207 protein-coding genes and 1 tRNA gene (1 of these 208 only partly in view) are annotated in these 230,686 nt (G+C 47.2%); 82 read left to right on the top strand and 126 right to left on the bottom strand.

Going from position 1 to position 230,686, the window contains the following annotated elements; genetic code table 11:
• Positions 1-64 precede the first annotated feature (64 nt).
• Positions 65-307, bottom strand: coding sequence for a hypothetical protein (locus OZ401_RS20765; protein ID WP_341470439.1), 243 nt, complete (start codon positions 305-307; stop codon positions 65-67).
• A 158-nt stretch (positions 308-465) separates the two neighbouring features.
• Here OZ401_RS20765 and OZ401_RS20760 point away from each other — a divergent pair, with 158 nt between their 5' ends.
• Complete coding sequence (locus OZ401_RS20760; protein ID WP_341470438.1) at positions 466-1,686, top strand: MFS transporter; 1,221 nt, start codon at positions 466-468, stop codon at positions 1,684-1,686.
• A gap of 19 nt (positions 1,687-1,705) precedes the next feature.
• On the opposite strand, the gene OZ401_RS20755 is transcribed toward OZ401_RS20760, so the two are convergent.
• A complete protein-coding gene (locus tag OZ401_RS20755; protein ID WP_341470437.1) occupies positions 1,706-4,792 on the bottom strand; it encodes a PAS domain S-box protein in 3,087 nt (1,028 codons plus the stop codon).
• 902 nt (positions 4,793-5,694) lie between these two features.
• Here OZ401_RS20755 and OZ401_RS20750 point away from each other — a divergent pair.
• The 6 genes from OZ401_RS20750 to OZ401_RS20725 all read left to right on the top strand — a co-directional run bounded on the left by OZ401_RS20750 (position 5,695) and on the right by OZ401_RS20725 (position 14,876).
• Positions 5,695-10,476 carry a protein kinase domain-containing protein gene (locus tag OZ401_RS20750; protein ID WP_341470436.1) on the top strand — a complete coding sequence of 1,594 codons (4,782 nt, stop codon included), beginning with the start codon at positions 5,695-5,697 and terminating at the stop codon, positions 10,474-10,476.
• Positions 10,477-10,877: 401 nt separating this feature from the next.
• Positions 10,878-11,858, top strand: coding sequence for a hypothetical protein (locus tag OZ401_RS20745; protein WP_341470435.1), 981 nt, complete (start codon positions 10,878-10,880; stop codon positions 11,856-11,858).
• 763 nt (positions 11,859-12,621) lie between these two features.
• Complete coding sequence (locus OZ401_RS20740) at positions 12,622-12,996, top strand: response regulator transcription factor (protein ID WP_341470434.1); 375 nt, start codon at positions 12,622-12,624, stop codon at positions 12,994-12,996.
• A gap of 126 nt (positions 12,997-13,122) precedes the next feature.
• On the top strand, positions 13,123-13,548 hold the full coding sequence (locus OZ401_RS20735) for an FtsB family cell division protein (RefSeq protein ID WP_341470433.1): 426 nt from the start codon (positions 13,123-13,125) through the stop codon (positions 13,546-13,548).
• A 30-nt stretch (positions 13,549-13,578) separates the two neighbouring features.
• On the top strand, positions 13,579-14,184 hold the full coding sequence (locus OZ401_RS20730; protein ID WP_341470432.1) for a sulfite oxidase-like oxidoreductase: 606 nt from the start codon (positions 13,579-13,581) through the stop codon (positions 14,182-14,184).
• A gap of 2 nt (positions 14,185-14,186) precedes the next feature.
• Positions 14,187-14,876: a class I SAM-dependent methyltransferase gene (locus OZ401_RS20725; protein ID WP_341470431.1), complete on the top strand. Its 690-nt coding sequence runs from the start codon at positions 14,187-14,189 to the stop codon at positions 14,874-14,876.
• Positions 14,877-14,949: 73 nt separating this feature from the next.
• On the opposite strand, the gene OZ401_RS20720 is transcribed toward OZ401_RS20725, so the two are convergent.
• The 5 genes from OZ401_RS20720 to OZ401_RS20700 all read right to left on the bottom strand — a co-directional run bounded on the left by OZ401_RS20720 (position 14,950) and on the right by OZ401_RS20700 (position 19,533).
• Complete coding sequence (locus OZ401_RS20720; protein WP_341470430.1) at positions 14,950-15,498, bottom strand: GNAT family N-acetyltransferase; 549 nt, start codon at positions 15,496-15,498, stop codon at positions 14,950-14,952.
• A gap of 44 nt (positions 15,499-15,542) precedes the next feature.
• Positions 15,543-16,043, bottom strand: coding sequence for a GNAT family N-acetyltransferase (locus OZ401_RS20715; RefSeq protein WP_341470429.1), 501 nt, complete (start codon positions 16,041-16,043; stop codon positions 15,543-15,545).
• A 315-nt stretch (positions 16,044-16,358) separates the two neighbouring features.
• On the bottom strand, positions 16,359-17,516 hold the full coding sequence (locus tag OZ401_RS20710) for an acyl-CoA dehydrogenase family protein (protein ID WP_341470428.1): 1,158 nt from the start codon (positions 17,514-17,516) through the stop codon (positions 16,359-16,361).
• A 201-nt stretch (positions 17,517-17,717) separates the two neighbouring features.
• Positions 17,718-19,049: an IS4 family transposase gene (locus tag OZ401_RS20705; protein ID WP_341470427.1), complete on the bottom strand. Its 1,332-nt coding sequence runs from the start codon at positions 19,047-19,049 to the stop codon at positions 17,718-17,720.
• A gap of 145 nt (positions 19,050-19,194) precedes the next feature.
• The gene (locus OZ401_RS20700; RefSeq protein WP_341470426.1) at positions 19,195-19,533 is read right to left on the bottom strand and encodes a hypothetical protein; all 339 of its coding nucleotides are present in this window, start codon (positions 19,531-19,533) and stop codon (positions 19,195-19,197) included.
• A 187-nt stretch (positions 19,534-19,720) separates the two neighbouring features.
• Between OZ401_RS20700 and OZ401_RS20695 the strand changes: the two genes are divergently transcribed.
• Entirely contained in the window at positions 19,721-21,067 is a 1,347-nt protein-coding gene (locus OZ401_RS20695; protein WP_341470425.1) for a GH1 family beta-glucosidase, read from the top strand.
• Between the two features lie 38 nt (positions 21,068-21,105).
• Here the strand turns inward: OZ401_RS20695 and OZ401_RS20690 are convergent, their stop codons facing one another.
• Positions 21,106-21,309 carry a hypothetical protein gene (locus OZ401_RS20690; protein ID WP_341470424.1) on the bottom strand — a complete coding sequence of 68 codons (204 nt, stop codon included), beginning with the start codon at positions 21,307-21,309 and terminating at the stop codon, positions 21,106-21,108.
• Between the two features lie 112 nt (positions 21,310-21,421).
• A complete protein-coding gene (locus OZ401_RS20685) occupies positions 21,422-21,631 on the bottom strand; it encodes a hypothetical protein (protein WP_341470423.1) in 210 nt (69 codons plus the stop codon).
• A gap of 242 nt (positions 21,632-21,873) precedes the next feature.
• On the opposite strand from OZ401_RS20685, the gene OZ401_RS20680 reads away from it, so the two are divergent.
• Entirely contained in the window at positions 21,874-22,890 is a 1,017-nt protein-coding gene (locus OZ401_RS20680; RefSeq protein ID WP_341470422.1) for an SPFH domain-containing protein, read from the top strand.
• A gap of 71 nt (positions 22,891-22,961) precedes the next feature.
• Here the strand turns inward: OZ401_RS20680 and OZ401_RS20675 are convergent, their stop codons facing one another.
• From OZ401_RS20675 to rpmF, 13 genes are all read right to left on the bottom strand, one after another.
• Complete coding sequence (locus tag OZ401_RS20675) at positions 22,962-23,234, bottom strand: YggT family protein (protein ID WP_341470421.1); 273 nt, start codon at positions 23,232-23,234, stop codon at positions 22,962-22,964.
• A gap of 3 nt (positions 23,235-23,237) precedes the next feature.
• On the bottom strand, positions 23,238-23,822 hold the full coding sequence (locus OZ401_RS20670) for a DUF84 family protein (RefSeq protein WP_341470420.1): 585 nt from the start codon (positions 23,820-23,822) through the stop codon (positions 23,238-23,240).
• A gap of 14 nt (positions 23,823-23,836) precedes the next feature.
• Positions 23,837-24,226, bottom strand: coding sequence for a cytidine deaminase (gene cdd / locus OZ401_RS20665; protein ID WP_341470419.1), 390 nt, complete (start codon positions 24,224-24,226; stop codon positions 23,837-23,839).
• A 14-nt stretch (positions 24,227-24,240) separates the two neighbouring features.
• The gene (gene tatC, locus OZ401_RS20660; RefSeq protein WP_341470418.1) at positions 24,241-25,074 is read right to left on the bottom strand and encodes a twin-arginine translocase subunit TatC; all 834 of its coding nucleotides are present in this window, start codon (positions 25,072-25,074) and stop codon (positions 24,241-24,243) included.
• 5 nt (positions 25,075-25,079) lie between these two features.
• On the bottom strand, positions 25,080-25,802 hold the full coding sequence (gene tatB, locus OZ401_RS20655; protein WP_341470417.1) for a Sec-independent protein translocase protein TatB: 723 nt from the start codon (positions 25,800-25,802) through the stop codon (positions 25,080-25,082).
• A 198-nt stretch (positions 25,803-26,000) separates the two neighbouring features.
• Positions 26,001-26,246, bottom strand: a complete 246-nt coding sequence (gene acpP, locus OZ401_RS20650) for an acyl carrier protein (RefSeq protein WP_341470416.1) — start codon at positions 26,244-26,246, stop codon at positions 26,001-26,003.
• A 97-nt stretch (positions 26,247-26,343) separates the two neighbouring features.
• Positions 26,344-26,772: a transcription antitermination factor NusB gene (nusB, locus tag OZ401_RS20645; RefSeq protein WP_341470415.1), complete on the bottom strand. Its 429-nt coding sequence runs from the start codon at positions 26,770-26,772 to the stop codon at positions 26,344-26,346.
• 47 nt (positions 26,773-26,819) lie between these two features.
• Positions 26,820-27,158, bottom strand: coding sequence for an Asp23/Gls24 family envelope stress response protein (locus tag OZ401_RS20640; protein ID WP_341470414.1), 339 nt, complete (start codon positions 27,156-27,158; stop codon positions 26,820-26,822).
• 11 nt (positions 27,159-27,169) lie between these two features.
• Positions 27,170-28,519 carry an acetyl-CoA carboxylase biotin carboxylase subunit gene (gene accC / locus OZ401_RS20635; RefSeq protein ID WP_341470413.1) on the bottom strand — a complete coding sequence of 450 codons (1,350 nt, stop codon included), beginning with the start codon at positions 28,517-28,519 and terminating at the stop codon, positions 27,170-27,172.
• 230 nt (positions 28,520-28,749) lie between these two features.
• Positions 28,750-29,496, bottom strand: a complete 747-nt coding sequence (fabG, locus tag OZ401_RS20630) for a 3-oxoacyl-[acyl-carrier-protein] reductase (protein ID WP_341470412.1) — start codon at positions 29,494-29,496, stop codon at positions 28,750-28,752.
• Positions 29,497-29,505: 9 nt separating this feature from the next.
• On the bottom strand, positions 29,506-30,423 hold the full coding sequence (fabD, locus tag OZ401_RS20625; RefSeq protein WP_341470411.1) for an ACP S-malonyltransferase: 918 nt from the start codon (positions 30,421-30,423) through the stop codon (positions 29,506-29,508).
• A 44-nt stretch (positions 30,424-30,467) separates the two neighbouring features.
• Positions 30,468-31,460 carry a beta-ketoacyl-ACP synthase III gene (locus OZ401_RS20620; protein ID WP_341470410.1) on the bottom strand — a complete coding sequence of 331 codons (993 nt, stop codon included), beginning with the start codon at positions 31,458-31,460 and terminating at the stop codon, positions 30,468-30,470.
• 109 nt (positions 31,461-31,569) lie between these two features.
• On the bottom strand, positions 31,570-31,764 hold the full coding sequence (rpmF, locus tag OZ401_RS25840; protein ID WP_341470409.1) for a 50S ribosomal protein L32: 195 nt from the start codon (positions 31,762-31,764) through the stop codon (positions 31,570-31,572).
• A 230-nt stretch (positions 31,765-31,994) separates the two neighbouring features.
• Here rpmF and OZ401_RS20610 point away from each other — a divergent pair, with 230 nt between their 5' ends.
• The 5 genes from OZ401_RS20610 (at position 31,995) to lon (ending at position 38,827) form a co-directional block, all read left to right on the top strand.
• Complete coding sequence (locus OZ401_RS20610) at positions 31,995-32,987, top strand: ROK family protein (RefSeq protein ID WP_341470408.1); 993 nt, start codon at positions 31,995-31,997, stop codon at positions 32,985-32,987.
• Positions 32,988-33,052: 65 nt separating this feature from the next.
• Entirely contained in the window at positions 33,053-34,648 is a 1,596-nt protein-coding gene (gene ggt, locus OZ401_RS20605) for a gamma-glutamyltransferase (RefSeq protein WP_341470407.1), read from the top strand.
• Positions 34,605-35,621 (top strand): ketopantoate reductase family protein, encoded by a 1,017-nt coding sequence (locus OZ401_RS20600; RefSeq protein WP_341470406.1) that lies wholly within the window; start codon positions 34,605-34,607, stop codon positions 35,619-35,621. Before ggt ends, OZ401_RS20600 begins: the two co-directional genes overlap by 44 nt.
• A gap of 141 nt (positions 35,622-35,762) precedes the next feature.
• Positions 35,763-35,978 carry a hypothetical protein gene (locus tag OZ401_RS20595; RefSeq protein WP_341470405.1) on the top strand — a complete coding sequence of 72 codons (216 nt, stop codon included), beginning with the start codon at positions 35,763-35,765 and terminating at the stop codon, positions 35,976-35,978.
• Positions 35,979-36,220: 242 nt separating this feature from the next.
• Complete coding sequence (lon, locus tag OZ401_RS20590) at positions 36,221-38,827, top strand: endopeptidase La (protein ID WP_341470404.1); 2,607 nt, start codon at positions 36,221-36,223, stop codon at positions 38,825-38,827.
• Positions 38,828-38,953: 126 nt separating this feature from the next.
• Here lon and OZ401_RS20585 read toward each other — a convergent pair whose 3' ends face one another.
• From OZ401_RS20585 to OZ401_RS20540, 10 genes are all read right to left on the bottom strand, one after another.
• On the bottom strand, positions 38,954-40,402 hold the full coding sequence (locus OZ401_RS20585) for a B12-binding domain-containing radical SAM protein (RefSeq protein ID WP_341470403.1): 1,449 nt from the start codon (positions 40,400-40,402) through the stop codon (positions 38,954-38,956).
• 163 nt (positions 40,403-40,565) lie between these two features.
• Positions 40,566-45,329, bottom strand: coding sequence for a PAS domain S-box protein (locus tag OZ401_RS20580; RefSeq protein WP_341470402.1), 4,764 nt, complete (start codon positions 45,327-45,329; stop codon positions 40,566-40,568).
• Between the two features lie 569 nt (positions 45,330-45,898).
• The gene (locus OZ401_RS20575; protein WP_341470401.1) at positions 45,899-46,810 is read right to left on the bottom strand and encodes a dihydrodipicolinate synthase family protein; all 912 of its coding nucleotides are present in this window, start codon (positions 46,808-46,810) and stop codon (positions 45,899-45,901) included.
• A complete protein-coding gene (locus OZ401_RS20570) occupies positions 46,811-47,248 on the bottom strand; it encodes a cupin domain-containing protein (protein WP_341470400.1) in 438 nt (145 codons plus the stop codon).
• Between the two features lie 160 nt (positions 47,249-47,408).
• Complete coding sequence (locus OZ401_RS20565) at positions 47,409-48,362, bottom strand: hypothetical protein (RefSeq protein ID WP_341470399.1); 954 nt, start codon at positions 48,360-48,362, stop codon at positions 47,409-47,411.
• A gap of 257 nt (positions 48,363-48,619) precedes the next feature.
• Entirely contained in the window at positions 48,620-49,420 is an 801-nt protein-coding gene (tpiA, locus tag OZ401_RS20560) for a triose-phosphate isomerase (RefSeq protein WP_341470398.1), read from the bottom strand.
• Positions 49,421-49,506: 86 nt separating this feature from the next.
• Complete coding sequence (locus OZ401_RS20555) at positions 49,507-50,688, bottom strand: phosphoglycerate kinase (RefSeq protein ID WP_341470397.1); 1,182 nt, start codon at positions 50,686-50,688, stop codon at positions 49,507-49,509.
• A 221-nt stretch (positions 50,689-50,909) separates the two neighbouring features.
• Complete coding sequence (locus OZ401_RS20550; protein ID WP_341470396.1) at positions 50,910-51,584, bottom strand: hypothetical protein; 675 nt, start codon at positions 51,582-51,584, stop codon at positions 50,910-50,912.
• Between the two features lie 46 nt (positions 51,585-51,630).
• Positions 51,631-52,317 carry a hypothetical protein gene (locus tag OZ401_RS20545; RefSeq protein ID WP_341470395.1) on the bottom strand — a complete coding sequence of 229 codons (687 nt, stop codon included), beginning with the start codon at positions 52,315-52,317 and terminating at the stop codon, positions 51,631-51,633.
• Complete coding sequence (locus tag OZ401_RS20540; protein ID WP_341470394.1) at positions 52,314-52,595, bottom strand: hypothetical protein; 282 nt, start codon at positions 52,593-52,595, stop codon at positions 52,314-52,316. The genes OZ401_RS20545 and OZ401_RS20540 overlap by 4 nt, the downstream gene beginning before the upstream one ends.
• A 232-nt stretch (positions 52,596-52,827) precedes the next feature.
• Here OZ401_RS20540 and OZ401_RS20535 point away from each other — a divergent pair, with 232 nt between their 5' ends.
• The 3 genes from OZ401_RS20535 (at position 52,828) to OZ401_RS20525 (ending at position 57,053) form a co-directional block, all read left to right on the top strand.
• Positions 52,828-54,156 carry a glycosyltransferase family 4 protein gene (locus OZ401_RS20535; RefSeq protein ID WP_341470393.1) on the top strand — a complete coding sequence of 443 codons (1,329 nt, stop codon included), beginning with the start codon at positions 52,828-52,830 and terminating at the stop codon, positions 54,154-54,156.
• Between the two features lie 30 nt (positions 54,157-54,186).
• Positions 54,187-55,752 carry a response regulator gene (locus OZ401_RS20530; protein ID WP_341470392.1) on the top strand — a complete coding sequence of 522 codons (1,566 nt, stop codon included), beginning with the start codon at positions 54,187-54,189 and terminating at the stop codon, positions 55,750-55,752.
• Positions 55,753-56,051: 299 nt separating this feature from the next.
• On the top strand, positions 56,052-57,053 hold the full coding sequence (locus OZ401_RS20525) for an alpha/beta hydrolase (protein WP_341470391.1): 1,002 nt from the start codon (positions 56,052-56,054) through the stop codon (positions 57,051-57,053).
• A gap of 10 nt (positions 57,054-57,063) precedes the next feature.
• Here the strand turns inward: OZ401_RS20525 and OZ401_RS20520 are convergent, their stop codons facing one another.
• The 7 genes from OZ401_RS20520 to argS all read right to left on the bottom strand — a co-directional run bounded on the left by OZ401_RS20520 (position 57,064) and on the right by argS (position 63,748).
• A complete protein-coding gene (locus tag OZ401_RS20520) occupies positions 57,064-58,161 on the bottom strand; it encodes a hybrid sensor histidine kinase/response regulator (protein ID WP_341470390.1) in 1,098 nt (365 codons plus the stop codon).
• A 200-nt stretch (positions 58,162-58,361) separates the two neighbouring features.
• The gene (locus tag OZ401_RS20515; RefSeq protein WP_341470389.1) at positions 58,362-59,516 is read right to left on the bottom strand and encodes an esterase/lipase family protein; all 1,155 of its coding nucleotides are present in this window, start codon (positions 59,514-59,516) and stop codon (positions 58,362-58,364) included.
• Positions 59,517-59,536: 20 nt separating this feature from the next.
• Positions 59,537-59,944 (bottom strand): SCP2 sterol-binding domain-containing protein, encoded by a 408-nt coding sequence (locus OZ401_RS20510; protein WP_341470388.1) that lies wholly within the window; start codon positions 59,942-59,944, stop codon positions 59,537-59,539.
• 33 nt (positions 59,945-59,977) lie between these two features.
• Positions 59,978-60,577 carry a GNAT family N-acetyltransferase gene (locus tag OZ401_RS20505; protein WP_341470387.1) on the bottom strand — a complete coding sequence of 200 codons (600 nt, stop codon included), beginning with the start codon at positions 60,575-60,577 and terminating at the stop codon, positions 59,978-59,980.
• 62 nt (positions 60,578-60,639) lie between these two features.
• Positions 60,640-61,386, bottom strand: a complete 747-nt coding sequence (fabG, locus tag OZ401_RS20500) for a 3-oxoacyl-ACP reductase FabG (RefSeq protein WP_341470386.1) — start codon at positions 61,384-61,386, stop codon at positions 60,640-60,642.
• A 54-nt stretch (positions 61,387-61,440) separates the two neighbouring features.
• The gene (locus tag OZ401_RS20495; RefSeq protein ID WP_341470385.1) at positions 61,441-61,998 is read right to left on the bottom strand and encodes a hypothetical protein; all 558 of its coding nucleotides are present in this window, start codon (positions 61,996-61,998) and stop codon (positions 61,441-61,443) included.
• Between the two features lie 97 nt (positions 61,999-62,095).
• Positions 62,096-63,748 (bottom strand): arginine--tRNA ligase, encoded by a 1,653-nt coding sequence (gene argS, locus OZ401_RS20490; protein ID WP_341470384.1) that lies wholly within the window; start codon positions 63,746-63,748, stop codon positions 62,096-62,098.
• 469 nt (positions 63,749-64,217) lie between these two features.
• On the opposite strand from argS, the gene OZ401_RS20485 reads away from it, so the two are divergent.
• The 7 genes from OZ401_RS20485 to OZ401_RS20455 all read left to right on the top strand — a co-directional run bounded on the left by OZ401_RS20485 (position 64,218) and on the right by OZ401_RS20455 (position 70,188).
• Positions 64,218-64,700 carry a cytochrome c maturation protein CcmE gene (locus OZ401_RS20485; RefSeq protein ID WP_341470383.1) on the top strand — a complete coding sequence of 161 codons (483 nt, stop codon included), beginning with the start codon at positions 64,218-64,220 and terminating at the stop codon, positions 64,698-64,700.
• Between the two features lie 298 nt (positions 64,701-64,998).
• Positions 64,999-67,032 (top strand): heme lyase CcmF/NrfE family subunit, encoded by a 2,034-nt coding sequence (locus OZ401_RS20480; protein WP_341470382.1) that lies wholly within the window; start codon positions 64,999-65,001, stop codon positions 67,030-67,032.
• Between the two features lie 42 nt (positions 67,033-67,074).
• Positions 67,075-67,761: a zinc ribbon domain-containing protein gene (locus tag OZ401_RS20475; RefSeq protein WP_341470381.1), complete on the top strand. Its 687-nt coding sequence runs from the start codon at positions 67,075-67,077 to the stop codon at positions 67,759-67,761.
• A 3-nt stretch (positions 67,762-67,764) separates the two neighbouring features.
• Positions 67,765-68,499 (top strand): heme ABC exporter ATP-binding protein CcmA, encoded by a 735-nt coding sequence (gene ccmA / locus OZ401_RS20470; RefSeq protein WP_341470380.1) that lies wholly within the window; start codon positions 67,765-67,767, stop codon positions 68,497-68,499.
• Positions 68,500-69,183, top strand: coding sequence for a heme exporter protein CcmB (locus OZ401_RS20465; protein ID WP_341470379.1), 684 nt, complete (start codon positions 68,500-68,502; stop codon positions 69,181-69,183).
• A 19-nt stretch (positions 69,184-69,202) separates the two neighbouring features.
• Positions 69,203-69,931 carry a cytochrome c biogenesis protein gene (locus tag OZ401_RS20460; protein ID WP_341470378.1) on the top strand — a complete coding sequence of 243 codons (729 nt, stop codon included), beginning with the start codon at positions 69,203-69,205 and terminating at the stop codon, positions 69,929-69,931.
• Positions 69,931-70,188, top strand: a complete 258-nt coding sequence (locus OZ401_RS20455) for a CcmD family protein (protein ID WP_341470377.1) — start codon at positions 69,931-69,933, stop codon at positions 70,186-70,188. Before OZ401_RS20460 ends, OZ401_RS20455 begins: the two co-directional genes overlap by 1 nt.
• A 130-nt stretch (positions 70,189-70,318) precedes the next feature.
• Here OZ401_RS20455 and OZ401_RS20450 read toward each other — a convergent pair whose 3' ends face one another.
• Positions 70,319-70,903 carry an ANTAR domain-containing response regulator gene (locus OZ401_RS20450; protein ID WP_341470376.1) on the bottom strand — a complete coding sequence of 195 codons (585 nt, stop codon included), beginning with the start codon at positions 70,901-70,903 and terminating at the stop codon, positions 70,319-70,321.
• A gap of 221 nt (positions 70,904-71,124) precedes the next feature.
• Here OZ401_RS20450 and OZ401_RS20445 point away from each other — a divergent pair, with 221 nt between their 5' ends.
• The 5 genes from OZ401_RS20445 (at position 71,125) to OZ401_RS20425 (ending at position 76,809) form a co-directional block, all read left to right on the top strand.
• Complete coding sequence (locus tag OZ401_RS20445) at positions 71,125-72,525, top strand: glycosyltransferase family protein (RefSeq protein WP_341470375.1); 1,401 nt, start codon at positions 71,125-71,127, stop codon at positions 72,523-72,525.
• The gene (locus OZ401_RS20440) at positions 72,522-73,310 is read left to right on the top strand and encodes a hypothetical protein (RefSeq protein WP_341470374.1); all 789 of its coding nucleotides are present in this window, start codon (positions 72,522-72,524) and stop codon (positions 73,308-73,310) included. The genes OZ401_RS20445 and OZ401_RS20440 overlap by 4 nt, the downstream gene beginning before the upstream one ends.
• Positions 73,311-73,381: 71 nt before the next feature.
• Positions 73,382-74,563 (top strand): prolipoprotein diacylglyceryl transferase, encoded by a 1,182-nt coding sequence (gene lgt, locus OZ401_RS20435; protein WP_341470373.1) that lies wholly within the window; start codon positions 73,382-73,384, stop codon positions 74,561-74,563.
• Between the two features lie 80 nt (positions 74,564-74,643).
• Positions 74,644-75,585, top strand: a complete 942-nt coding sequence (locus OZ401_RS20430) for a branched-chain amino acid transaminase (RefSeq protein ID WP_341470372.1) — start codon at positions 74,644-74,646, stop codon at positions 75,583-75,585.
• A 27-nt stretch (positions 75,586-75,612) separates the two neighbouring features.
• Positions 75,613-76,809: a PH domain-containing protein gene (locus OZ401_RS20425; protein ID WP_341470371.1), complete on the top strand. Its 1,197-nt coding sequence runs from the start codon at positions 75,613-75,615 to the stop codon at positions 76,807-76,809.
• On the opposite strand, the gene OZ401_RS20420 is transcribed toward OZ401_RS20425, so the two are convergent.
• The 6 genes from OZ401_RS20420 to OZ401_RS20395 form a co-directional block, all read right to left on the bottom strand.
• The gene (locus tag OZ401_RS20420; RefSeq protein ID WP_341470370.1) at positions 76,810-77,175 is read right to left on the bottom strand and encodes a Rieske (2Fe-2S) protein; all 366 of its coding nucleotides are present in this window, start codon (positions 77,173-77,175) and stop codon (positions 76,810-76,812) included.
• Between the two features lie 106 nt (positions 77,176-77,281).
• Complete coding sequence (locus OZ401_RS20415; protein ID WP_341470369.1) at positions 77,282-78,478, bottom strand: glycosyltransferase family 4 protein; 1,197 nt, start codon at positions 78,476-78,478, stop codon at positions 77,282-77,284.
• A complete protein-coding gene (locus tag OZ401_RS20410) occupies positions 78,475-79,746 on the bottom strand; it encodes a glycosyltransferase family 4 protein (RefSeq protein WP_341470368.1) in 1,272 nt (423 codons plus the stop codon). The genes OZ401_RS20415 and OZ401_RS20410 overlap by 4 nt, the downstream gene beginning before the upstream one ends.
• A complete protein-coding gene (locus OZ401_RS20405) occupies positions 79,743-80,786 on the bottom strand; it encodes a UDP-glucose--hexose-1-phosphate uridylyltransferase (RefSeq protein ID WP_341470367.1) in 1,044 nt (347 codons plus the stop codon). The genes OZ401_RS20410 and OZ401_RS20405 overlap by 4 nt, the downstream gene beginning before the upstream one ends.
• 23 nt (positions 80,787-80,809) lie before the next feature.
• Complete coding sequence (locus OZ401_RS20400) at positions 80,810-83,005, bottom strand: glycosyltransferase family protein (RefSeq protein WP_341470366.1); 2,196 nt, start codon at positions 83,003-83,005, stop codon at positions 80,810-80,812.
• The gene (locus OZ401_RS20395; protein ID WP_341470365.1) at positions 83,005-83,823 is read right to left on the bottom strand and encodes an SDR family oxidoreductase; all 819 of its coding nucleotides are present in this window, start codon (positions 83,821-83,823) and stop codon (positions 83,005-83,007) included. The genes OZ401_RS20400 and OZ401_RS20395 overlap by 1 nt, the downstream gene beginning before the upstream one ends.
• Positions 83,824-83,963: 140 nt before the next feature.
• On the opposite strand from OZ401_RS20395, the gene OZ401_RS20390 reads away from it, so the two are divergent.
• Complete coding sequence (locus OZ401_RS20390) at positions 83,964-84,734, top strand: MerR family transcriptional regulator (protein WP_341470364.1); 771 nt, start codon at positions 83,964-83,966, stop codon at positions 84,732-84,734.
• A gap of 239 nt (positions 84,735-84,973) precedes the next feature.
• Here OZ401_RS20390 and OZ401_RS20385 read toward each other — a convergent pair whose 3' ends face one another.
• The 3 genes from OZ401_RS20385 to mtaB are packed head-to-tail and all read right to left on the bottom strand — an operon-like array spanning position 84,974 to position 87,282.
• Positions 84,974-85,372 carry a hypothetical protein gene (locus OZ401_RS20385; protein WP_341470363.1) on the bottom strand — a complete coding sequence of 133 codons (399 nt, stop codon included), beginning with the start codon at positions 85,370-85,372 and terminating at the stop codon, positions 84,974-84,976.
• Positions 85,362-85,820, bottom strand: coding sequence for a hypothetical protein (locus OZ401_RS20380; RefSeq protein ID WP_341470362.1), 459 nt, complete (start codon positions 85,818-85,820; stop codon positions 85,362-85,364). Before OZ401_RS20380 ends, OZ401_RS20385 begins: the two co-directional genes overlap by 11 nt.
• Positions 85,807-87,282 carry a tRNA (N(6)-L-threonylcarbamoyladenosine(37)-C(2))-methylthiotransferase MtaB gene (gene mtaB, locus OZ401_RS20375; RefSeq protein ID WP_341470361.1) on the bottom strand — a complete coding sequence of 492 codons (1,476 nt, stop codon included), beginning with the start codon at positions 87,280-87,282 and terminating at the stop codon, positions 85,807-85,809. The genes OZ401_RS20380 and mtaB overlap by 14 nt, the downstream gene beginning before the upstream one ends.
• A gap of 451 nt (positions 87,283-87,733) precedes the next feature.
• On the opposite strand from mtaB, the gene OZ401_RS20370 reads away from it, so the two are divergent.
• Positions 87,734-90,007 carry an MMPL family transporter gene (locus tag OZ401_RS20370; RefSeq protein WP_341470360.1) on the top strand — a complete coding sequence of 758 codons (2,274 nt, stop codon included), beginning with the start codon at positions 87,734-87,736 and terminating at the stop codon, positions 90,005-90,007.
• Positions 90,008-90,045: 38 nt separating this feature from the next.
• Here OZ401_RS20370 and OZ401_RS20365 read toward each other — a convergent pair whose 3' ends face one another.
• From OZ401_RS20365 to OZ401_RS20335, 7 genes are all read right to left on the bottom strand, one after another.
• Positions 90,046-91,020: an HD-GYP domain-containing protein gene (locus OZ401_RS20365; protein ID WP_341470359.1), complete on the bottom strand. Its 975-nt coding sequence runs from the start codon at positions 91,018-91,020 to the stop codon at positions 90,046-90,048.
• Between the two features lie 309 nt (positions 91,021-91,329).
• Positions 91,330-92,124, bottom strand: coding sequence for a nickel pincer cofactor biosynthesis protein LarB (gene larB / locus OZ401_RS20360; protein ID WP_341470358.1), 795 nt, complete (start codon positions 92,122-92,124; stop codon positions 91,330-91,332).
• Complete coding sequence (locus OZ401_RS20355; protein WP_341470357.1) at positions 92,121-93,368, bottom strand: SGNH/GDSL hydrolase family protein; 1,248 nt, start codon at positions 93,366-93,368, stop codon at positions 92,121-92,123. The genes larB and OZ401_RS20355 overlap by 4 nt, the downstream gene beginning before the upstream one ends.
• Before the next feature lie 3 nt (positions 93,369-93,371).
• Positions 93,372-94,175, bottom strand: coding sequence for a TrmB family transcriptional regulator (locus OZ401_RS20350; protein ID WP_341470356.1), 804 nt, complete (start codon positions 94,173-94,175; stop codon positions 93,372-93,374).
• Between the two features lie 283 nt (positions 94,176-94,458).
• Positions 94,459-95,718, bottom strand: coding sequence for a copper resistance CopC/CopD family protein (locus OZ401_RS20345; RefSeq protein ID WP_341470355.1), 1,260 nt, complete (start codon positions 95,716-95,718; stop codon positions 94,459-94,461).
• A 6-nt stretch (positions 95,719-95,724) separates the two neighbouring features.
• Positions 95,725-97,020 carry an MFS transporter gene (locus OZ401_RS20340; protein ID WP_341470354.1) on the bottom strand — a complete coding sequence of 432 codons (1,296 nt, stop codon included), beginning with the start codon at positions 97,018-97,020 and terminating at the stop codon, positions 95,725-95,727.
• 26 nt (positions 97,021-97,046) lie between these two features.
• Entirely contained in the window at positions 97,047-97,460 is a 414-nt protein-coding gene (locus tag OZ401_RS20335; RefSeq protein WP_341470353.1) for a MarR family winged helix-turn-helix transcriptional regulator, read from the bottom strand.
• A 494-nt stretch (positions 97,461-97,954) separates the two neighbouring features.
• Between OZ401_RS20335 and OZ401_RS20330 the strand changes: the two genes are divergently transcribed.
• On the top strand, positions 97,955-98,506 hold the full coding sequence (locus tag OZ401_RS20330) for a MarR family winged helix-turn-helix transcriptional regulator (protein ID WP_341470352.1): 552 nt from the start codon (positions 97,955-97,957) through the stop codon (positions 98,504-98,506).
• An 82-nt stretch (positions 98,507-98,588) separates the two neighbouring features.
• Here OZ401_RS20330 and OZ401_RS20325 read toward each other — a convergent pair whose 3' ends face one another.
• From OZ401_RS20325 to OZ401_RS20265, 13 genes are all read right to left on the bottom strand, one after another.
• Positions 98,589-100,133 (bottom strand): TadA family conjugal transfer-associated ATPase, encoded by a 1,545-nt coding sequence (locus OZ401_RS20325; protein ID WP_342399007.1) that lies wholly within the window; start codon positions 100,131-100,133, stop codon positions 98,589-98,591.
• 51 nt (positions 100,134-100,184) lie between these two features.
• Positions 100,185-101,516: an ATP-binding protein gene (locus OZ401_RS20320; protein ID WP_341470351.1), complete on the bottom strand. Its 1,332-nt coding sequence runs from the start codon at positions 101,514-101,516 to the stop codon at positions 100,185-100,187.
• A gap of 208 nt (positions 101,517-101,724) precedes the next feature.
• Positions 101,725-102,294, bottom strand: coding sequence for a DNA-3-methyladenine glycosylase I (locus OZ401_RS20315; RefSeq protein WP_341470350.1), 570 nt, complete (start codon positions 102,292-102,294; stop codon positions 101,725-101,727).
• Entirely contained in the window at positions 102,291-102,980 is a 690-nt protein-coding gene (locus OZ401_RS20310; protein ID WP_341470349.1) for a response regulator, read from the bottom strand. The genes OZ401_RS20315 and OZ401_RS20310 overlap by 4 nt, the downstream gene beginning before the upstream one ends.
• Complete coding sequence (locus OZ401_RS20305) at positions 102,973-103,968, bottom strand: sensor histidine kinase (RefSeq protein WP_341470348.1); 996 nt, start codon at positions 103,966-103,968, stop codon at positions 102,973-102,975. The genes OZ401_RS20310 and OZ401_RS20305 overlap by 8 nt, the downstream gene beginning before the upstream one ends.
• Positions 103,969-104,168: 200 nt before the next feature.
• Complete coding sequence (locus OZ401_RS20300; protein WP_341470347.1) at positions 104,169-105,101, bottom strand: L-lactate dehydrogenase; 933 nt, start codon at positions 105,099-105,101, stop codon at positions 104,169-104,171.
• Between the two features lie 121 nt (positions 105,102-105,222).
• Positions 105,223-106,353: a DUF362 domain-containing protein gene (locus OZ401_RS20295; protein WP_341470346.1), complete on the bottom strand. Its 1,131-nt coding sequence runs from the start codon at positions 106,351-106,353 to the stop codon at positions 105,223-105,225.
• A gap of 139 nt (positions 106,354-106,492) precedes the next feature.
• Positions 106,493-107,230: an SDR family oxidoreductase gene (locus OZ401_RS20290; RefSeq protein WP_341470345.1), complete on the bottom strand. Its 738-nt coding sequence runs from the start codon at positions 107,228-107,230 to the stop codon at positions 106,493-106,495.
• Positions 107,231-107,232: 2 nt separating this feature from the next.
• Positions 107,233-108,564, bottom strand: coding sequence for an FAD-binding oxidoreductase (locus OZ401_RS20285; RefSeq protein ID WP_341470344.1), 1,332 nt, complete (start codon positions 108,562-108,564; stop codon positions 107,233-107,235).
• A 57-nt stretch (positions 108,565-108,621) separates the two neighbouring features.
• A complete protein-coding gene (locus OZ401_RS20280; RefSeq protein ID WP_341470343.1) occupies positions 108,622-109,647 on the bottom strand; it encodes a lysylphosphatidylglycerol synthase transmembrane domain-containing protein in 1,026 nt (341 codons plus the stop codon).
• Positions 109,648-109,943: 296 nt separating this feature from the next.
• Positions 109,944-111,464 (bottom strand): IS4 family transposase, encoded by a 1,521-nt coding sequence (locus OZ401_RS20275; protein WP_341470342.1) that lies wholly within the window; start codon positions 111,462-111,464, stop codon positions 109,944-109,946.
• Between the two features lie 188 nt (positions 111,465-111,652).
• The gene (locus tag OZ401_RS20270) at positions 111,653-112,984 is read right to left on the bottom strand and encodes an IS4 family transposase (RefSeq protein WP_341470341.1); all 1,332 of its coding nucleotides are present in this window, start codon (positions 112,982-112,984) and stop codon (positions 111,653-111,655) included.
• A gap of 185 nt (positions 112,985-113,169) precedes the next feature.
• Positions 113,170-113,328, bottom strand: a complete 159-nt coding sequence (locus OZ401_RS20265) for a hypothetical protein (protein ID WP_341470340.1) — start codon at positions 113,326-113,328, stop codon at positions 113,170-113,172.
• Between the two features lie 301 nt (positions 113,329-113,629).
• On the opposite strand from OZ401_RS20265, the gene OZ401_RS20260 reads away from it, so the two are divergent.
• The 4 genes from OZ401_RS20260 to OZ401_RS20245 all read left to right on the top strand — a co-directional run bounded on the left by OZ401_RS20260 (position 113,630) and on the right by OZ401_RS20245 (position 117,764).
• Positions 113,630-114,403 carry a gamma-glutamyl-gamma-aminobutyrate hydrolase family protein gene (locus tag OZ401_RS20260; RefSeq protein WP_341470339.1) on the top strand — a complete coding sequence of 258 codons (774 nt, stop codon included), beginning with the start codon at positions 113,630-113,632 and terminating at the stop codon, positions 114,401-114,403.
• A gap of 2 nt (positions 114,404-114,405) precedes the next feature.
• Positions 114,406-115,215, top strand: coding sequence for a glutamate racemase (gene murI / locus OZ401_RS20255; RefSeq protein WP_341470338.1), 810 nt, complete (start codon positions 114,406-114,408; stop codon positions 115,213-115,215).
• Positions 115,216-115,330: 115 nt separating this feature from the next.
• On the top strand, positions 115,331-116,134 hold the full coding sequence (locus OZ401_RS20250) for a glycosyltransferase family 2 protein (RefSeq protein WP_341470337.1): 804 nt from the start codon (positions 115,331-115,333) through the stop codon (positions 116,132-116,134).
• Between the two features lie 163 nt (positions 116,135-116,297).
• Complete coding sequence (locus OZ401_RS20245) at positions 116,298-117,764, top strand: redoxin domain-containing protein (protein ID WP_341470336.1); 1,467 nt, start codon at positions 116,298-116,300, stop codon at positions 117,762-117,764.
• Positions 117,765-117,776: 12 nt separating this feature from the next.
• Here the strand turns inward: OZ401_RS20245 and OZ401_RS20240 are convergent, their stop codons facing one another.
• On the bottom strand, positions 117,777-118,544 hold the full coding sequence (locus OZ401_RS20240) for a MinD/ParA family ATP-binding protein (RefSeq protein WP_341470335.1): 768 nt from the start codon (positions 118,542-118,544) through the stop codon (positions 117,777-117,779).
• A gap of 2 nt (positions 118,545-118,546) precedes the next feature.
• Entirely contained in the window at positions 118,547-119,812 is a 1,266-nt protein-coding gene (locus tag OZ401_RS20235; RefSeq protein ID WP_341470334.1) for a response regulator, read from the bottom strand.
• Between the two features lie 428 nt (positions 119,813-120,240).
• Here OZ401_RS20235 and OZ401_RS20230 point away from each other — a divergent pair, with 428 nt between their 5' ends.
• Both OZ401_RS20230 and OZ401_RS20225 read left to right on the top strand, forming a co-directional pair.
• Positions 120,241-120,693, top strand: coding sequence for a Fur family transcriptional regulator (locus tag OZ401_RS20230; RefSeq protein ID WP_341470333.1), 453 nt, complete (start codon positions 120,241-120,243; stop codon positions 120,691-120,693).
• 240 nt (positions 120,694-120,933) lie between these two features.
• Positions 120,934-121,278: a GlsB/YeaQ/YmgE family stress response membrane protein gene (locus OZ401_RS20225; protein WP_341470332.1), complete on the top strand. Its 345-nt coding sequence runs from the start codon at positions 120,934-120,936 to the stop codon at positions 121,276-121,278.
• Between the two features lie 40 nt (positions 121,279-121,318).
• Here OZ401_RS20225 and OZ401_RS20220 read toward each other — a convergent pair whose 3' ends face one another.
• The 4 genes from OZ401_RS20220 to OZ401_RS20205 form a co-directional block, all read right to left on the bottom strand.
• The gene (locus OZ401_RS20220; RefSeq protein WP_341470331.1) at positions 121,319-121,756 is read right to left on the bottom strand and encodes a gamma-glutamylcyclotransferase family protein; all 438 of its coding nucleotides are present in this window, start codon (positions 121,754-121,756) and stop codon (positions 121,319-121,321) included.
• Positions 121,757-121,885: 129 nt separating this feature from the next.
• Positions 121,886-122,428: a phosphoglycerate mutase family protein gene (locus OZ401_RS20215; RefSeq protein ID WP_341470330.1), complete on the bottom strand. Its 543-nt coding sequence runs from the start codon at positions 122,426-122,428 to the stop codon at positions 121,886-121,888.
• Between the two features lie 15 nt (positions 122,429-122,443).
• Positions 122,444-123,622: a lipocalin-like domain-containing protein gene (locus OZ401_RS20210; protein WP_341470329.1), complete on the bottom strand. Its 1,179-nt coding sequence runs from the start codon at positions 123,620-123,622 to the stop codon at positions 122,444-122,446.
• Positions 123,623-123,959: 337 nt separating this feature from the next.
• Positions 123,960-126,281, bottom strand: coding sequence for an MMPL family transporter (locus OZ401_RS20205; protein ID WP_341470328.1), 2,322 nt, complete (start codon positions 126,279-126,281; stop codon positions 123,960-123,962).
• 266 nt (positions 126,282-126,547) lie between these two features.
• On the opposite strand from OZ401_RS20205, the gene OZ401_RS20200 reads away from it, so the two are divergent.
• Entirely contained in the window at positions 126,548-126,979 is a 432-nt protein-coding gene (locus tag OZ401_RS20200) for a hypothetical protein (RefSeq protein WP_341470327.1), read from the top strand.
• A gap of 214 nt (positions 126,980-127,193) precedes the next feature.
• Positions 127,194-128,624 carry an FHA domain-containing protein gene (locus OZ401_RS20195; RefSeq protein WP_341470326.1) on the top strand — a complete coding sequence of 477 codons (1,431 nt, stop codon included), beginning with the start codon at positions 127,194-127,196 and terminating at the stop codon, positions 128,622-128,624.
• Between the two features lie 247 nt (positions 128,625-128,871).
• On the opposite strand, the gene mnmA is transcribed toward OZ401_RS20195, so the two are convergent.
• Positions 128,872-129,963: a tRNA 2-thiouridine(34) synthase MnmA gene (mnmA, locus tag OZ401_RS20190; RefSeq protein WP_341470325.1), complete on the bottom strand. Its 1,092-nt coding sequence runs from the start codon at positions 129,961-129,963 to the stop codon at positions 128,872-128,874.
• A gap of 246 nt (positions 129,964-130,209) precedes the next feature.
• Entirely contained in the window at positions 130,210-130,827 is a 618-nt protein-coding gene (locus tag OZ401_RS20185; RefSeq protein ID WP_341470324.1) for an SRPBCC family protein, read from the bottom strand.
• Positions 130,828-131,255: 428 nt separating this feature from the next.
• Here OZ401_RS20185 and OZ401_RS20180 point away from each other — a divergent pair, with 428 nt between their 5' ends.
• The 5 genes from OZ401_RS20180 (at position 131,256) to OZ401_RS20160 (ending at position 136,349) form a co-directional block, all read left to right on the top strand.
• Positions 131,256-131,735 (top strand): CYTH domain-containing protein, encoded by a 480-nt coding sequence (locus OZ401_RS20180; protein WP_341470323.1) that lies wholly within the window; start codon positions 131,256-131,258, stop codon positions 131,733-131,735.
• 139 nt (positions 131,736-131,874) lie between these two features.
• Positions 131,875-133,575, top strand: a complete 1,701-nt coding sequence (locus OZ401_RS20175) for an ATP-binding protein (RefSeq protein ID WP_341470322.1) — start codon at positions 131,875-131,877, stop codon at positions 133,573-133,575.
• A 2-nt stretch (positions 133,576-133,577) separates the two neighbouring features.
• On the top strand, positions 133,578-134,366 hold the full coding sequence (locus OZ401_RS20170) for an ABC transporter permease subunit (protein ID WP_341470321.1): 789 nt from the start codon (positions 133,578-133,580) through the stop codon (positions 134,364-134,366).
• Positions 134,367-134,372: 6 nt separating this feature from the next.
• Positions 134,373-135,410, top strand: a complete 1,038-nt coding sequence (locus OZ401_RS20165; RefSeq protein WP_341470320.1) for an MqnA/MqnD/SBP family protein — start codon at positions 134,373-134,375, stop codon at positions 135,408-135,410.
• Positions 135,411-135,428: 18 nt separating this feature from the next.
• Positions 135,429-136,349 carry a carbohydrate kinase family protein gene (locus tag OZ401_RS20160; protein WP_341470319.1) on the top strand — a complete coding sequence of 307 codons (921 nt, stop codon included), beginning with the start codon at positions 135,429-135,431 and terminating at the stop codon, positions 136,347-136,349.
• Here the strand turns inward: OZ401_RS20160 and OZ401_RS20155 are convergent.
• Positions 136,339-138,627 carry a hypothetical protein gene (locus OZ401_RS20155; RefSeq protein ID WP_341470318.1) on the bottom strand — a complete coding sequence of 763 codons (2,289 nt, stop codon included), beginning with the start codon at positions 138,625-138,627 and terminating at the stop codon, positions 136,339-136,341. The genes OZ401_RS20160 and OZ401_RS20155 overlap by 11 nt on opposite strands.
• 481 nt (positions 138,628-139,108) lie before the next feature.
• Here OZ401_RS20155 and OZ401_RS20150 point away from each other — a divergent pair, with 481 nt between their 5' ends.
• The 8 genes from OZ401_RS20150 (at position 139,109) to OZ401_RS20115 (ending at position 149,050) form a co-directional block, all read left to right on the top strand.
• Positions 139,109-139,888, top strand: a complete 780-nt coding sequence (locus tag OZ401_RS20150; protein WP_341470317.1) for a class I SAM-dependent methyltransferase — start codon at positions 139,109-139,111, stop codon at positions 139,886-139,888.
• Between the two features lie 26 nt (positions 139,889-139,914).
• Positions 139,915-142,059, top strand: a complete 2,145-nt coding sequence (locus tag OZ401_RS20145) for a hypothetical protein (protein ID WP_341470316.1) — start codon at positions 139,915-139,917, stop codon at positions 142,057-142,059.
• Positions 142,060-142,361: 302 nt separating this feature from the next.
• Positions 142,362-143,012 (top strand): Hsp20/alpha crystallin family protein, encoded by a 651-nt coding sequence (locus OZ401_RS20140; protein ID WP_341470315.1) that lies wholly within the window; start codon positions 142,362-142,364, stop codon positions 143,010-143,012.
• Between the two features lie 10 nt (positions 143,013-143,022).
• Positions 143,023-144,375, top strand: coding sequence for an AAA family ATPase (locus OZ401_RS20135; protein WP_341470314.1), 1,353 nt, complete (start codon positions 143,023-143,025; stop codon positions 144,373-144,375).
• Positions 144,376-144,742: 367 nt separating this feature from the next.
• Positions 144,743-146,917: a CDC48 family AAA ATPase gene (locus OZ401_RS20130; protein ID WP_425607640.1), complete on the top strand. Its 2,175-nt coding sequence runs from the start codon at positions 144,743-144,745 to the stop codon at positions 146,915-146,917.
• Entirely contained in the window at positions 146,914-147,537 is a 624-nt protein-coding gene (locus OZ401_RS20125; protein WP_341470312.1) for a hypothetical protein, read from the top strand. Before OZ401_RS20130 ends, OZ401_RS20125 begins: the two co-directional genes overlap by 4 nt.
• 6 nt (positions 147,538-147,543) lie before the next feature.
• Complete coding sequence (locus OZ401_RS20120) at positions 147,544-148,059, top strand: hypothetical protein (protein ID WP_341470311.1); 516 nt, start codon at positions 147,544-147,546, stop codon at positions 148,057-148,059.
• Between the two features lie 52 nt (positions 148,060-148,111).
• The gene (locus OZ401_RS20115) at positions 148,112-149,050 is read left to right on the top strand and encodes an oxidoreductase (protein ID WP_341470310.1); all 939 of its coding nucleotides are present in this window, start codon (positions 148,112-148,114) and stop codon (positions 149,048-149,050) included.
• Between the two features lie 53 nt (positions 149,051-149,103).
• Here OZ401_RS20115 and OZ401_RS20110 read toward each other — a convergent pair whose 3' ends face one another.
• The 3 genes from OZ401_RS20110 to OZ401_RS20100 form a co-directional block, all read right to left on the bottom strand.
• Complete coding sequence (locus OZ401_RS20110) at positions 149,104-149,523, bottom strand: CoA-binding protein (protein ID WP_341470309.1); 420 nt, start codon at positions 149,521-149,523, stop codon at positions 149,104-149,106.
• Positions 149,524-149,611: 88 nt separating this feature from the next.
• Entirely contained in the window at positions 149,612-150,682 is a 1,071-nt protein-coding gene (locus tag OZ401_RS20105; protein WP_341470308.1) for a DMT family transporter, read from the bottom strand.
• 77 nt (positions 150,683-150,759) lie between these two features.
• The gene (locus OZ401_RS20100; protein ID WP_341470307.1) at positions 150,760-151,137 is read right to left on the bottom strand and encodes a response regulator transcription factor; all 378 of its coding nucleotides are present in this window, start codon (positions 151,135-151,137) and stop codon (positions 150,760-150,762) included.
• Between the two features lie 108 nt (positions 151,138-151,245).
• On the opposite strand from OZ401_RS20100, the gene OZ401_RS20095 reads away from it, so the two are divergent.
• Positions 151,246-151,644: an FmdB family zinc ribbon protein gene (locus OZ401_RS20095; protein WP_341470306.1), complete on the top strand. Its 399-nt coding sequence runs from the start codon at positions 151,246-151,248 to the stop codon at positions 151,642-151,644.
• Here the strand turns inward: OZ401_RS20095 and OZ401_RS20090 are convergent.
• The 3 genes from OZ401_RS20090 to OZ401_RS20080 form a co-directional block, all read right to left on the bottom strand.
• The gene (locus tag OZ401_RS20090) at positions 151,634-152,665 is read right to left on the bottom strand and encodes an ABC transporter permease (protein ID WP_341470305.1); all 1,032 of its coding nucleotides are present in this window, start codon (positions 152,663-152,665) and stop codon (positions 151,634-151,636) included. The two genes, OZ401_RS20095 and OZ401_RS20090, sit on opposite strands and share 11 nt — an antisense overlap.
• A gap of 3 nt (positions 152,666-152,668) precedes the next feature.
• Positions 152,669-153,817, bottom strand: a complete 1,149-nt coding sequence (locus tag OZ401_RS20085) for an ABC transporter permease (protein ID WP_341470304.1) — start codon at positions 153,815-153,817, stop codon at positions 152,669-152,671.
• An 87-nt stretch (positions 153,818-153,904) separates the two neighbouring features.
• Positions 153,905-155,143 (bottom strand): BMP family ABC transporter substrate-binding protein, encoded by a 1,239-nt coding sequence (locus tag OZ401_RS20080; RefSeq protein ID WP_341470303.1) that lies wholly within the window; start codon positions 155,141-155,143, stop codon positions 153,905-153,907.
• Positions 155,144-155,513: 370 nt separating this feature from the next.
• Between OZ401_RS20080 and OZ401_RS20075 the strand changes: the two genes are divergently transcribed.
• A complete protein-coding gene (locus OZ401_RS20075; RefSeq protein WP_341470302.1) occupies positions 155,514-155,816 on the top strand; it encodes a hypothetical protein in 303 nt (100 codons plus the stop codon).
• A gap of 86 nt (positions 155,817-155,902) precedes the next feature.
• Here OZ401_RS20075 and OZ401_RS20070 read toward each other — a convergent pair whose 3' ends face one another.
• Positions 155,903-157,423: an IS4 family transposase gene (locus OZ401_RS20070; protein ID WP_341467914.1), complete on the bottom strand. Its 1,521-nt coding sequence runs from the start codon at positions 157,421-157,423 to the stop codon at positions 155,903-155,905.
• Between the two features lie 244 nt (positions 157,424-157,667).
• Between OZ401_RS20070 and OZ401_RS20065 the strand changes: the two genes are divergently transcribed.
• Positions 157,668-158,189: a hypothetical protein gene (locus OZ401_RS20065; protein WP_341470301.1), complete on the top strand. Its 522-nt coding sequence runs from the start codon at positions 157,668-157,670 to the stop codon at positions 158,187-158,189.
• 61 nt (positions 158,190-158,250) lie between these two features.
• Here the strand turns inward: OZ401_RS20065 and rplL are convergent, their stop codons facing one another.
• From rplL to rpmG, 7 genes are all read right to left on the bottom strand, one after another.
• Positions 158,251-158,643 carry a 50S ribosomal protein L7/L12 gene (gene rplL, locus OZ401_RS20060; RefSeq protein WP_341470300.1) on the bottom strand — a complete coding sequence of 131 codons (393 nt, stop codon included), beginning with the start codon at positions 158,641-158,643 and terminating at the stop codon, positions 158,251-158,253.
• Positions 158,644-158,703: 60 nt separating this feature from the next.
• Positions 158,704-159,261, bottom strand: a complete 558-nt coding sequence (gene rplJ, locus OZ401_RS20055) for a 50S ribosomal protein L10 (protein WP_341470299.1) — start codon at positions 159,259-159,261, stop codon at positions 158,704-158,706.
• A 345-nt stretch (positions 159,262-159,606) separates the two neighbouring features.
• On the bottom strand, positions 159,607-160,326 hold the full coding sequence (rplA, locus tag OZ401_RS20050; protein WP_341470298.1) for a 50S ribosomal protein L1: 720 nt from the start codon (positions 160,324-160,326) through the stop codon (positions 159,607-159,609).
• 55 nt (positions 160,327-160,381) lie between these two features.
• A complete protein-coding gene (gene rplK, locus OZ401_RS20045; protein ID WP_341470297.1) occupies positions 160,382-160,807 on the bottom strand; it encodes a 50S ribosomal protein L11 in 426 nt (141 codons plus the stop codon).
• A gap of 19 nt (positions 160,808-160,826) precedes the next feature.
• Positions 160,827-161,354 (bottom strand): transcription termination/antitermination protein NusG, encoded by a 528-nt coding sequence (gene nusG / locus OZ401_RS20040; RefSeq protein ID WP_341471843.1) that lies wholly within the window; start codon positions 161,352-161,354, stop codon positions 160,827-160,829.
• 180 nt (positions 161,355-161,534) lie between these two features.
• Positions 161,535-161,765, bottom strand: coding sequence for a preprotein translocase subunit SecE (secE, locus tag OZ401_RS20035; protein WP_341470296.1), 231 nt, complete (start codon positions 161,763-161,765; stop codon positions 161,535-161,537).
• Between the two features lie 21 nt (positions 161,766-161,786).
• A complete protein-coding gene (rpmG, locus tag OZ401_RS20030) occupies positions 161,787-161,951 on the bottom strand; it encodes a 50S ribosomal protein L33 (RefSeq protein ID WP_341470295.1) in 165 nt (54 codons plus the stop codon).
• A 260-nt stretch (positions 161,952-162,211) separates the two neighbouring features.
• Between rpmG and OZ401_RS20025 the strand changes: the two genes are divergently transcribed.
• From OZ401_RS20025 to OZ401_RS20015, 3 genes are read left to right on the top strand one after another with little or no spacing between them, the layout of a single operon-like run.
• Positions 162,212-163,156, top strand: coding sequence for a LysR family transcriptional regulator (locus OZ401_RS20025; RefSeq protein WP_341470294.1), 945 nt, complete (start codon positions 162,212-162,214; stop codon positions 163,154-163,156).
• Positions 163,153-163,800 (top strand): dephospho-CoA kinase, encoded by a 648-nt coding sequence (gene coaE / locus OZ401_RS20020; RefSeq protein WP_341470293.1) that lies wholly within the window; start codon positions 163,153-163,155, stop codon positions 163,798-163,800. Before OZ401_RS20025 ends, coaE begins: the two co-directional genes overlap by 4 nt.
• 2 nt (positions 163,801-163,802) lie before the next feature.
• Positions 163,803-164,660, top strand: coding sequence for a transaldolase family protein (locus OZ401_RS20015; RefSeq protein ID WP_341470292.1), 858 nt, complete (start codon positions 163,803-163,805; stop codon positions 164,658-164,660).
• Positions 164,661-164,665: 5 nt separating this feature from the next.
• Here OZ401_RS20015 and OZ401_RS20010 read toward each other — a convergent pair whose 3' ends face one another.
• Genes OZ401_RS20010 through OZ401_RS20000 form a run of 3 tightly spaced genes read right to left on the bottom strand, consistent with a single transcriptional unit; the run spans position 164,666 to position 168,698 of the window.
• Positions 164,666-165,169, bottom strand: a complete 504-nt coding sequence (locus OZ401_RS20010) for a GNAT family N-acetyltransferase (RefSeq protein ID WP_341470291.1) — start codon at positions 165,167-165,169, stop codon at positions 164,666-164,668.
• Positions 165,159-168,092: a phosphoribosylformylglycinamidine synthase subunit PurL gene (gene purL, locus OZ401_RS20005; RefSeq protein ID WP_341470290.1), complete on the bottom strand. Its 2,934-nt coding sequence runs from the start codon at positions 168,090-168,092 to the stop codon at positions 165,159-165,161. Before purL ends, OZ401_RS20010 begins: the two co-directional genes overlap by 11 nt.
• 33 nt (positions 168,093-168,125) lie before the next feature.
• Positions 168,126-168,698, bottom strand: a complete 573-nt coding sequence (locus OZ401_RS20000; protein WP_341470289.1) for a DUF2085 domain-containing protein — start codon at positions 168,696-168,698, stop codon at positions 168,126-168,128.
• A 197-nt stretch (positions 168,699-168,895) separates the two neighbouring features.
• Between OZ401_RS20000 and mobA the strand changes: the two genes are divergently transcribed.
• The 4 genes from mobA (at position 168,896) to OZ401_RS19980 (ending at position 172,338) form a co-directional block, all read left to right on the top strand.
• A complete protein-coding gene (gene mobA / locus OZ401_RS19995; protein WP_341470288.1) occupies positions 168,896-169,516 on the top strand; it encodes a molybdenum cofactor guanylyltransferase in 621 nt (206 codons plus the stop codon).
• Between the two features lie 52 nt (positions 169,517-169,568).
• The gene (locus OZ401_RS19990; protein WP_341470287.1) at positions 169,569-170,054 is read left to right on the top strand and encodes a DinB family protein; all 486 of its coding nucleotides are present in this window, start codon (positions 169,569-169,571) and stop codon (positions 170,052-170,054) included.
• Positions 170,055-170,121: 67 nt separating this feature from the next.
• Complete coding sequence (gene guaB / locus OZ401_RS19985; protein ID WP_341470286.1) at positions 170,122-171,609, top strand: IMP dehydrogenase; 1,488 nt, start codon at positions 170,122-170,124, stop codon at positions 171,607-171,609.
• A 267-nt stretch (positions 171,610-171,876) separates the two neighbouring features.
• Positions 171,877-172,338 carry a hypothetical protein gene (locus tag OZ401_RS19980; protein ID WP_341470285.1) on the top strand — a complete coding sequence of 154 codons (462 nt, stop codon included), beginning with the start codon at positions 171,877-171,879 and terminating at the stop codon, positions 172,336-172,338.
• A gap of 22 nt (positions 172,339-172,360) precedes the next feature.
• Here the strand turns inward: OZ401_RS19980 and OZ401_RS19975 are convergent, their stop codons facing one another.
• Positions 172,361-172,885, bottom strand: a complete 525-nt coding sequence (locus OZ401_RS19975) for a tetratricopeptide repeat protein (protein WP_341470284.1) — start codon at positions 172,883-172,885, stop codon at positions 172,361-172,363.
• Between the two features lie 444 nt (positions 172,886-173,329).
• Between OZ401_RS19975 and OZ401_RS19970 the strand changes: the two genes are divergently transcribed.
• Positions 173,330-173,929, top strand: a complete 600-nt coding sequence (locus tag OZ401_RS19970) for a methyltransferase domain-containing protein (protein ID WP_341470283.1) — start codon at positions 173,330-173,332, stop codon at positions 173,927-173,929.
• Here the strand turns inward: OZ401_RS19970 and OZ401_RS19965 are convergent, their stop codons facing one another.
• The 6 genes from OZ401_RS19965 to OZ401_RS19940 form a co-directional block, all read right to left on the bottom strand.
• A complete protein-coding gene (locus tag OZ401_RS19965) occupies positions 173,930-176,206 on the bottom strand; it encodes a VWA domain-containing protein (protein ID WP_341470282.1) in 2,277 nt (758 codons plus the stop codon).
• Between the two features lie 182 nt (positions 176,207-176,388).
• A complete protein-coding gene (locus OZ401_RS19960; protein ID WP_341470281.1) occupies positions 176,389-177,096 on the bottom strand; it encodes an ABC transporter ATP-binding protein in 708 nt (235 codons plus the stop codon).
• 25 nt (positions 177,097-177,121) lie between these two features.
• The gene (locus OZ401_RS19955) at positions 177,122-177,901 is read right to left on the bottom strand and encodes an ABC transporter ATP-binding protein (protein WP_341470280.1); all 780 of its coding nucleotides are present in this window, start codon (positions 177,899-177,901) and stop codon (positions 177,122-177,124) included.
• Entirely contained in the window at positions 177,898-178,863 is a 966-nt protein-coding gene (locus OZ401_RS19950; protein WP_341470279.1) for a branched-chain amino acid ABC transporter permease, read from the bottom strand. The genes OZ401_RS19955 and OZ401_RS19950 overlap by 4 nt, the downstream gene beginning before the upstream one ends.
• Before the next feature lie 18 nt (positions 178,864-178,881).
• Positions 178,882-179,937 (bottom strand): branched-chain amino acid ABC transporter permease, encoded by a 1,056-nt coding sequence (locus tag OZ401_RS19945; RefSeq protein ID WP_341470278.1) that lies wholly within the window; start codon positions 179,935-179,937, stop codon positions 178,882-178,884.
• A 69-nt stretch (positions 179,938-180,006) separates the two neighbouring features.
• A complete protein-coding gene (locus OZ401_RS19940) occupies positions 180,007-181,326 on the bottom strand; it encodes an ABC transporter substrate-binding protein (RefSeq protein WP_341470277.1) in 1,320 nt (439 codons plus the stop codon).
• A gap of 379 nt (positions 181,327-181,705) precedes the next feature.
• Here OZ401_RS19940 and OZ401_RS19935 point away from each other — a divergent pair, with 379 nt between their 5' ends.
• Positions 181,706-183,211: an aldehyde dehydrogenase family protein gene (locus OZ401_RS19935; protein WP_341470276.1), complete on the top strand. Its 1,506-nt coding sequence runs from the start codon at positions 181,706-181,708 to the stop codon at positions 183,209-183,211.
• A gap of 45 nt (positions 183,212-183,256) precedes the next feature.
• On the opposite strand, the gene OZ401_RS19930 is transcribed toward OZ401_RS19935, so the two are convergent.
• Positions 183,257-183,886, bottom strand: coding sequence for a LysE family translocator (locus OZ401_RS19930; protein WP_341470275.1), 630 nt, complete (start codon positions 183,884-183,886; stop codon positions 183,257-183,259).
• Between the two features lie 505 nt (positions 183,887-184,391).
• On the opposite strand from OZ401_RS19930, the gene OZ401_RS19925 reads away from it, so the two are divergent.
• Complete coding sequence (locus OZ401_RS19925; protein ID WP_341470274.1) at positions 184,392-185,375, top strand: Gfo/Idh/MocA family protein; 984 nt, start codon at positions 184,392-184,394, stop codon at positions 185,373-185,375.
• 71 nt (positions 185,376-185,446) lie between these two features.
• Here the strand turns inward: OZ401_RS19925 and OZ401_RS19920 are convergent, their stop codons facing one another.
• Both OZ401_RS19920 and OZ401_RS19915 read right to left on the bottom strand, forming a co-directional pair.
• Entirely contained in the window at positions 185,447-186,940 is a 1,494-nt protein-coding gene (locus tag OZ401_RS19920; RefSeq protein ID WP_341470273.1) for a tetratricopeptide repeat protein, read from the bottom strand.
• A 288-nt stretch (positions 186,941-187,228) separates the two neighbouring features.
• Entirely contained in the window at positions 187,229-188,629 is a 1,401-nt protein-coding gene (locus OZ401_RS19915) for an RtcB family protein (RefSeq protein WP_341470272.1), read from the bottom strand.
• A gap of 329 nt (positions 188,630-188,958) precedes the next feature.
• Here OZ401_RS19915 and OZ401_RS19910 point away from each other — a divergent pair, with 329 nt between their 5' ends.
• Positions 188,959-189,411 carry a hypothetical protein gene (locus tag OZ401_RS19910; protein ID WP_341470271.1) on the top strand — a complete coding sequence of 151 codons (453 nt, stop codon included), beginning with the start codon at positions 188,959-188,961 and terminating at the stop codon, positions 189,409-189,411.
• Positions 189,412-189,589: 178 nt separating this feature from the next.
• On the top strand, positions 189,590-191,479 hold the full coding sequence (htpG, locus tag OZ401_RS19905; RefSeq protein ID WP_341470270.1) for a molecular chaperone HtpG: 1,890 nt from the start codon (positions 189,590-189,592) through the stop codon (positions 191,477-191,479).
• A gap of 323 nt (positions 191,480-191,802) precedes the next feature.
• Here the strand turns inward: htpG and OZ401_RS19900 are convergent, their stop codons facing one another.
• Genes OZ401_RS19900 through OZ401_RS19890 form a run of 3 tightly spaced genes read right to left on the bottom strand, consistent with a single transcriptional unit; the run spans position 191,803 to position 195,600 of the window.
• Positions 191,803-193,980 (bottom strand): helicase-associated domain-containing protein, encoded by a 2,178-nt coding sequence (locus tag OZ401_RS19900; RefSeq protein WP_341470269.1) that lies wholly within the window; start codon positions 193,978-193,980, stop codon positions 191,803-191,805.
• A gap of 17 nt (positions 193,981-193,997) precedes the next feature.
• Complete coding sequence (locus tag OZ401_RS19895; RefSeq protein WP_341470268.1) at positions 193,998-195,089, bottom strand: mandelate racemase/muconate lactonizing enzyme family protein; 1,092 nt, start codon at positions 195,087-195,089, stop codon at positions 193,998-194,000.
• Between the two features lie 4 nt (positions 195,090-195,093).
• Positions 195,094-195,600, bottom strand: coding sequence for a GNAT family N-acetyltransferase (locus OZ401_RS19890; RefSeq protein WP_341470267.1), 507 nt, complete (start codon positions 195,598-195,600; stop codon positions 195,094-195,096).
• 124 nt (positions 195,601-195,724) lie between these two features.
• Between OZ401_RS19890 and OZ401_RS19885 the strand changes: the two genes are divergently transcribed.
• Positions 195,725-196,039 (top strand): cupin domain-containing protein, encoded by a 315-nt coding sequence (locus tag OZ401_RS19885; protein ID WP_341470266.1) that lies wholly within the window; start codon positions 195,725-195,727, stop codon positions 196,037-196,039.
• Positions 196,040-196,103: 64 nt separating this feature from the next.
• Here OZ401_RS19885 and OZ401_RS19880 read toward each other — a convergent pair whose 3' ends face one another.
• Positions 196,104-196,502: an SPW repeat domain-containing protein gene (locus tag OZ401_RS19880; protein WP_341470265.1), complete on the bottom strand. Its 399-nt coding sequence runs from the start codon at positions 196,500-196,502 to the stop codon at positions 196,104-196,106.
• Positions 196,503-196,522: 20 nt separating this feature from the next.
• Positions 196,523-197,167 carry a DoxX family protein gene (locus tag OZ401_RS19875; RefSeq protein ID WP_341470264.1) on the bottom strand — a complete coding sequence of 215 codons (645 nt, stop codon included), beginning with the start codon at positions 197,165-197,167 and terminating at the stop codon, positions 196,523-196,525.
• A 724-nt stretch (positions 197,168-197,891) separates the two neighbouring features.
• On the opposite strand from OZ401_RS19875, the gene OZ401_RS19870 reads away from it, so the two are divergent.
• Positions 197,892-199,649, top strand: a complete 1,758-nt coding sequence (locus OZ401_RS19870) for a GAF domain-containing sensor histidine kinase (protein WP_341470263.1) — start codon at positions 197,892-197,894, stop codon at positions 199,647-199,649.
• A 9-nt stretch (positions 199,650-199,658) separates the two neighbouring features.
• Here the strand turns inward: OZ401_RS19870 and OZ401_RS19865 are convergent, their stop codons facing one another.
• Both OZ401_RS19865 and OZ401_RS19860 read right to left on the bottom strand, forming a co-directional pair.
• Complete coding sequence (locus OZ401_RS19865; protein ID WP_341470262.1) at positions 199,659-203,084, bottom strand: cyclic nucleotide-binding domain-containing protein; 3,426 nt, start codon at positions 203,082-203,084, stop codon at positions 199,659-199,661.
• An 82-nt stretch (positions 203,085-203,166) separates the two neighbouring features.
• Positions 203,167-204,063 carry a metallophosphoesterase gene (locus OZ401_RS19860; protein WP_341470261.1) on the bottom strand — a complete coding sequence of 299 codons (897 nt, stop codon included), beginning with the start codon at positions 204,061-204,063 and terminating at the stop codon, positions 203,167-203,169.
• Between the two features lie 332 nt (positions 204,064-204,395).
• Here OZ401_RS19860 and OZ401_RS19855 point away from each other — a divergent pair, with 332 nt between their 5' ends.
• Entirely contained in the window at positions 204,396-205,646 is a 1,251-nt protein-coding gene (locus tag OZ401_RS19855) for an MFS transporter (RefSeq protein ID WP_341470260.1), read from the top strand.
• Positions 205,647-205,762: 116 nt separating this feature from the next.
• Here OZ401_RS19855 and OZ401_RS19850 read toward each other — a convergent pair.
• Positions 205,763-205,833 (bottom strand) — tRNA-Gln (locus OZ401_RS19850).
• 652 nt (positions 205,834-206,485) lie between these two features.
• Between OZ401_RS19850 and OZ401_RS19845 the strand changes: the two genes are divergently transcribed.
• Positions 206,486-206,836: a response regulator gene (locus OZ401_RS19845; RefSeq protein WP_341470259.1), complete on the top strand. Its 351-nt coding sequence runs from the start codon at positions 206,486-206,488 to the stop codon at positions 206,834-206,836.
• Between the two features lie 109 nt (positions 206,837-206,945).
• On the opposite strand, the gene OZ401_RS19840 is transcribed toward OZ401_RS19845, so the two are convergent.
• Positions 206,946-208,598: a hybrid sensor histidine kinase/response regulator gene (locus OZ401_RS19840; RefSeq protein ID WP_341470258.1), complete on the bottom strand. Its 1,653-nt coding sequence runs from the start codon at positions 208,596-208,598 to the stop codon at positions 206,946-206,948.
• A 628-nt stretch (positions 208,599-209,226) separates the two neighbouring features.
• On the opposite strand from OZ401_RS19840, the gene OZ401_RS19835 reads away from it, so the two are divergent.
• Positions 209,227-209,613: a response regulator gene (locus OZ401_RS19835; protein ID WP_341470257.1), complete on the top strand. Its 387-nt coding sequence runs from the start codon at positions 209,227-209,229 to the stop codon at positions 209,611-209,613.
• A gap of 161 nt (positions 209,614-209,774) precedes the next feature.
• Here OZ401_RS19835 and OZ401_RS19830 read toward each other — a convergent pair whose 3' ends face one another.
• From OZ401_RS19830 to OZ401_RS19810, 5 genes are all read right to left on the bottom strand, one after another.
• Complete coding sequence (locus OZ401_RS19830) at positions 209,775-210,002, bottom strand: hypothetical protein (protein ID WP_341470256.1); 228 nt, start codon at positions 210,000-210,002, stop codon at positions 209,775-209,777.
• A 467-nt stretch (positions 210,003-210,469) separates the two neighbouring features.
• A complete protein-coding gene (locus tag OZ401_RS19825; protein ID WP_341470255.1) occupies positions 210,470-210,691 on the bottom strand; it encodes a CsbD family protein in 222 nt (73 codons plus the stop codon).
• A 96-nt stretch (positions 210,692-210,787) separates the two neighbouring features.
• Positions 210,788-211,096, bottom strand: a complete 309-nt coding sequence (locus tag OZ401_RS19820) for a hypothetical protein (protein WP_341470254.1) — start codon at positions 211,094-211,096, stop codon at positions 210,788-210,790.
• A 69-nt stretch (positions 211,097-211,165) separates the two neighbouring features.
• Positions 211,166-211,441, bottom strand: coding sequence for a GlsB/YeaQ/YmgE family stress response membrane protein (locus OZ401_RS19815; RefSeq protein WP_341470253.1), 276 nt, complete (start codon positions 211,439-211,441; stop codon positions 211,166-211,168).
• 395 nt (positions 211,442-211,836) lie between these two features.
• Complete coding sequence (locus OZ401_RS19810) at positions 211,837-212,259, bottom strand: nuclear transport factor 2 family protein (RefSeq protein ID WP_341470252.1); 423 nt, start codon at positions 212,257-212,259, stop codon at positions 211,837-211,839.
• Positions 212,260-212,828: 569 nt separating this feature from the next.
• Here OZ401_RS19810 and OZ401_RS19805 point away from each other — a divergent pair.
• From OZ401_RS19805 to obgE, 8 genes are all read left to right on the top strand, one after another.
• A complete protein-coding gene (locus tag OZ401_RS19805; RefSeq protein ID WP_341470251.1) occupies positions 212,829-213,353 on the top strand; it encodes a GbsR/MarR family transcriptional regulator in 525 nt (174 codons plus the stop codon).
• 18 nt (positions 213,354-213,371) lie between these two features.
• Positions 213,372-214,337 carry an ABC transporter ATP-binding protein gene (locus tag OZ401_RS19800; protein ID WP_341470250.1) on the top strand — a complete coding sequence of 322 codons (966 nt, stop codon included), beginning with the start codon at positions 213,372-213,374 and terminating at the stop codon, positions 214,335-214,337.
• 12 nt (positions 214,338-214,349) lie between these two features.
• The gene (locus OZ401_RS19795; RefSeq protein WP_341470249.1) at positions 214,350-215,999 is read left to right on the top strand and encodes an ABC transporter permease subunit; all 1,650 of its coding nucleotides are present in this window, start codon (positions 214,350-214,352) and stop codon (positions 215,997-215,999) included.
• A 394-nt stretch (positions 216,000-216,393) separates the two neighbouring features.
• The gene (locus tag OZ401_RS19790) at positions 216,394-217,605 is read left to right on the top strand and encodes a LeuA family protein (protein ID WP_341470248.1); all 1,212 of its coding nucleotides are present in this window, start codon (positions 216,394-216,396) and stop codon (positions 217,603-217,605) included.
• A gap of 1 nt (position 217,606) precedes the next feature.
• The gene (locus tag OZ401_RS19785; RefSeq protein ID WP_341470247.1) at positions 217,607-218,455 is read left to right on the top strand and encodes a RimK family alpha-L-glutamate ligase; all 849 of its coding nucleotides are present in this window, start codon (positions 217,607-217,609) and stop codon (positions 218,453-218,455) included.
• Between the two features lie 127 nt (positions 218,456-218,582).
• The gene (locus OZ401_RS19780) at positions 218,583-219,377 is read left to right on the top strand and encodes a choice-of-anchor Y domain-containing protein (RefSeq protein ID WP_341470246.1); all 795 of its coding nucleotides are present in this window, start codon (positions 218,583-218,585) and stop codon (positions 219,375-219,377) included.
• A gap of 164 nt (positions 219,378-219,541) precedes the next feature.
• On the top strand, positions 219,542-220,678 hold the full coding sequence (locus OZ401_RS19775) for a sigma-70 family RNA polymerase sigma factor (protein ID WP_341470245.1): 1,137 nt from the start codon (positions 219,542-219,544) through the stop codon (positions 220,676-220,678).
• A gap of 48 nt (positions 220,679-220,726) precedes the next feature.
• Positions 220,727-222,040 (top strand): GTPase ObgE, encoded by a 1,314-nt coding sequence (obgE, locus tag OZ401_RS19770; protein WP_341470244.1) that lies wholly within the window; start codon positions 220,727-220,729, stop codon positions 222,038-222,040.
• Here the strand turns inward: obgE and OZ401_RS19765 are convergent.
• The 4 genes from OZ401_RS19765 to OZ401_RS19750 form a co-directional block, all read right to left on the bottom strand.
• Positions 222,037-222,522, bottom strand: a complete 486-nt coding sequence (locus OZ401_RS19765) for a hypothetical protein (protein ID WP_341470243.1) — start codon at positions 222,520-222,522, stop codon at positions 222,037-222,039. The two genes, obgE and OZ401_RS19765, sit on opposite strands and share 4 nt — an antisense overlap.
• A gap of 46 nt (positions 222,523-222,568) precedes the next feature.
• Complete coding sequence (locus tag OZ401_RS19760) at positions 222,569-223,267, bottom strand: response regulator transcription factor (protein ID WP_341470242.1); 699 nt, start codon at positions 223,265-223,267, stop codon at positions 222,569-222,571.
• 29 nt (positions 223,268-223,296) lie between these two features.
• On the bottom strand, positions 223,297-224,559 hold the full coding sequence (locus OZ401_RS19755; protein WP_341470241.1) for a PAS domain-containing sensor histidine kinase: 1,263 nt from the start codon (positions 224,557-224,559) through the stop codon (positions 223,297-223,299).
• A gap of 112 nt (positions 224,560-224,671) precedes the next feature.
• Positions 224,672-225,091, bottom strand: a complete 420-nt coding sequence (locus tag OZ401_RS19750; protein WP_341470240.1) for a universal stress protein — start codon at positions 225,089-225,091, stop codon at positions 224,672-224,674.
• A 573-nt stretch (positions 225,092-225,664) separates the two neighbouring features.
• Here OZ401_RS19750 and OZ401_RS19745 point away from each other — a divergent pair.
• On the top strand, positions 225,665-227,884 hold the full coding sequence (locus OZ401_RS19745) for a glycosyltransferase family protein (RefSeq protein WP_341470239.1): 2,220 nt from the start codon (positions 225,665-225,667) through the stop codon (positions 227,882-227,884).
• A 6-nt stretch (positions 227,885-227,890) separates the two neighbouring features.
• Here OZ401_RS19745 and OZ401_RS19740 read toward each other — a convergent pair whose 3' ends face one another.
• The 3 genes from OZ401_RS19740 to OZ401_RS19730 all read right to left on the bottom strand — a co-directional run.
• Positions 227,891-228,892, bottom strand: coding sequence for an NAD-dependent epimerase/dehydratase family protein (locus OZ401_RS19740; protein WP_341470238.1), 1,002 nt, complete (start codon positions 228,890-228,892; stop codon positions 227,891-227,893).
• Between the two features lie 10 nt (positions 228,893-228,902).
• Entirely contained in the window at positions 228,903-229,907 is a 1,005-nt protein-coding gene (locus tag OZ401_RS19735; RefSeq protein ID WP_341470237.1) for a 3-oxoacyl-ACP synthase III family protein, read from the bottom strand.
• A gap of 377 nt (positions 229,908-230,284) precedes the next feature.
• On the bottom strand, positions 230,285-230,686 hold the end of the coding sequence (locus OZ401_RS19730) for an MFS transporter (protein ID WP_341470236.1). The gene runs 864 nt beyond the window's last position; the window shows 402 of its 1,266 coding nt (coding positions 865-1,266); the start codon falls outside the window, past its right edge — the gene reads right to left on this strand; the stop codon is at positions 230,285-230,287.

Below are 230,686 nucleotides of genomic sequence, written 5' to 3'. Positions count from 1 at the left end.
GACAGCCCGAAAATTGGGGTGAGGACGCGACACGCCCGCGAGGGGTGGGCAATATCTTTAGGGATCAGGCAAATAAAGAAGGGCGATTCGCCTGCGCCCCGTAGAGGGTGCGAATCGCCCCTACGAATCCGAACCGGGTAGGGGCGTGGCTGGACACGCCCGGCGTTGGGTGGCGTAAATGCGGGGGTGGTGGAGCGAGGTTCGGGTAGGGGCGCATTCCGATGCGCCCGGTTTTAGCCTCGATGGTTTGGCACGTATCCCATAGGGTTGGGCGCAACGGCACGCAATCAATACCGGGCGTATTCAAATACGCCCCTACGAATCCCGAACCTTGTGGGGGCGCATTCCGATGCGCCCTTTTTCACGCCTACCCGAACAAATTAAACTGTTGTAGTTTAAACCCTATACTTTTGCGTTTCTCCGTTATATCTTGAAACGGATAAATTATAAGGAGAGCGCTAGAAGATGAAAAAATCGCCGTTGATGATTGTTTTTATGACCGTGCTGCTGAACTTGATCGGTTTTGGCATGGTCATCCCGTTGCTACCGTTCTATGCCATGCACTTTGGCGCAGATGCGTTTACTGTCGGTTCGCTCACTGCCACCTTCTCTCTGAGCCAGCTAATTTTTACCCCGGTGATGGGGACGTGGTCGGATCGCATCGGGCGAAGACCTATTATTCTGCTTGGCTTGTTGGTAAATGCCTTCGCCTTTGCGGTAACGGGCGTAGCTGGGGCGTTGTGGGTGCTGTTTGTTGGACGCGCCATCAACGGCTTCGGCTCATCCTCGATGGGGGCAGCCAGCGCGTATATCGCCGATGTCACCACCCCGGAGAACCGCTCGAAGGGCATGGGCATGCTCGGTGCGGCATACGGGCTTGGCTTTGTCATCGGGCCCGCGATTGGCGGTACGCTCGGCAGCATCAACCAATCTCTACCCTTCTATGTGGCGGCGGTTCTAACTATTATTAACTTTGGGTTGGGCTGGTTCATGCTGCCCGAATCGCTTTCGCCAGAACTGCGCAAGGTTGCCAGCCTCAGCAAGCGCGACAGCAACCCCTTAAGCGTGTTGCAGAACATCTATCGCGCTTTGCAACGAGCGGAATTGCGCCTTCCCATCTTGATGTTTTTCTTCTTCAACGTAGCCTTTACCGGTTTCGAAGTCTTGATGCCGCTATTCGCGCAACGCCGCTACAATTTTACCAGCCAAGATTACGGCTACCTTTTCGCCTATATGGGCGTGTTGGTGATAATCATGCAAGGCGGTTTTGTGGGCGTGGTGGTCAAACGCTTAGGCGATTACAAAACGCTGCGGTTGGGCTTGCTGATTCTGGCAATTTCGATGGTCTTTATCCCGCTCGGCAACATCTTGCCGCTGGTCTTTTTCGTGCTATTCTTTCTGGCAATCGGGCAGGGCATTGCCACTCCCACCAGCACCGCCGTCATCTCCATTACCAGCGGCGCACAGGAACAGGGCGAAATTCTGGGCATCTCGCAGGGGGTGGGCAGTCTCGCGCGTATGCTCGGCCCGTTAGCAGTCGGCTTCATCTTCAACACCTTTGGCGAGGTCGTGCCGTTTATGTGCTGTAGCGTGGTAATGCTGCTGGCGTTAGGGTTGGCGATGTCGTTGCGGACAGCCGCAAAACCCGCCGATGTGCCGGAGAAAGCGGGCGCGCTGGAGTATTAAAAGTTGTTAGACTTGCGCCTTACCCCAACGGTATCCACACGCGGTAGAGCGTGCCTTTGTTCAGTTCGCTTTCTACTTCTATTCTGCCTTTGTGTGTGTCCAAACATTTCTTTACAATCGGCATACCCAACCCGGTTCCCTCGATGCTGGAAACATTTTTCGCACGATAGAATACATCAAAAAGATGTTTCAAACCTTCCGGGGGTATCCCGATGCCTTCATCCTCGATTTCTACACTAACCTGATTTGTTTCGTAACCTAACCTGAAATGAACCGTGCTTCCTTCCGCCGAATACTTGATGGCGTTGGTCAACAGGTTCGAGATAATTTGCCGGAGTAGTTTGGAATCGCCTTGTAGCAATACCGGAGCAGGTTCAATTTGCAGGTCAAATTGATGTTTTGTGCCAATTCCAAGCTGAATCTCCTCCAACATCGTGGCGCAAAACTGGCTGAAATCCATCTCAACCGGATTGAATTCTAGCTTCCCGGCATCGGCTTTATTTAACAGCAGCACATCATCCAAAAGCTCGGTCATATTTACCACTGAAAGATAAATGCGCTGGTATAATTCCTGCTTGCGTTCATCTGTCCACTTATGCCCGTAATATTCCAGCAATTGCGCTGATGAGTTGATAATGGTAAGCGGGGTGCGGAACTCGTGCGAAGCGGTGGTGATAAAGAGCGATTTTTGTTGGCTCAGTTCCCGTTCGGTTTTGAGATTCTTTGTTAGTTCTTCCTCGGCTATCACCCGTTGGGTAACATCGAAACTTACGCAGATTACGCCGGTTATCCGCCCCTCTGTATCCCTAACGGGCGTATATACTCCCTCAAAGTAGCGTTCTCCTATTTTTGTGACGCTCTGAACAATTTCCCCGTGCAGGGCGCGTGTTACAAGCCCGGTGAATTTATCCAATAGATATTTGCTAATGTCTGTTCGCACGCTCGGCGCATGTTGCCCAACAAGCATTTTGGGATCAATATTGAAGTAGGAAAGCCCCTTGCCATCCACAAAAGTGAGCTTACCGTTGGTATCAAAGGCGAACAGAATCAGTGGCGCGTTTGAAACCACCGTTCTCAAAAGCTGCTCGCTATTTCGCAAGGCTTCTTCGGCTTTGCGGCGTTCGGTTAGGTCGGTGATAACAGCGATTACCCCTTCCAGTTTGTCATTATTAAAGAAGGGCGTTCCGGTGATGGAAACAAATTTCTCCGACCCGTCTTTGGTTATCATACGAACTTCATTTGTGGTGGTTTTGCCATTGAGCCATTGCCAACGTGCCTCCAACAGCACCTTATGGTCGTCTGGGTGGGTATAATCGAGCGGGGTTTTACCCCTCATTTCTTCAACAGAGAAACCGGTCATTTGGGCTAAAGCCGGATTAATATATTCAAGATTTTCCACCTTCCAAGAAACAGCGAGTCCATGCCCCATATTGTCCATCACCAACCGCGCGAAGTCACGTTGTTCTATCAGGGCGTGCTCAGTTTCACGGCGTTTAAATGCGCTGGCAAAAACCTCGGCTATTACTCTGAGCAACACAATATCGTCATCACTCCAAACCTTTTGCCGGGTTATGGTTTCAAAGTTGATAAAGCCGATAACCCCATGATCCACCCGCATAGGAAGTTGCACCATAGATTGGATAACCGCTTTTTCAAGTAAGGCACGGAACGAGCTTGCTTCTTCGGGCAGATCTGCCAGAGAGTCCAATCGTATAACTTCCCCATTTTTGATGCGCTCTATTGCCCACAAATCCGCGGAATGTTTACTACCTACACCGAGCGCGGTTATACCTTCCTCGCACCATTCGTAGTTTCTGAAGATTTCATTCTCAACATTGGAGTAATAATAAATTTGGCAGCGATCTACACCGAGAAACTGACCGATAGTGGCAAGCGCAAAGTTTATCTCAGTGTCGATGTTTTCGAAACTGGCGCGCATTAGATTAGACGAGATATTGGCAACCAGCTTTTCATAATCATGCCGGAATTGCAAGGCTGCTTCTGCACTCTTACGCGCAGTTACATCGCGCAAGGTAACAATTATGTTCTCTGCTTCTCCGGTTTTTTCCGAAAAGCCCATTTGCCCCCCAATTTCAAACCAGAGATAATGCCCCTGCTTATGGCGAAGTCGGATTACTACCGTTTCGTAGTTAGCGCGTGTTAGTCGGTTATATTTTATTGCGGCAGCCATAAGAGGTAGTTCATCGGGATGCACCAATTCCTGCTCCCAATGTTGTTTTAACTCTTCCGAAGTGTAGCCCAAGACCTTTTCACATGAGGGGGAGGCATAGAGGTATTCCCCATCTTTTGATAACGCTACGACTATATCAATGGTGTTTTCCGCCAACAAGCGATAGCGCTGTTCGCTTTCGAGCAAAGTTCTTTCTACCGTTTTGCGCTCGGTAACATCCCGCACAATTGCCAGCACTTCATTTTCGGTGTTCATCAGCAGTCGGGTTTCAAAAAATCTGTGGTTACCTTCAACCTCTAGTTCGCTATCAAACACTTGGGTTTTGCCGCTATTCAGGGTTAGCTCTATATATGCCAGTGCATTCTCAACCAATTTCGCTTGTAAGGTTGCATCCACGCTGCTATTACTAGTGGTCTCAGCCTGATAATTTACAAAGTTTCCATTTCGGTCTATGCGTAAAAGTATATCCGGGATTGCCTTAATTAAAGCGAGGTTGATGGAAACACTCTTAGCCAATGCCTCTTCTGCATATTTACGTCGCGAAATATCCAGCACAGAAAAGCAGACTGTAAAAATTAATCCTTCTGGATTTTTTACCGGGATATAGTTGATTTCTAGCCATTTCCAGCTAACTTCTGGGTTATTGTAAGGCTGTTCCAAGGTAATGAGCTTCCCGGCGTAGGCTTCTAGCAAATGTTTTTCAAAATTCGTGATTCCTATCTTTGCTAAGATAGGTCGGACATCTATGCCGAGCGTCGGAACGTAGCCCAATGCCAACTTGGTACGTTCAGTTGCGCGGTTGTTAAGCGCGGCGAGCGTGAAATCCCGGTTAATAATAAACATAGAAGTAGGGGCGCTATTGAAAATATCGCTGTAGGTAGCATCCGGGTTTGTGGCAACTGGAAGATGTGGCATCAAAAACGTCCTGTGTTTATATAGTGATGTAAGGGACTCTAAAGATTTTTGGTAAAAAGCTTACATTGAAAATAGCTGTGCCGTTTGTACTTTTACGGTTTGAGACTACTTAATTATAATATGAAAAAGAACCCATAAAATCTAGGTATTTTACTTCCATTCCGTAATATTTAGCTACCTCAAGGTTGTGAAATTTATAGCTTGCCGCAATCATTAGCTTTTGGTACAATATCTCTATTGAAAATAGCTGGTATTGGGCATCTGGCTTCGTGAAATCAAACTATTTTATTTGTTGATGTATCTCCAAGCAAACCATCTTCATGTTCCTATTGATTTTTAGGTAAACCACCAATAATTTTATAGACTTTATATCAAGTATAATATACATTAAAATTTAATAATATAAACACATGTTGAGAGTAGCTTAAGGTCGTTTATTGCTCCTTATCTAGTGCTTAAAAGTCGCATCAGGATGGGCTTATTTCAGATAGTGGTGGGTTCAGAGAAAAGGTGTAATAACATAAATAATTGATTTAATTTGCAATAGTAGTTTTAAAAAAGCTTTGACATCAATTATGTATTATGCTCTTTTCAAAGGTAAAATATTTACAATGCCAATTCTTTTTAAGAAACTTATATCCAAATTTAAGCAATCTTTTAGGAAGAATTTAGGTTCAAGTAGTAGTATAATTAATATACGCTCTTGTAAAATGCCGTGTAATTCATTATTATGCTAGATATATTGTCGCGCTCATGTGCAGAATGGGTTGTAAAGCTAAGAGGAAAGTGATTACAATTGATGCAAGTCGTTTTGTAATAAACAAAACTGATTTTGTGCCTTAAACCTACCCGTTTCTTTTCTCTTCGCGATTTTTAGGGACCTTTTGGGGAGTTACCAAGCTATGTTTGTGGATGAATTAGAGCGACCAATATTAGGAAAATACAGAGTAATCAGCACTATTACCTCTGAATCTTTCGTTTTTACTTATATTGCTAACTCCACCACTCAAACAGTATTTATAAGAGCTATTTCCGCTACCCACCCGAATTTCAACCCCGATTATCTGGTTGCCTGCCTCCGTGAGTATGAAATCAGTAAACAACTTGTCGGTAACACCGTGCTTATTCCGGTGTTGGAATACGGCTCTACCGATGATACTCATTATTTTGTTTACGAATTTATTGAGGGCGATAGCCTTTACGAACAAATAGCTATCTCTCGCAATAGACCTCTCAATAATCAAACGATTACTGCGGTTGCTAAGGATATATGCACCGCTCTGCAAGTTTTGCATTCAAACGGGCTGTTTCATGGGGATTTGAATGCCAAAAATGTTTTACTTACCAAATCAAAAAAAGCTTTTCTTAAAAGCTATGGCACCAGCACAACCGCCTCAGAAGATGAGAATAAACTTGATGCCGATATTTATGCGTTGGGTTTAATCCTTTATAGGATGGCGACTTGCCAGCAATATCGTCCCGGAAAGTCCCAATCGGCGCTCTCCCTCAATCGTAACCTAACCCCGGCGTTGAGTACCATAATCTCGGCTACGCTCAACGAGTTCGGAGAGCAGCGTTATTATAATCTTGCCACCTTGCAAGAGCAGCTTGAGTTGGGGTTAGATTTCGATGTTAGCCCTGAACAACTTCTTGAGCAGTTGGTTAGACCTGCCACCCCACCTGAGATTGTTGAAGAACCCATCGAGCCTGAGCTTGAAGAAGTGGTTTTAGCTGTGGCTGAAGCTGCACCGGAGGTCGCTGCAGTAGAAGAAGCCGAGCTTGCGCCTGAAGTAGTGGCAGAAGAGCCTGAACCTCTTGAGACCGAAGCGATAGAACTAGAACCGCAAGAAGAAGCGGCAGAACTGGCAGAGCCTGAGCTTGAATCGGAAGTAGCGCCGGAAGCATTAGAAGCTGAACCGACAGAAGAAGAAGCTGCACCTGAACTCGAAGTCGTAGAGTTGGTAGAAGAGGCTGAGCTTGAATCGGAAATAGCGGCGGAAGCATTAGAAGCTGAACCGACAGAAGAAGAAGCTGCACCAGAAGCCGAAGTCGCTGAGTTGGCAGAAGAGGCTGAGCTTGCGCCTGAGCCTGAATCGGAAATAGCGGCGGAAGAGGCTGTAACACCTGAACTCGAAGTCGTAGAGTTGGTAGAAGAGGCTGAGCTTGAATCGGAAATAGCAGCGGAAGAAGCTGAACCTCTTGAAGCAGAACCGACAGAACTAGAAGAGGCTGAGCTTGAATCGGAAGTAGCGGCGGAAGAGGCTGTAACACCTGAACTCGAAGTCGCTGAATTGGTAGAAGAGGCTGAGCTTGCGCCAGAAATAGCAGCGGAAGAGGCGGAAGCTTTTGAGACCGAAGCTGAAGAGGCGATAGAATCCGAAGTCGCAGAGTTGGTAGAAGAAGCTGAAGCTCTTGAGATCGAAGCGGTAGAACTAGAACCGCAAGAAGAAGCGGTAGAAGAGCCTGAGCTTGCGCCTGAGCTTGAATCGGAAGTAGCGGCGGAAGAGCCTGAACCTCTTGAGACCGAAGCCGAAGAGACGATAGAAGCCGAAGTCGCTGAATTGGTAGAAGAGCCTGAGCTTGCGCCTGAGCTTGAATCGGAAGTAACAGCAGAAGAACCGGAAGCTCTTGAAGCTGAAACCGTAGAACTAGAAGAGCCTGAGCTTGAATCGGAAATAGCGGCAGAAGAGGCTGTAACACCTGAACTCGAAGTCGTGGAGTTGGTAGAAGAGGCTGAGCTTGAATCGGAAGTAGTGGCGGAAGAGCCTGAAGCTCTTGAAGCAGAACCGACAGAACTAGAAGAGGCTGAGCTTGAATCGGAAGTAGTGGCGGAAGAGGCTGAACCTCTTGAGATCGCAGCCGAAATGTTAGAACTGGAAGAGGCTGAGCTTGAATCGGAAGTAGCAGCGGAAGAGGCGGAAGCTTTTGAGACCGAAGCTGAAGAGGCGATAGAATCCGAAGTCGCTGAATTGGTAGAAGAAGCTGAACCTCTTGAGATCGAAGCGGTAGAAGCAGAACCGCAAGAAGAAGCGGCAGAAGAATCTGAACTTGAGCCAGAAATAGCAGCGGAAGCATTAGAAGCTGAACCAGAAGCCGAAGTCGCTGAGTTGGTGGAAGAGGCTGAGCTTGCGCCTGAGCTTGAATCGGAAGTAGTGGCTGAACCTGAAGCTCTTGAAGCTGAAGAGCCTGAGCTTGCGCCAGAAATAGCAGCGGAAGAGGCGGAAGCTTTTGAGACCGAAGCTGAAGAGACGATAGAAGCCGAAGTCGCTGAGTTGGTAGAAGAGGGTGAGCTTGCGCCTGAGCTTGAATCGGAAGTAGTGGCTGAACCTGAAGCTCTTGAAGCTGAAACTGTAGAACTAGAAGAATCTGAACTTGAGCCAGAAATAGCAGCGGAAGAATTAGAAGCAGAACCGACAGAACTAGAAGAGGCTGAGCTTGCACCAGTAGAAGCGGCAGAAGAGCCTGAACTTGAAGCTGAAGCTCTTGAGACCGAAGCGATAGAACTAGAACCGCAAGAAGAAGCGGCAGAAGAATCTGAACTTGAGCCAGAAATAGCAGCGGAAGAATTAGAAGCAGAACCGACAGAACTAGAAGAGGCTGAGCTTGCGCCTGAGCCTGAATCGGAAATAGCGGCGGAAGAACCTGAGTTTGAGCCGGAAGTAGCGGCGGAAGAATTAGAAGCTGAATCAGAAGCCGAAGTCGTTGAGTTGGTAGAAGAGGCTGAGCTTGCGCCAGAAATAGCGGCGGAAGAATTAGAAGCTGAATCAGAAGCCGAAGTCGCTGAATTGGTAGAAGAGGCTGTAACACCTGAACTCGAAGTCGTTGAGTTGGTAGAAGAGGCTGAGCTTGCGCCGGAAGTAGTGGCTGAACCGGAAGCTCTTGAAGCTGAAACTGTAGAACTAGAAGAATCTGAATTTGAATCGGAAGTAGCAACGGAAGAGCCTGAAGCTCTTGAAGCAGAACCGACAGAACTAGAAGAGGCTGAGCTTGCGCCTGAGCCTGAATCGGAAATAGCGGCAGAAGAGGCTGAACCTCTTGAGACCGAAGCTGAAGAGACGATAGAAGCCGAAGTCGCTGAGTTGGTAGAAGAGGCTGAGCTTGAATCGGAAGTAGTGGCGGAAGAGCTTGAAACTCTTGAGATCGAAGCGGTAGAAGCAGAACCGCAAGAAGAAGCGGCGACAGAGCTATCAGAGGAAGAAGCGTTTTTTGCAGAGCTTGAGCTGGAAATAGCAGCAGAAAAGGCTGAAGCCGCAAGGTTGGCGGCAGAGTTAGAAGAGTTAGAGCGGGCGTTAGCAGCGGAAGAGGCTGTAGCCCCTGAAACCATCGCTGAGGAAGAAGCCGAAGCTCTTGAAACCGAAACCGAAGAGGCAGAGTCAGCATTGGAAGAGGCTGAGCTTGCGCCGGAAGAGGCGGAGGGAGCTACCGAAGCGCTAGAGGTCGAAGCGCAAGCAGAAACGCCAGAGGAAGCCTATCCGATTGAGGAAGCGGCAGAAGAGGCTGTAGCGCCGGAAATCGAACCTACACAGGATGCGCCTACAAAAGTGAAAATCTATGAACCGCTTATAGAAATGGATGAAGCTGATCTGTATGAAGCACTGGCGAAAAACACTTCGGGAATTGCGGCAACGCTAGTTACAGAACCAGATGCGCCCACTTTTGAGCCTCCGCTTGAAACTGAGCCGCTTATGAGCGCAAAAATTGCGCCTGAAACGAAACCGTTGGAGCTTAAGACTTCTACAATGGCAATAAACGGTTGGTCTTCGGCATACAAGAGCAACGTTGGAGGGATACAAGCTTCTCAGCTAGAAGATAAAACCAATCAGGTTGCCCAACTTGATGTTCCGCTCATTCTGCAACATCCGGGTGCGCCTGAAGCTGAAAAAACCGTACAACAACCCACATTCAGTTTACACTCCTTACCGCTGGTTGTTAAAATCTTCATCCTGTTATTTGCGGGTATATTGCTGATATTGCTGGTTACTCTAGCAAAAGCGCCGGTTAATACGGTTAAGCTCGTTCCCAATACCACCTCGACTGTCAATTCATCTCTTACCTCGTTGGTGAGCAGTTTGAATATTCAAGGGGCTACTTTTGATACCTCGCAACCCCGACTTGAGCGAGAGCTTAGAACCAATCTGCCGGTCTTATTCGCTGATAACTTCATGCCTAGCTATAGCCCCAAGTGGAAACTGATCGATAACAAATGGAACGTGGTAGACAGCGTATTCAAGACGGTAGATAATCGCCCCGGCACGTTGCTGCTCGATATAGGGGCGGCTCCGAATTTTGAAGTATCGCTGGTGTCGGAATCATTCGTATATACCAAATCGCTTGGCTTGTACTTCTATGTTAATGGCGAACCCGCTAACGGAACACTCGACACTTCCAAAAGCTACATCAGCGTTTCTTTCTTTAACTGTTTGTTATACGATATAAATACAAAAACCGATGGCAAACAGATATTGAATACCAGCGTTACAACAAGCTATACCTATTGTAACGAGGAAACCCGTTACGCCAAACCTATCATAATTCAGCTTAGGGATAATGCCCTTTATATCTATACAGGCAGTCGTGAATACAAATTGTTCAAAACCGATTTACCGCCGGGAATTACTGTGGGTAAAATTGGAATCGTAACAGGTGGCGTTGGCATCTCCGATATTCGAATTATCGGACTCTAGGTGGCAAAATTCCTTATATCGCGCTAAAGAATAAAAAGCGTGAAAATTTTTGAGAAGGCTGCCGAGAATAAAGTTGCAGCCTGTTTGCTTGCTCAGGTTAAAGATGATATTGATAGGTAAAATCCATTCTGGCAATATCTGAAGGATTCAGTTATTTTGCCTCACATTATGATAAAATAAATTGCATTTCTAGCTCCAAATACCAAAATATACTGTGCAATGGTTTGAGCCGAATGGTTTGGACAAATATTAGGAAGATTAATCCTTAGCTCGATTTAATTTTTTAGCGCCTGAGTTGATTGTTAATATATCAGGTTCTTTTTTAATTATTAGAGAAACTCTAGTATAGTTGTCTCGATTCTTGCGACAAAATGAAACACTCCTTTTTAGTTGGAGGAACTATGAGTTCGAAAGAAAAAGCGGAAGTGGCTAAGTCAGAAAAGAAATCAGGCACTACTGAATCTGAAAAAATAGAGGCAGTAGCTGAGGTTCTTGAAGATGCAAGTCTCGATCAGTTAAATTCACTTGATTTGGATGGTGCGGTGGAAGCTGATGACGCAGTAGCAGTACCTGAAAATTCGGCGGTAGAAACGGAACAGCCCTCAGCCGTACCTGATGCCGAGATAACCGCCTCCAAAGCAGATTTACTTAAGGCAGATTCGGATGAAGATTCGAAGAACCAAGTCGCATTGGAATCCACCCATTCTGAGGAAGAAGCAGTAGTAAAAGCGCAGTCCGTTACCGAACCTGAACAAAAATTAGAAGTTGCACAAGCCAACTCACCTAAACAGCTAGAGGCTGTTAGCACTGATGAGCAAGGCAAAAATGTTAGTACCAGTGAAAAGATAAGCGGAAACAAGAACAATAATATTGTAGCGGAGGTAAAACCTAAGATGCTTGATTCCAGTTTCAACCCAAACCTGAACGGAAACGATGATCTCGAACAGGATTCACAAGCTAGCCGTGATAAGGAGATAGAAACCTTACGTGGTATTATTTACGGTTCACAGCAACGTGAAGCCGAACGACGTTTCAAGACGTTTGATGCACGCCTCGAAGCTATTTACGAAGAGTTTCGAACCTCTGCCTCCCGCCAGCAAGATTCACATGCAACGTTAGAAAACAATTATAATTCGCTGGAAGAACGCACCAAGCAGGATTTTGAAGCTCTTGAAGCTCGCTTGCAGAGCTACCGCCGTGAGATGCTGGAGAAAGTCAGCATTATTGAGCGGCACTTGCAGGAAGGTATTAACAACCTACGGCGTGACCTTAGCGCACAGGTTGAAACACTCTTTTTCGAAAAGCTCAACACCAAGGATATCGGCAACCTGTTGATTGAAATGGGCGTGCGGCTTCGCAAAGAGCAAAACGGGGATAGCTAGACCGTTCCATTGAATTAATCTCCAGTTTCCGGGGCTGGCAACCACAGCGTTAGCCGCTACTATGCCAGCCCTGCTATTGTTGCTTTACATAATACACCACGCTTTTGCTGTTCCTCTAAACGAAACTCTGCTATCGGTAATTTTATCTGTAGTTGCCTTGAAGTTTTGCTTATCATTTCACGAACTCAGTATTGTGATGAATTTAACTATAACTTTCTCAAGAGACTTATATCTTAAGAATCGAATTAAAATCGTGAAACAAAAGGCTATCCGGGGAGTCTGGAATTAAAATATAGCCTGCTATCAAGAATAATATATTTTGGTTAACACAAATCCAATAAAAATATTAATTAATAAATAAACAAAATTATCCCACACCACGCTAATAAATACTATAAAATGTATATAAAATGATCGTTATGTACCTAAGCATTACACAGGGCAATATTGAATGCCGATAAAGTTAGACAACTTTCACCTATTTTTTAGACAACTTTTACCATATATAAATAGCTGTAGTGTATTATTAGTATAGTGTGAAGTTGTATTGTATAATCTACCAAGCTACTTTATGAGTATGCCTTACTTAATTATATTCGAATTGTAAATCCCGTAAATAAAATTTAATAAATTGACATAAAGTAGTGCGCTTACTTGCTAACCACAATCTTAATAGTGATCACCTTAACCCTTGCTGTAACCGCAAAACCACATACTCGGTGGTTTGGCTTTTATCTGCTAAAAGAAATCGTCAGGATTATTAATGGCAAAACGAATTTTGCTAATTGAAGATGAAAAACTACTGGTGGAAAATATAGTTTTATTTCTCCAGTCCGAAGGGTATGATGTTCTTACCGCCACAAATGGCGCTGATGGGCTTAAAATGGCGCAGGAATTACAACCAGACGCAATCATATGTGACATCCTTTTGCCAAAAATGGATGGATTCGCAATTTTAGAAACGCTGCGTCAGGATAAACGCTTTGAAACCACCCCTTTTATAATACTCTCCGCCAAAGCTGAAAAATCCAGTATCAAAGCCGGTCTAGAACTCGGCGCAGATGAATACATTATTAAGCCCTTTTCTCTGGATGACCTCCTAAAGGTACTAGCCACTCATTTGGAAAATTCTAACTGAAGAAGTTGCCGAAGTGGGCTAATTTGTTTCTTTTTATATATCTTTCCCGTTGACATAATCACCCCGTAACCCTAAAATGGGCATTACTGGCAAACTCATCATTAACGTAGGTAAAAGGCGAACGAAATGACCCGACTAAGTGCCCTCGTAGCCAAGCTGAGTTCGCGGTTAATTATTATCGTGCTGGTCGTAGCGGCTGTCGCTTTCGTGGCAATTTATATCGGTCAATCCTTCCGTATTCGTGAGATGCGCGAGCAGAGTGACCAAAAGAAAGCGGAACTGGCTTTATACGAAGATCGTAATACCCAACTCAAGCAGCAACTTGAATTTTTACAGGGACCGGGGTACATGCTTTACGTAGAATTGGTAGCGCGGCAAGCTTTGGGTCTGGCTAGACCCGATGAGACCGTGATATTGCCTGTGCAGCAAGGTGTCAACGGGGTAGCAATTCGTCCGGGGCAGGCTCCTGCCGGGCAAAAAGCGCCTACTACGACGCTGGAACAGAAAAGCAAAACTGGCTGGGATAGTTGGTGGAGCTTTTTCTTTGGGTAAAGATTTAAATCGGAGGTTTTAAAAATATAAATGGCTTTTCAATTCTTTAAGAAACCTGACCCGGATATGTCAAAGCGCGTACCTCCGGGTCAGTCTCTTACCGACCGCTTTCCTGTTTTGCACTATGGGCCGGTGCCCTTTACCGATCTGGCAAAATGGGATTTTAAAATATTCGGCACTGTTGAAGAACCGGTGCGCTTTAATTGGGATGAACTTATGGCGTTGCCGCAAAGTGAAATCACCACCGATATTCACTGCGTAACGCGCTGGAGCAAATTGGATACGGTCTGGACGGGCGTGCTGGTCAAAGATTTGATGAAAAACGTCAAGCTAAAGCCAGAATCCCACTTTGTGCTGGCGCATGCTGAACACGGCTTTACCGCCAATATACCGCTCGAAGTCTTTCTGGATGATGATGTGATGCTGGCGCATAGCTTCGACCGAAAGCCGCTCGCCCGCGATCATGGCTATCCCTTGCGCCTGCTCGTTCCTAAGAAATACTTCTGGAAAAGCGCGAAGTGGTTGCGCGGTCTGGAGTTTATGAGCGAGGATAAGCCCGGTTTCTGGGAGCGCAACGGTTACAGCAATAGCGCCGACCCGTGGAAAGAAGAACGTTACAACGATGATAACTGGTAGGAATGGCTAAACCGCTATTGCTCCCGTTGCGATTACTGCGCCTGTTGGTCACTAGCTTGCTTAGGTTGGCGTTTCAGGCGCTTTATTATCCCCTCGCTCCCTTGTACGATAAAATCGCCGAAATCGCTTTTCTCGGTCAGTGGGCTAAATGGCAACGGGCGGTATTGCCGCGTCTGGTCGGTAAGCAAGTGCTTGATCTTGGTTGCGGAACCGGCACGTTGTACCTCGAACTGCTAAGATGGGGCTGTGTTACCACCGGAGTAGATGCCAGCGCGCCCATGCTAAAACAGGCGCAGCGCAAGATACGCGCGGCTGGCAAAACCCCGGCGTTGGCGCTTGCCAAAGCTTATAAACTGCCCTTTCCCGATGAAACCTTTACTTCGGTGGTATGCACCTTCCCTGCCTCTTATATAATGGAACCTGAGACTCTATTAGAGGTGGTACGGGTACTGTATCCGGGCGGCAAGCTGATTATTGTGGATACTGCCCAACTACACCCTTTTAATCGGCGTGCGCGCTTCCTGTTGTGGCTCTATACGCAAGTGCTAGGCTATGGCGGCAGACCTTCCGATAATACTGGTTACGGTCGCTTTGATTTGCTATTACGCGAAGTGGGGCTGTTGCGGCGGGATGAAATGTTCGAGGATGAGCAAGGCGAGGCGCATATAATTGTTGCCATCAAAGTCTGGTAGCGAAAAAAGCGGATTATAAGCATGAAACAAGGGATGTAATTCCCCTTGTCTAAAATCTTTCTTACTACGCGCGTTATTGTTGGGGTGCGTGCCACGGGATAGAACGGTATAACAATAGGTCATATTGTTTATCGTCACCAGAGCTTTGAATCTGAGTTCCCGCTTCCACAAAACCAAACTGCCGATAAAAAGCGCGCGCACCGTAATTATTTTCCCACACCGTCAGCCAGATTGTATCGAAACCCCTGTTTTCGGCTTCTTTAAGCAGCGATTGCAATAGGGCGGCTCCCACCCCCATGCCGTTTAGTTCTCGCCGCACATACAGCCGCACTAATTCAATGGGGCGTTGGCAATTGATTTTGACGGTTGGGTGGTTAGCCCGCAATTTGGCATATCCCACCGGCCCTTGCTTGACTTCTGCCAATATAAAGAACTGGCGAGGGTTGGCAAGTTCATTGCGGTGCTTGTCGCTGTCTAAGCAAGCCTCATAGTAGGCTTCCTTATCTGCTGAGCTACCGCCTACAGCCGCGATTTCAGCAAGGCTGCGGTTGCTCAGTTCTCCAACCAAACTGGCATCGGCAGGTGAAGCCAAACGAATATTCAACTTTTTGTTTTGTACCATTGGTCTGGATTTTCTGCATAATATTATTCTTTATTAGCGCAAGACTATGCGTTATACTCCTGTCGCAATATCGACATGATTACCAATGATTCAAAACGATCACCGAATTTTAGGCACTCGCGAAGGATGCCTTCCTCCACAAAGCCCTGTGCCTGATAAACCCGGCGCGCTCTTGTATTATTGCTCATCACATCCAGCCAAAGCCGATGCACACTCAGTTGCTTAAACGCTAGTCTCTTAACCTGCCTTAATACTTCTGTACCGTAGCCCTTACTTTTTTCTGTGATGACGATTCGGCGTAGTTGAAGGCTCAAGTCTGGACTATTTATATCTTGTAAAATAACGTACCCTATTTGTCGATTTTCTGCTGTATTCTCTGCTACTAGATGAAAAAATGCGGGATTTGAAAATGTATCCAGATGCTGTTGCCTACTCCACTGACCGACATAAGGGCTGTTATTTTCGTCCTGCTCGGCAGCCAAAACGAACTCAAGGTCGCTTTCCTGCGTAGGGCGCAGCCTCAGATTACTAACCTTATCTATCATCTCTTGCTCCTTTTACTTTCAAATACACAACGCAAGACCACTATAACTTTGCCATTTAGCAAATGTGCCGTAAACCCCCTAGCTTTAGGTTACTGTCGGCAAACCCTTTTGAATGGAGAAGAAGGCTCACGTATTAGTTAGTTTCGTTGTTAAAATGGGGAAACAGCATGCGAGAATACGCGCCACGCTATAATGGCAGCGTATCCAAAATGATTCGCGGGAGATACAGCCGGAGAAGGGCGAAAAGTTGGAAGTATGGTTTTATCCCCCTCCTCAAGCCAGCAAGCCCCAAACCTCTGCTGTTATTAATTTGTCTTACAGCTTGGGGAAGCCCAATTCTTTGGCGATAACTTCTTTCATGATTTCGTCTGTGCCAGCCCCGATGCGGTTCAAGCGCAGGTCGCGCCAGATGCGCCCGATTTCGTATTCGTTCATGTAGCCTGCGCCCCCGTGTATTTGCAAGGCTTCATCCACCACCCGGTTCGACATTTGCGCGGTAAAGAGCTTCGCCATCGTTATTTCCTTGACCGGATAGCCACCCTCTAGATATTTGCGAACTGCCGAATACGCCAATTGTCGCCCCGCTTCGATTTGGGTCGCCATATCCACGAACTTATGCTGGATTACCTGAAATTGGTTTACCTGTCGCCCGAAAGCGATGCGCTCTTTGGCATAGTCGAAGGCGATTTCGTAGGCGCGTTGTGCGGTGGCAACGGCGGCAACGGCGGCGTAGAGTCGCTCTACCTGCAATTCCCACATTATATGGTAGAAGCCTTTGCCCTCCTCGCCCAGAATTGCCGAGTTTGGCACGCGCACATCCTGAAAGGCAAGTTCGGCGGTATCGCTGGCGTGCATCCCCACCTTTTTGAGCTTGCGGCTCACACTGAAGCCGGGCAAGGTTTTATCCACCAGAAAGAGGGTTACGCCTTTAGAACTGCGCTGACTGGTTTCGGTTTTGGCGACAAGTAGGATAAAATCGGCGCGTAGCCCGTTGGTAATATAAATCTTCGAGCCGTTAATAACCCAATCGTCCCCATCGCGCCGCGCTACGGTGCGAATCGCTTGCACATCGCTGCCGCTGTTGGGTTCGGTGATACCGAGGCAACCGATTTTCTCGCCCTTAAGACCGGGCACGATATAATTCTGCTTTTGTTCTTCCGTACCGAATTTTAGGACGGTGGGTAATACCATATCGGTATGTACTGCCAAGCCCATGCCCAATCCACCGCTGCGACAACGGCTCATTTCCTCCGCCAGCACTACGCTGTAAAGGTAATCGCCGCCGCTTCCGCCGTATTCTTCGGGATACCACAGTCCTAGAAAGCCAAGTTGACCCATGCGTCGGAAAATTTCGCTAGGGAAGGATTCGGCTGCTTCCCACTCATCGGCGTATGGTGCCAGTTCTTTTTCAACAAAGCGCCGGATTACTGCACGCATTTCTTGATGTTCTGCATTGAACATACTGTCTGCCATCTTTGGTCTCTCCCGGTTATAGGCTTTTGATTCGCGTAGCTATTCACCCCCTGCCACCTCAAGGGGGAAAGGGGGGAAAGTATAAAGGGGACACCCCTTACCACCCCGCACAGGGGTTGCACCCCTGAGAACCCCGCTCAAAAACCCCCTCAAGGGGGAAAGAGAGGGAGGAGTTCAAGGGGACACCCCATCAGTTACAAGTTAAGAAATTAAAGGGAAAGTCAAATCAGGTTTAGGTCTGGGTCTTGGACGTTTGACAATCCCTAAAAGTTTGGCATTAGTGGCCAAATACTGAACCACACTAACTTCTAGCCCTCTAGCCCTCACACGGCTTATATGACCCAGCCCCAGATATACCATTTCTACCGAAATTCGGCTCAAAGGCAGTTCCAATTCCTCCGCCACCCCATCACTCAAATCAATCAAGACACTGTACATTAACCAGGTTGTCCATAACTGTAATAATATGGCGTTTTGGCTACTGCCATAAAAATAAGCTAAGCCCAGCAACCGTTTTACCGTTTTGAAGGCATCCTCTATCCGCCAGCGTTGCCGATATAGTTCGGCGATTTGAGTGCCACTTAACCGCTCTAGCTCCAGCACATTGGTGACATAACTGTACCATTTACCCGCATATTCTATTTCCACTTGCCTTAATATTAACGGTTGCCTAGCCGCATCTTTCACTTGTATTAGCCATTCACGCTGCCCCTCTCTCCAGCTTAACTTCTGGAGAACTTGATGCACCATTCTGCTCTTGACCCGACTGATAAAGTATTTGCCTTCTGAGCTTAACTGAGCGTATCGCCCATAATTCACGAAGCCTAAATCGAACAGCAGTAAAGCTCCACTGGGCAGGCTTTCACAAATTTGTTCCCACCAGTTCTGTTCGTGGCAGTAACTATCCTCCTCATACCATACTTGGGTAGGTAATTGACTACGCAAGTCTAACATTGCTAACATTCGCCCACCTAATACCGTCTGCTCAGTTTCCCGTAACAAACCCACTTTCTTTATCAAGGCATCCAAACTGGAAGCGTCCACTGCCACTATCTGTTTGAACTCAGCCAGTCCCTTTTGCAACTCTTTCGGGAGGGGACGTTGGCGAGCTTGGCTACGTTTTTGTACTTCTGGCAAGACCTCCCTTAAAATACTTTCAAATAGACTAGCGGGCAACTCTCGCAAACGTTCACTCACGGCTTGCTGGCTTACTTTAAGGGCTGGTTGCCACAGTTGTCCGTACTGATTAAGTTCTCTAACCGCGGCACTGACCGAACCCAATTGTCGCCAGATTAGACTAATCAGGAAACAAACCATTACTGGTAGGGTGAGGGTACGGCAACGTAAACCTAAGCTTTGATAATGCTGCGTCAGATTTAGAATTGCTGGTTCGATCAACTGATTGAGCAGTTGCTCTATTTCCTGCTCGGTTGGGGCGGGGACGGGTCGTTTTGAGCGCTCCAACATTATTGCTCTGGTCTGACGTGAATGGCTCGTTTTGGTATTCTTTTTATTATTATTTTGGGTACTCATACCTCAAATTATAAGCTATTTTGCTTCTTTTTTGCTTGACAATCCTTTAGAACCCTTAACTTGTAACCTATGGGGACACCCCTTGCCACCCTGCTCAAAAATCCCATCAGCTACACAGGGTTACTTTTCCCCTGCTGCGTGGTTACTAATTCGCGTATCCATACACATTCATGCGGAAATCGTGTGCCAGCGCACCCAATCCCCCCACCATAGTTAACAATTTGACGATAGTGGGTTGGTCGCGATGGTGTTCTTCCAGCTTTATTGTAAGGTCAATTGTTTCTTGGCTCAAGCCAAGCAACCGTTCTTCCAAACACTCAAAATCTTCGTTATAGTCTGAAAGGGTGGTAAGCAAGGGGAAATAATCATCGTCTGAACCGATTGCAAGACGTATAGCCTCACACTCAACTTCGTCCAACGCCCACATGAGATATTTGGGGCTTTTAGGATCACTGTTGACTGATAGAATAATTTCTTTCGCCATAAGCTGCTAATCCTCGACTTTGCAACGACAGGGTTTACCTGTAATTAAACATCTTCCGCAAGTGCAAAGTTAGTATAGCTATTACCTTTCAGCATGGCAAATAATTTCTATTCTGGTTGCTACTATCGTTTTTAAAGTGATATACTTAAATTCACCTAGCTGTTAACTTTGAGGAAGGATGTCATTTATGGCTACAAAACAGGTTAAATTTCCTACTGGCTTCGTGTGGGGCGCTGCCACTGCCAGTTATCAGATTGAGGGTGCTTGGGATGAGGATGGCAAGGGGTTGAGCATTTGGGATACCTTCGCGCATACTCCCGGCAAGATTAAAGATGGCTCAACCGGAGATGTTGCCTGCGACCACTACAACAAGTGGCGTGAGGATATAAGCCTCATGAAGAACTTAGGTTTGCACGCCTACCGTTTTTCGGTATCCTGGCCCCGCATTTTGCCGGATGGAAGCGGCAAAGTTAATCAGGACGGGCTAGATTTCTACGATAGACTGGTGGACTGGTTGCTAGACCATGCTATTGACCCCTATGTTACTCTCTATCACTGGGATTTGCCACAGGCTTTGCAGGATAAGGGCGGTTGGGTGAACCGCGATACGGTGCAGGCTTATGTGGAGTATGCCGGAATTGTAGCCGACCGTTTGGGTGACAGGGTTAAGCACTGGATTACTTTCAACGAACCGTGGGTTTCGGCGGTGCTAGGTTATGGCGTAGGCGAGCATGCGCCCGGTCATAAGAATTTGGGAGAGGCGATTCAAGTTGGACACCATTTGTTGCTGGCGCATGGTTTAACGGTTCCGGTTTTGCGGGAGAGAATCGAACCGGAGGCAGAAGTGGGCATCACTCTGAGCCTCTCGCTGGGAACGCCCGCCGATGATAGCAACGAATCGCGTGAGGCTACCAAACGCCATGCTCTATTTATGAATCGTTGGTTCTTGCATCCGCTTTTCAAGGGTTCGTACCCGGAAGAAATGGAGCCAATTCTAGACATGATGCAGCTCAAACGCGAGCCGGAGGATGCCGCTGCTATTGCTGCCCCGTTGGATTTTCTGGGCGTAAATTATTATATCCGGAATCTGGTGAAAGATGGGACTGATTTCCCGCCCGTGAATCTGCAATTCGTCAAGAATCCTAACGCTAAATATACCGAAATGGATTGGGAGGTGTATCCGCAGGGTATCCGCGAATTATTGCTCGAAGTTAACAATGAGTATAGTCCTCCAAAAATCTATATTACCGAGAACGGCGCTGCTCTACCGGACAAACTTGAAGATGGTCAGGTGCATGATGTCGATCGGGTGGAATACTTGCGCGGTTATTTGTCGGAAGTGGGCAAAGCGATTGAGCAGGGCGTTCCGGTTAACGGTTATTTTTACTGGAGCTTGATGGATAACTTTGAATGGGCTTGGGGTTATACCAAGCGGTTCGGGCTGGTTTACGTGGATTTTGACACTCAACACCGCATTATCAAGGATAGCGGGCTGCTTTACAAAGAGATTATTGCTTTGAACAGCGTTGAGTAATTTTCAAAAAGGGGGGCGCATTGGTCGCCCCTTAAAGCCTATTGTTTTGGCGAATACCCGTTCACATCTGGAATCGCCCCTTGCACTGGGTTATTCTGAGCGCCGGAAAATTTCTTGAAGATGCCGGGCTGTAACAAACCGATATAAACCCCACCCGTCACTTTTTCCAAATCTTCCTCGCTCAACTCATGCTCAATGTCCGGCTTCCGATTCAGGTTATTACGCACGTTGTTTTCGCTCATTCGAATATACTCCTTCAACTAGCGGGATTGCTCTCTCCTTCTATTATACCTGATTCGGGTAGGGGCGTTTAAAAATAAAAAAGGACGCTACCAATGCGCCCTTCAAGGTTTATTATAGCTTGACGTTTCTCTGATCGGTGGGAAATACCGAACCGTCACCCATAGCGGGTTTACCTATTGCTATGTGTTTTGGGAATTGCTGGAGACCGGGCTGGTTCAAACCGATTAAAACGCCACCGGAGGTGCTTTCCAAATCTTGCTCAGTGAGTTCCTGCTCTGATTTGGTTTCTTCGGGTTTCTTATTTTTCTTATCTTTGCTCATTTTCTAGCTTCTCCTGCTAAATATTTATTGTCCGGTGTATAAAGCATAACATGGGCTATCCCCGCGATATATGCGATACCTCACATTTCTGCATGGTGAGAGAATTAGTTTAAAAGGATAGGGCAGTTGCAAAATACTTTTGCGCTATTGCATTGATTTGTTATAATGAATTATCTAACTTTACGTAACTAATAATTATGCCAACCCGACTCGATGTTTTAGCTTGAAGGAAGTCCCTATTTATGGATGCAGTTTTACCGGTTCTATTTTTTATTTTGTTTATTGCGCTAATTGTCGGCATAGCCTACACTATTTTTTCTCGCGGTATAAGAATTGTACCGGATGGCAGCGTGGCGATTGTGGAACGCAATGGCGAGTTTAATCGAGTGCTTGCGCCGGGTCGCCATTTTCTCTTTCCTTTGCTCGATCGCATCAGCAAAATGGTAGAGCTTAAAGAGTTTGAAGAGACTATCCAGATTGATAATGTGCTTACCGGGGATATGACCCTGATTGATCTTGATATTAGTATCACCTTTAGGTTGGCGCACTACCGCCCCCGTATGATTAAGCGCGATGAAGCCGAGATTCGCCGTCCTCGCCGTGTTATTCTGTGGAACAAGATTCTGATTGCAGAGGAAGACGTTTACAAAGCGGCAGTTTCGGTGGATAACTGGAAAGAGCGTTCCAAACGCGATGCGGTGACGACTCTACAGGACTATTTTAACACTATTAATTATCGCGAAGAGATTTATCGTTCTGAGCAAGAGCGCGCCCGCGACCCTTCCGTACCTGCCCCGCTGCCCCGCATTTCACAGGCGCTTACCTCTTTGGTCAATGAAAAGACTCGCGGTTTGAGCGAAGAAGAGCGGAAAAAGCGTGGTATTCGCCCGGATGATCCGCGTTACAGGGGCTATGGCGTGGAACTTACCAGCCTAACAATTTCAAATGTGCGCCCGGACGAAAAAGCCCTGCAATTGTGGGATGCAGAACGGCAAGCCCGCGCCGAAGCTCAGATTCGCTTAATCAAGGCTGCCAGCGATAGCCGTATTCGCGAGATTGAAGCGCAAAACGAGCGGCTTATCCGCGAAACGCTCGGTCTAGTCAATGTTAGCGATTATCTGACATGGCGTTATATCGAGGCTATTCGGCAATCCGGCAGAGTTGCGCCACCACCGCCCGGTGTAAATGTGGGCGAAATGGAAGGCTATAATTCAGGGGGTTACGCGGTTTCTCGTTCCCAGAACACCCCACCCGGTTAAAATCATTGAAGGAAAGTTCAGGCTTTGGTAGGATTTGGTAAGGGCGCATCGGAATGCGCCCTTTAGTTTTTTTAGAAGGGCAAATTGCCGATGCTTCCGGCAGAAGCCACAAAGTTGATGACGATGCGTAGCAGGATAAAGGCGACTATAAAAGAAATATCCAGCATTCCGATAGGCGGTATTATTCTGCGAATGGGCGCTACCAGTGGGTCAACCACATCGTAGGCTAAGCGAGTAATAGTAAAACGCCGGCTTGGGTCAATCCAAGACATTATCATTGCCACGAACATCATAACCCAAATAAAATATAGGAACACCAGCGCAATTCCAAAAACGACAGACATAATTCACCCCTGTAATTCGTATAGTTCTGGATTTAAAAACTTGACCAGCGCATATGTAAAGATACTTTCATAAGCCTGCTGGCGTGTTTCCAGTCCTTTGCTGAGGTAGCCCACCACTCCCCCGGCGCGTTTGCTATCTTTGACGCTAAAAAGGCGATCGGTGGCATCGCCCAATTCCAAGCCTGTTTCGAGGTCTTTTACAATCGCGGGCGGTAGCGGCAACAATAGCCCACCCCCGTAGGATAAGCCCCCTTCGCGGGTACGTATCGCGCACCATGCGTTGGTTAGCACATTATCGAGTCCGGCAACCTTGTGATGGACTATGCCACCCTCAAGCCCGATACCCCAATGCGCCTCTTGCCACGACTCTAGGGCTGAGGCAGCGCGAGTCATTGCGCCTTGCATCGTTTCTTCATCGCCGACAGGTTGCGCGGATACGCCGCTTTCGACTACTACGCTCCGCACCATATAATTATCAATTCCCGGCAAGAGCTTGCCCTCGACAGCGCGTTCTAGCACTTCTTCTACCGCTCGTATTTTGATAGGGTTGCTTGAGCCTACTGCAACCAGTAATACATTATTATTCAAGAATTTATACGCTTTTAACTGTCAATTGTTTCAGTATTGAAGGCATGCGGGAGTAATTCCGCCAAGCTGATAGTGTAATGGACTTTATCCAGATTGGCAATTGTTACGCTTAACTTGGGGTTAAATTCTGCCAGAAATTGGCGGCATGCGCCACAGGGGGTAGTAGGTAATTTGGTATCGGCAACCACCGCGATGCTATCCCATTCTAGTTCATCGGCTAGAACGGCAGCTACCGCCGCGCTGCGTTCGGCGCAAATGGACAGCCCATATGAGACATTTTCCACATTAACCCCGTAAAAGACTTTGCCGCTACGAGTACGTAGGGCGGCTCCCACTTTGAAGCCAGAATAAGGAGCGTAGGCATGCTCTCGCGCTGCCCGCGCCCCCTCTATCAGCTCATCCACTATCTATTTCTCCTTTAGGCGAAGCGGGCGAATAGAATTCCCAGCAAGTATAGACCCATGATGGGGCCTGCTATCATTAGTTGCATAACCGGGTCGGGGCTAGGGTTAATGAAGGCTGAGATAACCAGCGAAAAGACGATGGCAAATTTCCACCATTTCACGAACGTTTTCCACTTTACGATCTGAGCTTTTGCCAGCGCGTACATCACAATCGGGATTTCAAAGACCACGCCCGTCCAGAACATCACCTTAGTTACGGTGGTGATGTAGCTCATAGCGGTTAGGGTGGGGGTGAATTGATCGGCTCCGAAGGTGGTCAGAAACTTGATGGCAGGTGGCAGCACAAAGTAATAGCAGAAAACTACACCGGATACGAAAAAAACTGCTACCATTGGGATGGCAACAATCAAGGCTCTTTTGATGCTTTTCAGCATCTTTACTTCGTTTTCGTATCCTATTTGACCGGGTTCAGATTCGGGTTCAAGGGCAGGGGCAAGGAAGGCTATCAGGTGATAGACAATTACCGGGCTGGAAAGCAAAATTCCGGCGTAGATTGAAACATAGAAATAGACGCTGAAGCCGTGTACCAGTTCGGTATTGATAAAATTGATTTTCGGGTTGGCTTCTTTGCCAAGGTCAATGAACAGCCCCACCATGTCGTGCGAGAAGGCGAGGGTTGCGCTGGTTCCGAGCAATACCGAAAGCGTGACCCAAATCAGGCGCGTCCGCAATTCGGCGAGATGCTCCAGAAAGGTCATTTGTCCGGCTTGGACTTTGGGCTTTTTCGATTTGTCTTTTCGACCCGGTAAACGCAATTTGCGAACGGTCTGTACAATGTTCATCAGCATATATTTCAGACTTCCTGATGGCTTGCGGAACGGGCAGTAGCGGCGATTTCAGCCTGATTATTTTCCGGGTTTAGCTCTTTAGGACCACGCCATAGCGGTTTGGCTGGCGCATTACTCATAAGCGCATCTTGCCAGCTAAAAGTAGCTTCGTCAAACTCGTAAACCCCCATAGGCGCACTACTGGCTACAGGCTCAGGGCTTACAGGTTCAAGGTAATTTTGCTTTTCCTCAATTACAGGCTCGGAGTAGGCGTAATTATTCTCGCTTACAGGTTCAGGCTGGCTATGGCTTTCTTCCACCACTTGTTTGATTAGCTCGGAATTATCCGGTTCGGCGGCTACCTGATTTTGCGCCGGTTCAACGGCGGGCGCTTCGATCAGGGGGGTGTTAGAAGTGGCAGATTTAGCGGCGGTGGCGATAGTTTCTACCGAGTAGGTATATTGCTCACGAGCTTCTTTAACGGTTTCCCGAAAAGTGGTGCTAGCCGAGGTTAATTCCTTGGTGGTGTTATCCATCGCCTCTTTAAGGTCTTTTTTAATGTCCTTGAAATCGGAAATATCCAACTCGCGTGAAACTTCGGTGCGCACATCTTCAGATAATTTCCGCAATTGGGCAACCCACTGACCAATAGTACGCAGAATTACGGGCAGTTTGTCGGGTCCGAAAATGATAGTGGCGACTATCAATATTACAAAAAGTTCTGGAAAATTGATACCAAAAATATCCATAAGCCTTAAGAATTACACTAAACTTCCAGTTACGCAAAAACTAGCATAACCTTTTTAGAGCATTAGTGCAAGTGAATAAATTATAATCTTGTATAAAAAAACAGGGGCAATACCGGTTCGGATTATGCCAAAGCTAACCGGTACGCCCACATCCTGCACTACTACTGAATCGAAGTATAACTTCGCGGTTGGAGGTAATTATTCCTGATGTTCCTGGATATAATCTACGGCATCTCCTACTGTAGCGATTTTTTCGGCTACTTCATCAGGAACTTGGATACCAAACTTTTCCTCAATTTCCATAATCAATTCAACCAAATCGAGGGAGTCAGCATTCAAATCCTCAATAAAAGAGGCTTCAATTGTTACATCTTCTGCATCTACCGCAAGTTGCTCAACAATGATGTCTTTGAGCTTATCGAATATTGCACCAGTTGCTGCCATCCTTACTCACCTCCCTCTGCTGTTGACGCGAGTCACTTTAATTATTATCCTCCTGACAAAAATCACGCTTGTAACTTTTAGTGGCGTATGGCTGCGCTCACACAGGATTCATGGTATTACGAATGTCCTTTGAAACAATAGTTCCTAGGACGCCATTTACAAAACGACTGCTGCTATCACTTCCAAAGCTTTTGGCAAGCTCAATTGCTTCGTTGATTGCAGCCTTTACCGGAACTTCATTATTAAATAGAATTTCAAAAATTGCAAGACGTAGAATATTCTTGTCAATTTTAGCCATCTGATCCATCGGCCAGTTTGGCGCATTTGAGGATATGATTTTATCCAATTTATCTAAATTGCCGATAACCCCTTTTACCAATTGCTTGGCAAACTTAACGGCTCCTTCTTCTAATGTACCATCTTCTACATGACGCGCTAATACCTCATCCGCATCATGTTGGGTTGCATCCACCTCGAACAGGGTTTGCAAAGCCACGGTACGCGCTAACCTTCTCAAGCTTGGCATTTTTTCATTGAGATTGTGCAGTTGTGCCCAGTGTCCCTTTACTGCCGTTATTCCACGTTTTGAATGTACACATTGATCTGTTCAACCGGCATGCCTACCATGTAGCGCACTGCTTTTGAAACATCAGTTTGTACTAATTTTCCAACCTGTAACATATTCGCTTCACGGCTTACCACGATATACAGGTCTGCGCTAACTGCGCCTTCTTTTATTTCTATCTTAACTCCATCATTGCCTTCTCGATTGAAAATACGTTTTTGCGGCGCATTTCCCAACCGAAGTACCCCTGCTACCCCTGCGGCAGCGGCATGCACAATGGTTTCAAGTACGTTTGGGGCAACCTTGACGGTGCCGAGTTTTTTTTCAGGATTTCCGTTTGTACTCATAGGCTCTGGTTTTACCAGCCCCCACTCATCTTCTTGTCCACAAAATCCAGATACGCCCGCCCGGCGCGATATTCTTCATCGCCCAGTATTTTTAGTTGGAACGGAATGGTGGTTTTTACGCCATTTATAACCGTATCATGCAAGGCACGTTCCAACCTCGTGAGCGCTTCCTCACGGGTGCTTCCTTTGGCGATTATTTTCCCCAGTAAGCTGTCATAGTAAGCAGGAGCAGTGTACCCGCTGTATAGATGAGAGTCTACTCGTATGCCGGGACCGCCCGGCGGTACAAATAGACTAATTGTACCTGCATCGGGGCGGAAATTATTTGCCGGGTCTTCCGCGTTAACTCTGCATTCTATCGCATATCCTTGTATTTTAATGTCTTTTTGGGAGAGCGTCAAGCGTTCACCAGCAGCGATACGAATTTGCCATTTTACAAGGTCAATGCCGGTGACTTCTTCGGTTACGCCATGTTCTACCTGAATACGGGTGTTCATTTCCATAAAGTAGAACTCACCTGTATTGGCGAGCAGGAACTCGATTGTACCAGCGTTGGTATAGCCGATTGCTTTCGCTCCTATCACTGCCGCCGCGCCGATTTTAGCGCGTAACGCTTCGGTAAGGTTAGGCGCGGGCGCTTCTTCCATAATTTTCTGGTATCGGCGCTGGATTGAGCAATCACGTTCGCCTAGATGTATTACATTACCGTAATTGTCCGCCAGAATTTGAATTTCGATGTGGCGCGGATTGGGTATATATTTCTCTAGGTACAATTCGCCACTAGAGAAAGCTTTGTCGGCTTCGGCGCGTGCCAGTGGGAAAACTCGCTCCAAATCGGATTCGCTTTCGATGATGCGGATACCACGTCCACCACCACCTGCCAAGGCTTTGAGCATCACCGGGTAACCGATTTGGGAGGCTACCCGCTTCGCTACGTCTAGGTTTGGCAACGCCCCTTCCGAGCCGGGGGTAATCGGCAATCCGGCATCTTGCATCATCTTGCGAGCTACCGTTTTCTCGCTCATTTTCTCCATTACCGTTGGGCTAGGACCGATGAAGGTAATGCCTACCCGCTCGCAGATTTCCGCGACATAGGGGTTTTCACTCAGGAAGCCGTAGCCGGGATGAAGTGCATCTGCTCCGGTAATCAACGCCGCGCTGATGATAGAGGGGGTATGCAAATAGCTTTTCGCGCTCTGTGCCGGTCCTACGCAAATTGCTTCATCTGCTAGACGCACCGCCAGCGAATCGCGATCTGCCTCACTATACGCTACTACACTTGGGATGCCTAGATCGCGGCACGCTCGCACCACTCTCAAAGCAATTTCGCCTCTATTAGCAATTAAGATTTTTTTGAACATTTTTACCGTTTTACTGGAGGTATTATATTGTTTGGTTTTCTCTAACTACCCTAACTGATGATGAGCTATGCTAATAAAACTCAAGGTTTGCCCAACAAGAGGCTTAAGCCTTTGTCTTTTTAAAATCTGTGAACAATATCACGTAATATTATACATTATTTTTTCCCCGTGCGAGGGAGACTGTGGGCGCATAGACACAACGGGCTTAACCCCTTGCCTAATTTTCCGCGTTACATCATCACCATGCCGCCATCTACCGCCAATACTTGCCCGGTAATGTAGGCGGCGGCATCGCCGGCAAGGAAGGCGACCGCTTCGGCTACATCTTCGGGTTTGCCGAAACGCTCTAGCGGTATCTGCTCTAATGCCTTTTTCTTGATTTCTTCGGATAAGCCCCCGGTCATATCGGTATCAATGAAACCGGGTGCAACGGCGTTTACGGTAATGCTGCGACTACCCAATTCGCGTGCTGCCGATTTGGTCAAACCGATTAATCCGGCTTTAGCGGCGCTATAGTTAGACTGCCCTGCCCCGCCCATTTGCCCTATCACCGAGGTTATGTTAATGATACGTCCGTAACGCTGTTTTAGCATAGTGCGTTGCGCGGCTTTGGTCAGCAAGAATGAGCCTTTTAGGTTGGTATCCAGCACCGCATCCCAATCGGCTTCGCTCATACGCATCATAAGTTGGTCGCGGGTGATTCCGGCATTATTCACCAGAATATCGAGTCGCCCGAAGGCTTTGACGGTTTCTTCTACCAGCTTTTGCGCTTCGGCAGCTACCGAAACATCGCCTTGCAGTGCAACTGCATCGCTACCCGCCGCTTTGATAGCAGCTACTACCTCATCCGCTTCTTGCTGCTTGCCCCGATAGTTTACCGCTACTTTTGCGCCCAGTGCGCCCAATTTCAACGCTACCGCTCGCCCAATACCCCTACTCCCGCCTGTTACCAGCGCTACCTTACCTTCGAGATTCATCCCCCGCTCCTATTTGAGAATATCATCCGAGTTAACCAGTTCCACTTCTTTTTCGATGCGCTTAATCAACCCGCTCAGTACCTTGCCGGGTCCGATTTCCACGAAACGGGTTGCGCCGCCTGCCGCCATCGTGCGCACCGATTCGACCCAGCGCACCGGGCTGTAAGTTTGCAGCGTCAAATCTGCGCGGATGGCTTGCGCCTCGGTTATGGCTTTGCCGGTGACGTTGCTGATTACCGGAATTTGCGCCGTTGTCCACTCCACCTGCGCGATTGCTTTGCTCAATTCTTCTGCCATTGGGCGCATCAGGCTGCTGTGGAAGGCTGCGCTAACCGGCAAGGGTATCACCTTTTTAATGCCGTTGCTTTTTGCCAGTTCGGTGAAACTTGCCAACGCGGCTTTTGTGCCGCTAATGGCGGTTTGACCGGGCGAGTTATAGTTCGCCATCTCTGCCCCACTCTCGGCGCAAAGCCGTTCCAGCAAAGCGTCATCGCCGCCGATGACTGCCACCATCCCGCTATTGCCCTTCCCGGCTTCGTTCATCAGTTGCCCGCGCCGATATACCAGCTTTACTGCGTCTGCGAATGCCAATGCTCCCGCTGCCACCAGCGCGGTATATTCTCCCAGACTATGCCCTGCCACAAAAAGCGGTTGGTTGCCTGTAACTTCGGGATAATTCTGGCGTAACATTGCCAAATGCGCCAAACTTGTCACCAGAATAGCCGGTTGCGCGTGGTCGGTGCGAGTCAAAAGCTCGTCTGGACCTTCCCAGCATAAGCGGGACAAAGAAAAGCCGAGCGCAGTATCCGCCTCGGCATACAAGTGCGCCACTTCCGGGTAGCGCGCCGCAAGTTCTTTCCCCATGCCGACCGCCTGCGACCCCTGACCGGGGAATACCCACGCGACCGCTTCTGTTCCGATTGCCAAGTTGTAGCCGCCCTCCTAAAAATTATGCAAGGGGTTTAACCCCATTACCAATATATAAGACCGCTCGCCCAAGTCATACCGCCGCCAAACGCTGTTACCAACAATTTCATACCGCGTTGCAATCTACCGCTTTCTATGGCTTCGTTGATAGATATAGGGATAGAGGCAGAACTGGTATTGCCGTAATTATGGATATTTATCCAAACTTTGGAGGGGTCAATTTCTAGGCGTTTGCCCACCGCTTCGATGATGCGAATATTAGCTTGATGCGGGATGAGCAAATCTACATCGGCAATGGTCAAGCCCTCGCGCTCTAGCACCTCGACACAAGAATCCACCATTGCTCGTACTGCCAGCCTGAAAACTTCACTGCCCTGCATTTTTACAAAGTGCTGACGCTCTTGCACAGTTTTAGCGGTGGGCGGCGTGCGGCTACCCCCTGCTGGAATGTTCAGCAATTTCCCGCCTGCGCCATATGCGCCCAACTTGAACGCGCCTAGTCCACTTTTTTCGATAGTGCTCTGCAATACCACTGCCCCCGCGCCATCGCCAAACAGTACGCAGGTATTGCGATCGGTAAAATCTATGAAGCGGGTGACAGTTTCAGAGCCAAGCACCAATATGCGCTGGTATGCGCCTGTTTTAATAAATTGCGTGCCTACGCTAAGGGCATAGATGAAGCCGCTACAAGCTGCTTCAAGGTCAAACGCTCCGGCGTTCTCTGCCCCTAACGCTTCTTGCAACAGACAGGCGGTGGAGGGAAAAAGAAAATCGGGGGTACAAGTACCCACGATAATCAAATCAAGGTCTTTACCTTCTAACCCGGCTTGTGCCAACGCTTTTTTTGAAGCGGCGAGCGCAATATCAAAGTTCGATTCGTCTTCGCTCAGGATATGCCTTTGGCGAATTCCTGTGCGGGAAGTGATCCACTCATCGCTGGTATCAACCATTTGCTCTAGGTCATGGTTGGTGAGAATACGCGCAGGAACGCCCTGCCCCCAACCTGTAATTGCCCCATAGTAGGCGCTCTGGGTCATTTAACTTCCTCATAAATATAAAAAAGTGGCTCGAGCAATATTAGGATAGTTGAGCAGTTAGAAAGGATAGCGCGACCTTATTAGCCGCGCCGGAATCGTTCAAAAAAAACTAAACCTTAGTTTTTTGCCGTGTCTGAATAACCTGTTCGCCCTTATAAAATCCGCAAGCCTTGCAGACGGTATGGGGCAGGCGTTGTTCACCGCAATTATCGCAAGTTACAAGCTGCAATTCATCTAGGTGGTGGTGTGCTCTTTTGCGACCTTGCTTACTATGTGAACGTTTGTATTTGGGTAGTGCGCCCATTTTAGATCATCTACTCCCTTCAAAAAAAAAGTTAATATAAGCTATTTCCGGCGTCTGTTTTGGAATAGGCAAGCATCAAAAACAAGCCGCGCCCGGATTGTTAAACCAATGGGACATTATAGTCCTTTTGCACCTCAAAATCAACTTGCCGGGAACTGAACGTTAGGGTATTATTTATATAACTTAAAACTGACAAGGGTTAGGATTATACATCGAGAAGGGGAGCATAAATGTCAGAACGCTATGGGATAGGCGTTGATGTAGGCGGCACTAAAATTTTGGCAGCGGTAGTTGACCTTGAGAGCGGGGAGGTCATTGCCAACACTAAGAAAAGAACGGTTGGTAACAAGGAAAAAGATTTAGGAAACCGGATTATCAGCGCGATTGAGGATTGCCTGAGTTCGGCGAAATTGCCTCAAGGAATTCGCCCGGAAACGATAGGAATCGGGGCGGCGGGGCAGGTAAACCGTGAAAAGGGCATTTTGGTGGCGGCTCCTAATTTGGGTGTGCCGCCCAATTACCCGATAGCCAAAATTATCGCCGACCGCTTTAAGAGTTCGGTGCGCTTGGGCAATGATGTGGAAGTAGCCACATTGGGCGAATTACATTATGGGGCAGGGCGCGATTTTGATAATTTCGTATGCGTTTTTGTTGGTACGGGTATCGGCGGCGGTATCGTACAGAATGGCAAGCCTTACCGAGGTTCGAGCGGTACTGCCGGAGAAATCGGGCATATCGTGGTGAGCGCGGAAGGGCGTTTGTGCGGGTGCGGTGGGCGCGGTCATTTGGAAGCGTATAGCAGCCGTACCGCTATTACCCGCACTCTGTTGGGCGAATTGAAGCGCGGCAAAATCAGTATCTTGACCGAATTGCTGGCGGCAGAAGGCATTGCAGACCCTACTACTGCTACCAGCGTAGCGATTCGCAGCAAAGTTATTGCGCAAGCGGTACAGGCGGGGGACGCGCTGGTGATAAATACCCTGACCGAAGCGGCGGAGTTTCTCGGTTTGGGTCTTTCCTCGATTATCAATTTCTACAATCCTCATCGTATCATTCTGGGCGGCGGCTTAATTGAAGCAGTCGAGATGTTTTACCAATATACCCTAGACGAAGCCAAACACGAATCTCTAGCCGGCGCTGCCTCTGTCGTTGATATTGTTCGCGCCAAACTTGGAGACTTTTCTGGGGTGGTAGGCGCGGCTCTGTTGGGGCATCAAGCGTAGTTCGACCGTTCGGTGGTAGGGGCGCGGCTCAACGCGCCTTTTTCAAAAAAGGGAGCATCTCAGATATGTCACAGGGAAGGTCTGTAACGTTGGCGCGCAGCGGGCTGGTCAGTTCGCCACACTATCTTTCGGCGATGGCGGGCGTGCGTATCATGGATGCGGGCGGAAATGCGATTGATGCCGCAATTGCTGCCAATGCCGTTTTGAACGTGGTGCAACCGCATGGTTGTGGTACGGGCGGTGATCTGTTTATGCTCATCTATGACGCAAAGAGCGATGGGCTTTACGGCTTGAACGCCAGCGGGCGCTCCCCTGCGGCAGCCACGCTGGATTGGTTCAAGGCAAACGGGCATACGACTATGCCACAACGCGGCATCCTGCCCGTGACAGTGCCGGGCGTGGTGGATGGCTGGCAAATGGCTATTGACCGCTTCGGCAAGTTGAGTATGGATAAGGTGCTGAAACCGGCGATTCGTTACGCTGAAAAGGGCTTCGGGGTAGGTCCGAATTTGCATGCCGCGATTGAAAACATCTTGCAACAGTCGTGGTGTCACGACTCTTGGCGTGAGGTGTACGCGCCCAATGGCGAAGCCCCCGCCGAAGGCAGCATCTTAAAATTGCCTGAGCTTGCCCGTAGCCTGATTCAAATCGGGGATAAGGGGCGTGACGCTTTTTACAGAGGCAAAATCGCCCGCGCTTTGGTGGAGTTTTCCGAGAAAGAGGGCGGGTTGTTTACGCTGGAAGATTTGGCGGCGCATCAGGGCGAGTGGGTTGACCCCTTGAGTATCACCTATCACGGTTACACTATTTACGAAATGCCGCCCAATACGCATGGTTTGAGCGCGTTACAGATGCTCAAATTGGTGGAAGGGCTAAACCTTGGTGAGAAATTCCCCACCTCCGAAGCGATTCACCTTATGGTGGAAGCTAAGAAGCTGGCGTTTGCGGATCGCGCCGCTTACATCACCGACCCCGCTTTTATGAAGGTTGCGCCTGAGCGTTTGCTGGATGAAGATTATATTGCCACCCGCCGCGCTTTGATTGATCCGCGAAAGCCGATGTTGAGCATTGCGCCCGGTTCGCTAGAGGGCGATACCATTTACCTGTGTGCGGCAGACGGCAAGGGCAACGCCGTTTCGCTGATTCAGAGCAATTATATGGGCGTGGGTTCGGGGCTGGTTGTGCCGGGATGGGGCATCGAATTGCAGAATCGCGGCGCGTACTTCTCGCTCGACCCTGAACATGCCAATTGTATCGCGCCTTGCAAGCGCACTATGCACACCCTCATCCCCTCGATGGCTTTCCGCAACTCGAAGCCCGAAATCATTTTTGGGACGATGGGTGGCGATGGTCAGCCTCAGATTCACTTGCAGGCTTATACCGACCTGATAAATTTCGGGATGAACATTCAGGAAGCGATTGAAGCCCCGCGCTGGATTCACGGCAGGGGCATGCCCGACCAACCGGAAGGCTTGCAGGTGGAGACTCGTTTTCCCCCGCGTCTGTTAGGGGCGTTGTCGCGTATGGGTCATCCCATTCAACGAGTGGGCGCGTGGAATTCTGCGATGGGTTACGCGCAGGGCATCGTGATTAATCAGGAGAACGGGCTATTGATGGGTGGGGCAGACCCTCGCGCCGATAGCGCCGCCGCCGGGTTTTAAGATGAAGGTCGCAGTAATTGGGGCAGGTTCGCTCGGTAGTCTTGTAGCGGGCTTGCTAGGGCTGGTAGCAGGGCGAGAGGATGAAATTTTTCTTGTCACCAACCGCCCCATGCCGGATACCGCTCTTACGCTTGAACCGGCAGAACTGGTACGGCAGCAATTGCCCGTTTTCAGTGAGGGCGCAGTGACGGTTAGGAATGTGCGGGTGGTCGAGAATCCGGCAGAGGCGGCGGGCTGTCAGCTTGCCATCGTGCTGGTCAAGAGCTACCGCACCCGCGAGGCAGGCGAGCAAGCCGCCGCTTTGCTGGCTGAGGACGGCGTAGTTTTGAGCTTACAGAACGGGCTTGGCAATCTCACCGCGCTGGCAAGCGTGCCGAAATTGGCAGGACAAGGGCTGGCGCAGGGCGTAACCACTATCGGGGCGCTACAGGTTGCGGCGGGGCATATCCGCTTCAACGGGGCAGGGCATACCTCCTTACCCATATTGGATAGTCCGGCAGGCAACCGAACGCTGGCATGGTTTGGCGAAAAGCTCGAACAAGTGGGCTTGTCGGTCAGCTTTAGCGGCGAGGTAGAGAGCCTTGTGTGGGGAAAGTTGGCGATAAATTGCGCTGTCAATGCCCTTTCGGCGCTACTCGATTTCACCTATGAAGCCTTTCTGGCTAATTCTCCCGCTTTGCAAGTTGCCTCCCAAGCCGGGCAAGAGGTAGCAGAATTGGCGCAACTCAAGGGGATTGCGCTGCCCTACCCCGATGTTGAGAGCGAGTTTCGGCGTGTGGTTTCGCTCAACCGCGCCACTATTTCCTCGATGTGCCAGAGTATTCGCAAAGGGCGACCCACCGAAATAGAGGCTCTCAATGGGGCTGTCGTAGCGGAAGCCGAGCGTTTGGGCTACCCTGTGCCGGTCAATCGGCTTCTAACCCAATTGATACGCGCTTTGGAAGCGAAGCAGCAATTCGGCGGCTCTAATTAATTCGCCAAGGGTATCAGAATTGCTATCGGGTAGCGCCTTTTGACAAAAGCATAGTCTGCTGCTAATGTTGCACTAATTATGGAGTTGAGCACTTGGATTTGATCTGGTTAGACAAACTCTGATCAGAAACTGGAGTAGATAATGATTCGATCGAGAAACTATTGGTCATACAGCGCCGGACTCGCCATCGCTTGGGCGTTTGCACTCATCCTAGCGGTGCTGATTCGGGGTACCGAGAAAGCGCAGAGTTATGTCTATGTTTTTTTCGGCTTTTGGATTGGTTGGTTATCAACGACGATTGCTCGATACATCTATCCCCCGCCAAAGATTTGGGAGGCAAAACGCCGCCAGCAGTAACTGAACTGCACCCATTGCTTGAGCCTAGTCTTGTATGCTTATTACCCTTCCTTAACCCGATAACTAGCTTTATACCAGTTAGCATATGGGCATAATTATGATAAATAAGTTTCTTTTATTATTCATCTCCTATATAATATTGTGAGGATGAAATGATAAGTTGTAAGAAACGTTAGAACACCCTTACGTAATTACATATGCGTTTGCAATCGGTGAGGATTCGCGGCGCTAGAGGTAAAAAAATGAGTGACATCGAACAAGGGGAGCCGCCTCTTACTGAGGAAGAGCCGCAGAAAGAACCTAAAAAAGAAAATGAATTCCCCTTTATTCCCCTGAAAAATGTGGTAGTTTTCCCCGGTGTACCGGTAAAACTAGTTATAGGTTCGCGCAGTATGGTGGCGCTGGAAGAAGCGCAACAACATTATGGCGGGAGAATTGTGGTGGCGGCACAGCGCGAAAAGCCGCCTACCAATGACCTTGAGCCTCCTACTCCGGCTGATTACCGCAACGAACTGTATCGTGTCGGGACGTTGGTGACTATAACCAGCGTGCAGCGTCCCACCGAACCGAGCGGTACTACTGAAATCGGTGTAGAAGGGATAAACCGGGTAAAGATCACCCGCTTCCTGCCCCTAAGTGCGCATCCAAACCGGGTGCAATTGGTAGAATCGGTAAATCTGCCAGAGATAAATGTACCCTACTCGCCCCAAATTGAAGGCATGATGCGTCATGCCAAAGAATTATTCAACCAGCTAGCCGGGTTGAACAGCCGTATTAGTCCCGAATCGCTCGAATACGCTTCTGGTATTCGCTCTTCCGGCTACCTAGCGGATTACATCGCGGCTCATTTACCTAAAGCCTCTAGCGAACGTATTGTGCCGGAAAAGCAGCCTATTCTGGAAGAAGTGAATGTAGAAGAACGGCTCAACCAGATTTGCGTGATACTCGCTACAGAAATTGAATTGTTGGAACTGGATGGGCGTATTCGCAACAAAGTACGCCAGCAGATTGACAAGAACCAGCGCGAGTTTTACCTGCGCGAACAGCTAAAAGCCATCCACGATGAACTATCGGGCGAGTCCGGTAACGAGATTCTGGAAATTCGCAAGAAGATTGAAGAAAAGAATCTTCCCTTCGATATTACCGACAAGATGTTAAAAGAACTAAATCGGCTTGAACGCATGAGCAGTGTTTCGCCGGAAAGCAACGTGGTACGCACCTACTTGGATTGGGTGTTGGCGCTGCCTTGGAACGAGTCTACCGATGACAATCTTGATGTAGTGCATGCTGCGTCTGTGTTGGATGCCGACCACTACGGGCTGGAAAAAGTTAAAGATCGTATTCTCGAATTTTTGGCAGTCCGTCAATTGACTTCCAAGGCGGAAAAACGGATGAAAGGCCCGATTTTGTGCCTCGCGGGTCCTCCGGGCGTGGGCAAAACCAGCCTCGGACAGAGCATTGCTCGTGCCATGGGACGCAAGTTTGTACGTATCAGTTTGGGGGGGGTGCGTGACGAAGCAGAGGTTAGAGGGCATCGCCGCACTTACGTGGGCGCACTGCCCGGTCGTCTGATTGCTGCCCTCAAGCAAGCGGGAACGCGCAACCCGGTAATGCTGTTGGATGAAGTGGACAAGATGAGCAGCGATTTCAGGGGCGACCCTACCGCTGCCCTCTTGGAAGTGCTTGACCCTGAGCAGAACGGTACTTTTGTCGATCACTATATCGACTTGCCTTTCGATCTCTCTGAGGTGTTGTTCATTACCACTGCCAACTACGTGCCGAATATTCCGCGCCCGCTGTTGGATCGCATGGAATTGATTGAAATCGGTGGTTATACCGAAGAAGAGAAGTTGCAAATCGGGCGGCGTTTCTTGCTTACCAAGCAATTGGAAGCGCACGCGCTTGAATCCAGTGCGCTGCAAATTTCTGAGAAAATGATGCGCACTATCATTCGCAACTACACGCGGGAGGCAGGCGTGCGCAACCTAGAACGCCGCCTCGCTACGGTGTGCCGCAAAACCGCCCGTTTGATGGTGGAAGGCAAAGTTAAGCGGTTGGCGTTAAGCCAGCACTATCTTGAGCAATTTTTGGGTATCCCATATTTCGCTATGACTCCCGAAGTAGGGCATAACCAAATCGGTATCGCCTTGGGCTTAGGCGTAACCGGACACGGTGGGGAAATTCTTCCGGTGGAAGTTGTCACTATGCCGGGACGGGGCAATCTGATTGTCACCGGGCGATTGGGCGAAGTGATGCAAGAATCGGCGAAAGCAGCGTTGAGCTATGCAAAGAGTCGCAGCAAGGAACTAGGCATTGATGTAGCGGCGTTGGAAAAGCTCGATTTGCACATCCATCTGCCCGAAGGCGCAACCCCTAAAGATGGCCCAAGCGCGGGTATTACCATTGCTGTGGCGCTTATTTCCGCGCTCAGCCATCGCCGGGTGCGCACCGACACCGCAATGACCGGGGAAATTACTCTGCGCGGGCGTGTATTGCCCATCGGCGGTTTGAAAGATAAATCGCTGGCGGCGCATCGTGCCGGAATAAAGCGCATCATCACTTCTGCTGATAACAGGCGCGATGTGCCGGAACTACCCAAAATCGTGCTTAAAGACTTGGAATGGATCTGGGTTGATAGCATGGATGAGGTAATGCGCGAGGTGTTTGTAGTAGAGGATATACCACCTGCTCTTATCGAAAAGGTGGAAGAGAGCTTGCCGATGGCAGCGGCTGAACCCACTGCAATTCATCAAAATTCGAAGGATTCAAAAGTTCCGATTAATTCTGAGTTGTCGGAGCAGATTTTACCGACACAAGAACCGCCTATCGCCAATAGCGAAGGGAATTAACCAAATTAAAACGCCCCTAAAAGCAGGGGCGTTTTTTTATTACAAAGATTCAGTTTCAAAGGGATTCAGGAAGGGCGCATCGTAATGCGCCCGATTTTAGCTGGAGTGAATGAATACCCTTGAAAATTAGTTACTAGAAATGAATCTTGACCAAGGTTTTTTGTCAAAAAGATTAGGCAGCGTGCCGAAAACGTACTTTGGTCGCGTGTAGTACATTGCCATCATCCGGCGGTGCGCAAATTCCAATTCATCTTTGGTCAGGTTATCCAGTTTCATAACGCTGTGATACACATCGTAATGATGCCAATCGCGGTCAAAAATCCTATCCTGATATTTGTCCCAATCCACTGTACCTACGTAAGGGGTTAGGATATTCATCCACATCATTTCCGGATTTAATTCCAGCAGATAGGCAAAGTTTTCGTTGATAGTCTCATGGGTTTCAAAAGTATGCCCCACAATGGTAGAAGCCAGTGATATGATTCCGGCTTTCTTGAGAACTTTGACCGCCTCGAAGTTATTATCTACGGTGGCTTTTTTACCCATTGATTTCAAGGCTACGCTACTCATGCTTTCAACCCCTAGCAGAATTGCTTCACAGCCCGCCTTCTGCATCATTTCTGCCATATCGGGGTTCTTGGCAATTGAGTCGCATGAACATTGGCAAGTCCAAGTAAACTTGAGATTTCTTCGCAGCACTTCTTCGCAGAAAGCCATTGTACGTTTGTAATTGATACTGAAATTATCGTCCACGAAGAACATATTGCTAAAACCGAGCTTCAGGGCGATTTCCACTTCCTTGAGCAGGCTCTCAGGGCTACGGGCGCGATATTTAGCCCCGTTAACCGCGCTGACGATACAGAATGAGCAGGCATAAGGGCAACCCCGGCTTCCCATTATCTGGAATTGCGGCTTACCAAGCTTGCCTGCCTGATTGAAGGAAGTTTTCTGGTACAGGTTGAGATTCTTGAGGATACTGTGGTCGGGGAAAGGCAGCGAGTCAAGGTCATTAATCCACGGTCGCGCCGGATTATTCACCACTACCTTTTCTTTTTTGTTATACCAGCTAATCCCTTTGATGTCGGTTGGGTTGCAACCCTCTTTTTGGGATAAAGCGTTAACCAAATCCACGATGGTTACTTCGCCTTCTCCACGAACGATAAAATCCACTACACCACTCTTGAGGGTATTTTCAACATCAAAAGTGACATGGTTACCGCCCATTATCACCACTTTCCCCAGTTTCTTAGCCGTCCTAGCAATTTCCATTGCTTCTGGATAGCGCACTGTATCGGTTGTGATACCGACAATATGGGCAGACGAAGGGATTGTAAGCGGATCACCTGATTTCACATCACAAATGGTCACTATATGCCCGGCTTCTTTCAGCATAGTAGCCGGATAAAGTAAACCCAAAGGAATGGTGTTGAAGGTTATTAGCTTAGCAAAGCTCTTTGTTATGGGCGGCGCGGGGGGATTAATAAAGTGTACATGCAACTTGCGGGCAGGTTTTGACACTTCGCTCAGTTGTTCAGCCAGTGTAGCACTGACATAATGAGTATGCACGGTATTCACTCCAGGTTCGGATTTTCCTACCTAAATGTAATTGTCGTTTAAATAACAAATGTTTCCGTAGATAAGCACATTGTTATTATAGCAAGATTGATTAAGTATGGTTGTAGTAGCCAATACAGATTTGGAAAATGTTCTGATATTCCCCTAGTTTGAAGCGTAAGTTTTATAGGTGCTTGTTGAGCACTTCCCGCACTCTATTTAATAAAATTGTTGGGGTGAAGGGTTTCTGAATAAATTCGGCTTTGCCCTTGATAACCACCTGTTCGACCATCTCGTTACTGTAGCCGGACATCAACATTAACTTTATTTTCGGGAAATGTTTCCGCACATAGTCAATCAGTTCTAGCCCGCCCATTTCGGGCATCACCACATCGCTGATCAGTAAATGGATTTCTCCGACGTATTGGCGGCAAATATCCAATGCTTCTTTGCCATTAGCTGCTTCCAGTACTTTAAATCCCTTTTTAACCAGCACCGTATATGACAAGCGCCGCACCAAATCTTCATCTTCAACTAATAAGATGGTTTCTGAGCCTACTTTTGTTGAGTCAACCTCTGGGTGTGTCGGTTCATAGTTTCCACTGCTCTCGAAACGTGGCAGATAAATCTGAAAAGTAGTGCCTGCCCCACGCTGGCTATCGACTAGAATCATTCCCTCACTCTGTCGGATAATGCCGTACACGGTTGCCAGCCCAAGCCCTGTCCCTTTTCCAAGCTCTTTGGTGGTAAAGAAAGGCTCGAAAATATGATCGAGAACCTCCTTATCCATGCCAATTCCGTTATCAGTTACGGTAATCAGCACATAAGGTCCTTGCTTTAATTCGCTATGAAGCTCTGTCAGCGTTGCGTCAACTTCGATATTGCTGGTTTCTAACACTAGTTTTCCGCCATTTAACATTGCATCTCTGGCATTGACCACCAAATTCAGGATGACCTGTTCTATTTGAACCGGGTCGGCTTTTATTCTGCCCAAATCTGGGTCAAGATTCTCAATCAAAATAATATCTTCGCCAATCAGGCGCCGCAACATCCGATCCAGTTCTTGGATTATAGCGTTCAAATCCATTAATTTAGGCTGAAGCATTTGGCGACGACTGAAAGCCAGCAATTGGCGTGTCAGAGAAGCCGCTCTATTTGCGGCATTTTCGATTTCAAGCAAATTGCTACGGTTTGAATTGTTTTCTGGTAAGGTAATGCTCAACAGATTTGCGTAGCCGATGATCGCTGTCAGGATGTTGTTAAAGTCATGCGCTATTCCTCCCGCCAACCGTCCCACCGACTCCAGTTTTTGCGCCTGAAAGAGCGCTTCTTGGCTTTTCACAAGCGCAATTTGGGCTTCTTTTAGGCTGGTTATATCGCGAGCGATAGTAAGTACCGAAACAATCTCTCCTGCTTCGTTATATTCTGGCACTATTCGCGCTTGGTAATATACTTCGCCTTTGGTGGGAGAAGGATAGGAAAACTCTACTACCGCTTCTTTGCCGGTTTCGAGGGTAGAATTAATGGCATTGTAAATTATTTCTTTATCGTTCGGACTAAAAGCCTGTTCTGCAACGCCAGTACCTAATAGCGTTTCGGCGGGACGATTTATAATCGGTTCACTAGCCGGGTTTACATAAAGATATAAACCCTGTGTATCCAGACGTGCGATAATATCGGGCGAATTTTCGACCAGCGCTTTATACTCTTGCTCTCGTTGACGTAGCGCAAGCTCGGCTTTCTTTCGCTCGGTAATGTCACGGGCAGAACGCAACACATAGCGGCAATTACCGCTCTCATCCAGCACTGGTACGATGGTGGCTTCCCCGTATAAAGTTTGCCCTAACGGTTTCAATGAATATTCGTATTGGTGGGGTTTGCGCGACTCAATTGCTTGGCGGAAATGCCCCAACTCATTTTCAATATAGTCAACCCCTACACCCGAAGCATAGTGTAGAACTTTCCAATCCTTGCCGATAATATCCTCTATGGTAACTTGAGGTTCGACACTGTGAATTACCTTTAAAATGCTCTGATTAACAAAAACAATAGCGTCTGGAATGCCATCCTTAACTTCATACAGTTCAATCATATCCGAGGTGTTACTTAAAATCAGCGATAAGCGTACTTCACTTTCGCGCCGGGCTTGTTCCGCCAACCGCTTTTCGGTAATATCATGGGAAGACCATAGTAAGAAGCGACATTCCCCCATTTCGTCTAGAACAGGCACTAACTGCGCTTCGCCGTAGTATTGGCTATTACCTAGCTGATTATAATGTTCGTATAATAGCGGCTTTTTAGCGCGTATAACCTGACGATACTGTTGGATTTCGCTTTCATTTTCTTCCTCGTTTATACTAAGCACTTGGGAGAAAAATGATGCTAGGTTTTGCCCGACAATATCTGCTTCAGTTACATCAAGGTTAAGACTCCTAAGCGCCTTGATATAACTTTTGTTTACACTGAGTATGCGTCCGGGTTGATCGCCGTTAACCTCAATTAAAGCCATTGCATCGGAAGTATTATCATAGATTAATGCTAAGCGTGCTTCACTAAGGTGTAAGGCTTCTGTGGCTTTCTTACGTGCATCTATATCATCAATTATCGCTATGTTGTAGTCGGGTGAACCGTTAAAGCCGGCTATTAATGTTACACTGACAAAAACCCAAACGGGCGAGCCATCCTTGCGAATATAGCGCTTTTCAAGGCTGTAGTTGAAGCTTTCACCGTTTTGCACTTGTTCGATATATTTTTTTTCTACTTCATAATCTTCCGCAACGGTTAGTTCCTCGGTACTCATATTGAGTATTTCTTGTGCGCTGTAGCCGGTTATATCGCAGAAACGCTGGTTAGTATCTAAAAATTTGCGATTCAAATCTGAAATTGTGATACCTACCGACGCATTTTCAAAAACAACTCTGAAACGCTCATCGCTTTTTTGGCGCTCTTCTTGCGCCGTTTTTATTTCGGTTATATCGTTAATGAGGGACAAAACCCGCCTAACACCCCCTAGCTCTATCAGTTCATAATAAGCCAGTACATGGCGGATTTCACCGCTTTTAATTCGGTAGGTATTTTCAAATTGGCGGAGATAGCCCCGATTAACCAAAATATTACCAACCTGCACTCTTAGCTCAGGTTGCGCCCAAACTGCAAGCTCTTCTGAAGTTCGCCCGATACATTCTTCGCGGGTGAAGCCGAAAAGTTGGAGTGCGCTAGGGTTAATATCTAGTATTTCTCCATCTTCAGGATTGGTGATTATTGTTGCAACCGGGCTGCAATCGAAGATTTTGGAAAATTTCTCTTCCGATTTACGCAACGCCTTTTCTACTTGTTTGCGTTCGGTGATGTCATTCAGAATCGACAGCACTCTTATTTTGCCATCTAGTTCAATTAGATCGAAAAAAGCAATAGTATTGCGAATTTCGCCGCTTTTAGTGCGGTAATCATTGTCAAGATGATAAAAATAACCTTGTTTTTCTACTAGTTGTACTACCTTGCTTCGGAGTTCAGGATTAACCCAAATACCTAGTTCACTGACGGTATGTTCGACAAATTCCTCTTTGGCGTATCCGAAAAACTCAAGGGATTTTTGATTAGCGTCTAGGAGAAGCCCATCTTCTAGCGTTGAGATAGTTATCGGCATAGGGCTGGCATTAAAGATTTTGGAGAATTTTTCTTCCGATTTACGCAATGCCTCTTCGGCTTTTAAGCGTTCGGTAATATCACGGGTGATACCTAGAATCCCCTTAAAATTACCTTCTGTGTCATACATTATGCTGGTTGAAGCCTCTGTCCAAACGGTGCTGCCATCTTTGCAAGGTTGCTCTAATTTATTTAATCCTTTCTTAATTTTGCCTTCTTGCGCCAACTTGATAGATTCTATTACACCTTGCTGAGCAATTTTGGCAGATTCTGGGGTTAGGGCTTCATCTATGGTTTGTCGCAAAACCTCTTCTGGGGTATAGCCTCTGAGTTGTAGCACGGAAGGGCTTACATAAGTAAACTGTCCTTTACTATTCATCGTCCAGATAACATCGTTGGAATTATCCGCGACAAGCCGGAAACGTTCCTCGCTCTCTTGCAAGGCAATTTCTGATTGTTTGCGTTTGGTTATATCGTAGGTGATACCTACTACCTTGGTGGGTATTCCATTTTTATCGTAAAAGCAGCACCCGCTCGATTCAAGCCAGTGGATTGAGCCGTCTTTCCACCTGATCTGATAATCTGCCTGAAAATCCTCGTGATTTGCAACCGACTTTTCATAGATTAGCTTTGTTCGCTGGTAGTCTTCCGGCGGGGTGAAGTCACTAGGACTACTCCCGCTTGCTTCAAATTCTTCGCGAGTAGTGCCGTAGAGTTCATACAAATAATCTGACCAGCTTATTTCAAGCGAAGGGAGTTGAAATTCCCAAACCCCTGCCTTTGCCGCTTTGAGGGCGAGGTCAAACTGCTCGTTTTTGTGCTTTAAGGCTTCTTCCAGTTGTTTGCGTTCGGTGATGTCAATTGCCGCACCCACCCCGCCGATGACATTTCCCTGCTCATCCTTCAGGGCATTCCCATGAAATTCGTACCAGCCATTGCGCATCCTTATGATTTCTTTATCGTTACCCAGCATGAAGCGTTGTAAAATATCCCTTACCAACTCTGTTTCTGTAGCGCCGTGCATCTCATAGATGGCTTTGCCTTTTAAGTCTTCTGTCTTCAGGTTTAACTGTTCTAACCCTTTGCCTTTTGCTATTGAGATATTCCCATTTTGGTCATGTGCATAGACAAATATAGGTAAATTATTGATGATGGTATTCAAAAACTGGTTGGTTTGCCGGAGTTCAGCTTCGCGTTCAAGCAACGCACGTTCGGTTTGTTCCAGTTCGGCTACTTTGGCACGTAGGCGTTCTAATTCTTCTTCGTGCTGGCTCAGCTTATGTTCTGTGACGCTATCTTTCATGGGTACTGTCGCTTTCGACTGTCTTAATTTATACCACTGTGTTTGTACTACGGGAGAGAGATTCTTTAGTAACAAAAATAAACGCTATCCAAACGGTTGAGCTACTGCAGGTCGCTTGTTCCAACATTTAGATAGCGGTTAGATTTTTGCATATATAATCCCTAGTTAGCTATGTATTGCTATATATAAATGTAATTATAGCAAATTAAAGCTGCTAAAAAAAAGACATTAGCTAAATTTAATGGGAAAGAAATCGTCCCCTATAAAACGGTTCTCAAAGGGGTTTAGGTAAGGGCGTATCGGGATGCGCTCACCTTGGGTGGCGCAAATCTTGTGGATTGGGCAATCGTGGGAAGGGCGGTTCACACCCTCTACGGGTTAATTTTCTTGGAAGAGGTCAGGTTGAAAATGGAAAAACCGCCCTTGCACTTGCCCTGATATTACGCGACACTTTATTGAAGATTATCTATAAAAATGATTGCCCAGAGAGCGGCTGTGCATCCCGCCGCAACGAAAATGCCCAGCACTATCCCCCACGCAACCACGTTAACTAAATCGCTCATTGCAAACTACTTCATTGATTCAATAGTTCCATCAATTTCACTTGCGGCGGCGGCGTTTAGCGGTAATAGTGGAGGACGTACTGCGCCACCATACATGCCGAGCTTATCCATCGCGTATTTCAAGCCCGCGACCCCGAAACGGGTTGTGACTGCGGCGTTGGCAGCGAGTACCTGCAATTGCACTTGCTGCGCTTCTTCCAAATGCCCACTCCGAAAGTAATTATAAATATCGAGGCATTGTTGGGGCGCAATATTTGCCAGCGCCGCTACACCTCCCATTCCGCCTACCGCCAGCGTGGGCAACAGGAACGAAGCAGAGCCTGCCAATATCGCAAAATCTAGCTTGCGCACCGCTACGCCTTGCACCAACTCGCCGATTTTAACCAGATTCCCTGAGCTTTCCTTCAACCCGATAATATTGGGATGCGCCGCAAGCTTGAGTATGGTATCTACGCTCATGTCGATTCCGGCGTAAGCGGGCATATTATAAAGCACTATCGGGATGGTTGAAGCTTCGGCGAGGGCAGTAAAATGCGCCACCATCGCCTCTCCGGTCATAGCATTTTTATAGTAACCGGGCGTAATTACTATTGCTACATCAGCCCCGTTTTCCGCCGCCGCGCGGGTTAGGCGAATAGTAGCGCGGGTGGATTCCGTGCCTGTTCCGGCTACCAACAGCTTATCCGAGGGTATAGATTCACGCGCGGCGGCAATTGCTGCCAGCTTTTCAGATTCTTCTAAATATACATATTCGCCGTTGCTGCCCAGAATCACAAATCCGGTCAGCCCAAAGCGGTTCAGGCTATCGAGATTTTCACGCAGCTTTCCTAATGCCACTTCACCCTGTGCATCGAAAGGGGTAGGTAAGGGCGGCATTACCCCTGCTAGACTCGCCGGAGTGATATTCTTTACGGTCATTTACTTTTGCTCCTGCTCACTAACTTGTAAGCCGCTTACCTCATGTCCATGTGTAGTCTTGAACATGGCAATGTAATCTTCTCTAATCGGACCGAAAATATCGAGGGTAAGACAAGGTTTATCGCCGATACTCCGGGCGGCATGTAAAACTCCGCCGGGCGCAAGGTATATATCACCTTTGGTTACGCGCTTACCATTTTCCTCAGCCAGTCCACCGATATAGAAAATAAACTCGCCTTCCAGCACCGTACCCATCTGCTCGTGAGGATGGCTGTGGAGTGGCACCAACGCACCGGGTTCGAGGGTGACAAAGCTCATCATCACGTTTTCACCGGAGAAAAGCTGCATTTTAATGCCTTGTGCCAGTTCGACAGATTTTATATCTTCAAGGCAATAAAACCCTGCGGCGGCTTTTAGACTTTCCTGCTTTTCGCTCATATATTTATCCTCATTAATAAACTAGGGTTTTTTAGTAACTATTCACCTCCTACCCCCTCAAGGGGGAAAGAGAGGAGGAAGTAAAGGGGACACCCCTGAGAACCCCGCTCGGAGTTTCTAGGTCTATTTTTCCTAGCTGAATAGGTACGATTTTTAGTAACTATTCTATATCGCGAATGCCGGGTTTGAGTGGTATTAGAAAAGCAATTACCAGCGCTACTCCAAGACTAATCCAGTCCCAGTAATGTAGAATCTGCTGCTTTGCCAGCATATCCTGAAATTCTACCCAACTTACGAATTTTAGGTTGTTGATACCGATAATAGAGGTGTAAAGGCAAAAACCAAAAGTTACCAATGTAGCCAGCATTGCTGCCAACATCACCAAAATACCTTCACGATTCTCACTGCCGGAACGGGCGCTAACGCCCACTAAAAAGCCCACCATTGCAAAGCTTACCATTAGAACTTGCCGTGTAATTAGGGAGGCTATTCCAAAAAGCACCGCGCATAAAGCGCCGAAAATTACTCCTACCAGAAAGCCCATTGCCGCATGGGAGAGAGTACCGGGGGCAGAGTAAATTTGTTGTAGCGAAATGGTGCTGGCACACTCGTAGCAAATTTTTTTGCTTGAACCCAAGAATCCTTTAATGGTTACCGAGGTTGCCAGCGGCTTGATTTGGCGACAATTTGGGCAGGTAAAATTGCCCTCATAGTGGACGTTGCTGGGGCGCGGTTCGGTGATGCCATAACTACTGGTAACCGTAGAACTGGCAAGCGAATCCATATTTACAGGCTGGCGGGGCAATCTTAAAGACTGGAAAGACGGTGGAACATCTATCTGTTGTGGATTACTTGCTTCAGGGATTGAAGCCATTTCAGGAAAGGGCGGTCTGGGTATTGTCCACAAATCATCAGGGTTATTGGGCGAGGGTTTGTAATTCTCGTCAAAAATACTTGGCGGTAGGCTAACTTGAAGCTCATCTTGCTCTTCTAGCAGACGCGCTAAACTCTGGAGTGTTCCAGAAGTTGCGTTATGAGTCAGGAGTGGCTTTCCGCAATTGGCACAATCTGTTGCTTCGGCTTTATTTTTAAATCCGCAATAAATGCAAAACATCTTGTTGCTTCGCTGTAATAAAATACAACGGGCGCAGGGTGGAAACCCCTGCCCCGTCAAAAGCTGCACAATCGCAACTACTCAGCCCTTGAGACGAATTAATGAAAAGGGGTGTAACCCTACGGGTTCATACCCTTTCAGGGCACAGGCAGGCACGGGAAATTCCCCGCCGGGGTCATAGGGGTGTCCCCTATAACTCCTCCTTCTCTCCCTTCCCCCTTGAGGGGGTTAGGGGGTGAATAGTTACGCACAATCCCTTATTTGCGGGCAGTCACCTCAAGGGTAGTTGCCACAATCTGTACGAAATCGTTAGCCTTCAGGCTTGCGCCACCCACCAACGCCCCATCAACTTCAGGCTGGCTTAAATACTCGGCGATATTCTTCGCGTTTACGCTACCGCCATACTGGATACGTACCACATTTGCCAATTCTGCATCGTAAAGCTCGGTTAGTATCTTGCGGATATGCGCGGATATGGTATTGGCGTATTCGCCGTTAGCCGCTTTACCTGTTCCGATTGCCCAAATAGGTTCATAGGCAATAACTGCGGTGCTTGCGTCTTGGCGACTAATGCCCTCAAACGCGCCGCGCACTTGCCGCTCTACCACTTCTTGAGCTTGCCCGGCTTCATTTTGCGCCAGATTTTCGCCTACCGCAATAATCGGGGTGATGTCATGCTTAAAGGCGGCTTTGACCTTACGATTTACATCGGCATCGGTTTCCCCAAATAGGGTACGCCTTTCGCTATGCCCGATTATAACGTAATCGCAAAACTCGCGGAGCATGAGCGGAGAAACCTCGCCGGTAAATGCGCCTTCCTCTTCCCAGTACATATTCTGCGCGCCCAATTTTATTTCTGTATCTTCCAGCAACTCTGTCTGAACGGCAAAGAGCGCCAGAAAAGGCGGGCAAAGTACCACCTCAACTCCTTCAAACGAGTCGAGGTCATCCATCATATCTTCTACTAAATCAAGTGCTTCGTCAACAGTTTTATTCATTTTCCAGTTACCGGCGATTATAGGAGTGCGTTTGCTGGTACTGGACCTGTTAATCTGCAAAATATTTCCTCCATAGGCAGGGTATAAACCCTATGCTTTATGCTAGAATAACCCCTTTCCCCCAAAAGGAAAAGGGGCAAGACGTACTATTTATCGTTGAGAGCCTCTACACCGGGTAAAATTCGCCCCTCAAGAAATTCAAGGCTTGCGCCGCCGCCGGTGCTGATATGAGTCATTTTGTCTGCCAAACCGCTTTGCTCAACTGCTGCCACGCTCTCACCGCCACCGATGATGGTCGTGCCATCCACTTCTGCCAAGGCTTGCGCTACTGCGGTCGTGCCTTTGGCAAAAGCTTCAAACTCGAATACGCCCATAGGCCCGTTCCAGATTATTGTTTTGGCATCTTTCAGACGCGCTTTGTAATCTGCTACGGCGGCGGGCCCAATATCGAGAATACGGGTGCCTGCTGCTACTTTGTCGGGGGTAGTAATGCTGTAATTTGCATCCGGTGCGAAGCGATCTGCTGCCACCACATCTGTCGGAAGCACGATTCGCGCACCTTCTGGGCTATTCAGCAATTCCTTAGCCAGTTCTACTTTGTCATTTTCCACCAGCGAATCGGCTACATCGTAGCCCTTCGCTTTAAAGAAGGTGTTAGCCATACCGCCACCGATGAGCAGGGTATCAACCTTAACGCGGGTGAGCAGGTTCTGAATTACGCCGATTTTGTCCGAAACTTTCGCGCCGCCCAGAATCGCGATCAACGGGCGCGTGGGGTTGGAAAGCGCGCCGCCCATGATTTCGAGTTCTTTTTGCATCAGATAGCCCGCTACACTCTCGCTGATGTAGTGGGTTACGCCTTCGGTGCTGGCGTGGGCGCGATGGGCAGTGCCGAAAGCATCGTTCACATACACATCCCCTAGCGCGGCGAGTTGCTTGGCAAAGTCAGGGTTGTTCTTTTCTTCTTCTGGATGAAAGCGCAAGTTCTCCAGCAACGCTACATCCCCATCCTTGAGGGCATTTACCGCTGCTTCTACTTCCGCGCCCACACAATCATCAAGTTTGGTCACGGGCTTACCGAGCAGTTCGGCAAGGTGGGTGGCAATTGGGGTCAGGCGCAATTTTTCATCCACCCCTTTTGGTCTGCCAAGGTGCGACATCAAAATCACTTTCGCCCCTTTTCCCGCCAAATAATTAATTGTGGGTATGGCAGAGCGAATGCGAGTGTCGTCGGTAATCTGTCCATTTTCCAACGGCACGTTGAAATCCACGCGCACCAGTACACGTTTCCCGCTGACAACTACATCTTCGATAGTTTTTTTGTTCATAATAACTGACCCATCCTTGTTTACATAATTACTTTAAGCTACTAATTTACTGCGGGTGACAACCTGAGTATTCACGTTACTCAGTATTTATTACTACAAGCTTTGTCAAACTTCATTTATAGGGTGGCGCTGAGAATAAGTTCCTATAAGCTGAAAACTTTTGAAACTTTGAGATAATCGACTTTCATTGTACTTTAAAATTGATTTGTGACAATATTGCCTCAATTATCGTTTGATTTGGCATTTTTCAACACTTCCACAATTTTCTCAAACCCACCGGGACAATTTCTGGGGCTGATTATGACATTCCTAGTGTTTTTAAGCTTGTAGAAATTGCTCAACTTGGGAAATGTTCCAAGCCAAGGTTTTTCCCAGCGCATAAGGATTATAAGTGCGTTTCGGTTTATAGCTTTTTCGACTAAGTGAAAGCTATATTCTTGTGATGGAATACGTTTATATTTTTGAAAATTTGCAGCTCTTATTGAGTGATAGGGAAAATATTCAACACAGAATATATTATTAGCCACAGTTTTTTGATCAGAGCAAGAAATGACAGGTCTTAACTTTTTTGTCCACCAACTATAACCACCTGAACCCGCTGCCTTTGGATTTAATAGGTAAAAGCTGTGGTCAGAAGGGGCGTGAACTAAATTTCCTTTGGTTAGCTGGGCAAATTCTGGTTTTTGATACCAAAATAAATCAATATCGCTATAACCGGGATTGCCATTAAGTAAGACTATCGGTGCATCAGGATTTCCCATAAATGGTTCGGGAAATAACTCATCGTGAATAAAATGATCGGTGCGAGCAATTTTATTGAATTGTTCAATCCTCTCCCGGTCACCGGATAGTATGTAAGGCTTATCATTAGGTAATTCAGTCCAAGGATTATTCATAGTAGAGTACATTTATCCTTTGCCCTTAGCCGGGAACAAGCATAAGTCAATTATCGTTTGCTTTGGCATTTTTCAACACATCCACAATCTTCTCAAACCCACCGGGACAATTTCCGGGGCTGATTATGACATTCCTACTGGTATTAAGCCTGTAGATATTGTCATAAGTATTCAACTGGGGAAATGTACCAAGCCAAGAATTTTTCCAGCGCATGAGGATTATATGTGCGTTTCGGTTTATGGCTTTTTCGACAAGGTGAAAGCTATATTCTTGTGAAGGAATACGTTTATATTTTTGAAAATTCGCAGCTCTTATTGAGTGATATGGAAAATATTCAACGCAGAATATATTATTAGCCACAGTTTTTTGATCAGAGCAAGAAATTACTGGTTTTAACTTTTTCATCCACCAACTATAACCGCCTGAACCCTCTGCCTTTGGATTTAATAGGTAAAAGCTGTGGTCAGAAGGGGCGTGAACTAAATTTCCTTTTGTTAGCCGAGCAAATTCTGGTTTTTGATACCAAAATAAATCATTATCGCTATGACCACTGGGATTACCATTAAGCAGGACTATCGGCGCATCCGGATTTCCCATAAATGGTTCGGGTAGCATTTCATGATGAATAAAATGATCGGTGCGAGCAATTTTATTGAATTGTTCAATCATCTCCCGGTCACTGGCTAGTATGTAGGGCTTATCATTAGGTAATTCAGTCCAAGGATTATTCATAGCAGGGTACATTTATCCTTTGTCTTTAGCCGAGAATTAGCACAACTCAAAGCCTGATCGGTATCGTGGGAAACAGGTATAGCAACCGGGTTGGCAAATCGGAAATTAAATTTATAATGCTGGTAAATATCAAAAAGTTGGAAATAGGCGGCTTTTAAAGGGTCGATCAGACCAAACGCAGCCAATGTTAAAACTGCATCCGGGGGAGTTACTACTCGAAATTTCAAGGTTTGGCGACCGTTTCGCCCCAATCCGATAATACCCATGCCGCTGGGCATTGAGGGGATCTCCTTTCCACGGTTTCCGGGTAGAGGAGTAGCTATTAATAGGTAGCGAAAGCTAAGTTAGTGTTCTTATTTCAATTATTATAGCATGTGCTTAAGCTCTTAGCCAAATGCTGGTTTGCGCCTGACTTTACCATAGTGTAATATAGCGATGATTGCTTTAAAGCTCACAGGTTATTGTTTACGGTTGATAGCCGAAGAGCCAGAAAAGGGGAATAGGAAACTCTTGCCTTATAAAGTATTGATGGTTGCGCCCACATCGTTTTTTTACGATAACGGCTGCCACGTACGCATCCTTGAAGAAATACGCGCTTTGCAAGAGGGTGGTCACCAGATTACTGTGTGTACCTACCATATGGGAAACAATATAGATGGTGTCGATGTTCAACGTAGTCTCGATGTACCGTGGAAGCGGGGCGCACAGGTAGGCAGCAGCCGCCACAAAATTTACTTCGATGCTGTTCTCGCCTTGAAGAGCTTTCAGGTTGCTCTTCGCCAGAAGCCCGATATAATCCACGCCCATCTGCATGAAGGGGCGCTAATCGGTGGCATGCTCAAGCTTTTGAAATTCGGGCGCATGCCGTTGGTTTTCGATTTTCAGGGCAGTATGACCAGCGAAATGGTAGATCATCATTTCCTCAATCCGGAAGGCTTTTTCTACAAACCGGCGGTTAAGCTGGAAAACTTTATCAACCATCTCCCCGATTTGATTATTACCAGCACTTATAATTCGGCAAACATCTTAAAAAATAAGTTCGGGATAAACCCAGAACAGGTTATTACGCTGACCGACCGGGTAAATAGCAATATCTTCAAGCCTTATACCTCGCCGGAAGAGCGGGAAATCGCGGAACACACTCGCCGCGAACTAAATATACCACCGGGCAAGAAAGTGGTAATTTATTTGGGAGTGCTTGCGCCCTATCAGGGTACGGATCATTTGCTTGAAGCTGCCGCCATGCTTAAGCATGAAGCGCCCGACTTGCATTTCGTAATCATGGGCTATCCCGGTGTTGATAGTTATCGCGAATTGGCAAATTATTTGGGCTTGGGCGACAGAGTAATTTTTCCGGGTAGGATTCCCTATCAAGAAGCGGCGCGAATGCTTTCAATCGGCGATATAGCGGTCGCGCCCAAGATGTCGGCGACTGAGGGCGCGGGCAAGATTACTAATTATATGGCGATGGGCATTCCCACAGTAGCCTTTGATACCCCGGTTAGCCGCGAGTTGATGGGTGAAGATGGTATCTACGCCAAATATGGGGATGCACGTTCACTGGCAGATAATATTAAAATGCTGGCACAGAACGAGAGCTTGCGGCAGGTTCTAGCGCAAAAGCTTCGCGCCCGCGCACTTACTGAAATGAGTTGGAAGCAAGGGCGTGAACAGCTTGAAGGGATTTACGATAGGGCAATAAGCCGCTACCGGAAAAACGAACAGCAAACGGCAAGCAGTAGCGCAAATGGTTCTAAACTAAACTTCTCAGCAGATAGCAGTAGTGAGACAATTAGTGGTAAAATGTTAGAAAGAGGCGAAGCTTCAACTTCACTATGAGTTTAAAGTGGGGAAGTGTTAGGTTAAACAATGGCAGATGAGCTTATTCTAGTCGTTGATGATGAGGAAATAATCAGGAAACAAGCTGAGGCGGTCTTACGCAAAGCCGGTTTCCGCGTTTTAACTGCCCCTGATGGAAAATCTGCACTGGAATTGATAAAGCAGCAGCCTTTCGCTTTGATGCTTTCCGATATTCGCATGCCCGATATGGATGGTCTCCAGCTTTTTACCAGCGCTCGTAAGCTTGTGCCTGATTTGATAGCGGTGTTGATGACTGCACACGGTACGATTGATGTTGTAATCAAAGCGATGCAACTAGGTGTTCAGGGCTTTTTGCAAAAACCGTTTGCCTCCTCCGAATTAGAGCGCGTAATTAACGATGCGCTAGACAAAAGCCATATAGCGCAAGAAGCAATGCGTTTGCGGGTGCTTTCCCCACTGCTAGAAGCCCGCAAAATGCTGATGAGCGATTTTGATCTTACTGCTTTCTTTAGCTCGGTAGTGGAAGTTACTGCCCGCGAGTCTACCACCGATTATTGCGCGATATACCTTGCCGATTCAGCCGAAAGCGCTTTGCAAGCCGTCGCGGTTCATACTAATCTTGAAGCTACCCGCTATTTTTCAGGGCGTAGTTTTCCTGCCGATAAACTTGCGGCACGTTGTGTAGAGTTAAAACGCACGGTGGTGTTACGGCGTAGCAATACTACAGAAGCCAGCGCAGATGACACAGTACCCGGCGTGGTTATGGCTGTGCCATTGCTACTAGGAGGCAAAGTGGAAGGCGCTTTGTTGTTAGGGCGCGCCTCTCTAGAAAAAACTTTTGCGCAGGGTGAACGCGAATTATTCGAGATATTCGCCGGACAATTGGCAACGTTGGTGGATAACCGCCGTCTCTTTGAGACACTGAGCAAGCGGGAAGAACGTTTGCGTGGTTTTCTTGGGAAATTTGTTTCCATTCAGGAAGAAGAGCGCAAAAACATTTCAAATCATATTCAAGAGGGGATAATTCCGGCGCTGATTAGCAGCAGACAAGCTTTGCAGAATTATCTGGGAAAAGTACATTCGCCCTCGAATCAGGAATTACTTCATGCCGAGCAACGCCTGAAAGAAATATTGGGTGAAGCTAAAAATCTTGTGCAAACCCTGCGACCCACCGAGTTGGACGAGTATGGTTTGAGCGCGGCTGTTCGCCGTTATGTCCGTGAAATCTCAGCCGATCCCGGCATCGAACCAAAGCCAACCTTTCACCTTGAAGGTTCAGAAGCGCCTCGTATGGGTAGTGCGGTCGAAACCGCCTTATACCGCACCTTTCAAGAAGCCCTTAATAATGCTTGCAAACATGCTAAAGGTTACCCGATTAGCGTCCTGTTTAGGGTTGAAAAAAGCCGTAATAATAGCCATAAAATCACCATTGAAATCAGTGATCAGGGTAAAGGCTTTAATACCGGGGCGCTGGTCAGCGGTGAAATGGGCAGGCAAACCGGAATGGTTTTGATGCAGGAACGCATGGCGGTTATCGGCGGCACTTGTGAAATACGCTCTACTCCCGGTAGAGGCACGGTCGTTGTTCTTACCTACGATACCGATATCCTTTAAATTATTTGTTTTCCTATCATTTAACTCAACATTGCCTGTAGTAGCGCTATTTTAGATTTGCAAATTTCAATATAGAAACCTCGAAAATTTACCCTCTGGAAAGATTCCCTCAATTGAGGCTAATCCCCCTCACGACTCACTTTATTGATTACGCTTATGTAATATATTAGTAAAATTGATTGCATCAACCTCATTTGCCCTGTAAAATTATGCAAAAGGGTTAAGTTAATTAGAAGTAAAAACCAACCATATTTTATTTACCAAATTTTAACATTTGCAGTGAGAGCGACGGTGCGAGTTTGAGATTTTTTGCAGTAAGTTTCCGAACGAAGCGTTTTTTAAGTCTATTCCTGATTTTTACACTTTTTGCCAGTTTGCTAAGCGCATGTAGCGCAGAACCTACAGTTTTTACCACTTCACCAACCTATAGCGCACCTATAAGCACTGCTACCGCTACTTCATTTGCTACTGCCACTCCCCTCCCGACTCAAGCGGCGAGTGAGGCTATCACCCTTGAAATAGGGGATTTCTCAGCTTTTGTATATCTCCCGGTTGGGCTGGATAAAACAGCACCCGCTCAAATATTGTTGGCATTGCATGGGATGGGCGGTAACGGGCAAGCGATGGGGCGAATATTAACTGAGTACGCCGATCGCTATCATATGGTGGTGGTTGCGCCTAGCCTTACATATAACCAGAATTGGAAAGATATTTCGGTTATTGCGCAAGAAGAGCCAACGCTTTCTGCTCGGCTTCAAAATATGATCGACCAGATTCCCGTAACCCTTGGTTTGCAGATTAACCCCAAAGTTATACTCTTTGGTTTTTCCAGAGGGGCGCAACTGGCACATCGCTTTGCTATGTTCAATCCTGAAAGGGTTTTGGCAGCCGCTATAATTTCAGCCGGTGGCTACTCACTACCGATTATCAACGAACCTAGTTCCGAGCAGACCGCACAGGCAGCTTCTAAAATTATGCCGTTTCCGTTTGGTGTAGGGGATATTTCACATTATACCGGGCATGCTTTTAACCGCGAAGCTTTTTTAAAAGTACAATTTGTGATTGAAGTAGGGGAAATGGATACTAAATCCGCCGATGTGCCACGCGATTATGACCCCTATCTTGGTAATAATCGCCTTGAGCGCGCCCGAACTTTCTACAAATGGTTACAAAAGGTTGGAGTACATGCTACCTTCAATACTTTTCCACAAGTGGGTCACGAGATTACCCCTGACATGGATTTGATGGCTTTCCAGTTCTTTAGGAACGCCCAACAGAATGACAATCGGAATGCGGCTTAACCAATTCCGTTTATTGGGCGAGTGGTAGCGAAACATTGGCTATAGTACCCATTTCTGGAATGCTTATCAGGTTCAATTCACCGTTATAAATTTGGCATAGTCGCTTTACTAGGGTTAACCCAAGCCCGCCACCCTGTTGCTCGTGTAATTCCCGATTGAATTGAACAAACCCCGCGATAGAGCGGATTTGTTCCGCTTTCATTCCGTGCCCTTTATCCTGCACTTCCAGCACAAACTCGCCCTTTTCCAGCCGCATAGTTACTAGTATGGGTGAGCCGGGCGTGGAATAGCGAAAAGCATTATTGACCAATTCTTCGGCGATTTTAGCTATACGCGCTTCGTTGATGGCAACGTTATATTTTTGACTGCTTACTTGTAGAGTTAAATCTCCTATCCGTTCGAAACCTGCTGCCGCTTTGGTAATTACTTCGGCTAAGAGCGGCTCGGGCGAAACGCAAAGTTCATGCCGGAGCAATTGAATTTTTTGCTGATCTTCTTTGACAATTTCGAGTTCTGCGACCAGTAAAAAGTTCTGGATAAGCCGATTCAAGCGCTGTGAATTCTGGTAAATGCCATTTGCCATCAAGCCTATTTCATCTTTTTCAAGCGAATCCCGGTAATCTCTCAGTAAAAGTGAATAGCCAAGGATTACACTCAAGGGAGTGAGGAATTCGTGCGGTAGAATAGTTGTAATATTCTGGCGCAATTCATTTAGTTTAGATTCGATTTGGCGTTTATTATTGCGATGCTTTTCTATTCGGGTATTAACCGAATTAATTAGCTCTTCGACTGTGCAAGGCTTTACCAGATAATCATCGGCTCCAAGCTCCATGCCGATTCTCATGCGGCTACGTTCATTAAATCCGGTGAGGAAGATAAATGGAATGGAGGAAAATTGCGGATTGGATCGGACGGTTTTTAGTACAGTGTAACCATCCATTTGGGGCATATTTATATCACATAAAATCAAATCGGGATGGTATTGTTCGAGAATAGCTAGACCTGTTTTACCATCGGCAGCCTTGATAACATCATACTTTGCGTTGGTTAGCACCACTGCCATGGTGCTGCGGATCATTTCTTCATCATCAATTATTAGTATTTTCATTGGCAACCCAGCTTAGACAAATTAAAACAACTTTAAAGGTTTACCACTTTCATTCTAGCATAATTCCATTACCAAATTTAGATATTCAAGAATAAAATCATTTCAATAACATAACATATTTAGCTACTCTTTCGAAATACGAGCTTCCTTGAGAGCTTTATATTCGTCAGGTGGGTACAAAGTTAAATTTGGAAAGGCGGTTAGTTGCTCTTTAATATTCCAAGCACTGTATTTTGCAAACCGGAGTCGATGAGCGCTTGCATATGATTAATATGAAAATTTTGTTGCGGAGCGTTGAACTGGGGTGGCCAGTTTGCGCTGTTGATAGCTACCGCCGAGTCTCCCTCGCTCATCTCTTTAAAGTTACCGTAATTTTGGTGGGAGTCTGCTACCTTGCCGATAAACTCTAGCAAGTGGGGGCTGGAAACCTCCAGAATATTGATCACTTTACCGAGTTCGCACAGAAATAAATTAACAAAAGTAGGGTTAGTTCCGGTAAATCCAAAATATTGTACACCGGGTAAGGGTTGCTCATCTTGAACTAGGTTGTTCAGCATATCGCTACCGGGTACAAGTTCATCAAAGCCCGCGCTCATAGCGGGTGCGCCGAAGGAATGTGAGATAGCTTCACGCACTTTGTTTGCCACATCGTTCAGGTTTTTCTCCAGCACATTGTCCAGAAAGCCCTGTATTGGTGGCGGAAATTTGATGTTGCCCAGTATGTCGAAATTTATATTTTGGTGCAAGGTATCATTGTAATCTTTTGACAGCTTGGGCATATAGCTGCCTTGATGAGGCGTACAAAGGCTGATAACCTTGCGCAAATGCGGCACTCCGCTATTGCCGAGTTGTTTTAGGGTGGCTCTGGTAACCAGCCCACCCCGACTGTGGCACAAAATTATCATAGGCGGTATGCTACCGCCGTTTGTAGCTACCTCTTGTTCTATCGCCTGAAAAACCAGTTTTTCAAGGTAGCTTAAGATGGCGCTTAATTCGGTAACAGCATATTGTAGGAGGTCGCTCGGATGGCACTGACTAAAGTTTACATAACTAAAACCATTTTCGCTCAAGCACTGAGTCCAGCTTTTTGCCGCGCCGGGTTGATAAGGCAACGAGGTGGCTATTCCCTTTGTATTCTTGGGGGGCTTGCTATTTAGATCAAATAGCCAAGTGTCGTTGACGTTAAGGCTGAGGGGGTCTGACCAATGCTTAGCATTGCCCCCTATCCCATGAACTAGCACTACGATGGGCATATCAGGTTGACCGGCGGCTACGCTCAGTTCACACAGATTGTTTTCAGCCGCACACTGGCTCTGGAAGTTTTGTAACAGTTCCGCTAATCTGGCTTGTTCCATACAACCTCTAACAGTGTTTATTATCCCGGCAATTCGGTAGGCACCAGCTTGAGGCTATTGACCAGTTCATTGGCGGCTTTTAGGTTTTTCATAACCTTTTGCATATTGCCTTTGAGGCTCAACTTGCCGGTCATAATCGCTTGCATAGGATCAAGTTCGTTGGTAGCCACTTTAAACCAAGAATCAGCCGGACCTTTGACAGTAAACTCAGGGGTGCGCAGGGAAGCATCTTCTACTTTAATTGCTTCAAGGCATTTACCATATTGTAAATTCAAATACATGGTAATTTCATCAGTGGATGTTTCGTCCGGCGAAGCGATAAAATAAAAATCACCTTCCCATTCTTTTGCGGCATCTTCATAACTCGCGCTTGTATTGAGCGCCTCTCTGAATTCATCAAGCCATTCCTGTGTACCGAACAACGCCATCTAATTACTGCCTCCTTGTGTAGTAGAATGTTTTTAGGGATTAATAATAGTATTACCGGGATAAATCTGGCTATCGGTAAGTTTCTGCCAGTAATCCTTTATTTTGCAACCCATGATCAGTAGGTCATGGGTTACGCCTTGTGCATCTTTTATGTAATCGGTGAGGATGCCCTCATGGACATAGCCTAGTTGCTTATAAATTTTGATAGCAACAAGTTGATCGGCACGTAATTCGGCTGATAATTTTTCCATACCTAGATCACGCGCAAGGTTGAATAGTTCGCTGGCAAGTATGCGTCCAAGCCCCAAGCCGCGACTGTTTTCGCCCACCAGCATCCAGAACTCACCAATGTGCGCAAACCACTGGGTGCGGTAGCCTCTTAGAACTGCAACGCCTACAATGCGTTCATTAATTTCCGCAACAATGGGGAATACCTCATTCCAACGAGGACCACCGAACCAAGATTCTAGGCTTTCGCGCTCGGTTACATCATAGCGCAGAAAGTTACGCTCATCTTCGGGTATGGTTAGAAAAAACATGATGAGGCGGTCTTCATCTTCCTGATGTAATACCCGCAGGGTAGCAATCTGACCGTCACGTAAGTCTATTTCTTTTGGATAATCATCCAACATTTTCGGGTGTTTTAACCTGTTTCAAAATTGATTCAACGAAAGCTCACCGCTTTTGGGTTATGCTACCCCATGTGTATCCCGCCGTTGATGTTGATTTCCTGTCCGGTAATATAATCGGCATCAGCGCATAGGAATACAACTGCTCGGGCAACTTCTTCAGATTTTCCCAGTCTTCCCATTGGAATTCTGGCTTTAATGAGATCAAGGCGGTCTTCTGGAACTGCTGCCACCATTTCGGTTGCGATGAAGCCCGGACAAATGGCATTTACAGTAATCCCAGACTTGGCGGTTTCTAATGCCAGCGATCTGGTAAAGCCCAGAATAGCGGCTTTAGTAGCGCTGTAGTTTACCTGACCGAAGCCACCTGCTTGCCCAATAACAGACGAAATGCTGACTATATGCCCGTGTTTCTGGTTCAGCATATACTGTAGCGCACTATGAGTACAATAGTATAAGCTGTTGAGATTGGCATTAATAACTTCGAGCCACATTTGCTCATTCATATTCTTGAAAGACTTATCGCGAGTAATGCCCGCATTGTTGATTAGTATATCAAGTTTTCCGAACTCTGCTATTGTCTTTTCAACCAGCGTTTTGGCTTCTTCATTACTCCCAACGTCGGCGGCAATAGCTATTGCTTTACCGCCCGTTGCTCTAATTTGCGCTAAGGTTTCTTCTGCCCCTGCCGTATCACTCTTATAATTTATGGTCACACTGGCTCCCTCTAATGCCAGTTCGATAGCAATTGCCTTACCAATGCCCTTTGAGCTACCGGTAACTATGGCTACCTGACCATCCAGTCTGCCCATTCTTGTTACCTCCATTCTTTCTTCAACTCTCTCTATTCTTTTATACTGCGAGGCTTATTCTGCGGTTTCTGCGGTTGCTTTACGCTTTGCCGACTTTTTTGAAACCGGGCTTGCTTCACCCAACGGGTAATAACCTGCATCACCTTCGGCGGCTGATTGAGTCTCAGCTACAGCTTTATCGTCAGTGGCGGCGGCTTGTAGGTTCAGCGCTTTCATGATCTGTTCCAGCGTATTCTCTATTTTGGAGAGCCTGACTTCGAGATTACCCACATGTCCGCTGATTTTTCTGATTTCAGCAGAAGTAGAGTTAGACTCGATTTTTTCCTGAAGGTCATCAAGCCGCGCATCTATATCAACGATTTGGGAAGAGAGCCGCGTGAAATCGTGGAGGGTTGGCAAGCCCTGAAGATGCAGATACTTCTCCATGTTATCCTGTAGAACTTTCTGCATTGTCATCGCGGATTCCATGTTCTTACCCATGCTTGCTGCGAACTTTTCAGTGTTAACAAACTGGTTCATAGCATTGGATGACATTTCCTCGCTGGCATCCATCATTTTTTTCCAAAAATTAAATGGATCCATAGGCGAGCCACTTTTAGTTTCATCGCTCATAGTTTAGATTAGTCTCCTTAATCTTTAATCTTGGCTTTTGATTGTTTTACGGAGCGTATATAAAGGATACAATATTTCTGGAAGAGCCGCAATAGAACTATAGCTCTTCCGGAGCGCTCATACCCATTAAACTTAATACACGTGCCAGCGTAACTTTAACTGCTTTAACCAAGAGCAGCCTTGCTTTGCTTAAAGGCACATTATCAGGGTCAATTACTCGATTATCGTGATAATAGGTGTGGAATGCACTAGCAAGTTCTTGCGAGTAGAACGCCAATCGGTGCGGTTCAAGATTACGTGCCGCGCCTGCTACAATTTCTGGCAGCAAAGTTAATTGCCTCACCAAATTCAAATCTCCCTCATTAGTCAGAAGATACACATCACCGTCATCCCAAGTATTAATGCCCTTTTCGGGAGCTTGCTTGAAAATGCTGGCACAACGGGCATGGGCATACTGGACGTAATAGACCGGATTCTCATTGGATTGGGCGAGCGCGAGGTCAAGGTCAAAGTCAATTTTGGTATCCTGACTTCGACTTATCAGGTTATACCGTATTGCATCGGCACTTACTTCGCTCATAACTCTATCAAGGGTTACGATATTGCCGGTGGTTTTTTTCATTCGCGCGCCATTGACCATGACCATTTGCATAACGATAATGGTTAAGTCATCGGGATTCAAGCCGAGTGCGTTAAGGCTGGCTTTCAGGCGTGGAATGTGCCCCTGATGATCCGCTCCCCAGATATTGATAACTTTCTGAAAACCGCGGGTTATAAACTTATTATAGTGGTAGGCAATATCTGACACAAAATAGGTGGGCAAGCCGTTTGAGCGAATCAGCACATTGTCCTTTTCCTGCCCTAGTGCGCTGGAAACAAACCAAACTGCCCCTTCACGCTCTGCTACATGCCCCTTCTTGCGCAATTGCTCAAGGGTGATTTGTACCTCGCCACTCTCAAATAGGCTTTGTTCCCGGAACCACCGATTAAATTTTACCCCCATGCGCTCAAGGGTAGCTTTAATGTCGGCTAATTGCACTTCAATTCCAAGTGTGCCTACTTTTAAGCGACCTTCAGAATCGGGCAAGGCTAGGAAGCGATTACCATATTCCTCGATAAGTAAGCGCGCTGCAAATTCAGCGGCAGGGTAATTTTCCAAGGGGGGCGTGGCATCTTCGCCTTGAAGCTTTCGATAATAATACCAGCAATTGCTGTAAAACACTTCCATGCGACTACCGGCATCATTTACATAAAACTCGCGTTCTACTTCATAGCCTGCCGCTTCCAGCACGTTGGCTAAGGCATCACCTAGGGCAGCGCCTCGCGCCGAAGCGATGGTAATCGGTCCGGTAGGATTTGCGCTTACAAACTCTACTTGGACTTTGGTTTGATTACCTAGCTCAACATTCCCATAGCTCTGCCCGGCTTTGATAATCTCCAAAACCTGACCCGCTAACCAGCCTTGTTTCATTCGGAAGTTGATAAAGCCCGGTTGGGCAATTTCTACTTCCGCTATTGAATCATTTGGTTTAAGGTATTGCCGGATAATTTCGGCAATGCGCATCGAGTTTGAGTTCGGGATGGCGCGCTTCAATTTGAGAGCTACGTTGCAGGCGTAATCTCCATGATCATATCGGGGGGTGCGTTCTACAAAAACTTCCGGTAACGCTAGTTCCGGCAACGCCCCTTTTTGTACTGCGTAATGGATTGCCTCTTTAACAAGAAGGGCTATTTCTTCGTTTACAGTCATAAATTTAATATAGTAAAAGTATCTTGAAAACACTAAAGGTCAGTAGAGGAAAATTATACCAGATTTTTGCTAAGTTATCTGTACAAACCCCAATATTTAATTTTTCCATAGTTGACAGGGCTAAAAAAAGGTTTATAATTAACCTATACAAAAGATGAACAACACATAAAATAAAGTACTACAAAAAATTTTTAATGTATTAATATTTTCCTTTCTTATAGATCATATCTGCCTAGCTCAACAAGTCTACATCCACACTCATAGCACAGAGACCAACCTAAGTCCAGGTTGGTCTCTATATTTTATAAGAAAAAATTAGGGTTCGATTAAGATAGGCTGACAGGCTCACTTACTATTACTTACTATTATTGACTTTTGTTTCTGCCTATGATACTTTTACATTTACAATCAGGTAAAATTTCAATCAATTTTTATATACCCAATATCTCGTATTTGAAGGGAGATTAGAATGGCTCGCGCTACCTTATCAACTGCCTCTGTGAAATCTATATCCACCGGCTTTGAACAGCATCGCAAATCTCCTTTAAAATCCAAGCTCAAATTTTACCTGGTAGGTATAGTTATTCTTGGCGCAGCTGCTTTTGTGGCTTTTAGCGCGATGCAAGGCGCAACCGTTTATTACTATGATGTCCATGAAGTAAAGGCGAAACTGGTAAGCGGCGCTCTTGCTAATGAGCCATTCCGTATGGCAGGGCAGGTTGTACCCGGCACTATTCGCAAGGGCGCTACTGCTGACACCTATATTTTTACTGTCTCCGACATGAAACAAAAAGACCTAACCATAACCGCAACTTATAAAGGGGTTATACCGGATACTTTCAAGGATGAAGCGCAGGTCACCCTAACCGGGAATTTTAATTCTTCGCAGTCAATGTTTGTGGCTAACGAATTACTGGCTAAATGTCCATCCAAATATTCGACAACCGCTTAGTAGTGTAGCAATTAAGCATAGAAATGAAGTAAGAGATTTCTGGTAGTACAACGTTGCATAAGGGCATAGCTATACACCTTGAGTTACGGTTGTCAGAATAATAAAAATGAACCTGTTAAGAGAGACAAGTGGCTTAAACCACTTGTCTGCAAGCTCTCCTGAAGCGAAAATCCTGAATATATTTATTTGATGAAGCTCCCCGTAACCATTATTGGCATTTATTCGGAATGGCAAAATCAAACGGCGAGAGTCATAAACGAGCATATAGTAGCTTTAATAAGGTAACGAAAGTTTCCCCATGAATCAAATTGGTTATGTTTCTATGTTGGTGGCCTTTGCCGTTTCCCTTTACGGCGCAGTAGCGCTCGCAATCGGATCGTTCCGGGGCTATCCTGAAATGATAAAGAGCGGTCGTAGGGCTGCTTGGGTATCCTCAGGTCTGATAACTCTTGCCTCTCTCAGTCTCATTTGGGCGTTACTGAATGACGATTTCAGCCTTAAATATGTAGTTACCAATAGCGCGCGGGCGATGGAGTGGTTCTACAAACTCTCGGCGATGTGGGGCGGTCAAGAAGGCTCACTTCTGTTGTGGGCGTGGATGCTGGCTGGTTTTATGGTAGTTGTCTTGCTCCAGACCCGCCATGCTGCTTACCGTCAGATAGGACCTTGGGTTTTGGTAACTATGTTGACAGGCGCTGCCTTTTTTGCGGCGATGTCTAGTATCGTTACCAACGTGTTTGAGCAGAGCGTGACAATTCCACAGGATGGGCGCGGCTTAAACCCACTGTTGCAAAACCTCGGTATGGTAATACATCCCCCCATGCTCTATGCCGGATATGTCAGTACAATAGTAGCGGCGGGTTACGCTTTCGGTGCGCTGGTTGTTAACCGTCTGGATAATACTTGGATTCGCTTTTCGCGGCGCTGGATTCTGTCAAGCTGGATTTTTCTCACCGTAGGAAACTTTCTGGGTGGGCAATGGGCTTATGTGGTACTGAGCTTTGGCGGTTTCTGGTCTTGGGACCCAGTTGAAAACGCCGCTATTATGCCTTGGTTTATCAATACTGCCCTGATGCACAGCATCATGATCCAACAACGGCGCGGTATGTTTAAAGTCTGGAATATTTCGCTGGCGTTTTTGGCTTACGGACTTTCGCTATTTGGCACTTTCCTAACCCGCAGCGGTATTCTCAGTTCCGTGCATGCCTTTGGTGAAAGCACGCTTGGGCTTTACTTTATGGCGTGGATTGGTATCCTGCTGATAATCGGCTTCGGCTACGTATTTCTGCGCTTACCGCAATTACGCAGCGAAAACAAGTTGGATGGGCTTATCTCCCGCGAAACCAGCTTCCTTTTAAATAACATTCTGTTCTTCCTGTGTGTAGCCTTTATTCTCTGGGGAACGCTTAGCCCGCTGGTTACCCAAATATTCACCGGAAACAAGGCGGAAACCACTGCTGATTATTACCCGAAAACCATGTACCCGGTGTTATTAGGCACGTTGTTCCTGATGGGTATAGGCCCTCTCATCGCGTGGCGACGTGCTTCTCTGGAAAGCATCTCGCGCAGTTTCTGGATTCCAGCGTTGGCGGGTCTTGGCTTTGCCTTGATTGCTTACGGGTTGGGAATGCATGAATTTCTGGCATATGTGGGTTTGAGCATCTGTGTCTTTACCGCCACCACAATATTTTTGGATTACTACCGGGGCATCCGTACCCGCCGCAATCATGGCGATACTAATGTGCTGGTTGCTGCCACAAATATGGCGCGTCGCAATGGGCCCCGCTATGGCGGTTTGCTGGTGCACCTCGGCATTCTGATAATCTCGGCGGTAATTATCGTCAGTAGTGTATATGAAGCTAAGATTGAGTTCGTCCAGCTTAAAGTAGGTGATAGTGTTTTCATCAATGGGATACACAGCTACAAGCTAACGCTGGTAAGTGCGGCTCGGATAAAGGGCGATCTTAAAACCACTTACCCGGTAAACCTCGCGCTTACGGTTGATGGTAAAGCACAAGACCCCATTACTCCGGCAGTGGAATATTATCCTAGCATTGACCAGTTTGTAACGACAGTATCAATACGCCCTGACTTGCTGGAAGACCTCTGGATTACCACCGGTCAGCAGGAAGTCGATGCGAATAATAAAATTGTAAGCGCACCCTTCCAGATTTTGGTACGTCCGATGATGTTATGGGCGTGGGTGGGGCTTGCCGTGACGATTGCCGGATTGCTGGTGGCTATCTGGCCCAATCCTAACGAGCAGGTAGTGCAGATTCCAACTAAAAGCAAATCTGGCGAACCTAAGAAATCCGAAACGGTGCAAGTCTAAAATAGTGGCGAGGTATAAACCTCTAAGGTTTGAAATTAAAAATTGACTCTATATACTTTACATAACATAATACTGCAAACGAGTCTGACCTCCAACTCAGACAAAGATTTGTCGTTTCTCGGTTGGTTGATCGCCTTTATGGTGGCGGTGGCGGTGGTTTTTGTAGTCGGGCAACCGTTGCTTCAGCTTGAAACCGGGAAAAAGCGAGCCAGTGTACGGCAGTTGAGCGATGCTCAAATTGAACTCGAAACCTTGCGCGAGCGGGCAGGCGCGGAAAGGCTTTCGCTGGAAGAGCTAGAATTCGACCGCGAACTGGGCATAATCGAGACGCAAGACTACGAAATGCTTAAGGAACGCAGCCGCAGCCGTTTAAAGACGCTCGAAGGGGCGGTTTCGGAGCGCACCGAAGAATTGGTTGAAGGTGAGCGCGAGTTGAAGCGCAAGGCGCGTCCTACTCAACCCCTCAATGCCCCTGCCAAAAAACAAATTGCCGAGAAAACTGCCGGAGATACACGCTCGAAAGCTTCGGTAAAAGAGAGTTTGAAATGCAGCGAGTGCAACACACCCTTCAAACCCGGTGATAAATTTTGCACCAAGTGTAAAGCCCCTTTGCCGATAATTTGCTTGAATTGTGGTACTGAAATCAAGGACGAGGAAGCTAAATTTTGCTCTCGTTGCGGTGCCACTTTTGAGAAGCGCACCAAAAATGCGGAGGAAGCTAATTCCTAAGCGATGACCAAAGCGGCGCATTCCGTCATGATACGGGCAAAAGGGTTGCAGAAAAACTTCGGGAATCGTGCCGTTCTGCGCGGGGTTGATTTAGATTTAAGGCAGGGCGAGTTTGTAACCCTATTAGGACCAAATGGCGCGGGTAAAACCACCCTACTGCGTATTCTCGCTACGCTGGCGCGTCCTACCAGCGGTACAATTGAAATCGCGGGTATTGCACTCAAGGATGCACGCCCAACCATAAGAGGTCTGCTTGGCGTTATCAGCCACCAGACCTTTTTGTATGAAGATTTGAATGCCTTTGAAAATCTGCGCTTTTACGGTAGGCTATACGATGTGCCTGAACTCGAAAAGCGTATTCGGGAAGTTCTAGAAAAAGTAGGCTTAGAGCGACGTGCTATTGATCGGGTACGTACTTACTCGCGCGGTATGCAGCAACGCTTGAGCATCGCCCGTGCGATTTTACACAACCCCCCTATTCTGCTGCTGGATGAGCCTGACACCGGGCTTGACCGACAAGCCTCCAACATGTTGAGCGGGCTTATCCACGAACTGGCGATTGATGGGCAAGAGCGCAGCGTTTTGATGACCACCCACAACCTTGAGCGCGGTTTGGCGATGTGTGACCGGGTGGTGGTTTTGGCAGGCGGCAAACTGGTAGCGGATCGCCCCGCCACTGGGTTATCGGCGGATGAATTGCAGCAGTTCTATTTCGACTCGGTTAGCAGGGGGCGTTGATTGGGTAACTACCTGCGAAAAGTTTGGGCGGTATTTTCCAAAGATGTACGCGCCGAACTCCGCACCAAAGATATATTCAGCGCAATGTTTGTATTCAGTTTGCTGGCGACGCTGGTTTTCGCTTTTGCGCTGCCCGGCAAATTGATGGAGCCGAAAGAGGTGGCGGGAGTTGCGCCCGGTTTGTTGTGGGTGGCATACACCTTTAGCGGGGTGTTGGGTTTGAACCGCTCTTTTATCGTGGAGAAAGATCGCGGTTCGTTGGAGGGGTTGCTGCTTGCGCCCGCCGACCGCAGCGCAATTTATCTGGGCAAAATGCTGAGTAACCTCACCTTTATGGTGCTGGTGGAAATGTTGATTACCCCAATTTTTGGGGTGGTTTTTAATTATTCAATGTGGAACCCATTGTTAATTCCGGTGGTGTTGCTTGGTACGCTAGGCTTTGCTGAAATCGGGACGCTTTTTGCAGCGATGGCAGTCAACACTAGGGCGCGTGAGGTGCTGTTGCCGGTGCTGTTTTTCTCGATAATGCTGCCGGTAATTATCGCGGCTGCCAACGCCACCACCGCTTTGCTGTCGAATCGCCCTATAGAGGACATCGCCGGACAGTTACAATTTATCACGATTTTCGATATTATATTCCTAGCATTGCCTGTTCTTTTGTTTGAATTAGTAGTTGAGGAGTAACCTCTGGAAAGTATTAGATATGGCAACCGCAATAAAATATACAAAACCAACTAAAGGTTTAGGTTTGTCCAATGTGCTGTTTTGGGCAACGGTTTTTAGCTGGCCCATTTCGCTAATCTTCGTGCTTATGGCAGGCGATGATGTAAACCTTAAATACTCACAGCGCATCTTTTATTACCACCTTCCCGCCAATATCATGTGCTTTCTATCGTTCATGGTTTATTTCATCGGTGGTATTGCTTACTGGCGAACTAGAAACCGCAAATGGGATATTGTGATGGTAGCCGGGCTGGAATTAGGTATCTTCTGGGCAGTCATTGGGATAATTACCGGAGCAATTTGGGCGCGTTATGCTTGGGGTACTTTCTGGACGTGGGATCCGCGCCTTACCACCGTCAGTATCATGATGGTAGTTTACATCTCTGGGGTAATGTTGCGGTCGGCGGTAGAAGACCCAACGCGCAAGGCAGCCTTAACTGCCGCGTTTGGAATCATCGGTTTTGTAAATGTGCCGTTGGTATATTTCTCTACACGCTGGTTTCCGAAAGGGGAACATCCGGTTATCTTTGGCGGCGATAGCGGAACTCCGGTTGGTCTCGAAGGCTTTATGTTCATTACATTGGGCGTATGCTTTGTGGCAGTTGGGTTGCTATTTGCCTGGATGCTGCAAGCGCGCATTCGCTTAGGGCATATGCATGAAGAGTTGCAGGCGCGCCGCATGACGCTTGAAGGAATGGAAAACGAATAATGGCAAATTTAGCGTCAATTCTGACACAGGCTGTCACACCGCCCCCTTCTCAAGAACAGGTCAGTAGTGGGCTGGTTTACGTGGTAGCGGCTTATGCGGTTATCTGGCTGTTTATTGCCGGATACCTCTACACTATCCAGCGTCGCCAAGCTCAATTAAAGCGAGAAATTGACCTTTTGCGAGAAGAGGAAGAAGAACAAAAACACGCAGCAAAAGCGAAAGATCAAGCGGTTAAATCCGGTCAAGATTTAGGCTAGGCATATTCCGACCGCTTCCGTCTAATCTAATGGCGGCACGAAACTTCGTCTAGCTGGTTTTTACATAACGGCAAAAAGAAAAAGGGAGTTAATTAACTCCCCTTTCGATTGCTAATATTTTATTGATTCACTAGTTTTTGTCTAGTTCTCGTGCCAGCAATATAGCTTCTGCAATTTCCTTCATTGATTTGCGCGTGTCCATACTTAATTTCTGGATGCGCCGGAATGCGTCTGCCTCTTTAAGTCCATATTGATCCATCAGAACGCCTTTAGCACGCTCTATGACCTTGCGAGCTTCGAGAGTCTCGCGCAGGTCGCCTATTTCCTTTTCCAAGTCGCAGAACTCGCGGAAACGGCTGAGTGCAACTTCAATAGCAGGTTGAAGTTCATCCTGTCGGAAGGGCTTTACAATATATCCAATAACTCCAGCTTCCCGCGCCCCTGCTACCAGTTCTTGTTGGCTGTAGGCGGTAAGCAATAGCACCGGAGCAATTCGTTCTTCGGTCAATATTTTAGCGGCGGTTATACCGTCCATTTCTGGCATTTTAATATCCATTATTACCAGGTCTGGTTTAAATTCTCGCGCAAGGCTGACTGCTTGCTTGCCGTCACCTGCTTCCCCAACCACCTGATAACCTAAAACACTGAGCATTTCTTTCAGATCCATACGGATGATCGATTCATCATCGGCGATCACCACCCTTGTCTGATTCAATTTACGCACCTCTTTCTGCAGCATTGCATTTTGGGGTATCACAGGCATATTTATTTCTCCAATTATTGCTTTTATATATTACAACAAAATCAAACATACGCAAATAAAATCGATGGAATTATAGTAAGAAATGGGAGTTTTTGCAAATCGCCCAAACTAAAAAAGCCTTTGTGCATTTGCACAAATTGACCATCCGGTGAGGTTGAAACTATAATGCCCTTATGGAAATACTTCTAATAGGGCAAGGGCCGTTGCCTGTCGAACTATCCGAAAAGCATAGCGCGCCCGGTTTCAGGGCATGGTATTTTGGACGGGCATTGGCTGAAGCGGGACATAAGGTTAGGTTGGTGTCGCTTGGCTCTAACTCTATTCAAGCACCTCGCCTTATAGCCGATAATCTCACGCTTCACGCTCTACCGGAAGCTATGATAACCACCGAAAATTATTTGGAGAAAATGCTTGCCGATAGCATGCCGCAAGCGGTAGTCGGTTCGGGTGTTCGGGCATCGTATCTTGCCTCCTTATACTTGCCGTCCTCATTACCGCTCTGGGCTGACCTTTTCGGTAGCCCGATGGCGGAGGCGCAGGCAAAAGCCGCGGTGTATTGCGATGATAGCGTAATCGAGCCTTTCCTGCGTTTTGAGCGGGCGGTACTCGAACGCGCCGATGCTTTCAGCGCAGTTTCTGTTGCGCAACAGCACGCTATTGAGGGCGAGTTAGGACATTGCGGCAGGCTTACTGCGGCAACCTACGGATATCGCTTCGTATGGTCGCTACCAGCCAGCACCGATTTCACCGTTTTACCCCATGACCGGAATATGCTACGCGGGAAAATTGTGCCTGAAAATGCTTTTGTGGCGCTGTGGAGCGGTGGTTACAATACGTGGACGGATATTGATACGCTTTTTGCCGGGCTTGACCACGCCATGTCACAATATCCAGATTTGCATTTTGTTTCAACCGGAGGAACGCTACCGCCGCACGATGTAGCTACCTATCCCCGTTTTTGCCAACTGGTTGAAACTTCCGCATATTGCCAGCGTTATCACTTGCTAGGGTGGCAGCCGTTTGAAACGCTGCACAATTTTTACCTTGAGGCAAATCTAGGTATAATACTGGATAAGTGGAGCTATGAAGCGGTGCTAGGCAGTCGCACCCGTCTGGTTGATTGGCTAAAATATGGTCTGCCAGCAATAGCCACACGGGGCGCGGAACTTGTAACCGAATTAGAAAACGCCGGGGCAGTTTTCACCTTTCCGCATGGCGCTAGTGAGCGGTTGGGAGATTTGCTAGGTGAACTGGCAAAAACCCCCCTTGCGCTTAAAGTGGCAGGCGAACAGGGGCAACACTTTGTGTATGAGCATTACCATTACCAAGTCACTACTGCGCCGTTGCTGGAATGGGCGGCAAACCCCCGTAAAGCGCCCGACTCTGGAAATAGCGCGGACAGTAGGCTGGATTTGGAGAAAAAGTTGGCAGAATTGGAAAGTCAACTGGAGGCTAAAAACGCCCATATTAGTACAATTGAGCAGTGGGCGCACGAGATGGAAACACGTCTTAAAGGGCTAGAAGCCTCACCCCTGCGCCGTTGGTGGAGTAAGGTCAGGTCTAAATTTTCATGAGTTGGGAAATCTGGGTTAACGCCCTTTGCTGGCTATATTTGATGTTTGCCGCTTACTGGTTACTTCAGTCGTGGCTCTCTCGTCACATACAGGGGCTAGGGCTACTGATATTCGGCAAGCCCGGACCCGCCTCAAGTTTCTATTTCTGGTTGCTCGCTCCCGGCGTGATTCTGCACGAGCTAAGCCATTGGCTAGTGGCGAAAGTGCTGTTTGTACCCACCGGAGATATGGCTTTGTTCAGCCCATCCAAAAATCGAGCGCAAAACAACAAAGTAATTCTAGGCTACGTTGAAATATATAAGACCGACCCCCTGCGCCAAAGCTTGATCGGTATTGCGCCGTTGCTAACCGGAATAGTGGCGTTAGCTTTTATCGCGAATTTGCTACAGTTTCGCTACGGGTTCTCGGATGGGACGCAAATACTGCATATCTTTCAAAATCTCCCTGCCGACTTGCTGAAAACAGTTTCGCAGCCGATAAACCTACTCTGGTTGTATCTTGTCTTCACCATTAGCAACGGTATGTTGCCAAGCTCGGCTGACCGTCGTCCTTGGTTGCTGGGATTTGTGCTACCTGCCGCTATATTGGCGACACTGGGCTTTCTGGGCTTTCTGCCGCCTATTTCATTAGAATATCAACAAAAGGTAATAAGTTTCCTTGGCAATTTGACATGGGTTTTTGCCTTTGCCGCTGTTATCAACCTATTGTTGGCGCTGGTGGTGCTTTTGCTGGAATATTTGTTAAGCCGCCTACGCCGCCGCAAGGTTGTTTACGGAAGAAAATAAAAATCGGTTTCGGTCGCTGATGGTATAATGCCTCAGTGAAAATTTACCCACAATAAATGGAGAACCCAAAAATGGCGTTGAACCGAACCAAAAAAGAATTTGACATATTTAAATTTCTATTGACTTTACCGGGTATCCTGCTGGTTTATTCGGCAGTATTCACTATCTTCTTTCTGTTGCGGTTGGAAGGCGGAAATAACCCGATTGCGCTCCAGTTAGGTAGCCTAACCTTTCGCTGGTACGGTATTGTAATTACAGTAGGGGTAGTTTTCGCACTCTTTATTGCGCAATATCTGGCGGAACGGCGCGGTGAAGACCCGAATCATGCTTGGGGAATGTTGCCGTTTTTACTGGTATTCGGCATCCTGTTCGCTCGGTTATGGTATGTAATCAACACTTGGGAAAAATACAAAGATTACCTTTATTCCTTTGGTGACCCACAGCATCCCGGTTTCTTCGAGGTGTGGCGTGGCGGTATTGCGATACAGGGCGCAGTAATCGGCGGTATCATTGCCGCGTTGATTTATCGGCAATTTACAGGCATTAAATTCATGCGCTGGGCTGATTTTATCGTACCCGGATTGATTGTGGCACAGGCAATGGGTCGTTGGGGCAACTTTTTCAATAATGAAGCTTACGGTAGCCAAACGGATTTACCATGGGGCTTAAAAATCCCCTGCGAATACCGCACTTCCGGCGTTACTCCCGGCACAGTCAATACCACATGTCAGGCGATTCCTGCCGATTCACTGTTTCACCCCACTTTTTTCTACGAATCCATCTGGGATTACGCGGTGTTTATCACCTTGCTGTTTATGGTTATGTATCCGAAGCGGGTACAACGCGCTCTGAAAATTCGCTTGCGTGATGGCGATATTTTCCTAGCTTATCTGGTGTTTTATAGCATCGGGCGGTTTATAGTGGAAGCGATGCGCACCGATTCGCTTTATATCATCGGCGACCCGGTGAGTGGCGGTATCCGTAGCGCGCAAATGTTGTCAATTGTCTCTATCTTTATCGGTTCGGTTTGGTTTATCTGGAGACATCGCGCCCACCCAACTCGCGATGATGAAGCCCTTTCGGTGCGAGTTGCGCCACGCCAATTGGTAACAGATACCGTAGATGATGAAGCGCCACAGGCTGAAGATTCCTTTGAAGAAGACGCTGACGGCAATAATTCAGAAGCGGAATCAGCCGAAGCTTCTCAAGCTACGAGCCAGACAAGCGTTAGCGAGGAGGAAGACTCGAAGTAAGGGCAAATGCTCGATACATTTGTGATATAATGCCCTTTAGTGTTCTATCAGCCTAGATTTTGAGGAGATGGATTTTCAAGATGTCAAACGTAATGTGCTATTTTGAGGGCAAATACGTTCCCCTTGCCGAAGCAAAAATCAGCATAATGACCCATGCCTTCAACTATGGAACGGCTTGTTTCGAGGGTATTCGAGGCTACTGGAATGAAGAAAAGCAAGAGCTATATCTCTTCCGGCTGCGTGAACACTACGAACGCCTCGCAAATAGTGTGCGCATCCTTGGGTTTAAGTTACCCGGTACGGTAGATGAACTGTGCGAAATTACTACCGAACTGGTGCGACGCGCCGGGTTCAAGGAAAATATTTATATCCGCCCAACCGCTTATATCGCATCCGAAGTAATCGGGGTAAGGCTGCACGACCTAAAGTATGAATTTTGCATTACCTGCCAGCCTTTCGGCGCATATGTCAGCACTGATGGTTTGAAGGTAGGGGTTAGTAGCTGGAAGCGCATTGATGATAATATGATTCCGGCGCGTAGCAAAATCGCGGGAGCATATGTCAATAGCGCCTTTGCCAAAACTGAAGCCCTGCTTAACGGCTTTGATGAGGCAATTATGCTTACCTCCGATGGGCATGTATCGGAAGGTAGCGCCGAAAACTTTTTCATGTACGTAGGCGGCAAGCTGGTAACTCCGCCCGTGAGCGAGAACATTCTGGTGGGTATTACCCGCAACACCATTATTACGTTAGCCCGCGAAGGGTTGGGTATTGAAACCGTAGACCGGGTGATTGACCGCACCGAGTTGTACATTGCCGATGAGATTTTACTGTGTGGCACGGGGGCGCAGGTTGCCCCGGTGATTTCGGTTGATCGCCGCCCTGTAGGTGACGGTGCTATTGGCCCGTTCGCACAAAGGCTGCAAAAGCTTTATGACGATGTAGTACGCGGCAAAAATCCTGTATATCTATCTTGGTGTACTCCGGTTTACCAGACTTCCGATGCGATAGCTCAGGTCTAGGACCGAATTTGCACCGACTATTCTAAAATGAAAAACTGGAAACCTGTTTCTTCGTGGGGTGGTGTCATTGGAATTATCCTGACACTCCTCACGGTGGGGTTGCTCGGTGGAATGCTCTGGCAAACTATCGTAGCAACTCAAGCTCCTGACAGTGCAGGAGCAAATTTCGGCACGTTCGGCATGGGTTTGCTATGCTTCCTTTTGCTGGCGGTTTTAGTCGGGCTTGCCTTTCGTACCTTCAACTTCTACCGCCTTCGTTATAGCCTCGACCGTAATGCAATCGTCATTGCCTTGGGCGATCGCAGGCAGGTTATCCCTCTTGCCAATATCCAACATTTGCTTCCCGCCAATATAGTTTTAAGCGAAATCGCGCGTCAGAAAGTAACTCCCTCACAGGTTATACCTAACCCCGAAGAGGTGGAGAGCGTTTTTGCTTCGGCTGAACCTGTTGCTGAGGTTGTCGCGGAGGCGAAAACAACGCCAGAAGACGAGATAGCCGAAGCCGTGGTGGTGCATGTGGCGGATGAGAAATCAACCGAAGCACAAACGGCGCAAAAAGTTGAAACGCCCTCGCCTAGAAAGACGCCACCGTTTACCGTTAAGGGTTTGCTCTTGCCCCGTCTCAAGCCCCGAATGAGGCTATTTTCTTATTGGAAGGGCTATTACGTAAATCGAGGTTTGCTTGAGCCGTTGGGTGAAATCCAGTTTTATTCTACCGTAACGCTTGAGAATACCTTGATAATACGTACCGCTTCTTCGGTTTACGCGCTCAGTCCGCAAGACCCGCAACAATTTCTAATTGAGTACAAGCTACGCAAGAATCTAGGGGCTACCGAAAACGTCAAGGAGGAAATACAGGGCGGGCTGACTTTGAATCACCCGCTCTGGCATGATTGGCTTGGGCGTAGTTTGATTGCGGTAGGGGTTGCCCTGAATTTGCTAATGTTTGTTTATCTGCTTTGGCGATTGCCGAACTTGCCCGATTTAGTGCGCTTGCACTTCAATAAGCTAGGCGAAGTTGACCGCATTTCTTCAAAAGGTGACGTAATGTGGCTTCCCTTTGTCGGTCTCAGCGCAGTATTGCTCAATTCTATTTTCGGTGCAGTGATACACAAACGCGAACGAATCCTTGGCTTGATTTTCTTTGGCGCAACCTTGATTGTTCAATTTCTACTGTGGATTGCGCTTTTCACCGTAATCGCCGAGCGCGGGCTTGGCACTTAATTACCAAATTCGCACCTTGACCCAAATGTTGCCTTGCTCTACCCGCACCGGATAGGTTTCAAGCGACTTGCGGATAGGCGGGCAGGCTGCTTTACCGCCATCTTCAAGGTCAAATTTCCATGTATGTGCAATGCAAACGACTCTACAGCCTTCTACTCTGCCGACACTAAGGGGGAGCGCGCGGTGTGGGCAAACATCACGAAAAGCGTAAATCTTGCCGTTGGTGTTGACAATCGCTACCTCCCAATCCTTTTCTTCTAGTATTACTCTTTTGATAGAGCCGGGCGCAATTTCTGAAACATGCGCCAGCAAAAGATAGCCATCATTATCTATGTTATAACTGCTGATATTATTTTGTTCAAGCATGTTTAACCAACTTTTTGTTAAAATAGTATATTGTATGTATATGGTAAAAGGATTTTAACCTTATCCACAAATTATATACAAAGCTTGGACAAATCACAAACAATTATCATTTAATTAGGAAAAATTCTTTGTAGAGATTTACTGTAGCTTTGCCGGCTGCTTCCCAGCTAAAACGCTGTTGTACCAGCCTGCGCCCGTTTTGTCCAAGCTCATGCCTTTTTCCGGTTTCCATTTCGAGGAGTGTTGCAAGGTGGGTAGCCAACGCTGTTGCATCGCCCGGTGACGCTAATCTGCCGTTTTCAAATTCGCCTGTTTCAAAAACTTTGTCGGGGATACCGCCCGTTGCGCTTGCTACTACCGGGATGCCACATGCCAACGCCTCTAATGTGACTAGTGAGCTACCTTCGTACAAGGTAGGGTGTAAGAAAATATCGGCGCGGCGGTAGTAGCCGTACAATTCTTCGTCCGTAATCTTTCCCGCAAAATAAACCCGCTCTTTCAAGCCGAGTCGAGCAGCTTGCGACTCTAACGCCTCACGTTGGCTGCCCTCTCCAACCAGCACCCAGCGCCATGCTTGCGCTGTGCTAATTTGGCTCAAAGCCTGTAACCCTATGTCGAAGCCCTTGTTTTGTTCGAGCCTACCCACGCTGAGGATAAGCCTTGTATCGGCGGGTTGGGTGACTGGCTTTGCGCTGGCTAGTTTTGCGTCAATTTCTTCAAGGTCAACCGCGTTTGGGATGAGGCGCGTTTTGCTGTCCGGGGCCTTTAGATAGCGCGAAACTTCGGGTATTAACGCCCTATCGGTGGCGATGATGGCGGCGCTGCGCTGTGCGGCAGTCCGCAACATGGCGCGAAAAGGGGCATACGCGCCTTGCTTGAGCCGCGAAACGTTTTTAAATTCTTCCATGCCATGTGGGTTTAGCACCAACGGCACGCCCGGTAAAGGTTGCATTGCCACACCGAAAGCTGCCAATCCATGCGCGTGGATTACGTCAGGGGCGGGCGTAAAATGGCGCACCTCACGGGCAAGGCGCAGGCTGAAAAGCGGGTAGTTAACCAGCCTGTCGGGAATAGAGTTACGGCGCAAAAGTTTTATGGTTTGGTAAGGCAAATAGTGGTGTATTACTTCGCCTCGCCAGCGCACCGCTTCTTGCTGAAAATAAAAAGGGTCGGGCGGTTGGGTAAAAAGATGCACCGTATGACCGAGCCGCGCCAGTTCTTGGGTCAGTCTGTAAACGTGTTGTTCAAGCCCACCAAAGGGGTGAAAGGGGTAGCACACCCGCGCCAGATGCGCAATAATCAACGTTCTGTCCTTTTCTGCGCCAGTAAATCGTAATAAAGCTGCTCAGTACGGGCAATTACTACAGGCTGGCTGAATCTTTCACGGGCGACTTGTAGAGCGGCGGCACGCATCTGTGTGCGCTTTTCGGCGTTCTCCGGCTTGAGCAATTCCTTAAGCTTTTCGCCCATTTCGGCAGGTGTGGTAGCCAACGCACCGCTTACCCCATCTTCGATTGCGTCGGGCGTACCGCCGGTATTGATGCCAACTACCAATGCGCCTAGCCCGATGGCTTCCAGCAGCACCCGACTAAGCGGTTCGTGCCACAGCGAGGTAAAGAGCAACGCTTCGGCTTTTGCCAGTAGCTTTAATGCTTCATCGTGTTCCACCCAACCCAAAAACTTTATATTCAAGCCTTCGCGCGTGGCGGTTTCCTCAAGGCTGGATCGCATACTGCCCTCGCCTGCTACCAGCGTGGGAATAGCAGGACGGGCGATACGCAATACGTCCAGCAGCATCCCCGCACCCTTGTTTTCCTCCAGCTTGCCCATATACAGCAAATAAGGTTCGCTAACTTTCAGGCTAGATTTCTGCCCGGCAATTTCCTGCAATTGATCGAGGTCAACGAAGGTTGGTAACACGCGCAAGCGTTCGGGCGGTACAAAGGGCGCGAGCTTACTAGCGACATAATGGCTAACTCCTAGCACCGCATCTGCCTGTGCCAGCCATTTTTGCTTGAGGCGCAAATTGGCAGCCATATAGAGCGAAACAGGCGCGGCAGCTATTCCAAACGCGCCCTGATTTCGGTAGAGGCACTTCAAGCGGTTGACCGGGCTGCATCCAGGGCAAACCTTATTTCCGCTCAGGTGAGTCGTCCAGTAGCATACCGCCCAGTAATCGCGGATGGTGGCGAGACTGACCGCGCCGCTCTTTTGGGCGGCAATAATCGCGGGAGGGATGGTTAGGTAATGCTGCCCATGCGCCACCTGAATTTTATACTGCTTGAAAAAACCTTCCAGCCAATCCGCGAAACGGGGATAGAGCCGTTCGTTGCGGGTGTAGTTGCGAGCGAATGGGATTTTAACGGTTGGATAGATAAACTCGGTGACGGGCAAGCCCTCATATTCGCGAGTGGTAGTGGTGAAGGCTTTGCCCTCTTTCGGCACAACCACCTGCACATTGTGACCGCGTTGTTGCAAGGCACGCGCCAGATAAAAGCTGCTCCAACCGCTTCCGCCGCACTTGGGCGGGAATACGTCACTCAGTATGGCAATGTTCAGGGCGTTGTTCATTTCAGGCTGTAATGTTCCTCAGATAGATTACGCAACTGCTCGGCGGCAAGTTCGGCTGTGATGTCGCGCTGCGGGCCTCCCAACATTTCGTAGCCTACCATGAATTTGCGGACGGTGGCAGAGCGCAACAAGGGCGGGTAAAAATGGGCGTGTAGGTGCTGATGCGGGTAATTTTCGCCATCGGTTGGCGCTTGGTGGAAACCCATCGAATAGGGGAAGGATGTCTCAAACAGGTTGTCATAGCGGGTTAGGAAGCGTTTCAGCACCTCAGCAAGCCCGGCGCGTTCTTCCGTATGCAAATCGGTCAATGAGGCATTGTGGCGCTTGCTCAGTAGCATAATTTCATAGGGCCAGGTTGCCCAGAAAGGCACTACCGCCATCCAAGTGTCATTTTCGCACACAATCCGCTCTTGTTCGCGCAACTCAATCGCTACATAATCGCACAGCATACAATTGCCCTGCCGTTTGAAATAATCAAGTTGGTTAGCAAATTCCCGGCGCGGTTCGTTGGGTAAACTTTCCTGCGCCCAAATTTGCCCATGCGGGTGCGGATTGCTTGCGCCCATCATTGCGCCCCGATTCTCAAAGATGCTAACGTACTTTACATAATCAATAGAGCCGAGTTCTTGATATTGCTGTGCCCATGCCTCTACTACTATTTCAATTTGAGCTTGTTCCATCAGGGGAAGCGTGAGGTCGTGACGGGGGGTGAAGCACAGTACGCGGGCAATACCGCGTTCGGTTGCAGCTACAATAATGCCTTTCTCATCAAGTTTAGACTCGATGGTATCGGGCAATAAGCCGGGAAAATCGTTATCGAAAACATAAACCGAGTCATAAGCAGGCGTATGATTGCCTCCGGCGCGTTCGTTACCGGGGCATAAGTAACAAGCCGGGTCGAAGGTTGGCTTCTGCTCAATCGCAGTTTTCTCCACTTGCCCTTGCCAAGGGCGTTGCAAACGGTGGGGCGACACAATAACCCATTCTCCGGTCAGTGGGTTAAGGCGGCGATGCGGCTTGGTAAATAGCTCTTTATTCATCCTAATTGCCCTCACTTATTAGGCTAATCAAGTTGTACATTTTTAACCAGATAAAGTAGGCGGCGGGTATCGTTACCCATGCCCAGTTCGCTAGGTTTGGCAGCTTCCCCCTCCACTTTGAAGTCGAGGCGATGTTTGCCCGGTGACAATGCCAGCGGGATTTTCAAAGCTTGTAACCCGCCTTTAAGCGTATCACTCCAGATGATTTTATCATCCAGCGTTATTTTAGCCGATTTCTCGCCTTGTAGTAGCCCGATTGATAGGGATAAAGTGACATTTTTTGTGGCTACCCCCTCCCAGCAAAGGAACAGATTTGCTGTGTCAGTTGCCCAACGGTGGTAGGTAGTTGTTCCGGCGGTTTGCTCAGGCTCGTACCAGCCGTTACCGATTTCGACAAAGGGGCGCGTTTCGCTTAATTGGGGTAGCGCGTAAGCCTCGATTTGGTCATCCCGATATACTGCCGCGCCGGGCGCAATACGCGCAATTGCCGTGCGATATTTGGCAATATCGGTGGCATTTTGCTTATCGTTCTGGGGTAAACGCAGGATGATGTAGCGCACCTTGTAGAAGTGGAAAGCATCATACCAAGCGTGGCGTGTGCCATCACTCGAATCGTCTGCGGCGGGTAGCATAATATCCTGATTGAATTTCAAGGTGGTCAGTTCGCGGAAACCGGGAGCGCGTTGCTGGAAGGGGTGGTCATATTCGCGCGAGATATAGCCGTCAAAAATGCGCTTGCCGTGTATCGCCTGTTCCGCCATGCGTTCCGCTCCGGTGAAAAAGCCGCCTTGCGCCGGGACTTCCACCAGCGAATAGTCCTCTTTATCTTTGGCGAGTTGATCAAAGAAAGGCGAGTATTTAAAACCTTCGAGCGGGTAGGGGATTTGTAAAAATTCGACTACTATCAGCGCACCTGCCAGCCCTGCCAACGCCCATTCTTTTTTCTTACCTACGGCAAAGCGCAAATTCAAACTTGCCAGCCCGTAAGCGGCGCAAACCGCCAAACACAGCATGGTAATGACCATAAAACGATCGGGGCTACGCATAATTTTTACCACCGGCAAGTTTTCAATCAGGGCATAGGGCATCCACCAACCCGGTTGTGCCCCGTTAACTCGCAAGGCAGGCCCAAACGCTAGAATCCAAAAGATTAATGCGGTAAAACCCCAAAACCGAGCGCGCCCTTGCCTATACAGCCCTACTATTGCCAAAATCACCGCTACATATCCCGGATAAACCTGTGCTGCCAACCAGCCTGTTACATATTGCGCCGAGAAGTTTTGGGAAAGCCAGCCGAAAAAGCTAGAAGTAGTGGAGGGTAGGAAAAACTGGGTCAAATCTGCCGAGAACTTGCGGGTGTCGTTCGGGTCGGGCAAATAGTAACTGCTTCCGCTCAATTCGCGCAACATCGGAATGAGAATCGGCGAAACCAGCGCGGCAAAGATGCCAAGCGATAGCCCGATATTGAGTATCGGCAAAAACGCTTTTCGCCCCTGCTTGTTCAGTAGCCCCGCTATCACCAGCCAACAGCCATACAATGCCGTAAAACCGAGCAAAAAGAGGGTGTAATACCAATCGGTTAGAGCGGTTAGCAGCAGAAATATTGCAGCCAACAAGCCGTTGCGCAAACGATTTTCGCGCTCACGGGCGGTTAGAAGCAAGAATAGCACGTAGAAGGGCAGCCATTGCAGCGAAATCAGTTGCATAACCCCCTTGAGCGTGCCGAGATGATAGGGCGAGTAGGCAAATATGAGGCTGGCAGCAAAGGCGGCTGGCTTATTTCGGCACAGATAATTTAGCAGCAAATATGCGCCTAGCCCTGCCAAGATAAAGGAATAGAACACCACGAAATTGTAAGCGGCGGTCATCCCGAAAATTAGCTGCACAGGCAGGCTTAGAACCCCGTTTATGGGGTGAAGGGTGTGGAAGTAAAGGCTGGTATCTTCCGGGAAATATATAAAATCGGTATGAAAGGGATTGCGAAAGTGCAACAGCGAGTCGCGCACCCACCACAGATTCCAAAGATTCTGGTCGCGGTCTTCGATGAGCTTGCCGGGTAATTGGCTGCCAAAGTTCAGGATTAGGGGGAAGGTGAAAAGACAGGTCAGCAGGAAATGCCCCGCTATAACTGCTGCTATTTCTTGCAAACGGCGAGACCACAGGCGCGGTGCGAGGGTCGACTCAACCCCACTCGTAGTCTCTTGATTGGTTATCTTCATTATGGTTTAGGCGGAAGGTCGTTGAAATATTGCAAGTAACCTTTGTTAAGCCATTGCCCTCCATCAATAGTTAGGCACGCCCCATTGATATAAGCGGCATAATCCGAAACCAGATAGGCGGTGGCATTGGAAATCTCATCCACCTCTCCGAAACGCCCTACCGGATTTTCTGAAGCGATACGCTCGAACAGATTCCCACCCCCGAACAGTTGGCGGGTGGTATTTTCGGTAGCGACAGGCCCGGGCGCAATCGCGTTTACCCGGATTTTATATTTAGACCATTCTACCGCCAGCGATTGGGTCATGCTCAGTACGCCCGCTTTGGCGGCGGCACTTGGCACGGTGCCGGGTGCGCCCGTCCATACATAGGTTGCAATGACGTTCACAATTTTACCGCCGCTACCCTGTGCAATCATCTCTTTCGCTACCGTTTGGGTGCAAAACCATGTGCCGTTCAGCACTATGCCCACTACCGCATTCCAAGCGTTTACCGATAATTCCTCGGAACGCGCCACAAAATTGCCTGCCGCATTATTTATGAGTATATCTATCTTGCCGAAGCGTTCTTTGGTTCTCTCCACCATGTTTTGAACCTGTGCCATATCGCGCACATCGGTTGCCAATGCCAACGCTTCGCCCCCTTGCGCTTCGATTGCGGCTACGGTTGCTTCAAGGTTTTCCAGTTTCCGGCTTGCCACCACAATTTTCGCGCCGAGTTTAGCGAAATTAAGCGCGATGGCTTTACCGATACCTGTGCCGCCTCCGGTTATTATCGCCACCTGATTCTGCAACGCGCCCTCTGGCAACATGCTACTCATTTATTTCCCTCCTACTTGGAAAGTCTCTGGGTTGTAATGTATGCCTAGTTTATTCCAGAATGAGGGGGATTGGCAAATCGTTTGATTATGGCGAAATGGTGAAAATCCCTATTGCATCTAACGTTACGTGAGGTTATATAATGCTCGCGTGGGTTGCAACACACATGAAAGGTAGCGCTTGTATGCAAACGCTGGCGATAAAAGTTGGCGAAATTGCCAAAAGAACCGGACTAACCGTTAGAACGCTTCATTTCTACGAAGAATTAGGCTTGCTTATACCATCCGAACGCACCGAAGCAGGACACCGCTTATACAGCGCGGAAGATGTGATGCGCTTGCAGCAAATAAAATCTATGCGTCAAATGGGCTTTTCGTTGGATGACATCAAGAATTGCCTTAGCTCGAAGGAGTTTTCGCCCCGCCGAGTGGTGCAATTGCATTTGAAGCGCGTGGATGAGCAACTTGAGATGTTGCAAACGCTGAAAAGAAGGTTGGCAGCGTTGGATAGCCGTTTGGATAGTATCAGGGAAGTTTCGATTGACGAATTTTTACAAACGATTGAGGTGATGAGTATGATGGAACATAATTTTTCTACCGAAGAGATGGAAGAAATCAAGGCACGGGGGCAACAATTAGGCGATGAAAAAATCCGTGAGGTTGAAACGGAATGGCCCACGCTTATTGCAGCGGTGAAAGCCGCGATGGATAACGGCACTGCTCCAGACAGCGCAGAAGTTCAGGGCTATATGAAACGCTGGAAGGAATTGGTAATGATGTTCAGCGGCGGCAACCCTGCGATTGAGCAAAAGCTGAAGCAGCGCTATGAGTCGGATAGCGAACTGCAAAACTTCACCGGGATTGACCCGAAACTGATGGATTATGTAGGTAAGGCGATGTCCGCCGGGAAGTAGGTTTTTAAGATATTTGTGGCAGGCAAGGGGCTTAAACCCCTTGTCTAAAGCGAAAGCCCTAAAAGCAATGTAACTATTCAGGCAGATAGAAAATAGACCTAGGTAACTAACGGAATCCGAGCGGGGTTCTCAGGGGTGCAACCCCTGTGCGGGGTCGCAAGGGGTGTCCCCTTGAACTCACCCTCTCTCTTTTCCCCCTTGAGGGGGTTAGGGGGTGAATAGTTACAAAGCAATTATCGTTACTTGTTATCGGTATTATTATTTTCACGCTGACTCTGTTCGATCACCATGCGCATAACATCGGCGCGTAACTTTTGTTGTTCAAGGCGATGCTGTTGAAGGCGAGCGATTTCTGCTTTCTGGTTACGGCGAATTAGATAGGGGATGAAAATTAATAGTAACGTGATTGGGATTAGGTTTAGCAGACCTACCCAGCCATAATCCTCACTGACAATCAAACCAAGCGACCATACTATCGTCGCGCTCAAAGCCGCACCCCAAGGCGCGAATGCGCCAATCTTTTCGATTGTGCGCCAGAAAAAATTATCATTCAACTTGGGTAAAGGCTCTACGGTAGGTGGGATACCGATTGCTGGATCCAAAAGCTTGTTCTCTTGTGGCGTGAGCTTATCTGCCACTTTTCCCGCCTTCTTTGGGAGTATTGCGTTTGGCTTTGCGGAGGCGTTCGGCTTCGGCAAGCTCAGTGATTTCTCGCAGCGAGTTATCAAAACCGTCTTTTGATTCACGGTCGTTAGGTAGGCGTTTTTCGCGCCGGGCTTCATCGAACACTTCTCGAAGGCGCGTGTTTCGTTCTGCATCAAGTTTATCTAGGATAATTTGCCGTCGCTCACTGTTGCGGCGATAGCGATAAACCGTCAAGATAACCGAACCGATGAAAATAAGCACTATAAAAAGGAAAATTATCTGTGCTACGGTGCGCTGTTCCGCGTAAGCCAACCCGATGGCAATAGCCGATAAAACTGCTACTACTATGTTTAGAAGCCATTGCAAACGGAACAACAAAAAAGTTCTGGCGCGTTCTTTGCTAGTTTCCTCATCTAATTCTTCAACATCATTCGTACTCATTACATTCCCTCACAATTTCGCCGAACATTCCGTCAGCGTCTCCATTTCCGGCGAGTTTAAGCAGCCTTACCGAGGTTAAATGATTGCGCAAATTTTCTTCCGATTGAATGAATACTCGCAGGTAATTTCCGGTCAAACCGCTCCGCATCGAGCTATTTGGGTCTTTTGCTTCCCAAAGCACTTCTCGAATTTCACCTAGAAAACGGCTGCGCCATTTTTGACTCAGTTCGTCAGAAAGAAGTCTAAGGCGTTCACCTCTTTGCTTTTTATCCGCATCAGCTACCTGATCGGGCATACTGGCGGCAAGCGTACCACTTCGCGGCGAATAGGGAAATACGTGGATTTTAGCAAACCCCATTTCTGCCGCAAATGCCAATGTCTCGGAAAATTCCTGCTCAGTTTCACCCGGAAAACCCACGATAATATCTGTAGTTATAGAAGCATCCGGCAATTCTCGGTGAATTTGCTCAACAATTTGGCGGTATTTTTCCAAAGTATAGCCCCGCCGCATTCTGGCAAGTGTCGCAGCGCTACCCGATTGCAAGGCAAGATGAAAGTGGCGTGCCAGTCGAGTATCGCGTTGCCACAACTCAAGCAAAGTTGGGTCGTAGTCCTGTGGTTCGAGCGAAGTAATTCGTAAGCGTGGGATATCCAGCTTTTCGAGGATAGTCTCAAGCAACGCTTTAAGGCGTAGCGGGCGTTCTTCATTTTCCATATTAAAGGCTCGGTATTTGCCAAGATGCACGCCCGTAAGCACAACTTCTCGGTATCCGGCTTCCAGTTTGCGGCGCACACTTTCGATGACCTCTGGAATAGCGATGCTTCTCGGTACACCTCTGGCAGTTGGCACGATACAAAAGGCGCAACCAGCGTTGCAGCCATCCTGTATTTTTACCATCGCGCGGGTGTGGTATTTTTTTTCGACCTTTACCTTATCGGTGGTGTTGCCAATCTCATCTTCCTCAAAAAGCGGGTGAGAGGGTTCTGGTCGAAACTCCAGTTCGTAGTTTAGACGCTCTGCTACCAGTTCAACCATACGCTCCTGCTCAACCTTATCTAAAACTAGGTCTACTTCTGCTAAGGCTTTTACTTGTTCCGGGTTGGTATAAACATAGCAACCGGTGGCGATAACCAACGCTTGGGGGTTCTCACGTTTGGTGCGCCGTAGAATCTGGCGCGACTTGCGATCTGCTATATGCGTTACGGTGCAGGTGTTTATCACTACTACATCGGGTGTATATACGCCATCAGGTTCAACCAGCGCAAATCCGGCTCTTTGAAAGTTCTCGGCTAGCCCTTCAGTCTCGCTGGAATTAACTTTGCAACCAAGCGTCAGAAAGGCGATGCGCGGTCTAAAATCATCCGGGTTGAGGTTGTTCTCGATTCGCGCCTTAACCCCCGCTGGGGTTACGGGTTGAGGGTTAGTGCTTACACTTAAATTAATCAGTTCAATAGTACGCATATTATTTAAAAATAAGACTTGTAAAAGTTTTAATACCAAAACATATAGAGAAAAAGTATATTACGCTACAATACAAATAGCAACTACTTTAAAAAGTAGGGCTGTTGCAAGAAAGAAATTGTGCCTAGTTATTAATTCTCTTGGAAGGGGTGAGATAGTTTTAATTCGTAAGGGTGCATCGGGATGCGTGAGCTATCCGAGCTTGCCACTAAAAAGGACATGCTAATTGTTGTTTTCACCTTAAAAACAACATAAAATGCGACTGAACTTGATAATTTATAAAAATACTCTTGACAAACATTGTGAAATTTGTTACAAAATATCGCAAGTTGGTTAACTAATTTTAACCTTTTTCCTATGAGGCTATTGTTGTAACAAGATAGGCACATTACCCGGATTAGTTGTTACTATGCTAAGCCTTGTGCGTGTTGCCAAAATTATGGAGGGTTTAATGTTTTATAAGCTTGGTGTATTTTCTTACCGAGCAAGGTGGTGGATAGTAGCTGCCTGGCTGTGTATCATCGTAATGGCGGGCGTTTTTGCGCCACAGGCTAATGGTGTGCTTAAGAGCGGCGGTTTTAACTTGCCGGAAGCCGAAAGTATTAAAGCCATCAATGATATAACCGAACGGTTCGGGGGTTACAGAGCTACGATTATGGCGCTCTTTACGCCTCCTTCTGGCACTCGTGCCGATGACCCTACCTACATGGCGCAGGTTGACGCAGCGGTAGCAGGCGCGAAAGAATTTAAGGATATAAAAGCGGTTTTAACCTACGGCTCAACCGGAGATAAAAGCTTTATTTCGGGGGACGGAAAATACACCTATGCGCTGTTTGGTTTTGTCACCGATGTGGATGCGACCGAGCAAAACTTGGCAAGCTTTGAGAAAACGCTTAAACCGGGTAACCTCGATATGCGCTTAACCGGGTTGCCGGTTATTTATAAGCAGGTGAACGAAGTAAGCCAAACCGACCTTGAACAAGCCGAAAAAATAACCTTGCCCTTGGCTTTAATAATTCTGGTAATAGTGTTTCGGACATTGGTGGCAGCAGCAATGCCTATAATCGTAGCAATGTGTAGCGTGGCAACCACCCTTGCAATGATTTATTTTCTTGGTCAGACAGTCGATCTTTCCATATTTGTACTGAATATTGCAACTGTGCTAGGTCTCGGTATAGGGATAGACTATTCACTATTTATTGTAAATCGTTTTCGAGAGGAATTGCACAAGCGGGATGGCGATGTAGAATCTGCCATTGCTGCTACAGTGGGTTCAGCCGGACGTGCCACTTTCTTTAGCGGGTTGACCGTTCTGATAGGTATGTCCTCGCTACTTTTGTTCCAGTTTATGGCTTTGCGTTCGATGGGCATTGGCGGGGTGTTGGTGGTGCTTATGAGCGTGCTGGCAAGCCTCTCAATGCTTCCGGCTATTCTTTCAATATTAGGACACCGTATTGATAGCTTGAAAGTCCCGTTTCTGAAAAGAACAAAAGATAAGCTACAGGAAATGGGAACAGGTAATAGCTTCTGGCACAAACTGGCGGAATTTGTAATGCGCCACCCTATAAAGATTATTGTGGTGGTGCTGGCGATTTTGGTATTAGTAGGTTCGCCCTTCTGGAGAGTGCGTTTTGGTGAACCACAGGCAGATATATTGCCAAAAGATAACCCTGCTAGGGTTGCTTTTGAAATTATCGGTCAGAATTTCCCCGGTTCAGCTAAAAGCAGTGATGTTTATTTGCTGGTTGAAGCCAAGAATGGCAAAATGACCGACCCTGAGAATGTCACTGCCTTGGTAAATTATACAAATCAATTGATTAAGGATAAGCAAGTTAAAGGTATCCGCAGCGCGGTTAACCTGCCGCTCCCGACACCCTTGACTCAGGAACAGTATGTAACACTGCTTGGCATATACGGTAATGACCCTTCTAAATTACCGGCGCAGGTAGCTCAATTAACCCCAGTATTAAAGAGCTTAATTGATAATCAAAAGGCGGTTATCAAGCTCGATACCGGGATTGAATATGCCAGCGCAGATGCCCGCCAATATATTAATAGCTTGCGAGGTAATAAACCCGCTAACTTTAATGTGCTGATTTCAGGTGAGCAACCGGCATTAATGGATTTCGTGGATAAAATGTACAGCGATTTCCCGATTGCCATATTGCTGGTAGTGATTATCACTTACATAACCTTGCTGATAATGTTTAAGTCTGTGTTATTACCGTTAAAAGCAGTAGTAATGACCGCGCTTAGCTTGTCCGCCAGTTATGGGGCGTTGGTTTGGTTGTTACAGGATGGAAACCTCTCTACCTTATTGGATTTCAAGCCAACGGGCTATGTAGAATCTATGTTACCGATTATGATGTTCGGTATTCTTTCGGGTCTTTCGATGGATTACGAGGTTTTCTTGCTTACTCGTATCAAAGAGGTTTACGATGAGACCAAGAATAATACCAAAAGCGTGGCTTTGGGGCTTGAGCGTACCGGCGGTATCATAACCAGCGCGGCTTTAATTATGATTGTTGTATCCGCCGCCTTTGCCACTGCCGATATTATTATCATTAAAGCTATCGGGATAGGAATGGCGCTGGCGGTATTTATTGATGCCACTATCATACGCGCGTTACTTGTGCCTGCCACAATGAAATTGATTGGCGACTGGAACTGGTGGATTCCGAAAGCGTTGAAGCGACTTTTGCCGGATGTAAATATCAAGCATTAAAGTGAGGAGGAGCGGCATAAAACCCGCTCCTTTTTGAATCAAATAAGGGCGAGGAAAATATCTACTAAAACGGGGTCAAAAAGCCGTCCTTTACCGCTAATTAGAATTTCAATAGCGTCTTCTTTGGGCAAACCATCGGCATAAACTCTTTTTGAGGTCATATCGTCAAAGGCATCCGCAATACCGACGATTCGCGCTCCCAGAGTAATTTGGTCACCCTTCAAGCCGTAAGGGTAACCGCTGCCATCTAATCTTTCATGGTGTTGCAAAATAATTAGCGATGAATCCTCTAGCCCTTCCACCCGCCCTAAAATTCTTGCCCCGATTTCGGGATGATGGCTCATCTCGGTATATTCTTCGGAAGTTAAATTACCAGCTTTTTTGAGGATTTTATCCGGCACTCCTATTTTTCCAATATCGTGGAAAAGACCTCCCAGATAAATATTTCGTATCTGTTCTTTAGTAAGTTCTAATGAGGGAGTTTCAGCCACAATTCGGGAATAATTAGCTACTCTTTGGCTATGCCCCTGACTATCGTGGTCTTTTGCTTCTAGGGCGTTTAATAGCGCAATACTGGCGTTTTCTAACAGCGGGAAAAATACTTTCAGGCTCATGGTTTCACGCATAAGCTGTGCGCTTGAAAGGGCGGATTTAATTGTTTCAATCAATTCGGGACCAGAAAAGGGCTTGGGTATAAAACCTAACGCGCCCGCTTTCAATGCTTTTACCGCAACGTCTACATTGTCATTGCTGGTTATAATTATGCTGGCAATTCCGGGGTCTATTTTTTTAAGTTCTTCCAGAAATTCAAGCCCACTCATACCCGGCATATGGATATCACAAATTATAAGGTCAAAAGGATTACTTTTTACAAGTTCAAGCGCCTTTTCAGCATTATCCGCATCTGTGATTCGAAAATGATTAATAGTGAGCATCCGCGCGATAACATTGCGAACACCCAAATCATCATCTACAATTAAGACAGAAGGTTCAGGATTAGGGGCTTCAGCCATATCAATCGACCTATATAGTTAAACATATAAATTATTAAGGTCAAATAAACTATTTCGCGTATATTTAGTATCTAAGATGATTATAATTCCTTTTACAGCAAAGAACCATAAGCATTTTGTACAATAATCTCCTATTGATTTTTATTTGTAACAATTCACCCCCTACCCTCTCAAGGGGGAAATAGGAGAGAGGAGTTCAAGGGGACACCCCTTGCGACCCCGCACAGGGGTTGCACCCCTGAGAACCCCGCTCGGTTTCCTTTAGTTACATAGGTCTATTTTCTATCTGCCTGAATTGTTACTTTTAATTTATGAGTTTTGCTTGCGTATAGCCGCCATTCTGTTGGCGATTAGCGCGGCGGTAGCGCCTGCTCCCACTCCGTTATCAATATTCACTACCGTCAATCCCGGTGCGCAGGTTTGCAGCATGGTTAATAGCGCTGCGACCCCTTTTCCACCTAAACCATAACCGACCGATACCGGAAGTCCGATAACCGGAACATTTACCAGACCGGCAATTACTGAGGGTAATGCCCCATCCATTCCGGCTGCTACGATAATTACATCCACATCAATCTGCAACATTGATTGGAGCGGTCTGAAAAGACGATGCAAGCCTGCTACCCCAACATCATAGATTGAGGTAACATTGCAGCCCATTTCACGCGCTACTACCCCGGCTTCTTCTGCCACCGGGATGTCGCTATTTCCGGCAGTTATAATTCCTACTTGCCCTCCGGTGACAGGTTGGCTAAAATCAGCACGTTTCAACACCAACATGTTACTAGCGTCAAATTCTTCCACGCCTACAGCTATAGTTTGACCCTCAAATTCTATTGTTGCCAGTTCTTGTACTAGCCTTGCCCGCAATTCCGGCTTTGCCCGACTTATAATTGCTCGCCCTTTTCCTTTTACCAGAAAATTCCGGGCAATTGCAATAGTATCATTATCCCGTTTGCGTTCGGCATATATTATTTCGGGTACGCCCTTACGGTCTTCCCTGTTGTAATCAAGACTGGATTGTTTTTCGAAAATCGGTTCTTGATTCATCTCAGGGTCAACACCCATGAGCGAATTAGCCAATTCTTCAAAAATATTACTCAACCTGACACCTCAAAATCTATCTCTAACTTGCTGGTATTCCCCGCCATATCCTGCGCGACAAAGTTTAGAATATGCTTACCAGCTACCAGACCTGTAGTATCAACAATGCAGGTAAATTCAGCTTCGGCTTTTTTTGCCAGATATAAAGCCGGGACTGCGGCAAGAGGGGTTTGATTTAACCCATCCATAGTATAGAACACTCCTGCAATACTACCCGCGCCGGGCGTTTCTGCTTGCTTGCTGCTGACAATATTATCGGCGGCGACCAACTTGAAGGTAATACGCTCACCGCTTTGAAGCTTCCTGTTATCTGGTATGCCCTGATAACTCAAGCTAAGTGACGACCCTTCCCGGTCATAGCCGCTTGCTTGCCATAAAGCGCGTGCCAACACATTGTAGCCGCTTGCGTTTGGATGCACGTCACCGAATTTTATCCATGTATAATCACCCTCATGCTGAAAAAAGGGGGCAAAAAAATCGGCAACGCGCACCCCTTTATCTAAGGCAATCCGTTTTATGCTCTCATCAAACCGTTTAACCCAGTTGTTCTGCTCATCCTCGCTACCTCCACCGGTTTGATAGATATAGGGGTTATAGTAGGTAGTTACAATTATATCGGAACGGTTTCCGGTATGGGCTTTAAGCTCGTCCAACGCTCGGCTGAAATTTGTTTCAAATTGCTGCAAGGCGCTATTGCGTAGCTGCTCGCTCTTATTGCGATTGTCCAGCATATCGTTTCCGCCAAGCGTGAGGGTAATCGGGCTAACCGTTTTGCCTGCTATTTTGGCTTTATCAATCTCATCGAGGGCAAGTTGCAACTGGCTTTTGTTGCCGGGTTTAGCTTCAAAAAAGCTGCTGCTACTTTCGCCCGGTATGGCTAGGTTTTTGTATGGAGTCATTGCGGGACGAACCCGCTTCAGGTAATTATTATAAAACAGCCCTGCAAAACCCATATCGTATGGAGTAGGTGCGCCCAACCCATACCCAACAGAGTCACCTAACGCCAGATATAAATCACCTATCCCGATGGGTGCAGCCGAATCATTGTGTCCAATTGTTACGCGAGGCGTTGGGGAAAGCGTGGGAGTGGGCGCGGGTATTGTGGCAACAGGCTGTACGAACTCGGTATTACTTTGGACTTCATCAACAAAATTCTTTAGCGTAAAGAATAGCGCCAGCGTTACAATAAGCAAAGCCAGCGCAATTAACGTTACAATGATGGAGTGTGCCGAAAGCTTTTTCATACTTTAAAGTGACAGAGCTTTACTCTGAGGGCTTAGCCAGAAGGATTCGAATAATAGCCGCATCGCCCTCGCGAAATCAGGATGTTCTATCCGCAAACTGGTAAGGCTCTGCTGCCCGGTTATGGGGTCACGGAGGGCGCAAATTGCCGCCCGATCATCCACTACAATTAATTTCATGGGCAATTCTTGGCTGATACGCAATTCTGCGCCGCTTTTGTACAAGGATTCGATACGTTCTTCAATTCCAACCGTGCCTTCTTGGAAAAGGCAGCGCAATTGCACTTTGCGTTTTAGAGCCGCCAACTCATAAGTATTCAACAATCTAGGATCCTGCGCGTAGGGTTCTTTCTCAAGGATATAGATAAAATCCTTTGCGGTTGCTAGTAGGTCGTTGGCTACCTGCGTAATACGGCTTCGTTCGTAGAGTACATCTATATAACGTAATGAGCCTGTTTCAGTCTGACCCGCGCTGTATAGCGGTAATATCTGTTCCACCAAATCTTCCATTAATTGGCGGCGATGCGTTATTACCGCATTCATTTCCTGCTCATGCCTTCGTTGTAAATCCAAAAGAGCTTGTTTTGGATCTACCGCACTGAACTGAGCAACATTTCCCGGTACAGCATAGCATAAGCCTTTATTCAACAGGTTATTCAGGGCTTCATACACTTTTGGGCGAGGTACTCCGGCGGCGTTTGCCAGTTCTGCTGCCTTAAAGTTCGGTCTGCCTAGCATAGCCAGATATATTTTAGCTTCATTTCGGGTTAAATCCAGTTCTTCAAGCTGGCTAATCTGTTCTTCATCCAAGGTGCATCTTACTCCTCTTATTTTGTAACCCTAACCCCCTCAAGGGGGAATAAAGAGGGAAAAAGTATAGGGTACACCCCTATGCCCCCGGCGGGGAGTTTCCCGTGCCTGTGACCCGTAGGGTTACACCCCTTTTCGTTGGTTTTATACCTAGGCTGAGTTGTTACCTTATTTTTGGTTTATTGTAGCATAAACCCGGAAAGCATTCAGGTATTGTGCATAATTGCTCTGCCCCTTATCGCCCCGCCTGAGTAATTACTTTTCCTAGCTAAAGTCCTGTTGATTAACCGACCGGAAGCGATACCAGCAAGCCCACTATAAACAAAATAGAAGCGAGGGTTAGCCCTTCCACCAACCACCAACGCCAGCGCAATGACAGGTTGGCGCGTATTCCTGCAAAGGCGATGAGAACCGCCACAACAAAAACAAGCAGCTTTAAAATCAAGGTCTTGCCGTAGTTTGTCTCAAGCAGATTTTCAAGCCGATATGTTTGGAGAATACTGCTGGCAATTCCGGTTGTCACCAAAACCAGCAAAGCAAGGGCGGCTAACCTTCCAAAACGCTTGATTATATACTGGCGTTGCGAGGCTATCTCCGGCAATCGCCAAAGAGCAATCAGCGTAAAAAGTCCGCCTACCCATACGCCCATCGCTAAAAGATGGAATGTATTGATAGCCAGTCCGGCTACCCCGAAATTAATTGCATGGCTGGCTTGTCCATTTGCCACCGCTAATACAATTCCGGTTAGGATAATCGCGCTGCTCGCTGCCCTATTTCCTTGTCTCGCCACGCTAACCAGTACCCATAGCAGTAGGGCAGCCCCCAATCTTTGCCCCAAGACACGCCCAAAATTTGAGGCTAAGATATCGCCAATGGTTGTACTGTCGAAAAGCTGAGATTCATCGAGGCTGGCGCTCTGACCTAATAACGCCAGCGGTTCTGCCACTATCAGCAATAATATTCCTGAATTTACAAGTCGCCATATTATCTTTTCTGCTTGTTCTGTTCGGTTTTTAAGCGCGAAAAGTCCGAAAACTACCGGGAAAAAGCCGAGGGCATAGCCGAGAAAGTGCAACCAGCGTGAAAAGGTTTGCAAGCCTAAGCCTAGCAATGACACCGCGCCAAATTCCGCCGAACTTCCCGCTAGCCTTGAGCTTTGATTACCCACGCTAAAGCTGAAACTGCCCCGCACCGGATGCGTATCTTCGGATATAACTTGCCAAACCACCCGGTAGGTGCCATTTTGATCGAGCTTTACAGGAATCGTAACTTTTTGCCCCTCGATTACAGGCGCAGCTATTTCAATTTTAGTACCGGAGGGGGAGAAAACGGTCACACCGGGGCGAATCAGCCGAATCGGTTCGCTGAACCAGATGTTAATCGTAGCAGGGGCAGTGGCGAGAATTGAACCATCGGCAGGGTCAGAGCGAAGAAAGCCGGAATGTGCGTTTGCCACATTTACCCGGCAAATGCCAAATAGCAATACTAGCCCGATAAAAGTGGCAATACTGAATTTTAAGCGTACATTTCCGGCTTTAAGCAATTTAAATCAAGCCGCCTGATTCGATGCTTCTGAAAGGGTTGTCGGGGTTTTTCCTGACTTGTGCCCAATCCGGATTACTAGACCAGAGGCAACCAGCGATAAAAGACCTGCCAGCAAAAAACTAACCTGATAATCGCCCAAAATTGTGTAAAGCGCACCTGCCCCAAAAGAAGCAAAAGCCGCGCCGAGTTGATGAGCGGCGAAAATCCAGCCAAAAATCACCGGGGCGCTGGCTTTGCCAAAAATATCGGCGGTTAAGCGAACGGTGGGTGGTACAGTAGCGACCCAATCCAGCCCATAAAATACGATAAATACTGCCAGTGAAAGAAAGCCTGTGCCTAACGCATAGGGCAAGAACAGTAACGAGAGACCTCGCAAGCCGTAGTACCACGCCAACAATACGCGATTATCAACCCGGTCTGAGAGCCAGCCTGAGGCGGTGGTTCCGATAATATCAAAGACCCCGATAAGGGCAAGCAAACTGGCAGCAGTTACTTCCGGGATGCCGTGATCCATCGAGGCGGGAATCAGATGTGTGCCGATAAGCCCATTGGTGGTAGCGCCACAGATAAAGAAACTGCCGGAAAGAAGCCAGAAATCGCGCGAACGCAAGCCCCGCAACAAGCCGTTTATAGCGTTTGCAAAAGGGTTTCCGGTGCTTCTTTCTGGTTCTACTGCATCCGGTTCAGCCCCGTAAGCTTTTAAGCCTTTGTCGGAAGGGCGATTGCGCATGAATATGGCGACTATCGGAAATAAGATAATTATTGCGGTTAGGGTAGTCCAAGATGCTGCCCTCCAGCCAAACGTGGTAATCAGGGTTGCCAGCAGCGGTAGAAATACCAGTTGCCCGGTAGCATTGCTGGCAGTCATAATGCCTAGCACCAACCCGCGCTGTTTCACAAACCAACGGTTAGTTACAAAGGCTGCCAACACTGTAGCAGTTGCTCCGGTGGATATACCGACCATTATACCCCATAAAATATACAGTTGCCACGGTTCGGTCATAACGGTAGTCAATAATAAAGCGCAGGCAATTGTGCCAAAGGCAATCAACATCACCCGTCTTACGCCAAATCTATCCATCAAAGCGGCAGCGAAAGGCCCAAACAAACCAAAAAGAACTAGGTTAATGGCGATTGCCAGCGAAACTGTTGCCCTATCCCAATGAAAATCCTCGCCCAATGGAACGAGCAGCACCCCCGGAGTTGAGCGAATACCGGCAGTTGTGAGCAGTGTCAGGAAGGTAATAATTGCTATGACCCAAGCATAGTGAAATCGGGGCGATGCCGCTCTATCTTTCATTAAAATTATCCTTATTAATAACGAGTTTAAATATCAAATTGCTGCAAGCTATCCAGTAAAAGTAGCAGTTCGGTGTTACCTTTGTCCCCTAGCGTTTCTCGAACTTTTTGCTGTGCCTTTTCCCAATAAGGGCGCGCTTCTTCAATTTTCAAACGACCTTGCTCAGTCAAAGAGACCTTGTTTCCGGCTTCACCTTTTATATGGCTGATGCTAATATACCCGGCTGCTTGTAATATTTTCAGATTTCGCAAAAGGGTGGTGCGCTCTAGATATAGCTCATCGGCTAATTCGGTTAGATTTGAATTCGGCGCTCGTAAAATATTAGCGAGCAGCGAGTATTGGGTAACGGGTATCCCTATCGGTGCTAGTTCATCATCATAAAGACGGGTAAGAATTCGGGATGCCCTACGCAAGTTTATACAAAAGCAAGTTGATTTCATAACTACTACCTATACATAAAGTGTATCTACACATTTATTGCAAAGATACCATAAGAATTATGTTCCTGTCAAACTCAAAAAGGGCTGTAACTATTCACCTGCCTACCCCCTCAAGGGGGAAAGGAGAGAGGAGTTCAAGGGGACACCCCTTGCGACCCCGCACAGGGATTGCACCCCTGAGAACCCCGCTCGGATTCGTTAGTTCGCTCAAGGAGGGAAGAGGAGAGAGGAGGTCAAGGGGACACCCCTTGCCACCCCCGCTCGGATTCGTTCTAAAATTCAGGGGGAGATTCGAAGTGGTTCAGCATCCAAATCGCAGCAATGGCTTTTTTGACCCTGCCTGAGTTGCTGCTCTTAATTTTTAATTTGCGATGTGTAATTGACAAGACAAATGGCTCTAGCCTATAGTTGTCATTACATCGCTTGTTTCCACTCTTTTCGAGAGTTAGTAAAATTGCTCCTAATGTTTGAGAGTAAGGCTAGAGTAGGTGAAGATGCCAGCAGCAAACCCGCAAACACAGGAACCTGATACGCCAAAACCAGAACAATTGCTTGCTAATGAGGATAGGCAACGTCGTTGCGCTCAGGAAGTTTTGACCATCATTCCACTACTTCGCCGTATAATCCAACGCGAACGAGATGGTTCAGAATTGCCGATAACTTTGCAGCAATATTCTGTTTTGAAAGTGTTGCATCAGCAACAATACTTGATCAGTGAACTGGCAGATATTTTTAAGGTTAGTCGCCCTACCATGACTCGTATAATCGACGGTCTAGAGGGGAGACATCGTAATAATGATCAGTCTGCAAAAAGTAAAGCTCCCCGCCGCTTGAAATTGGTAGAACGGGTGGATAGCCCTGATGACCGCCGTCTGGTTTATGCCCGAATTACGAGTGAAGGTGAAGCGGTAGTACGTCGCTATCACTCTAAGGCTGAGGAAAGCGTTACTTCGATTCTGAATCAGATAACCGGTGATGAATTTGAGGCAATTGAGAAAGCAATGAATACGCTTCGCCGTTCGCTTGAGCAGAGTGGCGATTTATAGATGCTTTAAAGTTGATTCTATGAGCCAAAAAAAATGCCCCTGTCCAGTGGTGGATAGGGGCAATACAATTTCTGAAAAGCAGTTATTTTTTCTGGTTTCTTTCGCTTCCCGGAAGCTTCCCACCGAACATAGAGGGTGGCAACTTGTACCCAATCAGGCTTAGCTTTGGTTCGAACTTTGGTCGTAAGCCTGTTGGCTTCAAAGCTCCTGCTACTTTGCCGTTGTCATCGCCTTCTTCGTCCCACATAAAGATATCTTGCAAAACTATATTTTCGCCTTCCATACCTTGGATTTCGGTAACAGCGGTGACCTTACGAGTTCCATCACGCAAACGAGATTGTTGGATAATCAAGTTTATTGCGCTTGCCATTTGCTCACGAATAACCTTAAGCGGCAAATCCATGCCAGCCATCAAGCACATAGTCTCAACGCGCCGGGTAGCATCGCGAGGGGTATTGGCATGGAGGGTGGTTAGCGAACCATCGTGTCCGGTATTCATTGCTTGGAGCATGTCGAGCGCTTCACCACCACGGCACTCTCCTACTACAATACGGTCGGGGCGCATACGCAAAGAGTTACGCACTAGGTCACGAATGGTAACTTCAGAAGTTCCATCCACATCCGGTTTCTTGGTTTCAAGCCGCACCACGTGACGTTGCATTAATTGCAATTCGGCGGCATCCTCAATCGTTACAATGCGTTCTGTTTCAGGAATAAAGCTACTAAGTACGTTCAATAAGGTGGTTTTACCAGAACCAGTACCACCGGATACCACAATGTTCAAACGCGCTTTAACGCAGGCTTCAAAAAACTTTGCCATATCTGCTGTAACAGAGCCAAAGTTGATCAGGTTTTCAATGGTCAAAGGCTTTTTGTTGAACTTGCGGATAGTGATACTTGGTCCGTCAATAGAGCAGGGCGGGATTACTGCATTGACGCGGCTACCATCGGGCAAGCGGGCATCTACCATCGGAGATTTGCGGTCAATACGCCGTCCTAGAGGAGCGATAATGCGATTGATAATACGCATCACATGCTCATCGTTCTCGAAAGTGATATTGCTTTCCAATAAGCGTCCGCGCTGTTCGATGTAAATCAGCTTTGGTCCGTTCACCATAATTTCTGTGACTGATTCGTCTCCTAGCAATTGCTCAAGCGGACCGAAACCGACCATTTCTGCCAGCACTTCGTCAAATAGTATTTTTTGCTGTTCTTGTGGCAGGTTAAGTTGAAGCTGATCGTAAACCAGCTTGAATTTTGTAGCCAACTCGCGGGTGGTTTTTTCATCGCGGTTCAGCACCGTGTTTGTGCCGATGCTTGATTGAATCCGAGTTACAATCTGATTTCGGAACTCGCGTAATTTCTCACGGTCAACCACAATTCCAGCCATACCCATTCCCGGTATCATACTACCGGAAGTCGGTGGCGGCGCTACGGAAGTCGCACCTGGTATTGTTGAATTGGTCACTATATTGCCGGGAATAGAAGCGAAAGGCGGCGGTGGCGGCGGGTTTCCTTGCGCCGGAGCGCTAGGAGGAGGCACAGCCTGTGCGGGAGGAGGTGGTAATGGACCTGATTCTCCGGGACGACCTTCCGGGGTAGGACCCCCAACTCTTTTCAAAAGCATAAATTAAAACTCCCTTACGATTATATCTTCTAATACCAGCAGCAATATGACTTATAGCTCAACAAAATAACTCGCAACTGCCTGGTCAATTAAATCTTTCGTTAGTGTAGCGGGTGCACCCAGATAAGAAGAAATACCCAAAATTTGCTTTAACAGATCGCGTGGGTGACAGTTTCTCAACTCACGCCGGGCTTTTACGTAGTGTTCTTTCAGCAGATACACTGCCCCTTCATCCGTGAAACTAACCTTTAGTTCCTCGCATTGGCGACGCAAGATTTCGCGATATTCTTCATAGGTGGGATTGCGCACTTCAATTTTATTTTGGATACGGCGCAAGAAAGCTTCATCAACCAAATCTCGCGGTGCAAGGTTGGTTGAGAATACGATTAGTTCATCAAAAGGCACTTCGATTTTCTTGCCGGTACGTAGGGTTAAAAAGTCCATACGCTTTTCCAACGGTACAATCCAGCGGTTTAAGAGGTCGCGAGGGCGCATTTGCTGGCGACCAAAGTCATCAATCAGGAACATCCCGTTATTGGATTTTAACTGGAAGGGCGCTTCATAGTATTTGGAAGTATCGTCCCAAATCAAGTCGAGGCTACCTAGCGACAACTCACCACCGACTACGATAACAGGTCTTTTACATAAGACCCAACGGGAATCAAGTTTTCTATCTAGGCTTGAGTTATCGTAGTTATTCCGTTGATCTCCAGAAACTACATGCAAGTTCTGGTCAAACACCTTGATAACAAATCCATCAGCCTCCATAGCGTATGGAATATAGACATCGCCGCCTAGCAAACGTGCCACATGCTCACTGAGGAGCGTTTTGCCGTTTCCTGCCGGTCCGTATAAGAACATGCTACGCCCGGTGTTGATGGCGGGTCCGATAGAATCTACAATATCGTTACCTACCACCATATCCAAAAGCGCTTCACGCACTTGTTGTGGTCCTACATGAATATCACCAAAGGTTTGCGCCTTGATTATCTTGCGATATTGGTCTAGCGAGACGGGGGCAGGTCCTACATAGGACGAGTGGTTTATGACTTCGAGGGCACGCTGTACCCCCTTTGGGGTTAGCACATATTGGTAAGCTGACTCTCCTAGCCCTTCGCTACCACCGATGTCAATAATCTCCGCTTTTCGCAACTGGTTTATAACAGGTTCAACTACACCAAAGTAGGGCAACTTAATTGTTTCTGCCATTTTCTGAGCAGAAATAATAGTAATTTGGTAGATTAATTTAATAACTAAATCGCCGATTATTCGCTGTGAAATCTCAGTTTCCTGAATATTAGTGGGTTCAGAAATTAATCTTTCAACATTTCTAAGGCGAGAATCAAAATTTCTGGCGTTAGGGTAGTTGTTAAGCATAGACATTAAGTATGCTAACCTCCAGTTACTTCTTCAGGTTGTTTGTACATGTTGGCAACATGTTTCCAGAGTAGTAGCCTTTGACAGGCTATATTCCCAATTGTTTATTATAAAGATATGTTAACTCAGACCCATAGATTTGTAAATAACCATTTTGTCCGGTAAAAGTTATAACAAATAGTAACTCTTTTATTTGGCGCTTGGAAATATTGAGTTAGACCTGTTCATGACGAAAGCAATCGGTTAAGTGGTCGTTTACCATGCCTATTGCTTGCATATAAGCGTAACAAATGGTGCTGCCCACAAACTTAAATCCGCGTTTTTGCAAATCTTTGCTGAGTATATCGGATTGTGGGGTATAGGGTGGTATCTCGGAGAGGCTTTTAAAGTTGTTCTTGCGCGGTGTTGAGTTTACAAGTCCCCAAATATATTTGTCAAAAGAGCCAAACTCTCGTTGTACTTCAATGAATTTTTTTGCATTAATTATAGTTGCTTCTATTTTCAGGCGGTTACGGATTATGCCCGGATTCAGCAGCAGCCTCTCCACATCTGAAGCTGAAAAGTTAATCAGCTTTTCTGCTTCGAAGTTTGAGAAAACTTCTCGGTAATTTGCACGTTTTTGCAACACCGTGTTCCAACTCAACCCCGCTTGTACCCCTTCCAGTATCAGAAACTCGAAAAGCTTCTGATCATCATGAAGCGGTACGCCCCACTCGGTATCGTGATATTCCACCATCAGAGGGTTGGTGTTTGCCCAACTACAACGCACTAACAGTTCACTCATCGCTGTTTAGACTCGGCTTTCAAGATAATCTGCGCGGCTTGCGCTCGGTTGTGTAGGTGTAATTTTGCCAGAATATTGCGCAGATGATTCTTTACAGTATATTCGCTGATGTTAAGTATCACTGCGATTTCTTTATTGGTGGCTCGTTCGGCAACGAGTTTTAATACTTCCTTTTCGCGTAGGGTAAGTTGTTCAATTGCATCTGTAGCGCTGGTCTGTTCCGGCTGAGTTTGCGGCGTTGCAGCGTTGTTCTGATTTTGACGCGAAAATTCGCGCAACAGACGGGCTGCCATCAGGCGCGAGATTGGGGCTTCTCCGCTACCAATGCCCCGCAACATTTCCACTATTTCAGCCGCTCTAATATTTTTCAGCAAATAACCCTGTGCGCCATTTTTAATTGCCTGAAATAGTATTTCTTCTTCTTCGCTAACTGTTAGCATGATTATCTTGATATAGGGCATTTCGTTTGAGATGGCGCGGGTAGCATCCAACCCATTCATAATGGGCATGTCAACGTCCATAAACACCACATCCGGCATCAACTCACGGGCTTTAATTAATGCTTCCTGCCCATTTGAGGCTTGCCCAAGCACTTGCAAATCATTTTGCGAACTTAACAGGCTGGCGAGTCCCTCTCTAAAGAGTACGTGATCATCTACCAACAAAATCCGTAGTGTTTCAGCCATTTAGCCCATACCCTACTTTCCGTCGATTTGCTTCTAAACATGTAAAAGGTAGTGGCAAGCTAATTTTGACAACAGTTCCGTTATCCGGTTCACTTAAAACTTCGAGTGTGCCACCTAGGCTTTCAACTCTCTCTCTCATAATTATCTGTCCGAAATGTTGTCCCTCGGAGTGGAAACTACGGGTATCAAAGCCGCAACCGTTATCGTTGATTGTAACAGTTATCGGGCGGAGAGGGTCGCTAGCGCCACCGCTATCTGCCGCACCGTCCTTGAAATTGGTGAGTCGCAAGCGCAAGACCGCGCTGGTAGCTTTTGAATGTTTGCGTATATTGCTTAAAGATTCCTGAATAACCCGTGCCAGTTGGAGTCTGGTGCTAGAGGGGAAGAGCTTTTCAATATTGTTATCATCAAATCCTTCCAAATCCAACCGCGTTTTTATATCGGTGTTATCGGTGAATTTTTCCAGCATTTCGCTCAAAACAGTGATAAAATCGCGCTGTTCCAATACCTCCGGGCGTAATCCGCTGATAACCTCACGCACATCACCATAAGCCTCATTGCAGGCATTGCGCAATTGTTCCAATTCTTTTTCCGCGCCCGGTATATTTCCTGCTTGCAAATGCGCTTCTGCTACATCAGCTTTAAGCAAGGCACATGCCAGCAATTGCGCCACCCCATCGTGAATTTCGCGGGATAAGCGCCCGCGTTCTTCCAAAACGGCTAATTCCTTAACACGTTTATTGAGAGCTTCGAGTTTCTGGTTTTGCCGTTCCAACCGCGTTTGAAAATTACTAATCCAGCCGAATACTAATTGAGAGAAGACAAAGGAGATGAATAGCACTAAAAGCGCGGCAACTACGTTGCCCGTATCCATATCCATATAATCATGGATTACAGAGTGGCGCACAAATTCGTAAACCAGCACCAGTAATGGAGGGATTAATACACTGCTCCATTTGGCAACAGCCAGCTTTTTTTTGTTGTTCATCAACTCTTCACCGCACGCAAAATCTACTACAAAAACGTTCTATTACGGAAATTGAATGTTATTTATTATTTCCAATAATAGCAAATAATTTCTTTAATGGAATAACCTAGCAAGCAACAGTTTTGTAATGTTCTTGAAAGGTGGCAGGTTTTCACAATGGGGTGAAAACCTGAACGCTCGCATTGCGTTATTTTCGAGGATTACAAGGTTTTAGCGGCAAGCTCACCTAGCACTTGTGCGCTATGCCTGAAACCCTCTAATTCTTTCTCATTCAAAGGTAAGGTAAGGGTGGCGGTTATACCTTTGCGACTGACCACCATTGGCAAACTCAGGCAGACATCTTTTATTCCATATTGTCCGGTCATTACATTAGAAACCGAAAAAGCGGTACTTTGGTCACGTAGAATCGCTTCGGTTACTCGTAAAAGACCGGAAGCGATCGCGTAATAGGTTGAGCCTTTGCGGTTGATAATTTCGTAGGCGGCAGTACGCACCTGCTGGAAAATATCCTCCATATCGTTCAGGTCATATTCCTTGCCGAGTTGTTTTGCCACATCTGCCAGTGGCACTCCCGCAATTGAGGCGCAACTAAAGGCAGGTACTTCGCTATCGCCATGTTCGCCGATAATGTAGGCATGCACACTGCGAGGGTCAACCCCGTAATATTCACCTAGCAGATAGCGAAATCGGGCTGTATCGAGGATAGTACCGCTGCCCACTACTCGTTCGGGCGCAAATTCCGAATATTTGATAGCGGCTTGGGTCATTATATCCACCGGGTTGGTGGCAATTACCATAATTGCCTCTGGTGCAGCTTTCGCCACTTGCGGTATCATGTCGCGGAAAATTGCAGCGTTGCGTTGCACCAAATCGAGGCGGGTTTCGCCCGGTCTTTGCGCTGCGCCCGCGCTGATTACCACCACTTCACTGCCCTTGATGTCGGCATAATCGCCCACCTCAACTTGGCAAGGATGCTCAAAAGGCATGGCATGGTTTAGATCCATCATTTCGCCTTCGGCACGCATGTGGTTGGCATCTACCAATAGCATTTCAGACGCTAGTCCCGAATTTAGCAAACGGTAGGCAAAGCTTGCGCCTACCATGCCTGTGCCTAGCACAGTTACTTTCGCCATTATTTTCTCCTATCCAATAGCCGGAATACCGACTTTAACCCTACTTATATATCGCTTACTGCACAAACTTTAACATCAACCCACCTACTTTTCAAGGCAATTTCTCGAACCCGCTTCTCGTTTATACCCCTGCGCCTGCCAACGGTTCGGCTAGACTCCCTTTTTGGAGATAGTCATTGAACAGATTGCCCCAAGTGGTTTCTTCTTTCCACTTTTCAAATGTCAGGCGATCTTTGCGGGGCCAGCGATAGTAATCATGGTACATCTCACTCCCCAGAATAAATACATTTACCAACGGGGTGTGGAAAAAGAGCTTTTGAAAACGCTTCATCGGACCAAACCACATTAGGTCGCCCACCCGACTCGCGCCGTTATCCCCTACCGTGAAGCCCCAATTTTCACGCGAAATGTCCGCGCCTACTATCTCGATTTCGCTCATCTCGCCCACGCCCAACCCACTTTCATGCGCCAAGCGAATGTATTTAAGGCTCATAGGGTCGAAGCCCATCATTTTGGCAGCAACCGCATCTATCGCCACCTGATCGTCTGAGGCAAGAATGTAATCCTTGATAACCGGATACATCGTGCGCGGTCCCGGTCCGTTTCCGGCGGTAGTGCCATCCATTACGGCGAAGATGCCGGGATGAATCTCTTTTTGGATTGCCAGCAAATCCACCAGCGTTTCATGAATCCATGTATGAGTATAGTGGCGATGCGTACTCAGCAAGCCCCCGAAAGCGTTTTTCATTGCTCCGGTGGTGGTGGTATAGATGTGGCATTTCACCGTTGGCAAGTGGATGATGTTCTTGCCGAAGAAGTAATCGGGGATGTGGATTCCTTCCGGGAAGATTTTATCCAGCACCAACATTTTTGCTTTGGGCTGGTAGCGCACCCAGTTTATATCCTCCGGCTTGAAATTGTACAGCACCGGGATATTGTATTTTCTGAAAAGCGGCACATAGTTATTGAGGTCTTCACCTTTGAAGGCGTTGGTCACTACCGTTTTGTTCTGCACGCAGGAAATATCTTTAAAACCTGCTTTGCGCAAAGCTACAGTAACCCCTTCCATTTGCCACGGCGTGGTGTTTGCGCCGGGGAAGGGGAAGTGCCAACTAATATTATCCTTCAAGATGGTGGTATTCTCGCGAGGTAAATGCTGCTCGAAATCAGCCAGCTTCATTAACTGCTCGTAATCTTCGAGAACGGTTTCAGGTCGTGATTTGAGTACAGCCACTTTAGCGCGTTTAGCCATTAAATGCTCCTTTCATTGCGGGAAAGTTACCCTAAATTCGGCAAATCCGGCAAACGCTAAAACTTTCATACTAAATAAGGAGAAGATTTGAATCTTCTCCTTGCATTTTACTCCATATTTTGTAACAGTAAAAATCGGATTAAAGCTTGAGGCGTTTGAAGACAGGTTCAGGCACATGCTTGATAATCAGCATAATCAGTTGCCAGAAGCGCGGGGTGTATAGCACATCCTTGCCCTTTTGCATCGCGCTGAAAATATCGCCGCCTACTTTTCCCGCGTTGGCAAAGAGCAAGCCCTTTTTCAGGTGTGCGGTCATCGGCGTATCCACGAAACCGGGCTTGATGGTCAGCACCGCTACACCGGATTTGGCAAGGCGATTGCGTAGCCCTTGCAGGAAGGTATTCACGCCGCCTTTAGCCGCACCATATACATAATTGCTCTGCCGCCCTCGGTCGCCAGCCACCGAGGAGATTACAGCAATGCAACCTCGTTTTTGCTTCTCAAAATGGTTGGCAAGGATAGTAAGTAGCGAGATAACGCTTACACAGTTATTGTTAAATTCGCGGAGGGCTACTTCAACACTTGCTTCGCCAGCTTTTTGGTCGCTAAGTGTGCCATGCGCGATAAGTACCGCGTCCAAACCATCGAGAGCGGAAATGGCTTTGCTCACCAATTCAGCGTGGCGTGAATTGTCGGAGAGGTCAAGCACAAGGCTTTCTACCTGTTTTGCGCCTCTAACCTTTAAATCTTGGCAAACTGTTTCCAGCTTTTCAGGGTTGCGCCCCACCAGAAATAACTGCGCCCCCTCGCGTGCGAAAAGCTTGGCGGTTTCGTGAGCTATTGCCGAAGTTGCGCCTAATATCAGAACTTTGTTCATCTTTATCCTTTGATATGTCCGGGGGAGGTTACTCTCCGCCAGAAACTGGATGAGAATTTAGGGTCGATGTACTGCTCAAACTCTCGCCAATTCGGGTAATATTGCTGGAAGCTTTCCGCGCTCATCCGGGCATCTTTGGCAGGATACACCACGCCAGCGTTGCGCCTTACTGTGCCATCCAAATCTTCCAGAAGTCGCAAAGTTTTATCTCCGTGAAAGGCGAAATCCAGCGCGAGGGTAACGCCCGGACGTGGGAAAGAAAGCATTCCCGGTGATTTTATATGCCCAAACTCTTTCAGAACTGCCAAAAATGAGCCTTCGCCCGAATCGCTGATACGTCCTAGAATCTCACGGATAGCGCGGTGATTGTCGCTGCTCGGAATTACAAATTGGTATTGCAGGAAACCGCGTTTGCCGTAGAGCTTGTTCCAGCGGTCAACTTTATCGAGCGGGTAAAAGAAAGGGTCATAGGGTACGGTTTTAATGCGCCGCTTTTGCAGATGGATATGGTAGAAGGTGGTGTTAAAAGCCTTCATTGTTAGCCCGTTTAACAGAAACTCAGGGGCATCTAGCGGCACTGTACCGGGCAGTTTCTTGTTTACCGCCTCTTTGGATTGATATTTCGATTGGTTGTGGTTGCCGCGCATGAATACGCCACGCCCAAGATTCTTTCCGGTGGCAATGCAATCTACCCACGATACGGTATATTCAAAATCGCGGTCGGATTGCGCCGAAATCTCGAAAAACTCCTCGATATTTTCAAAGCGGATTTCTTCCACATCAATCATGGCGTTCTGGATGGGTTTGAGCTTAAATTCAGCCCACAAGATTACACCTGTTAATCCCAACCCGCCGATGGTAGCTTGGAAATATTCTAGGTTAGAAGTGGGCGAGCAGATGAAACGCTCCCCGTTAGAGCGCAAAAGCTCGAACTGCGTGACGTTGCACCCGAAAGTGCCCCCCCGATGGTGGTTTTTGCCATGTATATCGTTAGCGATTGCGCCGCCCACCGATACGAATTTAGTACCGGGAGTGACGGGTAAAAACCAGCCTCTTGGTACAATTACTTCGAGGATTTCTGCCAGCGAAACGCCTGCCTCACAGCGCAAAAGTCCGTTTATTTCATCAAAGCAGAGGAAGCGGTTTAGCCCGGAGGTATCCAGCAAAACCCCTCCTTCATTCAAGCAGCTATCGCCATAGCTACGCCCAAAACCGTAAGGCAAGAGCGATTTGGAAGAAAAATTCAGGTCGGCTATTTCATCCTGCCAGAAAACAGGCTTTACTGTCTCCGGCTTTGCTGAAGGGTAGCGACCCCATGATTCATATTTTTGCATTATTAAGACTTAAGACCTCAACTTTATATTACACAGGCGCGAACAATCCTGCCCGTTTTATAACGCTTCTAACGCGCTCGGCGTTTCGGGCGACTCATTTTGTTTATTCTGAGGCTTCTGGAAACGCTCTCTAAAAATAAAGAGAATGGCAATTCCCAGCAATACCCCAAACCAGAGCGTGCAAAGACGTATCAGGAAGGTTGCGGCGGCAGCTACCCCACCTGTCACACCTTTCACCAGCAACGCTAGCAACCCACCGATTGAGCCATCCGCCACGCCCAAACCGCCCGGCAAAAATGAAAGCGTTCCTGCCAAACTTGCCGCTGCCATGATGAAAACGCAAGCCAGCAAAAGGTCGAAATCCGCCTTTTGCCCCAACCCCAACATTACCAGATAGAAGGCAAAACACTCCCCAAGCCAGCCCACAATTGACATCAGCAATGCTATTACCAGCACTTGCGGCTTGAACAGCCTGTAACTGCTATCATAGAAGGTTTGAAGGTGATGGATACGTTTGCTCAAAAAACCTATACGCCCTAGCGCCATCAGAAGCTTGTTTGCCAGCCAACGCCATTGCACTAGAAGAAATAACGCCAGCGAACCAAGAAAGACCAGCAACATTGCCAGCCTGAAAATGTCATTATCGAACACAAAAAAGCCGGTACAGGAGAGTACCAGCATAGCCAGTCCATCGTTAAACCGTTCGGCTACTACAATGGGAGCGGTAACCATTATCGGCGTGCCGTTTAGCCTTTGAATCAGAAAGCTCTTAAGCACTTCGCCCAACTTGCCGGGGGTGACTGCCATTGACATGCTGCCAAAACTGACAATTGCGCTTTCGAGGGGCGTTATTTTTTCTGCACCGCCGCCCACTACTTTAAGATAATAGTGTTGCCGCAGAAAGCGAATCACATAATTGGTAAAGGTGCATAAGAGGATTGGAATCAGTACCCACCACTGGAATTGCTTCAGTGCATCCAGCGTTTTGTTTAAATCTCCGATGATGGCAATGAGAACCCAAACTAGGATTCCCAATAGCATAGAGATAAAAAGTTTGCCACGAACCTTCGAAAGTTGTTCCAAGAGCTAACCTCTAAAAATGTAGAGCAGTGCCACGCAAGAGCAAACTCACAGAAATATGCTCATCAATTCTTCAGTTATATTTTACGGTGCGTATTATAGCATTTTTAGCGCGTTATTTCGGACGCATGCTCTTAAATAATCTTTAATGGTTTTTAATGAAAAAAATATTGTAACTATTCACCCCCTACCCCCCTCAAGGGGGAAAAGAGAGAGGGTGAGTTCAAGGGGACACCCCTTGCGACCCCGCACAGGGGTTGCACCCATAGGCGTATAGTTAAGCCTTTCACAAGTTAAAATCAGGCAACTTTGCATATTAGTGTAAGGTCGGGAGCATGTAGCTCGCGGGTGCTTAACTGAATTTGGCTAATCTGTTGGTAACTAGTGAGGCGATCTGCTCTTTTCTCTTTCAAACTATAGCGGCCCCATCTTTTCCTGAGCTTTTTAATCAATTTCTTTACTTTCTTGTCTTTACCTCTCAGCAAGGCTTTGCCCAGCCTTACGATTTCTGTACCTAAGGTCTGAAGCGCTTTCGTTAGGCTCAACTCCCGCGTTGTCTTTATGAGCGCCTGCAATATAAGGGGCTTCGCCCTGCCTAACTTCGCTTTGTCCGTTTCTTGCCATTGACGGTTGCTTTCTCCTCCTGATGATCCCACCAGTGCTTCCACCAAGTTGGTTTCTTCCGCTTCCCCCATTTCTTCACTCCCTGCTACTCCCCAACTCAAATAGATCAGCAGGGTGTAGCCAATTAACCGGGCATAGATTTCGCACCATACCCGGCTCAATTTCTTGTTGCCGCTCTGTGCTAGTCCCAAACCACTTTTCCAGAGCTTAAAAAGTAACTCGATTTGCCAGCGCAAGTGATAGACTATACCCACCTGATAACCACTTAACAGGCTCTCGTGCACATTCGTTAGATACAAGTTCCAGCGTAACCGCTTAGCTGTCGCGGCACTCAACTCCCGCCCTTTGAGTTGGCTAACCTTTTTCGCTTGCGCCAACCGCTGGAGATAAGCTTCTTGCGGTAGCACTTGTGCCACTACCCGTAACTTCAACCGTTCTTTTTGCCCTACTTCCACTCTTAACTCTATTACTGTTCCTGCGCAGGTACCTCCTCTGCGCCTTAATTCCGACCCTAAAGCCAGGGGCTGGTTACTCCCCTGCTCATACAAATGCACCTTGGGGGGCAAGCGGCTCACAAAATAATGAGCTGCCATCAGCCGTTTTAGCCGTTCCAGGGTGCAATAACCCAAATCAAACAGTACCAAACTGCCTTCCGGTAATTTTTCCAACTTATCTTCAAAGCTCTGATCTGGTTCCAGCGCCGCTTGTGCCGTCACAACCTCCACTTGCTGCTGCAAATAATCATAGGTTATTTGTAACTTCATACCGGCTTTGCCAGCCTGTCCACCACTGGCAGGCTGACTATCCGCCAGTTTGTTAGCTAGCCCTATATGAGTGCTATCTATCAGGTACACTCCTCTAAAAGGTTCAAACAGTTCCAACCACAAACCTTCTCGCTGCTGCCACACTTGTAGCGCTTCTTCGAATAGCAAGCGTAAAAACTCCACTGTCACTGAGGTTAAGCGTTGGCTCAACCCCGAGCGGGTGACATTTACACCGAATTGTTGGGCTATTTGGCTCAATTGGTTAAGGCTGGCGCCGGGCTGGCTCATAAAGCCTGTTACCAACACCAGTGCCAAAATTGTCCCTGTGATTTTCGAGCTGCGTTTGTTCACTCCTTGCTCGTTCGCTAGTGCTTTGGCTCGTTCCCCAAATATTTTTTGCAAAGCTCCAACTATTTCGTCTATACTAGGCATGTGAGTTTCCTTTGGTTTTGTAGTAAGAGTTGAAGAGTCTTACATCTTACCAGAGGAACTCACCTCTTTCTATTTGTGATTCTCTTAACTATACGCTTATGGGTTGCACCCCTGAGCACCCCGCTTGGATTCCCTCAAGGGGGAAAAGAGAGAGGGTGAGTTTAAGGGGACACCCCATCAGTTACAAGTTAAGAAATTAAAGGGAAAGTCAAATCAGGTTTAGGTCTGGGTCTTGGACGTTTGACAATCCCTAAAAGTTTGGCATTAGTGGCCAAATACTGAACCACACTAACTTCTAGCCCTCTAGCCCTCACACGGCTTATATGACCCAGCCCCAGATATACCATTTCTACCGAAATTCGGCTCAAAGGCAGTTCCAATTCCTCCGCCACCTCATCACTCAAATCAATCAAGACACTGTACATTAACCAGGTTGTCCATAACTGTAATAATATGGCGTTTTGGCTACTGCCATAAAAATAAGCTAAGCCCAGCAACCGTTTTACCGTTTTGAAGGCATCCTCTATCCGCCAGCGTTGCCGATATAGTTCGGCGATTTGAGTGCCACTTAACCGCTCTAGCTCCAGCACATTGGTGACATAACTGTACCATTTACCCGCATATTCTATTTCCACTTGCCTTAATATTAACGGTTGCCTAGCCGCATCTTTCACTTGTATTAGCCATTCACGCTGCCCCTCTCTCCAGCTTAACTTCTGGAGAACTTGATGCACCATTCTGCTCTTGACCCGACTGATAAAGTATTTGCCTTCTGAGCTTAACTGAGCGTATCGCCCATAATTCATGAAGCCTAAATCGAACAGCAGTAAAGCTCCACTGGGCAGGCTTTCACAAATTTGTTCCCACCAGTTCTGTTCGTGGCAGTAACTATCCTCCTCATACCATACTTGGGTAGGTAATTGACTACGCAAGTCTAACATTGCTAACATTCGCCCACCTAATACCGTCTGCTCAGTTTCCCGTAACAAACCCACTTTCTTTATCAAGGCATCCAAACTGGAAGCGTCCACTGCCACTATCTGTTTGAACTCAGCCAGTCCCTTTTGCAACTCTTTCGGGAGGGGACGTTGGCGAGCTTGGCTACGTTTTTGTACTTCTGGCAAGACCTCCCTTAAAATACTTTCAAATAGACTAGCGGGCAACTCTCGCAAACGTTCACTCACGGCTTGCTGGCTTACTTTAAGGGCTGGTTGCCACAGTTGTCCGTACTGATTAAGTTCTCTAACCGCGGCACTGACCGAACCCAATTGTCGCCAGATTAGACTAATCAGGAAACAAACCATTACTGGTAGGGTGAGGGTACGGCAACGTAAGCCTAAGCTTTGATAATGCTGCGTCAGATTTAGAATTGCTGGTTCGATCAACTGATTGAGCAGTTGCTCTATTTCCTGCTCGGTTGGGGCGGGGACGGGTCGTTTTGAGCGCTCCAACATTATTGCTCTGGTCTGACGTGAATGGCTCGTTTTGGTATTCTTTTTATTATTATTTTGGGTACTCATACCTCAAATTATAAGCTATTTTGCTTCTTTTTTGCTTGACAATCCTTTAGAACCCTTAACTTGTAACCTATGGGGACACCCCTTGCGACCCCGCACAGGGGTTGCACCCCTGAGAACCCCGCTCGGATTCCGTTAGTTACATAAGTCTATTTTCTATCTGGCTGAATTGTTACAAAACACTAAAGCTAATGTAGATTAACAATTAAATCCGTAAAACGAGGGTTGGGGTACTTCCACCAGATTTCACCATCAAACGCGGGCGCATCGGAATCATCTGTTCCAAGTAATTCAGAAGAGGAGAAAAAGGTAAGGAAAAAGCCACAGGTCTGTTTAGAGATACACATTTTAAGCCCCTTGTTTTAATTCAGGTTCAGTAACGATTTTCTTAAGGTTTGGGGCGGACGTTGAAAATGGAAATACCGAACTTGTAGCCGCTCTTGACCTTTTGAATTGGTTGCAGGTGTATTAGGCTCAAGGTAAAGGGTTGTGAAACATGTTAAAATTAATGCTAGAGGTAATTGTATTTATAGGCTGAGTTAATAACTAACTTAACATAATATTAAATCAGGGCAATCTATATCCCTTAATCAAATGCCCAATTATTCAAAAACAGACTCTATTTTGAAAAGAGAGGTATGAAATTTAATGACGCTCAACTATTATGCCGAAATTTCACCGCTAATCGGTATTCCCTGCGGTCGTATGTTGCAACCGAATGGCACATATCGGCATGCTATCAGCAACACCTATATTGAGGCAGTGATCGCCGCCGGGGGTGCGCCTGTTCTAATCCCTGCTAGCTCTAATACCACTGCACTCTATGCGATTTATCGCAGACTAGATGGTTTGCTACTTTCAGGAGGCGATGATATAAATCCGGTTCGTTATGGCGAAGAACTGAATGGCTCGGAAGCAATGGACGATTTGCGTGACGAGACGGAACTCTGGCTTACCCAACAGGCAGTTGAGGATGGCTTGCCGATACTCGGTATTTGCCGGGGGCAGCAGGTTTTGAATGTTGCTTTAGGTGGCACGCTTTATCAGGATATATCCTCTCAAATTCCGGGTGAACCGCTTGACCATCGCCTGAGCTTTCATAAACAACAGCGCGATTATATTGCCCATCCGGTTACATTAGAACAGGATTGCCGCCTCGCCCAAATGTTGGGTACTACCCATTTGGAAGTAAATACTCTCCACCACCAAGCGGTTAAAACGCCCGGTAAAGGACTGCGCGTGGTCGGTATTGCGCCGGATGGGGTGGCGGAAGCGTTGGAAACCGAAGATGCCTCGCGCTGGATATTTTCAGTTCAATCCCACCCGGAAGAACTCTGGCGCAAACACTCGTGGGCTTCGGTACTGCTAAGTGAATTTGTAGTGGTCGCAAGGCAACGTGCAGGGAGTTTAGCAGGCTTCTAACTATGGCGAATGCTGGCGACCCAATAGGAATAATGGATTCGGGGGTAGGCGGTCTTTCCGTATTACGAGAAATCCGAAAGCTTTTACCTTATGAGGATTTGCTCTATTATGCCGATAGCGCCAATTGCCCCTATGGAATCCGCTCTCCAGAAGAGATTCGCGACCTTACACAAAGGGTAGCAACTATTCTGCTACAAAGGGGCGCAAAGGCGCTGGTAATAGCTTGTAACACTGCCAGCACCCATTCTGTAGCGTTCTTGCGGCAGCTTTTGCCCCACATACCGATTGTGGGGATGGTTCCGGCGGTGAAACCTGCCGCCAATTCCACCCGTAGTGGTGTTGTCGGGGTGCTTGCCACCGATGCTACCAGTCGTGCTCCGGCTTTACAAGATGTAATTGAACGCTTTGCAAGTGATATACAGGTCTTGATAAGCGCGCCCCCCGGTTTGGTTGAGCTAGTAGAGTCTGGTAAAACCGAGTCAACCGAGACAAGCACCCTTCTAAAAAACCATCTTGATCCGCTTGTAGCACAAGGCGCGGATGCTGTGGTACTGGGCTGTACCCATTTTCCATTTTTGCGCCCGCTGATTGAGTCTCTCTATGGCGATAAACTTCTGATTATTGACAGTGGAGAAGCAGTCGCCAATCAAACTTATCGGGTATTGGATGCCAATCATTTGCTCAATTTGAAATCTACGCCCGGTAGTCTTTCTATTTTTACCAGTGGAGATACCCAACAGGTAGGTTTAATCACCCAAAAGTTATTGAAAATGGATTCTGTACCGACTGTCAAATTTGCTATCAAAATTTAAGCTGTAAAACTTGACCATTTGCCACTAAAATTTTTATAATAAAAAGACTAGGATTTGTGCAACAGTTAGAAACTGTATTTGGATTATTGACCAGTAACAAAACTTTGGAGCAACTGTGACAGCAACAATAGAAAAGATTAAGCCAACCGATTCTTCGGCTGAACGCCCCAGTATATCGGTGTTTTTCCCTGCATATAATGACGGTGGCACTATTGCCAGCATGGCTATATCCGCAATGCTTACCTGCCGCAAACTGACCGATGATTATGAAGTCATTGTGATTAATGACGGTAGTAAGGATTATACCCCTGAGATTCTCGATGAATTGAGTAGAACCTATCCCGAACATGTGCGTATCATTCATCATAAAAAGAACCGAGGTTATGGTGGCGCGCTAAAGAGCGGTTTCGCTTCTGCCACCAAAGACCTTGTTTTTTATACCGATGGCGACGCTCAATACGACCCTCACGAACTGGAACTGTTGCTCGAAAAGATGACTCCAGAAGTTGATGTTGTCAACGGCTTCAAGATTTCTCGCAGTGACCCCTTGCATCGGGTTATCATTGGACGGGTTTATCACTTGACGGTTAAGTTTCTTTTCGGACTGAAGATTAGCGATACCGATTGTGATTTCCGCCTGATACGGCGCAGTTGTTTTGAAGATATTGAACTGACCAGTAATAGCGGTACAATTGCGCTCGAATTGGTTAAAAAGCTACAAGATGCGGGTTTTACCTTTGTCGAAGTGCCGGTTCACCATTTCCACCGCGCCTACGGTAAAAGCCAATTTTTTAATTTCCCTCGACTGTGGCGAACCGCCGTTAATCTTATAACGCTGTGGTGGCATCTGGAAATTAAGCGTGAGCATAAAAAATATCAACAACAGCGTATAAAAGAGCGTGCATTATCCGGGAAATAAAATGACACTAATAATTACAGCCGGTGTTACCAAACCGGCTTTTTTAATCTCACACTAATATTATAACGTTGGCGTTGCCTATTATTGGACATATTGCCGTATAATGATTTAGGGCAATCAATTAATTACATTTTTATTTGTACGTGTAGTAGAAAACCTAATTATGGAATCACAAAATATAAATAAAACCCAAATAAAGGCAGGTGAAAAATCACCCATCTGGATAGCGCAGAGTACGTCCGGTGAAATCAATCTAGGTGATTATCTAAGCAATACCGCAATTTTGCTCATTTTCTATCGGGCAGATTGGAGTGACGTTTGCAGCGATGAGTTGCCCTTATTGGAAGAAATGATTAAGCTCAGCGGGAATATAAAACTTAAAACTTTTGGTATAAGTAAAGATAGCGTAGCCTCGCATAATGCTTTTGCCCATCAGGTTGGGTTGGAACAAATCGTTTTAATCAGTGACCCTGACAATAGCTTAGCAGCATCCTACGGTTTGTTAAATGCCGATAACCAATGCAAAAGGGCAACAGTATTAATTGATGTGGAAGGTTATGTGCAATGGGTCGGCATTGAGGCAGAGATTAACAAACCCCGTTCTATGACTGAATTCGAATACGCTTTAAATTTGGTAAGAGGCTGGAGTGGTTATACCGATGGTATTGAGAAATGGCGCAGCGAACGGCGTAAAGCTATGCAAATTGAGCGGGATACGCCCCTTGCTAGCCCTACCAAATTGCAGGTGCGGTTCTGGGGTACGCGCGGTTCTATTCCCGTTTCAGGAATAGATTACCAACGTTATGGCGGTAATACCAGTTGTGTCAGCTTAACCAGCGATACCGGGCATTTATTTATTTTTGATTGCGGTTCTGGCGCGAGAGAACTCGGTAATTATTTAATTTCGGATGCGTGGCTGGAAGTTTCGGGGAAAGAGCAGGTTGATGGCTATATTTTTCTTAGCCATACTCATTGGGATCACATTCAAGGCTTTCCTTTTTTTAGTCCGGTCTTTAAACCGGGAAATCGCTTCAATACGCTTGGCTGGAGCAGTTGTTCGCAAACGCTAATGAGCATAATGGCACGTCAGATGGAGCAAATCTATTTTCCGGTCAGCCTGCACTCTCTACCCTCCGAGCTTAACTTCTTTTCCATGAAAAATGGGACTTATTTTCTGGATGGCGCGCAAATTACCGGAAAGTTGCTCAAACATCCTATACCTAGCGCTGCTTATCGAGTTGAACTTAATAACCGAAGTATTGTTTTCGCCACTGACCATGAGCCGCTAAGTTTGCCTCAACCGAAGCCAAACGAACTAATGGGGGACGATATTATTGACGTTAATTTGTTAGAACTCGCCCACAACGCCGATATATTAATCCATGATGCCCAATTCACCTCTGCCCAGTTAGCCAATAAAATTGGGTGGGGTCATAGCTCGCCCGAAGTAGCAGTCGATACCGCAGCCAGAGCGGGGGTCAAAAAACTGGTTTTGTACCACCATGACCCCTCTAATGATGATGACACTATTGACTTGTTACTAGAGTTGGCTAATCAGCGCAGACAAGCGATAGGCTTTAATGACCTTAAGATTGTGGCTGCCAGAGATGGCATGACGCTGGAGTTATAGGGGCAAGCTTATTTAGACCAGTAGTTCGGCAATATCCTTGAGCTTGTGGCTAAAAGGGTGATCGGGAAAGCGCAGGCTGAACACCGCGCTGCTGCCTAATTGAACCATATCCTCGCATAAAGGCAATACCGCTGCTACCGGAACCTGAAAAGTATCACTGACAAGTTGTGAAAGGCTATTAAAATCAAGGGCTGGTAGCGCTTTGTTCACAACTAAAATCATATTGGGTACGCTCAGTTTTCGCGCTACTTCTACGGTTACCGCTGTTCCCTGATAATCTTGCTTGTCGGGACGAAGGACAATAACCAGCAAATCTGAGATTGCAATCGACAGCAATGTTTCTTCATTCAAGCCGGGGTGGGTATCTATGAATAAATAATCAAGCTTAAAGCGGTGTTTGATGTCCTGAAGCCCATTATTCAACAAACCAATCTCATATCCTTCGCTAAGAATACGGGTTATTTGTCCGGTTTTAATGCTGGATGGCACAAGGTAAATTGCCCCTTGCTGTGAAATGGGACAAGCGGTATCTTGAAGGATCGCGCTCACATCGTAAACACATTCATCTATCCTGCAACGACCCCACAGGTAATCATTTAAAGTAAGGTTAGTAGAATTTTTATCCAAGTCGAAAATGACATGAACTCCGGGCGATTGAATATCGGTATCAACTATTGCAACCCGCTTTCCAGATGCTGCAAGAATCGCCGCCAAATTAGCCGTCAGATTAGATTTTCCCGTACCGCCTCGAAATGAATGAACGGACACCGTTCTTGGCATTACTAGTTTTCCTCGATTGCCCTACTGTTTCTTTCCCTTAATTCTTGCGCCCGCTCTTTCAATTTTTGAAAGTAATCATTTTCTGTAATTGCTGCCACTTGTCGCGCTTTTTTTGCCTCATCCACTTCGATTTTTAGTTCTTCCACCAATTGGCGTAGCCGTTCTTCACGCGCATAAATTTCATGCGCCATTTTCTGGAAAACTCTGGCAAGTTGCCCTAGTTCATCTTCTCGGCTGGCTATTTCGTTCAGATACTCGTGCCTGTAATTGTTATTTTCAACGGCAGCCGCAGCCGTAGTGATTTTTGCTACTTGTCTCAAGTATTCCACTTCCTGATCTCGCAAGCGTTTCTTTTCGAGACTAGAGCCAATGCGCGCTTTTAAAATCACCGGGTCAAAAGGCTTTGGAAGATAATCAACTGCGCCCATTTCAATGCATTTTACAATGCTTTCAGTGTCATCAAGGGCGGAAATCATTAGCACCGGAATATCGCTAAGGGCAGGATTAGACTTTAGTTTTTCGAGTGTTTGATAACCATCCATTTCCGGCATTACAATATCGAGCAATATAAGGTCAAAGATACCTTTCTTAGCTTTTTCAAGGGCTTCCAAGCCATCAGAAGCCAGTTGCACGTTATAACCTTGCCGCCTTAGCCTTCTGGATAGCATATCACGGTTCATTGCGCTGTCGTCCACCAACAGTATATTACCGGGTTGCTTAATTTCTAGCTTTCCGGTGGTTCTATCTAACCTGTTTGTACCGAAAGCGCGTAAGTCAGTGTCAGGATCAACACAATCGAAACGAGCTTGGGTAAGATTGTCATTTATCAGCAAAAGCGTTTGATTAGCGGCTATCTGTAACCGCTGGAACTCCTCAATCCACTGCAAAGCACCCCGGTCTTCGGCTTCTTCTTCCAGCATTTCACTGTAGCCGATTATCTGATTGAGGGGATTTCGTAGTTCGTGCCTTAATAACCCTAAATCGGGAGGATTAGTCATCATTGTTTGTGGATTTAGCCCACTTCTGATTTGTTGCTGCAAATGTTTACTGGCATCGCGAATATTATGCAAATCTGAAATTGCAAATAGCAGGCTAGGGTCATCCTCGAAAGTAAGTAATGTCTCACACAAATGTGCAATCCGAGCAGCCGATATGCGGAGTTCGTTTGAAATTGCAATCCGAAAGCGCAATCTGCTCTTTTCGAGTTCTGCTTGCTTGTGCCTTGTTAAATTGTCAGGGCTATTGCTGATATCTTGTGATTCATTCATTAGGAGTAAATAGTTCCAAGTGTTCAAGTATTTCATTAGAAGTTAAATCAATTGATTGATCTAATTCTACTAAAAATGCAACAAAATAAAAATAGTTCTTTTCAAATTCATTTCTCTTTTAATTATATAACTGCGAAATAATATTGTTCAGGGTTGTTGCAAGAACCCATTTTAAGGCAAGAACCGGAGGTGGAGGAGAGAGTGAGTTCAAGGGGACATCCCTTGCGACCCCGGCAGGCGTTCCCGCTGCACTCCCTTTCCGCTCTTGCAACTGCCTTGTAATATTGTTTTGGTCACTATTGACTTAGAAACAGTCAGGGGATATAATTCCCCAATACTAAGAATGATTCTTAATTAGTAACGATAGGTAAATGTATAATCTAGCCTGTTTAAATGTTTGTATATTTGATTCGAGGGGAAGTAGTTAGATGTTCATTGCTGAAGATATCTGTCAAAAATTACGCGAAAATGGAAAGAAAGTTACCCCACAACGCCGCCTGATTTATAAAGCGTTGGAGGGTAAGACTACTCACCCTACTGCTGAGGATATCTATAATGATGTGAGAGCAGTTATTCCAGATATTTCCCTAGCAACTGTCTATAAAACCCTTCGAGAATTGGTCGAGTCTCGTTTCTTGCTTGAGATACAGGTAGATGGGGATAGTAGCCGTTTTGACCCGCGCACCGATCCTCACAGCCATCTTAAATGCATCGGCTTTAAAGTTGGCACAAATGGTGAATATCTGCCTTGTGGTCGGCTCGAAGATATCTCTACCACATATCCCACTCTGCATGTTTCACCCGAAGAATTGCACGGGTATAAGTTAATCGGCAATGAAGTCATGTTTCTAGGATATTGCCCTGCTTGTCAGAACAGCTAAGATTCCCACTCGCTTAATTGCTCTGAGCTTTCCGGGTTATTAAGTTTAATCGACCTGTAGCAGGGTCGATTTTTATTTTTCATACAAACTTTTAAATCGAGCTATGAAACATATAAATCAATTGCTGTGTCTGAAAACTTGAAGGCAGTACGCAACAAAATAAAAAAAAGTGCGTATGTATATAAGAGTTATTTGATTATTTAAGACGACAGCCTAGGGGTTGTCGGGGAGGTTATGAAAATGGGCGGTTTAATCCTAGCGGTTATCCTTATTATAATCGGTTTTGCGGTATTATCCGTGGTGATGTCACTGGCATTTTCGCTGGCTGGCTGGCTGCTTATCGGTTTGATCGCCGGATTCTTGGCTAACTACCTGATGAAAGGTAGAACCGGAGATTTAATTGCGAATCTGGTTTATGGTTTACTCGGTTCGGTACTCAGCGGCTTTGCACTTTCGGTGTTCAGGTTGGGTGGACTGGATAATAATCTGATTGGTAGTATAGTTTTCTCAACTATCGGGGCGATGGCGGTAATTGGGCTTTCTCGGCTTCTCAGTTCAAATAGACCGACTTACCCTCGCTATTAAAAAAGACGGGCGGGTTAGCTACCCGCCTTTTTTTATTTCTTTACTTGCTCTGCTTCCAAAGCAGCCAATCACCATGCTCTATCAGAACAGGGCTTGGTGTAAGGTTTTTGAAATATACCTCATCCCCCATGTAAATCCAAGCTCTCCGGCTTGAGCCATCCGCTCCTTTTACTTCTCTAATTTCACGACAATAATGATTATCTTCACGACCGGGCATGTAATCTTCTAACATATCTATATTTGCCAATACATCCGGGTAAATGTCTACCGGAACAGTTATTAGATCGCCTGTAACAACTTTGTTTTTGTCTTGGACTTCTCGTACCATTGGGTATGCGCCGAGGTCGTATAATTCAATGCCTTCAAGCGTAAATCCGGTTTCTTCTTTTTCCGTGCGCTTTTGCAAAAAAATCATGTAGTTGTAGTCGCGCGGTCTTAATGTACCATATACAAAAAACGGCAGGTATTCTTCTACCATAGAGTCTCCATCTAAGTGTAAAATGTATTTATCGAATGGTTATTATAGCAGGGAATTGCTATTTTATATCGGCTGCCTGAATTTAACCTGTGAAAGATTTAACTATAAGCCTATGCTGAGAATCCCGTATTAAAGCACCGGTAAATGTTCGCGCGTTTCCAGATGATCTTTGCACTCCCAGTTAGCCTCTACCACTTTGCCCTTTTCCAACGCAACCCATGCAAAAGCTCCTGTAGGAGGATTGACGAAGTGTTTCAGGTCGCCCAACTCCATGCCCTTGAAGTAGGTGGTAAGGCAATAGAAGATATAGCCATGAGTGGAAAGCAGCACTTTTTGGTGAGGGCTTTTTAACAACTCTTCTGCCAGATTGGTTACGCGCTTCCAAACTTCACGCGGTTGCTCATTGATTGGTTCGCTCAGCGCGGGTTCGCCTTTCATTTCGACTTGCCCGATCTGGCGACTTACCAACGTGGCAGTTTGCACCGCCCGCGGCAGAGGGGAAGTAAGGTAAAGCCCGAACGGGGCATGTTGCGCCAACCCATGCCCCAACATCACCGACTCTTGTATTCCGCGTTCGGTCAGCATAACCCGATATTGATTATTGCCGTATGAGCCGTTTACTGCTGAAATGCTGGTTTGTCCGTGTCTGTGGTAATAAATATACTTCAACAAAATATTTCCTCGTTATTACTTATTTGTAGTGCCTATATCATAGCCGGTAAGTTCAACATAGCCAGAACCGGCAATGGGCTTACCGTCCTTCGTACCGCTTATATCAGTGTCGCCTTCCCAATAGACTACCGCAGTAGTTTTACGGGTGTCAAGTTCCTGATTCTGGATTACCGGCTTGTAATTAAGGGTCATAGCGGGGATACCGGGCTTCTCTTTCACGCTGATTGTCCAACCGCTGGGCCATTTTACTCCGGTCACGCTGCTTACCCATTCGCCGTTAGCTTTAATGGTCAGGTCGCTGGTTTCAAGGTCGTAGATTTTGCGCGGCTGGTTGGGAGTGCATGCGCCGTTGCAGGGCGGGACATAGGTTCCAAATACTTGAATCAGACTATTGTTTTTGTCGCGGAGGTTATAGAACATCATCTCGCTGCCATCGTTAAGCTGAGTGCTAAACCAATCCCAGCCCCCTGCCAGCGGTAGGAAGTTACCCCACTGCTTATCGAACCAGATTTGCCCGCTTGCAATTTGCTTGGCTGTGCCGCCCACGCTGATTGTGCCGCTCACCGACATGCGAGGGCGTGAGTAGTAATAGGATGCGCCTGCCGGTCCGTAGGAAAATTGCCCCCCACCGTGTAACGCTATTCCGGTCGTATCATTTACGGTTAGGTCTATGGCGTAGCTGCCATCATCCATCGCGGCTTTCAGGTTGTCTTTTCCGCTCACTCCTTGCATCGTCCAATCCGCTTTTTGTGGGGCAGTAACTTTAAGGTTGAAGCCTTCGGTGCCACCCGCTTTAAAGGAGTCTGAAATGCTGATGCGCTGATCATATTTGAATGCGCCGGATTGCACATCGGTTATGGAGAAGTGAGAAGCGTAAGCCGCCGGGAAATTGGCGCGCAACCCCTGAAAGATTACGAACTCCACCCCGTATTGCTGCCCATCGGCGGTTTTGAGCCGCCCGGTGTAGTACCACCATTCGGTCATCACATTGTGCGGCGCTTCATCTTCGGGAAACTTTACCACCGTACCGGGAACGGGTCCGGGCGTGCCGACCGGAATCTCGGAGGCTTTGGCATTGGTGGAAGGGCTTGGGAAGGCTTCTTTAGTAGGGGCGCTATCGCCACACGCTGCCAGCAATAAGCTTGACATAACTAAAACTAAGAGCAAGGTTATTTTATATTTTAGGGTTTTCATTTCTATAATTCCGTTTATATATCGGGGATAGATAAAATCCCCGGTTATTATGATTTTAACGCTTTGGATTCAGGTACGGGCTTATTAAAGATTAACAATTTAGTAACTATTCACCCCCTACCCCCCTCAAGGGGGAAATAGGAGAGAGGAGTTCAAGGGGACACCCCTTGCGACCCCGCACAGGGGTTGCACCCCTGAGAACCCCGCTCGGATTCCTTGAAGGGCGTATTCAAATACGCCCCTACGAATTAAAACCGCCTCGTTCGGATGTAGTGCGGGTATCCCCCCGTTCGGGGTAGGGGCGCATTCCGATGCGCCCGGTTTTAGCTTCGTTTTATTACTTAACCAGCGGCAATTTATCTTGATTGCCAAGAATAGGCTCGAAATCTCCTGCTTCGAGTTTGGTATGGGGCAGGATTTTTAGCAGCCTTTTAGGGGCGTACCAATTCCATTTTCCTAGCAATTGCATGGTAGCCGGAACAAGTAACGCTCTTACTATTGTAGCATCTACGCCAACCGCTATTGCAACGCCCAACCCTAGCATTTTCACCAAAACCATGTCGGCGGTAACGAAAGAGAGCGATACCAGCACCACAATCAACGCTGCGCTGGTTATAATCCGTCCGCTGCGTTGCATACCAAGCGCAACACTGGCGGCATTATCTCCGGTGTTTTCCCAACTTTCCTTGATACGACTCAGCAAGAATACTTCGTAATCCATCGAAAGCCCGAACAGAACGCAGAACATGATGATGGGAATAGTCGGTTCGATAAAGTTGAGGGGCTTGAAGTTCAGGATATTGCTAAAGTTACCCTCTTGAAAGACAAACACCAGCATCCCGTAGCTGGCGACAATGCTCAGCGCATTCATCACAATCGCTTTGAGCGGCAGCACCACCGAGCGGAAAAGCAGCACCAGCACCGTATAGGTGGCAATGACGATGAATAGGGCGGCAAAGGGGAAAGCCCCGTACAAGCTGTTTACTACGTCAATTACGCCTGCGGTAGAGCCTGACACCATTATGCTCATCCCGTTGCCGATTTGGCTATTGCGGATTTTTTCTACCAAGGCGCGGCTTTCCGGCGAATTAGAAGGGAACTTGCTATAAACCGAAATCAGCGTGGTATCGCCCTTTGCAAATTGGGCGGCGTAATCTCGCAAGAAAGTGTCGCGGATTGCGTCCACATTGGCGTAGATAATCTGGTATTGCTCACGATTTAGGCGCGGCTCAACTGTAACAATGCTATCTACTCGGTCAACGCGCGGGTCTTGCTTTATCAGGTTGGCAAACTCATATAGGTAGTAAATATTACCCGGTTCAAGGATATTGCCCTTCGGAGTTTGTACCGTAATCAGGATTGGGTTTGCCTCGTTCTCGTTGAAATCTTTTCGCAGCGTATCAAAAACTTGGCGGCTTTGTACGCTATCGGGCAAGATAGAAGGGTCAGGGCTGTTAAAAATTACGCTCAGGAAGGGTATGCCCAGTATCAGCAAACCGCTAAGGGTTGCAACAAAAATCAGGATAGGGCGGCGCATTACCAGACGCGATAACTTAGCCCAAAAACCCGATTGCTCAGCAAGCTGTTCAGTAAGCTGTTCAGCGGGCTGTTGCGCAAGCTTTCGCCGCCGTTTCGCCAGCCCTGATACCGGAAGGGCATTTATGCGCGTGCCGATGATGGCGAGAATTGCGGGGAGCAGCGTGATTGCCGCCATAACCGAGACGAATACCACCACTATCCCGCCGATAGCCACCGAAACCAGCAGATTGATGCGAAACACGAACAAAGCGCACAAGCCGATTAGAACCGTTAAACCGCTATAGGTAACCGCTTGCCCGGCGGTAGCAAGGGTAATAGCAACCGCTTCTTCGGCGCTTCTGCCCCGAAAAATTTCTTCTCGGAAACGGCTGGTTAGGAATAGCGCATAATCCAACCCTAACCCCAATCCTAAGAGAGTTGCTAGATTCAGGGTAAAGATTGATAGTTCGGTCAGGTGTGCTATTCCGAAAAGCGATGCCAGAATCACCACTACGCCCATACCACCCACCAGCACCGGAAGCGCGGCAGCTATTACCGACCCGAAAACGAACAGCAACGCTACTATTGCTATGGGGATAGCCACGACTTCCGCGCGGTAGAGGTCGCTCTGGCTCACTTTTTCAACATCGGCGTAATAGGCAGGTCCGCCTCCCACTTGCATTTTCAGAGTTGGGGGTTGCTTGAGCGCGTTTTTGAATTCGGGTAGAGCTTTGGCGGCGGCTTCTCCATCCGAACTTACCCGCACCAGAATATAAGCGGTTTTGCCATCATTAGAAACTTGGCGCGGATTGGATACGAAATCTATTAGGTCAATCGGCAGGCTAAATTTCTGTTTTAACTCAGAAACGGCGTATTGCGCTTCTTGGATAAAGCGCGGGTCTCTGGCGTTGAGTGTGTCACTTTCAAACATCAGGATGATACTACTGGCGCTGTAGTTTAATTTGTCAGCCAGCAATTGTGCGCTGCGGGCACTTTCAGTGGTAGGGTCTGAAAACCCGCCAATCTTGAGTGGTTCGATAACTCTGGCGGTAAAAGGCAATGAGGTGGCAACCACCACCAGCCAGAACCCCACAAACCACCAGCGTTTCCTGTAAATAAATTTACCAAATCTATAATACATTGAATTTCATTCCATAAATTGTGCAATATTTCACTAAAATACTTAGACAAATATTATACCACTCTGCAAGATTGAGTCTCGTGAATATTTAGAGAATGTATGATATTTTCTATCCTACAAAACTGTAATAAACAATCAATTACATTCTGGCTATAATAATGGCAAGACAATTTCTTAAAACCTAAATAAATATTTCCGGCAGCGACCCTATAAATGGTCGATAAATTTTGTTGCCGCAATTAAGTTGGGAAAACTGGGGTAAGATTATGATTGGGTATATTGATAGCAATAATTCGTTTAATGACTATAATCGCTATAGAAATGCATCCGAAGATTTTAGGGATGATGAGCAGCTTATTTTTTTTGAGAGAACTTCACTGCTGAATGGCGGACATAAAATAATCAAGCTTGAAGTCGGTCAAAAAGCGGTAAATTTTGAAATAGAACCGCGTGATTGTCCAGACTATTTGTTAAAGGTGCTATGCACTTCCGACTATCCGAAAACCGCGCCGCAATTACTGGTTATAGAAAAAGCCAGCGGTAAGCCTATCGAAGATTACCTATCGAACGTGTTACAAGAATGGGCAAGCGATTGCACCATTGCCACTCTAGTAGAAGAATTTCACTTCCAGAAATATGCGAATAGTAAGCGCAAAACCACTCGTGCTAAGCGTTCGCGCTTATTGTTCTTTCTATAGCGTTGAAAGGCTCGGCTTGCGGGCTTGTGTGGCGCAACTTTTGTAGGTTGCGCTTTTTATATTTAGCCGAATGTATTTATCCCTTTCTTGCTAATCATCTTATAATTTGCCTTGAGCTTCCAGCTATTTTAAAATAACAGCGCAAAAGGGTTTGTACTTGTAGATCACTAAGATTATAATCTTAGTGTATAGTAGACTTGAAAGAAATGTAGAAATGGCTATATCCAGAGACCAGAAAATATATAATTATTCCCGCGCAGAGTGTTTTAACACCCTGCTAGGTCTCTTACCCATTTTACATGTGCGGGTTGAGCCTTTGCTTTCGGTTGGTTTGGCATTGGAAGAACATAGCGCCGATAAGGGCGAAATTAGGGTCAAAACCATGCCCACCACTGCTACTCAAACCACTACTGTTCCGGTTAGTACCCCAAGCCAGTTTCGCTTCAAGTTCAACCTTGAGCCATCCGGTGAAAACAAGTGCGTGGTAAAGGCGGAAGCCTCTACCGCAGGTGTAACCGATGTCGGTTTGGGGCAGTTGACGCTAAGGCAGCTTTTGATAACCCTGAGCCTAGCGCAAGGTGGGAAATTGCCCGTTGGTTCTATCCCGGTTTTTTTCCTCGATTTGCCCGTCCCGCCTTTTGGTAGTCCACATGCCAAGCTTTATGATTTCGTAAATCGGGGGTATCACTTAGCGCGGCGTGGTCAGGCGGATGATGCGATACAAGAATGGGAAGCGGCTTTGCGGATAAACCCTCAATGTGTGGAAGTATATTTTCACAAGGGGGTTTTGCACATGCTGTTGGATGAGCTAGAACAAGCGCGCAAGGATTTCGGAGAGGTGACGCGGCTTGACCCGCAACATTTGCTGGCTAAGTTGTACTATGATGATATCACCGACCGCCTCAAGAAACGTCCGCTTGATCCCAAACCTCAGGTTAATATGCTTGAAGAAGCGCCCACCAAACGCGGCAACCTTGCCGGAGCAATTCCTACTTTGGGGTCTGCGCCCGGAGGGGGTCACAACCCGGTCAATGAAGAAGATTTGCCTACACAGGTGTTGAAAAGAATCTTCAACTCGCGCCTACTTTTGAAAGGCGAGGGTGTGCCGATAGCCGATTATGAAATCAAAGAGCAGATAATTTCCATCGGCAGGCAAGAAGATAACACTATTATCATTTTGAATGGGAAAGTGTCGCGCCACCATGCCCGCATCATAACCCAAAGCGGTCTTAGTAAGTTGGTGGATATGGGTAGCGCGAATGGCACATTACTAAACGGCAGGCGACTTGCCACCAGCGAACAGGTTGACTTATATAACGGTGATTTGGTAAAGCTAGGCGATGTGGATATTACCTATATAAACCCGCAACAGGCTGCCCGTCCGGTGGTGACATCTGCGCCTATGCCGCCACCCCCTCAACGGAGACCTGCCATTTCCCCGCAAGAACGTTTTTGGGCGTTGAATGTTCTAGGCTTGAATCCGGCTTTTACTACCACGCCTCAGCAAATAGAGGCGCAGAGTGAGGTGGTGCGCCGCTACTGGGAAGACCGCGTGCGTACAGCCTATAGCCCTCCATTACGAGCTGAGGCTGAATCACGTCTCGCCGAGGTAGCCCGCGCCCGCACTTTGTTATTGGGGATGTAAAAATCACAAATTACGTTTGGAATAAAAACAAGGGGCTTATGAACTTTAAGAAATACATTCGTAAACATGTGAGATTTCCGAAGGGCGGTTCACGAACCGCCCCTACGAACCAAATCTCATGAGAACCGATTTGTAGGGGCGCATCGTGATGCGCCCGCGTTTGATGGTGAAATAAGGCAGATTTACTAATTACGGATTGCCCCTTGCCTGAAATTTAATCTGAAAGAGCCTTCCAAAATCCCCTAATTTAGCAGATAACGCCCCCGCCCAAAACCTCATCGCCTTGATAAAACACCGCCGCTTGACCGGGAGTAATAGCGCGTTGGGGGTTATCTAGCACAAGGCGAGCTTTTCTTGTTTCTGAATCCAGCAATTGAACTGTACCGGACGCTTCTCGCGCCTTGTAGCGAATCTTGACGGTGGCAGGCACGGGTTCTTTGCTCCACTCGCCGTTAATCCAGTTAATGTTTTCCACCTCAAACTCGCGCTGAAATAAGTCGCGATCGTCTCCCACTACCAGCGTGTTGGACTCGTTCACAACCTTCAGTACGTAAGTGGGTGTTGGGGCGTAAATGCCGATTCCCTTGCGTTGCCCAATGGTGTAATTGGGTAGTCCGTTATGCTGACCGACTACTTCGCCGCTCAGATTAATAATCGGTCCGGGGGTAGCTGCGCCCTCGCTCAGCCTGTTTTTGATGTAGTCGCGATAATCACCACCTGCCACGAAGCAAATATCCTGACTCTCCGGTTTTGCGGCAGTAGCAAGCCCTCGCTGTGCTGCCATCTGACGCGCTTGAGTTTTGGTATATTCGCCTAAAGGGAACAAGATACGGCTTAACTGCTTCTGGTTGAGCATATATAATACGTAGCTCTGATCTTTGCTGGCATCTACCGCTCGCAACAATTTGTATTGTTGGGTGGTAGGGTCAAAAACGTTGCGGGCGTAATGCCCGGTAGCGAGATAATCCGCGCCCAACGCTAGCGCCTTATCCAGTAAGAAGCGGAACTTCAGGAAGGCATTGCAGGCGACACAGGGGTTTGGGGTGCGCCCACGTTCGTATTCCTCTATAAAATATTCTATAACCGACTGGCGGAACTCTTTCTCGAAATTCATAGCGTAGAATGGTATGCCAATTTGCTGGCAAACCCGGCGCGCGTCTTCCAATTCCACGATTGAACAACAACTCTTGTTTAGAGAATAGTTCTGCTCTTCCTCATCGCTGTTGCTGCCGTGCAGCCTCATATTAATGCCGATAACTTCGTGCCCTTGCTCTACCAGCAAGGCGGCGGTGAGCGAACTATCCACGCCCCCGCTCATTGCTACTACTACAGTTGCCACTACTAATCTATCTTTCCAGTTACCTGTTTAATTCTATCTGTTCCTGCCGGAGAGGAGGAAAGAGGGTGAGTTCAAGGGGACACCCCTTGCGACCCCGGCAGGGAAATTCCCCTGCACCCCTTTTTGTTAGTCTTATATCCGGGCTGAATAGTTACTTGAAATTACAAATAATGACGGCTTTGTCAGCCGCCAATTATTAGTGTAGCAGAATCGAGAATTTATTGCTACTGCTTTTAAAAAGTAGCCTTACTTGTGCTTCAAGGTTTTTGATATTAGCACTATTAGAGCTACAATCGCCCCACTTGCGCCCAGCATTCCTAACGTTATCGGGATGGTCGAGGTAGTGGTGGGCTTGGGCGGGGCAGGGATACGCGCCAGCTCTTCGCGACTTTTGGCGTGTCGCCGCTGCAATTCGAGCTTTAAACTCTCCTCGCCCTTTTGCATAGCCCAGCGGTGGTTGGCGGCAAAAATAGGTTTCATGACAAATGAGAAATATTTCAGCAAGGGCTTTTCAGCTTGAATTTTCCAATCGTAAATGATATTGACATACTTGCCGTCTTGAGCAAATGTCCAGATACCGCGCCCTACAAAATCGCCTTTGGCTTCAATCGAGAAGCCGTGAGGCGCGTGCGACTCAGTTACTTTGAAGCGCCAGCGCAGGGTATAGGGCAACCAGCCTTTGGTATAAAGGTCTATAACCTTGCCGATGCCCTTCTCATCGCCCTTTTCCAATTCTTTCACCTCAAGGTAAACTGCGGGCCACCAACGTACCAGATCAAGCCCGTTGCCAATAACTGCGCTGACTTCTTCCAGAGTGCTTTCCACTCGCCAATGAGAAATAAAATGGTACTCATTACTAGACATAACCCGCTCCTTTATATAGTATGTATAATCTTCAGAATCTGTAGTAAAATCGGCGTTTACCGCCTTCGGCTACCACTTTAATAATGCTATAATCACTTTACAAGTTTCTTTTCAGGAGTAACTTGCAAAATCTGATTTATGATTCAATTATAAAATGAATATTGTTTCTTCAACAAACCAATCGTTGTTCCTGTAGTATTCAGGGCGGTTGCAAGGGGCAATAATCTGCTACTCCCTCTGGAGAGGAGGAGAGAGGATGAGTTCAAGAGGACATTCCATGTGACCTCGTCAGGCGTTCCACTTACTCTCCCTTTCCGAACTTGCAGCCGCCCTACTGTAGTATTGAAATTGTGCCATATTTAGGATAATGGCTGTGCTATAATATATTTATGTTAGCTTTAACATAAGTTAAGTAAAGTTATTAGGCTATGTTGGAAATCGAACGGAAATTCCTTGTAAAAGAAGAACTATTGCCGCCCTTGCCGCTTGGACACTATTTAGTGCAAGGTTATCTATCATTCGGGTCGCCAAGTGTAAGAGTCAGGCTCGATACAGACGGGAGCGGTCTAAAAAAGGCATTCCTGACTATTAAAGGCAAAGGGTTGGTTAGCCGTGAAGAATTTGAGTACGCGATACTCTTTGAGGAAGCAGAGCAACTCCTGAAATTGTGCCAAGGGGCAGCGATAGTCAAACGGCGTTATATTTTCCCGGTAGCGGGTGAACCGAACTTAAAATGGGAATTGGATGTTTTTGAAGGGGAAAATGCCGGGCTGGTGGTAGTAGAGGTGGAAATACCCCACGAAAATTATACCTTCCCGCTTCCAAACTGGATCGGGCAAGATGTGTCCGAAATTGCCGCGTATAAAAATATTGCGCTGGCACAACATCCCTACAAGGCTTGGCAATAGGCATACGTAAGCCTGAGCAGAACTACCTAGATAGCAATGGCAAAGATTCCGGTGGATTACCGTTTATATCAGTAGGCGGGAAACAATTATAGTGGTTAAGCTGATTCTTATCGCGTTGGATAATATAAGGCAATAGTGGATGAACCCTAAATATAATCAACTTGAACAACAAATGATTATATATGCGCGTGACTTTAAGGTCGTTTATGAGGAGGAACGCCTCAAACGAAATGAACTTGAGCGAGCAAACGACCGACTTCGACAGCTAGATGAGATGAAAAGCACTTTCGTGGAGATAGTGAGCCACGAACTGAATACTCCCGTTACCATTATCAACGGCTACTTACAGATATTGTCGGAAATGCTGGCTGATAAATTACAGCCACAGGAAGCCGAGTATTTCAATCTTGCCCACCAACAGGCGCAGCAACTCAGCTTGTTGGTAGAAGATATTACCAATTTTACCTATCTCACCCGCAGCGAACCGCTCTTACAATTGTCCGACCCGGAGTTGACCAGTAACCTTTCGCTGGTGGTTAAGAAAGAGCTTGAAAAGCAGCAAAGCTCTATTGATGAAAAAGGTTTAGTGGTTCAGCTTAATGTGCCTGAGCAAATATTCCCTGCTAATATAGAACCAGCCCGCTTCCGTGTGATTATCGGACATTTATTGAGCAATGCCATTAAATTTAATCAAGTGGGCGGTTGGATAAAGATTAATCTTTATCTTACAGAGGGTGAGGAAATCGAGAAGCTTGTGCTTGAAATCGGTAATAGTGGTGTTTTCATCCCTCCCGAAAAAATAGCGCAAATCTATTATCCTTTCCAGCAAATCCAGTCTGTCGATTCTCGCAACTATAGTGGGTTAGGGCTTGGTTTGGCGTTGGTACAGCATACCGTTTCCAGCTTTAAGGGAGAAATAGACGTTACCAGTTCCGCGACAGAAGGGAATTTCTTTAAGGTTACGCTGCCCTATAGCTCGTGGCAAGACCCGATCTTACTAAAACAACGCCTTGATCATGTGCAATCCCTCAACCTTTTCTATGCGCGTGACCTGCGCCGCATGTACGATGATGAGCGCAAAAAGAACGAGATATTGGCAAAGCTTAAAGAAGAATTGGAAGAAAAGCAGAATCGCTTGAACCTGTTCCTTTCAAAATTACTGACGGCACAAGAAGAGGAACGCAAGAAAGTTGCCAGAGATTTGCATGATGGGCTGGCGCAAACTCTCACCTTTGGTCATCAGATGGTAGAACTAATTGAGGTAGAGGTGCAAGATGCCTCCTCATCTTCTGCCTACAAACGCGCCAAAGAAACCTTAAAATCGGCTCGAACTGAAGTACGCAGTATCATTGCCGGATTGCGTCCCGATACGTTAGATCGTTTTGGCTTAATTCCCGCCTTGCGCGAATCTTTTAATACAATGTGCAACAAAAATGACTGGGATGGCAATTTCGATGTAATCGGCAAATTTGGAGAACCCGGCAATAGTACCATTAGCCCTCAGATAGCAGAAAATTTCTTTCGTATTGCACAGGAAGCTCTAACGAATGTGTACAAACATTCCGGGGCAAAACAAGTGCTGGTTCGCCTTGTGCGTGACCCCGGTATTGTTACGTTGACCGTGCAAGATTGGGGCAAAGGCTTTGAAGTACAAAAATGGCAAAATCGCCACAACCTTGACGCTGTCTCAGACAGTAGCGATAATGGGGTTGTTAATATGGAACACCTCGGCTTGGTTGGTATGGAAGAGCGGGTTCGCTTGCTAGGTGGCACTATGACTATTACCAGCAAACCGGGAGCGGGAACAACAATCGTGGCAAATGTGCCGGTAAATGAGTAATTATGCACCGAACACTGGTGATTTTTCGCCGCGAATGGAAAGAGATGCGCAAAAATCGCACTCTGTTGCAAACCCTGGCTATTTTACCGCTTATTCTGGTTTTACTACCAATGGGCTTGGTAGTATTCTTTAATGCCTTTGTACTGGATTTTGCCGAAAAAAATCGTGCGCCTGAAACTGTAAGCAGCCTTGGTCTGTTGAGCGGCGATGATAATGTAAGGCTGTTGGCGGGTCTGGTAACTATCTGTTTCACCTTTTTCTTGCCATTACCCGCTGTTTTGCCGATGACCATTGCCGCAAATAGCGTGGTGAACGAGAAAGAGAAACGCAGCCTTGAACCGTTGCTGGCTACCCCTGTAACTACCACTGAATTACTGTGGGGAAAAAGCCTTTCGGCGATTGTGCCGGGTGTAGTAGTCACTTGGGGTAGTTTTATACTACTGGTGCTGGTTTTGAGTCTGGTTTTAAAGCCCAATGTTTTTGCCAAACTGGATTTATTGTTATGGTTCGCTATTATCGGCTTTTGGAGTCCGGCATTGGCAACATGGGCAACCCTTGTGGGGGTAGCAATATCCTCGCGCGCAAGAGATGCGCGGGCGGCTTCGCAAGCCGGGAGTTTGTTGGTTATCCCGCTGGTTATATTCGTTTTTGGAGTAACTTTAGGTTTTATTACGGTAAATTGGCTTATATTTGTAGTAGGCTTGCTGGTATGGGTGGCAGCCGCTGCTCTGACTTTCTGGATTGCAGGGAAATTATTTGACCGTGAAACGATACTTACGCGCTGGAAATAAGCTTAAATGACTATTAAATTAGCAACAACCAATGATTTGGATTTCGCGCCATTCTTTTTCCCAATCGAAGCAGGCTGGGCAATTCCACCCGCCGATTTGGTAGAAATGGTGCCTGGTACCGCCGAAGATTGTATGATGCGCTTGCTCAACGGGGATGTGGATGTTGCGCCCGTTGACCCTGCCCTTTACGCGCTATATCAAAACGAGCTTAGAATTTTATCCGCCTTGCTCTACGGCTCAGATATGAACAGCAATAATCTGTTCCTACTCAGCAAGAAGCGGTTAGATAGCTTTGAGAAACCGCGCGTTGCAGTTTCAGTTCGTAACCATACCGGAGAAATCTTGCTGAAGGTGCTTGCCCGTCCTTACTACGGCTTTGAGCCTGAGTTTAAGCCGGTGGCAAGTGACCTTGATGCTCTAAACCTTTTTTCCTCGCCCGAAGTTGATATGTGCGTGGTAGGTCGCGAAGTAGGAATGCGCGCTGCGGGACCGGCTAATGAGCGGGGGTACTTTGTAGAGGACATGAGCAAGGCATGGTGGTTGTTGATAGGGCAACCGCTTCCGTCTGCCCTGTTTGTGGTGCGCCGCGCCTTTGTGGAAAAAGAACCGGACGCTGATAAGCAGGTCAGGCAATTAACCCAATTTCTGCGTTCCTCCCTGCAAAAGTCCCGTGAGTTTCTTTCTACAGTGGTTGAGATTGAGGAAAAACGCACCGGATTGCCCGCCGAAGGCTTAACGAAGCATTACAGCTCGCAAAAATACGAATATAATGCCGCGTTTCTGAATGGGTTACAAGAGTTTTATAAACGCGCCTTGCGTCTCAGGCTTATAAGCCCGGTGGAAAACTTTAATTTCTTCCCGACCATCGCCCAAGTAGCGCCCGCACCGGAAAGCCCGCCGCGACGCACGGTAAGCGAGGATAAGGTTAAGGGCAACGATTCAAAAAAAAACGATCGTAGCGCCCGTTCCCGCGCCGAAGAAAGAGGTATAACCATAATCGAAGGTGGAAAGAAGCCTGAAAAACCGGATAGCAAAACGGATTGATTTCACAGGTATATGCCAATGAGTTCAAATCCTTTAGATGTGGTAATTATCAGCGCAATAGGGGTGGATACCAATATCTACCTGTACGGTCAGGATATTGATTTTAGCGTTGAGGCGAATTTTTCTCAGAACCTTGATTATGTGGGGCAAGCGGGCGGCTATTCTAGCCGTGGGTTTGCCCGTTTGGGCTATCCAACCGCTTTTGTCGGCTACATCGGTGATGATTTTAACGGGAAATTTGTCGCGTCAGAATTGGCTGCGGATGGCATCGAATCGCTACTTTTTATAGACCCACAAGGTACACGCCGTAGCATTAATTTCATGAATCGTGATGGCACTCGCAAGAACTTTTATGACGCTAAAGGGGCAATGAATCTCAGAGCTGACAATACGTCGGTTCAAGCGTTGTTCGGGCGTGGTCGTCTGGCGCATTTCAATATCGAAAACTGGGCGCGTTACCTATTGCCGCTTGCGCGAGAAGCCGGGCTGAAAATATCTTGCGATATTCAGGATATGGTTACACTCGATGACCCCTATCGGCGTGACTTTATTGAAGCCGCCGATTTCCTCTTTTTCTCCGGGGTTAATTTTAGCGAGCCTACTCCCTTGATACAGGAATTGCTGCGCCGGAATCCGAGCCAAACTATTGTAGTTGGGATGGGTAAAAGGGGCTGTGGGTTGGGTAGCCGCGAAGGGATTCGTTTCTTTCCTCCGGTGGAGATAGCAGAAGCGGTGGTGGATACCAACGGGGCAGGGGATGCTCTGGCGGTGGGCTTCCTAAGTAGTTATTGTTTGGAAGGCTATAGCCTCGAAGATAGCATCTTGCGGGGGCAAATTGCTGCCAGATACACCTGTACCATCAAAGCCAGTTCTGCCGACCTTATAAATCGGGAAAAGCTGGACTATTATTTCTCTCAGATAAAAAGTATCAATTATTGACTATATTGATTTTCACGTTACTCGCGCCGAATGTAAAATTCCTATTATCTAATGTTGTATCATTTTGTTTGAGCGATGGTTCTGGGCTGGACAGCGTGATGACATTAAAGCCAGTTGGAAGTGTCAAATCCACCTCAATATCTTTCGCTTCACCGTATTCGCCAAACTGATAAGTAGCCGCCAAATAACCATTTATAGACACATTTATGGTGCGCGCTTGCTTTTTCCCAGCCGGTACAGAATTAAACAACTTAGCGTTTAACTTGACTCTTACCGAATCCGGTGTCAGATTGTTTACATATAATTCTGACGGCACTTCTGAAGTGGGATCAGACCACCGAAACGACCCATTTTTGTCAATTTCTCTATCATACCAGCCACTACCAATATCCAAAACCAGTTTTTCAGCTAAAGGTTGAGATTCTGGCACTCTATAAGCTTCCATACGCTCATCTTGGTAAACCGGAGTGGGGTTGGAGCCAAGCGCTTCAGTTATCATCTTGCGGTAATTCTCTAGTAAACTAGGATCACTTATTGAGTCTTTCCAGACAACAATGTACCTGATTTTCCAGTAGTTGAGTAGCGGCATAGCGACTCGGTTGAAATTTATATCCGGTATAATATCTTTGCCCGGACGATATAACTTTTCTTGGTCGGAGCCTAGATAGTAGAAATCTCGGATATAAGTCTCGCGTTTGGCAAAAATATCTGGATTCGACAAATGGTGGTCACGGCTGTAGCGTCCCGAAACGCGCCATTTATTGTACACAGCTTGATAAGCTTGATAATTTTCTTCCACACTTGCCATATCACCACGTCCGGCATAATTGAAAAGAGGCAATTCCAATATGGCATATTGGTCGGTATCCTTGCTCAATTGCTCATAAAAGGCTGGGACATCATAGGGCAGTACCTTTACTTTGCCGCTTTCTGCCACAAAACCAAATATTGTGATACTTAGGATACTGACAATAACTCCCCCTATGGCTAGGCGGGAACGATATACTGACAAACGGCTTAAGGCTGCCAAAAAGAAATTACGTTCAATTAAAAAACGCAAGCCAAAGGCAAACAAGATTGAAAAAGCTATGAGGTAAATCGTCTGGAAACGACCCGGGTCGCGACCAACGTTTAGCAAGGGCAATTTGTATAGAAGCGAATAAGGCATTTGGAAATCGGTGATATTTCGGGAAATAATGAGCTTGGGACCTAGTGTAAGAATAGCCGCAAACCCTCCACTTATTGCCCAAAAAGTGATTGATTCCCGATTAATTTTTTGTTTCCAGGCGTAAATAAAGCCAAAAAGCATAATTGCTATGGCGAGATAGCTCGGATTAACCATGCCAGGCCACAGATAATCTACCAAATCCAAGCTGTGATAGAGACTCTGATCGCTAACGTTCAGCCACGGGCTTTTAGACGATTCCTGTATCATAGGAAGGAGCAAGGGTACAAAAGCCAGCGCTACCCAACCGATACCAACAATGGATAGTCGTAGGAAAACAAACCCTTTTTCTAGCCAGCTACGTTTAGTAAATAAAATAAAGACAAACAAAAAGACAGTCACTATTACTGCATACAAAACAAACTGCCAGTCGGTAAGGGACATTAGCAGTAGGCACATTATGGACAGGGCTGTATAGCGAACCCGTTGTTTTGGAAAATAGATGAGACGGTGTAAATAGAAGAAATATAGCGGTAGCCATTGCACTGCTATTAAGTTCGTTTGCCCTGCTCCTAAAAAGCTAAAACCGAGTCCATAAGGATAACTAGCAGCATGACCATTGACATAAGCGCAGGTAAATAGGGTTGCTCCGGCGAAGGCAGCCAGCGGGTTTTTTACTAAATCATTTATTAGAAAGTAACTAAAAAAACAGGTGAGAGTCATAGAGATGAGGAAAAAGAGATTAGTACTGGCAACAGGACCAAAAATCGGCCATAAGGGAATGGCAAAAATACCGGTTATGGGATGTAAAGTATGGAAGCGGAGGCTAACTCCGATAGGGTAGTAGATGTAGTTGGTAAAAAAAGGATTATGACCGCTTAAGAGGGCAGTGCGAGTCCAAAAATCATTCCATAAGTTCTCATAGCCATCTACATTACCTCCAACTACTCCTCCCCATAAATTGAATAGGGCAACTCGCCCATAAATAGCTGCTACCAGAATAGAGCCGATAAAAACAAATAGGGTTGAATGTTTGATTTTTTGGGTTGAGGTGTTGGAAGCTTGATCTAAACCAGTTGCGGCGCTTGGCTTCGCAAGAAACTTATTTTGCATTTTTTGTGAATTTCATCATTATATTTTGGACAATTGGCGAAGGGTAAAAGAATATAAGGTTGCCATATATTTGGGAAGTGCAGGTTACAGTCCTATGTTCAGTTTATTACTCAACTGACTTTTCCACAATTCAGCCTGATTTATTTTTAGTTCTACTATAGGCATTAAGCAGGCGCGCCAATCATATGCAAAACAGATATATATGTCAAGAAGTTTGATTCTGCAAGGTCTCAGCCTGAACTTGACAGAACAATCCGGGTGAATTAAGCTTGTTTGCGCTGGTTTCAGCCTGATTGTTTGGACTAAGCTTGTGTTCTATTGTCGGTTTGTGCCTTTACAGTTAAATCAAGTAGCCTTTACCTCACTAAAAATGCTTTCCCTTGATTTACACTTAATCTTAAAATAACCCACCCGTAACTCCTTGCCGGGCAATCGCTAGGAAGAGCCGGATTTATTTTCGGCAGTATGTTGGCAGTTATATATGAGAAGTGATTTATATCTGGATTTATTCTTAAAAGAAGATACCCATTGGTGGCATGTGGGCAAGCGTATGCTTATGGAGCAACTGATTCGCAAATACATGCCGCATTTGCAAGAAAAAGCTAACTTGCTGGATGTTGGTTGCGGCACAGGGCGTATGTTGGATATGCTTGGCGGTTTCGGGACACCATGGGGCATTGATATGGCAGACGAGGCGTTAGATTTTTGTCGCCAGCGCGGCTTCCATAATTTACGCCGTCACGACCTGAACCAGCCTTTTGATTTCGATTTTGATTTTGATGTTATAAGCGCGTTAGACGTTATCGAGCATCTAGAAGATGACATACAGGGTCTTAAAAATCTTAAGCAGGCGCTAAATCCGGACGGCATTTTAATAGTCAGCGTTCCAGCGTACCAATTCATGTTCAGTTATTGGGATGTGGCGCTTGGTCACAAGAAGCGCTATACCCTGAAAACCCTTACACAAGCGGTTGAGGCGGCGGGCTATACTATTGTCAAGAAGTCTTATACCAACACTTCGATACTGATTCCGGCAGCGGTGGTGCGTTCCTTGAAAGGGTTAGCGGGGCGGGCAAATCGCAAAATAAATGCCCGTTTGCTTTCCGAAGATACCGATTTTACCTCCTTGCCGAAGCCGCTCAATGATTTTTTGATAAGCCTATATAACATTGAAAACCGCTTGGTATTGACGAAAGGCTTGCCGATGGGGTTATCGGCGCTGGTGGTATGCAAGCCTAATCCTTCCAAGCAAAACGTTTAACGTTGAAATAGGGTTTGGAACATTAGTTGGCAGAGATTACCTCGCAAATACCGCAAAACGCTGCGCAACGTATTCCCAAAGAACGGGTCTTTCTAAAGCACCTATCTATAATCATTTTATATCTGGTGGGTGCGCTGGTATTTACACAACCGCTTGCTCTTAATCTCTCCAACCGGGTGATTTACGCCAACGGCGAGGATGTGTGGGTACACATTTGGCATATCTGGTGGGCGCGTTATTCCATCTTCGAGCAATTCATCAATCCTTTCTATACCCGATTAATCTACCATCCGGTAGGAGTGGGGCTATATTTCCAGCCGCTTACCCTACCAAATGGAATCCTCTCTACTCCATTCCAGTATTTGCTTGGGCTGATTCCCGCTTTCAACCTGCTCTTTATTTTTAATGTGACGTTGGCGGGCTATACCGCCTTTTTGCTCGGCAAGTACCTTAGCGGTAGTCTCGCCGCAGGACTGGTAACAGGCACGATTTACGCTTTCTCACCGCTTGAATCGAGCTTGCTGGATTTGGGACAACTTGAGCAAATCTCTATCGGTTGGTTCCCGCTCTTTCTGCTCTTTTTCCTCAAGTATATGCGGCAAGAACGCCGTCCACGCCTTAACCTGACTTTGGCAATCCTGTTGCTGCTGCTGGTTTCAATGGTAACGTGGTATCACGCGCTGTTTGCATGGCTCTTTTGTGGGCTATACTTGCTCTACAGCCTGTTAAACGCTTCCGGTTGGAAAGCGCGTTTGGCTGATATAAAGCGATTTGTCCTTTTATTTGCCATTTACGGGGTATTGATTGCGCCAATACTGCTGCCGACTCTGGTTTCCACCAAAGAGGGCGGGAATGCGGTGGAACAACCGCTGCTGATTGTGGCTTATAACTCTGCTTCTTTGCTGGGTTTTGTTGCGCCGGGACCTTCTCCCCTCTGGAATATTGCCGGGTCTAGCGGCGATTACCACGCTAATTATCTGGGCTATGTGGCATTGGCGTTGGCGGCGGTTGGGTTGTTTACTGCTTTCAAGAAATACTGGTTCTGGTTAGCAATTGCCGCAATTTTTCTGCTGCTGTCCATTGGACCTGCTTTGCTAATTACCGCTAATCCTGACCTAACTCAAGCCGATTTTGATAACTTGCTGCCTATGCCGGCGCGTCTGCTCTACAGTTTGCCGGTGGTAAATATCAGCCGAGTTCCGGTACGGTTTATCCTGCTGGTGATGCTGGCGTTGGGCGTGTTGGCGGGCGTGGGAGTAAAGTGGTTGCTGGCGCGGGTTACGCTTTCCGGTGGTAGGCAATGGCTTACGGTAGCAGTGACAGGGCTGGCGGTAGGGCTAATCTTTCTGGAATTTATGCCCGCACCGCGCACACTCGCTTCTGCCGATATTCCCGACTTTTACCGCCAACTTCCGAAAAACGGCAATACCGCCATTATGGAATTGCCTACCAAAGCGATTAGCCATTCAATGTATTTTGAGACTGCTCACCAACTGCCGATTGTTGGCGGCTATCTTGCCAGAGCAGTTTCGTATGAGATGGAGAATGTGCCGGGAATACGCGAATTGCGCCTGTTGCGCTTACCCGCTTTCCAACGCGATATTATCGACCTAACCACCCTTTCCAATACACCCGCTGCCCTGCGTTATTACAATATCGGCTATCTGGTTTTGCACCCTTCCTACCTGAAAACAGAGCCAATCAACCGGATTTTGCGTACTACCATTGGCAGTGACCAACCTTGTCTTGATATTCCGGCGCAGGATATTGCGGTCTATTGCTTGCCGCCGGAAGTGCCGGGTAAAGCGCCCGCTTCCCAACTACTGCTCAATCTGGGCGATGGCTGGCTTGACCGGATAGTAACTGCTACGGGCGAGGTACAGCGTACCACCTCCGGTGGCGATACCCAACTGGTAGTCTTTAACCCTTCAAAAGTAGAAGTAAGCGTAGAGTTGACCGCCCCGGTAAAAGCGGTAGGTAAAGCCGCTAAGCTTCGGCTATTACAGAATAATAACCCGGTGGGGGAAACTACTACCGTTCAGGAATTCGGTACAGTTCATTTCAGCCTTACCCTCAAACCGGGCTTGAATATTTTGGTTTTTCGGGGTGCAGTTGCAACCGGGCAACAATTCGTTTTTGGTTCGATTAATCTGAATCCTCTGACCTCCTGAATCCTACCGTTCGCCAAATTTGAAACTTCACATGTGATAAACGGGTCAAACCTCTACAAATCAGTGCGGTTGCAAGGGGTGCAGGTGGAACGCCTGCCGGGGTCGCAAGGGGTGTCCCCTTGAACTCACTCACTCTCCTCCTCTCCGGCGAGAGCAGCAGGTTATTACCCTAAAAACGTTTCTTGCAGCAGCCCTGTTCTGCAAATGGCTTCTATTGCTACAAATAAAATAATGGCAATAGAAACAAGTTTAGCCTATAATACAGGGAAAATTGACGCATATAACTTAGGGAGAAGGCGAACATGGATGAAAAAACCGATGAGAAACAAAAGGTAGACGAGAAAAAACCTGCGGCAGAACGGCGAGAACCACCTCGTCGCCCACAACCTCCCATTAAGCCGGGAGAAATCGGCGAGCGCTTAAACTCGTTGTGGAACGGTGGGTTTTTCAAAGGGCTTAATAATTTGGTAGAGTACCTAGACGAGTTGGCAGACCAAGCCGAGCGCATGGGCGCACGCTTCACCGACCCAGATGCCGGAGATGAAAGCTCACCACCGCGCCGCAGTAATGACAGAATATCTCACTTTGAAGCAAGTGGGCGTGCCCGTTCGAGTAACTTCAAGCCCAACGTTTACAATCGCAATGTGGCTAACCAACGTAATGCCCCTGCTCGTCCTGCTGCGCCTGACCCCGCGCCGGTTTCGACCACGCGCGAACCAATGGTAGATATTTTTGAGGAAGATGGCGGCATAATAGTCTTGGTGGCAGAAATGCCCGGCGCAAACGAGCAAACCATCAAAGTGGAAATTGTTGGTGACATTGTAAGTTTGAGCGCAGCGGGACAAAATTACCGTTATGAAAAAGAATGCTTGTTGCCCGCGCCAGTACAAAGTGAACCTGAGAATCGGCGCTACCGTAATGGCGTTCTGGAAATGCGCCTAAAACGCGCTTAAGGAGTAGTTAATGAGTACCGATCCCTTGTTTAACGAGTCACTCTCGCTGCCGTCCAACGCGATTGAATACTATGTAAGCCAGTATCTGGTGGCAGCTTTCCCCGACAAAGCGATGATTCAAAGTGATAACCCCTTGTTCAGCTTGGAGAAATACGAACAAGCCGGACTGTGCAGCATGACCCCCAAACCAAACGTGTTAAGTCAGGTTATCACCTACTGGAAGGGACCTAGCAAGCGACTGGCAGATAAGGATCGCAGCGACTGGTTTAACTTTAGCGCTACCTTTGCCTCTAGCGAACCACCCCGTGAGGCGCTGACCTCCCGCATTAAAAACGGCTGGTTCGAAATAAGCTGGGAAGGCTATACTCTTGAAGTGATACTGATGTCGTGGGGCGAAGGCTTTTCGCGGGGCTATCACTACTGGATATTGGCAGATTTCAAGGAAATTGCCGAAAACTTCTATGTAGCGGTATGCGAATGGAATATCGAAATCCGAGGCGAATTGCTGGTTTTTGATGCGGGCTATTGGCATAAGGATGAAGACCTATTCCGCGATATTAAAGGCTCAACCTTTGATAATTTGGTGCTGAAAGGTACGCTCAAACAAGATATCAAAGAGGATTTGGAGCATTTCTTCGCCTCTCGCTCTACCTTTGAACACTACAATATCCCGTGGAAGCGCGGCATTTTGCTGGTTGGTCCGCCGGGTAACGGCAAAACCCATGCGGTTAAAGCTTTGATTAACTCGCTCAGTAAGCCCTGCCTTTATGTGAAGAGCATCAAGACCCAACGCTCTGATGATGAGGAGAATATCAGTCAGGTGTTTGATCGCGCCCGTAAAACCGCGCCCTGTGTGTTGGTGCTGGAAGACCTCGATTCGTTGGTTACGGCGCAGAACCGTTCTTTCTTCCTCAACGAAATGGATGGTTTCGCTGCTAATGCCGGAATCGTGACTTTGGCAACCACCAACCACCCGGAGAAGTTGGACTCTTCTATTCTGGATCGTCCCAGCCGCTTCGACCGCAAGTACCATTTTGACCTGCCGGGTGAAAGTGAGCGACACGCCTATATCGAGCTTTGGAATAAGCAATTGCAAGATGAATTGAAACTTTCGGATGAAGCCGTTAACGAAATTGCGGCGATGACCGATGGCTTTTCATTCGCTTATCTTAAAGAATTGTTCCTATCCTCGATGATGCACTGGATAGCGCATCCCCAACCGGGTGCAATGCAGGGCGTGATGGTTTCGCAGGTTTCGATTTTGTGCGAGCAAATGGTAAGCGTAAATGTTACGCCCGCGCCCGAAGATACTCGCCCAAACGGACAAACTTTCCCGCTGGTGTGGGGACATAAGCCTAAATAGTGGAAACATACTACTGGAAATTACAGGGCTGTTGCAAGAAAGAAATTGCCCCTATAAAACGGTTCTCAAAGGGGTTTGGGTAAGGGCGTGAGGTGATTTCGTAGGGGCGCATCGGGATGCGCCCTCGTTGGATAGGTTCAATTTGAGGGATTCAGGCAGGGCGGTTCACGAACCGCCCCTACAAAAACGATTTTCTTAACGTTTGGGGCGAAAGTTGACAATGGAAATACCGACCTTGCAACTGCCCTGCTGGAAATTACTATTAACTAGCGTTGGTAATTGATATAAAATGAGCGATACAACCGATATTTTCTTAAAAGACGACTTATTATCGCCTGAACCGGATGAATCCGGCAAAGTTCCAAGCATGGTTCTACGGGTGATTGAAGCTGCCCCGCGAGATGCTGCCCGTAGCATTGCCCGGATTGACCCGAATGATATGAAGCTGCTTGGGCTGGATGTGGGCGATATTATCGAGATACGCGGCATGCGCAACACTGGCGCAAAGGTGATGCCCGCCTTCCCCCCGGAACGTGGCAAGCGCATTATCCAAATTGACGGGCTTATTCGGCGCAATTGCGGCACGTCAATAGATAATAGCGTAGTGGTGAAAAAGGTCGAGGCGGGGATCGCCAAGACGGTGGTTTTATCTCCTCCTGAAGATAGCGCCCCCTACCGAGAGCGCGGTTCTCAGCATTTACTTTACATAAAACGATTACTGGAAGATTTAATCGTATCGCAAGGTGATATACTGCGGATTAACCTTTTTGGCAACACTCAGCAGGAATTTATGGTAATGGGCGCTACTCCTTCGGGCGTACCGCTCAAGGTAGGGCCTGCTACTGCTTTGCGTATCCATACGCAGCGTGCCGAGAAGCAACAGCGTGCCCCTCGCCGACAAGGTGGGGTAACTTACGAGGATATAGGCGGACTGAGCAAGCAGTTGAGTCGTATCCGCGAGATGATAGAGTTACCCTTGAAATACCCGGAAGTGTTCGAGCGGTTGGGAATTGATGCGCCCAAAGGGGTATTGTTATATGGGCCCCCCGGTTCAGGCAAAACCCTGATTGCGCGAGCGGTAGCGAACGAAACCAACGCCTTTTTTATCAGTGTGAGCGGTCCGGAAATCATTCACAAGTTTTACGGCGAAAGCGAAGCGAACTTACGCAAGGTTTTTAGCGATGCCGCTACTCGCGCCCCTAGCATTATCTTTTTGGATGAGATTGATGCCATTGCCCCCAAACGAGAGTCGGTGATGGGCGAAGTGGAGAAGCGAGTGGTAGCACAATTGCTGTCACTCATGGATGGGCTGAAGAGTCGCGGGCGCATTGTGGTCATCGGTGCAACCAATCTGCCCAATCTCCTTGACCCTGCTTTGCGTCGTCCCGGACGCTTTGATCGGGAAATTTCAATCGGTGTGCCGGATCGCCCCGGACGTGAGGAGATTCTCACTATCTACACCCGCAGTATGCCGCTGGCAATGGATGTGGATGTGCCAAAACTGGCGGCGATAACGCATGGCTTTGTAGGGGCTGATTTGGAAGCGCTTTGTCGTGAGGCGGCTCTCAGCGCGTTGCGTAAGATTATCCCCGATATAGATTTCGCCAACTCTACGATTCCCTATGATGAGTTGATGAACCTGACGGTGGATATGAGCGATTTCATGTCCGCGCTAAAAGAAATCGAGCCAAGCGCGGTGCGCGAAGTTTATACCGAAGTGCCGGATGTTTCGTGGGAAATGGTGGGCGGTTTACAGGAAATAAAAGATGCTTTGCGCGAAGCTGTAGAATGGCCCCTCAAATATGAAAACCTATTCCGCAATACCAACACTACCCCTCCACGTGGGATTATGCTCTATGGCCCGCCCGGTGTAGGCAAAACTCTGATTGCACAGGCGCTTGCCAGTGAAACCGAGGTGAACTTTATCTCTATCAAAGGCCCGGAATTGCTCAGCAAATGGGTGGGCGAGAGCGAAAAAGCGGTGCGCGAAATTTTCAAGAAAGCGCGTCAAGCTGCCCCTTGTCTGATCTTTTTCGATGAAATTGATGCGCTTGCCCCGGTGCGCGGTTCACGGGTGGATAACGGCGTTTCCGAACGGGTGGTGGCGCAATTGCTCACCGAGATTGACGGAATCGAGGGCATGAAGGGCGTAGTATTGTTGGCAGCAACCAATCGGGCAGAATTGGTTGACCCCGCGCTGTTGCGACCGGGTCGCTTTGACCTGAAAATTCAGATTCCTGCGCCTGATCTATACGCACGCCGTCAGATTCTAGAGGTGCATGCTCGCCAAAAACCGCTGCAAGATTACTCCATTCTGGATAAACTGGCGCTTGAAACAGAGGGTATGGTGGGCGCAGACCTTGCCGCGCTGTGCAATCATGCGGCGATGGTAGCAATTCGCCGTTGCGTGACTGAATTTGAGGGAAGCGGTAGCACCAATGAAATGTCGGAAGCCTTGATTACCGATATTGATTTTGAGGTGGCGTTAGGCACTTTGCGCCGCAACACGCTGCCTTCTTTTGAAAAAGAGTCGGTGGAATGATAAAAAGCTATTTCCGGGTGGCGGTTTTCTTGTTATTAGCAATGCTGCTGGTAAGTTGCGGCGACCCTACCGCTACCCTTGTTCCAACCGTTGCGGCTACTACCAAAGCGGTTGAAAAAACTGCCGTGACTACTACTGCTATCCAGCCTACGCAGAAACCTGCTTCTAACGGGCGTGCTACCCCTACTGTAGCAGAACGTACCAACTTAGCGGCTGAAGATACCACCGATTTGGCGAAACCATTGCCCGAACGCTCGGTAGTGCGTACCTTTACCGATGCGCAAGGGCGTACTGTGCGCCTAACTTATGGGCGTGGCGTAGGGCATAGTGGTGATTACGGCTGGGCGCATATTGTGGGGAAGCATGTGCAGAGTATCTGGTATGACGGTGGTACTATCACCACTTTTCCCAAAGCGCTTGGCACTCGTTCGCTGGCGGATGTGCTGGATTTGATCGGCAAATCGTTACAGGATAAAGCCCCTGATGATCAGGGCAACGGGCGACGCAGCTATGTATATCAAGTGCCGGGCACTAATAGCGATGTTTTTACCGTAGTTGGAAGCGATGGCACGATTATTACCGCCTACCCGGTGCCGCGAGGGAGTAAGGATGAAGGTTAACTATTGATGTCCGCAACGCCCGCGCTTTTCAAAATAGAGCTTAGGTTAGAACCGCACGTAACCGGTTTGCAGGAATTGGAAAACTGGCCCTCATCGGAGTTCACCCCTGATTTTATTGTGGCTACCAGCGGGTCGGTGCGCGTGGAAATGAATGGCTTGGCTGCCAATGTTCCGGCGCACAGCAGGGATGAATGGCTACCTGATTATTTGGGCGGGTTCGCGCTCAGTCTTGGTCGCGCCGCTCAGAAAATGCGAGAAGGGGCGCACCAATCCGCAGCTCATTTTGTAGATGAGCCGGTGAAATTGGTGTTCAGCCGTAGCAGTGTTATTGGCGTAATCCACATAGAAATTGAAGCGGAAGGGCAGAAGGTTGCGCACGTAACGTTAAAGGACAAAGCTTTTTATGCAGAGATACGCCGCAGCCTTGATGATTTCCTGCACCAACTCTTGCAGCTAAACCCCTCCCTTGTGCGGCAACCAGATGTCAGCACTATTAAAACCATCCTAAAAACTCTGTACTGATTTTTTAATTTTGACAGTTAAGAACGAATATTCACTCATAAGGAGATATATTATGACTCATTGGACTACTAACGATATACCCGACCAACATGGACGCATTGCCGTTATTACGGGCGCAAACAGTGGGCTTGGTTACGAAACTTCGCTGGCGTTGGCGGCTAAGGGCGCACAAGTGATAATGACCAGTCGCGACCCCGAAAGAGGCAAAGCGGCTTTGAACCGAATCAAGCAACAACTTCCTGCCGCTTCGCTGGAATTGATGACGCTTGATTTGGGTAGCCTAGCCTCGATTCGCAGCTTTGCGCTGGAGTTTCGGGCGAAGTATTCCCGGCTCGATTTGCTGATTAACAATGCCGGGGTTATGGCGATTCCTTTCCGCAAAACGGTGGACGGTTTCGAGACTCAATTAGGTACTAACCATCTAGGTCACTTTGCGCTGACCGGGCTGCTGCTCGATACTATTTTAGAGACGCCTAGTAGTCGGATTGTGAATGTATCCAGTGGCTTGCACCGCTCCGGTTATATTCATTTTGATGACCTTTATCTTGAAAAGAAATATACCCCTTACGCCGCTTATTCGCAGAGCAAAATTGCGAATCTCTACTTCACTTTTGAACTGCAACGCAAGCTAGAGGCGTTGGGTTCAAAAACTATCAGCGTTTCGGCTCATCCCGGCTATGCTGCTACGAATTTGCAGGGAACTAGCGCCAGTTCTACCGGGTCAAAACTAAACGTATTTATGTATAAACTAGCTAATACGCTAGTCGCACAAAGCCAAGCAAAGGGCGCGTTACCTCAGCTATACGCTGCTACTGCGCCGGAAGTAAAAGGCGGGGAGTTTTTTGGTCCGCACTTTATGGGCTATCGAGGCTATCCCAAGCTCGAAAAAGCGGCTGATAAGGCTTACGACAAAGAGATTGCCGCAAAACTTTGGAAGGTTTCAGAAGAACTGACCGGGGTAAAATTCTCTTTTGTGGCGCAAACAGTCTAAATAAAAGCAAGGGCGGTGGTTAGCCGCCCCTTTTTTATTTCCTAACGAGTTGGTTAACGCCAGTGTCGCCGCCCTTTGGCTACCATACAGCAAGCGTTATAGATTATCTGCAAACCCAATTCCTTTGCACGGGCAATGTTCTCCCTTGATTCTGCGCCGGGCTGAAACCAGACCGTCTTGATACCCAACCTTGCCGCTTCCTCCAGAAAAGGTAGCGAAAGTTTGGCGGGTAAGACAAAATCTACCACTGTCGGTTTTTCGGGCAACGCCGAAAGATTCGGGTAACATTTAATGCCGTCAATTTCGGTAGCGCGCGGGTTGATGGGGTAGATGGTATAACCCGCGTTCGCCATGTTATGTAGGATAACATTGCCGTACTTATCGGGGTTGGTGCTTGCGCCCACCAACGCCCATACTTTGTTATCCACCGCTTCTTGGACGATTTCGTCAATCGTCAAATCGGTTGTACTCATTTTCTATACTCCAAGTGTGTTAATAATGGTTTTTAAATAATAGAGATTGTTTATATGTATATTATAAGCCTATACGCAATCGGCGAGGCTATTTTCTGGCTATGCCCGGTCGCGACCTTGCTGGTAGGATTATCGGACCTACCTGAGTGAAAATAAGCCCTGCTGCCACGACCAGCAATGAGAGAAACGCCCACAAATCGGGACGATTGCGATCGCCTAGCACCAACCAGCCAAGCAATACCGCCAGCGCGGGATACACCGCATTGATAGGTAGTACCTTATATGCAGGCGCAACCCGCAAGGCAAAGGTAAGGAAGCCGGTAGCCAGAATCCCGTTGATTATTGCGCCCCCAAGTAGGTAAAGCCACACTTGTTCGCTCAGGTTAAACTGCTGCCCGATCTCATTGAAAGTGAGTAGCTGGAACTTGCCGTCGCCTAGCACGCACATCAGTAGGAACGCGCCAATCGCGCCCGCAAAATATTGTAGCGACAGACCACCAAAAGCCGATACGCCCCGGTTCATGCCTGCCCTAGCCAAGATTGCGGCGCTTGCCCAACAAAATGCTGCGCTCAAGCCGAATGGGATTGCCCACCACCAATCAGGCGAAAGAAACGGATTTTCCTGAGAGTGGGTGGCGATGGCTACTCCTGCCAACCCGATAACCATTATAATCATCCCGGCGTAGATATAGCGGGTGGCTTTTTCTTTTAAAAACAGCACTCCCATAATGATGGCTAGTAATTCCCAAGTTTGCACGAAGGGAAGGGTGATGTTCAAGCCCTGAAAGCCGCTGACAATCAACGCTTGAAAGAAGGCGGCGGTGCCGATTTGGGTAAAAACGCCCGCCAGCATAAAAAGCCTACGTCCTTGCCCTCGGTAGCGCTTAATCTCGGTGGTTTCGACATGCGCTGCGCTACTGCGCCGCCTTCTGACTACTATCAGGTAAATTGATAAGGCATAGATTACTATAGGTATGGCTTGAATGGTAGCGGCAGCCAATGCGCCGGGACGGTTGATATTCTGGGTAGCGGCTTGATCGTACACATTACCGGCAGCGAAACTGAGCATTGCCAGTGTCATCCAAACCTGCCCCGGAACCTGCTCAAGCCGGGTGAACAGGTTAACAGTAGAAGGCTGTTTCACATTTTTACTTTCCATGATCGGGAATAATCCTCCAAACCCCTATGTGGTATTATTTTAGCTAGGAGAATTTTAGCTTACTGAAAACAGCAATGTCAATTTGAGTTAGCGTCGAGAATATCATCCACTCGGCGGAGAAGGGCAAGGGGGCTGAAGGGTTTAATAAAATAGTCGTTTGCGCCAGCATCCAATCCGGCTTTTATGTCATCCTCTTGGGTCATGGCAGATAGTATCAGGATATAAATATGTGCGTAATCCGGATCGGACTTTAAGGTGCGGCACACATTTAACCCATTCAGGCGAGGCAAATCAATATCAAGAAGAATCAGAATCGGTTTTTCTCTTTTGGCAAGTTCCAAGCCAGTATGACCATTATATGCTTGTAGAAGGGTATAACGTTGATCACCACCAAGTGTAGCGCTTACAAGGTCTTGGACAATTGTGTCATCTTCTACTATTAGAATTTTATTCATTTAAATTTGAAATTGTCTGAGTATAAGAGCTTACTAACCTAATCTAGGCTTATGTTATAGTTTAATAAGAAGAATGTCAAGGTTTGAAACTAAGGAGTATATTAATATATGCCTATTTACGAATACCGTTGTAGGGTTTGCAATTCCAAATCGAATTTGTTTTTTCGCTCCATTGCTGCCGCCCCTGAAAATAGCGAGAATACTGATTTGGCTTGTCCGAAATGCGGCAATAAAGCCTTATCACGCATATTTTCACGTTTTGCGGTTAGGCGCGGAAGTAGCGACGAAGGGGACGGATTTTATGAAATTGACCGCATGTTGGCAAATGTAGATGAGAGCGACCCTCAAAGCCTAGCGCGAGTGGCTCGAAAGATTGCGCAACAAACGGGCGAGGATATCGGTCCTGAATTTGATGAAGCTATGTCGCGCATAGAATCGGGTGAAGACCCGGATTCTGTCATCGAAGGCTACGACAAGTCTGCGGGTGAAGACAGCTCTATTGCTTAGTGTAAGGCGTGCCAACCGCCGCAGGTGGGCGACTTCTGCCGATAACTCCCGCTACTACCACAATTGTAACTACATAGGGAATAGCTTGGGTGATGGTATGTAGCCAAGTAATGTTGCCATACCAACTTTGCAACAAGCTATCGGCGGTGATACACAAGCCGAAAATCAAAGCCGCACCCCACGCATTAAGCGGATTCCAGTTTCCGAAAATCATGGCTGCCAGCGCGATAAAGCCTGTGCCTACCGTCATACCTTCGGTGAAGCCCCCCAACACCTGTAGCGAGAAATATGTCCCTGCCGTACCTGCCAACATACCGCTGATTACCACGTTTATGTAGCGCACTTTAAAAACGTTTATTCCAGCAGTATCGGCGGCTTTGGGATTTTCGCCTACTGCTCTGGTACGCAAACCCCAGCGCGTTTTGAACAACACATAATGCCCGACAAAGATGGCAACTATGCCAAGGATTGTGACAAACCCTAGCGTAAAAGAAGTATTTTCAACCTTAAAGCTGATAGAGGGGAGCTTTGAAGGGGTAGCATCTGCCGTTTTCTTAGTGAGGCTGTGCAAAAAGCTGGTCAAGCCAAAGGCGAAAATATTGATTACCGTACCGCTGATGATTTGATCTACTCTGAAATAGATTGAAAGTGCGCCGTGAAATAATGCCAAAAGCCCACCAACTACGATTGCTGCAAGAAAGCCAATCCAAATTTCTCCGGTTATTTTGGTGAAAAGTGCGCCGAAATAAGCGCCGGAAAGCATCATGCCTTCAATCGCAATGTTTACCACGCCGCTACGTTCGGAGAAAGTACCGCTCAATGCGCCAAGCGTTATGGGGGTGGAAAATGCCAATGTGAAGATTATTACCGAAAATGTGTCAATTACGGGCTGTTGTCCGACCGCCGAACGCCAGATAAACACAGCCGGAACAACCGCCGCCAGCACCATCCAGATGGTGTATTTGCGTAACCAGCGCGACACTTTTAAATTATTGCCAATTTTCAGGGCTGTTTGTGCCATCTTCTACTCCGCCTTACCCCAACCGCGTGTTAACACCACGCCTTCACCACCCTGTGCCTTAATCCGGTACAACCAACGCAATACCTGATCTGCCGCTACGAAGAGAATCACCAGCGCCTGTATCATTAAAATTAGGTCGCCGGGTAACTGTCGCCCATCTGCCGCAACTGTGTCAAATTGCATCTGGCTGGCGCCCTGCTTGAGCGCGCCAAAAAGAATTACAGCGGCAATTACTGCCAGTGGGTTATTTTTGGCAAGTAAGGCAATAGCGATGCTGTCAAAGCCGTAGCCAGAACCCAAAGCGGCGTTGTAGCGGTAGCGGAAACCGGGGCTACCCATTACTTCAAGCGAACCTGCCATACCTGCTAGCATCCCGGCGATTGCCATTGTCGCCAGTAGTATAAATTTCAGGTTGATACCGGCATAGCGTGCCGCGCTTGGGTTTGCGCCTACGGTGCGTATTTCTAAGCCGAGCGGTGTTTTGTAGAGGATAAACCAGACCGTTAGCGCCATTGTGACACCGATTACCAGACCCCAGTGTAGCGGTTGCCCTTGCACGATCGTGCCGATACGGGCATTCTCGCCGATTTGGTCGCTCTGGCTCATGCGAGCGGGGGCTTTCATAGGCCCGTCTGCGCCTACCAACCAAGAGGTAATGAAGGTGGCGATATAATTGAGCATAATGGTGGTAATTACTTCATGTGCGCCTGACCATGCTTTGAGTGCGCCCGGTATTGCGCCCCATAACGCTCCGCCGAGACAACCGCCTGCCAGCGTGAGCGGGATGGCAAGAAAACTGGGTAAGCCCCCGACGTTTATTCCAACCCAAGCGGCGGAAATCGCCCCGATTTTTATTTGTCCTTCCGCCCCAATGTTAAACAGCCCGGCGCGAAAGGCAAAGACTACTGCCAATGCCGTGAACATATAAGGGGTAGCAGTGGCGAGCGTACCGTTTATGGCTTCTAGGTCGCCAAATGAGCCTTTCCACAAACCACCATAAGCCTGTAACGGGCTGAAACCCGATATAAAAATAATAATCGCCCCTACAATCAGAGCGGTTATTATGCCCAGCAGTGGGATAAATAATTGGCGGAATATTTTTGCCAGAATATTTCTTTTTTCGGTTTCAAGCGTTACGGCAGGTGAAGCCATTTTTTCTCCAGCAAAATGTGAGAGGTATTTCTGAGAGGACGGTTGTTGAAGCCGCCCTCCCAATTCAAAAATGAAGGGGAAATCAGCCTAGCTGACTACCACATTCGTTTTGATGGAACCATCCTTAAGACCTTTGTCGATAGCGGTAATCGCATCTTTAAGCTCTTGAGGAACATCCTTGTCAAGGTCGTGGAAAGGAGCAAGACCGACAGGTCCCACGTTGTTTCCACCCTTGAAGCTACCATCACCAGCGGCTTTCAACAAGCCAAATACGCCGGGGGTGATGAGCTTGGTGGCGCTTGAAATCAAGCGTGGGGCAGCTTTCGGCAGAGTGTAATATTGGTCAAGGTCAACGCCGATGACGTAAACGCCTTTTTCGGCTGCGCCTTCGACCGCACCGTTGCCGGTGTTGCCACCACCACCGAAGATAACATCATTACCGGCGGAGATGAGAGCGGCAGCTTGCTGTGCGCCCCATACCGGGTCACTGAAAGCATTGTCGCCGTCCGGGTGGTAGGTCAAGGTTACTTCCGAGGCTTTGCCAGCTTTTACCAGTTTGGGGCTATTTGCCCACAGGTAAGCCGCGCCATTCTTGTAGCCTTCGCCGTACTTGAAGACGGGAGGAACCGACTTGGTACCTAGTACCGCGCCGAGTTTGCCGCTCTTGCTTACGCCAGCAGCCAACGCGCCGATTAAGAAGCCCGCTTTGTCTTCATCAAAGATAAGTCCGGCAAGGTTCGCAATTGGGTTTTTCGCATCCTGCCCTTGGTCAACTCCAATGAATTTGATGGTGGGGTTGGCTTTGGCAGCTTCGATGGTAGCATCGCCGATTAAGAAGCCTACGGTTATGATAACATCATACTTGTCATCTACGAAAGTTTTGATGTTCTTAGCATAATCTTTGGTATCGGTGGTTTCGACGTATTTAACATCGTAGCCAAGCTCTTTCTGAGCCTGCAATACGCCGTTCCATGCAGATTCATTGAAGCTCTTGTCATTTACACGACCGACATCTGTTACCAACCCTACTTTGAGCTTTTTGCCAGCAGCAGCGGTAGTAGCACCGGCAGCGGTAGTCGCGCCGGCAGCGGTAGTCGCAGCAGCAGTAGTCGCACCAGCAGCGGTGGTGGCGGCAGCAGTAGTCGCGCCAGCAGCGGCAGTAGTGGCGGCGGCAGTAGTCGCTCCAGCGGCAGTAGTTGCAGCTTTAGTCGCAGCGGCGGTTGTTGCCGGTACTGGGGTAGCGGTATTATCGCCACAGGCAACCAATAATACGCTTAGTAGCGTAATAAAGGCTACAAGCAAACCTAACTTTCTGAAATTTCGCATTAATTAAATGCTCCTCCTGGATTACATACAAAACAGTTGCCCAGAACCGCCGGGCATCGGACGCGGCAAGCGCGTATCAGGTAGTCAGCGAGGTATAGATCAAAACTTCTACACTGAAGCGAGGAGATTTTGTATAGAAATCATCCACAAATTGCGGTTGATATTTGTTGGTAGCAATAGAGGAGCGGAATTTACTTACCACAACCGCCTACCCCCCTTATCGATTAGGTAAATTATAGCATGCCCCTCTAACGGACGCAAAATATCAAATAGAAATCCACTTGCTTTCTTTCTACTTGTCATTATAATTATTATTAAATCCTGATAAGAACTTTATTATTAGGTAGTAGCAGAAAGGGGAGTTTGTGCGATGAGCACGTTGTTTTTCTTGTGGGATATCCGTTCGGAAAAAGAGCGGGAATATAAAGACTTTATCTCAAACGAATTTCTCCCCTTGCTGGGAAAACTCGATATGAGTGTAACTGATGGCTGGTTGAAGATAGCCGGTGAAGGTCCTCAAATGATGTATCTGGCTGAAAGTGATGATCTTGAAACGGCAATTCAAGTGCTAGGCTCAAAAGAATTGAAGGCGATTGAAACGCGGCTGTTACCTTATGTTGAAAATTACAGCAAACATCTGGCGCACCGCGATATTAAGAATGAGAATCATTGAGTTTAATCCTTACGCAAGCAGGACTTTTGTTTCGAGCAAGGGGGTTGCACCCATAGGCGTATAGTTAAGCCTTTCACAAGTTAAAATCAGGCAACTTTGCATATTAGTGTAAGGTCGGGAGCATGTAGCTCGCGGGTGCTTAACTGAATTTGGCTAATCTGTTGGTAACTAGTGAGGCGATCTGCTCTTTTCTCTTTCAAACTATAGCGGCCCCATCTTTTCCTGAGCTTTTTAATCAATTTCTTTACTTTCTTGTCTTTACCTCTCAGCAAGGCTTTGCCCAGCCTTACGATTTCTGTACCTAAGGTCTGAAGCGCTTTCGTTAGGCTCAACTCCCGCGTTGTCTTTATGAGCGCCTGCAATATAAGGGGCTTCGCCCTGCCTAACTTCGCTTTGTCCGTTTCTTGCCATTGACGGTTGCTTTCTCCTCCTGATGATCCCACCAGTGCTTCTACCAAGTTGGTTTCTTCCGCTTCCCCCATTTCTTCACTCCCTGCTACTCCCCAACTCAAATAGATCAGCAGGGTGTAGCCAATTAACCGGGCATAGATTTCGCACCATACCCGGCTCAATTTCTTGTTGCCGCTCTGTGCTAGTCCCAAACCACTTTTCCAGAGCTTAAAAAGCAACTCGATTTGCCAGCGCAAGTGATAGACTATACCCACCTGATAACCACTTAACAAGCTCTCGTGCACATTCGTTAGATACAAGTTCCAGCGTAACCGCTCAGCTGTCGCGGCACTCAACTCCCGCCCTTTGAGTTGGCTAACCTTTTTCGCTTGCGCCAACCGCTGGAGATAAGCTTCTTGCGGTAGCACTTGTGCCACTACCCGTAACTTCAACCGTTCTTTTTGCCCTACTTCCACTCTTAACTCTATTACTGTTCCTGCGCAGGTACCTCCTCTGCGCCTTAATTCCGACCCTAAAGCCAGGGGCTGGTTACTCCCCTGCTCATACAAATGCACCTTGGGGGGCAAGCGGCTCACAAAATAATGAGCTGCCATCAGCCGTTTTAGCCGTTCCAGGGTGCAATAACCCAAATCAAACAGTACCAAACTGCCTTCCGGTAATTTTTCCAACTTATCTTCAAAGCTCTGATCTGGTTCCAGCGCCGCTTGTGCCGTCACAACCTCCACTTGCTGCTGCAAATAATCATAGGTTATTTGTAACTTCATACCGGCTTTGCCAGCCTGTCCACCACTGGCAGGCTGACTATCCGCCAGTTTGTTAGCTAGCCCTATATGAGTGCTATCTATCAGGTACACTCCTCTAAAAGGTTCAAACAGTTCCAACCACAAACCTTCTCGCTGCTGCCACACTTGTAGCGCTTCTTCGAATAGCAAGCGTAAAAACTCCACTGTCACTGAGGTTAAGCGTTGGCTCAACCCCGAGCGGGTGACATTTACACCGAATTGTTGGGCTATTTGGCTCAATTGGTTAAGGCTGGCGCCGGGCTGGCTCATAAAGCCTGTTACCAACACCAGTGCCAAAATTGTCCCTGTGATTTTCGAGCTGCGTTTGTTCACTCCTTGCTCGTTCGCTAGTGCTTTGGCTCGTTCCCCAAATATTTTTTGCAAAGCTCCAACTATTTCGTCTATACTAGGCATGTGAGTTTCCTTTGGTTTTGTAGTAAGAGTTGAAGAGTCTTACATCTTACCAGAGGAACTCACCTCTTTCTATTTGTGATTCTCTTAACTATACGCTTATGGGTTAAACCCCTTGTTTTTATTCCAAAGGTTTCCCCCCCCATTAGTCCTATATATATTTCTTTAACTTTATTTCCCTAATATAATAGGAAGCGGGATTGTTTTCATTTTATTTCTCTTCGGGAGTAGGAATTTTTAAGCCAACATGATACACAGCTTTAGTATTTTTCTACACTATATGGGATTTTTGGCTCTCGCGGGTGGTGCAATTGGCTCAATTATAGCCGTTAACACCGTCTGGTCACTTCTCTGCTCTTCTCCCTCTCAAGCGTTAGGCGTAAGTCGCCTTATTAAGCGTTATGAGGTTTTATTACATTCTGGTTCTGTACTGTTACTTGTGAGTGAAACGCTAGTGCTTGTCAGTTCTGCCTTGAGTTCGGATGCTTTTTTGCAAGGAGTTGGTGGGCTTCTAGTTTACTTATTGCTGTTCATAAATGGCTTGTTTCTGGCAAAGCCCGCTTGGGATAAGTTGGCAAAACTAATGCCCCAGTGGATGATGGCGAATGGTTCAATTCCTTCACTGATGGCAGCAATGGAACACACTAGCACGTTGTACACTAAAGAAGAGGTGGAAACTAGCCTCAAACGGGTAAGCAACCGCTTGGAACTGTTTCAGTGGAGTGAGACTATTTTACTTTTTTCAATGCTGGTTTTAATAGCTTTATAGAAAAAGCAAAACCCCCTTACCTGTTTTTCAGGAAGGGGGTTTGATTCCAGAAGAGGTGAAATTACTTCACGTCTGCCTTAGCGCCAACTTCAACCAACTTAGCTTTACCGGCTTCGGCGGCTTCCTTGGTTACGGCTTCGAGAACTGCCTTAGGAGCGGCTTCAACCAGTTCTTTGGCTTCTTTCAAGCCGAGGTCTGAGCGAAGGTCGCGCACTACCTTAATAACCTTGATCTTCTCAGCGCCAATGTCGGTGAGGACGAGGTCAAACTCGGTCTTGACTTCGACCGGGGCAGCTTCCACCGGGGCGGCAGCAGCAGCAGCCGGAGCAGCAGCAAACTGCACAGGAGCAGCAGCGGTTACGCCGAATTTGTCTTCCAACTGCTTAACGAGTTCGCTTACTTCAAGAATGTTCAATTGAGCAATAAGCTCTACAATTTCATTTACGGTAGCCATTGTGCTAACATACTCCTTTTGTAATTTACTTTGCCGGACATTCCCGGCTATCCTATCAAATTAGTTTTGTTCTTCAAGTTGCAACTTGCGCTGATTCAGCACGTTAACCAGGTTGCGCGGGACACCTGACATAGCGTTAACCAGTTGTTGGGGCGGCTGCGACAGCACGCTTACCAAATTGCTGGCGGGTGCATTCAGGCTGCCCATCAATTGGGCGATTAATACTTCCTTGGTAGGTAGTTTGGTAAGGTCTTCCAGCTTTGCAGCATCTATTACCTTGCCACCCAGAATTCCGAGTTTTATCTTAAAGACTTTGGAGTCTTTCTGGAAATTGAGTAACTCCTTAACGCCTTTTACCAGATCAGTTCCAACAAAAGCAATCGCGCTCGGTCCGGTCAGGACGCTATCCAAGCCATCCCAGCCCAATCCTTTGACGGCACGACGCGCTAGAGTGTTTTTCGAAACATGATATTCTGTGCCGGTGGGCAACAGTTTGCGGCGCAGGTTAGTAATTTCTGACACGCGCATACCACGATATTCGGTCAAAATCGCAATGGTACTTTTCTCGAATAACGTAGAGAGATCATTTGTCAATGCGGCTTTTTTCGGTGTAGGCACTCGCTATTCACCTCCTTCCTTACAGATTTCGGACTATATTGTGTGGGCTTTAGCCCAATAATCGACAATAAAAAACCCTTTTGCGTTCTACCTTACCGGCGAAACCGGGGCAGTTCGCAAAAGGGTTCAATCATACATAGTAAACCGCACGCCAACAAAGGGGCGTATGGACGGTTAAAATATGCGATTAGTTCTTTTCCCTTTTACGTCTTACCTCGGCTGGCTGCGGCAAAAGCCGCTTTTAAGCTGGTGCGCCGGCTGTCTCTGGCAGGACTATATATTTGGGTTGAGCGTACATACGCTCAGAAAATTCTACAATCAGAGAATACTTAAAGGTAATCTCGATTAGTTAGTGCTGCCAACCTCTGTTAGGATTGGGTTCACTTCTAAGTGAATGCCAGGTCCCATAGTGCTGGTGATGGTAATGCTTCTAATGTAAACACCTTTAGCGCCGGTAGGTTTGTTGCGCACGATGCCTTCGATTAGGTTCATCACGTTTTCGCGGATTTGCTGCTCACTGAAGCTGAGCTTGCCGACTCCTACGTGTACCAAACCGGCTTTTGGCTCGTTGCGGAACTCTACTTTACCACGTCGGGTTTCCTGAATAACACGCGGCAGATCGCTCGGCTGGCAAATGGTACCACTCTTTGGGTTGGGCATTAAGCCACGGCGACCCAGTATTTTACCGAGTTTACCGACTTTACCCATCTGTTCCGGGGTAGCAACCGCTACATCGAACTCAGTCCAACCACCTTCGATTTGCTTGACTAAATCATCACTACCCACGAAGTCTGCGCCTGCTTGCCGGGCAAGGATTTCGCCTTCGCCTTGAGTAAACACCAAGATGCGGACTTGCTTGCCGGTGCCATGTGGCAGAACGGCGGTGCTACGCACCTGCTGATCGGCGTGGCGTGGGTCGATGCCTAACCGGAAATGCAGTTCTATGGTCGGGTCAAACTTTACATAACTGGTTTTCTTAAGGATTGCAATTGCCTCATCCAGCTTGTAAGTTTTTTTGCTATCGACCTGTTTGGCAACTTCGGTGTATTTCTTGCCATGATCCATTTTGATATACCTCCTGTGGTACAAACGGGCAGATGTGCCCTCCCACCTTTAAAGATTAGTCTACTACGGTAATGCCCATGCTGCGGGCAGTGCCTTCAACTTGTTTTACAACAGCTTCAATAGTAGTGCCGTTGGTATCTTTCATCTTGATATTGGCTATTTCCGCAACCTTAGAGCGAGTAATTTTACCCACTTTTTCGGTGTTAGGCTTGCCGCTACCTTTATCCACCCCGGCAGCCTTCCGAAGCAAGTCGGCGACAGGCGGAGTTTTGGTGATGAAAGTAAATGAGCGGTCTTCAAAAACAGTAATTTCGACCGGAATGATCTGCCCAACCTGCTGTGCGGTGCGTTCGTTGTATTCTTTAACGAAGCCCATCAGGTTGATACCGTGCTGACCGAGCGCAGGACCAACCGGAGGCGCAGGAGTTGCCTTACCGGCAGGCAGTTGCAACTTTACAATTGCTTTAACCTTTTTAGCCACTTTTTATATCTCCCCAGAACTACACAATTTTCTCAATTTGCAAGAAATCGAGGGTCAACGGGGTTTCTCGCCCGAAGATGCTAACCATCACGGTTACCTTGCTTTTGGAATTATCAATCGAGTCAATCATACCGGTGAAGTCGGTGAAAGGTCCGTCAATAATCTTGACTGCTTCGCCAACTTGGAAGCTGGTCTTGATTTTAGGAGCCTGTGCTTCCATCTGCTTCGTAATCAACTGCATCTCATCTTCGCCGAGGGGCGTTGGCTTGTTGCCGCTACCCACGAAGCTAGTTACACCCTGAGTGTTACGCACTACATACCACGACTCATCGGTCATAACCATTTCGACCAACACATAGCCGGGATAAACCTTGCGCTGAACGGTATGCCTAGAACCGTTTTTAATTTCGGCTTCCTCAATGGTAGGCACGATAACCCTGAAGATTTTGTCGCGCATATCCATTGAATCAATACGGCGTTCTAGCGCGCGCTTCACCTTGTTTTCATAGCCTGAATAAGTATGTATCACATACCAACGCCGCCCCATGTTTTCTTGGTGTCCGGTGCTAGGTGATAGCGAAGGGCGTTCGGCTGTAACAGGTGCAAGCGCTTTTTGCGCTGCCGTTTCTTCTACCGTGGCTTCCTCAGCTGATTCTAGTATTTCTTCTTGCATCTCCGGCTCTTCCTGCGGAGTCTCTTCCATTTCAGTGAACCTCAATTTAAGAAGTTAGACGTTGAACAAGCCTCTAAGCAAACCGTACAATCCCGTAAGAATCAGGTCGAGCGCTCCGAGTACAACTGCCATTACGCCGGATAGCGCGATAACCACTATGGTCATGTTGCGTGTTTCCTTGCGGCTGGGCCACTCTACCTTATCCATCTCCTCTTTAGAATCTTTAGCAAAACGAACTAAAGGTGGTTCTATTGATGGGTCATCTAGCAAGCTTTTGTCTGCCATAAAGCGTTGTTCTCCTCGCCTTTATTTAGTTTCGCGATGAAGTACCACTTTGCGCTCGCGCTTGCAAAACTTGCTAAGCTCGAGCCGGTTAGGGTCGTTACGCTTATTTTTGGTGGTGGTATAATTGCGCTCTTTGCAACTGGTGCATGCGAGATGAATTATAATCCGATCCGCTTTTTTTGCCATCTTGATTTCCTGTTATCACAAATTTAGTCAAAAAAATTCGGGGGCTAATTTGCTCCCCTAACCTTAGCCGAATGATTATAGCATAGCCAATTAATTTTGTCGAGTCAGTTAAACTAGCAAATTTAATATGGCACATCTCCGATTAATTTATCTTTGCCGCTTTTCCGGTATGCTAGAAAAGAGATGGATTAACTTCTAGCATCGTGTTATAATCGCTGGAATAGATAGAAATTGTTATATCCATAGAAATGGATAATAGTATGCTAAGTCTAGACCTTCAAAAGCTACAAATCTTTTGTGAAGTAGCCCGACAGCGCAGCTTTACCAGAGCGGCAGAAGCATTATATCTAACGCAGCCAACCGTTAGCCAGCAGGTGCAAGCTCTCGAACGCCAGATTGGGGTGCGCCTCTTTGAGCGTCTCGCCAAAGAGGTTTATTTGACTGAGGCGGGGAAGGTGCTTTATTCCAAAGCGGTCAACCTATTATCGCAGGCGCAGGAAACCGAGCAAGCGGTAAGGGAAGCCGCCGGAATTTCGGCTGGTAGCCTCGATTTAGGCGTTGGCGTAACGCTGGCAACTTATGTACTGCCAGAATTATTGCGCCGTTTCAAAATGAGTTATAACTCGCCTAGCAACGGGGCAGTTAAGTTTGAAATTGCGCTTGGCAATACCGAAGCCCTAGCCCAGAAATTGCTGAAAAATGAAGTTGATCTAGCTTTGGTGGGAACTCCGATGGAGCCTCATCCTTTGCTGGAAATCCATCCTTTCCTAGAAGATAAGTTAATTATGATTTGCAGCCCTTCTGATGTGTGGGCGGCGGAAGGGCGCTCTAGCGTTAACCTCAGCGAAATTGGGAATCGCACCATGTTAGTGCGTGAACGTGGTTCGGCATTGCAAGCCTTTGCCTCTCAAATGCTGGAAGTTGCCCATACCCAAGCGGAAAATTATTTAGTAATGGCAAACCTCGAAGCGATTAAGCGCAGTGTGGAAATCGGTTTGGGCGTGGCAATTGTTCCCGCCCTTTCGGTCAGGCGCGAACTTGAGTCGAGCAGGCTGCATGTGATGGATATTGATGGCGCAAAGGTAGGACGTACTTTTGTTTATGCCCATCATAAGGACAAGGAATTGACTCGACCCGCCCGCGCTTTCCTTGAAGTCATCAAGGCTTACGCGGGTTACTCTATTCCGGCTGAGGCTGAAGCATGATGGTTTCTGACCTCAAGCAGGGCAGAACTGACCTTTATTTAATCGGGATTACCGGAAACATCGCATGTGGTAAAAGTGCGGTGCTGGAAATGTTACGGCGGTGCGGCACTCATAATGTAGATGCCGATACCGCCGTTCATCGCATTATGGTTCCGGGTGGTAGCGCCTATGCGCCTATCGTGGCACATTTTGGCAAAGCGATACTTCAGGAAGACTCGCCCAATCCCGCCCCTATAGACCGCCGTAAGCTCGGCGCAATTGTTTTTGCAAATCCTCAAGCGTTGCGCGAGTTGGAACAGATTACCCATCCATTGGTTAGGATAGAAATTCTGCGACAGATTGCCGAAGCTACTTCCCATATTATTGTAATAGACGCTATAAAATTGCTGGAAAGCGGTTTGGCAGACGGTTGCGATACCCTTTGGGCGGTAACTTGCGCCCCTGAAATTCAGCTTGAACGCTTGATGCGCCGCAATAACTTTTCTGAAGAAGAAGCGCGCTTGCGGATAAACGCCCAACCGCCCCAATCGGAAAAGATTGCCCGCGCGGCGATAGTAATTGATAATAGCGGTACTCTGGAAGAAACCGAACGGCAGGTTGCGGAAGCCTGGCGCAAAATACCCCTTACTTTTCGAGGAGGCTAACTGTGGCTCTTTATCTTGACTCAGCCAGCTTGAGTGATGCCCAAGAAGCGGCAAGCTATGGGTTCATAGCGGGAATCACCACTAACCCTACTTTGTTGGCAAAAGAGACCTCTACTCCCTTTGAGCATCTCAAAAAGATGACGGTTGTTTTTCCCGGACCGGTATTTTATCAGCTTATTGCTTCTACTCCCGAAGAGATGATTAAGGAAGCATGGCAAGCGCATGCGGTTGCGCCGGGCAAAATCATCCTGAAAATCCCCTGCAACCTCAACGGGTTGAAGGTAGTATCCCAAATGAGTTCGCAGGTTACATGCGCGGTTACTACGCTTTTCAGTGCGCAACAGGGTTGGTTGGCGGCTTTGGCAGGGGCGCGTTATGTGATACCTTATGTTAGCCGTACCGAAAGGCTCGGCGGCAACCCGCTAGAATTAGTCGAAAATCTGTCGCTGCTTTATCTAGAAAAATCATTACCCACCGAGATTCTGGCTGCCAGCGTTAAAACCCCGGCGCAAGCTTTGGATACGCTATTGGCAGGCGCACATCATCTGACTATCCCCTTGAGTCTGATAAAGGAGTTGGCGGAACACGAGTGGAGTGTGCAAGCGGTGGACGATTTTAGCAAGTCTGCCAGCGGTATGAAAAGCGTACCCCCCACTTCCCCATCGTTGAGCGAAAATGTGCGGGTGCCGTTTGAAATGCTAGATTATATTATCGGCAAAATTCAGATAGAAGAACTGTTTGCCGCAAATAGCCAGCAGGATTTAAAGGCTTATATGGCGCAACGCGAGTTGGAAAAACTGATTGAAGAAGAAGAAATTACGGCGCGGCTTGAGGCACTGAAGAAGAAGTTGGGTAAATAATCGGGTTAGGCTTTGGCGCCAAGCTCAAACTGGTATAGCGTCCATTCTATTCCGCGCAAAGACATTTGCGTCACACCGCTAAAACCCGCCTTTTTATAGTAGACGTTTAATATAGGGTTTTCGGCGGGAGTGTCTAGCCGAATATAACGCTTGCCTAGCGAAACGGCGTAGCCCTTAAGCCAATCCAGCACTTGGCTACCTAATTTTAGTCCGGCAAATTCGCGCCTGATCGAGAAAGTGTGGAAGTACAGGCAATCGCCGTCATCTTCGCCCCAGAAGTCAGGGTCATAATGGATGAGCCTAAACTCACCCGCAATTTGCCCATCCAGCCGCACCACCCAAAATTCACCCGCGCTTACCTTCGACTCAATCCACTCTGGCTGAAATGGCACGGGCCAGTGATTTTCTCCGAGGCTTGCCATCCAAGCGCGTGCCTGTTCCAGCGTATCGCGGATTGCGGCGGCATCGGGTAGAGTGGCAAGCGTAATTTGAAGATTCTTATCGGGCAAAGAGTGGTTCTTTCCAGGCTGCTTTTAATGCGCCAATATGCAAGCGTAGCATAGTAGCGCTGGAAAGCCCTGTAATGGAGAACTCATCGTCCTCTAGTACAACCCCAATACGGGCGAAAATCGTCCCGTGCATCGCTGCTTCAAAAGCTTCTTTCTTGTCAGGCTCAACTTCTATCAGGAAACGGCTTGGCGTTTCGCTGAATAAGATTGCGGCATTGGTGCGGTCGCGCCTTAGCCCGGAATAGGGCAAATGTAGCAGGTCGAGGCGCATGCCGTAACCGCCCGCAATCGCCATTTCTGCCGCCGCAACTGCCAACCCACCTTCGGAGAGGTCGTGACAGCTACTCACCAAGCCTTCATGGATGGCTTTGGACAGGGCGCGGAAGTTGCGCAGGGCTGACCCGGCTTCAACTTTCGGCACTTCGCCATCAATCAAGCCGTGCAGTTTGCTGTAATAACTTGCGCCGAGTTCGGGGCGTGTTCGTCCCAGTATGTAGATTAGGTTTCCGGGCTGCTTTAAGTCCATCGTAACTGCTCGCTCCACATCCTCAATTATAGCGATGGCAGAAACCAGCAAAGTACCGGGGATAGCAATGCGCTTGCCTGTCGCCGGGTCTTTGTACTCGTTGTTAAGGCTGTCCTTACCGCTGATAAAAGGCAGACTAAAAGCAAGCGCGTAATCGCGGCATGCCATAACAGCGCGGGTCAGTTCGCCCAATCGCTCAGGTACGTTTGGGTTGCCCCAGCAGAAATTATCCAGCAACGCCATATGCTTTATATCTGCGCCAACCGCCACAGCATTGCGTACTGCTTCATCAATGGCGCAAGCTGCCATGTGGTAAGGGTCAATCAAACTGTAGCGCGGATTAATACCGTTTGAGATAACAACGCCCCGCTTTGAGTCCGGTAAAGGACGAATCACCGCGGCATCGCTTGGTCCGTCATTTGCTTGCCCCACCAAGGGCTTAACTACTGTGCCACCCTGTACCTCGTGATCGTACAGGCGTATAACCTGCTCTTTGCTGGCGATATTGGGGTCGGCTAGGATTTTGAGCAAAACATTTTCATAGCCTTGATAAGGGCGATGGTGTTCGTAGTGGGCGCGCAGATTGCGTGGGCGGATGGCGCGTCTTTGCCAACGTGCCGAAAGCTCGCGCCGAGGCAAGCCATCATGCAGGAAGTCCATTTTTAGGCTACCGACAGTGTTCCCGGCATAGTTCAAGGTTAACGTCTTGTCGTTCGTAAATTCGCCTACTACAGTGGCTTCCACATCCTCAAGTTTACATAACTCCATGAATTTATCAAGGTTAGCGGGGTGTATTGCCAGCAACATGCGTTCTTGCGCTTCGCTCAACCAAATTTCCCATGGCTCCAGCCCGGCGTACTTTAGCGGTATTTTCTCAAGCTCTACCCGCACACCAGTCTCTTTGCCCATCTCGCCCACCGCGCTGCTCAAACCGCCGCCACCGCAGTCGGTGATGGCGCTATAGAGCTTAAGGTCACGCGCTTTGAGAATCAGGTCGAGAGTTTTCTTTTCCACGATGGGGTTGCCGATTTGCACCACGCTACCCGCTTCGGCAGCGACTTGCTCGCCACCCAGTTCAATGGAACTGAAAGTTGCTCCATGAATACCATCGCGCCCGGTGCGTCCCCCCACAACCACTACCAGATCGCCCGGTTGGAGGTTGCTAGGATGGCTGCCATGTGGGGCGATGCCTACCGTGCCGCAAAATACCAGTGGATTAGCTACATAGCCGAGATCAAACAGGATTGCGCCGTTGACGGTGGGGATACCCATCTTGTTGCCGTAATCGCGCACGCCGCCTACCACTCCATCAAATACCCGCTGTGGGGGAAGGACATCGGTGGGTAAGGTGGCAGGATCGGTATCGGGCATACCAAAGCAAAAAACATCGGTGTTAGCGATAGGTTTAGCCGATACTGCCATAATATCGCGAATTACCCCCCCTAACCCGGTATTAGCCCCGCCAAAAGGCTCTAACGCGCTAGGATGGTTATGGGTTTCAGCTTTAAAGCTCAAGTCGTGGTGGCGATCAAAGCTGATGATTCCGGCGTTATCCACGAAAGCGGAGATAATCCACTTCTTGTTCATTTGATGGGTGGGCGCAGCAATTCCCTCTTTGAACAAACCGTCAATTATATGTTCTTCAGCTACTTCTCCGGTGTGGTCGGTTTCGGTGTAAGTGACGCGCGCTTTAAAGGTCTTATGCACGCAATGCTCGCTCCAAGTTTGCGCCAGCGTCTCCAGTTCCACATCGGTAGGGTCGCGTTGTTCTTGCCGGAAAAATGCCTGTATCGCTTGCATTTCTGCCAAACTCAAAGCCAGCAAACCATCGCGGGAGATTCGTTCCAACTCGGCTTCTTCCACCTCACGAATTGGGATAATACGCGCTAACCCTTTTGCGGAATGTTCGAAATGGAACTGATGGTCGAGAAATTTACCGACATCACCCGTAAGCGCTACGCTTTCCTGAATTAATTCGTTAATCAGATGTTGCCGCACATAGGCGGGGTTATTTTCTTTGAGTAGGTATAAATCGGCAGTGCGCACACGCTTAAGCGGCGGCAAGCCCGTTTCATGTTCTGCCAGCACCCGGTAGCCGATAAAAACGCTCTCGCCGGTGGTATCGGTGACACCGGGACGATAGGCGGTAAGCAAGGCAAATGCTTCGCTCGTTTCGTTCAAGCTTTTTAGCAAAGCTTCTGCCGGACCGATATTGGCTTCTTCTATTACCGGGTCGCTGAAAAGAGTATTTGCCACCTTCCGGGCAGCGTTTTCCGCCAATTCGCGCTCAATTTCATTTTCAAACTCAAGCAAGTAAAGGCGCGAGCGGGAAATCACCAGCCCGTTTGGGGAGTAATTTACCAGTTCGGTGTGGTTCTGACGGGTCGTAACAGCCACGCAATAAATCATCTCTTTACACCTTCTCAGGAATTATTTTCCGATGGCAAGTTCATGCACCGCTTCAGGTAGATAGAAATCTGGTTCAAGCTTATCCTCGGCTTGCACCTCTTTTTCGGGCAAGGGCGAGAACAGGAAAGGCGCAAAAACCAACGCGCTTCCACCCAGAAAGCCGGTTGGGAACATCAACCACATGTCGGTTTGCCACAAATCAAGCCGTTGCAAAGCGCTATCGATGAGCCACGGCATAAATAAAAGCGCAATTAAGGTAGCAAGGTGCAGGCGGTTGCGCGGTAAACGGGCACGCAACAGCCCCGTGTAATAATAAAGTAAACTTGTTACCAGTAAGCCTGTACATGCGCCAAAACAACGCGCACACACCATCATCGGTTCCCCACCTATAGTAAAGCTTTTCTCGGTGTGTGCGCAAATGGCTTGCCCGATGTTCCAACTAAAATCGGCGATATCCATAAAAAGTGGAACACCACTGCTCCACAACAGCGGCACCAGTATAGGTCCTAAAAAGACAAAAACCACCGTTACCTTGCCGACTAAACGGCGATTGCAATGGTTACGGTGTATGGATAAATTCTTAGGTAGCGCCATAGGTGGAATTGATGGTGTCCAGAAAAAAGATTAAAAATACAAAATATTGCAGTCTTAAAATTTCAGAGCACATCTTAACACGGCTTAAGGTGAGCCGCAACTTTATTATGATTGCAATACATTGTAGGTTGTGGTAGCATAAAATTGATAATTATGACCTAAAGTATGGACTCAGGTCAGCGTTATGAGGAGTACAGTTGAGTAAAAACACAGGTGTTATAATTTTGGCAGGTGGTCGGAGCCGTAGGATGGGCATTGACAAAGCCTTGCTGAAGTTTGAAAAGGACGGTTTGACTCTGCTTGAAATGATAGTAGAGGCGGCTCGCCCGGTAGCAAGCGCCGGTATTGTGCTTGTTACAAACCAGCCCGAAAAATACGAGTTTCTAAAACCAAGCCTGCAGGTAGTAGTAGATAATCAACCGGGTGGCGGTCCTTTGGCGGGTCTTGAAGCAGGTATAGAAGCTCTGGTGGCACAACAATATCTTTTGCTGGCGTGTGATATGCCTTTTGTCCAAACCGAGTTGCTTAAAGCGCTGGTTGAATGGGAAGAAGAAGGCAAATCGAGGGACGCTTTGGTGCCGTTGAACCCGGAGGGGCTACCTGAGCCACTTTGCGCTATTTATAACGCAAGGGTGTTAGCGGTTGTTAAAGAATATCTGGGCGAAAATAGATTTAAAATGTCCGACTTTCTGGCTTCGATAGTTACCCGGTACGTGTTAAGCAGTGAGTTGGAACAATATGACCCGGCTTTGCGCAGTTTCTTAAATCTTAATACTCCTGCGGATTTCGAGCGCTATAAAGCGGTTTTTAGTAAATAGTACTGCTTATCAATTCACTAAACCGGCATCTGACACAGGGAGTAGAGATATTATGTTCGAGTCCGAAACTATAGCCCAAGCAAAAGTAACTATCAAGAAGCTTTCAGAACTGACTCAGCTTCTAAACCGGGAAATAGAGGGGCTCAGCCCAAAGCTTTACGAATTTAAACCCACTCCACAGGAATGGAGTGTGAAGGAAATTATCTGCCATATGCGCGATGTTGATGAAATATTTCATGATCGTTGTGTACGTATGGTGGAAGATGATGAACCGTTCCTTCGTTCCTTTAATCCCGATGAGCTGGCAGAAGAAAAAGGTTATTCACGCCAACTTTGGGAGGAAGTACTTCAGGAATGGGACACCAATCGAGAACGCAATCTTGAGTTATTCAAGGGCTTAGGTCCTTTACAATGGCTGAAAGGCGCTTTTCATCAAGAACGAGGGCATCTCAATGTTATGGATGTTGCCTCTGCTCTGGTAAGCCAAACTGAGGAACATTTGGAACAGATACGTAGTAACTTGAAAATAGCCCATTGAGTGTGTAAGACCGTAAGCCCCGAGCGAGTCGGGGCTTCTTTGTATTCATTTATATGAGGATGGAGTAATGGCAATCAGTGACCGTTTTGTTTATACGGGTTTAACTTTTGACGATGTGCTTTTGATTCCCTCAGATTCGGAAGTTATTCCTGCTACAGTGGATGTTTCCACTAACCTGACCCAGAATATTAGATTAAAAATCCCGTTGCTTAGTTCTCCGATGGATACTGTTACTGAGGCACGTATGGCTATTGCGTTGGCTCAGGAGGGTGGTCTAGGCGTTATCCATCGTAACCTCACTATTGAGCGTCAGGCGGAGGAAGTGGATAAGGTTAAACGCAGTGAGGCGGGTATGATTCTCGACCCTATCACGCTTAAGCCCACTACCAACTTGAGCGAAGGTTTAGCGATGATGGAGAAATTCCATATCAGCGGTATTCCCATCACTGATGATAGGGGTTTGCTGGTAGGTATTCTCACCAACCGCGATATTCGCTTCGAGGAAGATTTTAGTAAGCCCATTTCGGAATTGATGACCAATAAACGGTTGATTACCGCTCCGATGGGTACTACGCTGGATGAAGCCAAAAAAATCCTGCATCAGTATCGTATCGAGAAGTTGCCGATTGTGGATGAACACGGCTTTTTGAAGGGTTTGATTACCGTTAAGGATATTCAGAAAAAGATAAAATATCCCAATGCTGCCAAAGACCATATCGGTCGGTTGCTGTGTGGCGCGGCGTTAGGGGTTGGACGCGATATGCTGGATCGGGCTGGCGAACTGGTACGCCACAATGTGGATGTACTGGTGTTGGATAGCTCTCATGGGCATGCGCGGGCAGTACAGCGGGCTGTAACCCAGCTTAAAGAGAAATTCCCCAATGTGGCGATTATTGCCGGAAATGTGGCGACAGGCGATGGTACGGAAGCTCTGATTAAAGCGGGTGCGGATGCGGTTCGAATCGGGGTAGGTCCCGGCTCAATCTGTACTACGCGCGTGGTAACAGGGGTGGGCGTGCCGCAGGTAACGGCAATTATGGAAGCTGCCGAGGTTGGCGCAAAATATAATATTCCGGTTATAGCGGATGGTGGTGTGAAATACAGTGGCGATATTACCAAGGCATTAGCGGCGGGTGCAAGCACCGTTATGATTGGTTCGCTATTCGCAGGGGTAGAAGAAAGCCCCGGAGATGTGGTTTTATTCCAAGGCGAACACTTCAAGGAATATCGCGGGATGGGTTCGATGGGGGCGATGAAAGCGGGCGAAGGCGCACGCGAGCGTTACCATCAGGATGAAATAAAAGATTCGGTTAAGCTTGTGCCGGAAGGCATTGAAGGGCGCGTGCCATATCGCGGTTCTCTGAGCAATCTGGTATTCCAGTTAATGGGCGGCTTGCGGAGTGGTATGGGCTATGTGGGGGCAGGTTCTATTAATGAGCTTCAAACCAACTCACGCTTCATGCAAATTACTTCCGCCAGCTTGAAAGAAAGCCACCCGCATGATGTCGTTATTACCAAAGAAGCGCCTAATTACGAGGTGAGATACCGAGATTAGGTTCAGAATCAAATAATAGAGTAAAAAGCATATAAATTGGACGGGCTAACCACCCGTCTATTTTAATGCTTTAGACCTATAAAAGGACGTGTTTTGAAATCCTTTGTATATTTTGTAACGATGATTCGCATGTTACAATTATCACAACTTGTGATTATTTCTGGTATCAGTTTATGTTCACTGCTTTCCCATTTATAAAATACTGTAGTATTGTTAACTGTTTATTTTTAATTAGGCAGTACAACTTATCCTGGTCTTGGGTGACTTATGCAAAATAATACTGAGGCTGAGTGTAGCTACCAACTGGATGCCTGGATTAATTTAAATCGCGAACAGATTCTGGTAGAAACAACACAGGCAATAAAACAATCCGGTAACACCCATTTTCAAGATTTATCAGAAGAAGTGCTTTTCTACTTGACCGAGCGTTATTTGCCCTTTAGTTGTTTCCAGCCCCTGAACGGTAAAGAATATTCTACCTTTGCCACATTTTCTCTGAAAAGAGGCGCTTGCCTTGAAGAAGAACTGAAAATTCTCCGGTTATTTTATAGAACTCTTGAGTCCATAATTTGGCACGATCGAGACTTGGAAACAAGTTTGCGCCAGTTTATGTGCAAACGTATTCAGCTTACCGGAACATTAGTAAGCGCCGGGCTGACCACTGCCCATCTCAAATGTTTGATGCATGGGGGCTATAATCAAGGTGCATTAAACGACCGATCTGCGTGAGATTTACACGCTGCGATTACTGCTAAAGATCAAGAAAAGATTGTGCGGCGGTTAGCATTTGTGCTTCGGCGAGATAGCCGAAATCTGATAGTATTTCGTCCAAGCGGTATATTTTACCTTCTAGGCGCATACAAGCTTGGTAATGTAAAGCCGCCCGCACTTTTAATTCGTTTAGAACTCCACGTTTGACCAAATACTCCGCTACCTTCACCTGTACTTTATCGTTGTCGTAATACTCTTTCGGGGTTTTGAGGGTTGCTTGTTTAGTATTTGTGCGCTCTTTTTTTTCCACCAATTCATAATATCTTTTTGCGATAGTGTTCTGCGGATTGCGGCTTAAAATCCGATTGAGGTACATTTTAGCTTCTTCCGGGTTGCAGGAGAGTCGCCCACACCAAATTAGCGCGGTTTCATTAGTCGGTTCAAGTTCAAGCGCTTTCTGAAAATGTTCGAAGGCTGCCTGTTTGTTGTCCTGATGATATTCACAAATACCAAGAGCAATTAATCTGCGAGTTGTTACGGTAGCAGTTTCATTATCGATGACCATAATGCCCCTCCAATCAGGAAGTTCGAACAACAGCTTATTTCTTTTAAATGGCGAGTAAGCGAAGAAATAGTGGGGTGTGGTTTTGCTTCACTGTTGGAAAAATACCCTTACTTACTCTTTACTACTACTATATTAAATTTAACAAATATTGCATTTTTATACTGTGATGCAATTACTTTATTAATGTGACTCTGCGCACTTGTATGCTATTATTTCCCTACGTGGTCTGGAGAGAGAAATTGCCCGATAAAAGAACTATGCTTCAAATATCCGACTTGCTATTACTAAGCTTTATTCGACTGCCCCATCCAACGCGCTACTTTTCTTGTTCTGACCGCTGTTTATAAGGTAAACGCTGAGTTGGCAAAAATACATGGCAAGGGCTATGTTTGGACTCGGTTTGTTTGAGCTAAAAGTTAAATTTGCTTAAGGAAGTATAAAACTATGAACGCATCATTTTGGGATGAACGCTATCGTGAAGGGCGCGCCGGTTGGGATATTGGAGAACCCGCCCCGCCCTTTGTGGAATTTCTCCAAGAGCAGGATGCCCCAAGCTTCGGCAAAATCGTTGTGCCCGGCAGTGGAAACGGGCATGATGCTTTATTTTTTGCTGCGAAAGGGTTTGAGGTAACGGGTTTTGATTTTGCGCCTTCTGCCGTAAGCACCAGCCAGAAACGGGCTAAAGAGATGGGGTTATCACACCAGATAAACTTTGTTCAACAGGACATCTTTAAGTTGCCCAACCCTTACAAGGGCAGTTTTGATTTTGCGGTAGAGCATACCTGTTTCTGTGCCATTGATCCCGGATTGCGTGAGGATTATGTGCATGCTATTCACTCGCTACTCAAACCGGGAGGGATGCTGGTAGCGGTGTTTTACACGCATGGTCGGGAAGGCGGTCCTCCCTTTAGCACCAGCGCAAACGAAGTTACACAGCTTTTCTCAACTAAATTCGAGATTAAACGGCTACATCCACCTAAACGCTCACATCACCAACGCGCCGGAGAAGAGCTTTTCGGGCTATTACATGCGAAGCCATTATAATTAATCCACCAGTTTTGCGGCTACCACCAGCGCTTCATCTACCAAATATTGCAAAACTAGCCGTCTTTTCTGTCCGGCGGTGGGAGTTACCGGATTGGTATCCGGCTGATCAGCTAGATTAAAACTTAGCTTGAAGGGATGGCTCAGGAGTTGCTTCAGGCTCTCCTGTGCCATGCCAAGTTCGTTTTCGTTCTGCGCCTCCGCATAATAGCCCCCTGACATTTCAGCCATTTGGCGCAAACTAGAGGCAGCCTGTGGGGTGGGGCGATAGCTGACCACATAAAGGTTCACGTCATATTCCAGCAAGCGGTCTAGTATAAATGAGGGGCGCGTTAACGGGCTGAAGTTATCGCCCCCGGCGGTAAACAATACCAGAGCTTTGCGCCCGCTACTCCCCTTGAATTGTTCTACCCCATTGAGCAGCGCATCGAAAGTGGCGTTTGCCCCATCCGGGCGGTAGTTTTTCAAAGATTCGGCGATTTTGGTTGGGTCGCTCCCCAACTCTACCGCGATTTCCGATGTGACGGCATAGCGCAGCAAGCCCAAGCGGCTTTTATTATTAAAGTTTGCGCTAATCAGGTTGATACTATCTTTGGCACGGTTCAGCACTGTTATAGGCATATTTTCGCTGGTATCGAGTGCAAATAGCGCCGTTACCGGCTCGTCTGTTTGCTCAAGCTTCATAACGGTTATCTCCCGCCCATCCATGTAAAGGCGCAAACCCTGACTTTTTATATCTTGTACCGGCTTGTTATCACGATTAAGCGCGTTGAAGAACAAGGTTATTAGCGGCTCTTTCGCGCTGAATTGCTGAAGCAAGAGCCTGCCCGGTTGGGTTTGGGCAGAAGCAGTGGTAACGGGCGCAACTGCTGCCGCGCTCGGTAAAATGGTCGGGCGTAAATTTGCTGTATTGGTGGGACTGTCTGTAGGCGCGATGGTGGAAATAAGTGGCACGGTTTTTTCGGTGGTGATTGCCAGCGCCGCAGTAGTAACAGGCTCGACTTTGTTTCCAAAGCTCCACCAGTTTTGCGATAGTCCGATGATAGCCACCGAAACCAGCGCCACTACCAGCACCGCTACCGCACTCCATAGCCCGCTACGCCGGGTAGGATAGTGCTGTCGATGGGCTACCGCCAGTTCATCGCGTAAGGCTTGGAAGGTTGGGAAACGCCGTTGTGGTGTAAGCGCAAGCCCTTTTTCGAGCGTTTTAACCAGTTTGCGATCAAGGGGTTGCCCGTTATGCTCGAACAACAAAGCCCTTCCGCGATTGCGATACTGGGTAAGACCCTCAATATCGGCGGTAATCATATAATAAAGGATGGCGCAGACGGTAAATTCATCGCTGCGTTGGTCTCTATCCGAACGCTTGCTATATTCGGGTGGTAAAAACAAATGGGCATGTTCAGTCGCAGGCATGTCAACAAATTCAAAATCAGGTTCTAACTCGCCCTCTGCCGATACCTTAATATCGTGCATCCCATGTGCGCCTGTTCCCAACCAACATTTAGCCTGTTTTTTCGGGTAATATGCCAACAAATTGTCGCACAGGCTCAAAATTAAATCTAACGCTTCGGCTTCAGGTAGGTTGCCTACCTGTTCAAGAAAACTATCGAGCGCGATATTCTTCAGGTTGGCGGGGGTGCGATAGTATTCATGCTTATCTTCTACCAGACGGTCGGATTGCTCTTTAAATTGTGAGTCGGCGCTATAAAGTGCAAAGCTGCCGTTATAAATATGACGCGCTAACAACTTACGCCCGTTGTCGGTTAGCACGTAAGGTTCATATAGCGATTTTACCTTGTGGATTTTGCCTTGCACTCTAGCGGTTTCTTTATCAGGCGCGGGAACTTCTGGGGCATTGCCTGATTCGATAACTGCTAATCCGGTTTCTTCAGGCGAAATTTCGCGCAATTCGGCGTTAATCACTTCTTCAGCGGTGGGGTAAACGCTAGTTCCGGTGTTGCCAAGCTTGATTTCGACTCCCGCTTCAGGCTGTGGCAAATCTTGCGCAGGCTCAGGGATTTGAGGCGGCTCGGCAAGTTTTTCCAAACCAACCCGCGCGATTCGATTCTCAGCGTTGAGCGACAGCACCCGCTCGAAACACTCTTTTTTCCGCTCAGGTTCTTCTACTAATGCTGCCAGCCACAGCCATGCTTTTTCGTTGGTGTGGTCTTTGTAGATGGCAAGACCAACCAAGCGGCGGGCTTCTGCTTTGCGTTTGGCTTTGAAAGCGGCAATGCCCTGTTCGAGCAGCAAATCTGACTTGCCGGGTGGCATGCTCTTACCTCATTCTTTTAGGCTCAGTTTGGAAATAGAAAAGTGTCCGAAAAGCACGGGGACCCGAAAGTTAGCCTAGTTTAATACTTTATGGCAGAAAGGTCAATATAAAATACACCCGATTATGATGGTTTAATGGAAAACTTAACTTGAATCTTAGTTGACATAACGCATTACGAATTTCAGGAGTGTTTGCCGAGATAAGCCTCCACGATGGTAGGGTCGCCCTGAAGTTGGGCAGCCGCGCCTTCTTTTACCACGCGACCACTTTCCAGCACATAGGCGTAATCTGCCACTTGTAAGGCTTTGCGGGCGTTTTGCTCTACCAGCAGAATAGTAGAACCTTGCGCTTTTAGCTCGGAAATGATGCTGAACACTTCCTGCACAATAAGGGGCGCTAACCCCAAACTCGGTTCGTCCAGCATCAAAAGCTGAGGTTTTGCCATCAAGGCGCGTCCTATCGCCAGCATTTGCTGTTCACCCCCTGAAAGCAAGCCTGCCAGTTGCGTGCGCCGCTCTTTAAGGCGCGGAAAGCGGGTGAAAATAGCTTCAAGATCGCGGTTTATACCCCTGTCACGGCGCGTATAAGCCCCAAGCAACAGGTTTTCTTCAACCGAGAGCGGGGAGAGAATTTGCCGACCTTCCGGCACTTGCACCAGACCAAGCGCGGCAACCGAATCGGCTCGCCATCCGGTTATATCTCGCTCTTTATAACGAATATAGCCGCTGCGAGGTTGGAGTAACCCACTGATGGAGTTTAGGGTGGTAGATTTTCCTGCGCCGTTCGCGCCTACCAACGCCACCACGCTGCCTTCCGCAACTTTAAGGCTGATGCCTTTTAGTGCAGCGATAGAACCATAATAGGTGTGTAGATTTTCAACAATTAGCATTACAGAGTTTCCCGGTATGAATTAATCAAGCGGCTTCATCGCCCAGATATGCCTCGATAACTTTGGGATCGTTGCGGACTTCTTCCGGGCTACCATCGGCAAGCTTGCGTCCGAAACTGAGTACCACTACTTTATTACTAATCCGCATAATTAAATCCATGTCGTGTTCGATGATAAGCAAGGTCAGCCCGTTACTTTTTAATTCTAGTAAGAAATTGGATAATTGCTCGGTTTCGTGGCTGTTCATCCCGGCAGCAGGTTCGTCCAGCAATAGCACGCGCGGTTCTAACGCCAATGCGCGCGCAATTTCCACGCGGCGTTGATCGCCGTAGGAGAGCGCACCCGCCGATTTCTTCGCCAGCGATTCCATGTTGAGACGCTGCAAAAGCTCTTGCGCTTCGGTGCGCGTGGCGCGTTCGGCGCGAGTGCTGCGTGGCAAGTGCAAAATTGTTTCCAGTAGGCTACCGCGCTGCTTGAGATGATGCCCTACCATCACATTTTCCAACACCGAAAGCTCGTTGAATAGGCGGATATTCTGAAAGGTGCGACCTATTCCAAGCGCGGCAATTTGATGGGGCTTCAATCCGGTCAAGGTTTTGTTATCCAGCGTAATTGTGCCGCTTGATACAGGTTGCAAACCGCTCAGCACGTTTAGCAGTGTGGTTTTGCCCGCGCCGTTTGGGCCGATAAGCCCACAGATTACCCCCGCCGATACTTCAAAGCTGACCTCACGCAAGGCTGCCAACCCGCCAAAGAAGCGGCTCACCTCGTTTAATTGCAATAGCGTGGGATTATTAACGCTCATCCGGTCTTGACCTCTTTTTCTTTTTCCGTTGCAACCTCCGCAGCGTTACCTTGTCCGCTTTTGCGCTTGCGCCACAAACTGCTCCAGAAGCGCGGGTCGCTGATGCCGCGCGGTAAGTAGATAATGGCGATCATGATTATCAAACCGTTTACGATTTCGCGCTGGTCTTTCAGGAAGCGTAGAATCTCCGGCAGCGCGGTCAATAGGATTGCGCCTAGCACCGGACCAATCCAAGTGGTCATACCGCCTAGCACCGCCGAAGCGAGTATATCCACCGCTCGCCCGAAAACGTAATTGCGGGGTTCGATAACGCGCACAATGGGGGTGCTGAGTGCGCCTGCGCCTGCCGCAATACCAGCGCCGATTACAAACGCCAACAAGCGGTAGCGCACCACGTTGATACCGAGCGTGGAAGCCGCCGATTCATCCAAGCGTATTGCAGATAGCACACGTCCGAAACGGGATTTTTGCAAGGTAATCATGAAATAAATCAGGACGGCTACATAGAGTAGCAGGGGCCAAGTGGTTTCCGGCAAGCCCAGTATATCCTGCGGGCTTTTATATTTGATGGTAATTCCTTCTGCGCCGTTAAAGACGTTGGTATTTTCGTCGCCGGTAAAGGCTTTCACCACTTTGTCGCCATTCAGGAAGAAAATACGCACGATTTCACCGAAGCCAAGCGTAGCGATTGCTAGAAAGATTTCGCGTAGCCTCACTATCAGCAAGCCGAATATTATTGCCACTACCACTGCGACAATAATTGCCAGCAAGAAGCCCCCGAACAGCGGAAAATCGGTACGAGTGGCGATAACGGCAGCGGTGTATGCTCCAATTGCCATGAATCCGGCGTTAGCCAGAGAAAGCATTCCGGTGAAGAGAGTAATAAAAATACTCAGACCTAGCGCGATATTTATCAGGCTAAAGTTGATGGTGGCGATATTGTTACTGATAAAATCCGGCATTTGAAAATTATCCCGATACTAGGCGCGAGTGCTGCTGCCCCGTCCGAACAAACCGGAAGGGCGCACCAATAACACCAGAATTAGCAATCCGAATACAAAGGCATCCCTGAAACTGCTGTCCAGATACGCAACACTCAATACGCGCAACATTCCTACCAGAAATGCTGCGGCAACTGCGCCCCAAATGCTGCCCATCCCGCCCACGATGATTACGGTAAGCCCTGCGAGTTCTACATCATTGCCCATAGTTGCGTCAATACGACGCACTGCCAGTCCCAACAAAACCCCGGCAGCCCCTGCCAGCGCGCCCGATAAAAAGAAGGTTTGGGCGATAACGAAGTCAACATTGATACCGAGCAAACGCGAGGTGCGTTCGTTAAAGGCGATAGCACGGATGGCACGCCCAACCTGAGTGCGGGTTATCAGGAAATTCAACGCCAGCATCAACACTACACCGATTACCAGCACCAGCAATTGCACCGGGGCAATTACTGCGCCACTTACCAATTGTATCGGCTCGTCCGAAACGGTGCCGGGAGGAAAGCGCGCTACTTGCGCTCCAAAAATCCCCTGCGACAGGCTAATGAGAATGATGGATGCGCCGATGGAGGCTATCATAGGGGCGAGGTGCGGCACTTGGCGTACTTGCAAGGGGACTTTCGTGAGGTAGTCTTGCACTACCCCGACCAACATAATTATTGCGCCCGCTCCGATAAGCGTCCATTTGAGCGGGTCATCCCATTTTCCTACAATTCCCAGCAGCAAAATTAAAAAGCCGCCCCACAAAACCAGCCCGCCGCGAGTAAGAGTACGTAGCGGCTTGAATGCCAAGCGGTCGAGCAAAATTGCCAGTAACCCCGCCCCGATCATGGCAGCCGGAATAGCAAGCCACAATGACCAATTGAGCTTGGTTACGCAAACAAAACCGAAAAATGCGCCCCACATGTAGGTTGCGCCGTGAGCAAGGTTAACGATGTCCAGCAAACCGAAAACCAGCGTATAACCCACTGCAAAGAGAGCCAGCGCTGCGCCTTGCCAGATTCCGTTCACCAATTGTTGAGGTAATTGTTCCATTTAAGCTGTGGTGGTGTGCTATAGAGAAAAAGAAGAGAAGCGCACTTTCGCGCTTCTCCCTCAAGATTGTTATTTGAACAGTTCAAACTTGCCGTTCTTGACGATTTGCAAGATCGGGGTGTGAACCGGGTTGCGGGTATCGTCAAACGAGAACTTACCCAGAATGGTATCAATATCCTTCAATTTTGCCAGCGAATCGCGAATCGCGGTTGAATTGGCTGCGCCGGTATTTTTGATAGCGGTAGCAAGGATATAAACACCGGCATAAGCCTGTGCTGCGAATTGGTCTGGGGCGGTTCCGTATTTGGCGGTGTAAGCTTTTACGAAGTTCTGGTTGCCGTTGGCATCATTGCTGATGAACCATGCCGCGCCGGAAATCGCATCTTCAGCCGCTGCGCCTGCCAGTTTGGCAAGTTGCGCAGAGTTGAAGCCGTTGCCGCCGATGAACTTCACGGTGGTGGGAATACCCAACTGGCGACCTTGGCTCATAATACCGGCGGCTTCTTCTGCCAGAGCCGATACGATGATGGCATCAGGGTTGAGCGATTTAATCTTGGTCAACTGCGCCGAGAAATCGGTATCGCCCTTCTTGAAGGTTTCGGTAGTCAGGATTTTGACCCCATTATCATCCAGCGCCTTTTTGAAAACATCGTAGCCGGATTTGGTAAAGGCATCATCATCACCGTACATTACCGCTACATTCTTGTAGCCAAGCTTTTCCTTAGTCGCTTTCACGGTGTTCGGGATTACCGAGGCTTCGGGCAGACTGTCGCGGAAGACGTAATTGCCGATTTCTACGATACCACCGGCGGTATTGGAAACACCCAATACAACCACTTTCTTATCCTGCGCTACAGGATTGGTAGCAAGCGCAGTGCTGGAAAGAGTCGGTCCGAGAATCGCCACAACCTTATCTTGATTGATCAGTTTGTCAAAGGCAGGGATACCGCCTTCTTTGACCGAGCGATCATCTTCGGTAATCAGCTTGATTTTGGCAGTGCCGAGCATGCCGGACTTGTTGATTTCATCTACTGCCATATCAGCGGCGTTTTTCTGGGAAGGTCCGTAAATCGCTGCGCCTCCGGTTAGTGACCAAACCGCGCCGATTGGAATATCACCAGTCAAGGTACTAGCAGCAGCAGCAGTAGTCGCTCCAGCGGCAGTGGTAGCAGCGGCAGTAGTCGCGCCGGATGCGGTGGTCGCAGCAGCAGTGGTAGCGCCAGCGGCAGTAGTCGCGCCGGCAGCAGTAGTGGCAGCTTTGGTAGCCGCCGCGGTAGTAGCCGGGACAGGGGTGGCAGTATTGTCACCGCAAGCCGCCAACACTAGCGACACCAGCATAACCAGCGCCGCTAAAAGGCTGACTTTCAGAAAACCTCGTTTAATAGTCATGATACAAAGCTCCTTTGTCCTAGACGCTCGCTTCGCAATAGAATACGAGCGCTCCTCCTTATACACTTTAATTCCTTAATATTATTATCAGGTACAGCAGCTTTGTGGTAGGTTCAATGGTTAACGCGAGAATATTAACATGTTTGCTGCTTAGAGGCAATGTAAAGATTTTTGAGATAGCTCGGTTGTATGTTTGGAAGGGGGTACAGGTGGAACGCCTGTCGGGGTCGCAAGGGGTGTCACCTTGAACTACCTCACCTCTCCCTCCTACATAAAGCAGCAGGATAATCACTAATAACGTTTCTGGATATGGTTTTTTGTAAATAGGTTATACTGAAATTAGCCGTTAAATGAAAATATTTGTAAACAGGAGGAAGATATGGTAGATAAAGCTGAATCCGAAATAATCAAGGCAAAGAACTTTATTGGCGGCAAATGGGTAGAGGCTAAGGACGGCAGAACCTTTGAAAGTCAAAACCCTGCCAACGGTAAGTTATTGGGTGTTTTGCCTCGCAGCAGCCCGGAAGATGTCGAGGAAGCGGTGGCGGCGGCTCGGAAAGCCTTTGAAAGCTGGAGTAAGTATCCTGCGCCGCGTCGGGGTGAAATTCTTTTTAAGATTGGCGCGTTGCTGGCTGAACGCAAGGAAAAAATCGCGCGTCTGATGACTCAGGAAATGGGCAAAGTGCTGGTGGAAGCGCGGGGCGATGTTCAGGAAGGCATTGATATGGCTTTCTACATGGGTGGAGAAGGTCGCCGCCAGTTTGGAGTTACTACGCCCAGCGAAATGCCCAACAAATTTCAGATGGCGGTACGCGACCCCATTGGGATAGTGGCAGTGATTACGCCTTGGAACTTCCCGATGGCTATTCCAACTTGGAAGATTTTCCCGGCGCTGGTAACGGGCAATACCGTGGTTTTCAAACCAGCTACCGATACCCCGTTGGTGGCGGTTGAACTGGTAAAGATATGCGAAGAAGCCGGACTACCTGAAGGCGTGCTGAATATTGTGCTTGGCACAGGTGCGGAAGTAGGCAACGCGCTGGTGCAACACCCTGATATTCAGGTTTATAGCTTTACGGGCAGCACCGAATCTGGTAAGAAGGTTCTGATTGAAACTGCCAGCCGCTTAAAACGGGTTTCACTTGAACTTGGCGGGAAAAATGCCATTATGGTGATGGAAGATGCCGACCTAGATTTGGCTATGGACGGTATTATCTGGAGCGCTTATGGGACTACCGGGCAACGTTGTACCGCTTGCTCACGCCTGATTGTGCATAAGGCGGTAGAACAAGAGTTGACCGAGCGTTTGGTGGCGCGTATTGAGAAATTGCGGTTGGGCGATGGCTTGCTGGATACCACCGAAGTAGGTCCCATAATTAATAAGACACAGCGTAGCAGCGTCCATGAGTATGTAAAAATCGGGCAGGGCGAAGGGGCAAAACTAGCAACGGGCGGATATGTGGCAGAAGAAGCGGAACTGGCAGCAGGTTCGTTTTACCGTCCCGCGCTTTTTACGGGAGTAACGCCCAATATGCGGATTGCACAGGAAGAAATCTTCGGACCGGTGCTTTCGATGATTTCGGTGGGTAGTTTCGAGGAAGCCATCAAGGTGAATAACTCGGTCAGATATGGTCTATCCTCCTCAATTTACACTCGCGATGTGAATCGCGCTTTCACCGCAATCCGCGATATTACTTCCGGTATTCTCTATATCAATGCCGGGACAATCGGCGCAGAAACACACTTGCCTTTTGGCGGTACGCGCGAAACTGGAAACGGGCATCGTGAGGCAGCCTGGACTGCGATTGATTTCTTCACCGAGTGGAAAGCGGTTTACGTGGATTACAGCGGCAAACTGCAACGCGCTCAGATTGACATGGACTAATACGGGCGGGAGTGTGGAGTCTTTTTCCGCACTCCCCCTTGTTTTCTAACTGCGTTCGCTCAAGGCGATACGCACCCCTAGTAAAATAAATACGCTTCCGGTAAACCAGCGTTGCGCTTTGGTGAAGCCGGGTCGGGTGTTCAGAAAAGAGCTTGCCCCGGCTGCTACCCACGCGACCCCACAGTATAAAATCGTGCTGCTGGTATTGAATAGCGTACCCAGAAATAGAATTTGCCAGAAGGCATTGCCCCGACTTGGGTCGGTGAATTGTGGTAGGAACGCTAGAAAGAATAAAGCCACTTTTGGGTTCAATACGTTAGTAACCACCCCTTGCCGGAAGATTCTACTCAATTTTTCTTGCGGTAGCGCGCCGTTTAGCGAAAGGTTCTCTTTGGTGATGAGCGTTTTTATTCCAAGATAAAGCAAGTAAGCTGCCCCGGCATATTTGATCACTTCAAACGCCACCGGAATCGAGATTAACAAGGCGGATAGACCACAAGCTAATAGTAAGGTATGTACGACAATGCCACCACCGATGCCTAATGCTGATACCAGACCAGCCCTGCGGCTTTGTCCTACGCTACGGGCAATCACATAGAGCATATCCGGTCCCGGTACTAGGTTTAGGGTGAGCGAGGCTGTCATAAAAACGAAAATAGTTGAAAGTTCCGGCATTAATCACCACCGTGTGTTTCTTTAACCGATAAGATGCGCAGAATATAGCAGATTGAATGCTGTTGGTCTAGCTATGTGCTGAAGCCTGTTTGCCGCATCAGGGCTGTTGCAAGAAACGTTTTTAGGTCAATAACTGCTACTCCCGCCGGAGAGGAGGAGAGGGGGTGAGTTCAAGGGGACACCCCTTGCGACCCCGGCAGGCGTTCCACCTGCACCCCCTTTCCGAACTTGCAACCGCCTGTTTGCCGCATCGACTTTCCCGCTAAATTACTCGGTTTTGTGCTAATATTAATGCGTAGTTACCCACAGAAATAATTACAAAGTAACAATTCAGGCAGATAGAAAATAGACCTATGTAACTAACGGAATCCGAGCGGGGTTCTCAGGGGTGCAACCCCTGTGCGGGGTGGCAAGGGGTGTCCCCTTGAACTCCTCTCTCCTATTCCCCTTTGAGGGGGTAGGAGGGTGAATAGTTACATTACAAAAAAAGAATGAGAGAGAACTCATGAGCAAAATACGATGGGGTATATTGAGCGCCGCAAAAATTGGCACAAAAAAGGTAATCCCGGCGATGCAAAAGGGAGTTTACAGCGATGTTGTCGCCTTAGCCTCGCGCAAGGCTGAAACTGCTCGCGCCGAAGCCGCGGCTTTGGGTATTTCCAAAGCCTACGGCTCTTATGAAGAGTTGTTGGCTGACCCTACGATTCAAGCGGTTTACAATCCCCTTCCCAATCACTTGCACGTACCGTGGACTATCAAAGCGTTGGAAGCGGGCAAACATGTATTATGCGAGAAACCGATAGCCTTGTCATCTGCTGAAGCGGCACATTTGCTGGATGTTTCCCGCCAATACCCACAACTGAAGGTGATGGAAGCCTTTATGTACCGCTTTCACCCGCAATGGCAACGCGCCCGCCAACTGGTGCAAGAGGGGAAAATCGGCAAGTTGCGCACCGTTCAGACTGTTTTTTCCTATTATAATACCGACCCTACCAATATTCGTAATCAGGCTGACATTGGCGGCGGCGGTATGATGGACATCGGCTGTTACGGGATTTCACTGTCGCGTTTTATTTTCGGGGCTGAACCGACGCGCGTTATGGGCATTGTGGAGTATGATCCCACCTTGAAAACTGACCGGATGGCTTCGGCTCTGCTCGATTTTGGCGATGGTACTGCCACCTTTACCTGTTCAACTCAGTTATCACCTTACCAGCGGGTTAATATTTTTGGGACGGAAGGGCGCGTGGAAATAGAAATTCCATTTAATGCCCCGCCCGATCGCCCATGCAAGATGTGGCATCAGCGTGGTGATGAGATTGAGGAAATCATGCTGGATATTTGCGATCAGTACACTATTCAGGGCGATTTGTTTTCACAAGCGATTCTCTATAACACCCCTGTGCCAACTCCGCTAGAAGATGCGGTTGCAAATATGAAGGTGATAGAAGCGGTCTTTGAGAGCGCAAAAAAGAACGGTTGGGTTTAGAAGGGCGCAAATGAGAAGAACCGGGTTCGTTTCTTGCCCCTAGTTTGCGCTATTTTGGTATGGAATTACAGTTATTGCGCTCGATATACTTCGGCGTATTCCGGGGGTAACGCAATTGTCTTAGAGAGGGTACGGAGTCTTAGAGAGTTACAACATTGTATTCCGGTAAGGGCTTCTACCCTTATTTGTACTGCCAGCGCAACAGGCAGCACCCTTGAATCAAGATCGCCTGCCAGTTGTAACTGCAACCTGTATAGCCGTTCTGCCTCATCTAAGTCTGCTTCGCCCGGTTTCTTCAAAAAGGCGCGTGCCATTTTACCAAGCGCAGGCGCAAGGTATTCAAATCGATGACTGTCTTCGACTATCTCCCCGGCAAGTCGATAAAAATCCAGCGCCTGCTCCCAGTGATCATTATTGTCGTTCTGGGACATAAGGAAATCGCCAATTGCAATAATACTGTCAATCCAGCGTGGGTTGCGTTCTGTACGAGGAAATAGCTCGGCTGCTTTAAATTTTTTCGCTTGCCCCTTCTCGGTTTCGCCTAGCTTAATTTGCGCTTCACCTAGAACAAAGTAACAGCGGGCTATCCAACCGCTGTCCTGTAAGTGGTTAGCGGCTAAAAGCGCCCTGCGTCCGGTCATATAGGCTTTCCACGGTTGCTCTTGTACTAAATAAGCTTGAGCTAACATGTATAACAAATCGTTAACGGCTTCTATCCCCTGCATATAATTGACCAACTTCTCGCCCTCTTCAAACCGCTCTACCGCTTTATCTATCTCACCGTTCAGGTAGTAAGCAACGCCTATTTGCAGCAATGCGTTGGATATTCCGACACGATTTTGATACTGGCGGTAAATTTTCAGGCACTTCTCCAGTAGATTGATAGCCTTGTACCACTTACGTTCAAGGCTGTAACTGCGCCCCAACCAGTAAGCGGTGAAGGCTTCTTCTAGCTCAATCTCGGCAGTAACTTGATCGGGCAAGGTGCGTTTATTTACGAAAGCCATCACTCTAGGAATTTCAACTTCCAGAAATTGACGGCAGGAAGCCTGATCTCCTAGAGAAAAGTATATCAACCCCATGCGATTCTGCGAGCGTAAATAGGGCAGGAAGTATTGGTGTTTTAGGCTAATTTCTCTAACTTTTATCAAAAGGGACTCGGCTTGGCGCGGCTGGTTTAAACCTATCTGAGCTTCAGCCAGCCATACTTGCGCTTCAATAGCCGTTTCAACTGCATTATAAAATTCTGCAACTTTTATCTGACGATTGAAGAAAATAGCAGCATTTTTATATACGCCACGCTGCAATGCCATCCGGGCTGTATAATGATCAAGCCAAATTTGCCATTCAGGATATTTAGTTACATCTTCGTGCAGCATTACTATCAGTGATTTTAATAATTCATAATCGCCTTCAAGAAGGGCTTTATTTGCTTCCTGCTTCCACTGCTCCATAATTAAATGTCGTAAACCCGAATCCGGATTGCCGGTTTTAAGAACCTTAAAAGCTAGGTTCAGGGTATTTAGGCGAGTCTGAGAATTCTCTGGTTGGTTTACACTACTCATAATGCCTTCACTTATATGATACTAGCTAAGGTATGCTTTACGTGTCTATATCGCCATTGAGCAATTGTCGTTGTTTTTATTGTAAGCGAGAGCTTTTAAGATCTTGTTAATAGGCTGTTAATATTTATATAGGTGAATAAACTTTTACCATTTTGTCATCCTCCCAAACCGTAACAGAAGCAGTTATACGCTTTTAGCTTGGTTGCAACCGGATAGTTTTAATTTTTGAGCAAAAAAAGGCAGGAATTGTAATCCTGCCCGTAACTGTGTAGAGTGAAATAAAATCGGCTAATCTAGACCCTTTAATGAAGCCAGCGGCAACAAGCGGTATTGAACTTCCGCCAGTCCCGCTTGTACTACTGCGTTTACTACTTCCTCGGCAGGCTTGTAGCAAGCTTCTGATTCGTCAAGCGGTATATTGCCGTTGTCGTTCACGATGATTCCCGCCTTGCGGTACTCCTCATTAACTTTGGGCTGGTGTAGCTTTTGCTTGGCAGCGCCACGCGATAGCCTACGCCCCGCCCCATGATTTACCGAGTAGCCGCTTTTATGCGCCCCTTCCAGCGGCTTGAGGATGAAGCTGAAATCCTTGTTGCTACCGGGTATGAGAATCGGGTGTCCGGTGTTCTCCCATTTTGTGCCTTTCAAGCCGGGATGCCCTGCCGGGAAGGCGCGAGTTGCCCCTTTGCGATGCACCCACCCCTCGCCGAACTCAGGATGCCATTCTTTCTGTACCAAGTTGTGGCTGATTTCGTAAATCAGTTCCAACTCAGCGTTAAAGACTTGCTTGAAAGCAGTTGCTACCTGCTCAAACAAAATGAGACGGTTCAGAATGGCGAAGTTTCCCCCTGCCGCCACCGCATTGATATAGCTGCGGTGATTGGGAGAATCGGGGGTAAAGTAGCCCAAATCGAGATGCTTTACCTTACCCGGTTTGTCCGAACGCGCCAATTCAAAATAGTTGGTGGCAAGCCCATGCCCGAAGCCCCGACTACCGGTATGTATCTGCACAAAAAGCGTGTCGGTTTCTACGCAGCGTTGCAACTCCATAAAGTGGTTGCCACCCCCCAGAGAACCAAGCTGGGTTAAACCGCGCTCAGGGCGACCGCGCCCACCCCACGGGATTTGCCAGTTGTCATCCACCGGGATGCGGTTTCGCTCTGCCCGACTGCGGTCAAAACTTGCGCCGTATTTGGTGATGTAGTAATCCGCGCCACCTCTCACCAATTTGTTGAACTCGGTTTCGGAGATATAGCGCAATTTGGTGCGGCTATGCCCACCTGCGCCCATTTCCACCAGTTCCATCACTGCCCGATTGAACTCAAGACGCTTTTTAGGAGTAGCTTTCTCTGCCTCAACTGCCGAGCGCGCGCTGATCATACCACAACCGATGTCATAGCCTACCGGTCCCATCGCGACTGTGTCATCGGTGAGAATGACGCTACCCACCGGCACGCCGTAGCCCACATGCACATCGGGCGTGATGGCTACCAGCTTTACGCCCGGAAAGCGCGTAGCATTGACGATTTGCTTATATACATCTTGCTCGACCTCTTCCAGCAATTTTGGAGTGAGGAAAAGGCGCACCGGAACATCTCCGATGTCAGGCGTTTTTAACTCAATATAACCGTCCGGGTGCGGTAAAGTGTAATCTTTCCAATTGTAAACGGTTAGCGGTTTGTCGAACATAAAAAATCACAATCTACCGGAGCTAACCCGGCGCTGGTTTGATAATAATACAATCTATAAATGCTAAAGATTGCTTAGATGATTGTAATATACATCATGCTAAAAATCAAGCTAAAACTTAAATTATTATGAGAGAAATGTGATGAATGTAATACTTTTTGTAATATTACTCTGTTAATATTACGATATTGTTAGAAAGGTCTAACAAAACTTTTCTTTCGTTCTCTTCGCTAAGCAGTTCTGGTTGTTTCCTTGTTTTAGTTCTACATTCTGATTCCCGTAATGTGCGGGTGTGACAAAAGTTAGGTATCTTTTGAAAGGAGCCTTTAATGTTTAAGAAACTTGGCTTGATGATTATTGTTGTGCTCATGATGACCATTGCCTTGGTAGCTTGTGGGGATGAAGCTGCCGTAGTTCCTACTTATAGTGGCGCAAGCACCGTAACGTTGCCCGATTCGCTTAAGACCCAAATGGAAACCAGTATGGGCGCGAACGTTAAGAATGCCAAGATTGAAGCTTTCAAAACCAGTGATGATGCTGCGAAGGTTAAAACTTCGTTGGCGGACGGATTTAAGAAGAACGGTTGGGATGACAAGAGCACAGATTTAGGCGCTACCGGTACTGAGATGGACAAGATCGGCGCATTTGCAATGCTCTACCAGAAAGGTACCAATGCAGCAGGCGTGATCGGCTTCCCCGGTTCTATCGCGGGCGCGATGGGCTTTGCCGGCGCAACCGAAAAGGATACCGTGTATATTATCGCCAGCGGAGCAAGCAAATAAGCTTTTCCCGATACTTTTCTAAACGGTTAGCCCTCTCTTTTGGGAGGGCTACTTTTTGTTGATTTGCTCTAACGCATTTCTAACGGTATGCTTATGTTATTCTAACACTGAATAAGGTAAAAAGACTCTTAGAAGTATCTATCCAAAACAATTTCTATAAGGAGGCTAATTGCAAAATATGAGCGTGGAAACGCAGAAAGAAACCTTAGGCTTTCAAGCCGAAGTAAAACAACTTCTCGATTTAATGATTCACTCGCTTTATAGCAATAAAGAAATCTTCCTGCGCGAGCTTATTTCCAATGCTTCTGATGCGGTGGATAAACTGCGCTTTGAGGCATTATCCGATAGCGCTCTTTATGAAGCAGACTCTGATTTAAAAATACGAATCAGCTATGATAAAGAGGCACGCACCATAGCTATATCTGATAATGGTATCGGGATGTCGCGTCAGGAAGTAATTGATAATATCGGCACAATTGCTAAATCCGGTACTCGCGAATTTTTCCAAGCGTTGACCGGAGATCAACGCAAAGATGCTAACCTAATCGGGCAATTTGGGGTGGGCTTCTATTCCTCCTTTATTGTGGCGGACAAGGTAACGGTTATTACCCGGCGCGCCGGATTGGGCGCAGAACACGGGGTGCATTGGGAATCGGACGGCAACGGCGAATATACCATTGAGAATACTAATCGCGAACTGCGCGGCACAGATGTAGTGTTGCACCTACGCGCCGAAGAAGATGAATTGCTGGACGGTTACAGCTTGCGCCAGATTATCCGCAAATACTCCGACCATATCAACCTGCCGATTGTCATGAAACGCGAGAGTACCGAAGAAGGTGAGCCGGAAGATGAGACGGTAAACAAGGCTTCCGCATTATGGGCGCGTTCTCGCAACGAGATTACGGATGAGGAATATAACGAGTTTTACAAACACGTAGCGCATGATTTTACCGACCCATTAGGGCGTATTCACAGCCGCATGGAAGGCAAGTACGAATATACCTTGCTACTGTATATCCCTTCCCGCGCGCCTTTTGATTTGTACAACCGAGATAGCCGACACGGGGTTAAGCTGTATGTACGGCGTGTCTTTATAATGGACGATGCCGAACAGTTAATGCCTTCCTATCTGCGTTTCGTGCGGGGTGTGGTTGACTCAAGCGATTTGCCGCTCAACGTTTCTCGCGAGATTTTGCAACATAACAAGGTTATAGAAACCATCAAAGCGGGTGCGGTAAAGAAGGTGCTAGGTTTCCTTGAGGATTTATCCAACAATGACAAGGAAAAGTATGCCACTTTCTGGCAGGAATTTGGCTCGGCGCTAAAAGAGGGCGTAGGCGAAGATTCTGGTAATAAAGAGAATATTGCCCGCTTGCTGCGCTTCTCTACCACCCTGAACGATAGCGAGAAGCAGGAATCTTCGCTGGATGATTATATCAGCCGGATGAAAGAGGGACAGGAAGATATTTATTACATCACCGCTGAGACCTTCGCGGCTGCAAAAAACAGCCCGTTGCTGGAAATCTTCCGCAAGAAGGGGGTTGAAGTGCTGTTGCTCGCCGATTTGGTTGATAATTACATGGTTTCGCACATGTACGAATATAAGGGCAAGTCGCTGCAATCTGTTTCAAAGGGCGTGGCAGACCTTGCCGGGATGTCGGACGAGCAGGAAAAGCAAGAACTCCAAAAATCTGCGGATGAGTTCAAAGAATTAACCGAGCGCATCAAGAATACTTTACAGAATAAGGTTAAGGAAGTGCGGGTTTCTAACCGCTTGACCAGTTCACCCTCTTGTATTGTGGCGGACGATAACGATATTGACCCTAGCTTGCGCCGTCTGTTAAAGGCTGCCGGAAAAGATTTGCCGGGTGGTAAACCTGTATTCGAGATTAACCCCAACCATTCGATTCTGCAAAGGCTTAAAGCTGAGGGTGACGATGCCCGTTTTGCTAACTGGACTCACGTATTGTTCGATCAGGCGTTATTGGCTGAAGGCGAACAGTTAGAAGACCCGGTAAGTTTCGTTAATCGTTTGAATGAATTGCTGGTAGCTCTTTCGGCGTAAGGATTCAGATTAGAGATAATGAGGGCGCGGCGTAAAAACCGCGCTTTTTTATTTCAAGGCTATTGCTTCAAAGAATATTTCAGGCAAGGGGTTTATGAAGATTAACATTTAAATCCACAAAACGAGGATTGGGGTAAATCCACCAGATTTTACCATCAAACGCGGGCGCATCGCGATGCGCCCCTACAAATCGGTTCTCATGAGATTTGGTTCGTAGGGGCGGTTCGCGAACCGCCCGGTTTTCTCACATATTTACGGATTAATTTCTTAAAGTTCATAAGCCCCTTGTCTCCTTCAGAGGGCTTTTCCAAGCGAAAGTTCTGCTAGCGGGTAGAATATCCCGCATTTTTGAGCTTGGTTTTGAAGGTTTTTAAGGGGTCGCTGCGTGAATAGCTTTCAAGGGGCGGAATATTCAAGATAGCAGCGGTTGGCGAAAGTCGTCTGGTGATGAACCCGGCAAATTGTTTGCTGGCAAGCAATTCATCCAGCACCTCTGCGCTTCCGGTTTCAAGCAGTACGGTACGTTGCACCTCCACCGCTTTGAAGCCTTTGCACCAATCTTGAATCGAAATCAAAATATTTTGGGCGGGTGGCTGCGAGCTTTTTTCTTTTAACCATTCCTGAATCGCTTCCGCACTTTTGCCGCTTTCAACCGCTTTCAAAATCGAAGCGCGGGTCATGCTGTACAAGCTGACGCTATCGAGCTTTTTTCGTTCGGTAAATTGCATCAATTCCCAGAGAGTTTGGCTGTGGGGTACGAACAGCATAATTTCAAAGTTAGCCAACGCTAATAACGGTTTGGGAGTTTCAGGGAAAACTTGCTTAACAGCTTGCGGATGCCCGGCAATTTCAGCCCCAAAATCGGTTAGGCTGAAAGCAACGGGAATATCTTGCGCATCACGCGAGATTCGCACAATACCTAGCCACTCGAACAGCATATTAAAGGCGCTACGGATTATTTCCCCCTCAATTTTTTGCCACTGGCGGGTCATCAGTTGCAATCGGGGCGCGCCGAAAATATTCAGCAAATCGCGGCGTGGACGGATAAAAAAGGGCTGTTCTTTCTCTACTTTCAGTAGCAACGATTTTAGGGAATACCATACGCCCGGTTGACAATCGCGTAGCCATCCTAGCATTGCGTTTACAGCGGTAACTTTATTTTCCCGGCTACCGTAATGGTAGGGGAAAAATAACGGCTCTGAAAAGTAATTATTCTCCAGCCAGAATTTAAAGATGCGTCGGGTTTGCTCGTATAAATCCACTGTAAGCCATTCATTTAGTATAGGCGCTACCCGCACCGCTTTCTCATCTGCTTCTCGGTCAACTAAATCAAGAGAATTGCATAGGTTTATCAATAGGGCGGTGCGGTTGAGCGCGTCAGGGTTTTCAGGATGCCACAAAAGCTCAACTATCTTTTTCAGATGGCGTTTTGGTATCCGTCCCTCATTGGTTACTTCTACCTCATTCAGTCGAATATAATTAAGAAAGGTCAAAAGATCCCAAGCGAAAGCGTAAGGCGGGTACTTGGTCATTTCGGTTGGTTCGGTGACAGTCTGAAGTTCAAGCGTGCCGCTTTGCTCGGTTGCAACACGCGGTTGGGCAATTTCGTTAGGAACCCACACCACACTTTTGCCATCCTCGAAGGCTTCCCAGACTAGACGATAGTCGAGCAAAGGCTTGATAGTGCGGCTTAACCTTTTCAAGCTGACATACTTTTTCAGCAATTTATCTATAGTGGTGTGACTTTGCTTGAGAGTGGCAAACAACTCGCGGGTATCCTTGTCCATGTCCTCCAGAATCTGTTTTTGAGTAGCTTCTTCGCTCATCAAGCGGCTAAGTTCCTCATAGAACTGCTGGTTTTTTGCCTCGCCCTGCAAACTGTACGCGCCCCACAATTCCGCCAGAATATCCAGACCTTCCACTTCGCTTTTCTGTAGCAAACTGACAAGCGGTAGATGTGAAAGCTTGATCTGATTATTTGAAGCCTTATACTCACCGACTTCCAGCCTTTCAGATATCAGCCTTTTGAGAGAACGACTCAGTTCTCGCGGTACGGTAAATACGATTTTGGTCTGAAAAAGCTCTGGCTGGTTTCGGCGGTTAAAATCACCCCAACTATTCTTGCGCTGCGGTGCAGGCGGCATTATGCTTTCAATACCGCTTGCAGGAATTCTGATGGTATCCGGGTATATCAAGCCGTCATTGCGCAATTCATTTATCAGCTTGTCGGCAACAGCCGGAGGGAGTTGGAGCATCGCCGCCAATTCAATACCCTGCAAAACTGGTTCTTGCTGTGAAACCAGCGTCAGTAGCAATCTTTGCTGCTCCAAACCCAGTTTTTCCAGCATGCGGCGTTGCATAAACTCGCTAGTCATTTGCTTTGCCAGTTCAAAGGTATTTCCTGAGAAAAGTTTGGTGGTTAAGGTAACTTCCCAGAAATCGACAATACCTCTCAGTTCAATTGGTGAGCGTTCGTTTAAGTATCCAACCAGCGTTTTCAAGCTCTTAAATCCTTGTTCTAAATATAACCAGAAGGACGACCAGCCGGGTAGCAACCGATTCCGGCTCGTATCTCGCTAAGCTCGTAAATGCCGCCGCTTTGTTTCCAACCTCCCTCAAAGGGGTCTTCTGCCAGCAGCATGGGAGTATCCAAATCTATATAGTCGAATCCACCCAAGCCCGCAGCGAAATGCGCCGAGCAGCACATTGCCAATTTCGATTCAATCATGCCACCGATCATCAATTGAATATTTCCAGCGCGACAAACGGCGGCAATATCCAGCGCTTCCACCAATCCCGACTTCATCAGCTTGATATTCACTACCGTTGCCGCGCCCGTTTCTATAACTCGGATGGCATCATAGGCATTGAAAATCGTTTCGTCGGCGGCAACGGGTACGCTGGTATGTTGCGTCACATACTTCATGCCGTTCCAGTCGTGCTTAGGGACAGGCTGTTCAAAAAGGCGCACCGGAATATCGAGCCGTGCAAGTTCATTCAGTAGTTGAACCGCGCCGGGGGCATTATAGCCTTGATTTGCATCCAGTTGGATACCTAACTTAGGGCCACCTTCCACCACGCCCAATATGCGGGCTACATCTGCGGCAATATCGCCCCCGACCTTGATTTTGATGAAACGCACTCCTCTTGCCTGAATTTCGGCAGCAAGTTCACGGGCGCGCGCCGGGGTGACAATTGGAATACTAATGTCGGTTTCAACTTGGCTACTTGCCCCGCCCAGAAACTTATAAAGTGGTATCCGCATACTTTTGGTGGCAGCATCCAGCAGCGCCATTTCGATACCGGCGCGAGCAGCGTTTTGCATAGAGAAAACGTTATGAATCTCGGCGGAAATTGTACGCCATTCCAGCGCGTCACGTCCAACCAATAGCGGTGTATATGTTTTCAGGGTAGCCAGAATCGTGGCTTGGTTTTCGCCGTTGATAGGCTCTAAGGCAGCAGCTTCACCGTAGCCGATTGCGCCGTTTTCCAGTTCTATTGTAATCAGCGCATTGCGCACATGGTCAAGCCGCCCAATCGCAATGGTGAATGGTTCTAGCAGGGGAATATCGAGTGGTTCGTAGGTTACTTTGATGATTTTAGTTGACATAATGTTATTTTACCTTGAGTCTCCATTTTATCAGGTTATCTATTATTCCGGTTCTTACCAAACCGGCTTTTTCCAACACCCCAATAGAGGCGAGGTTGTCGTTTTCGCATTCGGCAACAACTTGCCGTACTTTAGGTAGCGCGGTTGCCCATTCTAGCAGCGCTTTGACCGCTTCGAGCGCGTAGCCCTGACGACGGTATTGTGGCAAAATGCTATAGCCTATTTCAACTGTGCCGCTGAAGTCGGGCGCACCTTTGAAGCCAGCGTCTCCTATAATAATCGACTCGGTGCGGTGACGCAAAAACCGCAATCCCCATTCCGCTTGTTCTGGGTGATTGGCAATTTGCTGTTGAAGAAACGGCAGAAATTCGGCGACTTCTGGAGAAGGATATTCTAGCGGCAGCCTTGCCATAACCAGTGGTTCAAATTCTTCGCGCTTATACAATAGCGCCTGCACCATTCCCGCAGAACAGGGAATCAACGATAGGCGTAAAGTTTCAAGAACGAGCAAAATATCTCTCTTTACTCAAAAAGATAAGTTGAAATTTACTAAAGGGATAGTATATGCTATAGAACAGGTAGTCGCAATACAATTTAGCTTCAGGAAAACAAAAAACCTGCGCAGGAGGTATAAAATGGCAGATTCGACCCCCGTAGTTCGACGCTGGGATAATCCCACAATACCGGATGAGCAAATGCTTCGAGAGCTTATGGCAAAGGAAGGTTTGCAATCTTATCGTTGGTCGAATTATCCCGGTGACACCTATTTAACCCACGCCCACCCCTATTTTAAGGTGCTATACGTGGTGAGAGGTTCGATTACCTTTGAATTGGCGAATGGAGAATCGCTGGAATTAAAAGCAGGTGACCGTTTGGATTTGCCTACCGGGATATCGCATGGGGCTAAGGTGGGAATAACTGGCGTAGTTTGCCTTGAAGCGAAACGGTAAAATAAAGGGATGAGTAGGGTAACTACCTCATCCCTTGTCGGTTAAACCGTCAAACTGTGTTTACTTATTCTTTGCTGCGGGTATATATTTCCTGTATTACAAAGCCAGCTACCAGCGCAATAAGCCCTCCGGTAACTTGTAAACCCCAAAGCTCATTTTTCAACTTGGAATAGTTGAAAAGGTAGGGGGCAGCCATTAGCCATATACCCATAAATACTAGTAATGCGCCACCGTAAAAGCGGAGATTTTTAAGCCCCTCGTTTTTTTCGGTTACGACCAGTAACAACGAGACTACCACAATTATGACACCACAAATTATAGACAATAATTGTGCATTGCTACCGCCCGCTTTGTCATCGTTATAATCCAGTATAAAAGGCATAAGTATAAGCCAAACTCCGCTTACAGCGCCCAACAGCCCGGTTATAGTCAGATTTAGAGTGGATAAAGGTCTATTCTTCACAGGGATTGCTCCTTTCTGGTTTACTTGGCTGAGGTCATAGGGGGTACACCGCTACCGGTTGACTTGGAAGAACGCCGGAATAGGAAACCGGGTTCCCAAGGAGTGCCCAGTGCGGGTAATACAAAGCGATCTAATCCCCACCAACCGGCAGTGCGCCATGCTAGAATGACGAAGATGGCAGTACCGAAAAGAACTGGGTTTGTGGAGGTAGAACCGGCTAACTCGAAGCTAAAGTTCAATACTGTTCCAAAGAAGGCAGCTACGGCGGTCAAGCAACCGAAGATCAAGCCTAACCCAACTGCCATTTCACCAAAAGTGACAACCCAAGAGAACCATTCGTAATGCCCGCCGTTGTACATACCTTTGATAAACTCATAGTACCAATCGTAGGTGATAACCGCTCCCTGCGTGCCGGGCGGAGCAGCGATTATTCTTTCCCAAAATGATTTTAGTCCTTTCCCGCCATTGGCAATGTATTGACCATTGCTCACATCCCAGAACATAGCTTTACCCCAACCGGAGGAAAACCATTGCAAGCCCAACCAAACTCGTACAACCAACCAGATTGGCGCAGAACTGGTATCGGCGAACAACCATCTGGCAATGGGTGGCTCACTCACCAGTGCGCCAAATTTTCCGATTTTGCGGGGTGCTTCCATACTCATAAAGAAATCCTCCTTTGTACTGATGTAATGTTGCTGATACAACTGGATAAACAGCACATTTTATAGTCTGGGGTTGTTGCAAAAACAGAAAGGGGCTACAGTTGGAACATTTGTTGGATGATCCCTTGAACTCACCTTCCCCTTTCTCTTTGCAATGGGCACAACGAGTTACACTTTAAACCGTTTCTTGCAACTCCCCTGATTTATAGTCATGCATGCTAATTAAAAATAAACGGATAGGTATAAAATAGAGAACTTCAGGCAAGAATTGAAACAATGTTGCAACTGGAAATTTGCATAGGAGGAAGGAATGCCTATAAAAACTGCTATTTGCTTAATCTATATATAAATCCTAGCACAATGATTAGGCATTTGCAATGGGTTAGCCTCAAGTCACCGATTCCGCCCATCTTTTAAATATTATTTATACACCATTTTATACCATTTTATTCACCTAAATTATTTATGCTTGTTTTGGGTAGTGATCGGTATAAACCGTTCCTACTTTTTTCAATATAAGAAGATGAAAAAGGGTGCGGTTTTCGCACCCGGGCAGAGCAGAGTTAGCAATGACTGTCACAATTTTTGTGGCAGTCTTTTTTTGTCAAATATCCGTTAAGGAAAATTTTAACTTTCCTTGTTGACAATTTTGAATCAATTGGTATGCTTATAATTAATATATAAACCCGTATCTCAAGCCTTAGAAATAGAGGGGTACTTGGCTTTGAGTAGTGGTCCCTATGAACAAAAAGGGTATTTTCCCATTGAAAACCCTACTGGAGAATCTTCTAATTTCGGTTTAATTCAGCGTTTGCAGGCGTTGGCTCATGCTTCACTTGCTATATCCAGCGAATTGGATCTTACCACGGTCTTACAGCGCATTGCTGATACAGCCCGTGAATTTGCCAATGCCCAATATGCCGCTTTGGGAATCGTCAATGAGCAGGGTATTATTACCTCGTTTATTACCAGCGGAATTTCCCCACAAGACCGGGAACAAATAGGGCAGCCTCCGCGAGGGCATGGCTTGTTGGGTGTGTTGATCAAGCAGGGCAAAGCTATTCGAGTGCGCGATATAGCAACAGACCCTCGCCGGAGCGGTTTTCCTCCCAACCACCCTGTAATGACCAGTTTGTTGGGTGTGCCTGTTTCTATTAATGATAAGATAGTCGGCGACCTTTATATGACCGATAAGCGGGATGCCAATGAGTTTACCCCCGAAGATGAATGGTGGTTGACTTTGTTTGCGCGACAGGCAGCCGTAGCTATGATCAATGCCCGACTGTACAACAAGGTTGAGAGGGCGCACAAGCGTGCCGAAATGTTGGCAGAGATGGCAGATGTACTTAACCGCACCATTGACCCAGAGGAACTTTTCGGGCAAATTACACAAGCGGCTTGCCTTTTACTGGAATTACCCGCCGCTGCGCTTTATGTATTTGAAGAAAAACACAATCGCTTCAGTTTAAAAGCGCAAGTTGGTTTGAACCCCGAAACCTGTATTCATACTTTTCAAGCATCGGAAAATTCGCCTGCTGCCAAGTTGCTAAAGGCGAACGAGACAATCAGTTTGCATGAAAAAGCCGATCTCGAACACATTCAACCTTTTCTCGATGGCGTAAAGCCCAGTGCTATGCTGATTGCGCCTATCCGGCAATACAGTAAAATCAACGGTGTACTGGAAGTATATTCCGCTACCGCGCGCCGTTTTACTCTTGAAGATAAAATGTTGCTGGAAACTTTTGCCACCAAAGCCGGGCTGGCTCTAGAAAAAGCGCAGCTATACCGCGAGAAGGAAAGATTCCTTTCTATGACGGCGCACGACCTGCGCGCCCCGTTGGCGGCAATCAAGATGAGCGCAGGGTTGCTTGAAACCAGCTTGCCTCCTGATTTATCTCCTGCTCTTTTGCGTTTGGTTGCGAATATTCGCCGTAACAGCGAACGCTTGAATAACTTGCTCAGCGACTTGCTCGATGCTACTCGCCTTGAACAGGGGAGTATTCGCTTGCGGGTGGAACCGTTGGAAGTGGTAGAAGCGGTGGCGGCAACCGCCCATACTTTGACTCCGCTCTTTGACGAACGCTCTCAAAAATTCAGCCTTGAAAAACCTTATCAGGAATACTGGGTAATGGCTGATCGCCGCCGCCTTGAGCAAGTTATGGTAAATTTACTTACCAACGCTATAAAATACACTTCAAATGGCGGTAAGGTAACAGTAGGAATATTAGTAGAAGAAAAGTGGATTACTATTGAGGTCAAAGATAGCGGCAATGGCATCCCTGAAGAAGAAATGCTGCATATATTTGACCGTTTCTACCGTCGCCCTATTCATGAACAGAACGATACTACCAGCGGTACCGGACTAGGGCTATCCATTGCCCGTTCGCTGGTGGAATTACATGGCGGTACTATCTGGGTTGAGAGTGAAGTAGGCGTTGGAACCAGCTTTTTTGTAAAGCTGCCGCGCTATATCCGCGAATAATTTCCTTTTTTAACTGGCAGGCGCTTCTTCCAATGATGGCGCATTTTGCAATCGTCGATTTGTTTCGCGCAACCAACGGCTCAACACTCGGATAATTTCGATTGCCAATTCTGGACGCTCTCTTAGGATACGTTTAAACTCGATGCCGCCCAGCGCTAGAATACGTACCGGGGCGTTGTAGGCGCGTAGGGTAGCGGTGCGCGGTATATCTTCGAGAATAGCCATTTCCCCTAGCACTTCGCCTTCTGTAGCGGTGTAAAGGGTCTTAACATTTGTCGCCGGTTCGTCAGTTTTGCCGGTGTATCCCGCCAATACTTGGACTTGTCCCGAAACAATAATGTACAATTCATCGCCCGCCTCGCCCTCGTAGCAGAGAAATTCACCGGGAGTATAAAGCCTTTCATCGCTAACAACCGCCACCCGCCGCAAATCTTCGGGGCTAAGGCTGGAAAAAATCGGTACTTTCTGCAAGAACAGAATACGCGATAGGGTTGAGAGTGATGTAAGAGTCTGCATACTATTCTCCGAATTATTGTTATCGGTAGTTAAATTCAGATTTTGTTGCGCTTCTAAGGCGCTTTCATAGATTAATTGCTCTTTGGTAGGGTCAAGCTTGAGCGCTTCTAGCACCAGCGGTTTGAGCTTGCTCAGGCTAAAAAGCCCTATTACATGGAGTATGCAAGCCCGTAACCAGCGATCGTTTTCCAGCCAAATTTCATAAAGAGTCTCTGCCAGAGTTCGCGGTTTGGAGGGTAACGCTGCTTCTCCTTGTTCATCTTCATCGAGTAAGGAAATAAGCGCCGGAGTTAGGTAGTCGTCGCCAAAATTTTCGAAAGTTTCGATTGCATCGGCACGTTTTCGCGAGGCATCGCGTTCGGCGCGATTACGCAGATTTTCACCTGCCAGTTCAATTGCTTCCACATTACCAAGTAAACCTACCACTGCTATTAAGCGGTCAATTGCGCTTTGGTAACGTGCCCGCAACGACTTTTGTAATAGCGCAAGATTGGCGGGGTCACGTTTAGGTCGTCGCCCGTTGGTGCGCCATGCCGCAGAATTCATATCTAACTTGCTGAGAGAGCGCAGATAATCGGACATACGCCGCGCAATTTCGAGTTGACGCTTGCCGTATTCAACCAGCTTTTGGTATTTTATCTCGTCTATAACCAGTTTTCCGCTTTTGACGGGCGGCTCGATTTTCAAATCCTGCGACACGACTTCGCCGCTACGTTCCGGCAATAGGGTACGGCTGGAGTCAAGATAATCGAGTCGGGCGAGGGTGAGGGTACGCAATGCCGCATGTTGCCCGTTTTCGTTTATAGAGATGGCAAGGTAACGCAATATTGTAGAAGCGGATACCTGATGCATACGTGCCAGTGAATGTGCCGCTTCCTCTCGAACTGCCGGGCTTTCATCTTCAAGGGTATAAATCAGCGCATTGACCGCTTTAGGGTCAGAGAAACGGGAAATCGCCCTAGCCGCTTTCGCCCGCACGATTGAATCGCTATCTCGCAGCAAGATGAGTAATTCTTTTAGGATGAGCGGGTCTTCTTGCTCACCGATAACCCCGTATGCAATTGCCGCTTCGGCTCTTACCTGCATTTCGGGATGTCGCCCCATTTCCCATAGGGCATACAACGCCTCTTTATGGTAGCCATAGGCGCTGATAGTAAAAATAGCCTCGCGGCATACCACCGGATTCTGGTCGTTTAAGGCGCGCCGCAGGAAGAAAAGGCTCATTTGCTCAAGTTCAGCCCCGGTATTGCGCAATGAAGCGGCGGCTTGCGCTCGTACTCCGGCATCTGGGTCGGCTAGATGTTGCGCGATCGAGTGGAAAGCGTCCTGTCCGCTTAGCTGACTAAGGGCTACAATACAAGCACGCCTGACATCGGGAGATTTGTCGTTAGAGATGGCGGTAATCAGAAAAGGCACTACCTCCGGTCGCGCCATTCTGCCTAGCAATTCGGCGCTAAGGCGGCGCGAACCTTCATAGGGGTCTTTTAAACCTACCAATGCTACATTTATCGCTTCGTCCGTGCCGCTACCCCCGGAGAAGTTTCCGGATTCATCTAAATCCTCGTGTCCGAAAAATTCCTGTTGCCCTTCCCTCAATAGCTGAACCAAGGAAGGCTTATAAAGATTCCTGATACGCAAACTGGTAATCAGATAGAAAATAGAGAGAGCTATTGCCAAGAATAGAATAATCGGAATGCCTACAGCCGGAGTCAGGAAAAGGATAATTCCTGCCAGTCCCATCCCTGCTTGTAAACTGACCGCCTGATTGAAATTTCCGGCGACATCTCTCGCTTCGGGTGGGACTAGGTTATAGAGCGTCTGTGTGGTACTGGTTGTGACCGACTGGCGCGAAACGATTTGGAAGAAACGAAAGGCAATGACCGCAGCAAAGGATAGATTTAGAATAGGACCTATCAGGATAAAGCCGATGGTATTGATTGTAGCTGTTACCATTACAAAGTTACGTATTCCGAAGCGGGTAAACAGGCGATTCAATACTAGCAGGCTGAAAAGGAAGGAGGCAATTGTGGCGCTGCCAGCCACTGCCCCGAAGAATCCTGCTAACGCCGCCGGATTGTTGGGAAAGGCTTCGGTAGAAACTCGGATATAGGGTAGCCACAGCACCCAGTAAAGTAAGGCGTTGAGCGCAGTGGTAATGGCGACCAATCCCATCATAGGATAGTAACGAATGATGGTGTAGCCTAACCTGAATTGAGCTAATACGCTTCCGTTTTGTTCATTGCGTTGCTGGCGTGTTTTGGGGCGTTTGTCGCGTAAATCAACCAGCCGCTGTAGCGGGCGCATCATGATAAAAGCGAGGAAGGTTAGGAAAGCCCAACCAAGCAATAGGTTTGGTACACCTAACAAGCCCGCTAGAGGGGCGGTCAGGAAATTGCCTACCACAATTCCAATGGTATCGCCTGCGGTTATCAGCGGAAAGAGACGCTTGGATTGGCGGCTGTCGAATACCTGACGGGCAAGCGACCAAGCCTGTATTCCCAGTAAATCGGGAATTACATATCCCAAAGTCCAGATGAGAAAGAGAACCGCGCCGGGGGGATCAGAATTAATTGCTAGCCGCGCGATAAACAGCCCAATTACAATAATGGTGGTTGTAACTGCCAACAGCCACGCCCGGTTAACCCGTCCTACTCCATAACTGTAAAGGGTGAGTGAGAGGCAGCCTAGCAAGCCCTTGCCGATCAAAAGCCAAGGTAACGCCCCGGAACCGTACTGACTGAAAACCAATGCGTCCAGCCCGTTGCTGCCAAGCCAGTAACCGGCTTCAATGGCAAGCATAGTACCGCCCAGTAATAAAAGGCTAGTACCTTCTCCGCTCTTGACCTTGAAGAAACGACCCAGTCCATTGCTGTAGCCGCTAATTCGCACAGGACGAGGCACACCTGCTACCGTAGCCATTGGAACCCCTTGAGCTATCTATTTACGGTTAACTGCCAAAGTGTTATTGTAAAGTTAAATATAACCCGGAGTAAAAGCTAAGTCAATTGCAAGGTTGTAATTCGAATATTGCCAGTTCCGGGCGCGACCCGAAACGTAGGGGCCAATGTGTCACTCCCACGCCTCTGCCGGTGTACAGGCGATTGCCGTTAACATTGTACCAACCGGTGGGGTACAGCGAGTGGTGTTTGCCGGTAGAGTAGCGCAGCCAGTTCAGGTTACGGTGTAGTGGTAGGGGGTTAAGCTGTCCGCCATGGGTATGCCCGGACAAAACAACCTCGGAGTAGTTTTCGGGCAAGCGTCGGATGTAATTAGGATTGTGCAACAGCGTTACGAGCGGCTTTATCCCATTGGGGAGACGCTTTTTTGCCCCTTTGGGGTCTGGTACGCCCTTTATGCTATCGTCCAGACCGATAAAATATTGCGGAATACCTTGCTGTTCTATGCAAAGAGCCTCGTTAACCAGAATACGGATGCCCAAACGCTCGAAATGTTCTAGATTCTTATCAGGGTCGCGGCGGTTGCCAAAATAATCGTGATTGCCCCAGATACCCACAATTGGAATCCCGGTTGCTGCCAATTTACCAAAAAGTTCGTCACAGACAGGCTTCCATTTTCCCCGATCCATGTAATCTCCACCTAGAAGAATCAAATCGGGCTTAGCGGCAATGACACGCTCAAAGGTGGCGCTAACCGGCTCATAGGAAGGTTTATAGCCCAGATGCAAATCACTCATCCACGCAAAGCGAAAGCCCTGCCATGCTGTCGGTAAATTATGGACTTCGACTCGGTGGCTGGTTACTTCAAGCCATTTACGCTCAAACATACGGGCGTAGAATAACGCGCTTACTCCAGAAAGGGCGCTTAGAGCAGCAAAGGCTTTGTTCAACTTCAGAGTTACTTTGACGTTAGAGTGATCATTCTCGATTTTGATGAACATATACCAGCAATCTATATCCTTGCGCTAATGTTTTTATCGCCTTTATAAGTATAACAGGTCGTGGAAGTGCGCTTTGCTAATACGATAGTCAGAGCTTTTGCAAGATTAAGCGGGGCATCGACTAAATTACAAATACATTGACAGCATATCCTATAATTTATCTGTGGCAATGTCTTTTTCCTCAGTGTTCATTCATATCTAGAAAGTTCTTACGTTAAAAATGCTTTTCCTCATTAATAATCCAGATTGAGTTAGATCGAAAACGATCTATCACTAACTTCAATAAGACCATTACTTGCTTACTTTGGATTATTTCTTGGGGAGCGTTTTTGATGTTACCGAAATTTACCGGACTGTGGAGACATCCGAACTTTATAAAACTATGGGCGGGTGAAACCGTTTCGCTTTTGGGGAGTCAAATTTCACTTTTGGCTCTGCCCCTAACTGCCATACTGATGTTAAAGGCAACTTCCGTACAGATGGGCTTTCTCGGAGTTGCCGAATTTGCCCCTTTACTGCTGGTAAGTTTATTTGCGGGGGTGTGGGTTGATCAGTTGCCGCGCCGTCGCTTGATGATCGGCAGCGCAATCGGTCAAGCTTTACTCCTAAGCTCTATTCCTCTGGTATCGCTATGGGGCTTACTTAGCATGGAATACTTGTATGGAGTGAGCTTTCTAATCGGTACGTTATCGGTTTTCTTCGCAATTGCCTATCAATCCTATCTGCCCACTCTTATCCAGACCGACTATCTGGTAGAAGGAAACAGCAAACTCGAAATCAGTCAATCGTTGGCTGAAATAGCTGGACCGGGGATTGGCGGAAGCCTTGTTCAACTGCTAACCGCCCCCTTCGCTATATTGGCTGATGCCGCCTCGTTCTTGGTATCAGCATTGTGTTTGAGCATGATTCGCCAGCCTGAACCGCTTCTACCGCCACGAACCCAAAAAATAAAGATTTGGTCTCAGATTGGGGAGGGTTTAAGGGTAATTTTGACTAATCGTATTTTAGTCTCATTCGCTTTATGCAACAGTACAATCAATTTTTCTCAACAGCTAATCTTTACGGTTTTCACTCTTTATGTTGTAAGCGAACTACACATCGAGCCTGTTTTGTTAGGTTTTATCCTAAGCGCCGGAAGTGTGGGTGGTTTGATCGGCGCAGTGTTAGCGGAGCGCGTAACTCGCCGGTTTGGGTTCGGATTTACTATTGTAGCTACTACGCTCATCGGCGGTATCAGTTCGCTACTAATTCCATTGGCAACTAACCCACTTACCCTAGCGATTCCATTGCTAATAGCAAGTCGCTTTCTCTATGGTTTGGTCAATCCTATTTATCATGTCAGCCAAATAAGCGTGCGGCAAGCCATTACCCCCAATCGGTTACAGGGGCGGGTGAACGCGAGTATGCGGTTTTTAGCAGGAGGGGTCATACCAATAGGCGCTTTTGTAGGAGGTTTATTGGGTAGCACGCTTGGTTTGAGGGCTACTATGTTGGTCGGTGCAATTGGTATGCTTGTGCCTTTCCTATGGGTGTTCTTTTCTCCTGTCCGTAAGATTCAGGACAGCCCGACTGCGCTCAACTGAGGGCTAGGTTTTATGCTGGTATCTCAAAGGTGGTGTAACGGACTGTAGAAAGAAAATATTACCGTTAGGGGGCTAGGAAGTGTCGAGGAATAATGAACTCAGACTGCCAATTTAGACTGGGGTACAGGGATTCGAACCCCAACTTACTGATTCAGAGTCAGCTGTCCTACCGTTAGACGATACCCCAATATTTTAGGCGAGTTATAAATTATCACGAACTCAGCCTGTTGTCAAATTGAGTCCAAGTTCGTGCCATGTCAATATCGTTTCTACCTTATTTTTCATCTCTATGGGTGAATTCCCTGTCGCTTGCGGTGGGGATACTTTATTCGTCCGGCTCTTTCCAATTTTCTTAGAACAGCAACACCCTGAAAAGTTAGGGGTAGTGCTCACTCTGCAAATTCGTTACATTTTTAACAATATTTAAACGCTCTTTTACCTTTATTTATTGCTAAGTATCTTAAAATATATTTATAAGATAGCAACGGTGACTATGTTTCGTCTCTTTTATTCTGTACAGTTTAGAAATAAGGAGGATAGAGGCATGGGAATAATGTGCGGTAAAGCCCAATTCTAGGCTCAATCAATAAAATTTTCTGACATAGAGAAACTAGTTACAGCATTTTGCTATACTACGTACTACTTTAGTTTATACACCCTAGTTTATTAAATACACCTTATTTTCAGCCTACTGCATCGTTGCAGCAGATTGGATTTTACTGCCTATCTCAATGGCGCGATAGGTAAGTTTACCGCCACAATCCTCAGTCAGGGGTGGCGCTAACCCACCACCCCATTATTTTCTTGTACTCAATTTTATCACAAAGGGAATAGGTGACATGGTAGTTTTAGTTATAAATGAAAGTGATGTTTTTAGAAAATCATTGAGTAGATTCCTTGAACTGCGTGGCTATAGTGTGGTTGAAGCAGCTACATGTGAAGAAGGCTATTTACAATCAATTAAGTACAAACCACAGCTTGTGGCAGTGGATAACCTTATTGACTCAATCTCTTGCCTTAATGTTTGTAAGACTATGCAGTCAATTCCCGGTATGGAAACGACGGGGTTTGTAGTTTTTACTGACTATGATGATGAGTTTGAAACTGCCGCCAGTATCAATCTAAAAGCAACTATTACCAAGCCCAACATATTGCCTAAGATGAAAGAGCATTTTCCAGATTTGAAATAGAACATACCCCCTCCTAACACCTCCCCCTTCAGCGAGCAGTACAGGCAAAGAGTCGGGTACACCCACCCGGCTCTTTCATCTTTTATAGGTTGCACTATAAAGAAATATATTATGCCAGCATTGCGTCCAACTTCTCGCGCAGTTCCAAAAACTTGAAAGGCTTACCCAGCGCACCCTTAAACCCATATGCCTCAAAATTGCTCAAAATCGGGTCATCCGAATAACCGCTCGTAACTATTGCTTTTACTTGAGGGTCTAGCGCTAATAAGCGTTGGATGGTTTCCTTGCCGCCCATCCCACCCGGTATGGTTAAATCCAATATCACCGCTTGGAAAGGATTAGCGCTCTCTAACGCCTCCCGGTAAAGTTCAATTCCCACTGCCCCATCAAGGGCGGTTATAACCTCATACCCCACAAGACCAAGCACTCGTTTCAATAATACGAGAATATCATTCTGGTCATCTACAATCAGAACTTTGCCTCCATACATCGAAACCAGCTTTTTCCCAACTTCTTTCTCAAGAGGTGCAACCACTTCTCCAGAAAGGGCTGGCAAATACAGGAAGAAAGTAGCGCCTTTGCCAAGTTCTGAAGTCACCCCCAGAAAACCCTTGTGCTTACTGATAATCGAAAAAGAGGTCGCCAGTCCCAAACCGCTTCCGCTGGACTTGGTAGTAAAGTATGGTTCGAATATTTTAGTTAAAGCTTCCTGACTGATACCGATACCCCCGTCTTGGATTGAGACCTTCACGTAATCAACCGTTTTTAATAGCATTGGCTCATCCTGCCTAACGACACTGTTCGCCAGCACATTCTCAGCGGTAATCGTAATAATGCCACCTTCCGGCATTGCTTGGTCGGCATTGATAATCAGGTTATTTATTACTTGGCTTATCTGAGTGGTATCAATATTCACTACCCACAAATCCTCCGGTAAGGCAAAGACACAGCGTACATTCGACCCGTGCAAGGCAAAAATAGCTGTTTCTCGCACCAACTCCTGTAGCGACGAAATTTTTTTGATGGGTGCGCCCCCTTTGGAAAAGGTTAGCAACTGGTGGGTTAATTCCTTAGCTCGGAAAGTTTGGCTTTCGGCTTCTGCCAGCAAGTCCTCTACTTCAAGCGATTTCTGGTCTTTGGATGCCAGCTTAGCCAGCCAGATATTTCCGGCTATCGAGGTCAAAACATTGTTAAAATCGTGGGCAATACCGCCAGCCAGTATTCCCACACTCTCTAGCTTTTCGGCGCGGGCTACTTCTAATTCCAGTTTACGTTCGTGGGTAACATCTCGAAAGACCAGCACTACCCCCAATATTTGACCGGTAATCGTATCAATAATCGGCGCGGCGCTATCAGCGATGACCCGTGAATTACCTTCTTGACTAATCAAAAGGGTGCTATTAGCCAAGCCCCTGATAAGTCCGGTATCCAACACCTTTTGAACCGGGTTCTCCACCTCTTTGCCTGTTTTCTCACTGATAATATGGAATACTTCTCGTAGCGGCTTGTTTTGTGCCTCGGCAATGTTCCAGCCTGTAAGGGTTTCGGCAACCGGATTCATCATCACTACTAACCCTTGCGTATCGGTGGTAATCACCCCGTCACCGATGCTACGTAAAGTTATAGCCAGCAGCTCTTTTTCTTTGAGCAACAACTTTACGTAGGCTTTGCGTATATCCGCGTCCTTTTCCAGTGCGGTAATGCGCTGCTGCAACCGTTCTAGTTCCTTATGAAGTTGCTGGTTAGAAATATCGTAATCCATATAGATGCCACCTTTTTCCTGCCTTTGCACACAATATCAATGGTCTGTAAAAATAGGTGGAGTAACCACAATGCTTGCAGCTAAAACGGCTTATAAATAAGTTTAAGAGTTAGAAAGGGTGCGAATCGAAGGCTAGAAATGTAAAGCAACCAATTATTTATACATTTAAATTATAGCATGCCTATAGCTTATATTGTATCCCTTTGGTTGTTTCTGAATCGCTCATACAGAGGCTAAGTTTCTAATTCAAAACCGCCTCACTGTAATAACCAACGGGTTGGCGATTTTGATTTTTCCGATTCCTTTTTTTGTATAACAATAAAAGAATATTAATTTAAGTTATATTCAGCTAGAATAATAGCGGCTTATTAGTTATACTTAACTTATAACATAGTATAAACGTTTAGAGCGTATCCTCCTAATAATACATCTAACTTTTGTGTTTCGCCCCAGTTTTTTGGACATATCTTGATTCGACCTACTGCATCGTCGCAGCAGATTGCATTATTTGCCCTATCGCAACGGCGCGATAGGTAAGTTTAAAGCCACAATATTCAATCAGGGGGCGGTGCTAACTCACCCCCCCCCCATATTTTTATGCAAATTTTGCCATAAAGGAATTAGCAGCATGGTAGTTCTTGTTATTAATGAAGATTTTCTTTTGAGAAAACTAGTCTGTACATTTTTTGAAATGAACGGCTACAAAGTGGTTGAAGCCCGTAGTTATGCTGAAGGTTATATGAGGGCAAATGCTTACAAACCGCAGGCTTTAGTTATAGATAATATTCTTGACTCCGTGTCCTGCCTTGCTACTTGTAAGAAGATTCAATCACTTCCAAACATGGAAACGGCTGAGTTTGTAATTTTTACGAATTATGAGAATGAGTTACTAGATACTTCAAGTATCAAGCTTAAAGGAACTCTTACCAAACCGTATATATTATCTAAGTTGAGGGAGTATTTTCCACCCTTGAATAGAGAATATCCTCCTGACACTTCCTATTATATCCATTAGTACAAAACAAAGAGTCGGGTGTGTAGCTCATCCTGCTCTTTCATCTTTACAAAAAATCCCGACCCCGCCACGTTAGGACATACTGGTGGCAAAAGACGAGGGGCAGGAAGAAAGATAACGAAAAGAGCCGGGCTAACCCTCCGGCTCTCTCCAAAACAACGTTACTGCGCCAATTTCACCAGCCTCTCGGCACTCACTCCAAATGACTTCGCTATATGCTTCCAGCCCTCACGATTGTTCGGTAGTGGGCAGCGGAGCAGTGCTGCAAAAGAGCGGTTATCTAACCCTAACCGCTGACCCGCATCGGGCGGTAACACACCAGCGAGATATTTCTCTCCGAAACTGGCTTTGTTGTTTGTATTCTGAGTTGAGTACATATCGTTTTTCATGTGTTTCCTTTTAACAGAACTCTCCCTGATTATAGCCGTGAGGACGATACTTTTATAGCGCCATTATTCATATTATAGTTTCGAATATAGTAATAGAAAGTTATAAACTTGGTATGTTTTGGTATAGAATAAATATATAACTATTATTAAATCTCTCTATATTAATATCTCTATGAGTGGAATGAAAAGAGTCGGTGGTTAGACCGACTCTCTCCAAAACCCTACTCATCAATGTGATATGGCTATTATTATATGCACGCCGAGCATCCACTAAAGCATTATGTCCGCCTGCGCCATGCTCTGGCAGTTTTGGATTACCCAAATCATCTATGAATCCTTACATAGGGCAGGTCAAGCAACTTCGTTGTAGATGCTGCTTGACCTGCTAGGCGAACAATTTATTGATGGGTTAATCAACATACCGTTTGTATCAGAGTGTTCTCGTCCCTGATAAACGGGATAAATTACTAAGGCTTATTAGCGTAAAGGTGGTTGGCTATAGAATCCATCTTCTCTTTAACCACATCTCTACCTTTTCCAAACGCATTTTGAGCCTTACCTTCAATAATTTTAGCTTCCCCCTTGGCTTGCATGTCATCATTACCTAGCATTTCGCCAAGCTTACTTTGAATTCTGCCACCAAGTTCTTTTACTTTACCTTTAGCACGATCGTTATTGCTATCTTTCATTATTAAAATCCTCCATCAATAATGTTTTTAGAAAACTTTAGGTCATTGTCAAAAACACAGGTGACTTTTCTATTGCAGTTAAGTTTTACTCAAACTCTAACTTTGTAGAACTACTCGACCTCGGCGGCGGAAAGCCATTACTGCCACTAGGCTCACAATTAAAGCCCCTATGAAAGCTTCGACCAGCGGAACCCCTGCTAGGTTGGGAGAGCCAAGTATCTCCAATCGTAAGATATTGGCGAAGAACCAAGCTCCTAGCGCGGCTACCAGCACGGTAATCAGATAGCCTAATCCCGACCGCATTTGGGCTAGTCCACCTACCAGCACCGCTACCAAGATGCCTAATACCAAGTAGACAATCAATTGCGGTAAATCAGGTAGCGTGAAGTTAATATTTACATTCATTCCGTTTATTCCTTACAACTACAGGCTTATCAATCCTAACGTGGGCTAAACCCATAGTCCCGTTCCCTTTTAGTAACGACCGTTCCTTAAAATTCTACGACCGGTAGCCAGTCGGTACAGCGCCAACAGGACAATTGCTCCTCCGATGGCTACGAGGATAGTTGGAACATTAATACCAGTAGTGTAATCAGTTTTGGTAACTAACCCTAGTAAGAAACCGCCTACGATAGCGCCTAAAATCCCAATTACCAAGTCGGTGATCAATCCACCCCGTCCGCTACTCATTATCATATTGGCAATCCAGCCAGCCACCAGTCCGACTACTAACCACGCAATAATACTCATATTGGTTCTCCTTAATCATAAATAATGAATTTTTAACTCTCCAATTTTCACAAGAGTAGTCAAGTTAAAGTCTGTTGCTTCGAAAGCTCTATAAACAAGTCGTAAAGTAACCTAACAATAACCTCCGTGGGTCAAATGCTAGCTTTATTCTTTGGTATCTTTATTTGGCAGATTTGGAACGTAGGCAGAATTTTTTGTTATTTGGTTATTTCAAGGTTGCGGGAGAGTCTTATCATGCTTAATAGTTATTTCTTAGAAATGAGAACTAAAATTAAGCAGTTGAGAGTGTGGGTAAGACCTTGTTTGATAACATGATAAACTAAATAAACAAGGTCGTCTGTTTGTTACCACACATATAGAGAACATTCGTTTTAGGGGTTAGATGAGATAAGTAGTTATTTGAGTTTACCCTGCAAGCGCCACACCAAGGCGGTTACTTTGCCCGGTAAGGAACTGATACCGTGCGGACCATAGTTGGGGTAGGATTGTAACCTCGTAATTAGACCATTACGGGATTCGACCACAAAGATTTGGGAAAAGTTGGCTTTTATTGGTCCTCGGATGATGTGATGGGTGGCTACTTCAAAGGTTGCGCTCTCTCCGTTTACCCAATGGCGAAGGATTTTGAAACCGGGCTTTTCCAGACTCCCCAAGCCCCATTTGATGCCGCGCTCAATGGCAGCTTTTCCCCTCATTTCCACTTGAGGGTAATGCGGGTCAATCAAAATACCATCTTCCGCAAAGGCAGCCAAGATAGTTTGCAAATCCTTGTTTTCAAAAGCGGCTAATAACCGGGTGGCGTTTTCTATTATATCCATTTAACATACCTTTTCTGAAGATTTCCCGATATTTAAGCGTAGATTATTTGAAACTTTCGTGTCCGTCCATTTCTTTTCCAGCAATCCAGAAAAAGCGGTTGCCACTAGCGAACCTTTTTCGTGCCTCAGCTAAATTCTGTCAGCCCAAAGAGTCCTACCCCTAGTAAATTATCAGGATTTTTCTCTGAGGTTAACGGGTGCGCTGGATTCCCCTCAAACTGTTCCAAATTTTTGCCTCTGGATAATACTTACGGAAATTCGGGGTTAAAACAAGTAGAGATAAAATGGTCAAACTATTTACCAAAACGAACAATCAATTAAATATTTCACCTCATTTTATCACGGATTTGATGTTTAGATAAACCAAAGGGTTAAGAAGTGTTGCCATAACTTGCCCAGATTTGTAATGTCCTAATTGAAGAAAGGACAGTACTTGAACGCTTTCTTTCGACCATGCTTGAGTAAGACTTTCGGAGTATTTTGAAATTTCAGTATTTACAATAATTACAAAAAGAGTTATAACAATTTAAGAAGCATTTTCTGTGTTAATAGTCGGGCTAAGGAGGCTTATGAGCAGCGATAAGGTGATGGATAACCCCATAGTCTCTCAACATGATGAGTCAATACTACGCTATGCCGAAGAAGTGGGCAGTTTCTTTGAAAGGTGGGGAGGATTAAAGATATTAGGACGCATCATAGGTTTGTTACAGGCATCGGAAAAGGCTTTGAATGCAGAAGAGATTGCCGAAGCTTTGAAAATAAGTCGCTCTAGTGTTAGTACCAACCTGCAAATGGCACAAACCGTCAAAATGGTACAGACAGCGCCGCGCCGCTTAAAGGGCGAAAGACGCGAATATTTTGAAATTGCGCCGGGTACGTGGGAATACCTCTTTATGGAGGTTGGAGAAAAAGTCAGGGGACTTCAGGCGATAGCACGCTCTGGCTTGAAAGTCATTCCAGTAGACAATATCCCTGCTCAGGCGCGGTTGCGCGAAATGGAAGAATTAAGTAACTTTTTGCAAGCGTGGCTTAATGGCTTTGAAGACGCTTGGCATAAGCATAAAGCTGCTTTAAATCAGAATAATGAAATGTGAAATAGAAGGGATAAATACATGGTAAATAGTATTTCAGCACAGAAGGCGGAGAGTCGGGTAGATATAAATATAAAGGAAAGCAAGTACGCCCTCGAAACCAACAAATTGACCAAAAACTACGGGTCGAGCCGGGGCATCATCGAACTCGATTTAAGGGTTGATCAGGGTGAAATTTTTGGTTTTCTCGGACCAAACGGCGCGGGTAAAACCACCACCATCCGTTTACTTTTGAACCTTATTTACCCTACCACCGGAAAAGCTAGCATCTTTGGTCTGGATTGCCAAAACGATACGGTAGAAATCCGCAAACATATCGGCTACTTGCCGGGCGAGTTTACAATGTATAGCAACCTTACTGGCGCAAAGACGCTCGAATATTTCGCCAATTTGCGCGGTGGGGTGGATTGGAAATATGTACAAGAACTGGCGCAACGCCTTGACCTCGATATGAGTAAAAAGTTCAAACAATATTCGCGCGGCAACAAACAAAAAGTAGGGGTTATCCAAGCGTTGATGCACAAACCCCGGTTGCTAGTGTTGGACGAACCCACCAGCGGGCTTGACCCGCTCAATCAGCAAGAATTTTACAAGCTCATCCAAGAGGCAAAAGCGAACGGCTCTACCATCTTCTTCAGTTCCCACATTATGAGCGAGGTGGAAAAAGTCTGTGATCGGGTAGCCATCATTCGCGAGGGCAAGTTGGTAAAAATAGGGATGATCAGCGAACTGACCGATATCAAATCCCATAGCCTTGAAATCACCTTTAACGGGCAAGTGCCGCTTGAAGAATTGAGCGCGATACCGGGCGTGAGCCATTTTGAGGTAGCGCCCAACGACCATCGTCAGACTGTACGTTGTGTGGTACGCCCCGAATCCTTGGACAAAATTTTAAAGGTGGTGTCGGGCTATACCGTAGTAAACTTTGTCAGTCGTGAGCCTTCGCTAGAAGAATCCTTCCTCGAATATTATCGCGAGCAGAAATAGGAGGTGGGAAAGATGTTACGAAATATTTTCCTGAAAACTATCCGAGATAATATTCGAGCAATCCTGATTTGGGGCATACTCGGTGGGTTGCTAATGCTCGGCGTGATAAAGGCTTATGACAGCGTGTTCCCGGAAGGACCTAACAAAGCTAAATTGATAGATGAAGGTTACAAAGCCTTCAATTCTCTCATGATTTTCTCAGGCAAAGCCGTAGATATAGATACCGCAGGTGGCTATGCCCATTCTAAATACCTCTACATGGTTCCGCTGCTACTGGGTTTCTTTATGCTGCTGATGGGCACAATTATTATCCGAGGCGAAGAGGAACGTGGTTCTTTAGATGTGTTGCTCTCTACCCCTAAAAAGCGCATCTCGGTCATACTCCAGAAGTGGTGCGGTATGCTGGTATCGCTGTTTATTATCGTAGCGATATGGGGCTTCGGGATGTTAGCGGGTGGCGCATCTCTGACGAACTCAGGGGTTACCGCTGCTACTGCAATGCTGACCGCACTCAACGTGGGAATAACCGCTATGCTATTCGGGACACTTGGGTTGCTGTTGGGTAATTTTATGTCCCGCAAAGCTGCCTCAAGCTGGGTAATCGGTATCATGGCATTCACCTACTTCATAAAAAACATCGCTTACCAGTTACCCAACTTTGAATGGTTAAAATACATTTCACCCTTCTATTATTATGATGAGAGCAAGCCGCTGGCGCGAAGCGTGGGCACAAGCGCGGTATCTTTAGCGGTATTGATAGGGCTAAACCTTGTGATACTCGTTCCGGCAGTGTTAACCTATATCAAGCGAGATCACGGCGCATATTTTGAGCTTTTCAAAAACCGGGCTGCGGTTAAGTCAGAAAGATATCAGAACACCACTACCACTGGTTCACCTTGGTTGCGCAATAATTTTACCTTTATGCTGGGGGAATTGCTGCCGGGCACAATAATTTGGGGTTTGTCGATAACCGCTTACATCTTGTTGATTGTACCTGCTACCGACACCTATCGTCAGATATTTGCCGACCTTCTTAAAAATTCGGATTTACTTCAGAATATTGGTTTTAACGTTGAGCTAACTAATGAAGGAATTTTGGCAATATCGCTTTTCCTGATACTTTCGGTGCTGGCAGCGATTTATGCCATCACACAAGTTGCACTCTGGTCGGGCGAGGAAAACGATGGGCATCTGGAGTTGTTGCTAAGTACACCGGAATCGCGTCCGCGCCTGCTGCTAGAGCGATTCGGGGCAACGCTGGTAGCCTCAACCATCTATGTATTGATACAAGCGGTAATTTTCTGGGTTGTTGCGTTGGTGAGCAATGTTCCGGTAGATTTTGGCAAAGCGGCAGGCGCTTTCTTCGGCTTATGGGTAATTTGCGCAGTGGTAGCGGGGGCAGGCTACTTGCTGTCAGCTTTCAAAGCGGTGGTAGCGGTTGGAATTTTGAGCGGTCTGATCCTGCTGAGCTTCCTAGCCGATTTACTATCTGATCTTTTCAAATTGCCTAATTGGGTGGTGCAATTGTCCATCTTCCGCCAATACGGACGACCGATTATTACCGGAATTGATTGGACGGTGCAAAGCTTGCTACTGGCTATTTGTGTCGGATTTGTAGCTATTGCAACCTTCCGTTTCTGGAAAAGGGATATTCTCAATTAAGAGAACAGTACTCCGATAATTAAACCTATCTAACGAGGGCGCATCCCCATGCGCCCTTCCGCAATCACCTCAAGCCCTAACCCCTATGAGAACCGTTTTATAGGGCGCAATTTCTTTTTTGCAACAACCCTTGTACATTACATTACCAGGGCTGTTGCAAGAACCCTTTTTAAGGTAGTAACCTGCTGCACTGACCGGAGGAGGAGGAGAATGAGTGAGTTCAAGGGGACACCGCTTGCGACCCCGACAGGCGTTCCACCTGTACCCCCTTCCGACCTTGCAACTGCCCTGATTACATTACCCTTACTGTTGCGACTCGGCGGGGATTAGTGTATTCTAGCCACCCAAGGCTTTTGCCCACTTTATCAGAAAAACGCCTATTTTGAGGAGTATCATGGAGGACACCGAACCACAAAACGCGGCGGCGAACGGCATAACCCCGCGCCGCACGAATATCAAAAGCGTGGAGATTCTAGATACCACGTTACGCGAGGGCGAGCAATTCAGCCGCGCCCATTTTTCTTTCCCACAGAAAATCGAAATTGCCACCGCATTGGCGCGGTTTGGTGTTGACTACATTGAAGTAGGTTCGCCCGTCAGTTATCCGAATGCATTAGAAGAGCTTACTACTATGGTAAGCCAGCTTAAAAAGAGAAATTCGAACAGCAAGGTGCTGGTGCATTGTCGCGTCAATCAGGAAGATGTGGATATGGCGCTCGAAACCGGCGCTTATGGTATCAACCTTTTCATGGGTACCAGTAAGTTCCTTCAGAAAGCCAGCCACGGCAAAAGTGTTGAGGAAGTTTCAAAACTCGCCTGTAATATGGTAGAGTATGTACATAGTAAGGGGCGTTTCGCGCGCTTTGGCGCAGAAGATGCCTTCCGCACCGACCTCAAAGACCTTCTTTACATTTGCGCTGCGCTGGATGAAGCTGGCGTAGATCAGGTGGATTTCCCGGATACTGTGGGAGGGGCAACCCCGTTTGAAGTGTACGACCGCATATTGGAATTTACCAAACGCTTCCGATTCAAAGTTGAGTTTCACGGGCATAACGATACCGGGTGTGGGGTGGCAAACGCCCTTGCGGCGATGGAAGCCGGCGCACACTGTATCAACGTTACGGTTATGGGTATAGGCGAACGCAACGGTATCTGCTCCTTGAGCGGATTGGTATCGCGTCTCTATTCACTCGATCGGGAATTGGTCAAGCAATATAATCTGGTGGAATTGCCCAAGTTGGATAAAATGGTAGCGACCATACTGGGCGTACCTATTCCGCATGATATGCCGATCACTGCCCCGAATGCTTTTACTCATAAAGCCGGAATCCACACTAAAGCGATTTTGCAGGACAGTCAGGCTTACGAAGTGCTGCGACCCGAAGATTTCGGTATCCGCCGTACCCTCGATATTGCCAGCCGCATTACCGGTAAACATGCTATCGCCGCCCGTGTCCGTGAATTAGAACTGGAACTGGAAGATGCCGACATTGCTATCATCACTGAAAAAGTGCGGCACGCGGCAGGGCTTGAGCCTATTTCATTGGAAAACGTTGACCTGATTATTAAGAGTCATAAACCGTCTAGCGCCGGGAAGGAAGACTAATATGGGGAAAAAGCTTGGCATTCTCTACACGGAACTGCGCGAAGACGAAAACGCTCTGATTGAGGCGGCGCGCAAACTCGGAGTTGAGCCGATCCTAATAAATACTTCCGAAATAGTATTTGATATGCAAGAAGGTAAGGTTATTGTACCGGGCGATGCCGAAGTGGTTATTGAACGCACCATCGACCACTTTGTAGCATTATACAGCCTTATACTGCTTGAAAGAGCCGGAATCAAAACGGTTAATAGCTATGAGGTAGCGCGAACCTGTGGCGACAAATTGCTCACTACTATTGCTTTTGTGGAAAATAATGTGCCTACTCCGCGCACCCAAATATCTTTTAACCTAGAAAGCGCAATGACCAGCATTAATGAGTTAAGCTTCCCGGTTATGCTTAAGCCCATCACCGGGGATAAAGGCTCATTGGTGGCGCGGCTGAACGATTATGATGCTGCTAAAGCTGTGCTGGAATACAAAGATCAGCTTGGACAGTACGACCATGCCATTTACTATTTACAGGAATATCTCCAGAATCGCCCCGGAAGAGATATTCGCGCTTTTGTCATTGGCAATCAAGTCGTCAAAGCAATTTATATGATTGCCAACCGCGCTACCAGCAGTGGTGACAAAAATTTGACCGTAATTGATTGCCCGCTCACGCCACAAATAGTGGAAGTAGCGCTTGCGGCTGCCAAGGCGGTTGGTGGTGGCGTATTGGCGGTTGACCTGATTGAAGATGGTGATAGCCTCAAAGCAATCGAGGTTGATTATACTATCGAGTTCAGTTCGCTAGGTTTAGCAAAAGAACTTGCACCGCTCATCATTCAGTATGCCCTCGCACAGATATAAGCATTGCGTCCGAACACCGGAGTTATATTCTGGTGTTCGGACAATCTGTAAAAATGCGCTTTTGCTTGAAAAGAAGTAATGTAGTATTTCGTAAAGATTTATAATGAGGGCATCCAGAAGTAAAGTTGTGATTTTAACCTTATTGGTGGCTATTTTTCTGGCTGCCTGTAACGAGATGCCGACTCCCACGCCAACATTAAAACCGGATACTCCCACTCCCTTAATCTCTACAGCTTCAATAACAGCTACCCCAATTCCCCAAAGCGATTTGGTGGTACTCTACGATGGTGCGCTTGATAAGGGGACTCCTGATACACAAGGTTTTAAGATGTTGATTATGCCGATGGTAGGTTCTAGTTCAACTCAGTCTTATAAAGCTGGTGTTACAACCCTTGATACTCAACAATCAGCTAACGACCTCACCGGATATTTTGCCAAACCCAATCTGATGCCGATTCTCTACCAAGAAAAAGGCTTTACCCTAAGTTTCAAAATTCAGATTGTTAGAGAAGAACACAAATATGGCGACCGTAACAAAGATGGAATATCCGACCGGGCAGGTTTCAGCGTTTCGCTATTAAGCAAAGATAAAAAAGGAATTGAACTTGCCTTTTGGACAAACCAGATTTGGGCACAAAATGACGGACCAGCACAGCCAAGTACTAACAATGGAACATTATTCACCCATGGGGAAAGCGTGGATTTCAATACTACGGCTGCGCTGACCAGCTATGAGCTTACAATTAAAGGCGCTACCTATACGCTTTCAACCGACAGCAAAGTTCTGCTCACCAATAAATTGCGAGATTATAGCAATTTTGGATTCCCTTACAATCAATCGAATTTTCTTTTTTTAGGTGATAATAGCGGTTCAGCCAGCGTAATTGTAAAAATTGCTTATGCCGCAATTACAGCACACTAGCTCCAATCTAAGATGAGATTTATTGCGTGATGTGTTAGAATACTCAAAAATGAACAACCATCAGCAAAAAAAGAGTAAAAGTAATATAATTAGTAGCTAGGGAAAATGGTGATTTGTCACCCAGAATGTATGTATGAGGGGTCTTGTGCCATTATCGAGGAAATATGATGGGACAAAAGGCATCAAATACCAGCAGTTACATAAATAGTAAAGCTCAGGCCGTACATCTCGGCGAGGAAACATTGCTAAACGGGAACTCATCAGAAGAAACCGAAGAAACAGACGAACTTGAAGGCTCGCTTGACGAGCCTACCGGCGCTATGCTGGCAGAAGTTGAGGAACTTGAGAAAGACGCTCTAGGAGAAAGTCTTACTCCTGTCGATAACGTAGCTACTCCAGTTGTTCGACATTCTGTTGCCTATGATCATGATCATGATTATTACAGTGACGATAGTGTAGCCAGCTACCTCCGCGAAATAGGCAGGGTAGCTTTACTCACCTACGAACAAGAAATTGAACTGGCTAAACGTTTGGCGGAGGGCGATGAGCGTACTCGTGAGGAAGCCCGTAACCACCTAATGGAAGCAAACTTGCGCTTGGTGGTTAGTATTGCACGCAAGTATAGTAACCGTGCAGGCGGCTTAACCTTACTTGACCTTATACAAGAAGGCAACATCGGATTGATGCGCGCCATCGACAAATATGATTATAAGCTAGGATATAAATTCTCTACTTATGCCACTTGGTGGATTCGCCAATCGGTAACACGTGCCATAGCCGATCAAGGACGGCTAATTCGCTTACCGGCTCACCTAAATGAACAACTCGCCAGAGTACAAAGGGTGCGACGTGATCTCGTTTCTCGCCTGAACCGTGAACCGAGCCTTGAAGAACTGGCAAAAGACCTTGAAATGCCGCTGGTAAGGCTTGAGAGGCTATTGGCTGCCAGTCAGGAAGCTGTCTCATTGGAAACACCGGTGGGCGATGAGGGCGAAGGCACTTCTCTGGGAGATTTTATCGAAGACCCTAACAGCATGGATCCAGTTGCACAGGCTGGCGTAGAAGCGATGAAGGCAGCAGTGCAAGAAGCGCTGGAAAAACTTACCCCTCGCGAACAGCAAATTATTAAATTGCGCTACGGACTGGACGAGGGTGGCAGACCACGCACCCTTGAAGAGGTCGCCCGTGAGTTTGGTATTACTCGCGAACGAATTCGCCAGATTGAGGCGAAAGTATTGCGCAAGTTGCGCCACCCCCGTATCGGCAAAGTCCTGCGCGCCTTCCTTGACGACCAGAGCTAAATCCGGTGGAGGAATCAAAAAGCTACGGCTAGGCAGGATCAATAAAATATGTTTTATGATAAAGCTAAAATCCATTTAAAAGCCGGTGATGGCGGAAATGGTTCGGCTTCTATGCGGCGTGAAAAATTCGTGCCGTTTGGCGGTCCCGATGGCGGTGATGGAGGGCGTGGAGGTTCAATTTACCTGAAGGTAGATACTTCCCTGAACACCCTTTTGCCGTTCAAATACAAACAGCACTATAAAGCGCAAAGCGGCGGCAACGGTAGAAAACGGCAAATGCACGGTTCGGCAGGGTATGACCTTTATATCAAAGTTCCGCCCGGCACTATTTTCTATACCGAACCCGACCCTGACCATCCAGAACGACCTGTTTTACAAGGTGACCTCACAGAACCCGGTCAGACTATTATGGTAGCGCGGGCGGGGCGCGGTGGTCTGGGCAATACCCACTACAAAACCAGTACCCATCAAGCGCCGCGAATGGCGCAAAACGGCGAGCCGGGCGAAGCGCGCTGGTTGCGACTGGAACTAAAGATTCTTGCCGATGTTGGGTTGGTGGGTTTCCCCAACGCCGGTAAAAGCACCTTGCTTTCTGCTATTACCGCTGCTACCCCCAAAATTGCCGATTATCCCTTTACCACTCTAGAACCAAATCTTGGTGTAGTAATTATCGACAATGATTATACCTATGTAGTGGCAGACATCCCCGGCTTGATCGAGGGCGCGTCCAAGGGAGTAGGGCTTGGGCATGAATTTCTCAGGCATATCGAACGTACTCGCCTTCTGGTGCATATACTGGACGGCAGCGGGTATTCCGGGCGCGATCCTATAAACGATTACGAGCAGATAAACAAAGAACTAGCGGATTATAGCCCCGAACTAGCCGCTAAGCCCCAGATAGTAGTTATCAACAAAGTTGATATACCGGAAACGCAAGAGAATCTAGCACGCTTGAAAGAGTATTTCCGCCAAAAAGATATAGAGCCGCAAATCATATCCGCAGCCGGGCGGCAGGGTACTAAAGAATTGATTTTGCAGATAGCGCAAGCCGTTAAGGAATTGCCGTCTGCTACCGTATTGGCAGCTTCAAGGGAAGGTGAAATACCAGTTCTAACACCTGCTACTCTAGATGATGATGCTTTTACCGTTATTGTCGAAGCTCCGGGTGAGTACCGAGTACGCGGTAAGCGCATTGAGCGGATTGTTGCCATGACCCCAATGGAAAATTGGGAAGCGTTAGAGCGCTTACAGTTAGTGCTTGATCGCATGGGTATCAGTCGGGCGCTAGATCGCGAAGGCGTTAAGGGCGGTGACTTAGTTAAATTCGGAGAGAAGGAATTATACTGGGAAGATAATCGCTAATATTCGTCTAACCACTTAAAAAAATCTGAATGATAGGGCTTCACTTGATACGCAATTACTCCGTTACAATTTCTCCATAAGCGGTAGTAATTGCGTATTAAATTTGGCAAACTCGCTACTATAGCCGGCTCGTTGGCTAGAATTTTTTCTGTAATAGCGGCGTATTGTTGATATATTTCCACCTCATCTGGTTTAAGGGGACGTACTCCCTGAATAGCTGCTTGCTCAAGTTTATTTGATAAAACTACTACTTCAGGCTCAGATCTACCGGGGTGATATTCGAGCTTTGCCCAAGGTTTTGCAATGTATGCGCCATCAGCCAATTTTCTAAAATCCCTTCCCGCGGCATAGACATACGAAACCCAGATCATACCGGGTACAGGTAACCATACGGAAGGAAGCAAGGGAGTAGTCGCTTTATCCCAGAATTCGGTAGGTGTGTCAGGCTTTTGAATTGAGCGCCAGAGTTGATCTATCATCATAACAAAAAAAGGCGAACAATTACAGTTCGCCCTGAAGTTGAAAAACTTATTTTCCGCCAATCTTTACAAAGCGATAGCCTAAGCCGCGCTCGGTGATCAGATAACGGGGATTTTCGGGATCATCTTCCAATTTCTTGCGCAGGCGGCTTAGATATGTTTTGAGATAATCCAATTGCTCTCTATACTCAGGACCCCAGACCTTATCCAGTAAAGTTTCAAACGGCACTACGCGCCCGGCGTTTCGTGCCAAAAGAAACAATAGGCTGTATTCGGTAGGAGTCATTTTAATCGGTATAGCCTTCTTCAGCACTTCACGATTCTCAAAGTTAATTGATATATCGCCACTTACAAATGAAGGCATGGCATTCATAGGCGGCGGCATTTCGGCACGTCGCAAAACAGCTTTAATGCGGGCAAAGAGTTCTAGATGAGAAAACGGCTTGGTGAGATAATCATCCGAGCCAAGTTCCAACCCTTTAACCTTATCGAGTTCATCACCACGCGCAGTTAGCATGATTATAGGAACATCGCTGGTGCGGCGAATTTCCTTGAGGGCAGTAAAACCATCCTTATGGGGCATCATCACGTCGAGGAGAATTATATCGGGGTTATTTTCGTAAAACATATCTAGCCCCTTCTCACCGTCCGGGGCTGTTAATACTTCCACTTCTTGCCATTGTAGTTGGAAACCGATTGTAATAGCTTCAACTATATTTTTATCGTCGTCAACGACCAGAATCTTCATAGTTTATCCTTGCCAGATATTCTCTTAGCTTATCCACTGGAAGGGAGCGCAAAATAAAACTTACTCCCTTTGCCCGGCTCACTCTCAAACCAGAGCCGACCCCCATTTAATTCTACCAGAGCTTTTGCCATCGGCAAGCCCAAACCTCCACCAACTTCATTTGAGTTTTCCGCGACCTGACTTTGGTAAAATTTTTCAAAAATCATATTTTGTTCTTGTACAGAAATACCGATACCACTATCTCTCACGCAGAAAACAGCTTCTCTTTGTAGGAATGTAGCCTGCCCATCATGTGCTACTGGATAAACCTGTAATGCAATCTCACCACCGGATGCGCTAAACTTACTGGCATTAGAAAGCAAATGACCAAGTACCTGACTTATACGCCCGTAATCGGTATCAAGATAGACCGGATCAGTAGGTAAATCAAGCTTAAGAATTTGTTTTTTGTATTCGAGATTAGCTCGAATCAAATTAACTGCTTTATCAACCAGATCACGTACCTCGATATGGTTGCGCTGCATCTTAACTCGCCCGCTCTGGAGATTGGTAAGCTCGATCATATCGTTTACCAAACGCTCCATTCGCATTGAACTTACCTGTATATTCATTAACAAGCGGCGCAATGGATCACTAAAATCTTCACCTACACTTGCCAGCAACAAACCAATTGAGGTTTTGATACTGGAAAGAGGAGTACGTAGTTGGTGCGAAGCTGTGGCTATAAACTGTGACTTAATCCGATCTTGCCGCTTTAAATCGGTTACATCCCTAAGTACAATTATACTATATGCTGGTACTTTGTTTGGTAGTGTTAGTGGTAACTTTTCTTGTGAATCCCTAATTTCAGCATTTGTTTGGGTCAAAAAAGGCAATGATAGCGGCGCAAAACTGGCACTGACTTCACGCCTTTCACCGCTTTTCGTTAGCATAGAAATTTCATAGTAATTGATGGGATGCAGCCGATCCAATAAGGCACGCATCGTCATCAAAGGGCATAGATTTACACATAGTGAAGTAGAGCTATCTGGATGCTGACAGCCGAATATATCAAGGCATAACTTACCTACTAGGTCAGCCTCACTCCAGCCAAACATTCGCTCCATCGATGAATTTATCGCTCTGATAATTCTAGAGCTATCTAATATCATGACACCTTCTGCCATGAATTCCAGAAATCCAAGTAAGGATTCCGATTTTTCAAGCGCGTTCTCGTTAGACATTAGCGAGCTATAGACCTCGTCTCCATCATTTTGCGTTCTTTGCCTACGTGCAAGTCTAGTGTACCTCATAGCCTATAATCTACCTTCCACCCAGTACACCATTTAATATTTTTACCCCAATAGGTATAAGGATAGGTTAAATTTGGTAAAAATTTAGTAAAATACGGTGATAAGTCTCTACTTAACCCAAACAAAAGAGATGAGATGCCATTACAACTACGTCCGCCTGAACTTTAGTAGCTAATAGGCTCAATCCCTCTTCCCCTTTATAAGGCTCAAGTAGCACCGAAACCTCAGTCAAACCCGCGTCTCTAGCCTTCTTTTCCAGTTGCTCAAGCACTAACTTACCTTGCTGTTCCCAAGCTTCCGAGCTAGTACAGCCCATTGCACCGAATAAAGCGGTATCATTAGGGTCGGCATAATAGACTATGATCAAATTTCCACCGCTATGCTGAACAAGGTGTATGGTATTCAATAATGCTCTTTCAGCATGTACAGTCCCGTCTGTTGCCAGCAATGTAGTGTGGATTTTTCTCAAAGCGGGCGACGTTTGCGGTTTACTTCTTTCTACTTCAGCATCTTGCATATTTAAGGTGCTCATGGCGCTTCTCCTTTCTTTCAGGCTTTTAATACTTACCTGATCAGGAAATTCCCATTGTTATAATTTAAGCATAGGTGTAATTTATTAAAGGATAGGTGTACGTAAGTAAAAATGAGGTGAATATTATTAGCATAGGCAGGTTTTAATACTTTTATGTGTTTACAACCGATTAAGTTGTGGTTTAAATATTAATGAGAATAATTCTAATTATTTACACTTAGATTAAGTTCAGTTTTTACATGCAAGCTCTAAAAAGTGTGCCAGTGTAAAAAGTGTGGGAGTTGAAGTGGTGCAGAATATCTTGGAAGACGTGCTCAGCTTCGAACTAAGTTATCGGATCGTTACTCGCCACGTCCTATCACTACTTTAGTGATGGATTAGAGAGCAATGTTGCATGGTAGAAATGCTTTGAGGCACTCTTCCAGCTTATTTTTATGTTTGACCCTCTTTTAAAAGGTTCTCAATACAATCGAAAATTGACAGGGATAGGTAGTATAGTTAAAATTAACTTTGCTTTGGTAATGTCAATCCTTAATACTCAATAGATGTTTTTGGTCGCAGGTAAAATCTGACTTGACACAAACCCCGGTTGCTAAGCCCCAAAACTTTTCCAAAGATTGGTCATGGTATATTGTCCCGCTTGGTTATTTATTATTAACCATTTTTTTTACATTGCCATTGCTACCGAATTTTTTCACCTCTATACCGCGTGGTATCCCGGACGGCTTACAGGATATCTGGAATTTTTGGTGGATGCGCACCAGTGTAGTAGAGCATTTTACCAATCCTTACTTTACCGATGCCCTGTTTTACCCGTACCGTAATGCAAACAACCCCCTGCCGCTGTTTTATCATACTTTGCAACCTTCCTTGAGCTTGCTCGGTGGTTTGATAAGCCCGGTTCTGGGTTACGCCGGAAGCTATAACCTATTACTGTTTATAGGTTATATAGCAACCGGGTCGTCGGTTTATGCGCTGGCACGCTACTTTATGCCTTATGGGTCTCGCGGTGCAGCCTTTGTAGTAGGCGCTTTCTATGCTTTTTCTCCCTTTAATCTTTCAATTATCTTAATCGGTCAGGAAAGAGTTTGCTGGGGGCAGTGGGTGGTATTGAGCATTTTGTTTCTGCACAAAGCGCTGGTAAAATCGCCCGACCAACCCAATGAGAAAAGTAGCCTAAATATAGCGTTAGCCATATTATTCATAAGCCTAACCTTTTACACCGATTGGTACAGTTTTATGATGGTAGGCTTGTATGCAGGAAGCTTATATTTATTCTTGCTGGTGGCAAGAATAATATCTAAAAATAAAGAGCAGGTTTATAGTTGGCTCGAACTTACCATTAGGGTAGGTATTACCATAGTTGCCACACTGTTTTTGATTGCTCCCGTATTGGTAGGGACATTTGGAACTAAGAATGACCCCGATATAACCATAGTTGACCCGGCACATGATGTAGAGGCAGTGCTAAATGCTGCACCATTAATGGGGTGGTTTATCAATCAGAAGATAGCCGGTGGAAACGGTGGTAGCTTATATCTCGGCTACGTTTTATTGGCAGTTGCTATCGTAGGGGTTTTTGCATTATTTGGAAAGAAAAAACTTGTAGCGCCACGCTGGGCATGGTGGTGGGTTGCGCTGGTAGGTGTTACGCTGGTACTTTCGCTAGGCTCTAATTTGCGTATCTTTGCCAGCGATGATGCCGAACAAGCTTTGAATAGCGGGTTACCGCTGCCCTATCAGGTTTTCAATATTATCCCATTTCTAAATAACGGACGCGCCCCCATTCGATTCTACACCCTTGCCACGCTCGGTTTGAGCCTTATGGCAGGTTGGGGCATCGTATGGTTGCAAAACCGTCTCAAGCAAACCTCTTTCTTGAACCTCAAAAAAACATGGGCTGCTTTGCCGTTTCTTGTGCTTGTGGCAATGCTGGTAGATGTGCAAATGTTACCAGTTCCAATGAATTCGTTATATTACCCGAAGATTTTGGATCAGATTGCAGCTGAACCGGATAATAGCTATGGGATTCTGGAATTGCCTATTACCTCACACTATTCACGCGATAGTCGCCGCATGTTCTTTCAAGCCATTCATCATAAACCAATTACCAGCGGCTATATCTCGCGCCGAGTGGTGCAGTTTTACGACAGTAGCGACCCCATCGGCTATTTCTTCGGTGATAACCCCCAACCCCCTGAAGCCATCTTTCAAAATACCCCTGATCCGGAAGTTAGATTACTTCAGCTTTACAACTTCCATTATGTCTTTCTGTACCGCGACGAGGGGATTTTTGACAATGTCACTATCGCGAAACAAGAAGCGCGTCTTGATACGTTGCTTGGGAAATCCGCCAGAATCTTCGATGATGGGCAAACTTTAGTTTATCGCGTACCGACTGCAAATGAGCAAGATTCTGTTATGCTTACCAACCTAACCGGGGGTTACCTTGCGCAAAAACTGGATAATGGGCTGGTCTATCGCTGGACGGATAAGCAATTGAATATCAGGCTATACGCGAAAAAAGAGGCGGAAGTCCAACTTGGTTTTACAGGGTGGAGCCTTGCGCCGGGTAATTCACTTCAGCTTAACTTAGGCAATGAATCATTAAAAAGCATTCCCCTATCGCAAAGTCCTACCCCTTACAACACCAGCATTAAACTGAAAAGTGGGCTAAATACTCTTAACTTCACTAGTGCGCTGGCAGCCGCACTACCCCAAGACATAGGGCTACCCTTCAAGGATACTCGCAAACTGGCAATTGCGCTTGGAGGTATGCAGTTAAAATTTTAAGCGGTACTAATTCACCCTAGAATTTTCCGCTAATGGGCGAATATCGGCAGAATTTGAATTATCCAGCCACTTCTTTAGTTCCTCAAATCCTCGGTAGAAATCGTACTCAGGGCAATAGCCTAGCATAGCGCATGCTTTGGAAATATCCAGCCGATAGCCTGAAGCCATCTGCGCTACCACGAAAGGGGTAATGAGCGGCGGTTGCTTCCGGCGCAGTAGCCGGAAAAGCTTTTCCAAGACTGTACCCCCTAGCAGTGCAAGACGCTTGTCTATATGTAGCATCTTCTCATTGAAATTCAGCGATTGCTTAAACGCCGCCAGAATTTCATTGACAGTTCCGGTGTAAGCGTCCGCCAGATTGAAAATTTCAAACTCAAAATCGCGTTGAATAATCAAATCAATTGCCCGGCAAAAATTCTCAATGTAAGTAATGGAAAGCAAATTGCTACCATCGCCAACTACGAGGAAACGCCCAAAGCGGCGGGCTTCGAGCAAACGCGGGAGAATACTGGTATCGCCGGGTCCGTAAACGATATGCGGACGCACGATTACCGCGTTCGTGCGCCCATACTGCTTGATTGCCATTTCAGCTTCCATCTTGGTGGTGGCATAAGCGTTTAGATACTGCTGAGGATAAGGCGCATCCTCAGTTAGCCAACTGCTATTATGGTGTAGGTCATATACGCTGGCGGTACTGACATATACAAATTGGCGGGCTTTCTTGAAAGTTTCTAGCACATTGCGAGTACCTTCCACATTAACCCGGTACATTACCTCATGTGTATCCCAGTCTGAAACATTGCCCGCGCAATGCAAAACTACATCCACCTCTTCGTCCAGTTGTAACGCTCCTTCGGTAATATCCCAATGTATGTACCGTTCTAACAAAGCAGGCTTTAGCGGTTCGCGCCTACCAAAACCGATCAGACGATAGCCGCGCTCGGCAAAATATTCAGCTAATTTACTACCGATAAAGCCGGTAACTCCCGTAATAGCAATTGTTTTCAAAATGTCTTTCCTAGTACTGGAACATCATCAGACCTACGCTGATACCACCTGCCAGCCCGATAAACATCACCTTGTCACCTTTTTTGACTTCACCCCGGCTTTCCGCCAGTGCAAATCCCACCGGTAAGGAGGCTGCTGCCATATTGCCATATTGGGGCAAGGTTACTACTACCTTGTCGGCAGGCACTTTACACACTTCCATAAACTGCTCCAGAAAAGGAACGGTTACTTGATGCACGAAGATACGCGCGTAATCCTCAAAGCTAGTATTAGTTTGGCGCAGTGCATCCCTAAGTAAATTCGGACCTAGTTCTACAAAGGCATCCTTGAGAGCCGTGCCATCTCCCTGAAAATAGGTGTATTCCTCGCCTCTGGGGTGCATTGAGCCACCACCGGGCAGCGTACCGATATTCCAATGCTGGCTGTAAGCGTGGAATTTGCGATAAAACAGCCCTGTTTTTTCCTCAGTTAGTTCCAGCAATGCGGCAGCCCCGCCATCTCCAAAGGTATAACCCGGAAAACTTAGGCGCAAATCTTTTTTGTCTTTCACATGCCACTTGATACACTTAGAGGGAGTTTCGCCTACAGCCACCAGCGCCTTGCGATACTGCCCGGTCATAATCATAGCTTCTGCCGCCTGAATACCATTGATAAAACTGTTACAGGCGTTCTTGATGTCCATCACTGCGCCGTTGCTACCCACCTTATATTGCGTAATGTGGGAAGTTGCGGGTTCGGTGAGGTCTTGACCGGCAGAAGCAAAAATAAATAAATCTATTTCATCAGGGCTGGTAGCAGTACGCGCCAATACCTTTTTACAGGCTTCGGCTGCTAGGTCTGATGTGTTTACATGGTCTTCTACAAAACGGCGGGTTTTTATTCCGGTGAGGGATTGTAATATGCCGGTAGGAACTTTAATACTGGGACTGTAATTCATAACCCGTTGTTCAACCTCAGCACTGGTAACAACCTTCTCAGGTAGTGCTGAAGCGATAGCTGATATTTTTACTCGCATGATTAAACCACTCCTGCAATTTATATTGCGGCTCTCCGGTGCGCCTAACTACAGGATTCAGTTCAGGTCAGTTACATAACATGCGTCAGGTTTAAATCGAAATAAAGTCCTGGCAGATAGTTTTTAATAGTTCCACACTCATAACGAAATAAGGAGAAACTTCTGTCCTAACTCTGAAGGTTGAGGAATACGGTGTTAAGTCACCGGAAAGTGATATGCCATTGTATGGTGGCACAATCATAGCTGAGTTAAATCATATATGGATTGAAAAATGCGGTATGTTGTGTTAACAATGCGGTCAAAGGGAATGAAATTGTAAAGAGAAAAGCAAGGCTCTTATACTGAAACCATATTAAACCTTCTAAACCTCTTTAGTTCTAGTTCTCATAGTATCTCTCCGGGTATCGCTGGCGGGCAGGAGTTAGCAAGCCCAGCGCCGAAATCCCAAGCCCTACAACTCCCATTGCAATCAGCATAAATGTAACTCCTGTAAACTCTGCGATTGCGGTGGTTATGGCTGCCCCGAACATTCCCGGTACTCTCATGAAGAACCAGAAAAAAGCGGTAACTCGCCCTAGCATGTGGTTTGGAGTAATTTGTTGACGTAGCGACATGGAGGATATGCCGGAAATCATATTTCCAAACATATAAAAAATTGATAGTATGGAAATTAATATGATTCCCTGTGCAAAACCTATAAGACCGATACTGATTGAGCCGAGCGCCATACCACCTAGCCAGCAAGCGCCAAATCCAAATTTACGTCGAAGGGATGCTAC

The organism is Candidatus Chlorohelix allophototropha, from assembly GCF_030389965.1.
GTDB lineage: Bacteria > Chloroflexota > Chloroflexia > Chloroheliales > Chloroheliaceae > Chlorohelix > Chlorohelix allophototropha.
The sequence above is the reverse complement of the archived record's forward strand: the minus strand, read 5'-3'. Positions and strand labels throughout refer to the sequence as shown.

What these genes read in the sequence shown, in the direction of transcription:
- OZ401_RS20760 (WP_341470438.1), top strand. Translation starts at nt 466, where the DNA reads ATGAAAAAATCGCCGTTGATGATTGTTTTTATGACCGTGCTGCTGAAC.
- OZ401_RS20755 (WP_341470437.1), bottom strand. Translation starts at nt 4,792, where the DNA reads ATGCCACATCTTCCAGTTGCCACAAACCCGGATGCTACCTACAGCGAT.
- OZ401_RS20750 (WP_341470436.1), top strand. Translation starts at nt 5,695, where the DNA reads ATGTTTGTGGATGAATTAGAGCGACCAATATTAGGAAAATACAGAGTA.
- OZ401_RS20745 (WP_341470435.1), top strand. Translation starts at nt 10,878, where the DNA reads ATGAGTTCGAAAGAAAAAGCGGAAGTGGCTAAGTCAGAAAAGAAATCA.
- OZ401_RS20740 (WP_341470434.1), top strand. Translation starts at nt 12,622, where the DNA reads ATGGCAAAACGAATTTTGCTAATTGAAGATGAAAAACTACTGGTGGAA.
- OZ401_RS20735 (WP_341470433.1), top strand. Translation starts at nt 13,123, where the DNA reads ATGACCCGACTAAGTGCCCTCGTAGCCAAGCTGAGTTCGCGGTTAATT.
- OZ401_RS20730 (WP_341470432.1), top strand. Translation starts at nt 13,579, where the DNA reads ATGGCTTTTCAATTCTTTAAGAAACCTGACCCGGATATGTCAAAGCGC.
- OZ401_RS20725 (WP_341470431.1), top strand. Translation starts at nt 14,187, where the DNA reads ATGGCTAAACCGCTATTGCTCCCGTTGCGATTACTGCGCCTGTTGGTC.
- OZ401_RS20720 (WP_341470430.1), bottom strand. Translation starts at nt 15,498, where the DNA reads ATGGTACAAAACAAAAAGTTGAATATTCGTTTGGCTTCACCTGCCGAT.
- OZ401_RS20715 (WP_341470429.1), bottom strand. Translation starts at nt 16,043, where the DNA reads ATGATAGATAAGGTTAGTAATCTGAGGCTGCGCCCTACGCAGGAAAGC.
- OZ401_RS20710 (WP_341470428.1), bottom strand. Translation starts at nt 17,516, where the DNA reads ATGGCAGACAGTATGTTCAATGCAGAACATCAAGAAATGCGTGCAGTA.
- OZ401_RS20705 (WP_341470427.1), bottom strand. Translation starts at nt 19,049, where the DNA reads ATGAGTACCCAAAATAATAATAAAAAGAATACCAAAACGAGCCATTCA.
- OZ401_RS20700 (WP_341470426.1), bottom strand. Translation starts at nt 19,533, where the DNA reads ATGGCGAAAGAAATTATTCTATCAGTCAACAGTGATCCTAAAAGCCCC.
- OZ401_RS20695 (WP_341470425.1), top strand. Translation starts at nt 19,721, where the DNA reads ATGGCTACAAAACAGGTTAAATTTCCTACTGGCTTCGTGTGGGGCGCT.
- OZ401_RS20690 (WP_341470424.1), bottom strand. Translation starts at nt 21,309, where the DNA reads ATGAGCGAAAACAACGTGCGTAATAACCTGAATCGGAAGCCGGACATT.
- OZ401_RS20685 (WP_341470423.1), bottom strand. Translation starts at nt 21,631, where the DNA reads ATGAGCAAAGATAAGAAAAATAAGAAACCCGAAGAAACCAAATCAGAG.
- OZ401_RS20680 (WP_341470422.1), top strand. Translation starts at nt 21,874, where the DNA reads ATGGATGCAGTTTTACCGGTTCTATTTTTTATTTTGTTTATTGCGCTA.
- OZ401_RS20675 (WP_341470421.1), bottom strand. Translation starts at nt 23,234, where the DNA reads ATGTCTGTCGTTTTTGGAATTGCGCTGGTGTTCCTATATTTTATTTGG.
- tatC (WP_341470418.1), bottom strand. Translation starts at nt 25,074, where the DNA reads ATGCTGATGAACATTGTACAGACCGTTCGCAAATTGCGTTTACCGGGT.
- tatB (WP_341470417.1), bottom strand. Translation starts at nt 25,802, where the DNA reads ATGGATATTTTTGGTATCAATTTTCCAGAACTTTTTGTAATATTGATA.
- acpP (WP_341470416.1), bottom strand. Translation starts at nt 26,246, where the DNA reads ATGGCAGCAACTGGTGCAATATTCGATAAGCTCAAAGACATCATTGTT.
- nusB (WP_341470415.1), bottom strand. Translation starts at nt 26,772, where the DNA reads ATGCCAAGCTTGAGAAGGTTAGCGCGTACCGTGGCTTTGCAAACCCTG.
- OZ401_RS20640 (WP_341470414.1), bottom strand. Translation starts at nt 27,158, where the DNA reads ATGAGTACAAACGGAAATCCTGAAAAAAAACTCGGCACCGTCAAGGTT.
- accC (WP_341470413.1), bottom strand. Translation starts at nt 28,519, where the DNA reads ATGTTCAAAAAAATCTTAATTGCTAATAGAGGCGAAATTGCTTTGAGA.
- fabG (WP_341470412.1), bottom strand. Translation starts at nt 29,496, where the DNA reads ATGAATCTCGAAGGTAAGGTAGCGCTGGTAACAGGCGGGAGTAGGGGT.
- OZ401_RS20620 (WP_341470410.1), bottom strand. Translation starts at nt 31,460, where the DNA reads ATGACCCAGAGCGCCTACTATGGGGCAATTACAGGTTGGGGGCAGGGC.
- rpmF (WP_341470409.1), bottom strand. Translation starts at nt 31,764, where the DNA reads ATGGGCGCACTACCCAAATACAAACGTTCACATAGTAAGCAAGGTCGC.
- OZ401_RS20610 (WP_341470408.1), top strand. Translation starts at nt 31,995, where the DNA reads ATGTCAGAACGCTATGGGATAGGCGTTGATGTAGGCGGCACTAAAATT.
- ggt (WP_341470407.1), top strand. Translation starts at nt 33,053, where the DNA reads ATGTCACAGGGAAGGTCTGTAACGTTGGCGCGCAGCGGGCTGGTCAGT.
- OZ401_RS20595 (WP_341470405.1), top strand. Translation starts at nt 35,763, where the DNA reads ATGATTCGATCGAGAAACTATTGGTCATACAGCGCCGGACTCGCCATC.
- lon (WP_341470404.1), top strand. Translation starts at nt 36,221, where the DNA reads ATGAGTGACATCGAACAAGGGGAGCCGCCTCTTACTGAGGAAGAGCCG.
- OZ401_RS20580 (WP_341470402.1), bottom strand. Translation starts at nt 45,329, where the DNA reads ATGAAAGATAGCGTCACAGAACATAAGCTGAGCCAGCACGAAGAAGAA.
- OZ401_RS20575 (WP_341470401.1), bottom strand. Translation starts at nt 46,810, where the DNA reads ATGACCGTAAAGAATATCACTCCGGCGAGTCTAGCAGGGGTAATGCCG.
- OZ401_RS20570 (WP_341470400.1), bottom strand. Translation starts at nt 47,248, where the DNA reads ATGAGCGAAAAGCAGGAAAGTCTAAAAGCCGCCGCAGGGTTTTATTGC.
- OZ401_RS20565 (WP_341470399.1), bottom strand. Translation starts at nt 48,362, where the DNA reads ATGTTTTGCATTTATTGCGGATTTAAAAATAAAGCCGAAGCAACAGAT.
- OZ401_RS20555 (WP_341470397.1), bottom strand. Translation starts at nt 50,688, where the DNA reads ATGAACAAAAAAACTATCGAAGATGTAGTTGTCAGCGGGAAACGTGTA.
- OZ401_RS20550 (WP_341470396.1), bottom strand. Translation starts at nt 51,584, where the DNA reads ATGAATAATCCTTGGACTGAATTACCTAATGATAAGCCTTACATACTA.
- OZ401_RS20545 (WP_341470395.1), bottom strand. Translation starts at nt 52,317, where the DNA reads ATGAATAATCCTTGGACTGAATTACCTAATGATAAGCCCTACATACTA.
- OZ401_RS20540 (WP_341470394.1), bottom strand. Translation starts at nt 52,595, where the DNA reads ATGCCCAGCGGCATGGGTATTATCGGATTGGGGCGAAACGGTCGCCAA.
- OZ401_RS20530 (WP_341470392.1), top strand. Translation starts at nt 54,187, where the DNA reads ATGGCAGATGAGCTTATTCTAGTCGTTGATGATGAGGAAATAATCAGG.
- OZ401_RS20520 (WP_341470390.1), bottom strand. Translation starts at nt 58,161, where the DNA reads ATGAAAATACTAATAATTGATGATGAAGAAATGATCCGCAGCACCATG.
- OZ401_RS20515 (WP_341470389.1), bottom strand. Translation starts at nt 59,516, where the DNA reads ATGGAACAAGCCAGATTAGCGGAACTGTTACAAAACTTCCAGAGCCAG.
- OZ401_RS20510 (WP_341470388.1), bottom strand. Translation starts at nt 59,944, where the DNA reads ATGGCGTTGTTCGGTACACAGGAATGGCTTGATGAATTCAGAGAGGCG.
- OZ401_RS20505 (WP_341470387.1), bottom strand. Translation starts at nt 60,577, where the DNA reads ATGTTGGATGATTATCCAAAAGAAATAGACTTACGTGACGGTCAGATT.
- fabG (WP_341470386.1), bottom strand. Translation starts at nt 61,386, where the DNA reads ATGGGCAGACTGGATGGTCAGGTAGCCATAGTTACCGGTAGCTCAAAG.
- OZ401_RS20495 (WP_341470385.1), bottom strand. Translation starts at nt 61,998, where the DNA reads ATGAGCGATGAAACTAAAAGTGGCTCGCCTATGGATCCATTTAATTTT.
- argS (WP_341470384.1), bottom strand. Translation starts at nt 63,748, where the DNA reads ATGACTGTAAACGAAGAAATAGCCCTTCTTGTTAAAGAGGCAATCCAT.
- OZ401_RS20485 (WP_341470383.1), top strand. Translation starts at nt 64,218, where the DNA reads ATGGCTCGCGCTACCTTATCAACTGCCTCTGTGAAATCTATATCCACC.
- OZ401_RS20480 (WP_341470382.1), top strand. Translation starts at nt 64,999, where the DNA reads ATGAATCAAATTGGTTATGTTTCTATGTTGGTGGCCTTTGCCGTTTCC.
- ccmA (WP_341470380.1), top strand. Translation starts at nt 67,765, where the DNA reads ATGACCAAAGCGGCGCATTCCGTCATGATACGGGCAAAAGGGTTGCAG.
- OZ401_RS20460 (WP_341470378.1), top strand. Translation starts at nt 69,203, where the DNA reads ATGGCAACCGCAATAAAATATACAAAACCAACTAAAGGTTTAGGTTTG.
- OZ401_RS20455 (WP_341470377.1), top strand. Translation starts at nt 69,931, where the DNA reads ATGGCAAATTTAGCGTCAATTCTGACACAGGCTGTCACACCGCCCCCT.
- OZ401_RS20445 (WP_341470375.1), top strand. Translation starts at nt 71,125, where the DNA reads ATGGAAATACTTCTAATAGGGCAAGGGCCGTTGCCTGTCGAACTATCC.
- OZ401_RS20440 (WP_341470374.1), top strand. Translation starts at nt 72,522, where the DNA reads ATGAGTTGGGAAATCTGGGTTAACGCCCTTTGCTGGCTATATTTGATG.
- lgt (WP_341470373.1), top strand. Translation starts at nt 73,382, where the DNA reads ATGGCGTTGAACCGAACCAAAAAAGAATTTGACATATTTAAATTTCTA.
- OZ401_RS20430 (WP_341470372.1), top strand. Translation starts at nt 74,644, where the DNA reads ATGTCAAACGTAATGTGCTATTTTGAGGGCAAATACGTTCCCCTTGCC.
- OZ401_RS20425 (WP_341470371.1), top strand. Translation starts at nt 75,613, where the DNA reads ATGAAAAACTGGAAACCTGTTTCTTCGTGGGGTGGTGTCATTGGAATT.
- OZ401_RS20420 (WP_341470370.1), bottom strand. Translation starts at nt 77,175, where the DNA reads ATGCTTGAACAAAATAATATCAGCAGTTATAACATAGATAATGATGGC.
- OZ401_RS20410 (WP_341470368.1), bottom strand. Translation starts at nt 79,746, where the DNA reads ATGAACAACGCCCTGAACATTGCCATACTGAGTGACGTATTCCCGCCC.
- OZ401_RS20405 (WP_341470367.1), bottom strand. Translation starts at nt 80,786, where the DNA reads ATGAATAAAGAGCTATTTACCAAGCCGCATCGCCGCCTTAACCCACTG.
- OZ401_RS20400 (WP_341470366.1), bottom strand. Translation starts at nt 83,005, where the DNA reads ATGAAGATAACCAATCAAGAGACTACGAGTGGGGTTGAGTCGACCCTC.
- OZ401_RS20395 (WP_341470365.1), bottom strand. Translation starts at nt 83,823, where the DNA reads ATGAGTAGCATGTTGCCAGAGGGCGCGTTGCAGAATCAGGTGGCGATA.
- OZ401_RS20390 (WP_341470364.1), top strand. Translation starts at nt 83,964, where the DNA reads ATGCTCGCGTGGGTTGCAACACACATGAAAGGTAGCGCTTGTATGCAA.
- OZ401_RS20380 (WP_341470362.1), bottom strand. Translation starts at nt 85,820, where the DNA reads ATGAGTACGAATGATGTTGAAGAATTAGATGAGGAAACTAGCAAAGAA.
- mtaB (WP_341470361.1), bottom strand. Translation starts at nt 87,282, where the DNA reads ATGCGTACTATTGAACTGATTAATTTAAGTGTAAGCACTAACCCTCAA.
- OZ401_RS20370 (WP_341470360.1), top strand. Translation starts at nt 87,734, where the DNA reads ATGTTTTATAAGCTTGGTGTATTTTCTTACCGAGCAAGGTGGTGGATA.
- OZ401_RS20365 (WP_341470359.1), bottom strand. Translation starts at nt 91,020, where the DNA reads ATGGCTGAAGCCCCTAATCCTGAACCTTCTGTCTTAATTGTAGATGAT.
- OZ401_RS20355 (WP_341470357.1), bottom strand. Translation starts at nt 93,368, where the DNA reads ATGAAAAAGCTTTCGGCACACTCCATCATTGTAACGTTAATTGCGCTG.
- OZ401_RS20340 (WP_341470354.1), bottom strand. Translation starts at nt 97,020, where the DNA reads ATGAAAGATAGAGCGGCATCGCCCCGATTTCACTATGCTTGGGTCATA.
- OZ401_RS20335 (WP_341470353.1), bottom strand. Translation starts at nt 97,460, where the DNA reads ATGAAATCAACTTGCTTTTGTATAAACTTGCGTAGGGCATCCCGAATT.
- OZ401_RS20330 (WP_341470352.1), top strand. Translation starts at nt 97,955, where the DNA reads ATGCCAGCAGCAAACCCGCAAACACAGGAACCTGATACGCCAAAACCA.
- OZ401_RS20325 (WP_342399007.1), bottom strand. Translation starts at nt 100,133, where the DNA reads ATGCTTTTGAAAAGAGTTGGGGGTCCTACCCCGGAAGGTCGTCCCGGA.
- OZ401_RS20320 (WP_341470351.1), bottom strand. Translation starts at nt 101,516, where the DNA reads ATGTCTATGCTTAACAACTACCCTAACGCCAGAAATTTTGATTCTCGC.
- OZ401_RS20315 (WP_341470350.1), bottom strand. Translation starts at nt 102,294, where the DNA reads ATGAGTGAACTGTTAGTGCGTTGTAGTTGGGCAAACACCAACCCTCTG.
- OZ401_RS20310 (WP_341470349.1), bottom strand. Translation starts at nt 102,980, where the DNA reads ATGGCTGAAACACTACGGATTTTGTTGGTAGATGATCACGTACTCTTT.
- OZ401_RS20305 (WP_341470348.1), bottom strand. Translation starts at nt 103,968, where the DNA reads ATGAACAACAAAAAAAAGCTGGCTGTTGCCAAATGGAGCAGTGTATTA.
- OZ401_RS20300 (WP_341470347.1), bottom strand. Translation starts at nt 105,101, where the DNA reads ATGGCGAAAGTAACTGTGCTAGGCACAGGCATGGTAGGCGCAAGCTTT.
- OZ401_RS20295 (WP_341470346.1), bottom strand. Translation starts at nt 106,353, where the DNA reads ATGGCTAAACGCGCTAAAGTGGCTGTACTCAAATCACGACCTGAAACC.
- OZ401_RS20290 (WP_341470345.1), bottom strand. Translation starts at nt 107,230, where the DNA reads ATGAACAAAGTTCTGATATTAGGCGCAACTTCGGCAATAGCTCACGAA.
- OZ401_RS20285 (WP_341470344.1), bottom strand. Translation starts at nt 108,564, where the DNA reads ATGCAAAAATATGAATCATGGGGTCGCTACCCTTCAGCAAAGCCGGAG.
- OZ401_RS20275 (WP_341470342.1), bottom strand. Translation starts at nt 111,464, where the DNA reads ATGCCTAGTATAGACGAAATAGTTGGAGCTTTGCAAAAAATATTTGGG.
- OZ401_RS20270 (WP_341470341.1), bottom strand. Translation starts at nt 112,984, where the DNA reads ATGAGTACCCAAAATAATAATAAAAAGAATACCAAAACGAGCCATTCA.
- OZ401_RS20265 (WP_341470340.1), bottom strand. Translation starts at nt 113,328, where the DNA reads ATGTGTATCTCTAAACAGACCTGTGGCTTTTTCCTTACCTTTTTCTCC.
- OZ401_RS20260 (WP_341470339.1), top strand. Translation starts at nt 113,630, where the DNA reads ATGACGCTCAACTATTATGCCGAAATTTCACCGCTAATCGGTATTCCC.
- murI (WP_341470338.1), top strand. Translation starts at nt 114,406, where the DNA reads ATGGCGAATGCTGGCGACCCAATAGGAATAATGGATTCGGGGGTAGGC.
- OZ401_RS20245 (WP_341470336.1), top strand. Translation starts at nt 116,298, where the DNA reads ATGGAATCACAAAATATAAATAAAACCCAAATAAAGGCAGGTGAAAAA.
- OZ401_RS20240 (WP_341470335.1), bottom strand. Translation starts at nt 118,544, where the DNA reads ATGCCAAGAACGGTGTCCGTTCATTCATTTCGAGGCGGTACGGGAAAA.
- OZ401_RS20235 (WP_341470334.1), bottom strand. Translation starts at nt 119,812, where the DNA reads ATGAATGAATCACAAGATATCAGCAATAGCCCTGACAATTTAACAAGG.
- OZ401_RS20230 (WP_341470333.1), top strand. Translation starts at nt 120,241, where the DNA reads ATGTTCATTGCTGAAGATATCTGTCAAAAATTACGCGAAAATGGAAAG.
- OZ401_RS20225 (WP_341470332.1), top strand. Translation starts at nt 120,934, where the DNA reads ATGGGCGGTTTAATCCTAGCGGTTATCCTTATTATAATCGGTTTTGCG.
- OZ401_RS20220 (WP_341470331.1), bottom strand. Translation starts at nt 121,756, where the DNA reads ATGGTAGAAGAATACCTGCCGTTTTTTGTATATGGTACATTAAGACCG.
- OZ401_RS20210 (WP_341470329.1), bottom strand. Translation starts at nt 123,622, where the DNA reads ATGAAAACCCTAAAATATAAAATAACCTTGCTCTTAGTTTTAGTTATG.
- OZ401_RS20205 (WP_341470328.1), bottom strand. Translation starts at nt 126,281, where the DNA reads ATGTATTATAGATTTGGTAAATTTATTTACAGGAAACGCTGGTGGTTT.
- OZ401_RS20200 (WP_341470327.1), top strand. Translation starts at nt 126,548, where the DNA reads ATGATTGGGTATATTGATAGCAATAATTCGTTTAATGACTATAATCGC.
- OZ401_RS20195 (WP_341470326.1), top strand. Translation starts at nt 127,194, where the DNA reads ATGGCTATATCCAGAGACCAGAAAATATATAATTATTCCCGCGCAGAG.
- OZ401_RS20185 (WP_341470324.1), bottom strand. Translation starts at nt 130,827, where the DNA reads ATGTCTAGTAATGAGTACCATTTTATTTCTCATTGGCGAGTGGAAAGC.
- OZ401_RS20180 (WP_341470323.1), top strand. Translation starts at nt 131,256, where the DNA reads ATGTTGGAAATCGAACGGAAATTCCTTGTAAAAGAAGAACTATTGCCG.
- OZ401_RS20175 (WP_341470322.1), top strand. Translation starts at nt 131,875, where the DNA reads ATGAACCCTAAATATAATCAACTTGAACAACAAATGATTATATATGCG.
- OZ401_RS20170 (WP_341470321.1), top strand. Translation starts at nt 133,578, where the DNA reads ATGCACCGAACACTGGTGATTTTTCGCCGCGAATGGAAAGAGATGCGC.
- OZ401_RS20165 (WP_341470320.1), top strand. Translation starts at nt 134,373, where the DNA reads ATGACTATTAAATTAGCAACAACCAATGATTTGGATTTCGCGCCATTC.
- OZ401_RS20160 (WP_341470319.1), top strand. Translation starts at nt 135,429, where the DNA reads ATGAGTTCAAATCCTTTAGATGTGGTAATTATCAGCGCAATAGGGGTG.
- OZ401_RS20155 (WP_341470318.1), bottom strand. Translation starts at nt 138,627, where the DNA reads ATGCAAAATAAGTTTCTTGCGAAGCCAAGCGCCGCAACTGGTTTAGAT.
- OZ401_RS20150 (WP_341470317.1), top strand. Translation starts at nt 139,109, where the DNA reads ATGAGAAGTGATTTATATCTGGATTTATTCTTAAAAGAAGATACCCAT.
- OZ401_RS20140 (WP_341470315.1), top strand. Translation starts at nt 142,362, where the DNA reads ATGGATGAAAAAACCGATGAGAAACAAAAGGTAGACGAGAAAAAACCT.
- OZ401_RS20135 (WP_341470314.1), top strand. Translation starts at nt 143,023, where the DNA reads ATGAGTACCGATCCCTTGTTTAACGAGTCACTCTCGCTGCCGTCCAAC.
- OZ401_RS20130 (WP_425607640.1), top strand. Translation starts at nt 144,743, where the DNA reads ATGGTTCTACGGGTGATTGAAGCTGCCCCGCGAGATGCTGCCCGTAGC.
- OZ401_RS20125 (WP_341470312.1), top strand. Translation starts at nt 146,914, where the DNA reads ATGATAAAAAGCTATTTCCGGGTGGCGGTTTTCTTGTTATTAGCAATG.
- OZ401_RS20120 (WP_341470311.1), top strand. Translation starts at nt 147,544, where the DNA reads ATGTCCGCAACGCCCGCGCTTTTCAAAATAGAGCTTAGGTTAGAACCG.
- OZ401_RS20115 (WP_341470310.1), top strand. Translation starts at nt 148,112, where the DNA reads ATGACTCATTGGACTACTAACGATATACCCGACCAACATGGACGCATT.
- OZ401_RS20110 (WP_341470309.1), bottom strand. Translation starts at nt 149,523, where the DNA reads ATGAGTACAACCGATTTGACGATTGACGAAATCGTCCAAGAAGCGGTG.
- OZ401_RS20105 (WP_341470308.1), bottom strand. Translation starts at nt 150,682, where the DNA reads ATGGAAAGTAAAAATGTGAAACAGCCTTCTACTGTTAACCTGTTCACC.
- OZ401_RS20100 (WP_341470307.1), bottom strand. Translation starts at nt 151,137, where the DNA reads ATGAATAAAATTCTAATAGTAGAAGATGACACAATTGTCCAAGACCTT.
- OZ401_RS20095 (WP_341470306.1), top strand. Translation starts at nt 151,246, where the DNA reads ATGCCTATTTACGAATACCGTTGTAGGGTTTGCAATTCCAAATCGAAT.
- OZ401_RS20090 (WP_341470305.1), bottom strand. Translation starts at nt 152,665, where the DNA reads ATGGCACAAACAGCCCTGAAAATTGGCAATAATTTAAAAGTGTCGCGC.
- OZ401_RS20085 (WP_341470304.1), bottom strand. Translation starts at nt 153,817, where the DNA reads ATGGCTTCACCTGCCGTAACGCTTGAAACCGAAAAAAGAAATATTCTG.
- OZ401_RS20080 (WP_341470303.1), bottom strand. Translation starts at nt 155,143, where the DNA reads ATGCGAAATTTCAGAAAGTTAGGTTTGCTTGTAGCCTTTATTACGCTA.
- OZ401_RS20075 (WP_341470302.1), top strand. Translation starts at nt 155,514, where the DNA reads ATGAGCACGTTGTTTTTCTTGTGGGATATCCGTTCGGAAAAAGAGCGG.
- OZ401_RS20070 (WP_341467914.1), bottom strand. Translation starts at nt 157,423, where the DNA reads ATGCCTAGTATAGACGAAATAGTTGGAGCTTTGCAAAAAATATTTGGG.
- OZ401_RS20065 (WP_341470301.1), top strand. Translation starts at nt 157,668, where the DNA reads ATGATACACAGCTTTAGTATTTTTCTACACTATATGGGATTTTTGGCT.
- rplL (WP_341470300.1), bottom strand. Translation starts at nt 158,643, where the DNA reads ATGGCTACCGTAAATGAAATTGTAGAGCTTATTGCTCAATTGAACATT.
- rplA (WP_341470298.1), bottom strand. Translation starts at nt 160,326, where the DNA reads ATGGATCATGGCAAGAAATACACCGAAGTTGCCAAACAGGTCGATAGC.
- nusG (WP_341471843.1), bottom strand. Translation starts at nt 161,354, where the DNA reads ATGGGGCGGCGTTGGTATGTGATACATACTTATTCAGGCTATGAAAAC.
- secE (WP_341470296.1), bottom strand. Translation starts at nt 161,765, where the DNA reads ATGGCAGACAAAAGCTTGCTAGATGACCCATCAATAGAACCACCTTTA.
- rpmG (WP_341470295.1), bottom strand. Translation starts at nt 161,951, where the DNA reads ATGGCAAAAAAAGCGGATCGGATTATAATTCATCTCGCATGCACCAGT.
- OZ401_RS20025 (WP_341470294.1), top strand. Translation starts at nt 162,212, where the DNA reads ATGCTAAGTCTAGACCTTCAAAAGCTACAAATCTTTTGTGAAGTAGCC.
- coaE (WP_341470293.1), top strand. Translation starts at nt 163,153, where the DNA reads ATGATGGTTTCTGACCTCAAGCAGGGCAGAACTGACCTTTATTTAATC.
- OZ401_RS20000 (WP_341470289.1), bottom strand. Translation starts at nt 168,698, where the DNA reads ATGGCGCTACCTAAGAATTTATCCATACACCGTAACCATTGCAATCGC.
- OZ401_RS19990 (WP_341470287.1), top strand. Translation starts at nt 169,569, where the DNA reads ATGTTCGAGTCCGAAACTATAGCCCAAGCAAAAGTAACTATCAAGAAG.
- guaB (WP_341470286.1), top strand. Translation starts at nt 170,122, where the DNA reads ATGGCAATCAGTGACCGTTTTGTTTATACGGGTTTAACTTTTGACGAT.
- OZ401_RS19980 (WP_341470285.1), top strand. Translation starts at nt 171,877, where the DNA reads ATGCAAAATAATACTGAGGCTGAGTGTAGCTACCAACTGGATGCCTGG.
- OZ401_RS19975 (WP_341470284.1), bottom strand. Translation starts at nt 172,885, where the DNA reads ATGGTCATCGATAATGAAACTGCTACCGTAACAACTCGCAGATTAATT.
- OZ401_RS19970 (WP_341470283.1), top strand. Translation starts at nt 173,330, where the DNA reads ATGAACGCATCATTTTGGGATGAACGCTATCGTGAAGGGCGCGCCGGT.
- OZ401_RS19965 (WP_341470282.1), bottom strand. Translation starts at nt 176,206, where the DNA reads ATGCCACCCGGCAAGTCAGATTTGCTGCTCGAACAGGGCATTGCCGCT.
- OZ401_RS19960 (WP_341470281.1), bottom strand. Translation starts at nt 177,096, where the DNA reads ATGCTAATTGTTGAAAATCTACACACCTATTATGGTTCTATCGCTGCA.
- OZ401_RS19955 (WP_341470280.1), bottom strand. Translation starts at nt 177,901, where the DNA reads ATGAGCGTTAATAATCCCACGCTATTGCAATTAAACGAGGTGAGCCGC.
- OZ401_RS19950 (WP_341470279.1), bottom strand. Translation starts at nt 178,863, where the DNA reads ATGCCGGATTTTATCAGTAACAATATCGCCACCATCAACTTTAGCCTG.
- OZ401_RS19945 (WP_341470278.1), bottom strand. Translation starts at nt 179,937, where the DNA reads ATGGAACAATTACCTCAACAATTGGTGAACGGAATCTGGCAAGGCGCA.
- OZ401_RS19940 (WP_341470277.1), bottom strand. Translation starts at nt 181,326, where the DNA reads ATGACTATTAAACGAGGTTTTCTGAAAGTCAGCCTTTTAGCGGCGCTG.
- OZ401_RS19935 (WP_341470276.1), top strand. Translation starts at nt 181,706, where the DNA reads ATGGTAGATAAAGCTGAATCCGAAATAATCAAGGCAAAGAACTTTATT.
- OZ401_RS19930 (WP_341470275.1), bottom strand. Translation starts at nt 183,886, where the DNA reads ATGCCGGAACTTTCAACTATTTTCGTTTTTATGACAGCCTCGCTCACC.
- OZ401_RS19925 (WP_341470274.1), top strand. Translation starts at nt 184,392, where the DNA reads ATGAGCAAAATACGATGGGGTATATTGAGCGCCGCAAAAATTGGCACA.
- OZ401_RS19920 (WP_341470273.1), bottom strand. Translation starts at nt 186,940, where the DNA reads ATGAGTAGTGTAAACCAACCAGAGAATTCTCAGACTCGCCTAAATACC.
- OZ401_RS19915 (WP_341470272.1), bottom strand. Translation starts at nt 188,629, where the DNA reads ATGTTCGACAAACCGCTAACCGTTTACAATTGGAAAGATTACACTTTA.
- OZ401_RS19910 (WP_341470271.1), top strand. Translation starts at nt 188,959, where the DNA reads ATGTTTAAGAAACTTGGCTTGATGATTATTGTTGTGCTCATGATGACC.
- htpG (WP_341470270.1), top strand. Translation starts at nt 189,590, where the DNA reads ATGAGCGTGGAAACGCAGAAAGAAACCTTAGGCTTTCAAGCCGAAGTA.
- OZ401_RS19895 (WP_341470268.1), bottom strand. Translation starts at nt 195,089, where the DNA reads ATGTCAACTAAAATCATCAAAGTAACCTACGAACCACTCGATATTCCC.
- OZ401_RS19885 (WP_341470266.1), top strand. Translation starts at nt 195,725, where the DNA reads ATGGCAGATTCGACCCCCGTAGTTCGACGCTGGGATAATCCCACAATA.
- OZ401_RS19875 (WP_341470264.1), bottom strand. Translation starts at nt 197,167, where the DNA reads ATGAGTATGGAAGCACCCCGCAAAATCGGAAAATTTGGCGCACTGGTG.
- OZ401_RS19865 (WP_341470262.1), bottom strand. Translation starts at nt 203,084, where the DNA reads ATGGCTACGGTAGCAGGTGTGCCTCGTCCTGTGCGAATTAGCGGCTAC.
- OZ401_RS19860 (WP_341470261.1), bottom strand. Translation starts at nt 204,063, where the DNA reads ATGTTCATCAAAATCGAGAATGATCACTCTAACGTCAAAGTAACTCTG.
- OZ401_RS19855 (WP_341470260.1), top strand. Translation starts at nt 204,396, where the DNA reads ATGTTACCGAAATTTACCGGACTGTGGAGACATCCGAACTTTATAAAA.
- OZ401_RS19845 (WP_341470259.1), top strand. Translation starts at nt 206,486, where the DNA reads ATGGTAGTTTTAGTTATAAATGAAAGTGATGTTTTTAGAAAATCATTG.
- OZ401_RS19840 (WP_341470258.1), bottom strand. Translation starts at nt 208,598, where the DNA reads ATGGATTACGATATTTCTAACCAGCAACTTCATAAGGAACTAGAACGG.
- OZ401_RS19835 (WP_341470257.1), top strand. Translation starts at nt 209,227, where the DNA reads ATGGTAGTTCTTGTTATTAATGAAGATTTTCTTTTGAGAAAACTAGTC.
- OZ401_RS19830 (WP_341470256.1), bottom strand. Translation starts at nt 210,002, where the DNA reads ATGAAAAACGATATGTACTCAACTCAGAATACAAACAACAAAGCCAGT.
- OZ401_RS19825 (WP_341470255.1), bottom strand. Translation starts at nt 210,691, where the DNA reads ATGAAAGATAGCAATAACGATCGTGCTAAAGGTAAAGTAAAAGAACTT.
- OZ401_RS19820 (WP_341470254.1), bottom strand. Translation starts at nt 211,096, where the DNA reads ATGAATGTAAATATTAACTTCACGCTACCTGATTTACCGCAATTGATT.
- OZ401_RS19815 (WP_341470253.1), bottom strand. Translation starts at nt 211,441, where the DNA reads ATGAGTATTATTGCGTGGTTAGTAGTCGGACTGGTGGCTGGCTGGATT.
- OZ401_RS19810 (WP_341470252.1), bottom strand. Translation starts at nt 212,259, where the DNA reads ATGGATATAATAGAAAACGCCACCCGGTTATTAGCCGCTTTTGAAAAC.
- OZ401_RS19805 (WP_341470251.1), top strand. Translation starts at nt 212,829, where the DNA reads ATGAGCAGCGATAAGGTGATGGATAACCCCATAGTCTCTCAACATGAT.
- OZ401_RS19800 (WP_341470250.1), top strand. Translation starts at nt 213,372, where the DNA reads ATGGTAAATAGTATTTCAGCACAGAAGGCGGAGAGTCGGGTAGATATA.
- OZ401_RS19795 (WP_341470249.1), top strand. Translation starts at nt 214,350, where the DNA reads ATGTTACGAAATATTTTCCTGAAAACTATCCGAGATAATATTCGAGCA.
- OZ401_RS19790 (WP_341470248.1), top strand. Translation starts at nt 216,394, where the DNA reads ATGGAGGACACCGAACCACAAAACGCGGCGGCGAACGGCATAACCCCG.
- OZ401_RS19785 (WP_341470247.1), top strand. Translation starts at nt 217,607, where the DNA reads ATGGGGAAAAAGCTTGGCATTCTCTACACGGAACTGCGCGAAGACGAA.
- OZ401_RS19775 (WP_341470245.1), top strand. Translation starts at nt 219,542, where the DNA reads ATGATGGGACAAAAGGCATCAAATACCAGCAGTTACATAAATAGTAAA.
- obgE (WP_341470244.1), top strand. Translation starts at nt 220,727, where the DNA reads ATGTTTTATGATAAAGCTAAAATCCATTTAAAAGCCGGTGATGGCGGA.
- OZ401_RS19765 (WP_341470243.1), bottom strand. Translation starts at nt 222,522, where the DNA reads ATGATGATAGATCAACTCTGGCGCTCAATTCAAAAGCCTGACACACCT.
- OZ401_RS19760 (WP_341470242.1), bottom strand. Translation starts at nt 223,267, where the DNA reads ATGAAGATTCTGGTCGTTGACGACGATAAAAATATAGTTGAAGCTATT.
- OZ401_RS19755 (WP_341470241.1), bottom strand. Translation starts at nt 224,559, where the DNA reads ATGAGGTACACTAGACTTGCACGTAGGCAAAGAACGCAAAATGATGGA.
- OZ401_RS19750 (WP_341470240.1), bottom strand. Translation starts at nt 225,091, where the DNA reads ATGAGCACCTTAAATATGCAAGATGCTGAAGTAGAAAGAAGTAAACCG.
- OZ401_RS19735 (WP_341470237.1), bottom strand. Translation starts at nt 229,907, where the DNA reads ATGCGAGTAAAAATATCAGCTATCGCTTCAGCACTACCTGAGAAGGTT.